The sequence below is a fragment of the Endozoicomonas sp. ALC020 genome (genome assembly GCF_049275935.1).
Classification (GTDB): domain Bacteria; phylum Pseudomonadota; class Gammaproteobacteria; order Pseudomonadales; family Endozoicomonadaceae; genus Endozoicomonas_A.
In genome coordinates this window covers 288,358-519,043 of sequence record NZ_CP184830.1, presented here as the reverse complement: position 1 = coordinate 519,043, position 230,686 = coordinate 288,358, and the positions used below count along the sequence as shown (strand labels likewise).

The 230,686-nt window shown below is 48.0% G+C and carries 166 protein-coding genes, 6 tRNA genes and 1 pseudogene (1 of these 173 cut by a window edge); 111 read left to right on the top strand and 62 right to left on the bottom strand.

Features of this window, described 5'->3' with window-relative positions; all coding sequences use genetic code 11:
• The 6 genes from lptB to ACOJUO_RS01900 form a co-directional block, all read right to left on the bottom strand.
• On the bottom strand, nt 1–261 hold the 5' end (the start) of the coding sequence (lptB, locus tag ACOJUO_RS01925) for an LPS export ABC transporter ATP-binding protein (RefSeq protein WP_422135068.1). It extends 465 nt beyond the left edge of the window; 261 of the gene's 726 nt are visible here — the first part of the coding sequence; it begins with the start codon at nt 259–261; its stop codon lies beyond the left edge, outside the window.
• Nucleotides 262–361: 100 nt separating this feature from the next.
• Entirely contained in the window at nt 362–949 is a 588-nt protein-coding gene (lptA, locus tag ACOJUO_RS01920) for a lipopolysaccharide transport periplasmic protein LptA (RefSeq protein WP_422135067.1), read from the bottom strand.
• Nucleotides 933–1,505 carry an LPS export ABC transporter periplasmic protein LptC gene (gene lptC, locus ACOJUO_RS01915; protein WP_422135066.1) on the bottom strand — a complete coding sequence of 191 codons (573 nt, stop codon included), beginning with the start codon at nt 1,503–1,505 and terminating at the stop codon, nt 933–935. The genes lptA and lptC overlap by 17 nt, the downstream gene beginning before the upstream one ends.
• Before the next feature lie 318 nt (nt 1,506–1,823).
• A complete protein-coding gene (locus tag ACOJUO_RS01910) occupies nt 1,824–2,357 on the bottom strand; it encodes a KdsC family phosphatase (RefSeq protein WP_422137140.1) in 534 nt (177 codons plus the stop codon).
• Nucleotides 2,357–3,331, bottom strand: a complete 975-nt coding sequence (locus ACOJUO_RS01905; protein WP_422135065.1) for a KpsF/GutQ family sugar-phosphate isomerase — start codon at nt 3,329–3,331, stop codon at nt 2,357–2,359. Before ACOJUO_RS01905 ends, ACOJUO_RS01910 begins: the two co-directional genes overlap by 1 nt.
• Before the next feature lie 245 nt (nt 3,332–3,576).
• Nucleotides 3,577–4,527 carry a calcium/sodium antiporter gene (locus tag ACOJUO_RS01900; protein WP_422135064.1) on the bottom strand — a complete coding sequence of 317 codons (951 nt, stop codon included), beginning with the start codon at nt 4,525–4,527 and terminating at the stop codon, nt 3,577–3,579.
• 395 nt (nt 4,528–4,922) lie between these two features.
• Here ACOJUO_RS01900 and ACOJUO_RS01895 point away from each other — a divergent pair, with 395 nt between their 5' ends.
• The 11 genes from ACOJUO_RS01895 to ACOJUO_RS01845 all read left to right on the top strand — a co-directional run bounded on the left by ACOJUO_RS01895 (nt 4,923) and on the right by ACOJUO_RS01845 (nt 13,429).
• On the top strand, nt 4,923–5,738 hold the full coding sequence (locus ACOJUO_RS01895) for an ATP-binding cassette domain-containing protein (RefSeq protein WP_422135063.1): 816 nt from the start codon (nt 4,923–4,925) through the stop codon (nt 5,736–5,738).
• On the top strand, nt 5,735–6,529 hold the full coding sequence (mlaE, locus tag ACOJUO_RS01890; RefSeq protein WP_422135062.1) for a lipid asymmetry maintenance ABC transporter permease subunit MlaE: 795 nt from the start codon (nt 5,735–5,737) through the stop codon (nt 6,527–6,529). Before ACOJUO_RS01895 ends, mlaE begins: the two co-directional genes overlap by 4 nt.
• Before the next feature lies 1 nt (nt 6,530).
• A complete protein-coding gene (gene mlaD / locus ACOJUO_RS01885) occupies nt 6,531–6,992 on the top strand; it encodes an outer membrane lipid asymmetry maintenance protein MlaD (RefSeq protein WP_422135061.1) in 462 nt (153 codons plus the stop codon).
• Nucleotides 6,993–7,039: 47 nt separating this feature from the next.
• The gene (locus tag ACOJUO_RS01880; protein WP_422135060.1) at nt 7,040–7,711 is read left to right on the top strand and encodes an MlaC/ttg2D family ABC transporter substrate-binding protein; all 672 of its coding nucleotides are present in this window, start codon (nt 7,040–7,042) and stop codon (nt 7,709–7,711) included.
• Nucleotides 7,712–7,752: 41 nt separating this feature from the next.
• On the top strand, nt 7,753–8,073 hold the full coding sequence (locus ACOJUO_RS01875; RefSeq protein WP_422135059.1) for an STAS domain-containing protein: 321 nt from the start codon (nt 7,753–7,755) through the stop codon (nt 8,071–8,073).
• A 247-nt stretch (nt 8,074–8,320) separates the two neighbouring features.
• Nucleotides 8,321–8,560 carry a BolA family protein gene (locus ACOJUO_RS01870; RefSeq protein ID WP_317145347.1) on the top strand — a complete coding sequence of 80 codons (240 nt, stop codon included), beginning with the start codon at nt 8,321–8,323 and terminating at the stop codon, nt 8,558–8,560.
• 25 nt (nt 8,561–8,585) lie between these two features.
• Nucleotides 8,586–9,848, top strand: coding sequence for a UDP-N-acetylglucosamine 1-carboxyvinyltransferase (gene murA, locus ACOJUO_RS01865; protein WP_422137139.1), 1,263 nt, complete (start codon nt 8,586–8,588; stop codon nt 9,846–9,848).
• Between the two features lie 194 nt (nt 9,849–10,042).
• Entirely contained in the window at nt 10,043–10,687 is a 645-nt protein-coding gene (gene hisG, locus ACOJUO_RS01860) for an ATP phosphoribosyltransferase (RefSeq protein WP_422138759.1), read from the top strand.
• Nucleotides 10,688–10,765: 78 nt separating this feature from the next.
• Complete coding sequence (hisD, locus tag ACOJUO_RS01855) at nt 10,766–12,070, top strand: histidinol dehydrogenase (RefSeq protein WP_422138758.1); 1,305 nt, start codon at nt 10,766–10,768, stop codon at nt 12,068–12,070.
• The gene (locus ACOJUO_RS01850) at nt 12,036–12,779 is read left to right on the top strand and encodes a TVP38/TMEM64 family protein (RefSeq protein ID WP_422138757.1); all 744 of its coding nucleotides are present in this window, start codon (nt 12,036–12,038) and stop codon (nt 12,777–12,779) included. The genes hisD and ACOJUO_RS01850 overlap by 35 nt, the downstream gene beginning before the upstream one ends.
• Before the next feature lie 74 nt (nt 12,780–12,853).
• Nucleotides 12,854–13,429 (top strand): hypothetical protein, encoded by a 576-nt coding sequence (locus ACOJUO_RS01845; RefSeq protein ID WP_422135055.1) that lies wholly within the window; start codon nt 12,854–12,856, stop codon nt 13,427–13,429.
• 7 nt (nt 13,430–13,436) lie between these two features.
• Here the strand turns inward: ACOJUO_RS01845 and ACOJUO_RS01840 are convergent, their stop codons facing one another.
• The gene (locus tag ACOJUO_RS01840) at nt 13,437–14,564 is read right to left on the bottom strand and encodes a S1C family serine protease (RefSeq protein WP_422135054.1); all 1,128 of its coding nucleotides are present in this window, start codon (nt 14,562–14,564) and stop codon (nt 13,437–13,439) included.
• Between the two features lie 207 nt (nt 14,565–14,771).
• Here ACOJUO_RS01840 and ACOJUO_RS01835 point away from each other — a divergent pair, with 207 nt between their 5' ends.
• The 5 genes from ACOJUO_RS01835 (at nt 14,772) to tdh (ending at nt 20,841) form a co-directional block, all read left to right on the top strand.
• Nucleotides 14,772–15,533: a Nif3-like dinuclear metal center hexameric protein gene (locus tag ACOJUO_RS01835; protein ID WP_422138756.1), complete on the top strand. Its 762-nt coding sequence runs from the start codon at nt 14,772–14,774 to the stop codon at nt 15,531–15,533.
• 154 nt (nt 15,534–15,687) lie between these two features.
• A complete protein-coding gene (cysD, locus tag ACOJUO_RS01830; protein WP_422138755.1) occupies nt 15,688–16,644 on the top strand; it encodes a sulfate adenylyltransferase subunit CysD in 957 nt (318 codons plus the stop codon).
• On the top strand, nt 16,644–18,263 hold the full coding sequence (cysN, locus tag ACOJUO_RS01825) for a sulfate adenylyltransferase subunit CysN (RefSeq protein WP_422138754.1): 1,620 nt from the start codon (nt 16,644–16,646) through the stop codon (nt 18,261–18,263). The genes cysD and cysN overlap by 1 nt, the downstream gene beginning before the upstream one ends.
• 318 nt (nt 18,264–18,581) lie before the next feature.
• Nucleotides 18,582–19,781, top strand: a complete 1,200-nt coding sequence (locus ACOJUO_RS01820; protein WP_422135050.1) for a glycine C-acetyltransferase — start codon at nt 18,582–18,584, stop codon at nt 19,779–19,781.
• A gap of 34 nt (nt 19,782–19,815) precedes the next feature.
• The gene (tdh, locus tag ACOJUO_RS01815) at nt 19,816–20,841 is read left to right on the top strand and encodes an L-threonine 3-dehydrogenase (RefSeq protein WP_422135049.1); all 1,026 of its coding nucleotides are present in this window, start codon (nt 19,816–19,818) and stop codon (nt 20,839–20,841) included.
• A gap of 135 nt (nt 20,842–20,976) precedes the next feature.
• Here the strand turns inward: tdh and pstB are convergent, their stop codons facing one another.
• The 4 genes from pstB to pstS form a co-directional block, all read right to left on the bottom strand.
• Nucleotides 20,977–21,726: a phosphate ABC transporter ATP-binding protein PstB gene (gene pstB, locus ACOJUO_RS01810; protein WP_422137138.1), complete on the bottom strand. Its 750-nt coding sequence runs from the start codon at nt 21,724–21,726 to the stop codon at nt 20,977–20,979.
• 92 nt (nt 21,727–21,818) lie between these two features.
• Nucleotides 21,819–22,661 (bottom strand): phosphate ABC transporter permease PstA, encoded by an 843-nt coding sequence (gene pstA / locus ACOJUO_RS01805; protein ID WP_422135048.1) that lies wholly within the window; start codon nt 22,659–22,661, stop codon nt 21,819–21,821.
• Nucleotides 22,661–23,587, bottom strand: coding sequence for a phosphate ABC transporter permease subunit PstC (pstC, locus tag ACOJUO_RS01800; RefSeq protein ID WP_422138753.1), 927 nt, complete (start codon nt 23,585–23,587; stop codon nt 22,661–22,663). Before pstC ends, pstA begins: the two co-directional genes overlap by 1 nt.
• 81 nt (nt 23,588–23,668) lie before the next feature.
• A complete protein-coding gene (gene pstS / locus ACOJUO_RS01795) occupies nt 23,669–24,718 on the bottom strand; it encodes a phosphate ABC transporter substrate-binding protein PstS (protein WP_422135046.1) in 1,050 nt (349 codons plus the stop codon).
• Nucleotides 24,719–25,048: 330 nt separating this feature from the next.
• Between pstS and ACOJUO_RS01790 the strand changes: the two genes are divergently transcribed.
• From ACOJUO_RS01790 to ACOJUO_RS01755, 8 genes are all read left to right on the top strand, one after another.
• Entirely contained in the window at nt 25,049–26,032 is a 984-nt protein-coding gene (locus ACOJUO_RS01790) for a transposase (protein WP_422135045.1), read from the top strand.
• 427 nt (nt 26,033–26,459) lie between these two features.
• Nucleotides 26,460–27,923 (top strand): RING finger protein, encoded by a 1,464-nt coding sequence (locus ACOJUO_RS01785; RefSeq protein WP_422135044.1) that lies wholly within the window; start codon nt 26,460–26,462, stop codon nt 27,921–27,923.
• Nucleotides 27,924–27,994: 71 nt separating this feature from the next.
• A complete protein-coding gene (locus ACOJUO_RS01780; protein ID WP_422135043.1) occupies nt 27,995–29,443 on the top strand; it encodes a hypothetical protein in 1,449 nt (482 codons plus the stop codon).
• A gap of 390 nt (nt 29,444–29,833) precedes the next feature.
• Nucleotides 29,834–31,117, top strand: coding sequence for an RING finger protein (locus ACOJUO_RS01775; protein ID WP_422138752.1), 1,284 nt, complete (start codon nt 29,834–29,836; stop codon nt 31,115–31,117).
• Nucleotides 31,118–31,443: 326 nt separating this feature from the next.
• Nucleotides 31,444–32,871, top strand: coding sequence for an RING finger protein (locus ACOJUO_RS01770; RefSeq protein ID WP_422135041.1), 1,428 nt, complete (start codon nt 31,444–31,446; stop codon nt 32,869–32,871).
• 333 nt (nt 32,872–33,204) lie between these two features.
• Nucleotides 33,205–34,626, top strand: coding sequence for an RING finger protein (locus tag ACOJUO_RS01765; protein ID WP_422135040.1), 1,422 nt, complete (start codon nt 33,205–33,207; stop codon nt 34,624–34,626).
• Nucleotides 34,627–34,931: 305 nt separating this feature from the next.
• Nucleotides 34,932–36,206 (top strand): RING finger protein, encoded by a 1,275-nt coding sequence (locus ACOJUO_RS01760; protein WP_422138751.1) that lies wholly within the window; start codon nt 34,932–34,934, stop codon nt 36,204–36,206.
• Nucleotides 36,207–36,365: 159 nt separating this feature from the next.
• A complete protein-coding gene (locus ACOJUO_RS01755; RefSeq protein WP_422138750.1) occupies nt 36,366–37,781 on the top strand; it encodes an RING finger protein in 1,416 nt (471 codons plus the stop codon).
• Here ACOJUO_RS01755 and ACOJUO_RS01750 read toward each other — a convergent pair.
• Complete coding sequence (locus ACOJUO_RS01750; protein ID WP_422135037.1) at nt 37,759–37,875, bottom strand: hypothetical protein; 117 nt, start codon at nt 37,873–37,875, stop codon at nt 37,759–37,761. The genes ACOJUO_RS01755 and ACOJUO_RS01750 overlap by 23 nt on opposite strands.
• A gap of 232 nt (nt 37,876–38,107) precedes the next feature.
• Here ACOJUO_RS01750 and ACOJUO_RS01745 point away from each other — a divergent pair, with 232 nt between their 5' ends.
• Nucleotides 38,108–39,565: an RING finger protein gene (locus tag ACOJUO_RS01745; protein ID WP_422138749.1), complete on the top strand. Its 1,458-nt coding sequence runs from the start codon at nt 38,108–38,110 to the stop codon at nt 39,563–39,565.
• A gap of 38 nt (nt 39,566–39,603) precedes the next feature.
• Here the strand turns inward: ACOJUO_RS01745 and folE are convergent, their stop codons facing one another.
• The gene (folE, locus tag ACOJUO_RS01740; protein WP_317145386.1) at nt 39,604–40,161 is read right to left on the bottom strand and encodes a GTP cyclohydrolase I FolE; all 558 of its coding nucleotides are present in this window, start codon (nt 40,159–40,161) and stop codon (nt 39,604–39,606) included.
• A 250-nt stretch (nt 40,162–40,411) separates the two neighbouring features.
• Here folE and ACOJUO_RS01735 point away from each other — a divergent pair, with 250 nt between their 5' ends.
• The 4 genes from ACOJUO_RS01735 (at nt 40,412) to ACOJUO_RS01720 (ending at nt 44,667) form a co-directional block, all read left to right on the top strand.
• The gene (locus ACOJUO_RS01735; RefSeq protein WP_422138748.1) at nt 40,412–41,437 is read left to right on the top strand and encodes an amino acid ABC transporter substrate-binding protein; all 1,026 of its coding nucleotides are present in this window, start codon (nt 40,412–40,414) and stop codon (nt 41,435–41,437) included.
• Between the two features lie 150 nt (nt 41,438–41,587).
• A complete protein-coding gene (locus tag ACOJUO_RS01730) occupies nt 41,588–42,766 on the top strand; it encodes an amino acid ABC transporter permease (RefSeq protein ID WP_422138747.1) in 1,179 nt (392 codons plus the stop codon).
• A gap of 11 nt (nt 42,767–42,777) precedes the next feature.
• Complete coding sequence (locus ACOJUO_RS01725; RefSeq protein WP_422138746.1) at nt 42,778–43,866, top strand: amino acid ABC transporter permease; 1,089 nt, start codon at nt 42,778–42,780, stop codon at nt 43,864–43,866.
• Between the two features lie 39 nt (nt 43,867–43,905).
• A complete protein-coding gene (locus tag ACOJUO_RS01720) occupies nt 43,906–44,667 on the top strand; it encodes an amino acid ABC transporter ATP-binding protein (RefSeq protein ID WP_410493919.1) in 762 nt (253 codons plus the stop codon).
• Between the two features lie 90 nt (nt 44,668–44,757).
• On the opposite strand, the gene ACOJUO_RS01715 is transcribed toward ACOJUO_RS01720, so the two are convergent.
• Together ACOJUO_RS01715 and ACOJUO_RS01710 are read right to left on the bottom strand one after the other, a co-directional pair.
• Nucleotides 44,758–46,047, bottom strand: a complete 1,290-nt coding sequence (locus tag ACOJUO_RS01715; RefSeq protein ID WP_422138745.1) for an OmpP1/FadL family transporter — start codon at nt 46,045–46,047, stop codon at nt 44,758–44,760.
• Nucleotides 46,048–46,585: 538 nt separating this feature from the next.
• A complete protein-coding gene (locus tag ACOJUO_RS01710; RefSeq protein WP_422138744.1) occupies nt 46,586–47,896 on the bottom strand; it encodes an OmpP1/FadL family transporter in 1,311 nt (436 codons plus the stop codon).
• A 572-nt stretch (nt 47,897–48,468) separates the two neighbouring features.
• Here ACOJUO_RS01710 and ACOJUO_RS01705 point away from each other — a divergent pair.
• From ACOJUO_RS01705 to ACOJUO_RS01685, 5 genes are all read left to right on the top strand, one after another.
• Nucleotides 48,469–49,185, top strand: coding sequence for a trimeric intracellular cation channel family protein (locus ACOJUO_RS01705; protein WP_422135028.1), 717 nt, complete (start codon nt 48,469–48,471; stop codon nt 49,183–49,185).
• Between the two features lie 155 nt (nt 49,186–49,340).
• Nucleotides 49,341–50,645: an OmpP1/FadL family transporter gene (locus ACOJUO_RS01700; protein WP_422135027.1), complete on the top strand. Its 1,305-nt coding sequence runs from the start codon at nt 49,341–49,343 to the stop codon at nt 50,643–50,645.
• Between the two features lie 78 nt (nt 50,646–50,723).
• Nucleotides 50,724–51,296 (top strand): hypothetical protein, encoded by a 573-nt coding sequence (locus ACOJUO_RS01695; RefSeq protein WP_422138743.1) that lies wholly within the window; start codon nt 50,724–50,726, stop codon nt 51,294–51,296.
• Nucleotides 51,297–51,303: 7 nt separating this feature from the next.
• Nucleotides 51,304–52,710, top strand: coding sequence for a hypothetical protein (locus ACOJUO_RS01690; RefSeq protein ID WP_422138742.1), 1,407 nt, complete (start codon nt 51,304–51,306; stop codon nt 52,708–52,710).
• 79 nt (nt 52,711–52,789) lie between these two features.
• Nucleotides 52,790–53,482 carry an MlaA family lipoprotein gene (locus ACOJUO_RS01685; RefSeq protein WP_422138741.1) on the top strand — a complete coding sequence of 231 codons (693 nt, stop codon included), beginning with the start codon at nt 52,790–52,792 and terminating at the stop codon, nt 53,480–53,482.
• Between the two features lie 74 nt (nt 53,483–53,556).
• Here ACOJUO_RS01685 and yaaA read toward each other — a convergent pair whose 3' ends face one another.
• From yaaA to ACOJUO_RS01665, 4 genes are all read right to left on the bottom strand, one after another.
• Nucleotides 53,557–54,330, bottom strand: a complete 774-nt coding sequence (yaaA, locus tag ACOJUO_RS01680) for a peroxide stress protein YaaA (protein ID WP_422135023.1) — start codon at nt 54,328–54,330, stop codon at nt 53,557–53,559.
• A gap of 650 nt (nt 54,331–54,980) precedes the next feature.
• Nucleotides 54,981–56,384, bottom strand: coding sequence for a PhoH family protein (locus tag ACOJUO_RS01675; RefSeq protein WP_422138740.1), 1,404 nt, complete (start codon nt 56,382–56,384; stop codon nt 54,981–54,983).
• A gap of 285 nt (nt 56,385–56,669) precedes the next feature.
• Nucleotides 56,670–57,857 (bottom strand): ATP-dependent RNA helicase RhlB, encoded by a 1,188-nt coding sequence (rhlB, locus tag ACOJUO_RS01670; protein WP_422140102.1) that lies wholly within the window; start codon nt 57,855–57,857, stop codon nt 56,670–56,672.
• Between the two features lie 502 nt (nt 57,858–58,359).
• Complete coding sequence (locus tag ACOJUO_RS01665; protein WP_422135021.1) at nt 58,360–58,647, bottom strand: hypothetical protein; 288 nt, start codon at nt 58,645–58,647, stop codon at nt 58,360–58,362.
• Nucleotides 58,648–58,975: 328 nt separating this feature from the next.
• Here ACOJUO_RS01665 and ACOJUO_RS01660 point away from each other — a divergent pair, with 328 nt between their 5' ends.
• The 3 genes and pseudogenes from ACOJUO_RS01660 to ACOJUO_RS01650 all read left to right on the top strand — a co-directional run bounded on the left by ACOJUO_RS01660 (nt 58,976) and on the right by ACOJUO_RS01650 (nt 60,260).
• Nucleotides 58,976–59,296 carry a zeta toxin family protein gene (locus tag ACOJUO_RS01660; RefSeq protein ID WP_422138739.1) on the top strand — a complete coding sequence of 107 codons (321 nt, stop codon included), beginning with the start codon at nt 58,976–58,978 and terminating at the stop codon, nt 59,294–59,296.
• A gap of 264 nt (nt 59,297–59,560) precedes the next feature.
• Nucleotides 59,561–60,004, top strand: a pseudogene (locus ACOJUO_RS01655) (zeta toxin family protein); the annotation flags it as partial.
• Between the two features lie 100 nt (nt 60,005–60,104).
• On the top strand, nt 60,105–60,260 hold the full coding sequence (locus ACOJUO_RS01650; protein ID WP_422138738.1) for a hypothetical protein: 156 nt from the start codon (nt 60,105–60,107) through the stop codon (nt 60,258–60,260).
• 111 nt (nt 60,261–60,371) lie between these two features.
• Here ACOJUO_RS01650 and pyrI read toward each other — a convergent pair whose 3' ends face one another.
• From pyrI to ACOJUO_RS01610, 8 genes are all read right to left on the bottom strand, one after another.
• A complete protein-coding gene (gene pyrI, locus ACOJUO_RS01645; protein WP_422135020.1) occupies nt 60,372–60,827 on the bottom strand; it encodes an aspartate carbamoyltransferase regulatory subunit in 456 nt (151 codons plus the stop codon).
• Nucleotides 60,828–60,841: 14 nt separating this feature from the next.
• Nucleotides 60,842–61,762 carry an aspartate carbamoyltransferase gene (gene pyrB, locus ACOJUO_RS01640; protein WP_422135019.1) on the bottom strand — a complete coding sequence of 307 codons (921 nt, stop codon included), beginning with the start codon at nt 61,760–61,762 and terminating at the stop codon, nt 60,842–60,844.
• A gap of 379 nt (nt 61,763–62,141) precedes the next feature.
• Nucleotides 62,142–63,986 carry an extracellular solute-binding protein gene (locus ACOJUO_RS01635; protein WP_422138737.1) on the bottom strand — a complete coding sequence of 615 codons (1,845 nt, stop codon included), beginning with the start codon at nt 63,984–63,986 and terminating at the stop codon, nt 62,142–62,144.
• Between the two features lie 92 nt (nt 63,987–64,078).
• Nucleotides 64,079–65,341: a hypothetical protein gene (locus ACOJUO_RS01630; RefSeq protein WP_422138736.1), complete on the bottom strand. Its 1,263-nt coding sequence runs from the start codon at nt 65,339–65,341 to the stop codon at nt 64,079–64,081.
• A 181-nt stretch (nt 65,342–65,522) separates the two neighbouring features.
• Nucleotides 65,523–65,879: a class I ribonucleotide reductase maintenance protein YfaE gene (yfaE, locus tag ACOJUO_RS01625; protein ID WP_422135016.1), complete on the bottom strand. Its 357-nt coding sequence runs from the start codon at nt 65,877–65,879 to the stop codon at nt 65,523–65,525.
• Nucleotides 65,854–66,984, bottom strand: a complete 1,131-nt coding sequence (nrdB, locus tag ACOJUO_RS01620) for a class Ia ribonucleoside-diphosphate reductase subunit beta (protein ID WP_422135015.1) — start codon at nt 66,982–66,984, stop codon at nt 65,854–65,856. The genes yfaE and nrdB overlap by 26 nt, the downstream gene beginning before the upstream one ends.
• A gap of 100 nt (nt 66,985–67,084) precedes the next feature.
• Nucleotides 67,085–69,355, bottom strand: coding sequence for a class 1a ribonucleoside-diphosphate reductase subunit alpha (gene nrdA, locus ACOJUO_RS01615; RefSeq protein WP_422135014.1), 2,271 nt, complete (start codon nt 69,353–69,355; stop codon nt 67,085–67,087).
• Between the two features lie 920 nt (nt 69,356–70,275).
• Nucleotides 70,276–72,072 carry a hypothetical protein gene (locus ACOJUO_RS01610; protein ID WP_422138735.1) on the bottom strand — a complete coding sequence of 599 codons (1,797 nt, stop codon included), beginning with the start codon at nt 72,070–72,072 and terminating at the stop codon, nt 70,276–70,278.
• A 455-nt stretch (nt 72,073–72,527) separates the two neighbouring features.
• On the opposite strand from ACOJUO_RS01610, the gene ACOJUO_RS01605 reads away from it, so the two are divergent.
• Both ACOJUO_RS01605 and ACOJUO_RS01600 read left to right on the top strand, forming a co-directional pair.
• On the top strand, nt 72,528–73,247 hold the full coding sequence (locus ACOJUO_RS01605) for a winged helix-turn-helix domain-containing protein (protein WP_422135012.1): 720 nt from the start codon (nt 72,528–72,530) through the stop codon (nt 73,245–73,247).
• A 30-nt stretch (nt 73,248–73,277) separates the two neighbouring features.
• Complete coding sequence (locus ACOJUO_RS01600; RefSeq protein ID WP_422135011.1) at nt 73,278–74,867, top strand: ATP-binding protein; 1,590 nt, start codon at nt 73,278–73,280, stop codon at nt 74,865–74,867.
• Nucleotides 74,868–74,888: 21 nt separating this feature from the next.
• Here ACOJUO_RS01600 and ACOJUO_RS01595 read toward each other — a convergent pair whose 3' ends face one another.
• Nucleotides 74,889–75,842: a LysR family transcriptional regulator gene (locus ACOJUO_RS01595; RefSeq protein WP_422135010.1), complete on the bottom strand. Its 954-nt coding sequence runs from the start codon at nt 75,840–75,842 to the stop codon at nt 74,889–74,891.
• A 269-nt stretch (nt 75,843–76,111) separates the two neighbouring features.
• On the opposite strand from ACOJUO_RS01595, the gene metE reads away from it, so the two are divergent.
• On the top strand, nt 76,112–78,397 hold the full coding sequence (gene metE / locus ACOJUO_RS01590) for a 5-methyltetrahydropteroyltriglutamate--homocysteine S-methyltransferase (protein WP_422138734.1): 2,286 nt from the start codon (nt 76,112–76,114) through the stop codon (nt 78,395–78,397).
• On the opposite strand, the gene ACOJUO_RS01585 is transcribed toward metE, so the two are convergent.
• Entirely contained in the window at nt 78,378–78,815 is a 438-nt protein-coding gene (locus ACOJUO_RS01585; protein WP_422135008.1) for a hypothetical protein, read from the bottom strand. The two genes, metE and ACOJUO_RS01585, sit on opposite strands and share 20 nt — an antisense overlap.
• Nucleotides 78,816–79,209: 394 nt before the next feature.
• Here ACOJUO_RS01585 and ACOJUO_RS01580 point away from each other — a divergent pair, with 394 nt between their 5' ends.
• From ACOJUO_RS01580 to grxD, 12 genes are all read left to right on the top strand, one after another.
• Nucleotides 79,210–83,112: a hypothetical protein gene (locus ACOJUO_RS01580; protein ID WP_422138733.1), complete on the top strand. Its 3,903-nt coding sequence runs from the start codon at nt 79,210–79,212 to the stop codon at nt 83,110–83,112.
• Nucleotides 83,113–83,492: 380 nt separating this feature from the next.
• Entirely contained in the window at nt 83,493–87,761 is a 4,269-nt protein-coding gene (locus tag ACOJUO_RS01575) for a hypothetical protein (protein WP_422138732.1), read from the top strand.
• A gap of 381 nt (nt 87,762–88,142) precedes the next feature.
• A complete protein-coding gene (locus tag ACOJUO_RS01570) occupies nt 88,143–92,825 on the top strand; it encodes a hypothetical protein (protein WP_422138731.1) in 4,683 nt (1,560 codons plus the stop codon).
• Nucleotides 92,826–93,205: 380 nt separating this feature from the next.
• The gene (locus ACOJUO_RS01565) at nt 93,206–98,275 is read left to right on the top strand and encodes a hypothetical protein (RefSeq protein ID WP_422138730.1); all 5,070 of its coding nucleotides are present in this window, start codon (nt 93,206–93,208) and stop codon (nt 98,273–98,275) included.
• A 503-nt stretch (nt 98,276–98,778) separates the two neighbouring features.
• Nucleotides 98,779–103,623: a hypothetical protein gene (locus ACOJUO_RS01560; protein WP_422138729.1), complete on the top strand. Its 4,845-nt coding sequence runs from the start codon at nt 98,779–98,781 to the stop codon at nt 103,621–103,623.
• 503 nt (nt 103,624–104,126) lie between these two features.
• Nucleotides 104,127–108,776 (top strand): hypothetical protein, encoded by a 4,650-nt coding sequence (locus ACOJUO_RS01555; protein ID WP_422138728.1) that lies wholly within the window; start codon nt 104,127–104,129, stop codon nt 108,774–108,776.
• Between the two features lie 503 nt (nt 108,777–109,279).
• Nucleotides 109,280–114,160: a hypothetical protein gene (locus ACOJUO_RS01550; RefSeq protein WP_422138727.1), complete on the top strand. Its 4,881-nt coding sequence runs from the start codon at nt 109,280–109,282 to the stop codon at nt 114,158–114,160.
• Between the two features lie 379 nt (nt 114,161–114,539).
• Nucleotides 114,540–118,997: a hypothetical protein gene (locus ACOJUO_RS01545; RefSeq protein ID WP_422138726.1), complete on the top strand. Its 4,458-nt coding sequence runs from the start codon at nt 114,540–114,542 to the stop codon at nt 118,995–118,997.
• A 503-nt stretch (nt 118,998–119,500) separates the two neighbouring features.
• On the top strand, nt 119,501–121,213 hold the full coding sequence (locus ACOJUO_RS01540) for a hypothetical protein (protein ID WP_422138725.1): 1,713 nt from the start codon (nt 119,501–119,503) through the stop codon (nt 121,211–121,213).
• Nucleotides 121,206–124,547 carry a hypothetical protein gene (locus ACOJUO_RS01535; RefSeq protein ID WP_422138724.1) on the top strand — a complete coding sequence of 1,114 codons (3,342 nt, stop codon included), beginning with the start codon at nt 121,206–121,208 and terminating at the stop codon, nt 124,545–124,547. The genes ACOJUO_RS01540 and ACOJUO_RS01535 overlap by 8 nt, the downstream gene beginning before the upstream one ends.
• Nucleotides 124,548–124,927: 380 nt before the next feature.
• On the top strand, nt 124,928–130,162 hold the full coding sequence (locus ACOJUO_RS01530) for a hypothetical protein (RefSeq protein WP_422138723.1): 5,235 nt from the start codon (nt 124,928–124,930) through the stop codon (nt 130,160–130,162).
• Between the two features lie 296 nt (nt 130,163–130,458).
• Nucleotides 130,459–130,791: a Grx4 family monothiol glutaredoxin gene (gene grxD / locus ACOJUO_RS01525; RefSeq protein ID WP_422134994.1), complete on the top strand. Its 333-nt coding sequence runs from the start codon at nt 130,459–130,461 to the stop codon at nt 130,789–130,791.
• Between the two features lie 41 nt (nt 130,792–130,832).
• Here grxD and bfr read toward each other — a convergent pair whose 3' ends face one another.
• Nucleotides 130,833–131,306, bottom strand: coding sequence for a bacterioferritin (gene bfr / locus ACOJUO_RS01520; protein ID WP_422134993.1), 474 nt, complete (start codon nt 131,304–131,306; stop codon nt 130,833–130,835).
• A 483-nt stretch (nt 131,307–131,789) separates the two neighbouring features.
• Here bfr and ACOJUO_RS01515 point away from each other — a divergent pair, with 483 nt between their 5' ends.
• The 7 genes from ACOJUO_RS01515 to ACOJUO_RS01485 all read left to right on the top strand — a co-directional run bounded on the left by ACOJUO_RS01515 (nt 131,790) and on the right by ACOJUO_RS01485 (nt 133,294).
• Nucleotides 131,790–132,392, top strand: a complete 603-nt coding sequence (locus tag ACOJUO_RS01515; protein ID WP_422138722.1) for a peroxiredoxin — start codon at nt 131,790–131,792, stop codon at nt 132,390–132,392.
• 253 nt (nt 132,393–132,645) lie between these two features.
• Nucleotides 132,646–132,721: transfer RNA gene (locus tag ACOJUO_RS01510), tRNA-Asn, on the top strand.
• Nucleotides 132,722–132,788: 67 nt separating this feature from the next.
• Nucleotides 132,789–132,864: transfer RNA gene (locus tag ACOJUO_RS01505), tRNA-Lys, on the top strand.
• A 6-nt stretch (nt 132,865–132,870) separates the two neighbouring features.
• Nucleotides 132,871–132,946, top strand: a tRNA-Asn gene (locus tag ACOJUO_RS01500).
• A 56-nt stretch (nt 132,947–133,002) separates the two neighbouring features.
• Nucleotides 133,003–133,078: transfer RNA gene (locus tag ACOJUO_RS01495), tRNA-Lys, on the top strand.
• 7 nt (nt 133,079–133,085) lie between these two features.
• Nucleotides 133,086–133,161: transfer RNA gene (locus tag ACOJUO_RS01490), tRNA-Asn, on the top strand.
• Nucleotides 133,162–133,218: 57 nt separating this feature from the next.
• Nucleotides 133,219–133,294 (top strand) — tRNA-Lys (locus tag ACOJUO_RS01485).
• Between the two features lie 59 nt (nt 133,295–133,353).
• Here ACOJUO_RS01485 and ACOJUO_RS01480 read toward each other — a convergent pair.
• Nucleotides 133,354–134,673, bottom strand: coding sequence for an NAD(P)/FAD-dependent oxidoreductase (locus ACOJUO_RS01480; protein WP_422138721.1), 1,320 nt, complete (start codon nt 134,671–134,673; stop codon nt 133,354–133,356).
• 128 nt (nt 134,674–134,801) lie between these two features.
• Nucleotides 134,802–134,987, bottom strand: coding sequence for a DUF3094 family protein (locus ACOJUO_RS01475; RefSeq protein ID WP_422134933.1), 186 nt, complete (start codon nt 134,985–134,987; stop codon nt 134,802–134,804).
• 197 nt (nt 134,988–135,184) lie between these two features.
• Between ACOJUO_RS01475 and ACOJUO_RS01470 the strand changes: the two genes are divergently transcribed.
• Nucleotides 135,185–135,877 carry an SAM-dependent methyltransferase gene (locus ACOJUO_RS01470; RefSeq protein WP_422134932.1) on the top strand — a complete coding sequence of 231 codons (693 nt, stop codon included), beginning with the start codon at nt 135,185–135,187 and terminating at the stop codon, nt 135,875–135,877.
• On the opposite strand, the gene ACOJUO_RS01465 is transcribed toward ACOJUO_RS01470, so the two are convergent.
• Together ACOJUO_RS01465 and ACOJUO_RS01460 are read right to left on the bottom strand one after the other, a co-directional pair.
• Nucleotides 135,843–136,634, bottom strand: a complete 792-nt coding sequence (locus ACOJUO_RS01465) for a hypothetical protein (protein ID WP_422138720.1) — start codon at nt 136,632–136,634, stop codon at nt 135,843–135,845. The genes ACOJUO_RS01470 and ACOJUO_RS01465 overlap by 35 nt on opposite strands.
• Before the next feature lie 395 nt (nt 136,635–137,029).
• A complete protein-coding gene (locus ACOJUO_RS01460) occupies nt 137,030–138,028 on the bottom strand; it encodes a nucleoid-associated protein (protein ID WP_422138719.1) in 999 nt (332 codons plus the stop codon).
• A 433-nt stretch (nt 138,029–138,461) separates the two neighbouring features.
• On the opposite strand from ACOJUO_RS01460, the gene ACOJUO_RS01455 reads away from it, so the two are divergent.
• Nucleotides 138,462–141,992: an AAA family ATPase gene (locus tag ACOJUO_RS01455; protein WP_422138718.1), complete on the top strand. Its 3,531-nt coding sequence runs from the start codon at nt 138,462–138,464 to the stop codon at nt 141,990–141,992.
• Nucleotides 141,993–142,109: 117 nt separating this feature from the next.
• Here ACOJUO_RS01455 and ACOJUO_RS01450 read toward each other — a convergent pair whose 3' ends face one another.
• The gene (locus ACOJUO_RS01450) at nt 142,110–142,712 is read right to left on the bottom strand and encodes a TetR/AcrR family transcriptional regulator (RefSeq protein ID WP_422134928.1); all 603 of its coding nucleotides are present in this window, start codon (nt 142,710–142,712) and stop codon (nt 142,110–142,112) included.
• Between the two features lie 102 nt (nt 142,713–142,814).
• On the opposite strand from ACOJUO_RS01450, the gene ACOJUO_RS01445 reads away from it, so the two are divergent.
• The gene (locus tag ACOJUO_RS01445) at nt 142,815–143,357 is read left to right on the top strand and encodes a thioredoxin family protein (protein WP_422134927.1); all 543 of its coding nucleotides are present in this window, start codon (nt 142,815–142,817) and stop codon (nt 143,355–143,357) included.
• A gap of 75 nt (nt 143,358–143,432) precedes the next feature.
• Here the strand turns inward: ACOJUO_RS01445 and ACOJUO_RS01440 are convergent, their stop codons facing one another.
• From ACOJUO_RS01440 to ACOJUO_RS01425, 4 genes are all read right to left on the bottom strand, one after another.
• Nucleotides 143,433–144,890 carry an ArnT family glycosyltransferase gene (locus tag ACOJUO_RS01440; protein WP_422138717.1) on the bottom strand — a complete coding sequence of 486 codons (1,458 nt, stop codon included), beginning with the start codon at nt 144,888–144,890 and terminating at the stop codon, nt 143,433–143,435.
• Between the two features lie 224 nt (nt 144,891–145,114).
• Nucleotides 145,115–145,726, bottom strand: a complete 612-nt coding sequence (locus ACOJUO_RS01435) for a tRNA-uridine aminocarboxypropyltransferase (RefSeq protein ID WP_422134925.1) — start codon at nt 145,724–145,726, stop codon at nt 145,115–145,117.
• Nucleotides 145,698–146,318 (bottom strand): alpha-ketoglutarate-dependent dioxygenase AlkB family protein, encoded by a 621-nt coding sequence (locus ACOJUO_RS01430; RefSeq protein WP_422134924.1) that lies wholly within the window; start codon nt 146,316–146,318, stop codon nt 145,698–145,700. Before ACOJUO_RS01430 ends, ACOJUO_RS01435 begins: the two co-directional genes overlap by 29 nt.
• A 19-nt stretch (nt 146,319–146,337) precedes the next feature.
• A complete protein-coding gene (locus tag ACOJUO_RS01425) occupies nt 146,338–146,622 on the bottom strand; it encodes a DUF406 family protein (protein ID WP_422134923.1) in 285 nt (94 codons plus the stop codon).
• 412 nt (nt 146,623–147,034) lie between these two features.
• Between ACOJUO_RS01425 and ppc the strand changes: the two genes are divergently transcribed.
• From ppc to ACOJUO_RS01360, 13 genes are all read left to right on the top strand, one after another.
• Nucleotides 147,035–149,668, top strand: coding sequence for a phosphoenolpyruvate carboxylase (gene ppc / locus ACOJUO_RS01420; RefSeq protein ID WP_422134922.1), 2,634 nt, complete (start codon nt 147,035–147,037; stop codon nt 149,666–149,668).
• A gap of 208 nt (nt 149,669–149,876) precedes the next feature.
• Entirely contained in the window at nt 149,877–151,001 is a 1,125-nt protein-coding gene (locus tag ACOJUO_RS01415) for a beta-ketoacyl-ACP synthase III (RefSeq protein WP_422138716.1), read from the top strand.
• A 181-nt stretch (nt 151,002–151,182) separates the two neighbouring features.
• Nucleotides 151,183–151,944: a bifunctional demethylmenaquinone methyltransferase/2-methoxy-6-polyprenyl-1,4-benzoquinol methylase UbiE gene (gene ubiE / locus ACOJUO_RS01410; RefSeq protein ID WP_422134920.1), complete on the top strand. Its 762-nt coding sequence runs from the start codon at nt 151,183–151,185 to the stop codon at nt 151,942–151,944.
• A 5-nt stretch (nt 151,945–151,949) separates the two neighbouring features.
• Nucleotides 151,950–152,537 carry a ubiquinone biosynthesis accessory factor UbiJ gene (locus tag ACOJUO_RS01405; RefSeq protein ID WP_422134919.1) on the top strand — a complete coding sequence of 196 codons (588 nt, stop codon included), beginning with the start codon at nt 151,950–151,952 and terminating at the stop codon, nt 152,535–152,537.
• Nucleotides 152,538–152,631: 94 nt separating this feature from the next.
• The gene (gene ubiB / locus ACOJUO_RS01400) at nt 152,632–154,233 is read left to right on the top strand and encodes a ubiquinone biosynthesis regulatory protein kinase UbiB (RefSeq protein ID WP_422134918.1); all 1,602 of its coding nucleotides are present in this window, start codon (nt 152,632–152,634) and stop codon (nt 154,231–154,233) included.
• A gap of 17 nt (nt 154,234–154,250) precedes the next feature.
• On the top strand, nt 154,251–154,664 hold the full coding sequence (gene hisI / locus ACOJUO_RS01395; RefSeq protein WP_422138715.1) for a phosphoribosyl-AMP cyclohydrolase: 414 nt from the start codon (nt 154,251–154,253) through the stop codon (nt 154,662–154,664).
• Nucleotides 154,657–154,989 carry a phosphoribosyl-ATP diphosphatase gene (locus tag ACOJUO_RS01390; protein ID WP_422134916.1) on the top strand — a complete coding sequence of 111 codons (333 nt, stop codon included), beginning with the start codon at nt 154,657–154,659 and terminating at the stop codon, nt 154,987–154,989. The genes hisI and ACOJUO_RS01390 overlap by 8 nt, the downstream gene beginning before the upstream one ends.
• A gap of 136 nt (nt 154,990–155,125) precedes the next feature.
• Nucleotides 155,126–155,344: a Sec-independent protein translocase subunit TatA gene (gene tatA, locus ACOJUO_RS01385; RefSeq protein ID WP_422134915.1), complete on the top strand. Its 219-nt coding sequence runs from the start codon at nt 155,126–155,128 to the stop codon at nt 155,342–155,344.
• Between the two features lie 94 nt (nt 155,345–155,438).
• Complete coding sequence (gene tatB, locus ACOJUO_RS01380) at nt 155,439–155,813, top strand: Sec-independent protein translocase protein TatB (protein ID WP_422134914.1); 375 nt, start codon at nt 155,439–155,441, stop codon at nt 155,811–155,813.
• A complete protein-coding gene (gene tatC / locus ACOJUO_RS01375) occupies nt 155,810–156,547 on the top strand; it encodes a twin-arginine translocase subunit TatC (protein ID WP_422134913.1) in 738 nt (245 codons plus the stop codon). Before tatB ends, tatC begins: the two co-directional genes overlap by 4 nt.
• Before the next feature lie 109 nt (nt 156,548–156,656).
• A complete protein-coding gene (locus tag ACOJUO_RS01370) occupies nt 156,657–159,185 on the top strand; it encodes a hypothetical protein (protein WP_422138714.1) in 2,529 nt (842 codons plus the stop codon).
• Nucleotides 159,186–159,281: 96 nt separating this feature from the next.
• Complete coding sequence (locus ACOJUO_RS01365; RefSeq protein ID WP_422134911.1) at nt 159,282–159,992, top strand: 16S rRNA (uracil(1498)-N(3))-methyltransferase; 711 nt, start codon at nt 159,282–159,284, stop codon at nt 159,990–159,992.
• Nucleotides 159,993–160,062: 70 nt separating this feature from the next.
• Nucleotides 160,063–160,857 (top strand): DUF2059 domain-containing protein, encoded by a 795-nt coding sequence (locus tag ACOJUO_RS01360; protein WP_422138713.1) that lies wholly within the window; start codon nt 160,063–160,065, stop codon nt 160,855–160,857.
• On the opposite strand, the gene ACOJUO_RS01355 is transcribed toward ACOJUO_RS01360, so the two are convergent.
• On the bottom strand, nt 160,854–163,073 hold the full coding sequence (locus ACOJUO_RS01355) for a primosomal protein N' (protein ID WP_422138712.1): 2,220 nt from the start codon (nt 163,071–163,073) through the stop codon (nt 160,854–160,856). The two genes, ACOJUO_RS01360 and ACOJUO_RS01355, sit on opposite strands and share 4 nt — an antisense overlap.
• Before the next feature lie 301 nt (nt 163,074–163,374).
• Here ACOJUO_RS01355 and rpmE point away from each other — a divergent pair, with 301 nt between their 5' ends.
• From rpmE to ACOJUO_RS01340, 3 genes are all read left to right on the top strand, one after another.
• On the top strand, nt 163,375–163,590 hold the full coding sequence (rpmE, locus tag ACOJUO_RS01350) for a 50S ribosomal protein L31 (RefSeq protein WP_257279891.1): 216 nt from the start codon (nt 163,375–163,377) through the stop codon (nt 163,588–163,590).
• A gap of 134 nt (nt 163,591–163,724) precedes the next feature.
• Nucleotides 163,725–164,546, top strand: a complete 822-nt coding sequence (locus ACOJUO_RS01345) for a thermonuclease family protein (protein WP_422134908.1) — start codon at nt 163,725–163,727, stop codon at nt 164,544–164,546.
• A gap of 240 nt (nt 164,547–164,786) precedes the next feature.
• The gene (locus tag ACOJUO_RS01340; protein ID WP_422134907.1) at nt 164,787–166,037 is read left to right on the top strand and encodes a malic enzyme-like NAD(P)-binding protein; all 1,251 of its coding nucleotides are present in this window, start codon (nt 164,787–164,789) and stop codon (nt 166,035–166,037) included.
• Between the two features lie 89 nt (nt 166,038–166,126).
• Here ACOJUO_RS01340 and ACOJUO_RS01335 read toward each other — a convergent pair whose 3' ends face one another.
• Complete coding sequence (locus ACOJUO_RS01335; protein WP_422138711.1) at nt 166,127–168,604, bottom strand: penicillin-binding protein 1A; 2,478 nt, start codon at nt 168,602–168,604, stop codon at nt 166,127–166,129.
• A gap of 532 nt (nt 168,605–169,136) precedes the next feature.
• Between ACOJUO_RS01335 and ACOJUO_RS01330 the strand changes: the two genes are divergently transcribed.
• From ACOJUO_RS01330 to hemE, 11 genes are all read left to right on the top strand, one after another.
• Nucleotides 169,137–170,201 carry a pilus assembly protein PilM gene (locus tag ACOJUO_RS01330; protein ID WP_422134905.1) on the top strand — a complete coding sequence of 355 codons (1,065 nt, stop codon included), beginning with the start codon at nt 169,137–169,139 and terminating at the stop codon, nt 170,199–170,201.
• On the top strand, nt 170,201–170,767 hold the full coding sequence (locus tag ACOJUO_RS01325; protein WP_422134904.1) for a PilN domain-containing protein: 567 nt from the start codon (nt 170,201–170,203) through the stop codon (nt 170,765–170,767). Before ACOJUO_RS01330 ends, ACOJUO_RS01325 begins: the two co-directional genes overlap by 1 nt.
• A complete protein-coding gene (locus tag ACOJUO_RS01320; protein ID WP_422134903.1) occupies nt 170,764–171,378 on the top strand; it encodes a type 4a pilus biogenesis protein PilO in 615 nt (204 codons plus the stop codon). The genes ACOJUO_RS01325 and ACOJUO_RS01320 overlap by 4 nt, the downstream gene beginning before the upstream one ends.
• Nucleotides 171,378–171,905, top strand: a complete 528-nt coding sequence (locus ACOJUO_RS01315; protein WP_422134902.1) for a pilus assembly protein PilP — start codon at nt 171,378–171,380, stop codon at nt 171,903–171,905. Before ACOJUO_RS01320 ends, ACOJUO_RS01315 begins: the two co-directional genes overlap by 1 nt.
• Before the next feature lie 265 nt (nt 171,906–172,170).
• A complete protein-coding gene (locus tag ACOJUO_RS01310; RefSeq protein ID WP_422134901.1) occupies nt 172,171–174,252 on the top strand; it encodes a type IV pilus secretin PilQ in 2,082 nt (693 codons plus the stop codon).
• Between the two features lie 89 nt (nt 174,253–174,341).
• Complete coding sequence (locus ACOJUO_RS01305; RefSeq protein WP_422138710.1) at nt 174,342–174,833, top strand: DUF29 domain-containing protein; 492 nt, start codon at nt 174,342–174,344, stop codon at nt 174,831–174,833.
• A 124-nt stretch (nt 174,834–174,957) separates the two neighbouring features.
• On the top strand, nt 174,958–175,476 hold the full coding sequence (gene aroK / locus ACOJUO_RS01300) for a shikimate kinase AroK (RefSeq protein ID WP_422134899.1): 519 nt from the start codon (nt 174,958–174,960) through the stop codon (nt 175,474–175,476).
• A 66-nt stretch (nt 175,477–175,542) separates the two neighbouring features.
• Nucleotides 175,543–176,649 (top strand): 3-dehydroquinate synthase, encoded by a 1,107-nt coding sequence (gene aroB / locus ACOJUO_RS01295; protein WP_422134898.1) that lies wholly within the window; start codon nt 175,543–175,545, stop codon nt 176,647–176,649.
• A 427-nt stretch (nt 176,650–177,076) separates the two neighbouring features.
• On the top strand, nt 177,077–181,534 hold the full coding sequence (gene gltB / locus ACOJUO_RS01290) for a glutamate synthase large subunit (RefSeq protein ID WP_422138709.1): 4,458 nt from the start codon (nt 177,077–177,079) through the stop codon (nt 181,532–181,534).
• Between the two features lie 145 nt (nt 181,535–181,679).
• A complete protein-coding gene (locus ACOJUO_RS01285) occupies nt 181,680–183,107 on the top strand; it encodes an FAD-dependent oxidoreductase (protein WP_422134896.1) in 1,428 nt (475 codons plus the stop codon).
• 186 nt (nt 183,108–183,293) lie between these two features.
• Nucleotides 183,294–184,361, top strand: coding sequence for a uroporphyrinogen decarboxylase (gene hemE / locus ACOJUO_RS01280; RefSeq protein WP_422134895.1), 1,068 nt, complete (start codon nt 183,294–183,296; stop codon nt 184,359–184,361).
• A 375-nt stretch (nt 184,362–184,736) separates the two neighbouring features.
• On the opposite strand, the gene ACOJUO_RS01275 is transcribed toward hemE, so the two are convergent.
• From ACOJUO_RS01275 to ppa, 12 genes are all read right to left on the bottom strand, one after another.
• Nucleotides 184,737–187,169: a response regulator gene (locus ACOJUO_RS01275; RefSeq protein WP_422138708.1), complete on the bottom strand. Its 2,433-nt coding sequence runs from the start codon at nt 187,167–187,169 to the stop codon at nt 184,737–184,739.
• Nucleotides 187,170–187,407: 238 nt separating this feature from the next.
• On the bottom strand, nt 187,408–188,691 hold the full coding sequence (gene purD, locus ACOJUO_RS01270) for a phosphoribosylamine--glycine ligase (RefSeq protein ID WP_422138707.1): 1,284 nt from the start codon (nt 188,689–188,691) through the stop codon (nt 187,408–187,410).
• A 102-nt stretch (nt 188,692–188,793) separates the two neighbouring features.
• On the bottom strand, nt 188,794–190,380 hold the full coding sequence (gene purH, locus ACOJUO_RS01265) for a bifunctional phosphoribosylaminoimidazolecarboxamide formyltransferase/IMP cyclohydrolase (protein ID WP_422134892.1): 1,587 nt from the start codon (nt 190,378–190,380) through the stop codon (nt 188,794–188,796).
• Between the two features lie 261 nt (nt 190,381–190,641).
• Nucleotides 190,642–190,944 (bottom strand): DNA-binding transcriptional regulator Fis, encoded by a 303-nt coding sequence (fis, locus tag ACOJUO_RS01260; RefSeq protein WP_422134891.1) that lies wholly within the window; start codon nt 190,942–190,944, stop codon nt 190,642–190,644.
• Nucleotides 190,941–191,939: a tRNA dihydrouridine synthase DusB gene (gene dusB, locus ACOJUO_RS01255; RefSeq protein ID WP_422137135.1), complete on the bottom strand. Its 999-nt coding sequence runs from the start codon at nt 191,937–191,939 to the stop codon at nt 190,941–190,943. The genes fis and dusB overlap by 4 nt, the downstream gene beginning before the upstream one ends.
• A gap of 471 nt (nt 191,940–192,410) precedes the next feature.
• Nucleotides 192,411–193,268, bottom strand: a complete 858-nt coding sequence (locus ACOJUO_RS01250) for a DUF3426 domain-containing protein (RefSeq protein ID WP_422134890.1) — start codon at nt 193,266–193,268, stop codon at nt 192,411–192,413.
• 309 nt (nt 193,269–193,577) lie between these two features.
• Entirely contained in the window at nt 193,578–194,462 is an 885-nt protein-coding gene (gene prmA / locus ACOJUO_RS01245; protein WP_422134889.1) for a 50S ribosomal protein L11 methyltransferase, read from the bottom strand.
• Nucleotides 194,463–194,616: 154 nt separating this feature from the next.
• The gene (gene accC, locus ACOJUO_RS01240; protein WP_422140101.1) at nt 194,617–195,960 is read right to left on the bottom strand and encodes an acetyl-CoA carboxylase biotin carboxylase subunit; all 1,344 of its coding nucleotides are present in this window, start codon (nt 195,958–195,960) and stop codon (nt 194,617–194,619) included.
• Between the two features lie 10 nt (nt 195,961–195,970).
• Complete coding sequence (gene accB / locus ACOJUO_RS01235; protein WP_422138706.1) at nt 195,971–196,444, bottom strand: acetyl-CoA carboxylase biotin carboxyl carrier protein; 474 nt, start codon at nt 196,442–196,444, stop codon at nt 195,971–195,973.
• 217 nt (nt 196,445–196,661) lie between these two features.
• On the bottom strand, nt 196,662–197,108 hold the full coding sequence (gene aroQ, locus ACOJUO_RS01230; protein WP_422134887.1) for a type II 3-dehydroquinate dehydratase: 447 nt from the start codon (nt 197,106–197,108) through the stop codon (nt 196,662–196,664).
• Nucleotides 197,109–197,246: 138 nt separating this feature from the next.
• The gene (gene dsbD, locus ACOJUO_RS01225) at nt 197,247–199,070 is read right to left on the bottom strand and encodes a protein-disulfide reductase DsbD (protein WP_422138705.1); all 1,824 of its coding nucleotides are present in this window, start codon (nt 199,068–199,070) and stop codon (nt 197,247–197,249) included.
• A 157-nt stretch (nt 199,071–199,227) separates the two neighbouring features.
• A complete protein-coding gene (ppa, locus tag ACOJUO_RS01220; protein WP_422134885.1) occupies nt 199,228–199,755 on the bottom strand; it encodes an inorganic diphosphatase in 528 nt (175 codons plus the stop codon).
• Nucleotides 199,756–199,957: 202 nt separating this feature from the next.
• On the opposite strand from ppa, the gene ACOJUO_RS01215 reads away from it, so the two are divergent.
• From ACOJUO_RS01215 to frdD, 16 genes are all read left to right on the top strand, one after another.
• A complete protein-coding gene (locus tag ACOJUO_RS01215; protein ID WP_317145470.1) occupies nt 199,958–200,377 on the top strand; it encodes a CBS domain-containing protein in 420 nt (139 codons plus the stop codon).
• Nucleotides 200,378–200,497: 120 nt separating this feature from the next.
• Nucleotides 200,498–202,300 (top strand): hypothetical protein, encoded by a 1,803-nt coding sequence (locus ACOJUO_RS01210; RefSeq protein ID WP_422138704.1) that lies wholly within the window; start codon nt 200,498–200,500, stop codon nt 202,298–202,300.
• A gap of 94 nt (nt 202,301–202,394) precedes the next feature.
• Nucleotides 202,395–203,231: a hypothetical protein gene (locus ACOJUO_RS01205; protein ID WP_422134883.1), complete on the top strand. Its 837-nt coding sequence runs from the start codon at nt 202,395–202,397 to the stop codon at nt 203,229–203,231.
• Nucleotides 203,232–203,249: 18 nt separating this feature from the next.
• Entirely contained in the window at nt 203,250–203,726 is a 477-nt protein-coding gene (locus ACOJUO_RS01200; protein WP_422134882.1) for a SycD/LcrH family type III secretion system chaperone, read from the top strand.
• Nucleotides 203,727–203,742: 16 nt separating this feature from the next.
• On the top strand, nt 203,743–205,299 hold the full coding sequence (gene sctE, locus ACOJUO_RS01195; protein WP_422134881.1) for a type III secretion system translocon subunit SctE: 1,557 nt from the start codon (nt 203,743–203,745) through the stop codon (nt 205,297–205,299).
• 18 nt (nt 205,300–205,317) lie between these two features.
• Nucleotides 205,318–206,811: a hypothetical protein gene (locus ACOJUO_RS01190; protein ID WP_422134880.1), complete on the top strand. Its 1,494-nt coding sequence runs from the start codon at nt 205,318–205,320 to the stop codon at nt 206,809–206,811.
• Between the two features lie 54 nt (nt 206,812–206,865).
• The gene (locus ACOJUO_RS01185; RefSeq protein ID WP_422138703.1) at nt 206,866–208,140 is read left to right on the top strand and encodes a TyeA family type III secretion system gatekeeper subunit; all 1,275 of its coding nucleotides are present in this window, start codon (nt 206,866–206,868) and stop codon (nt 208,138–208,140) included.
• A gap of 76 nt (nt 208,141–208,216) precedes the next feature.
• Nucleotides 208,217–208,588, top strand: coding sequence for a hypothetical protein (locus ACOJUO_RS01180; RefSeq protein WP_422134878.1), 372 nt, complete (start codon nt 208,217–208,219; stop codon nt 208,586–208,588).
• Between the two features lie 62 nt (nt 208,589–208,650).
• Complete coding sequence (locus ACOJUO_RS01175; RefSeq protein ID WP_422134877.1) at nt 208,651–209,067, top strand: EscI/YscI/HrpB family type III secretion system inner rod protein; 417 nt, start codon at nt 208,651–208,653, stop codon at nt 209,065–209,067.
• A 78-nt stretch (nt 209,068–209,145) separates the two neighbouring features.
• On the top strand, nt 209,146–209,937 hold the full coding sequence (gene sctJ / locus ACOJUO_RS01170) for a type III secretion system inner membrane ring lipoprotein SctJ (RefSeq protein WP_422138702.1): 792 nt from the start codon (nt 209,146–209,148) through the stop codon (nt 209,935–209,937).
• A complete protein-coding gene (locus tag ACOJUO_RS01165) occupies nt 209,934–210,641 on the top strand; it encodes a SctK family type III secretion system sorting platform protein (RefSeq protein ID WP_422134875.1) in 708 nt (235 codons plus the stop codon). Before sctJ ends, ACOJUO_RS01165 begins: the two co-directional genes overlap by 4 nt.
• Nucleotides 210,620–211,285, top strand: a complete 666-nt coding sequence (locus tag ACOJUO_RS01160) for an HrpE/YscL family type III secretion apparatus protein (protein WP_422134874.1) — start codon at nt 210,620–210,622, stop codon at nt 211,283–211,285. The genes ACOJUO_RS01165 and ACOJUO_RS01160 overlap by 22 nt, the downstream gene beginning before the upstream one ends.
• A gap of 444 nt (nt 211,286–211,729) precedes the next feature.
• Nucleotides 211,730–213,532: a fumarate reductase (quinol) flavoprotein subunit gene (gene frdA, locus ACOJUO_RS01155; RefSeq protein ID WP_422138701.1), complete on the top strand. Its 1,803-nt coding sequence runs from the start codon at nt 211,730–211,732 to the stop codon at nt 213,530–213,532.
• Nucleotides 213,533–213,546: 14 nt separating this feature from the next.
• The gene (locus ACOJUO_RS01150) at nt 213,547–214,293 is read left to right on the top strand and encodes a succinate dehydrogenase/fumarate reductase iron-sulfur subunit (protein WP_422138700.1); all 747 of its coding nucleotides are present in this window, start codon (nt 213,547–213,549) and stop codon (nt 214,291–214,293) included.
• Nucleotides 214,293–214,679, top strand: coding sequence for a hypothetical protein (locus ACOJUO_RS01145; protein WP_422138699.1), 387 nt, complete (start codon nt 214,293–214,295; stop codon nt 214,677–214,679). The genes ACOJUO_RS01150 and ACOJUO_RS01145 overlap by 1 nt, the downstream gene beginning before the upstream one ends.
• A gap of 11 nt (nt 214,680–214,690) precedes the next feature.
• Nucleotides 214,691–215,041: a fumarate reductase subunit FrdD gene (gene frdD, locus ACOJUO_RS01140; protein ID WP_317145485.1), complete on the top strand. Its 351-nt coding sequence runs from the start codon at nt 214,691–214,693 to the stop codon at nt 215,039–215,041.
• A gap of 70 nt (nt 215,042–215,111) precedes the next feature.
• Here frdD and ACOJUO_RS01135 read toward each other — a convergent pair whose 3' ends face one another.
• Nucleotides 215,112–215,831: a hypothetical protein gene (locus tag ACOJUO_RS01135; RefSeq protein ID WP_422134870.1), complete on the bottom strand. Its 720-nt coding sequence runs from the start codon at nt 215,829–215,831 to the stop codon at nt 215,112–215,114.
• Nucleotides 215,832–216,031: 200 nt separating this feature from the next.
• Here ACOJUO_RS01135 and ACOJUO_RS01130 point away from each other — a divergent pair, with 200 nt between their 5' ends.
• Both ACOJUO_RS01130 and ACOJUO_RS01125 read left to right on the top strand, forming a co-directional pair.
• A complete protein-coding gene (locus tag ACOJUO_RS01130) occupies nt 216,032–217,036 on the top strand; it encodes an adenosine deaminase (protein WP_422138698.1) in 1,005 nt (334 codons plus the stop codon).
• Nucleotides 217,029–217,718, top strand: a complete 690-nt coding sequence (locus tag ACOJUO_RS01125; RefSeq protein WP_422138697.1) for an SDR family oxidoreductase — start codon at nt 217,029–217,031, stop codon at nt 217,716–217,718. Before ACOJUO_RS01130 ends, ACOJUO_RS01125 begins: the two co-directional genes overlap by 8 nt.
• Nucleotides 217,719–217,760: 42 nt before the next feature.
• Here the strand turns inward: ACOJUO_RS01125 and ACOJUO_RS01120 are convergent, their stop codons facing one another.
• The 5 genes from ACOJUO_RS01120 to ACOJUO_RS01100 form a co-directional block, all read right to left on the bottom strand.
• Nucleotides 217,761–218,453, bottom strand: a complete 693-nt coding sequence (locus ACOJUO_RS01120; RefSeq protein ID WP_422134867.1) for an anti-sigma factor — start codon at nt 218,451–218,453, stop codon at nt 217,761–217,763.
• On the bottom strand, nt 218,438–219,010 hold the full coding sequence (locus ACOJUO_RS01115; RefSeq protein WP_422134866.1) for a sigma-70 family RNA polymerase sigma factor: 573 nt from the start codon (nt 219,008–219,010) through the stop codon (nt 218,438–218,440). Before ACOJUO_RS01115 ends, ACOJUO_RS01120 begins: the two co-directional genes overlap by 16 nt.
• A gap of 246 nt (nt 219,011–219,256) precedes the next feature.
• Nucleotides 219,257–219,580 (bottom strand): Hpt domain-containing protein, encoded by a 324-nt coding sequence (locus ACOJUO_RS01110; RefSeq protein ID WP_422134865.1) that lies wholly within the window; start codon nt 219,578–219,580, stop codon nt 219,257–219,259.
• A 65-nt stretch (nt 219,581–219,645) separates the two neighbouring features.
• The gene (locus ACOJUO_RS01105) at nt 219,646–221,976 is read right to left on the bottom strand and encodes a DUF1631 family protein (protein WP_422138696.1); all 2,331 of its coding nucleotides are present in this window, start codon (nt 221,974–221,976) and stop codon (nt 219,646–219,648) included.
• Nucleotides 221,977–222,144: 168 nt separating this feature from the next.
• Nucleotides 222,145–222,423 (bottom strand): hypothetical protein, encoded by a 279-nt coding sequence (locus ACOJUO_RS01100; RefSeq protein ID WP_422134863.1) that lies wholly within the window; start codon nt 222,421–222,423, stop codon nt 222,145–222,147.
• 235 nt (nt 222,424–222,658) lie between these two features.
• Between ACOJUO_RS01100 and ACOJUO_RS01095 the strand changes: the two genes are divergently transcribed.
• Together ACOJUO_RS01095 and ACOJUO_RS01090 are read left to right on the top strand one after the other, a co-directional pair.
• Nucleotides 222,659–222,964, top strand: coding sequence for a hypothetical protein (locus tag ACOJUO_RS01095; RefSeq protein WP_317145494.1), 306 nt, complete (start codon nt 222,659–222,661; stop codon nt 222,962–222,964).
• A gap of 73 nt (nt 222,965–223,037) precedes the next feature.
• Nucleotides 223,038–223,571, top strand: a complete 534-nt coding sequence (locus ACOJUO_RS01090) for a GNAT family N-acetyltransferase (RefSeq protein ID WP_422134862.1) — start codon at nt 223,038–223,040, stop codon at nt 223,569–223,571.
• A gap of 112 nt (nt 223,572–223,683) precedes the next feature.
• Here ACOJUO_RS01090 and sctV read toward each other — a convergent pair whose 3' ends face one another.
• Genes sctV through ACOJUO_RS01075 form a run of 3 tightly spaced genes read right to left on the bottom strand, consistent with a single transcriptional unit; the run spans nt 223,684 to nt 226,512 of the window.
• Nucleotides 223,684–225,771 carry a type III secretion system export apparatus subunit SctV gene (gene sctV / locus ACOJUO_RS01085; RefSeq protein ID WP_422134861.1) on the bottom strand — a complete coding sequence of 696 codons (2,088 nt, stop codon included), beginning with the start codon at nt 225,769–225,771 and terminating at the stop codon, nt 223,684–223,686.
• A 51-nt stretch (nt 225,772–225,822) separates the two neighbouring features.
• Nucleotides 225,823–226,116, bottom strand: coding sequence for a hypothetical protein (locus ACOJUO_RS01080; protein ID WP_317145497.1), 294 nt, complete (start codon nt 226,114–226,116; stop codon nt 225,823–225,825).
• Nucleotides 226,117–226,140: 24 nt separating this feature from the next.
• A complete protein-coding gene (locus ACOJUO_RS01075) occupies nt 226,141–226,512 on the bottom strand; it encodes a hypothetical protein (RefSeq protein ID WP_422134860.1) in 372 nt (123 codons plus the stop codon).
• A 254-nt stretch (nt 226,513–226,766) separates the two neighbouring features.
• Between ACOJUO_RS01075 and sctC the strand changes: the two genes are divergently transcribed.
• Nucleotides 226,767–228,929, top strand: a complete 2,163-nt coding sequence (sctC, locus tag ACOJUO_RS01070) for a type III secretion system outer membrane ring subunit SctC (RefSeq protein ID WP_422138695.1) — start codon at nt 226,767–226,769, stop codon at nt 228,927–228,929.
• A gap of 163 nt (nt 228,930–229,092) precedes the next feature.
• Nucleotides 229,093–230,649, top strand: coding sequence for a glycerol-3-phosphate dehydrogenase (gene glpD / locus ACOJUO_RS01065; RefSeq protein ID WP_422134858.1), 1,557 nt, complete (start codon nt 229,093–229,095; stop codon nt 230,647–230,649).
• Nucleotides 230,650–230,686 lie beyond the last annotated feature (37 nt).

Genomic DNA, 230,686 nt, shown 5'->3' with positions numbered 1-230,686 from the left:
AACTTCCTGTGGCAGATAACCTACGCCAGCTCTGGCCCGGCCATGCATAGGTTCGTGAGTTAAACTCTGGCCACTAAGGTCAACCTGTCCACCGTCTGCTTTTACGAGACCTACAATCATGTAGAAGCAGGTAGTTTTACCTGCCCCGTTGGGGCCAAGAAGTCCGACAATTTGACCACTGTCGACAGCCAGAGATACATCTTTGACGACCTGTCTGCCTTTGTAGCTTTTACTGAGATGTTCTGCCTTAAGCGTTGCCATCCGGAGTTTGTCTTCCTGTTTAAAAGTTAGCTGTCGTTTTTCTGGCAGCCCTTTCAAGCCTGTTCAGTCGTTGAGCAGTGAGTGTAATGGGATATGAGTATTACTGCTTGCTCTCAGGTTTGGGTTGGTAAATCATTTTGACCCGACCATCCGGGTTGCTTTTGTTCTCACTGCCCTTGGCATTCACGGTCTGCTTGGTCAGGTCATAATCAATGCGTTCACCTGTGAAGGTATCACCCTTCTGGGTCAACTGCGCCTGCTTGATCAGTTGGATCTTATCGCCAGCCACCTGATAATCGATAGTATGACCCCAGGCTTTCAGAATGCCCTGATCATCAGGTTGCTGTTCTTCGTAGTAAGCTCTTTCCTTGTCGCCTTCTGCCACAATTTTTTTAACTTCCTGCTGGACGGAATAGATGGTCACCTTGTCTCCGGTAATTCGGGTGGTGCCCTGAATCATCACAACATTGCCTTTATAGATGGATACACCTTTCTTGTTATCGATATCGGCGGTGTTGGACTCGATCTCAATAGGCTTCTGCCGGTCAGATGGCAATGCTTGTGCCATGACTGGAAGCAGAGCCGTGGCCCCCAGCATCAGGTAATATTCGACCCCTCTGCGACGACTCTTTCTGTCTGGCCGCTCATTTGGATCAAGGCGCTTGGCCTGTTCATGGCTTTGGCTCATGAAATCCTCTTACCCTAGACTTGAGTTTAACCAGACTCTCCTTGAAGAAAGCCTCCATACCAATGGCGCGCGTACGTCCAGTGTCGTTGGTGATCAGTACCGGTCGATCAGTGACTGCCAGATCCTTTTCAGAGTATATGGTCATGAAATCAGTGTCTATTCGAACCTTACTACCATTGCCGAGGTTCGTCTGGGTCATCACCACATCATCCCAGAGCTCTATATCCTCGCTGCCGGGCAACAGTTTGCCATAGAGGGCGTCGGCCACCATGGGTTTTCCGGGGGTATTGAAATTCTCCAGATGAGGGGTTTGCAGCAACGTTGTGTCATTGTGCGGGTAATGGGTGATACTGTCTGAGACCAGTATGTAATCCAGTTCGCCCTCTTTGTTGTACTGGGTGACCCTGGTGTCAATGAAATAGTAGTCAGCGTTCTCACGAACCAGAGGCTGTTTTTTCTGAACCCCAACATGGAGTTTGCTGTCATAAGCCCAATAGCCAACTCCGACCATTATCAGCATCAGAAAAGCAATCATTATCAGGTTCCGATTGGGCATCAGATCATTGGCTCCGGGTCACAATCTGGTCAGAGTCTGCAAAGGCAGATACCGACAAAAGAAGGCCATTCAGGAAAATGATGCCCGGTTTGTGCAGTCGGCAGCATTTTCGCAGCAAATGAATTCAGTTTACCATGATTTTATTTGATCATCAGGGGCTGCAGACGAATGTTTTCAAATACTAGACACTCGCTGTCGGCCTTACGTAAGAAGAGTTGAACGGTAGTGCTTTCTTGTCGTCAAAGAAACGCTTGAATGGAAAGGTATCGCTGTAATGGTGGAAAACTATCACAGCGATATTTTGGGTATTTTAACTCTCTATTTCAGGTAACTGGCCAGCATGTCATCCAGCTTGCCTTTGGCTTTAAGAATGAAATCACAAAATTCTCTGGCTGCACCTTCGCCGCCACGATTAGTAGTGATAGCAGGTGAGTGTTCACGAACGTAGTAGTGCCCGTTAGGAACGCTGCAGCCAAAACCAACCTGTCGAATGGCTGGAAGATCTGGCAGATCGTCTCCGATGTAGGCCACTTCATCCAGGCTAAGACCTTGCCCTTCTTCCTGAAGCAATTCTTTCAGAGCGACAAACTTGTCTTCGCGGCCCTGATAGAGAAAATCTACGCCCAGGTCGGAGGCTCGTTTTTCAACAAATACGGATCGACGGCCGGTGATGATGGCCGTTTTTACACCCGACTGCTTGAGCATTTTCAGGCCATGACCGTCGAGAGTATTGAATATTTTCATTGATTCGCCATGCTCACCAAACAACAGTTTGCCGTCAGTGAGAACACCATCGACATCAAAAACAGCCAAACGAACCCTGGCGGCGGCAGATTGTAGTGAAGAACTGATCATACAACGCCCGCCTTCAGTAGGTCGTGCATATTAATGGCACCGATCAGTTCATTGTCATCATCAACACAGATCAGAGCATTGATTTTCCGGTCATCCATAATCTTCAGGGCTTCAGCCGCAAGAATCTCGGGGTGGATGGTTTTGCAGTGGCTGGTCATCACTTCATCAATCAGTGTGGATTTGGGGTCGACGCCCTTGTCCAGAGCCCGACGCAGGTCACCATCGGTGAAAATGCCAATGACATGGCGTTTGTTATCGACAATGGCGGTCATGCCCAGGCCTTTGCGAGTAACTTCCAGCAGGGCTTCGCTCATTGGTGTGCCCAGGGGAACTTCTGGTACCCGTCTGCCAATGTGCATGATGTCTTTTACTTTCAGAAGCAGTCGTTTACCTAAAGAGCCACCAGGGTGAGAGAAAGCAAAGTCTTCTGCAGTAAACCCGCGGGCTTCCAGCAGGGCAATGGCCAGTGCGTCGCCCATTACCAGGGCTGTGGTCGTGCTCGAGGTAGGCGCGAGATCCAGAGGACATGCTTCTTTTTCCACCCCGGTGTTGAGATGGGCTTCAGCATCTTTCGCCAGTGTTGAATTCGGGTTGCCGGTCATGCTGATCAGGGGGGTGCCCAGTCTTTTCAGCAGGGGCAATAGAGTAATGACTTCGCTGGTTTCGCCAGAATTGGAAAGAGCCAGAACCACGTCTTCATGGGTGACCATTCCCATATCACCATGGCTGGCTTCCCCGGGGTGTACAAAGTAGGCAGGGGTGCCGGTGCTGGCGAGGGTTGCAGCAAGCTTGCGGGCAATATGTCCCGACTTGCCCATGCCAACGACAATAATCCGGCCACGGCATTCAAGCATAACACGGCAGGCACTGGCAAAACTGCTGTCGATCCTGTCTATCAGGCTCTGAACAGCTTCCAGTTCCATGGTAACGGTGCGGCGACCAATTGAGATGAACGGCTCGTCAGTAGTCATATTACGTACAGATTAGTTGTGACACGGCTATTCTATAGTGCCTTTCGCCACAGTAACAGTTCGGGATTTCTGCATTAAAACCTGTGCACTATGATCAGTTCCTCCTGATTCCGATACTATAGACCTTATCGCAACCGCACGACCGCATGGATGCAGGAGCAGTTGCCGTGCAGGATAGTCTTAACACGGGCTAAAATGGAGAAACCCGGGAGGCAGAGCTGACCGGTCAGCCCTGCCTGAAAAAGTCAGTGCTGAATGAATAACCAGGCACCATAGAGAAAGTATATTGAGAGCAGCGCAATGCCTGTCATTCTGCCCAAATGTCGAGGTTTCCTGCCAATCACGCAGACCAGGGTCAACAATATTGTCATGCCCAGCATAACAGGATAATCCCGCAGGATAACTGCCTGATCCAGTGCTCCGGGAGCTACGAGTCCGGGCATGGAGAGAACCGCCAGAAGGTTAAACGTGTTTGAGCCGATCACATTACCCAAGGCAATATCATGATGGCCTTTCAGAGCGCTGGTGATGGATGCGGCCAGCTCTGGCAGACTGGTGCCAATGGCAACAATCGTCAACCCGATCACAAGGTCGCTGATGCCCATGGCCTTAGCAATCTCGGTGGCCCCCCATACCAGTAGCTGTGAGCTGCCCAGCAACAGTAAAAGACCAGAACCCAGCATAAACCAGGCTTTTGCTGAGGACAGCTCTGGAATGTCTTCATCTTCCACCACTGCCTCATCCGGGTGTTGTTTCTGCCAGTGGATCATCAGGTAAAGGGTAATGACGAGGCCTGCCAGCAGAATCAAACCATCTATTCGACCCAGATAACCATTGGCAATGCAGAGACCGGAAATAATAGTTATCACCAACAGAAGGGGAATTTCTCTCTTGGTCAGAGCCGCTTTAACAGGCAGGGGGGCTATCAGGGCAGTAACACCCAGAACCAGGCCGATGTTGGCGATGTTTGAACCCATGGCATTGCCCACGGCCAGTCCCGGGAATCCTTGCAGTGCAGCCGATAGAGAGACCAGAATTTCAGGTGCAGAGGTGCCTATGGAGACCACTGTCAGGCCGATTAACATTCTTGAGACGTTCAGATTGCTGGCCGTAGCAGCGGCACCGGCAACAAAACGGTCTGCACTCCAGGTCAGGATAATGAAACCCACCAGGATGGCAGCAAGGGCAATGAGCATAGGATAAATTCTCTTCTCTAATTCAGGATGATTGGCTGAGATACTTTTTTTTTTACCTTGGAAGCGGCAAGATGATTTTATTCAGTCATTATTGTGTGAAAAAACCATTATCAGAAAGGGAGCAGTCATTCTCGGAACGGATCGGTTCATATAGCATTGTTCTGCCAGTACGGACTCTAGATAAAAAAGCCCAGTCTAAGTCTGTTGATAGTGAAAAGATAGTAAAAAGCCGGTAAAGAAGCTGTTTGGATGCAGTGATACTGATAAGGATACGTTCCCACAGTTCAAAAGGTAGCTGAAAGTCGCCATAATTAGATGCGGGTTGGTGGTAAGCTACCAGGGGACGGCGGTTGCTACTGAGTGCAGTCCACACATAGACAAGGAATAGCCTTCCAATGACAAAGGCAAGTGATAACTTTATTGAGATCCGTGGTTTGACGTTTCATCGAGGCGATCGAACGATTTTCAAGAATGTTGATATCGCCATTCCCAGAGGAAAGGTGGTGGGTATTATGGGGCCATCGGGTACTGGTAAAACGACGTTATTACGTTTGATCGGACGTCAGCTTCGCCCTGACTCCGGACAGATCTTTGTGGATGGCCAGAATCTCGATCTGCTCTCCCGTGAAGAGTTGTTTCGTACCCGTCGTAAGATGGGCATGCTTTTTCAGAGTGGTGCGCTTTTTACCGATTTGTCGGTGTTTGAAAATGTTGCCTTTCCTCTGCGCATTCATACCAGACTGGCTGAGCCGATGATTCGGGATATTGTCTTTATGAAGCTGGAGGCGGTAGGGCTAAGGGGGGCCTGGTCGTTGATGCCGGCAGAACTGTCAGGTGGAATGAACCGTCGTGTGGCACTGGCCAGAGCCATTGCACTGGATCCGGCTATGGTGATGTACGACGAGCCTTTTGTAGGGCAGGATCCTATAGCCATGGGTGTGCTGGTAAAATTGATCAGAATGTTGAACGAAGCACTGAATATTACCAGTATTGTGGTATCACACGATCTTCATGAAACAGCGTCAATCTCCGACTACCTCTACCTGATAGCCGATGGTGAAGTTATTGGCCAGGGTGAGCCGAAGCGTCTTATGAATTCCAATGATTCCCGGGTTAAACAGTTTATGAACGGACTATCTGATGGTCCTGTGCCATTCCATTATCCGGCACCGGATTATAAAGAAGTATTGCTGGGTGGGGAGACCGGATGAGCACAGGTATTCTTGACAGATTATCGCAGCTCGGCCGTTTTGGGTTGGATCAGATTCAATCCATGGGCCGGGCAGGCATTTTTCTGGTACTGGCTATTTTCTCCCGAGCCGGTTTCAGTAACCGATTCTCCTTGTTGATTCAGCAGTTATACAGTGTCGGTGTCATGTCGCTGATTATTGTTACCGTGTCAGGGCTGTTTATTGGTATGGTGCTGGCCTTGCAGGGCTACAACATACTGATACGATACGGCTCAGAAGATGCCGTGGGGCAGATGGTGGCTCTCAGCCTTTTGAGAGAACTCGGGCCGGTAGTTACAGCTTTGTTGTTTGCTGGACGAGCAGGTTCGGCTCTGACGGCTGAAATAGGGTTGATGAAAACCACAGAACAACTGTCCAGTATGGAAATGATCGGGGTTGATCCACTCAAGCGCGTCATTGCGCCTCGTTTCTGGGCAGGGGTGATCTCCATGCCATTGCTGGCCGCCATTTTCAGTCTGGTCGGTATACTGGGAGCTGTGATGGTTGGCGTGGATTGGCTGGGTATTTATGAAGGTTCTTTCTGGGCCACTATGCAGGCTTCGGTCAGTCTGGCGGCGGATATAGGGAATGGGCTGATCAAAAGTCTTGTATTTGGTTTTGTCGTGACCTGGATAGCGGTATTCCAAGGATATGATGCCATCCCCACTTCAGAGGGGGTCAGCAGGGCCACAACAAGGACTGTTGTTTATTCTTCGCTGGCCATTCTGGGGCTGGATTTCATTTTGACCGCTGTCATGTTTGGAGAACTCTAAGATGCGGATGAGAACGGTAGAGATAAGTGTCGGCGGTTTCATGTTGGCCGGGATGCTGGCATTGGTTGTACTGGCGCTAAAAGTCAGTGGTCTTTCATTGGAAAGCGGCAAGCAAACCTATACCGTGACTGCCATGTTTGATAACACTGGAGCCCTCAAGCCGAGAGCTAAAGTAGCCCTGGCCGGTGTCATCATTGGCAGGGTCACCAAGGTTGAGCTCGACAAGCAGACCTATATGGCAAAGGTCGATATGGAAATCGATTCCCATATAAATAACATTCCTGTCGACAGCACTGCCTCTATCGTGACGGCAGGGCTGCTGGGAGAGAAATACATTGGTATCAGCATTGGTGGAGATACTGACTACATCAAGCCCGGTGGTCGCTTCGAGGATACCCAGTCAGCTGTTATCCTGGAGGAGTTGATTGGCAAATTCCTTCTGGGTTCAGTCGATAAGGACTAAAGGCTATTAACTCCAATATATAAAGCCTGTAGAGGATGATGGAATCAATGATGAAAATGGTAAAGTCTGTTCAACAATTCATGACGACCCTGGTCTGTCTGATGGTGATGGGTGTATCTTATGCTGCGCCCGCTTTGCAGCCCCCGGAAGTGGAAGTCAGGAAGATTACCTCCGAGTTGCTGGATACTTTCAATAAGAACAAGAAGCAGTACCAGAAAGATCCTGAAGGTTTTTTCAAGGAAGTCGATCGTCTTTTATCTCCGGTGGTGGCTTTTGACCAGGTAGCCCGCTATGTCATGGGCAAGTACGCTCATCGCAATCCTGAACAGGTTGAGAAGTTTGAGTCGGTATTTAAGGATAGTTTAATCCGTTTCTATGGCAAGGCACTGTTGTCTCTGGACGACACTAGTCTGGTTATCGAGAGTGTGGATAAAACCTCACCTGAGTTGCTGAAAAAATATCAGGAAGGTCAAATCAGCCGTATACCCGTCAGGATGAAGGTTCGTACCAGCACCAACACGGTCGAGATCTTTTACTCAATGGTGCATGTTGATGGTCGCTGGAAGCTGCGTAACGTGACAATCGAAGGAATCAATATTGCCAAGCAATTCCAGAGCCAGTTTGCAGACGCTATGAAAAAGCACAAGAAAGTATCCTACGTGATAGATAACTGGGCTGCTATCATGTCGGCTTCAGCAGACGGCAGCAGCAAGAAGTAGTTTTGTCCATTTTTTGCTATGAGCATTCAGGAATCAAAATCATGCAGCTTGAACGATTGGCACCGGGACAGTTTTCTCTTAACGGGATTGTTAATTTTGATAATGCTGTCGAGGTGGAGAGTGAGGGGCGTAAGCTGTTGGAAGAGGACGTAGCTCCCGGAGGCGTCCTGAGAGTCAGCCTTGGGCAACTGCATAAAGGGGATAGCTCAACCCTGTCTGTTTGCCTGTCCTGGATCAGGCTGGCTCAGAGTAGAGGTGGTCATCTCTGCCTTTCTGACATACCGGAGGAGCTTGCTGCCCTGGCCAAGGTCTGTGGAATAGCGTCGATTCTGCAGGAAAGCACTTGCCCTTCTGCTTCCTGATTAAATGCAAGTGAGTGACGCCCTTTTGCCTGTTTATTCGCTACCAGTCTCCTTTCGGGACTGGTCAGTACAGTCAATGTCCGATATGATCCATCGATTTGCCCGCGAGTACGTACAAAGAGTACGGGCTTGTTGAGTGGTTGTTATTTTTTCATGAAAATACCGCTGTTGGGTGGTGTTTTTGTGTTTATGCTTTTAAGGCGTGAGGCGGTCTTTCCGGCTCATGACTGTTTTGAGAGGTGAATGCATGCAAGCCACCGAAGTGAAGGCGCTGCTGGAAGAGAGTTTCCCGGGTTCAGAGGTTCTGGTAGAAGGAGAAGGGTGTGACCTTCGGCTGACCATTATCAGTGACCAGTTTGAAGGGGCCCTGCCTATCAAACGTCAGCAGATGGTGTACAAACACCTCAATGAACTGATCGCCAGTGGTGCCATTCATGCGGTGACCATGATCACCCAGACACCTTCAGAAGCGCAGCGTCAGGCCTAACCAGCGAATCACAGGTGAAACTATGATGGATAAACTGATTATCACTGGTGGTACGCGTCTGGATGGCGAAATCCGTATCTCCGGTGCCAAGAACTCTGCACTGCCTATTCTGGCAGCAACCCTGCTGGCGGATGATCCTGTTACTGTCTGCAACCTTCCCCATTTACACGACATCACTACCATGTTTGAGCTGTTTGGCTGCATGGGTATCGATCTGATGGTCGATGAGCGTATGAACGTTGAAGTTCATGCCAGCACCATCAAGCAGCTGAAAGCGCCCTATGAGCTGGTAAAAACCATGCGGGCTTCCATTCTGGTTCTGGGGCCTTTGCTGGCCCGGTTCGGTCGTGCTGAAGTCTCTTTGCCCGGCGGTTGTGCCATCGGCAGTCGACCTGTGGATCTGCATATTCGTGGCCTGCAGGCTATGGGTGCTGATATTTTGGTTGAAGATGGTTATATCAAGGCCAGTATCAGGGATCGTCTGAAAGGTGCCCGTATTTTCATGGATACCGTGACCGTAACCGGAACTGAAAACATTCTTATGGCAGCCTGTCTGGCCGATGGTGAAACCATTATCGAGAATGCTGCCCGTGAGCCGGAAGTGGTTGATTTGGCAGAATGTCTGAAAACCATGGGGGCCAAAATTGAGGGTGCTGGTACCGATGTTATACGTGTTCAGGGGGTTGAGCGTCTTAAAGGGTGCACCTATTCCGTTCTACCTGATCGAATTGAAACCGGTACTTATCTGATCGCCGCGGCTGCAACCGGAGGCCGCGTTCGTCTCAAGGACACTCAACCTGATCTGCTGGATGCGATTCTGATTAAATTGCGCGAAGCTGGTGCTACCGTAGAATGGGGTGAGGATTGGATTGAGCTGGACATGAAAGGTAAGCGTCCGGAAGCGATTGATCTTAGGACAGCTCCCTACCCTGCCATGCCAACCGATATCCAGGCCCAGTTTACGGCGTTGAACCTGATTTCTGATGGCGTAGGCAGCATCACAGAAACCGTTTTCGAAAACCGCTTTATGCACATTCAGGAAATGAAGCGGATGGGAGCTGACGTCAAAGTAGAAGGCAATACCGTTGTGATTAAGGGGGTTGACTCACTGAAGGCAGCTCCGGTTATGGCGACTGATCTGAGAGCATCAGCCAGTCTGGTGATTGCGGGCCTGATTGCTGAAGGTGACACGGTTGTGGAACGTATTTACCACATTGATCGTGGTTATGAGTGTATTGAAGAGAAACTTCAGCAGCTCGGTGCGAAAATTCAGCGTGTACCTGCCTGATAGCATTCTGTTCATTGCAGCTATGTAGCAGGGGCAAGCTTCAAGCTTGTCCCTGCTGAGCCTCTTAGATCAGTTCTGAATCTTTCTCTCTCATAAAAGTATAAAAATCCTCAGTCGGCACGGGTGTATGACACCCACGTTATCTTCTGTTTGGTGTAAACTACGCCACTTAAAGCAAAGGAAGCCTGTCCCGGATGTCCAGTCAGATCACAATAGCGCTTTCCAAAGGGCGCATACTCAAAGATACACTGCCTCTTCTCAAGGCGGCGGGTATTGAACTAGCTGAAGACCCTGCCAAGAGCAGGAAGCTGATTATTTCTACTACTCATCCAGACGTCAATCTGTTGATTGTCAGAGCCAGTGACGTACCCACCTATGTTGAGTACGGCGCTGCGGACGTCGGTGTGGCTGGAAAAGATGTGTTGCTGGAGCATGGATCGACCGAGCTTTATGAGCCTTTGGACCTGCAAATTGCTCAATGCAAACTCATGACTGCTGGTAAAACCGGGCATGAAGAGCCAACAACCGGTCGGGTCAAAGTAGCGACCAAGTTTGTGAATGTTGCCAGACGCTACTATGCATCCCAGGGGCGTCAGGCCGATGTTATCAAACTCTACGGTTCTATGGAGCTGGCGCCACTGGTGGGCCTGGCAGATATCATTGTTGATGTCGTGGATACCGGTAATACCTTGAGGGCCAATGGGCTGGAGCCAAGAGAATTGATCACTCAGGTATCCTCCAGGCTAGTGGTGAACAAGGCTTCCATGAAAGTAAAGTTTGAAGCCATTAATGCACTGATTCAGCAGTTGAGAGCTGCAGTAGACGCCCAAACCCATTAACTGCCATCACGGAAGAGCATTCTTGTTCCAATCCGGGATGAAAAGTTTTTATGATAAAAAGTGCGACGGAGTAATACGATGACGGTGAATCCTGTACAACTGAGCTACGGAAACCGGGATTTTAATGAGCAGCTGGGTCGTCTACTGGCCTGGGATAGTGTCTCTGACGAAGAGGTTCAGCATCGTGTTAAGCATATCATCGCCGAAGTGCGCTCCCGTGGTGACGAGGCTCTGGTAGAGTTCACCCATCGTTTTGATCGCCTTTCTGTTTCCGGTATGGGAGATCTTACTCTGGGAGAAGAGCAACTTCAGAAAGCGCTGGAAACCATCCCGCAGGAGCAGAGGCAGGCTCTGCAAACAGCGGCCAGCAGAATCAGAAGCTATCACGAGCGACAGGTGCAATCTTCCTGGACTTACCAGGAAGAGGACGGAACCGTGCTTGGACAACAAGTGTTGCCTATGGATCGCGTCGGTCTCTATGTGCCCGGAGGGAAGGCTGCCTACCCTTCATCCGTAATGATGAATGCCATTCCGGCTCATGTTGCTGGCGTAAAAGAAATTATTATGGTGGTGCCCACACCGGATGGTGTAGTCAATGACATGGTGCTTGCCGCTGCCGCTGTTGCTGGCGTCAAAAAAGTGTTCACCATTGGTGGAGCTCAGGCCGTGGCTGCTCTAGCCTACGGTACAGAAACCGTTCCCGGCGTCGACAAGATCGTTGGCCCTGGCAATATCTATGTCGCCACCGCCAAGCGTGAGGTGTTTGGTCAGGTGGGCATTGATATGATCGCAGGTCCATCGGAAATCCTGATCCTATGCGATGGTCACACGGATCCGGACTGGATAGCCATGGATCTGTTTTCACAAGCTGAGCACGATGAAGACGCTCAGTCAATTCTGGTGTCTCCGGATCAGGCTTTTCTTGATCAGGTTGTAGCAAGTATGCGCCGCTTGTTGCCTGACATGGAGCGCAGGAAGATCATTGCAGAATCGGTGAATAACCGAGGCATTATGATCCATGTTCCGGATATGAAAGCCGCCTGTGAGGTCAGCAACCGAATTGCTCCCGAACATCTGGAGTTGTCTGTAGAAGATCCTCAGGCTTTGTTGTCTGATATTCGTCATGCCGGTGCTATTTTTATGGGTCGTTATACGGCCGAGGCCTTGGGTGACTATTGTGCCGGTCCTAATCATGTATTGCCCACATCCGGCACGGCCCGGTTTTCCTCCCCGCTGGGGGTGTATGATTTTCAGAAGCGCTCTTCACTGATTCACTTTTCACCCGAAGGGGCTTCAGAAATAGGTAAAGTGGCTTCTGTAATGGCAAGAGGAGAATCCCTGACAGCTCATGCCCGTTCAGCAGAATACCGCATCAAGAAATGAAGCATCGACTTCTGGTGTGTCGTTGTTATCACTCTTCAGGAAAAACAGAAAGCCTGTTATAGCTGCGCTTATGCTCAGCTGTACACCACTACTATTCAGTTCCTGGGCGGCTTCACTATTAATCCGGTATCAGGCTGACCTTTCAGCCCTCAGTGTTGGGCAGTGGTTACCTTTCTTTCTATTGAGTGCTGTGACCATGGCTCTGGCTCTGACGCCCAGCACTTTTGTGGCACTGGTAGCCGGTTTTTTTCTTGGCTGGGATGCTATTCCCTATGTGTTGTCAGCTTATCTGATGGCTTCAGTAATGGGCTATTGTGCGGGAGCACTTCTGGATGGTGGACACCTGATGCATACCTTTCGAAACAGCCCGCGTGTCAAAAAAACACTGAAAACCCTCAATGCCAGCGGCTGGAGTCTTATGTTTCTGGTCAGGCTTTCGCCCGTTTTGCCTTTTGCATTAATGAACCTGTTGATGCCCGCATTGAAAGTCCCGTTTTCGGTTTTCCTGCTGGGTGGGTTCCTTGGCATGTTGCCCAGAACGCTTTTCTCCATCTGGCTGGGTCTCGGAACCTACGACATTGTTTCCCTGATGAATAGTGAAGCAATAGCGTCTCAGTCAAGCTGGTTGGTCATGCTGCTGGTCGTCCTGTCTGTTGCAGGGTTGTTCTTTCTGTTGAGTCATGCGGTAAAACAGGCAAAGACGATATAACAGGAAGAGTATCAGATGAGCTTTCTCACTAACTGCTATGTTTGTCACTCTCAGTCGAATAAAGAGGGGCAATTATGTGTAGGACTGTTCTGCGGCCACTGCTTGGAAGTGTATGTCTGATTTTAATGTGTCTCAATAGTTGGGCTCTGGGCTATTCTGAAACAGAAGCCGTTTGTCACGTTTCTGGAAAAAAGGTGTGTGTGACTGTTGAAAAGACCACTTCTTATGAAAAGTGGCTTTGGTTTTCCACATCATGCGATTTGAGGTGCGAGTATTATCATGATGCTTTTGTGGAACAGTTTTTTCCGCTGGAACATCTGAGCGAGTTTGATGGTTTCGGAATAAATCTCCGAAAAAAATCAGATGACAGGCTGGTTTGGAGTCATTACATGCTCGGCAGAGGGTATAAAAAGCAGGCTTTGATCGTCGAGATAGAAGTGACGAAGGAGGATCGCTTTGAGAGTCCTGAAGGCAAACTGTTTAACCAGCTGTTATTAGAAGATCTGTCGAGACTCCAGCCTGTAACCCCGGAATTATTGAAACGTCACAGCACCAATTACAGGGGATGGCTTTGGTGGGGGCTGGGTCATACTGTGAGTTTATTTTCTGGTTTTTTTGGTTCCTTTTTATTTCTGGCTTTAATGTCATAAACCTGAATCAGTTGACCATATTGGGTCGGGTCGCGACAACCGCCTTCATTTCAAGAGGGTGGTTGTTGCGCAGAATTTGTAGGGTGACTTCACTCCCGGGTGCTTCCTGAGCAACCATATTCATGACCTTCCTGCCATCATTGGTGCTTATGTTGTTGATGGCCATCAGAATGTCTCCACGTTTCAGGCCGGCCAAATCTGCTGGACCATTGTCGTAGACACCTGAAATCAAAATGCCAACATTGCTTTCAACACCGTACGCTTGCGCCAGTCGACTGGTGAGTGGCTGTGATTCTATGCCCAGCCAGCCTCGCACAACACGACCGTATTTGATGATGGACTGAGTGACAAATCGTGCCATGCTGGAGGGAATCGCAAAGCCAACGCCTTCATTACCTCCTCCCCTGGAAAACAGCAGCGTGTTAATGCCCACTAATTCACCACGGGCGTTGATCAGGGCGCCCCCTGAGTTACCCACGTTGATGGCGGCGTCGGTTTGAATAAAATCTTCATAAGTATTGAGACTGAGGTCATTCCTGCCAGTAGCGCTGATAATCCCCATGGTGACTGTTTGACCCAGTCCGAAGGGGTTACCTATAGCCAGAACCACGTCCCCCACCTCGGCCTGGCCAGAATCGGCCAGATCCAGGCTGGGTAAATTGTTTAAATCAATTTTCAGTACCGCCAGATCCGTCTCTGGGTCCCTGCCGACAATGGTTGCGGATTCTTCTCTGCCATCTTTCAGCACAGCCACAATACGGTCAGCGCCTTCAATAACGTGATTATTAGTCAGCAGGTAGCCGTCAGGGCTGATAATGACTCCGGAGCCGAGGCTGGTTTCTACCTTGGCTCTGCCAAGGTTGTTTTCTGTGAAGGGACTTTTCGGCATTCTGGAGGGGCTGGATTCATTGATCAGTGTGGCGGTAGCAATGTTAACCACGGCAGGCGCTGCTTCCTTGACTGCCGAGCTGTAGGAAACCTCGCCAATGCCCAATAGTTGTTCGCCCCTGCTGAGTACATTACTGAGACTCAAATGAGGCAGGCCCAGCCATTTCGGAGCAAGCAACATCACCAGCAAGGCAACAATCAGGCCTGACAGGGCGGGATAGATGAGCTGGTTGAGGAGTCTTTTCATGCTGTGCTTGTCAATGATTGTGGGTCAATGATTGTGGGCCGAGATTTCTGCTGCTGGAAATAAAAATTCTTGAAACCCGAAAGCCAGCAGTATAATCCTCTAATATACCTGTATTTTGTGGCTGATAGATAGCCCCCGAACTTATGGGAAGCTGGTCATGACCATGATGTGACAGCTTCCCGAATCCAATAAACAGTGGAGTGAAAAATGAGCATCACGCTGAAGCAGCTGGTGAAGATTCTCGAAGATGAACTACAACCGGGGCTGTTCAAAGATTACTGCCCCAACGGTCTACAGGTCGAAGGAAGTGAACAGATTAAACGTCTTGTGACCGGTGTGACGGCTTGTCAGGCCCTGATTGATAAGGCCGTTGAGCTCAGAGCCGACGCTATTCTGGTTCACCACGGCTACTTCTGGAAGGGTGAAGATTCTGCTATTGTCGGCATGAAGAAGCGCCGGATTGAAACACTTCTCGAGCACAATATCAGTTTGATCGGTTATCATCTGCCGCTGGATGGGCATCAGGAACTGGGTAACAATGCTCAGCTAGCCAGACTCCTCGGCTGGAAGACAGAAGGTGGCATGGAGCCGGGAAAAGCTCGCTCGGTAGGCAGCTGGGGAAGGCCTGCGACACCTGTTTCTCTGGACGTTCTGGGCAGGCAGATTGAAGAAAAACTGGGTCGTAAACCCCTGCTGATTGCGGGCGGTGACCATGAGATTAAAACTCTGGCCTGGTGTACTGGTGCGGCCCAGCGCATGATTGATCTGGCCCTGGATCTGAAGGTAGATGCTTTTGTGAGTGGTGAAATCTCCGAGTCCACAGTCCACTTTGCTCGCGAAAATGGCATTCACTACATCAGCGCCGGACACCACGCTACTGAGCGCTACGGTGTCAGGGCTTTAGGTGAATGGCTGGAAGAACAGCAAGGTGTTGAACATACCTTTGTCGATATTGACTCTCCTGTCTGAGCTTTTGATCAAACAGGCAGACCGATAGTTTATGGCGTTTCAGGGTTAATATAATGTTATGAATTATTGGTATAATTTTTTTGTTTTATATTCCATTGATGCTGCTAGTATTCGAACTAAGAACAACTCTTAGCCAGCTTCGGGTTTAGCATTCATGTCTGACACAGCCACTCAGGAGAGCACTAAAGAACGTGCTATCGAGCTTTCTGGAGAGCGCCTCAACCATTTGAAGCAGCTCGAAGCAGAAAGCATCCAGATTATCAGGGAAGTTGCTGCCGAGTTTGATAACCCGGTTATGCTCTATTCCATTGGCAAGGATTCAGCGGTAATGCTGCATCTTGCCATGAAAGCCTTTTATCCGGGTAAACCGCCTTTTCCGCTCATGCATGTTGATACCACATGGAAATTCAAGGAAATGATTCAGTTCCGTGACCAGTTGGTCGATGACCTGGGTCTTGAGTTGATTGTGCATATCAATCAGGACGGCGTAGAACAGGGCGTTGGCCCTTTTTCCCACGGCAGCGCGAAACATACTGATATCATGAAAACCCAGGCCTTGAAACAGGCTCTGGACAAACACGGTTTTGATGCTGCATTCGGTGGCGCTCGTCGTGATGAAGAAAAGTCACGGGCGAAAGAGCGGGTTTACTCTTTCCGTGACAAGCACCACCGCTGGGATCCCAAGAACCAGCGGCCGGAACTCTGGAATATCTACAACAGTGAAGTAGAAAAGGGCGAAAGCATTCGGGTCTTCCCTCTGTCCAACTGGACTGAGCTGGATATCTGGCAGTATATCTATCGCGAAAATATTCCCATTGTTCCTCTCTATCTTTCTAAAGAACGCCCGGTGGTAGAACGTGATGGCAACCTGATTATGGTTGACGATGAACGTATGCCTCTGGAACCCGGCGAGAAACCAGTGATGAGGAAAGTCCGCTTTCGTACTCTGGGCTGCTACCCATTGACGGGAGCCGTTGAGTCAGAAGCTGACACTCTGCCTGATGTTATTCAGGAAATGCTGCTCACCAAAACATCTGAACGTCAGGGGCGGGTCATTGATCACGACAGTGCCGGATCAATGGAGAAGAAAAAACAAGAGGGGTATTTCTAATGTCTCATCAGTCTGATCTGATTGCTTCGGATATTCAGGAATATCTCCGCAGGCACGAGCAGAAAGAGATTCTGCGTTTCCTGACCTGTGGCAGTGTCGACGACGGTAAAAGCACCCTGATTGGCCGACTTTTACATGACACCAGCATGATCTACGAAGATCAGCTGGCCTCTGTTGAGAACGACAGCAAACGTGTAGGAACCCAGGGCGAAAAAGTTGATCTGGCTTTGCTGGTGGACGGTTTGCAGGCTGAGCGGGAGCAGGGCATTACTATTGATGTGGCCTATCGCTACTTCTCTACAGAAAACCGGAAGTACATCATTGCTGATACTCCGGGTCACGAACAATACACCCGAAATATGGCTACCGGAGCTTCCACCTGTGATCTGGCCATTATTCTGGTAGATGCCCGCCAGGGGGTGCTGACACAAACCCGTCGTCATACCTACATTGCCAGCCTGCTGGGTATCAAACACCTGGTAGTAGCGATCAACAAGATGGATCTGGTGGGTTTCAGTCAGGCACGTTTTGAGGAAATTCGTAATCAGTACCTGGACTTCTCTGAATCACTGAACCTGGGGGACGTTCGTTTTGTTCCTGTATCGGCTCTGGACGGAGACAACGTTGTTCATCGCAGTGACAAGGCTGACTGGTATACCGGGCAGACTCTGATGGAAGTGATGGAAAGCGTTGAGGTGGCGAATGACCGTAACCTCGATGACTTCCGTCTTCCGGTTCAATATGTGAGCCGACCCGACCTCGATTTCCGGGGGTATGCAGGCACTATCGCTTCCGGTGTGGTTAAGCCCGGCGACAGAGTAAAGGTATTACCCTCCGGACTGGAAAGTTCTGTCGCACGAGTGGTGACCTACGACGGCGATCTGGAGAAGGGTTTTGCGGGTCAGGCTATAACCCTGACGCTGGATGACGAGATCGATATCAGTCGCGGTGATATGCTGGTGCATGCCCGGGATGATATTTCGGTCTCTTCGCACCTGAATGCCAGTGTTGTCTGGATGGCAGAGCAGGCCATGAAGCCCGGGCGCCAGTACCTGATCAAATTTGCCACCACCAAAGTAGCAGGAAGTTTCACAGCCATTAATCACAGGGTGGATATCAATACCCTGGAACAACAGGAGGCCGATCAACTGGCACTGAATGAGATAGGCTCCTGCCAGCTGGTGCTGACACAACCTGTTGTTTTTGATCGTTATGAGGATAACCGTCAAACCGGTGCTTTTATTGTTATTGATCGCTTGAGCAATGCAACCATTGCCGCAGGCATGGTTGAATCTGCTGCGAACGAGGGTGCTACCGCAGAGACGGTTCTGGCCAGCGACAGGGCGAATCGACTGGGTCAGGGCGCCGCTCTGGTTATGGTTGATGGCTCTGAAGGTTATCTGCAGAAAGTAGAGCGTCATTTGTTTGATGGTGGGCTTTTACCGGTCGTCGTTGATCATCATGACCAACACTGGGTTCAGAAAACAGAAGCCCTGCTTCAGGCGGGACTGGTTGTTCTGGTGGCCAGGACTGAACTGAAAGACCTGCAGGTCGAAGTTTTACACAGCATTAATGAGTCAGATAGTCTGTCGGCTCTTGTTAATTCTCTGTCTTTGTAGCTGAGACGGGCTGTCGCAGTTGTCCGGTTGCGATAGCCCTTTTTCCTTCCCTCCGGGACACTGTCTGATCATTTATCATTCTTTATATAGGCACGCCAAGTAAGGTTGAGAGCTGAAATACGTACAAATGCTGGTACAGAGTCTCGACACCCTGATTCAATATTGCAACTCTTCTACAATGGGGAATTGGCACCTTATTCAGCCTGAGGTATGTTTGGAGGTTGAATCGGGACTGCTTCCCTCAGAGTCTGACTGTGAAGAGAGCAGCAACTGCCTGTTCCGGCCAGCCCCTCATATTCTTAGTTTTCTGGAGCCGAAATGAAAGCCAACTTTTATGCTGGACTGCGTGAGCAGCTGGAAGACCTTAAAAAAGAAGGTTTGTACAAAAGCGAGCGAGTGATTACCTCGCAGCAGCAGGCTGATATTACTGTTGATACTGGCGAAGAAGTGATTAATTTTTGTGCTAACAATTATCTCGGGTTGGCCAATTCCCCTGAGCTGATAGACGCAGGCAGGCAGGCGCTGGATAAATATGGCTACGGTATGGCTTCCGTACGTTTTATCTGTGGAACCCAGGATGTTCACAAAGAGCTGGAAAAGCGTATTTCCGAGTTCCTGGGCATGAATGACACTATCCTGTATTCCTCCTGTTTTGACGCTAATGCCGGTTTGTTTGAAACCCTGTTGGGCCCTGAAGACGCTATCATCAGTGACTCTCTGAATCATGCCAGCATCATTGATGGTATACGTTTGTGCAAGGCGAAGCGCTTCCGCTATGCCAACAACGACATGGCAGACCTGGAAGCCAAACTGAAAGAAGCTGCAGAAGCAGGCGCCCGTTACAAGCTGATCGCAACGGACGGTGTATTCTCCATGGATGGCGTGATTGCCAACCTCAAAGGTGTCTGCGATCTGGCGGACAAGTACGATGCCATGGTCATGGTAGATGACTGTCATGCCGCAGGTTTTGTCGGTGAGAATGGCCGTGGTACCCACGAACACTGCGGTGTAATGGATCGTGTTGACATTATTACCGGTACTCTTGGCAAAGCTTTAGGTGGTGCTTCCGGTGGTTATACCTCTGCCCGCAGCCCGGAAGTCATCGACTGGCTGCGCAACCGCTCCCGTCCTTACCTGTTCTCCAACACCCTGAGTCCAACCATTGCCAGCGCTTCTATCAAGGTGCTGGATATGCTGGAATCGGGCGGTGAGCTGCGTGAGAAGCTGCGCCACAACTCGAATTACTTCCGCACCGAGATGGAAAAGCTGGGCTTTACCCTGGCGGGTAATGGCCATGCGATCATTCCCGTCATGCTCGGCGATGCTTCTTTGGCGGCCGAGTTTGCGGAACGAATGCTGAACGAGGGAATCTATGTAGTAGGATTCTCTTTCCCTGTTGTTCCAAGGGGCGCAGCCCGAATTCGTACCCAGATGTCAGCTGCTCATAACCAGGAACACATGGATCGAGTGATTGCAGCCTTTGCTAAAGTAGGCCGTGAGCTGGGCGTTATCTCCTGAAGGACCTGCGGAGCTGAGTGAATAGGAAGCTGACATGAAAACCCTGGCAAAACTGAAAGCGGAAAAAGGCATCTGGCTGGCCGACAAGCCCAGGCCGGAACCTGGCTACAACGATGTTCTGATCAAGATTCGCAAAACAGCGATCTGTGGAACCGACATGCACATCTATAACTGGGATGAGTGGTCACAAAAAACCATTCCTGTTGGAATGCATGTAGGACACGAGTTTATTGGTGATATTGTGGAAATGGGCGAAGGCGTGCGCGGCTTTGAAATAGGTCAGCGTGTGTCCGGTGAAGGTCATATTACCTGTGGCCACTGCCGTAATTGCCGTGCCGGCCGTCGCCACCTTTGTAATTTCACGGTTGGTGTGGGTGTCAATCGGGAAGGAGCTTTCGCAGAGTACCTCTGCATACCAGCGACCAATGCTTTCCCGATTCCCGATGACATCAGTGATGATCTGGCCTCCATCTTCGATCCCTTTGGCAATGCTGTACACACTGCTCTGTCGTTTGATCTGGTGGGTGAAGATGTATTGATCACCGGTGCCGGTCCTATCGGCATTATGGCGGTTGCAATCTGCAGGCATGTCGGTGCTCGTAATGTTGTCATTACTGACGTCAACGAATACCGTCTGGATCTGGCCCGTAAAATGGGAGCTACCTGTGCTGTTAACGTTGCCACTGAAGATCTGCAAGAGGTCATGGCAAAACTGGGGATGGTAGAAGGCTTTGACGTAGGCCTGGAGATGTCTGGTAATGGTCGTGCTTTCCAACAGATGCTGGAAAACATGAACTACGGTGGCAAGGTATCCCTGCTGGGTATTCCTTCCAGCGATACCACTATTGATTGGAATCAGGTGATCTTCAAGGGTCTGGTCATCAAGGGTATTTATGGCCGTGAGATGTACGAAACCTGGTATAAAATGACCAGTATGCTCCAGTCCGGTCTGGATATTTCCCCGGTGATTACTCACCGGATGCCGGTGGATGATTTCCAGAAAGGTTTTGAAATCATGGGGTCCGGCCAGTCTGGCAAAGTGATTCTTGATTGGAGTTGACCATCTCTAACATCGACCTGTCCACGCCATAATACGACTTAGCTCTGGTTCCCATGCTTCGGTGGGTGTCTTAAAACCTCTGGTTCTGTAAAAGAAAATGTGGAGCCGAAAGGCTCCACGATCAGAAGTTAATGCTTAACCAAAGTCACCCGCGATATAGTCACGGGTCTTCTGATTTTCAGCTTTGTTGAAGATCTTGCCGGTTTTATCAAACTCAACCAGCTCACCCAGATACATAAAGCCGGTGTAATCAGAGATACGCATGGCCTGTTGCATGTTGTGAGTCACGATCACAATGGTGTACTTCTGACGCAGTTCAGTAATCAGCTCTTCAATGGCGCTGGTGGCCAGTGGATCGAGAGCCGACGTGGGTTCGTCCATCAGGATGACTTCCGGCTCCAGGGCAATGGTGCGGGCGATGCACAGACGCTGCTGCTGACCACCGGACAGGCTGCTGGCATCGGCATTCAGCTTGTCCTTCACTTCTTTCCACAGATGGGCTCGCTTCAGGGCCTTTCTGGCACGAATAGCCATTTCCGGCTTGCTCAGTCCACCTTTCATCTTCAGACCGAAGGTGATGTTGTCGTAAATGGACATAGGGAAAGGCGTAGGCTTCTGGAAAACCATACCGACTTTGGAGCGCAATTCATTCAGATCCACACCACGTTGCAGGATATTTTCGTTATCCAGCAGAATCTCACCTTCAGCCGACTGACTGCCATACAGGTCGAAGATGCGATTCATGGTGCGCAGCAGGGTGGATTTACCACAGCCGGAAGGACCAATCAGAGCCGTTACCTTGTTGTTGTAAATCGGCATGTTGATGTTCTTCAGGGCTGGTTCAGAACCTTTGCTGTAAAAGAAACTGAGGTCTTTTACTTCCATTCTGGGTTGCAGAATATCATCGGCCAGACCGGATTCTGTCTTGATTTGACTCAGGCTTTCTGTAGCCGCAGGAGCAGTAGCAATGTTCATGTTCATTTGGCTGCCTTTCGAGCTTTGATCCAACGCGGTAAAGCAGTGGACAGAATATTGATAATCAGAATAAATACGGTTATCAGCAGTGCGCCGGCCCAGGCCAGTTGATTCCAGGATTCAAAAGGGCTCATAGCATACTGATAAATGGTCACCGGCAGGTTAGCCATAGGCTTGTCCAGATCGGTGCTCATGAAGTTACTGTTGAGGGCGGTAAACAACAGGGGGGCTGTTTCACCGGTAATCCGCGCTACAGACAACAGAATACCGGTCATAATACCGGGGCCGGCTGCCCGATAGCACAGCTGGGTAATGACTCGCCAGCGCGGAGCGCCCAGTCCGCTACCTGCTTCTTTCAAGGTGGTGGGAACCAGGCGCAGCATTTCTTCTGTGGTGCTGACGATAATGGGCAGTGCCAGAATAGCCAGTGCAATGGCACCTGCCCAACCAGAAAAGGAGCCGGTGGTGACCACCACAACCTTGTAGACAAACAGGCCGACCAGAATAGAAGGTGCGCTCATCAACATACCGTTGAGAAAGCGCAGTGCTTCAGCAATTTTTGAACTCTTGTCGGATTCAGACAGCCAGGTACCAGCCAATACACCCAGAGGTGCGGCGATCAGAATACCAAGAGCGGTCAGAATCAAACTGCCAACAATGGCGTTTTTCAGGCCACCGTGGCTACCGGGTCCGGGAGTGAGTTCGGTGAAGACATGCAGACCCATGCCGGAAATACCTTTTCCGACCAGGCTGTATAGTACGCTGGCCAGAACCACCAGGCCAAACAGTGCACAGAAGGTACAGAAGCCGATGAAAGCGTAGTTCTTGAGTTTCCTGACTGGCATTATCGCTTCCTCAACAGCAGACGGGCAGTACCCATCACAATAAAGGTGAGTACAAACAGTACCAGGCCCAGACTGATCAGAGCCGAGATGTGCATCTCATTAGTCGCTTCGTTGAACTGCTGCGCAATCGTAGAAGAAATAGAGCTCGCAGGCATGAACAGTGAAGTCTCTATACGGTTGGCGCCGCCTATTACAAAGGCAACTGCCATGGTTTCTCCCAGGGCACGACCCAGGCCGAGGATTCCGGCACCCACTGCGGCATTCTTGATACTTGGCAGCAGCACTCGGGTAATGACTTCATAGGGCGTAGCGCCAACACCGTATGCTGCTTCTCTGACCACATTGGGAATGGTTTTCAGGGCGTCACGAGTTAAAGCCGTAATAATGGGCAAAATCATGAACGACAGAATGATGCCCGCCGTTAGTAGACCTATACCGATGGGGGGACCGTCAAACCAGTGGCCAATCAGAGGCAGGCCAACCAGGTTTTCCAGTGCCCAGAATTGGAAGCCTTCTGAGAACCAGGGTGCGAAGACAAAAAGACCCCATATACCGTAAATAATACTGGGTACAGCGGCCAGCAGCTCAATGGCCATGCTCACGGGGCGACTGATCCAGTCGGGGGCCAGCTCGGCCAGGAAGATCGCTGTGCCCAGACCGACAGGAATGGCAATAATAATGGCGATAAGCGAAGAAACCAGGGTGCCATAAATAGCAGAAGCGGCACCAAACTCACTGTTTACCGGGTCCCAGACATTACGAAATACAAAGCCGGGGCCAAACTCGGAGAGAGCCAGCCAACCGCCGTCGATCAGGGAAAGGATAATCCCGATCAACACCAGAAAAATCAGAATGGCGCTGGTGAAGCTCAGTCTGTAGAAGATTGAGTCACCCTTTATAGCGCTGGGCATCGCAGTTAAAAGCATAAGCTACAACAAGACAGCTGACCAGCGCTATGCTGATCAGCTGTCGTTCGTTTCCTGTTTAAGAAAGGCTAGAATAACCGGTTACTTGATAATGGTTTGTCCGTTGCTAGTCAAGTCTTCTTTCCAGACATTCTCTACCATGTTAACTACGCTTTCCGGCATTGGGATGTAGTCCAGACCTTCTGCAAGTTCGCCGCCTTTCTCGTAGCTCCACTCGAAGAAGTCGATGATTTGCTCAGCTTTCTCGGCGTCAGCCTGATCTTTATGCATCAGGATGAAGGTCGCTGCTGTCATAGGCCAGGAGTCAGCACCAGGCTGGTTGTTCAGCAGCAATTCGAAGCCCGGAGCATTCTCCCAGTCGGCATTGGCAGCGGCAGCCTGGAAGGTTTCCATGCTTGGCTTCAGGAACTTGCCATCAGCACTGGCCAGCTGGGTGTAGGTCAGGTCGTTTTGTTTTGCAAAGGCATATTCTACATAACCGATAGCACCACGGGTACGGCCCACGAAGTTGGCGACACCAGCGTTACCGTTACCACCGATAGTGGTAGCTGCTTTTGGCCAGGTGATGTCGGTGTTTCTGCCGATATTCTCACTCCACTCCGAGCTGATCTGGCTCAGGTAATCGGTGAAGTTGTAGGTGGTACCGGAACCATCGGAACGATGGACGACATAGATAGCCTGGGCAGGAATCTCAAGATCCGGGTTCAGAGCAGTGATGCGCTCGTCATTCCACTTCTTGATTTTACCCAGGTAGATGTCTGCCAGGACTTCACCGGTCAGCTTCAGAGCACCGGACTCAATGCCAGGTACGTTGATCACTGGAACAATAGCGCCCATCACCATTGGGAACTGGATCATCTCTTCTTTATCCAGTCGCTCTTCATTCAGAGGTGCGTCGCTGGCGCCAAAGTCGACGGTCTTGGCAGTGATCTGACGGATACCACCGCCGGAACCGATGGCCTGGTAGTTGATGCGAATACCGGTTTCTTTCTGGTATTCCTCAGCCCATTTGGCATAGATCGGATGTGGGAAACTGGCTCCCGCACCGTTGATAACTTCTGTCTTGGCAGATGCAGAGAAGGACGCTGCAGCCAACATGGAGGACATTACAATAGACTTCAGAAACTTCACTTCTATTCTCCCCGAGAAACTCGCTTGGAGTGTACTTGCGTTTACAAAGAAAAATCTTTTGCCGTGCCTTAATCTGTCAGTGGGTTGTGCAAAATATTTTTCTGTTACCTCAAAATTTGATGGGTGCAAGGATAGGGGGTGAATATTTCAGTAATGTTACAGGTTTGTTTGGATTTTATGAAAATGACAGTTTTTGACTCCAGGGTGTCTGTCCTGTCTTTTTGGCATTCCGGAGAAAAAAGAAAAAAAAGACACCCATAAATTTGCTTCCCCATCCACCTGGTCTACTTTTTCACCCATCACTGATTTTTTACCCAGACAGGTGAGTTCATGGCTCAGGCCCGCAATACTCTGATTGACCCCGGCTCAACGCCTTATTACCACTGCATGGCAAGATGTGTTCGTCAGGCTTACCTCTGTGGAGAGAACCACCTGACTGGCAAGAATTACGAGCATCGCCGCCAATGGGTGGTGGATAAACTTCAGGAACTGGTTTCAGTCTTTGCTATCGAAGTTTGCGCTTACGCTGTCATGTCGAATCATTATCATGTGGTTTTGCACATCAATCAGTCATCTGCCAGGAGCTGGTCACGGAATGAAGTGCTGCATCGTTGGACGACCTTGTTCAGAGGTCCACTTCTGGTGCAAAGGCATCTGGCCGCTGACAAACTGGGCAGCGCTGAATTGGCCCGTATTGATGAATATGCTGAGGAATACCGGCGTCGTTTAGCGGATATCAGCTGGTTTATGCGCTGCCTGAATGAACATCTTGCTCGTGAGGCCAATAAAGAAGACGAGTGTAAAGGACGCTTCTGGGAAGGTCGCTTTAAAAGCCAGGCATTGCTGGACGAAGCAGCGTTACTGACCTGCATGACCTACGTTGACTTGAATCCGATTCGGGCTGGAAAGGCAGAAATACCGGAAGAGTCGAACTACACGTCGATTCAGGAACGGGTGGAGCAGGTTACACATTCTGAGACTAAAAAACAGCCGCTGACCCTGAAACCTTTCTGTTTGCAGGGACAGGAAACGGACGTTGCCCTTCCCTACCTTCTTCACGACTATCTGGAACTGGTTGACTGGAGTGGCCGCATTGTCAGGACAGATAAGAAAGGTTCCATCCCGTCGCATATCCCTCGTATTCTTGAAAGACTGGAAATTGATCCGGATGAGTGGCTGAAAACCATGCAATGGAATAATCGTTTTTATCGGGCAGTTGGCCGTCTGGAGGCGATGAAGGCTTATGCACTTGAAGCCGGACAGAAGTGGCTTCGAGGTTTAAATGTCTGTAGTCGTTTGTATATGATAGGTTAGCGTAGAAGTCAGTTAAGACGTCAAAGACCCTCTCTTTATCTCTCTTCGACTCATGTCGGAATGAATTTGCATTGTCTGAATTATGGCTTGAACAGCCTCTGTTCGTTGGATGGCGATGTGTGGCTCAATGATACGCTACTTGAAGATAGATTTTCTGATCCTTTTTGGGAATACAGTTTTTGAAGGTCTTGTTTTTATTTTTATGGGTGTCTTATTTTTTTAGGGAATACAGTTTTTGAAGGTCTTGTTTTTATTTTTATGGGTGTCTTATTTTTTGTTTTTTTTTTTTTCTGTGGCTGGCCTCAATGGCAACATCCAGACCTGCTTTTTCTATGGGTCTTCATAGCCTATAAATATATGTGCTAAGGAAGCTCACATAAGGCTCACTGATAGCAATGTAGCTTTTTTAACGAATACAGGTGAAAGTATGGCTATAACATGTGTCTTAAAGACACTTTTGTTTTCAATGTTTTTGTTTTTTTATCAGCAGGGGCTTGCAAACGACACCTATCGTCTTGAAAAATTTCGTAACTATCAAATGAAAAACTGGAAACCCCTTTCAAAAGAGCAACAAAACTGCAGAGATCAACCCGACATAAGCCCACTTGAAAATATTCGTATTGGCTTTGTCAGGCTTAACTTAGAATCTGATGACCTATCCGGAGATGAGCGACTGGAAACCTGTGAAACTTACGAAGTTGATGAGCAAGACTTTAATCGTATGACCAACTTTTATTTTAATTATGTGAACACGGGTAATCCTGAATTTCGAAAAAATCGCATTCAAAGAGTATTGAGACTCATACATCGTATATTCGCTATTAATATAAACAGGTTCAATAGTCAAAGCCGCTTAGAGAAAGGGGTGGTCTATACAACGGCAAGAAGCCTTTTTGATCAACTGTTTTTGTCTGTCAACATAAATGGCAGAAGTAATCCCTATTTCAATTATTTTCATTTAGTTCAGGGGGAAAAACAGTGCAATTATGTTGGGGTTAATAACGGTCTGGTCCTGATGTTTCTTGCTTTTCTTGCACCCAACTTTCTTTCCAGGGATCGACTTTATACCTACTTTTGTATCTTGGCTGACATATACACCGGAGAAAGCTGCGATCAAGCATTCGACCGTGCATTGCTTTGTGAAAATATCAATGCATATGATTGTCCGCAGTCCCTTTCAAGTCAGTTGAAAGCAGCCGAATTGGACGCAGGAATAGCGCTTCTGATCGGTTTAACTGCAATGGCATCAGCGGCTTTCCAGCGCATTGATTCAGGACTGGAGTCAGAGGAGACACTGGAAAACTTGTTGATAAGATGCTTGCCCTACGAGCTTCTGCCGATTATCTACAGTAATGCAGCCAGGCATTGTCGCCCGGGACGCTCATGCCCTGTACCTGCGTTTATGCATACCGTGAATGGCATGCAAGAATTTATATCCAGTATTATGGGTATTAACCTCACACCTTTAACGGAGGCATCATCGTTCGAAAGTCTGAAATTTCTAATGGATTATATTGAGCTTTCAGATAGTGAAGGCTCAGATAGTTTAGGTTCAAACAATGAGTTTGCTCTTGAGGAGTCGGATTCTGAGGATCAGGATCAGTCAGTAGTCGTTCGGCAACAAAATGAACTGATAGGTCAATTACGACAGGAATTGGCAAACCAATCAGCAACGGAAGAAGTGGGTGCTGTCGGAGGCGCTTTAGCAGGAACTAAAAAATGTCCAATTTGTACCGACCCATTAACAGACATTACAGTGTTAAATCGTTGTGGACATGCCGGTTTTTGCAAGACTTGTGCTGAGCGGTTTATAAATGAGCAGAGAGAATGTCCCTATTGTCGGGAAATACCCTTGTCATACATGAAGTTTATCGATATGTCTTTGCCCTGAATGTGTGCCAAGGATGCTGATACATAGCCCATTAACAACAGGAAGCTTTTTTAACGAGTGCAGGTTAAAGTATGATCCCACAATATGCCTTAAAGACGCTTTTGTTTTCAGTAATTTTGTTTTTTTATCAGCAGGGGCTGGCAAATGACACCTATGATCTTGAAGAGTTTCGCAAGTATCAAATGAAAAACTGGAAACCGCTTTCAAAAGAACAACAAAGTTGCACAGGTCAACCCGCCATGAGTCCACTTGAAAACATCTGTATTGGTTTTGTCAGACTTAATATGGAATCTGACGATGTATCTGGAGATGGCCGACTGGAAATCTGTGAAAATTACGAGGTTACTGAGCAAGACTTTAGGCTTCTGGTCAACTTTTATTTTAACTATGTGAACAGTACTGATACTCAAAATGATCGAAAAATGCGCACTCAAAGAGTACTGAGACTGATACATCATATATTCGCTATAAATATAAACCAGATCAATGGAGCAAGCCCTGACAAAAAAGAGCTAATCAGAGTTGCAGCACAAAGCCTCTTCGAATGTTTTTTTTCTTCTGAAATGAGAAATGGCGGGAAAAATCCTTATTTCCATTATTTCTCTTTAGATTCGCTAGCAAGTCAGTCCGATTATGTCGGTTTAAATAATGGTTTAGTCCTGATGCTTCTGACTTTTCTTGGTCCTCATTTTCTTTTCAGCAATGATTTTGATAACTACTTTACCGTGCTGCGTAATAGTTATACTGAAAAAAGCTACGATCGGGCATTATCCCGTGGATCGCTTTATGAAAATATCAATGAAAATTCTCCACATAGCATTGCCAGTTATTTCACTGCAGCCGGATTGGACACAGAAACAGCACTTCTAATTGGTTTAACTGCAATGGCATCTGCAGCTTTCCAGAGCCTCAACTCAGGGCAGGAATGGCCAGAGACACTGGAAACTTTGTTGCAAAGATACTTACCCTGCGAGATTCTGGGCACTGTCTACTGGAGTTTGGTTGGCCTTTTTCCTGCAGGACGTTCATGGCCTGTACCTGAGGTCATGTTTACCGTAGAGGGTATGCAAGAGTTTACACAGGTTATTTTGGGTATTGACGACACGGCTGAGTCTGCATTATTGCAAGCAGAATCTTCTCAAAGTCCGGACTGTCAATCGGATTATTCTCAGGGTTCAGACAATCAGGCTGAGGACCCTGACGGGGAGCCGCATTCTGAGCATCAGGATCAGCTAATAGTCATAAAGCAACAAAATGAACTGATAACCGAACTACGGGAGGAATCAGCAGACCAACCTGCTACGGAGGAAACGGGTGCTGTCGGAGGAACCACGGCAGGAACCAAAAAATGTCCACTTTGTGCCGACCCACTGACAGATATTATCGTGTTAGATTGTTGTGAAGACTCCGGCTTTTGCAATACTTGTGCTGATCGACTTATATATGAGCAGAGCGAATGTCTCTTTTGTCGGAACGTACCTTTGTCATACATGAAGGCTCCTGAGATGTCTTTACCTTGAATGTACGCGCAGTGCCAGTCTGATGCTTCTCCTTCCTGTTCAGTGCGGTCAGCACTTTTCCCCGGCATATACACCTGAGACCAGGCTGCAGGTGACTGGTATCAATGGCAACATCCGGATCAGCTTTTTCTATTGCTTTCCATGTCCTATAAAAGTATGTGCTAAGGAAGATCACAGAAAGATCATTAATAGTAGTGCAGCTGTTTTGACGAATGCAGGTGAAAGTATGGCCATATCATTTGCCTTAAAAACGCTTTTGTTTTCAGTGTTTTTTTTTATCAGCAGGGGCTGGCAAACGACACCTATCGCCTTGAAAAATTTCGCGATCATCAAATAAAAAACTGGAAAGAGCTTTCAAAAGAGCAACAAAAATGCACGGGTCAGCTCGGCATGAGCCCTATTGAAAATATCCGCATAGGCTTTGTCAAGCTTAATTTAGTCTCTGACGATGTGTCTGGAGATGAGCGAGTGCAAATTTGTGAAAATTACGAGGTTGCTGAGCAAGACTTTAAACGTCTGCACAACTTTTATTTCGATTATGTGGAAATGGGTGATCCTCAATATCGAAAAGTTCGCATTCAAAGAATGCTGAGACTATTACATCGTATATTCGCTATGAATATAAATATGACCAATGAACAAAGCCGGGAAGAGAAAAAGATAATCATTACAAAGGCACAAAGCCTTTTTGAACAGTTTTTTTCGACTGTCAACATAAATGGCAAAAGCAATCCTTATTTCAATTATTTCTATTCAATTCCGGAGGCCCCTCTCTCTGATTATGCTGATGTTAATAACGATCTGGTTCTGATAGTTCTTGCTTTTCTTGGTCCTCACTTTCTTTACAAGGAACAACTTTTTACCAGCTTTATTATGTTGGCTGGCATATATACCGGGCAAAGCTTCGATCAAGCATTCGACAGTGCGCTGCTCTGTGAAAATATCAATGAATATAATTCTCCGCAAAGCCTTGCCAATCAATTAAATGCAGCTGGGCTGGACGCAGGAACAGCGCTTCTAATCGGTTTAACTGCAATGGCATCAGCTGCTTTTCAGCGCATGAATTCAGAACTGGAATCGCAGGAGACACTGGAAAACTTGTTGATAAGATGCTCGCCATTCGAGCTTCTGCCCATTATCTACAGCAATATAGCCTGCCATTGCCGCCCTGGACGCTCGTGCCCTGTACCTGGGGTTATGTATACCTTATATAGCATGCAAGAGTTTACAAACAGTATTTTGGGTTTTGACCCTACATCTACATTATCATTGGCATCATCGGCAGAAAGTCTGAACTTTCTCGTGGATTATATTGTGCTTTCAGATAATGAAGGTTCAGACAGCGAGGGTTCTGTTGATGATTCGGATTCAGGGGATCAGGATCTGTCAATAGTCGTTCAACAACAAAATGAACTGATAGCCGAGCTGAGGCAAGAATTAGCAAACCAAACTGAAAAGGAGGAAGCGTGTGCTGTTGGAGGTGCCTCAGCAGAAACCAAAAAATGTCCACTTTGTACCGACCGCTTGACAAACGTTATAGCGTTACAAAGCTGTGGACACGCTGGTTTTTGCAAGAATTGTGTTGAGCGACTCATACGTGAGGAGAGGGAATGTCCCTTTTGTCGGAGCGTGCCCTTGTCATACATGAAGATTCTCGACATGTCTTTACGCTGAATCTCTGCACAGCACCAGTCTATTGCCTGATGTTTTGAAACACATCGACGAAGTACTTATAAGAATCAATGCCTGAAAGAAGACAACTGTCAAGTAACGTCTGGAACAGGGCAGGGTTATCTGAACGTTCTTTTTGTTCAGCTAAAAAGGCCAGTTTTTTCTCCCCATCGGGATACATTGGGGACTAGACTGCATGTGATTGTTGTCAATGGCAACATCCGGATCCGCTTTTTCAATTGCTCTTCATAGCCTGTGTAAATATGTGCCTGGGAACTCACAAAAAGAACGTTAACAGTAGTACAGCTTCAACGAGTGAAGGTGAAAATATGACCATGCTATGCGCCTTAAGGATACTTTTGTTTTTAGTATTTTTGTTTTTTTTTCAGCAGAGCCTGGCAAACGATACTTACAACCTTGAAGAATATCGCCATCATAAAAAGACAAACGGGAAACAGCCTTCGGAAAAACAACAAAACAGTACAGGTCAACCGGCCATGAAACCACTTGAAAACATGCGTCTTGGCTTTGTAAGGCTTAATTTAGCTTCTGACGATGTATCTGGAGATGAGCGACTGGAAATTTTTGAAAATTACGAGGTTGCTGAGCAAGACTTTAAACGTCTGGAGAGCTTTTATTTTGATTATGTGAATATGGGTGAACCTCAACGTCGAAAAGTTCGCATTCAAAGTGTATTGAGACTCATACATCGTATATTCGCTATTAATATAAATAGATTTACTGTTCAAAGTCGAGCAGAGCAAATGTCAATCAATGCAATGGCAAAAAGCCTTTTTGACCAACTGTTTATGTCTGTCAACATAAATGGCAGAAGCAATCCATATTTGAATTATTTCTATATATTTCTTGACGAACATTCATCCAGTTATGCTGATGTTGACAACGGTCTGGCCCTGATGTTTTTTGCTTTTCTTGGTCCTCAATTTCTTTCCAAGAATGACTTGTATACCGGCATTAGGATAATGCAAAACATATATACCGGAGTAAGCTGCAATCAAGCATTTGATTGTGCATTGCTTTCAGAAAATATCGATGAGTATCATTCTCCAGAAAGCCTTGCCAGTCAATTAAATGCAGCCGGATTGGACGCAGGCACAGCGCTTCTAATCGGTTTAACTACAATGGCATCAGCCGCTTTCCAGCGCATGAATTCAGGACTGGAATTGCTGCAAACACTGGAAACCGTATTGATAAGATGCTTGCCGTTCGAGCTTCTGTCGATTGTCTACAGCAATATAGCCAGGCATTGCCGCTCTGGAAACTCACGCCCTGAACCTGCGCTTATGTACTCCGTGTATGGTATGCAAATATTTACACACAGCATTGTGGGTATTAACCCCGTGCCTTTATCGGAGGCAGCATCGTTAGAAAGTCTGGAATTTTTAGTGGATTATCATGAGCTTTCAGACAGTGATTCTTCTCTTGAGGAATCGGATTTCGAGGATCAGTCAATCGTCGTTCAGCAACAAAATGAACTGATAGGCCAACTTCGACAGGAATTGGCAAGCCAATCCGCAACGGAGGAAGCGGGTGCTGTCGGGGGAGCCTCAGCAGAAACCAAAAAATGCCCACTTTGTACCGACCGCCTGACAGACCTTGTAGCGTTACATAGTTGTGGACACGCTGGTTTTTGCAGGAATTGTGCTGAGCGACTCATACGTGAGGAGAGGGAATGTCCTTTTTGTCGGAACGTACCCTTGTCATGCATGAAGATTCTCGACATGTCTTTACCCTGAATGTGTGAACAGTGCCGGTCTATTGCCTGGCGCTTTGAAGCACATCGACGAAGTATTTGTAAGGATTAATGCCTTAAAGAAGACAGCTGACAAATAATGTCTGGAACAGGGCAGGGTTATCTGAACGTTCTTTTTGTTCAGCCAAAAAAGTCAGTTCTTTCTCCCCATCGGGATACATCAGAGGCTAGACTACATATGATTAGCGTCAATGGTCACATCCGGATCAGCTTTTTCTATTGCTCTCCGTAGCCAGTATAAATATGTGCCGAGGACGCTCACACAAGGCTCATTATTGGTAGTGGTACATCTGTTTCAATCAGTGAAGGAGAAAGTATGGCCATGCTATGCGCCTTAAAGACGCTTTTGTTTTTAGTGTTTTTGTTTTTTTATCAGCAGGGGGTGGCAAATGATACCTATAACCTTGAAGAATTTCGCCAGCATCATATGACAAACTGCCAGCCGCCTTCAAAAAAACAACAAAGGCTTACAGGTCAACCCGCAGTGAGCACACTTGAAAACATCCGTATTGGTTATGTAAGACTCGATCTGGAATCTGACGATGTATCTGGAGATAGACGGCTGGAAATCTGTGAAGATTACGAAGTTGATGAGCAAGACTTTAATCGGCTGAACAACTTTTATTTTGATTATGTGAATATGGGTGAGCTTCAGCATCGAAAAGATCGCATTCAAAGAGTACTTAGACTGTTGAATCGTATATTCGCTATGAACATAAATATGATCAATAAACAAAGCCCGGAAAAGAAACCGTTGGCAAATGCAAAAGCAACAAGACTTTTTGAAAAAAAGTTTTTGTCTGTCAGGGTAAACGACAGAATCAATCCTTATTTCCATTATTTCTATCCGGATTCGATAGAAAATCAGTCGAATTTTCTCGGTGTTAATAATGATTTAGTCCTGATGTATCTTGCTTTTCTTGGGCCCCACTTTCTTTTTCAGAATGACTTATATGCCTACTTTGACGTACTTCATAATAGCTATAGCGAAAAAAGCTGCGAGCAAGCATTCGACCGTGAATTGCTTTCTGAAAATATCAATGAATATGACTCTCCGCAAAGTCTTGCCAATCAATTAAAAGCAGCTGAATTGGACGCAGGTATAGCACTTTTAATCGGTTTGACTGTAATGGCAGCATCAGCTTTTCGGCACATGCATTTAGGACTGGAATGGCATGAGACACTGGAAGCTTTGTTACGAAGACACTTGCCAGACGAACTTTTGGCCGTTATCTACAGCAATATAGACGACCATTGTCATCCTGTGTCATCGTACACTATACCTATGGTTATGTTTACAGCGGGCGGTATGCAAGAGTTTACACACAGTATTATAGGTATTGACCCCCACGCATTATCGTCAGAAAGCCCGGACAATCGATCGGATTATTCTGAGAGTTCAGAGACTGAGTTTTTTCTTGAGGTATCGGATCCTGAGCATCAGGATCAATCAATAGTCATTCAACAACAAAATGAACTGATAGCCCAGTTACGAAGTGAGTTGTCAAGCCAAACTGCAACGGAGGAAGCGGGTGCAATTGGAGGAGCAGCAGGAGTCACCAAAAAATGTGGAGTTTGTCACGAGCCACTGCAAGAAGTAATGGGTTTTAAAAGTTGTGAACACGCTGGTTTGTGCCAGATTTGTATTGAGCGAATTATACGGGAGCAGACCGGCTGTCCCTTTTGTCGGGTAAAATCGGAATCATACAAGAGGGTTTTAGATATGTCTTCTCATTGAAAATGGGTTGTCATCTCTCCGGCTGCATCAGAATAAGCTTTCTTTATTGGTCATTATGACCATAAGTAGTTGCCAGGGACGCTCATACAAAACTCATTAATAGCAGTGCAGCTGTTATAACGAATACAGGTGAAAGTATGGTAAGACCATGTTCCTTAAAGACACTTTTGTTTTCAATGTTGTTGTTTTTTTCTCACCAGGGGCTGGCAAACGATAGTTATGATCTTGAAAGATTTCGCGAGTATCAAAAAACAAACTGGAAACCGCCTTCAAAGAAAAAACAGAGGCAATCAGGCCGACCTGTCATGGGCCCACTTGAAAACATACGCATTGGCTTTGTCAGGCTTAATTTAGAATCTGACGATTTGTTTGGAGATGTGCGACTGGAAATCTGTGAAAATTACGAGGTTTCTGAACAGGACTTTCAACGACTGCTAAACTTTTTTTTTAACTATATGAACATAGGTGATCCTAACTATCGAAAAACACATATTCTAACGGCACTGAGACTCATACACCGTATGTTCGATATCAATATGAATACGTTCATGGGACAAAGCCCGGCAGAGAAAGAATTAATAAATACAATGGCAAAAAGCCTCTTTGTGCAAATGTTTTTATCTGACAATGTAAACGGGCGAAGCAATCCTTATTTCCTTTATTTTCATTCAGTTTCAGCAGACGATAGGTCTTATAATGCAGGTGTTAATAACGGTTTAATCTTGATGTTTCTTGCTTTTCTTGGTCCCCATTATCTTTCCCGGTTTGACTTGTCTGAATGGTTTAGCGTGCTTCAAAGACGCTATACCAAAAAAAGCTACGGTCGAGCATTCTCCTGTGAGCTGCTTGCTGGAGATGTCAATGAATATAATTCTCCGCAAAGCATTGCCAATCAATTGACTGCAGCCGCACTGGACACAGAAACAGCACTTCTAATTGGCTTAACCGCAATGGCACCAGCCGCTTCCCGGTGCTTAAATTCAGAACAGTTATGGCCAGAGACACTGGAAACCTTGTTGATGAGTCACTTGCCAGACGAACTTCTGGCCATTATCTACAACAATTTAGCCAGCCTTTGCCACAACGGACGCATCTTCCCTGTCCCTACGGTTATGTACACCTTGAGTGGCAGGCAAGATTTTACGCATAGTATTTTGGCTATTAACCCTGAACCTGCAATATCATCGGCATCATCGTCAGAAAGCCTGGACTATCAATCGGATTATTCACTGGATTCAGACAATGAGGTTGAGGAGCCTGGTGAGGAGCTGGATTCCGGGCATCAGGATCAGTCAATAGTCATTCAGCAACAAAATGAACTGATAGCCCAATTACGACAGGAAATAGCAAGCCAAGACAGAGCGGAGGAAGCCGGTGCAGTGGGAGGAGCCCCAGAAAAAGTCATAGAATGTCCGGTTTGCTTCGAACCACTGCAAGAAATAACGTTATTAGAAACTTGTGGACACGCGGGTTTATGCAGGGTTTGTGCTGAGCGATTTGTTCGGGAGCAGAGGGGATGTCCTGTTTGTCGGAAAGAACCTGAATCATTTAGAAAGATATTCTTAATGCCCCCTCATTGAATGTGTATGCAGTGCAAGTTTATTGCCTGATACTCTGACTCCATGGGAACGATAGAGTCAGTTTGTACCCATTATCAAGAGAAAGCGTTCGAGCGGGGTTCAGACCCCGCTATTTGTCGAGATCGGATGGCAGCTTTTTCAAGGAATTCAGGTGGAAGTATGACCATAGAATGTGCCTTAAAGATGCTTGTGTTTTCAGTGTTTTTGTTTTTTTATCAGCAGGGGCTGGCAAACGACACCTATGACCTTGAAGAATTCCGCCAGCATCAAAAGAAAAACTGGAAACCGCCTTCAGAAAAACAACAAAGTTGCACAGGTCAGCCCGCCATACCCCCTCTTGAAAACATTCGTATTGGTTTTGTCAGGCTTAATTTAGCTTCTGACACTGTATCGGGAGATGAGCGACTGGAAATCTGTGATGATTACGAGATTTCTGAGCAAGACTTTAATCGTTTGAATAACTTTTATTTTGATTATGTGAACGTGACTGAACAATCTCGAAAACTTCGCATTCAAAGAATACTGAGACTAATGAATTTTATATTCACTATAAATATAAATAGGACTAATGGGAAAAACCCCGAAGATAAACGAAGAATAAATGCAATAGCAGAAAGCCTCTTTGAGAAAAACTTTTTGTCTGAAAGTATAAATGGCGGGAGTGAACATTATTTCCATTATTATGATTTTGAATTTACAGCGAGTCATTACAGTTATGACGATGTTAATAAAGATTTATTTCTGATGACTTTTCTTGGTCCCCATTTTCTTTTACAGAATGAATTATATGACCACTTTAAAGTGCTGCATAACAGTTACACCAGAACAAGCTACTATCATGCATTTGAACGTGAATTACTTTCTGTAAATATTAATGAATATCATTCTCCGCAAAGTCTTGCCAATCAATTAGATACAGCTGAATTGGACGCAGGAACAGCACTTTTAATCGGATTAACTGCAATGGCATCAGCGGCTATCCAGCGCATTAATTCAGGACGGGAATGGCAAGAGACTCTGGAAACCTTGTTGATAAATTACTTGCCATACGATCTTCTGGATGTTGTCTACAGAAATATAGTCATTCATTGCCACGCTGGACGATCGTATCCAGTACCTATCGTTATGTTTACCGTGAATGGTATGCATGAGTTTACACACAGTATTTTGGGTATTGACCCCACACCTGTATCACCGCCAGAAAGGCGGGGCCACTCAGTGGATTCTTCTGAGAGCTCGGACAGTGATGGTCATATTGAGGAAACAGATACGGAGCATGAGGATGCGTCAAAAGTCATTCAACAACAAAATGAACTGATAGCCGAACTGCGACGGGAATTAGCAATCCAGTCCGAGAGGGGGGAAGCTGGTGCAGTTGGAGGAGCCTCAGGAGCAGTCAAAAAATGCCCACTATGTCGCACACCACTGGAAGACATTATGCTGTTACAAAGTTGCGGGCATGCTGGTTTCTGCAAGAATTGTGCTGAGCGAATTATAAACGAGCAGAGGGACTGTCCCTTTTGTCGGGAAGCTAGCTTATCAGTCATTAGAGTTATCGACATGTCTCTTCCTTGAATGTGTGCACAGTGCCAGATTGCCTGATGCGCTGGAGCAAATCTACGAAGTAGTTGTATGGATCAATGCCTGCAAGAAGACAACTGACGATCAATGTCTGGAGCAGACTAATGCTGTTTGCCCCATCTTCTGTCCGGCTAAAAAGTCACTGCTTTCTCTCCATCGGGATACACCCGAGAGCAGGCTTGAGGCGATTGCTGTAATGGCAACATCCGGGTCAGCTTTTTCTATGGGTCTCCATGGCCTATATAAATAGGCACTGAGGGGGGGCTCACGTAAAGCTCATTAATAGTTGTGCAGCTGTTTTAACGAATGCAGGTGAGAGTATGACCATAGGATGTGCCTTAAAGACACTTTTGTTTTCAGTATTTTTGTTTTTTTATCAGCAGGTGCTGGCAAACGACACCTACGGCCTTGAAGAATTTCGCAGGTATCGTAAGGCAAACACAAATCCACCTTTAAACGAACAACAAAGGCACGCTGATCAAAGCCCATTTGAAAACATCCGCATTGGTTTTGTCGGACTTAATTTAACCTCTGACGACCTGTCTGGAGATGAGCGATTTGAAATCAGCGGAAATTACGAGGTTGATGAGCAAGATTTTGGACGTCTGATCAGATTTTATTTTCATTATGTGAACAGGACTCACGATGGATATGATCAAAAAACTCGCATTCAAAGAGTGCTGAGACTAATACATTATATGTTCGCTATAAATATAAATCAGACCAATGTACAAAGTCCTGACAAGAAGGCGCTAATTAAAGCAATAGCACAAAGCCTCTTTGAACATTTTTTTTCGTCTGTAATGAGAGGTGGCTGGAGAAATCCTTATTTTCATTATTTCTCTTCAGATTGGGGAGCAAGTCAGTCCAATCATGTTGGACTTAATAACAATTTAGTCCTGATGCTTCTGGCTTTTCTTGGTCCTCATTTTCTTTCTGGCAATGACTTTACTAACTATTTTACCGTGCTGCGTAAGAGATATACCGGAATAACCTACAATCGGGCATTTTTCCTTGGTTGGCTTTCTGAAAATATTAATGAATACAGTTCACCGAGCAGCATTGCCGGTCAATTTATGGCAGCCGGATTCGACACGGAAATAGCACTTCTAATTGGTCTGACTGCAATGGCATCAGCAGCTTTCCACAGCATCAACTCAGGGCGGGAATGGCCGGGGACACTGGAAGCATTGCTGCGAGGGTACTTACCCTACGAGATTATGGCTACTATCTACTGGAACTTGGCTGGTTTTTGCCCCACTGGGCATTTACGCCCTGTACCTCAGGTCATGTTTACCATGGAGGGTATGCAAGAGTTTACAGAGGCTATTATGGGTATTTGCACCACACCCTCTGTGCCAGTGCAGGCAGAATCGTCAGAAAATCTGGACTATCTATCGAATTATTTTCGAGGTTCAGACGACAGCAGGGAGTTTGAAGTTGAGTTTGAGGCTTCTGGTGAGGATCCAGATTCTGCGCAGCAAAACCCGGCTGTAGTCATTCAACAACAAAATGAACTGATAGCCCAGCTGAGACAGGAATTAGCAAGCCAAACTCTAACTGAGGAAGCTGGAGCCGTTGGGGGCACTCCAGGTGAAACCGCTAAATGTCCAGTTTGTTTCGAACCACCGCATGAAATGACGGCACTAGAGCCTTGTGGACACGCTGGTTTGTGCAAGAATTGTGCTGAGCGATTTATACGGGAGCAGCGGGGGTGTCCCATTTGTCGGAAAATAACGCAATCTTACAGGAATATATACCTCGTGCCACGGCCCTGAAAAGGGGAGCCGTTAAGGCTCCCTTATACGACAGCGGATTATTTGTTACGGATAAACTGCAGGAATTCCTGACGGGAAGGCTGGTTTTCACGCATCAGGCCCAGCATGACAGAGGAGGTCATGGAAGAGTTCTGCTTTTCGACACCACGCATCATCATACACATGTGTTTGGCTTCAATGACAACACCCACCCCTTTTGCACCCGTAGCTTCAACAATTGCGTCGGCAATCTGCCTGGTCATGTTTTCCTGAATCTGTAGACGACGGGCAAACATATCCACGATGCGGGCGAACTTGGACAAGCCCAGCACTTTGCCATCAGGGATGTAACCAATGTGGCACTTGCCAATAAAGGGCAGCATGTGGTGTTCGCACATGGAGTAGAGTTCAATATCCCTGACGACCACCATTTCGCTGATATCGGACTCGAACACCGCGTTATTGACAATATCCTCAAGGCTTTGCTCATAACCGCGTGTCAGGAACTGCATGGCCTTGGCGGCACGTTTCGGGGTTTCTCTCAGGCCATCACGGTGAATATCTTCTCCCAGGGATTCGAGAATGGCTTTGTAATGTTCGCTCAGATGTTCGGTCATGGATCGCTCAATAGTGACATGAAAAGTAGTGGCATGAAGAGGGCAGGGGGCGGATACTGTCTGTCCTTCATGGGTAGTTCATGTAAAAAATTGGCCAGAGTTTAACATAAAGGGGGCCATGTGGAACGGTTTGAGTCTCTGAGAGATTTATTTGTTGGCGGACTTGTCAGCTCTGCTCAATCTAGGTAAGTTACAGCGAGTATCAGATGCCTACTGTAAAGTAGTAAAAAAATAACAAACGGGATCGATTATGATAAGAAAACTCAAAAAATGGGTTGCACCTGTTCTTATGCTGGCAGCTACCGGTGCTCAGGCTGAGATCGATAGCGGTACCCTGGAAACCGTGTTAAGCAAAGGTTACCTGAGTTGTGGTGTAAACACCGGTCTGCCGGGTTTTGCGACACCTGATGAGAAAGGCAAGTGGTCCGGCATTGATGTCGATGTCTGTCGTGGCGTAGCCGCTGCGGTACTGGGTGACGCCTCCAAGGTTAAATTCATTCCCCTGACCGCCAAAGAGCGTTTTACCGCTCTGCAGTCTGGTGAAATTGACATGCTTTCCCGTAATACCACCTGGACACTCACCCGTGACGCGTCGCTGGGTCTCAACTTTGCCGGTGTCAGTTATTACGATGGTCAGGGTTTTCTGGTGAAAAAAGAGCTGGGTGTGACCAGTGCCAAACAACTGGATGGTGCTGCGATCTGCATTCAGTCCGGTACGACTACCGAGCTGAACCTGGCCGATTATTTCCGCACCAATGGCATGAAATACCAGCCTGTTGTCTTTGATACCTCCGACGGTACGGCCAAAGGTTTTGATTCAGGTCGTTGTGATGTCCTGACTTCTGACCAATCCCAGCTTTATGCCCTGAGACTGCGTCTGTCCAAGCCGGATCAGGCTGTCGTTCTTCCCGAAGTGATTTCGAAAGAGCCTCTGGGGCCACTGGTTCGTCAGGGTGATGATCAATGGTTTAACATTGTGAAGTGGTCTCTGTTCGCTATGATCAATGCCGAAGAACTGGGTCTGACTTCAGCCAATATCGATAAGAGCAAGTCCTCAACCGATCCTTCCGTTCGCCGTTTGTTGGGCATTGAAGGTCCAAAAGGCAAAGGCATGGGTCTCAAGGACGACTGGGCTTACCAGGTAGTGAAGCAAGTGGGTAACTACGGTGAAGTCTTTGAGCGTAATATCGGTGCATCCTCTCCTCTGAAGATTGAGCGTGGCCTCAATGCCCAGTGGAACCAGGGCGGTATTCTCTACGCACCTCCTTTCCGCTAAGAGTTCTGAAAGGCCGACAGCCCCAATAAAGAGGGTTGTCAGCCTTCTGCTATCAGATGCCTATAGTAAAATACCTCTGGCAAAATACCTTTAGCAAAATAAAAGTAAAGCCATGAAAGGATTGTTCATGGCTAATAAAAAAGGCACCCTATGTTAGTAAGACTCTGGCGAGACCCGGTCTGGCGGGCTGTTCTTTTTCAGGTTCTGTTGATCCTTGCCGTCGTGGCAATGGTCGCCTGGGTAGTGAACAATACCCTGTCGAATTTAGAGCATCGCGGTATCAGTACCGGCTTTGATTTTTTATCCCAATCCGCAGGTTTTGGCATTATCCAGACGCTGGTGGAGTACGACGAAAGCCACACCTTTGGCAGAACCTTTCTGGTGGGTTTGCTCAATACTCTGCTGGTCTCATTGCTGGGCGTTATCTTTGCCACCGTTCTTGGATTCCTGATCGGTGTCGCCCGCCTCTCCTCTAACTGGCTGCTGTCAAAAATGGCCAGTATTTATATTGAGGTTTTCCGGAATATTCCCCTGCTGCTGCAGATTTTCTTCTGGTACTTTGCGGTTCTGGGCATTCTGCCCAACCCCCGTCAAAGCATCAGCCTGTTTGATGCCGTCTTTCTTAATGTCCGTGGTATCTCTCTTCCCTGGCCCGAATTCAATGCTGGCATGGTGACGGTTGTCTGGGTGTTCGTCGCTTGTCTGGCTGTTGTTCTGACGTTGAGATTCTTTATGCGCCCATGGTTGTCTAACCGTCAACATGGCGAAAACAACGGGCGAACGATTCTTTTTATCAAGCTGGCAATGGCTTCATTCGTTGTGCTGATTCCACTGGTGACCAGCTTTCTGGTAGATGCACAGTTGCAATGGGAGATACCGGAATTAAAAGGTTTTAATTTCTCTGGTGGTCTGGTTTTAATCCCCGAACTGGCTGCACTCTGGTTTGCTCTGAGTATTTATACTGCGGCTTTTATTGCTGAAGTCGTTCGTTCTGGTATCGAGTCCGTCAGCAAAGGTCAGAAGGAAGCCGCTGCGGCACTGGGTCTCAAGCCCCGCAGAGTTTTGAGTCTGGTGGTGATTCCCCAGGCCATGCGGGTGATTATTCCGCCCCTGACCAATCAGTACCTGAACCTGATCAAGAACTCTTCACTGGCGACGGCTATAGGTTATCCGGATCTTGTTAGTGTATTTGCGGGAACCACACTGAACCAGACCGGTCAGGCCGTTGAGGTGATTGCTATGACCATGGCCGTTTATCTCACGATCAGTCTGACCGTCTCCGTCTTGATGAACTTGTATAACCGCTGGGTATCGCTGATAGAGCGATAAGGACTCTCTTTATGAAGAGCACGAAGATGGAAGAAAAAATGATTCCTGCAAGAGAGCCCCCGGTCAACTCGAGGGGTGTATTAGGCTGGATGCGGGAGAAGCTGTTTGCGACGCCCTTACAGTCACTGATGACACTGACCATTATTTACGGACTCTATCTGATCCTTCCTCCCTTTTGGCAGTGGGCGGTCATGGACGCCACCTGGACGGGCGAAAGCCGCTCGGCCTGTAATGTCGATGGTGCCTGCTGGGCTTTTGTTACTGCACGACTGGATCAGTTTATTTACGGCTTCTATCCCGAGAGTGAAATCTGGCGGGTGAATCTGTTTTTTGCGCAGTTGGCACTGATTCTGGGTTGGCTGATGATCCCGGCCATACCCGGCAAGAAGCTGGCATTGGGCGTGGGGCTGCTGGTGTTGCCTGTGACCTCCTGGCTGGTGCTGTCCGGAGGCTACTTCGGTCTGCCCGAGGTTGAAACCCACAAGTGGGGTGGTTTGATGGTGACACTGGTGCTGGCGCTTTATGGCATGTTGGCATCACTACCGGTAGGCGTTTTGCTGGCCCTTGGCAGACGATCTTCCATGCCGGTTATCAGAACTTTCTGTACCGCCTATATTGAACTTTGGCGTGGCGTTCCGCTGATTACTGTCCTGTTTATGGCGTCGGTTATGCTGCCTCTGTTTGTTCCGGAAGAAATTGTTTTCGACAAACTGGTTCGGGCCCTGATTGGCATCGTCATGTTCCAGTCAGCTTATATGGCAGAAGTGGTGCGGGGTGGATTGCAGGCGATTCCAAGAGGCCAGGTAGAAGCCTGTCAGAGTCTCGGAATGGGCTACTGGCAGAGTATGTTGCTGGTGGTGCTGCCCCAGGCTGTTCGTCTGGTGATTCCCGGCATTGTGAATACCTTTATTGCCCTGTTCAAAGACACCAGTCTGGTATTGGTGATTGGTCTGTTTGATCTGCTTTCGATTGTTCAGGCGGCCCTGAATGACCCCGAGTGGCTGGGCAGTGCCGTAGAAGGTTATCTGTTTGCCGGATTTGTGTTCTGGTTGTTCTGTTTTGGTATGTCCAAATACAGCCAGCGCCTGGAAAAGAATTGAATTCAAGAATAATGAAAATGAGAGGTCTTCATGGATAAGATGGTCCGGGAAGTTAAAGACCCTGCAAGTCCTGTCATCAGGTTGAATGGGGTTAATAAATGGTACGACAGCTTTCATGTCCTCAGAGATATTAATCTGGATGTGGTGCGTGGCGAAAAGATCGTGATCTGCGGGCCTTCCGGCTCGGGTAAGTCGACGTTGATTCGCTGCATCAATGCGCTGGAAGAGCATCAGGAAGGCCAGATTATTGTTGATGGCACAGAGCTGACCCGGGACCTGAAAAATATAGAGAAGGTCCGTCGTGAAGTCGGTATGGTGTTTCAGCAGTTTAATCTGTTCCCTCATCTGACGGTGCTTGAAAACTGCACGCTGGCGCCGCTCTGGGTCAGAAAAACCGCTAAAAAAGAAGCGGAAAAAACAGCGATGGAATACCTGGAGCGCGTCCGTATTCCCGATCAGGCGGATAAATATCCCGGACAACTCTCGGGAGGTCAGCAGCAGCGTGTGGCAATTGCCCGAAGCCTGTGCATGAACCCGGAAATCATGTTGTTTGACGAGCCCACTTCGGCACTGGACCCGGAGATGATCAAGGAAGTACTGGACGTCATGATTGAGCTGGCCAATGAAGGCATGACCATGCTTTGCGTGACCCATGAAATGGGCTTTGCCAAAACGGTAGCGGACCGCATGATCTTTATGGATCAGGGGCAAATCGTGGAAGAGGCGACACCGGAAGTCTTCTTTAATAATCCGAAGTCCGAGCGTAGCAGGGAGTTTTTGGGGCAGATTCTTAATCACTAATTGCCTGTTTGAATTCAGTGTGAATTCCAAACAACAAGGCCGCTGATCGAAAGATCAGCGGCCTTGTTATGTTTCTACTGAAAAACCGGCTTAGAAACGGTAAGTTGCAGATGCATGGAGGGAGTATGAGCTGGATTCATACTTGCCCGCGTAGGATGTAGTAGTGTCAGTCAGATCACCACCACCTTTGACATCGTCATTCTCAACGGTGTCGTAGACAGCCGCAAAGTCCAGATCTACCTGTCCATCAAGAATGCTGGTTCCGGCACCCAGAGTAAAACTATGGGCATTGGATGGAGTAGAGAAGGTGGGTGCAGCATATTCTTCTGGTACAACAGCTGTTGTATAAATGTAACCTGCTCTCAGGGCCCAGTTTTCAATGCCAGTGTATTCGGCAGCAATGCGGTAGTTGTACTGGTCTTCCCAGTTGGTGTTGATTGCTGGTACAGCTAGACCAGTGGCAGGGGCATCATCGGAGGTAAACTTGATCTGTTCGTTGTTACTGTACTCAGAGTATGTAATCTCACCGAACAGTGTCCAGTGTGGAGCTACCTGATAATCGATACCGGTAGAGATCTGCATGGGCAGTGCGGTTTCTGCGGTCGCATCAACATCGCTATAGTCATCTATTGGGCTAATTGAAGGAGAGCCCGATCTGAAAGATGCTTTACCGTCTGCTTCAATATCTACTTCAGAGCGGTAGTTGATACCCCAGCCCCAGCGGTTGTCGTCAGAACGGTACATGGCTCCCAAACGGACACCGAAGGTATTGAAACCGCTCATGTCGTTGTAGCCCACTGCAACACCTACCGGACCTAACGCTGACACCATGTTGATATCGGCAGTGGCGTAGGTCAGGCGATAAGTACCCCCAACGGACCAGTTTCTGTTGATGCGATAAGATAATCCCAGACCCGCTTCAATAATCTTTATGTCAGTAGAGTAGTCGTCAGTGACGGATGCAAGGCTTCCAACCGTTACATCTTCATACTTGGCAGCAGCACCACCAGAAGCATAAACACCATAACCCATAGTGAACTTGTCGTTCAGTTTGTACAGACCTGTCAGGCCGCCCGCAGGGGAAAAGTTGGTTTCACCTTCAATAAAAGTATCTCCATCCGCAGGACCATTTACCTGAGTAAAGGTAGGAGACACATGCAGAGCAATATCATTGGACTCCGCAAAAGCCATACCGGCCGGGTTGAAGAAGATGGCACTGGAATCATCGACAGAAGAAACGGCTGCACCTGCCAGTGCACTGTATTCGGCATCCCAGAGAGTCGCTTTCTCAAAACCACCGGCTACCGCGTGACCTGAAGAAACAGCAACAGCGAGAGTTGAAACGAGGAAAAAAGGCGAGGAACGTGTAGGGCTTTTCATTATTACTCCTTAATGGTGGCAAGACCTCAGGCAGCTCCCTGTTTTAAAAAAGGATTTCTTTTTATTAACAAGTGACATCAATCTGCCTGATTGCGAACCTTGTGAGCTCTTGTGGATTTTTGCTGGTTCGCTGGTCGAACGAGGGCTATTTTATTTATTCTTAATCGAAATTAATGTTATTTTTTTGTAAATAATTAGCTATTAATAAGCGGTTTAAAGGTGCTTAAAAACAAGCTTTTGAAACTATGGCAAGCAGTAACTCTATTTCTGAATTGTTGATTCAGGGTGAATCGTCTTGTTAATTATGATTCGAATATTATTCAATTTATGATTGCAACTAATTCAATACACCTTGATTAGTAGGGAGCATTCATCCAGTGACGATAATGAGGTCGAATCGAGTGATTAATACATTAACTGTATTAATGAGAGGGTAAACATCTATTGGGCTGAGGGGATTAAATAATGATCTAAGAAAAAAACAAGGCCGCAGACTTTAGATCAGCGGCCTTGTCTATTATGCGTCTAACAAACCGACTTAGAAGCGGTAAGTTGCAGAAGCATGGAAGGAGTAAGAGTAGGATTCATATTTACCTGCGTGAGACTGGCTGGAGCTGGTCAGCTGACCACCGCCTTTTACATCGTCATTCTCAACGGTGTCGTAGACAGCAGCAAAGTCCAGGTCTACCTGTCCATCAAGAATGCTGGTTCCGGCACCTACAGTGAAAGTGTGAGCGTCGGCTGGGCTTGAGAAGGTGGGGGCAGCATATTCTTCAGGTACAACAGCTGTTGTATAAATGTAACCTGCTCTCAGAGCCCAGTTCTCAATGCCCGTGTACTCGGCAGCAACGCGGTAGTTGTACTGATCTTCCCAGTTGGAGTTGATTGCAGGTACAGGAAGGCTGCTAGTATCATCTGAGCTGAACTTGATCTGTTCGTTGTTGCTGTAATCAGTGTATGTAATCTCACCGAACAGGGTCCAGTGTGGAGCTACCTGGTAATCAATACCGGTAGAAATCTGCATGGGCAGTCCTGTTTCTGCAGTGGCATCAAGATTGTTGAAGTCAAGAGGTACTTCGCCACCAAATCCGGGAGCGCCTGATCTGAAAGATGTCTTACCATCTACTTCAATATCTACTTCAGAGCGGTAGTTGATGCCCCAACCCCAGCGGTCGTCATCAGAGCGATACATCGCGCCCAAGCGGACTGCAAAGGTATTGAAACCGGTCAAGTCGTTGTAACCTACTGCAGCACCTACTGCCCCTCCGCCTAAACCTGACATCAAGTTGATATCAGCAGCGACGTATGAAAGGCGATAGGTGCCCCCAACGGACCAGTTGTTGTTGATGCGATAGGATAAGCCCAAACCTGCTTCGATAATCTTGATGTCTGTGGAGTATTCGTCTGTGATGGGTGCAAGGGTTCCAACCGTTAAATCCTCATACTTGGCAGCAGAACCACCCGCAGCATAAATACCGTAACCCAGGGTGAACTGGTCGTTCAGTATGGTCAGTCCTGTCAGGCCAGCAGAAGGAGCGAATGCGGTATCACCCTCAGTAAAATTCTGACCATCCGCAGGGCTGCTGACTTTGTTAAAGGTAGGAGATAAGTGCAGAGCAATATCATCAGACTCCGCAAAAGCCAGACCGGCCGGGTTAAAGAAGATGGCACTGGAATCATTAACAGAAGACACAGCAGCACCTGCTAGTGCACTGTATTCGGCATCCCAGAGAGTCGCTTTTTCAAATCCACCGGCTACCGCCTGACCTGCTGAAAGTGCAACAGCCAGGGAGGAGGCTACAGCTAATGGAGAGAGAGAAAAATGCGAGGAACGAGTGTGGCTTTTCATTATAACTCCTGGCGGTGGCATGACCTGAGGCGGCTGCTTGTTGCAAAGAATGCCACTAAGAAATGGCTTCTTTTTTTATTAACAAGTGATGTGAGGCTGCCTGATTACGAACGTTGTTTGCTCTTTTGTGAGTCTTTTCCGGTTCGCTGGTCGAAAGACCGCTGGTCTATTTATGCTTATTATTAGTTTTTGTTGTCGTTTTTAACGTGCTCTGCAATGGATGTTTGAAACGACAGTACGAAATATCTCTGTTTAGAGGTGTCGAGTCAAGACAGGGGTGGGTGTTAATTGTAATTCGAATAGTATTCGATTTTTATTTTAATGAATTTAAGGTATTTTGATGCCGCTTTTTATAACTAACTCAATGATATTTAATGGTTTTTCTGGAAGGTTGAGATCCGGAACAGTATCGAGAAAAGAAGAAAAAAAATTTTAAAAAAATATACAATCGAGTCTCTGATTGCTGTGTAGGCGTCAGTAATCGGGCCATGTTGAATACTTAAGATGTTTTTTATATAAACTGAAAGACAGGCACTCATGGTGTCATCTGAACCTGCATAAGGCTTCGGAGTTTGACGAAAGTTCCTGTTGAATTAAGTAAGCGCCCTGATGTGGCCTATGCGATTTGGAACGTATACTTTGGGTATTCATTCATCGGATTCATTCTCTCTTTCATGCTGCTCTATATTCTGGATTTATTTGGTACTGCAGTGTTTGCCATCAGCGGTGCCTGGCTCGCCTGTCGCAAGGATATGGATATCTTTGGGGCAATGGTTCTGGCGTTTGCCACTGCCGTGGGGGGTGGCACGATTCGCGATGTTCTTCTGGGAGCAACGCCGGTTTTCTGGGTACAGAATCATGATTATGTTCTGGTCACTCTTGCCTCAACGTTGTTGGCGATTCTGGTAAGGCGCTGGCATCAGAAGACCCATCATATGATGTTGCTTTCTGATGCGCTGGGTCTGGCTGTATTTACCGTGATTGGTGTCACCAAAGCTCTGGATTTCGGTGCTTCGGCTATTGTCTCTGTCATGATGGGGGTGCTTACCGGTTGTGGTGGAGGGGCTATCCGTGATCTGCTTTCCGGTGAAGTGCCGCTGGTGCTAAAAAAAGAGGTCTACGCCTTTGCCGCTATGGCGGGTGGTGCTCTTTTTGTTGTATTGGAATCTTATATTGGAGTCAATATGGCAACACTGCTGTCTGCAGGTTTGGTTCTGTTACTCAGACTTTTGGCTCTTTACAAGAAATTATCTCTCCCCCGTTTTGACCTGCCTCCCACCGCCCGCTGACTTGAAAGGAGCTTTGAGATATAGCTATTTGCTCAGAGCTCTCGTGTTTTTAATATCTCTTGATTACTAATCGTCGTTAATGCCTCTAAAAAAAAAGCATGGAAGCGTTTCTGCGTCTATACCTTTCAGAACAACACACACAATGAGGTTTGAAGATGACTTTGTGTTTACGACAGAGGTTGGCTGTTCTGTCACCTCTTCTTGCCGCCATGGCAGTTTCCTTTCATTCCAGTAATGCTTTCTCTGCAGGTTACGGTATTAATGAAAACTCAGCCAGCTACATGGGTACAGCCTATGCGGGCAGAGCGTCCAACCCTCAGGATGCTTCCATTGCAGCCAATAACCCGGCGGGTATAGCTTATGTTGAGGGTACTCAGGTTTCAGTGGGCTCCGCCATCATTCTTGAGGGAGGTGAGTTTGAGGGGCAGCATACTCTTCCTACTGGAACGGTGGTTGCTCAAGGTAAAACGGAAGATTTCGTGTCAACAAGCGGGGTGCCTTTTGGGCATTTTGTTATGCCGCTGAATGATCAAATCAGCTTTGGTATAAGTGGATATGCTCCTAATGGTATTGAGCTGGAGTATGACGATGATTGGGCGGGTCGTTACTTTGGCATTAAAACCAGCTTTAAAACCGTTAACTTGCAGGGGACGGTTTCCTATAAATTCCAGGAAGACTTCTCTATTGGTTTTGGGTTGATAGGTTCTTATGTAGAAGGGGAATTAACCCAGAATACAGATGTCACTAACTTCCTGAGGGAAGGTCTTCCTGCTGCTGAAGCAAAGATTGAAGGTGATGATAAAACATTGGCTTGGACTCTGGGAGCACTGTGGAATGTTTATGATAGAACCTATGTCGGCCTTGCTTACTTCTCTGAGATTGATTTTGAACTCGAGGGAGATGTAAAGCTATCAGGTCCTGTTAATAGGAAATCAGATGCAAAGCTCGAAATTACTATGCCTGAGAGAGCAGCTCTGAGCCTGACTCATCAGCTCAACGATGAATGGACTTTGATGGCTGAGGCCACTTGGACTCGTTGGAGCCGTTTCGAGGAGTTTTATGTCAGAGCGGATAATTCTGATCTGTCCAGTTATGTCCCAATCAACTGGAAAGATGCTTGGGCCTGGAGTTTTGGTGCGACATGGCAAGTGCTACCAGAGTGGAAGCTAAGGGCAGGTTATATGTTTGATGAGTCTCCTGTCGATGATGACAATCGTACTGTGCGTACACCGGATTCCGATCGCAATTGGTTTACTGTGGGAGCAAACTGGAGGCCTGATACCAATCTCTCCATCGACATTTCCTATGCGTACGTGAGTTTGAAAGAAGGAAAAATAGATGAAGCCAAGTACAACAAACCGCCAAATCAAGGCACTCCTATTGATAGTTTCGGCGTAATAACAGGGGAATATGACAACTGCTCCAGTATTGTGGCTGCACAATTGAATTATATTTTCTAGACTTGTTGAGTCTGAGACCTTGCCTGTTTTTACAGGCAAGGTCTTGGTAGAGGTTTTTCAGAACCAGGGAATAAGTCGATGAAATCAGTCTTTAACAAAAAAACGATTAAAATTAGTCTTGTGATGTCCGCGTTAATGGCGACAGGAGGTGCTCCGGTTTCGGGGTATGCAGACCAGCCAGCCAGCAACAAAGATGAAGTGATTACCGAAAAGCCTACTGTTGATCAGGACAAGATCTGTCAGGATCTCGGGCATATTTTCACCAAAAGTCAGAATGGTTTTTCGGACATACGTAAGCAACCTTCTTTTTACAACAAGATCACCATATGGCAGACAGACTATCAACCACTGAACGGTGGCTGCGAGGTCTGGCAGTGGTCGAATCGCTATAGCTATGTCTGCAGTCGGGTTCTGCCTGATGAGCAGACTGCCACTCAGGTTTTTGACGAAGCCAAGCGCGTCATTGGCCAATGTCTGCCGAAGAGTTGGGCGCAAAAGCAGGTGGCATTGCCTGACAACAAAGGTGAAAAAATTCAGTATTCCTTCAATGGGCAGGTCAGGGGTTCTCTGGAAAATGTGAGTACAGGCGGACTGTTTACCCATGACTGGACAGTTTACCTGTTGATTTCATCACCGGAAAATACTCAGTAGCAATGTTATGGGTAAAAGAAAGGCATTTTGTCCGGAAATACTCACGGACACTGTGGCGTGGGCAAAATGTTTTTCGAAAGGCCGTGGTCGTTTAATCTCCATCCTGAAAAAGCTTCCGTTATTAGTGCTTCTTCTCTATCAGGGCACTCTGTGGGCTTATGGCTTCCCTATTAAGGACCCATTCCTTGCGACCGTCGTTGGCACCCCGCCCGGGCAACAGGTGAAGCTTCGGCAAGGTATTGTCCGCGAGGCGATTTTAGGATTGGCTGACGAAACCGTTAAGGGTGCACCGGGTATATTCTGGGATGTGATCAAACCCCGTTTCAAGTTGGCCTGGCAGGAGAAACCTGCTCCACTGATTTTTATTATTGCCGGCACCGGTGGTCGTTTCGATACCAGCAAGGTCGAGTTCCTGAAAAAGGTTTACTATCAGGCAGGCTTTCATGTCATTCAGATCTCATCCCCCACCAGTTACGACTTTGTTGTTTCCGGCTCCCGATCCCATCGACCCGGTCTGACGCAGCAGGATTCAGAAGATCTTTATCGTCTGATGAAAGCGTCTGTCAGGCGGGTTCGCTCCTTTAAAAAAATTCAGATTAAAGGCTGGTATCTGACAGGTTACAGCCTTGGTGCACTCAACGCTGCTTATATCGCCAGAATAGACAGCGAACATAATGCCTTTGGCTTTAATCGTGTGCTGTTAGTGAATCCTCCTGTTGACCTGCGGCGCACCGTCAATAGTCTTGATCGCTTACTGCTGGTCGACGTGCGGGGCGTTGATAATGCAAAAACGCTTTTTAATCATTTCTTTGACAAGCTGGCTGCTTATTTTCGGACGCATAAAAGTATTGATATCGATGAATCCATGTTGGTTCAGGTGGCAAAAAGCGCTTATGCCCTGAGCAGGGAAGAGCTGGCACTGCTGATAGGCGTCAATTTCAGGTTGGTAGTAGCGTCCCTGTATTTCACTTCTGCTGTCATGACCTGGAACATCAGCCTGATTCCCAGGTTTTTTAAATTCACCCTGAGTGATAGCCGAACTCCTTATTTTAAGCGGGCTATGTTTTGCAGCTTTGAATGCTATATAGATAAGGTACTGATTCCTTATGAAGAGAAGCAGAAGGGAATCTACTTTGATCAGAAAAAATCCCTCGCTGCGCAGCGTGCTCTTATATTTGAGCAGAACGGTTTGCCTCGCCTTAAGTTGTGGTTGAAGAAAGCCCGGCATATAGGTGTGATGCACAATGTGGATGACTTTATTATTGACAAGAAAGGGCTCGACTTTCTTTATGATACCTTCGATGGGCGAATAAAAATTTACCCTCGGGGTGGGCATATGGGCAATCTGAAGTATCCACAAAACGTGGAGGATATGCTCAGCTTTATCAAAGGTAAGGGCTTTCCCGATGCTTAGAGCCGGATGCCTGCTCTTGTTGTTTTCTCTAACAGTCTGCAATCTCCCGGCTGATCATAGTATCCCTTATTCAGATCCTATGGATACTTTGAAGTACCGAGACCCTGATGATGAGTTATTGGAAGACTGGCATCACAATATGAATTCAATGTCGTTTATGGATGTTTATGACCCACTGGAGCCCTTTAATCGCGAGGTGTTTGCTTTCAACCGGCAGTTGGATCGCTATTTTCTTGAGCCCGTAATGCAGCTTTATGAAACGGTGACTCCATTTTTTGTTCGGATCGGAATAGCCCATTTTTTTCAGAATCTGAAAGAAGTTTCCACCCTTATGAACAACCTGCTTCAGTTTGAGGGTGAGCGGGCTGTTAAATCAGTCGGTCGATTATTCATCAACTCTACTCTGGGTATTTTTGGCTTTTTTGATCCTGCCGAGAGTATGGGGTTGCCCCATCAACGCAATGAATTTGGCAATACACTGGCAAAATATGGGGTGGGAGCCGGACCTTATCTGGTGGTTCCGGTTGTTGGTCCATTCAGTTTGAGGGATGTGAGTGGTCTGGTCGTTGATCTGGCCGCAGAAGATTATATTGATTTTCTCGGGGTGCCTTCACAGGTGTTTTCCCAGCCTGACCTGTTTGCCATCTATGGAATTAACTATCGCTATACCGTTCCCATGAGCTACGATGACTTCAGCTCGCCCTTCAGCTACGACATTATTCGCTTTTTGTATACCAAAAGGCGGGAGTTGGAAGTGGGCGTTTACAAGTAAAGCTCCAATGTGTCTGCAATAGAAGGGAGGTGTCTTCCAGCTCGCAGGCAATGTCGGAGCTGGAAGAAAATAACTCAGGCTTCTTTGCGAATAAACACCCATTCCTTGTCATTCGACATGGCTTCGTTGTAGCTGTAGCCCTCGTAATCAAAACCTTTCAGGTCATCGACTTTTTTCAGGTTGTTATCAATGGCGTAACGACACATCAGGCCCCTGGCTTTTTTAGCGTAGAAGCTGATGATTTTGTATTTGTCACCTTTCCAATCCTTGAAGACCGGGGTGATGATCTGACCTTTCAAAAGTTTGGGCTTAACGGCCTTGAAGTATTCATTGGAGGCCAGGTTAACCAGAATATCATCTTTTTGAGCGGCCATTTCTTCGTTCAGTTTGTCGGTGATCTGTTCGCCCCAGAATGCATAAAGGTCTTTTCCGGCATTATTGGCAAATTTGGTGCCCATCTCCAGACGGTATGCCTGCATCAGGTCGAGAGGTTTCAACAGACCGTAGAGTCCTGAGAGAATGCGCAGGTGTTTCTGGGCATAATCAAACTGTTTGGCATTCATGGTCTCAGCATCAAGCCCCGTGTAAACATCACCTTTAAAGGCCAGGACTGCCTGTTTGGCATTTTCCTGGGTAAAAGGCTGTTGCCAGGCCTGGTAACGGGCAGCATTCAGCTGTGACAGTTTATCGCTGATGCTCATCAGGCTGCTGATATCCGCCGGACTCAGCTCACGCAGTTGATCAATCAGGTTCTGGGATTGGTCCAGAAATTCTGGCTGACTGAACTTTTTCGTCACCACAGCGGTGTCATAGTCCAGGGTTTTGGCAGGTGACACGACAAAAAGCATGGTTTTTTCTTCCTTCTGAATTCCGGTTCTACCCCTAACAAGCTGAAGTGTTCAGCTTTAGCACTATGGAACACATCCTAGTAGAGGGAGGAGGTGTTTGGTAGTGAATTATCTCTATTATGTTGATAGACCGGTCAGGCTAGGAGCCTGACCGAGAATAGCGCCCGTAGCGAGGACGGCAGAAAATTGAGGATGAAAATTCGGTTTTGTGAGGAGAATAGCGAGCTATTTGACGAACAAAAGCGGATTTTCAGACCAATTTGCTGCCGCCGCAGTAGGGCAGTCTATTCTCGGTCAGGCTCCTAGCAGCCTGTCGGACTTAAGACTGTCCTACACGGCAACTGCTCCTGCGTTGCTCTAGCTCCTGCATCCATGCAGTCGTGCGGTTGCAATAAATTGGTCTAAAAATCCCTGTTTCTTCGTCAAATAGCTCGCTATTCTCCTCAGAAACAGAGATTTTTATCCTCAATTTCTTGCAATCCTCGCTACGGACGCTTAAGTCCGACAGGCTGCCAGGGTGTTTGGTTGTGCGGTTGAGGCAAGTCGTTAATCAGGAGGATAGGGCTTCAGGGAGAGGTTGATGATCCATGGTTGTCAATTTTTGATAGCCAGACGATCAAGTCTGGCTATCTCTCTGAGGTCAGTGAAAATTAAAGGTTTTCTTCAGCGTATGCGGCCAGCGGCGAGCGTGGGACCCCCTGTAACTGGACTGCGCCACCGTGTGGAAAGTTTTTAAATCGTTCAGTCATGTAAGTCAGTCCTGAACTGGTCGGTGCCAGGTAAGGGGTATCAATCTGGGCCAGGTTGCCCAGGCAGATGACCTTACTGCCTGAACCCGCACGGGTGATAATGGTTTTTATCTGGTGCGGTGTCAGGTTCTGACATTCATCAATGATGATCAGGCTCTGCTGAAAACTTCGTCCCCTGATATAGTTCAGGGATTTGAAATGGAGAGGAACCTGCTTGAGAATGTAGTCCACACTGCTGTTGGTGGATTCATCGTCATAGTGCAGGGCTTCGAGGTTGTCAGTAATGGCACCCAGCCAGGGCTCCATTTTCTCAGCTTCCGTGCCCGGCAGGAAGCCAATGTCTTCATCCAGTCCCCGGGTTGAGCGGGTCGCTATGATTCGACGGAACTGTTTGGTGGCGACTGTCATCTCTATTGCGGCGGCCAGAGCCAGAATGGTTTTACCTGAGCCCGCAGCACCGGTCAGGTTGACCAGGTGAATATCGGGGTCCATTAAAAGATTCAGGGCTATGGCCTGATGAATATCGAGAGGCTGAAGCCCCCAGGCTTCCTGACTCATTAATGCTTCACGACAGAAGTGTTGCAACTGGACTTCGTCATGAGTGATGGCGTTCACCCGGGCTACAAATCCAGTGTCGTCCAGGAAAAACTGGTTCAGATAGATATCCTCACCGAGTTCTTTTTTCAACAGTCGATGATAGGTAATACCCTCCAGCTGCTCTGTCTGAACCTGGGAAACGCGGTCCCAGAAGTTGCCTTCGAACAGTCGGTAACCTTTACTGAGCAAACCAATATCTGAAACCAGTTGATCGCTGTGGTAATCCTCCGTTGGAATTCCGCATCCCCTGGCTTTAAGACGCATATTGATATCTTTAGTCACCAGAACAACCGGTGCACCCGGGTGGGTTTCCTGAAAATGACAGATATCGTTGATGATGCGGTTATCGTTATTGCTGGTGGGCAGTGTGGTAATGTTCTCTACATAATGAGAGTTCAGGATTGAGAGAGTACCCTGAGGCTCTGATTTATTACCACGTCTGATAGGAACACCTGCTTCGATCTCCGAGGGTGAGGCAGAACCCAGTATCTGGTCAATCAGTCTGATGGCCTGTCGGCAGTCAGCAGCGATGGTTTGCTTTCCGTTCTTAAGCTTGTCCAGTTCCTCCAGAACGGTCATGGGAATGAGCACTTGATGCTCTTCAAAGTTGAGGATTGAGTTAGGGTCGTGTATCAGAACATTGCTGTCGAGAATGTAGGTGGTTGTTTGGGTTGAGATGATCGGCCTAGCTTCCAAGGCGTTTCCCATAGGCAGCTTCCTCGTCCTTTTTTTGGGTCTCTCATAGTTGATTTTTATCGAAAAGAAGCAAGTCGGCAAGTTTAAATTTCAGATAGGATTAAAAAAATTTAAATACTGATTTTATTGTTTTAATGAGTGAGGTTTGATTCTAAACTTAGAGGATTACATTCTTATTCCTGCCAGATGCTTCGTCCAGAAACTGTCCTTAACTTTTCTGTTTACATCGGTTTTTAGAGGCATTCGCCAGCGAACCTTCTATCGAACACTCGCTGGTGGTGAGTAGCACGTTAATGATTATTTCAACAGATCTGTGGGTGGGTATTCCAGGTTGAGCTTTGCACCCAGCATTTCTTCCAGGTCGGGGATCAGGAAAGAGTCTTCTTCACAGGCAAAGCTGATGCTGGTACCACTGGCTCCAGCCCGGCCTGTCCGGCCAATGCGGTGGACATAATCTTCCGGGTCTTCAGGCAAGTTGTAATTGATCACATGACTTATTCCGTCGATGTGAATGCCACGGCCCGCAACATCGGTAGCTACCAGAACCGTCAGCCTGCCATTCTTGAAGTTATCCATCGTCTTGAGGCGCTTCTTCTGAGGTACTTCACCGGAAATTTGATCAGCTTTTAGGCCTTTCTTTTGTAGCTTCTCGGTCAGTCGACGGGTTTCATCCCGACGATTGGTGAACACAATCACCCGCTCCAGGTTGTTTTGATTGATCAGGTTGATCAAAAGAGGAACTTTCTGTTCATTGGTGACAATGTAAACCTTCTGATCGACGGTCTCTGTGGCAACGCTTTCTGGTTCGATTTCAACTTTCACAGGCTTCCAGGTCCACTGTGCACCGAGTCTTAGTACCTCATCCGTGAAGGTGGCTGAAAACAGCAGGGTCTGGCGATCGCCAGGACGGGGTGTCATTCGGATAATGCGTCGAACCTGGGGAATGAAGCCCATATCCAGCATTCGGTCGGCTTCGTCAATGACCAGTGTTTCGGTCAGGTCCAGATGCAGGTCTTTACGTTCGCAGTAATCCAGAAGTCGGCCAGGAGTAGCCACCAATATATCGATGAAGCCATTACTCATGCGGCTGCGCTGCTTCTCATAATCCATTCCACCAACAACCGTCAGCACATTCAGGGGCAGGTATTTGGTCAGGGCTTCAGCATCCTGACCAATCTGTAATGCCAGTTCCCGTGTAGGGGCAATGATGACGGCACGGGGTTCGCCGAGGTAGCGTTGATCCGGTGGTGGGATATCGATCAGTTGTTTGATGGTGCTGACAAGAAAGGCGGCCGTTTTACCCGTGCCGGTTTGAGCTTTACCAATAGCGTCTCTACCTGCCAGCGTGCTGCCCAGTACTTCTGCCTGAATGGGGGTGCAGTACTTGTAGCCCAGTTCCTGAATGGCTCGCATCAGTTGATCAGGCAGATCAAAGTCATGAAAGCGGGTTTTACCCTGCTCTGGCTCTACCTGGAACTGGCTGATATGCCAGGAAGGCTCGGAACTCTTGTTGGCTGAGCGATGAGAGCTGTGAGAGTGGCTACGTCGAGCAGTGTTCTGAGTCTTGGGGTTTCTGGATTGGGCTCCGACAGCTTTGCTGTTTTTCTTCCCGCCCCGGGGCTTGGAAGAAGGGTTTTTTGGTGCCGGTGAAGGCTTTTGTCCACCGGATGAAGGTGCTTTTTTCTTTCTGAAAAGACCTAGTAAACCGCTCAATGCTTTAATCTCGTTCCAATACGATATCGGTATCCCGGTCTGCAGCGTTGGGCTGCCGTGTCCTGAGAGTGTCTCGGAACCGGGGATTGAATCTGCTGACGACGGGTATCTCCGCCCTGGTGTTAAAGAGTCGGGCAAACAGAAAGAGAAAGAGGCCTTCAGGTAACTGGCTGTTAATAGTCAGTTACCTACTCAGCAGCAACGCGCCGCAGGAAACTGGATTTGCAAGGCTGCGGCATTCCAGAGGGATTCTAAGGTATCTGGCGGGTGATTGCTAAAATGATTGCTCATCCACGTCGCTATAATCCGGGCTGTCCTGCTCTTCGTGCTTTCTTTTACGCATGAAGAGTCTGTCCAGCTTACCTTTTTTGCTGATTTTTCTGTTTTTTCTGCGGAGCTTCGATTTATAGAGTATTAACATCAGAGGTTGATCAGGCATAGGTTTCAGGGGACGTCCCTTGAAAAAAAAGCTCACTTCTTCGGCGAACTTCTGGATTTTGGCAGCCAGCGTTTCGGTCTCGGTCTCCGGGCTCTTCTCATAACCCTGATTAAGTATGTTCATAATGTATTGCACTGGCGCTATTTCCATAGGGCACCTCAATGTTAGGAACTGTATGCTCTGTTACCCAAGAAAATCCGCTAATGGTGACCGGGTAACCTCTTTTTCATGAAGAACAATTCTAAAGATACGCAATTTTCTCTCATACAACCATTAGACATAGGTCTTGGGTAAATGGTTCCCTGTGAGCAGTTGTATGCAGGTCACAAGTAGTGAAATGAATTGTAGGTATTAAGTATCTGCGAAGTGTGCCGCAAGGAGGGGGCTTTTCACTTTGCTGTAATCTCCGGTTACCATACTCATAACTTATTACTTACTGAGCAAGCGGCAAGTGGAGTTATCCGAAGGAGAAAAGGTAATACAAAAGCGGGCTATCGAGTGGGCCAGAAAAGTCAAGAATGATATTGGCAAAAAGCTCACGGATCGATCGGTTTACCAGGTTGAAGATTCTCCAGTCTCAGTGTTTATGGCAGGATCGCCTGGAGCGGGCAAAACAGAAGCTGCAAAGTCATTATTAGCTGTCCATGATTCAATTATCAGGCTGGATATAGATGATATGCGGCAATACTTCGATGATTACCAGTTTCGCCGTAAAGCCTCGCCCAATGCGGGCGGGGATATAAGGCGGGAACGCGTAGAGCGTTCCGGTTGAGTGTTTGTAGGTAAACTGCTACCTTTTGTCCTGTCTCTTGTAGACCTACCGTCGGGCAGACGGGATGTTAAGTCTGTGGAGTTTGTGTGAGACTTGGGGAGCATGGGTTGATTCGCCATCGTAAAAGCTCCCACTGTGGAACTTTTATGCGATAACCAAGCCTGTTCCCTGAGCAACGAACTATGAAACAGAAACGTTCTTGAGCGATCAAGAACCCTCGCCCGATAGGGCGGGGAGTGTCAGAACGGAGGCAATGCGTACTTATTTCAGGGCGCTGCGTCTATACTCCTTGATCGTGCTCATGATTTGGCTCTAAAGCAAAAACAGAGCTTTCTTCTTGATGGAACAATGGCTGATTTTAATATCGCAAAAAAGAATATTGAGCGCTCTCTCAAGAGGGGGCGAACTGTTCAGATTCTGTTTGTATATCAGCAGCCTCAACAAGCATGGAGGTTCGTTCAGGCAAGGGAAAAAGTTGAGGGAAGAAGGGTTTTTCCTGAAAAATTTGTTGATCAGTATTTCCTGTCAAGAGAGAGCGCAAACCTTCTAAAACGGGTGTTCGGTGACAAAATTATACTAGACCTGCTGATCAAAAATATTGACGGTACTAACCAGAAATACCATAGGAATATTACCCAGCTTGACGGTTATATTAAAGATAAGTACAGTCGCGGCGACCTTCTGGGTGTAGTGGGTTTATCTCATTAGTCACAGGCTTCAATCAGTCCAGGTGGTCTATTATATCGACTAAAGGCTGTGGTATAAAAAAGCCAGCTGCCATCAGTAGCCCATAGATCAGGATTCCAGTATGTCTTCCAAGCATCCAAAAGATACCCCCAAAAACTCCTCATTTTCGGAGTTCATCAGAAACGCCAAGCCCAGCGAGAAAAAGAAAGTTTTCATGCGTGTTCTGGACGAAGCTACCAAGAAGCAGCAAGCTATCATCAAAGCTGCTGGTATGTGATTGGCTTAGAGGTATTCTTCCAAAGCTTTCTGTTTGGCGAGTATTTTCGTGCTGCGCCTCTCTATTACCTTTAAGGTTCTGGCCCGAACTGACCAGAACCTCTGTCAATAGTCAGAGCTCGGAAACAATATCCTTGCTGAATGACTTCTCGCAATAGTGACACTTCAGTCGAATATCGTCGTCTTTTTCCCGCAGGTAGAAATAGCTGCTCACAGGCTCATTGTGAGTGATGCAATTTGAGTTAGGGCAGGGAAAAGCGCCTCTGAGCGTCTCGGGAACCGTCATTTTGAATTTATCAACGACCTGATATTCGTCGATGACATTGATGGTGGCTCCCTGTGCGAACAGGGCCAGCTGACTGGCTTCTTGTTCAGTGAACTTCAGGCCAGTCACTTTAATAATATCTTTGCGACCCTGAGCCTTGCTGGGCAGGTTAAAGCCCACGGTAATGCTGACATTGGAGTCCAGCAATTGCAGGCGATCCAGAATTTTAACACCCTGACCTGCGGGTATATGGTCAATGACGGTGCCTTTGCGAATGGCTTCAACCTGAAGCTTGTTGGTCATTGCTGTGTCTCCCTTCAGATACTTTCGTTCAAAACCAGAGCCAGGAGCGCCTGACGGGCATAGACCCCATTCTCGGCCTGTTGAAAATAGTAGGCATGAGGTGTGCTATCGACAGCCATTTCTATCTCGTCGACCCGTGGCAGGGGGTGAAGAATTTTCAGGTTGTCTCTGGCTCCCTTCAGACTTTCGACACCCAGAATATATTTAGAGGCCATGTGCATGTATTCAGTTTCATCAAAGCGCTCTTTTTGAACCCGAGTCATATAGATAATGTCAGACTCTGGTACCACTTCTTCAATAGTCTCGGTTTTGCGGTAGTGAATGCCTTTTTCGTCCAGCTCTTCAAGCAGGTAATCGGGCATTGAAAGGGCTTCGGGTGCGATAAAGTTAAATTTGGCACCGAACAGTGACATAGCCTGAACCAGGGAATGAACGGTTCTGCCGTATTTAAGGTCACCGACAAAGGTAATGGTCAGTTCGTCCAGCGTCCCCTGACATTCTTTAATGCTGAACAGGTCCAGCAATGTCTGTGTCGGGTGCTGGTTGGCACCGTCACCGCCATTAATGATGGGGACATTAGCGAATTCAGAGGCTAGTCGTGCTGCGCCTTCCTGAGGGTGACGCATGATGCAGGCATCGGTATAGGAGCTGATGATTTTCACTGAGTCGGCCAGTGTTTCGCCTTTTCTGGCAGAAGTGTTACTGCTGTCAGAGAAACCAATCAGGGTTCCTCCCAGCCTCTGAACAGCGGTTTCGAATGAGAGACGGGTGCGGGTAGAAGCCTCGAAGAAGCAACTGGCGATCACCTTGCCCTTCAACAGATCAGGACGTGGCTTTGTTTTAAGCTGGGCGGCAGTCTTCAGAATTTGTTCAAGGTCTGAACGATTCAGGTCTGCTATGGAAATGATGTCCCTCAGATAGAGCTGGTTTTCCATCAAGAATTACCTGTTCCTGAGTAAGGGTGTAGAGTTGGGCGCTGGTGCCAAATAGCCTTTGGAGCTATATGGACAGCACAAGCCAAAAAAAAGCCCCTGATAAAGGGGCTTTTTTTTCTGAAAAACGGATCACTGCTGATGTCGCCTGGCATCCAGCTCAGAAGTGAGTCTGAAGCATAACAGCCAGTTTCGGATGTCATTAGCGTGTGTCCGTAACAGTATACGTTTCAGCTTTAACAGCCTCTGTGCATTAAAGCACCATTAAACCTAAGTTAAAGAAGCTCCTGTTTTCAGGCAAGCCTTCTTAAGCAAGTTGCCACGTATTCTACCGATGCCAACCCCCAAATCAAGAACATGTTGGCAGTGTTTTTCTGTTTGGCTATAGACTCTGGTTTGGTCTGTACCACCAGTTATTCAGGTCGAGCCAGTAAAGCTGGTCTTGTGGTGGATGATCAAGATAATGCCAGTAGGCCAGGTGAGTCTTTTGAGTATGCCATTTGGGAATGACATAATGGCCCCACATCAGCACCCGGTCCATAGCCCTGATAATGGGTGTCAGTTTTTCGTAGCTGTCCGCTTTTGTAGTTGCGGCCAGCAAGTGGTCAATGACCGGGTTGGTGATGCCGACAATGTTACCACTGTGTTTTTCCATTACGACTCTGCTGCTCCACATGTGATAAAGCTCGTTGCCCGGGTAAGTGGATTGCCAGAAATACCAGTCCACCAGTTCGAAATCGAAAGCCCTGACTCTTTTTCGGAACAGGCTTTTGTCGAGCGTATTTATATTCAATGTTATGCCAAGGTCAGCAAGACTTTTGCGATAAGAAAGTAATAGACGCTCCTGTTTAGGGTCCTCGGTCAGGAGGCTGAGAGTGAGAGGTCTGCCTGATTCTGTTTCTATCATTCGACCGTTTTCCAGCCGGTATCCTGCTTTTTTAAAGAGCGCCAGAGCTTTTCTGACATTCTCCCTGTTTGTACCGCTTCCGTCTGAAACAGGGACACTGACAGCTTGCTTGAAAAGTTCATCGGGTAACTGCTCCTGAAACGGTTCCAGCAGCTTGAGTTCTTCTTCCGTAGGCAAGCCATTGGCTGCAAGAGGCGAGTTGGAGAAAAAACTCCTGGTACGCTGAAAATCACAATTCATCAGAGTTCTGTTAATCCATTCGAAATCGAAGGCCATGATTAAAGCCTGACGAAGAGCCGGGCTTTTGAACTTATCTCTGCGAAGGTTAAAGGCCAGGGCACTCATGCCAGGTGGATAGAGTATGGCAATGTCTTGTTTCAGCACGCGACCTTCCTTTACCGCCGGGAAACTGAATGACCGATGCCACTTTTGAGTGTCTGTCTCCTGATGAACATCGTAAAGCCCCGCTCTGAAACCTTCGGTTACAGCCTGATGGTCACGATAATAGTCCACCCTGATTTCATCAAAATTGTATCTCCCCTTCTGGCTCGGAAGATTGACTGCCCAGTAATTCCGGACTCGCTCAAAAGTGATGTTTTGACCTAATCTGACCTGCTTGATCTTCAGGGGGCCACTGGTCACCGGGCTGTCCAGGTGTTTGTCCTGAAAGTTTCTGGTGTGCCAGTAATGATGCGGAAGTACGCGCAGATAAGCCAGCAGGGCAAGCTGTTTTCTGCCGGGTTTGTCCAGATAAAAAACGACTCGGTAGGGTGACGTTTTTTCAACTCTGACTACGTCTTTATAAAGGTTCTTCAAAAAGGGTGAGCCTTCCTTTTTGAATAATTCAAAGGTAAATACAACATCTTTTGAAGTGAGAGGGTGGTTGTCGCTGAACTTTGCTGCCGGGTTGATATGAAAGGCGACCCAGCTGAAGTCGTCAGGGTATTCGATGGCTTCGGCCAGAAAGGGATAAAGCGAGTGGGGTTCGTCGGCTGACCGGGTCATTAATGAGCCGTAGGTGTGGTAAACGTAATCGGGAACAGTTCCTTTGCCGTTAAACGGGTTCAGGGTATCGAATGATCCTGTCCTGGCCAGTCTCAGGACACCACCTTTAGGTGCATTGGGGTTTGTGTAAGCAAAATGAGTAAAGCTGTCCGGATATTTGTGGGTACCGATCAGGGTAAAGGACTTTTGAATATGTACCTGACATTGGGCCGACAGAGAGCTTGTCAGGCAGAGACTGAAGAGAAGGCTTTTTATTATTCTGATTCTGGAGCCATAAATCTTGTATAAATGGTTGCTGGAAACAACTCTGCTCACAATATCTTCAGCCTTTTTTGTGTCGAGGTGGATTCACGGGGTAAGAACGTTTGGGAGAACTATAGCTCAGCTGCTCTGCTCTTTGCTCAGGCCTATGACTGACCCGGCTGCAGTGGTGGAAGGTTAAGCTGGATGTTGGCTTCAAGCGCTGTGAGCAGTCCACTGGCAAGGTGTCGAGACCAGAACTGAGCTAATCCATGCAGCGACTTCTCAGAAGCGGGTACGGGGATCTCCAGCCCTTCAACAGGAAGGCTGCCCTGGGCATAGATTGCGTGAGCCGGACCCTGGATAAAATGTCCCTGAAGGGTATCGTTCAAGAGCTCTCCGTCCAGATAAGCATGAGTGATCAGAGCTTCGGGTCTCAGGTCAGGTTCTTCGTTTTGAACTTGCCAGTAGATGGCTGAGTTCAGGGCAAGACTGTTAAATACCACTGCCTTGAATCGAGTTTTAAACGAAACATATTGGGCGATTGCGCCACCCAGAGAAGAACCCGTCAGCTCAAACTCATGGTCAGGGTAGTGCTCATAAAGATCGACAGTGAGCTCCAGGGCTCTTCTCAGCATGGGGACTTCCAATGGAAAATAACCGCTGCCAGTGATGAAGCGGTATAAGCTGGAGGTGATCTGAGCCAGATAGCCATATCCGTAGCCACCCTGTGTCCAGACTGCGTTAGTCAGAGAGTTAAGGCTGTCAAATTCTGTCCCGGTGAAAGCTATGAGAATCTTCTTTTGTGAGGTGTGGAGTAGAACTCTGGCTTTCAGCCCGGAATCCTTGTGGTCATGGATTCGGTTTGTTTCGCGTCGGGTGTCAAATACTCCCTGTGTCAGCCATTTTTCAGGGACATCTGTCTTGACTGCGTTGCGATACTGAATGTAAGTCAGGCGATCTTCAAGAGCCTCTTTGGTACCCGCTTTGTCACTGCTAACTTTGTAGCGATAAGACAGGTAACTGGCAAATGCATAGGGATAGAGTGCTTTCAGGCGCTGCCTGAACTCAGCCATCCTGGCCACTTCTTCATCCATAAACTGAACATTGTCGCGATACCAGCGCTCAACGTTTTCTCTTTCGGCAGGAGAATGGATGTAACGTCGAATGGGGTCGGATTCCGGGATCTTGTTGAAATTGAGCTTTTCAGGATCAAAAGGCCCAACGTAAGGAATGCTGTCTGCCGGGCGAGGATATTTCAGGTTGAGAACAGACAAAGGGGCGTCTGTTTTGAGAAATCCTGCCTGATAATCCTCAGGGCTGTCGCCCACAGCGAATGCGTTATGGCTTAATCCAGGCGTTGGCAATACGCTGACCAGAAGAATAAGCAGCATAAAACGAGGGTGCAGTGATGCCAATTTTCCTGTCATAGTTACGATTCCTCCCTGAAAACTCTGCCGCTTATAAAGTATTAGACAGAGCAAGAGTGCTTTAGTTCAGGGAGGCGACTGGTTGATTGGGGGTAAGGCAAAACGTTTTTTATTTTTAATAGTTATATAAAATTAAGTTTAAATTCTTTTTATTAAAAAGAGGTCTGCTTTTTTCCGGTCATTACTCTTTTTTGATATGACAGCCACCGGGGATCTCAATAGTGAGGTCGCTTTTGGCATGGCAGCAACAGGGCAGGATTTTTCCATCGGGGACAAAAGCGACGGGCTCAGCAAAGTATTCCACTTCACCAGCCACCAGTTCAACCTGACAACTACCACAGAATCCCTCACGACATTGGTATTCAATATCCACCTTCTGTGATTCAAGCGCTTCCAGCAAGTTGAGATCACTTCTGGAAATAAAGCTGAAGCCATCCAGTATCTTGACGATGTTGGCCATGAGGGTCTCCCGGTGAAAGGTGGCCAGTCTTCCGGCCACCTTGTTATCTCTCTTACAGTGAGAAGTTGCTGAAGTCATCGGTCTGGACTTCGTTATCAATCTGGCCCACCAGGTAAGAGCTGACTTCCACTTCCTGAGGTGCTACCTGAACAGCGTCGCTATTGAGCCAGCTATTCATCCAGGGCAGGGGGTTTTGACGGGATGGGAAAGCGGGTTCAAAGCCCAGGGCTACCATTCTCTGATTGGTGATGTATTCCACGTACTGACTGAGAATGTCTTTGTTCAGACCAATCATTGAGCCATTCTGGAACAGGTATTCAGCCCATTCTTTTTCCTGTTCAGCAGCAGCAATAAAGATTTGTCTGGCTTCTGCCTGAAGCTCAATAGCAATCTCAGCCATTTCCGGATCGTCTTTACCTTCGGCCATGATTTGCAGGATGTGCTGGGTGCCGGTCAGGTGCAGGGCTTCGTCACGGGCGATCAGTTTGATGATTTTTGCATTGCCTTCCATAGTGGAGCGCTCAGCAAAAGCAAAGCTGCAGGCAAAGCTGACGTAGAAACGAATGGCTTCGAGAACGTTGACTGATACCAGGGTCAGGTAAAGTTTTCGCTTCAGATCCCTGACGGAAACCAGTACTTCCTTACCTTTGATCTGGTGAGTGCCTTCACCCAGCATGTTGAGCTGGCAGATTCCTTCGATCAGGTCATCGTAGTAACGGGTGATGTCTGCTGCCCTTTTGACAATGGCCTCGTTATTCACAATATCATCAAAAACCACGGAAGGTTCGGTGATGATGTTACGAATAATATGGGTGTAAGAACGAGAGTGAATCGTCTCACTAAAGGCCCAGGTCTCAATCCAGGTTTCCAGCTCAGGCAGGGAAACAATGGGCAGCAGGGCGACATTGGGTGAGCGACCTTGTACAGAGTCCAGCAGGGTCTGATATTTAAGGTTGCTCAGGAAGATGTGTTTTTCATGTTCTGGCAGATGAGCGAAGTCACTGCGGTCGGTTGATAAGTCCACCTCTTCCGGGCGCCAGAAGAATGAAAGCTGTTTTTCGATCAGCTTTTCAAAGATCGGGTGTTTCTGGACATCATAACGGGAGACGTTAACACCCCGTCCAAAAAACATAGGTTCCTGAGTGGCATTGAACTTTTCTTGGTTGAAAGTCGAGTAGCTCATGTTCTCTCTGCTTCTGGGCCAGGAAGGGCCGGCCTCGTCCAGTTGCTGTTAACTCTGTTATAAGTGGGACACTGTTTCAGTGTCCCGGTTCCGACTTTCGTCAAATTTTACAAGCGCCGCCTGCACAGCCGTCATCTGTTTCTTCCTGGCCGTCCGACGCACCATCACGGGTGTTGTGATAGTAAAGGGTCTTCACACCCAGCTTATAGGCTGTCAGAAGGTCTTTAAGAAGGAGTTTCATAGGTACCTTGCCACCTTCGAAACGAGCAGGATCGTAGTTGGTGTTGGCCGAAATGGTCTGGTCAACAAACTTCTGCATGATCGCAACCAGCTGCAGGTAACCGTCGTTACTGTTGATATCCCATAGCAGTTCATAGCTGTTACGCAGCTCTTCGAAGTCTGGTACCACCTGCTTCAGGATACCGTCCTTACTGGCCTTGACGCTGACATAGCCACGTGGCGGTTCAATGCCGTTGGTGGCGTTACTGATCTGAGATGAAGTCTCGGAAGGCATCAGGGCAGTCAATGTTGAGTTACGCAGACCGTGATTCCTGATCTCGCTACGCAGAGCTTCCCAGTCCAGGTGAAGTGCTTCGCTGCAGACTTCGTCCAGGTCCTTCTTGTAGGTATCTACAGGCAGTATGCCCTGGGAATAAGTGGTCTCATGGAACTTGGTGCAGGTGCCTTTCTCTTTTGCCAGCTGGTTAGAAGCTTTCAGCAAATAGTACTGAATAGCTTCAAAGGTTTTATGAGTCAGACCGTTGGCTGAGCCATCAGAATAGCGAACACCGTTTTTAGCCAGGTAGTTGGCAAAGTTGATCACGCCAATTCCCAGAGGGCGGCGTGCCATGGTGGCATTGTAAGCCGCTGGCAGAGGATAATCCTGATAGTCCAGCAGGTTATCCAGCGCACGAACCAGAAGGTTACTCATCTCTTCCAGTTCGTCCAGGCTATCAAGCTTACCCAGATTGAAAGCAGCCAGGGTGCACAGTGCGATTTCACCTTCCTCATCCATTACGTGCTCGAGAGGTTTGGTAGGCAGTGCAATTTCCAGGCAGAGGTTGCTCTGGCGAACCGGAGCTACTGTCGGGTCGAATGGGCTGTGAGTGTTGCAGTGGTCAACATTCTGCAGGTAAATACGACCGGTACTGGCACGCTCGGATGCAAACAGGGAGAAAAGCTCTACTGCTTTCAGAGTCTTTTTGCGGATGTCAGGATCCTGTTCGTACCTGACGTAGAGGGCTTCGAACTTTTCCTGATCCTCAAAAAAAGCATCGTACAATCCCGGAACATCAATCGGAGAAAACAGAGAGATGTTGCCACCTGTGATCAGGCGCTGATACATCAGGCGGTTGAACTGAACGCCGTAATCCAGATGACGAACACGATTTTCTTCAACACCCCGGTTATTCTTCAGAACCAGCAGATTCTCAACTTCATAGTGCCAGATCGGGTAGAAAAGAGTCGCTGCGCCGCCACGAACCCCCCCCTGTGAGCAGGACTTAACGGCTGTCTGGAAGTGCTTGTAAAAAGGAATACAGCCTGTATGGAAAGCTTCACCGTTACGGATCGGGCTGCCAATGGCACGAATACCGCCGGCATTGATGCCAATGCCTGCACGTTGGGAAACATACTTAACGATGGCGCTGGATGTCGCATTGATAGAATCCAGCGAGTCACCGCACTCAATCAATACACAGGAACTGAACTGGCGGGTAGGTGTGCGAACACCGGCCATAATTGGTGTTGGCAGAGAAAGCTTGAATGTAGAGACAGCCTTGTAGAAACGCTCAATGTAATCCAGCCGGGTCTCTTCAGGGTAGCTGGCAAACAGGCAGGCACCGATCAGCATGTAAAGCATCTGGGGGCTTTCATAGTATTCACCAGTGACCCGGTTCTGAACCAGATATTTGCCTTCCAGCTGTTTAACGGCAGCGTAGCTGAAGTCCATGTCACGCCTGTGATCGATAAAGCCATTCATGGCATTGAAGTCAGCTTCACTGTAATCATGGAGAAGATGAGCGTCGTACTTCTTCATTTCTGCCAGTTTGACAACGTGGTCGTAGAGTCCAGGTGGCTCGAACTGGCCGTAGGCTTTTTTGCGCAGATGGAAGATGGCCAGACGAGCTGCCAGATACTGGTAGTCAGGAGCCTGTTCGGAGATCAGGTCAGCGGCTGACTTGATCAGTGTTTCGTGGATATCTGTGGTCTGTATGCCATCGTAGAACTGGATTTGTGATTTAAGTTCAACTTCGGAAACGGAAACGTTGTTCAGTCCTTCAGCAGCCCAGGTGATAACCTTGTGGATCTTCTCCAGATCCAGCTGCTCCTTGTCTCCATCGCGCTTGGTGACCAGGATATCTTTGTTCATTAAAAGTCCTTACCAGTAAAAAAATAAAACTCAAGATATTGTATTTTTATGTTTCGGCTACTACTGAATGCCAGCCCCTGTCTTGGGTGCAGGAGTTGTGTCGCAGAGGGTTGAGCCGAGAAAAATCTGCAGGTCACTGATCCCGCAGTAAAAACGTCTCGAAGAGGTGTGTTCAGGAGTCAGATGCTGTCCTGAGTGACCTGTCAGCTTTTCTTCCCTGATACCGCAGCGCCTGCGCCACAAATCCCTTTCGTTAGCGGCTTCACAGATTCTGTCTTTCAGTTCGGCACACTATCTAATATGTAATAAGCACGCACCAGCCATTTCATTTAACTATCTGGTTAACTGCCCGACTAAACAACACAATATGTTGTGTGGCGACCTTTTATATACACAAGATAATGCGCTATTAGCAGAAGTTCAAGTTGGAAATTTAGTGGAAAAATTGTGTATAACTTGTGAGTTTTTTGCAGTGTTAGTACTTGCAAACGGCCTGACTGCTTTTGCTGACACGGCTTTCAGTATTCTACAGATCTGCCGACACAGGCCAGACTCTATATATAATAAAAAGTCATAAATAAGTATAAATCAATAAGAAATAGGTAGTATTCGAAAAGACGCACCAAAACGGTGTAACCCACAACATTGAGTGTTTTACAAATGCCAAGATTACCGTGAAAATCCCCGGAATCAAGTCGAAGAATACCATCCCTGCTCCGTTGCAGGGCGCGATTTGCTTTGTTTAGCTGATTAACTCTGGGACTTCTTGCCTGACCACCGGTAACCAGGCGTCTCTGGATAAGCGAGGGTACGGATGATCACTCCCAAGTCAGTTTAGGCTCAATGGCAAGCACTGAAAATCTGCGGCCACACCCCAGGCTCTGCCAGTCGTGAGCGTTTAGGGATTATTCCCTATCCGCTCATTTTTCAATAGAACTGTTTTCGAGCATATCTGATAGCTGATAGTAAGTGAACACATGCCATCCCTGGTTTTCAGCGCCGGAAGGCACGAACAATCCTGTTGCTGGATCCTTCAGGTAATACTCATTGAAATTCTCAAGCCTTGACACTTTGTCGTGTATCTTCTGCGCCAGAGAGAGGTAGCGCGCATCATCGGTGGTATTGTACATATCCATAAGGGCAATGCCGCAGCGCAGTATTTTATCGGGCCATAATGTGTAGCCGTTATTTGCTCTCATTAAGTGCTCATTCGGACCGCTGTTGCCCATAGGGATAAATAACTGACCATCATTGTTGTAGAATTCCTCAAATAGATCGGCGACATCCGGATAATTTTCCTGAGGTACCGCACCGGAAATGATGGCCCAGGCCAGACCGAAGGGGTCTGTGATACTGCCATCTTTGAATTTTTGTGCGTCCGGTAGCGCTTCTCTTTGAGCAATCATATCTTTAATGATCAAGCCTGGTTGTGTAGGGTTGCTAGCCTTATGCTTGCTGCGCACAAACCAGCGGGGGCTAAATTGTTGGTTGGCATCAAAGAGTAAATGGGTTCTCAGATTATTTTGTAGCTGCTGACTTAAACTGACAAGCATTGTTTCAACACTGGTCACTGAATCTGTCAGCGACTTAAGCAAGGGTGGCAGGTATGGGCTAGCCCTGATCAATTCCTGCCTGAACGCAGCATTATCAAGATAACTCGAAGCACTCTGGAGACTTTTCAGGCCATCAAGAAGAATTGACGCATTGGTCAGCAGACAGCTGTCGGCGAGGAAGTCATTAAAAATATCAAGGTAGTCAGCCCCGACAGGCAGCCCCTGCTTATCCATAACATTGGTGTAAACGTAGATAATTGCTCTTGCAATCATGGGTGTTAACTGATGACCCCTGGCTTGTGCCTCCGACGGGTCGTAAGTTGCCAGCGTTTTGAGGTATTTGCCACAGAGCGCGAGTATATTGATTTCCGGGTCAGTGGTGCCTGGTGTCAACCTGTCCAAATTTTCGTTTATATAGTTAGCCAACAGGAAACTGGGTTTTGGAAACTTGAATTGCGATGCGTTCGGCGTTGTTGTTTTCAAGTTTTCAATATGCCGATATACCGAAGTGACTTGCGCTTTCAGTTTTTCGGGAGCTGTTATCTTGACATAAGTAATTGCCCTTTCGACATCCAGAGTAAATAATTCGGGTAATTGCATCCCGAATAACAAGTGGGGGTGTTGATCAAAGAATTCCTGTACTTGTGTGAGATATTTTCGCCTGATAACCCGTTCAATGATAAATTGAGTGGGATTGTTTACCAGAACGATTGGGAGTGCTCCCAGATTATTGTGCTGGAAACCCGGAAAGCTCTCGTTACTGTCGGGTTCCAGTTTGTTTACCTGGCGGTTGGCAAATGCAAGCAGGATTTTACCAACGACCTCCAGAACCTCTGGCTGTGTGAGCACCCGATCAACAGCCATCATGTTGTCATCACGGGCCCATGTAGTACCTTGATAGTGAGTTGATTTTTCGTCTTCAGCAATACTGGCAGTAAGTTGTTGGTCTATGCCGAGTGATACCAGTTCCTGACTTTTTACCTTTTTGGCTGAATGAGCAAGGGGATGGGTCTGTGCTTTCCATAAATAAAGTACTCTCTGGCTGGAAATAGGAGTGCAGACCGGATTTTCATCGATATTAGTGAGTGTCCTATTACCACTTGCAGCTAGTGACAGTGCCATCAAAAATAAAATCAATGCCATCGATCTGGCTATGTTGCTCATTTTTAAGTTCTCCCAAACTCATTCTGTTTTCTACCATTTTCTGGTGTTTGTAAGCCTCAGCAAGAATAGCTGCAAAGCAGCAGAGGTGCTTCACTTATCTGCCACGATCATTTCGCTCCAGGTAATCATTGCAACCATTAGGCCTGTGTCTTCCTCTGTAGACTATCTACGAGGGTAATGACTGGAGGCTTTGGCACAATTCCTCGTGATCTTTTCTGAACGAGCCGAATGAGAACCACGACAGGATTTCCATGATGTGAGTAACCGAAAAAAAACGCATGTCAAAGGCTCATGACTGACGCTGCCGGTCATCAGCGTTCAGGGCAGGAAAATGACCTTTTGGGGAATTTTCAGGTCACCTAGGGACTCTAACGCAATGCTGTAGTAGTATCCGTTACCTGAGCCCGACCATTCACGTCGGGCTTGTAGTCTTCATTTTTATAATCTTTGGAAGTTTGGCTGTGGAGAATTCAGAAACAGGTCGAATCCTGATAGTTGAGGACGATGAGCGGTTGGCCACACTCACCAGGGACTATCTCGAGAACAATGGACTCTCGGTCTCAATAGAAGGTGATGGTGGTAAAGCGGTTGATCGTATTCTTGAAGAGCGTCCCGATCTGGTGGTGTTGGATTTGATGCTGCCAGGAGAAGATGGTGTTTCCATCTGCCGCCGTGTTCGTGGGCATTATGCTGGACAAATTTTGATGCTGACCGCACGGACCGATGACCTGGATGAAGTTCTGGGGCTGGAAATGGGTGCAGACGATTATGTTGCCAAACCGGTACGTCCAAGAGTGCTGTTGGCCAGAATCCGGGCTTTGCTGCGCCGAAATCAGGGCCCCATGGAAGAACAGGAAGAGCAAGGCAGCAGCCGCCTGACGTTTGGTCCATTGGTTGTGGATAACTCTATGCGAGAAGCCTGGCTGAAGGATGTGAGTGTAGAGTTAACCAGTGCCGAGTTTGATCTGCTGTGGTTGCTTTGCTCCAATGCGGGTCGGGTTTTGAGCCGGGAAGAAATTTTCTCTCAGCTGCGTGGTATAGAGTACGACGGGCAGGATCGCTCCATTGATGTTCGGGTGTCCCGTATTCGACCCAAGATTGGCGATGATCCCATGCATCCCCGTTTGATCAAAACCGTTCGCAGTAAAGGTTACCTCTTCGTTAAAAGTGAATAAGTGCTCTGAGCTATTTAAGTAGAGAAACCTGTGAGTAGTATTTTCTTACGCATATACGGAGGGCTCCTGTTTACGCTGGTGCTCGTCGCTGTTCTGTCAGGTATTTCCGTCACGCTGATCAATGGGATGAGACAGGCTGACTATCGAGAAGATATGGTCAGGGGCACCTTTCGTCTGATCGCAGAGACGGTTGAAACCTTGCCTGAAGCTGAACGTAACTCCTGGCTGGAAGACTGGGGAGAGCGTCTTGCTATTCCCTTCGAGCTGGTGAGCGTGAAAGATTCAGGGCTGGATCAGGAACAGTTCAAATCTTTGAAGCCTGATGGCATCTGGGTTCGCATGTTGGATCAGAACAGAGCTCTGGTTCTGACACCTCTGGAGGGAGATATCCTTCTGGAAGGTGTGGTGTCGTCTATATCAGAACAAACAGCCAGTGGTACTCTCAGTCTTCTGAAAGCTAAATTGATGCGTTTTCCTGTCGCAAGCAGAGCAGACAAACTGAAAGAGTTGTCTGTCAATAGTTTCAGTTACCCTGTTCATCTGGTGGAACCTTCCCAGACTCGATTGCTCCCTGTGCAGCAGGAGCAGCTCCGTGAAGGCAGCGTGATGATGCTGCTGGATGACGAGGCTCAGACGGTCTCTATCTACACAAGCCTGCCGGATGAAACCCGACTGCTCAGAATGGGACCATTAGGGTTGCTGAACCCTTATCCTTTCAAGCTGATGCTGACCATTGGTTTGTTCGTGTTGACTTCCCTGAGTTTGGCCATTTACATCCTGGTTCGGGGAATGGAGAAACGTCTGCGCAAGCTTGAGAGAGCAGCGACACGTTTCAGTCATGGCGACTTTGATGTCCGGGTCTCTCTGTATGGTGCTGACTCCATTGGTCGTCTGGCTCAGGCATTTAATGCCATGGCAGGTCATATCCAGAGACTGTTGAGCCTGCAAAAAGAAATGATCAGAGGCGTCTCACACGAGTTAAGGACACCTGTCGCCCGACTCAGGTTTGGTCTGGACCTGGTGGCCGATGCCAGAACGCCTGAAGAAAGAGATCATCAGTTAGAAGGTATGGATAAGGATATTCAGGAACTGGATAACCTGGTGGATGAGATTCTGACCTATGCCAATCTTGAACAGGGTGCGCCCGAGGTGCGTTTCAAGCGGCATGATGTCGATAAGGTCATTGGTCAGGTCGTTGGTGAGCACAAGCGTCTTCAGGATCGTGTGGCGATTGAGCATGTTCCCTGCAATATACTGGATCCACGTCGTTTTGCAGACATTGATCGTCGCTACATGCACCGGGCCATCCAGAATCTGGTGGGTAATGCCTGTCGCTACGCAGACAGTAAACTGGAGGTCAGGTTTTCCGCAACACAGGACACCTGTCGGGTTGATGTGGATGATGATGGTCCCGGTATTCCAGAGGATCAATGGGATCGAGTCTTTTCAGCGTTTTCAAGATTGGATGACAGTCGTACCAGAAAATCAGGTGGCTACGGCCTTGGACTTTCTATTGTGAGGCGAATTATGTACTGGCATAACGGTCGGGCAATGGTCAGTCACAGCCCTCTGGGTGGTGCCCGGTTCAGTCTGGTTTTGCCTCGTAAACAAAGACGCTAACCGACTGTTTGTTTCCTTCCATCACGGCTTTAAGGTTTTTTCCGATATGGCTGGAAGAATTCCCGATAACGTTTTGAAGCAGGTTTCCCTGGCTGTTTCCAGAAAGTCGGCGATGTAGGGTTGTTCTTTCTGTTCCACCCGGATACCCGCATAGAGTGTTGACCAGAGACCTCCACTGCCCAGCTTTCTCGCTGCTACATGATCTTTTTCAAGATATTCCGCCAAAGCCCAGTTAGGCAGTGCACAAACGCCGCGCTGACTGGCAACCAGCTGCAACATCATCAGGGTCAACTCAACGGTTCTGACCTGGCTGGGTTCTATGTCATCCGGATCCAGAAAGCGATTGAAGATATCAAGCCGGTTGTGATCAATGGGGTAGATAATCAGTGTTTCTGCTTCGAGATCAGCAGGCTCAATCCACTCCTTTTCCAGCAAGTAATGTTGTCTGGAGAGAGCCAGTAACATCTCATAGCGAAATAACGAGATATACGTCAGACCAGGAACGCCTATCGGGTCAGAGGTAACCACCAGATCGAGCTCTCCTCTGGATAAAGCGGGTAATGGGGCAAAGTTGAAGCCGGTGGCAAAGTCCATTTCGACTTCCGGCCATTGCTGGCGATAGGCGTCAATGGTTGGCATCAGCCATTGGTAACAGCTGTGACACTCAATGGCAATGTTGAGGCGTCCGGACTCACCTCCTGCCAACCTGAACAGGTCTTGCTCAGCGTGCCTTAGCTGGGGAAGAAGTTCATCTGCCAACTGCAGGATACGCAGACCGGCTGATGTAAATCTGGGAGGACGGGTTTTACGGATGAATAACTCCATGCCAATCCGGGCTTCAAGTTCCTTGATCTGGTGAGACAGGGCTGACTGAGTCAGATGCAGGCTTCTGGCTGCTTCAACCAGGCTCCCGGTCTGCTTTAGAGCAAGCAGTGTTTTCAGGTGCCTCAGTTCCAATCCTATGTTGGTTGTCATGATAAGCAATGTTTCGTACGGAGGTTGATTTTCCAAAAGATTATCAATTTTTTTCACTTTTATCATTAGTAAAATGAGTTTGATTCAACTTCTTTTGTGAGCCAGACTCATACTCCATGAGCAGCCGGGTGTGATGACAATGACTTCGCAACTACGGCAGTTTTCGCATAAACAACAGGAAGCCATGGGCGGCAGGGTAGTTTGTCGTCGCCATGGAATGAACAAATCTCTCTAAATCAACAAGAGTGGATGCTCTGGAGAATCCGGTTATGGCAATTTCACACAGCGGTGGCTTTCCGCGCATCGGTGCCAATCGCGAGTTGAAAAAAGCGCAGGAAGCCTACTGGAAGGGTGAACTGAGTAAAGAAAGGCTTTTAGAGGAAGGTAAACGCCTCAGGTTGCAACACTGGGCTATGCAAAAGGAAGCCGGACTGGATCTGATCCCGGTTGGGGATTTTGCCTGGTACGACCAGATGTTAAATCACTCACTCATGCTGGGCGCTGTTCCGGCACGGTTTGGTGCAGATTCTGACTGTGAAGATGTTGACACCCTGTTTCGCATGGCCCGGGGCAGGGCACCTGGCGGGACTCCGGCAGCAGCGTGTGAGATGACCAAGTGGTTTGATACCAACTATCACTATATTGTTCCGGAGTTGCACAAAGGCCAGACCTTAAAGCTGTCGTCTACAGAAATTATTCGCGAGACCCGCGAAGCATTGGACGCAGGATTTAAGGTCAAGCCAACACTGATAGGTCCACTTACCTGGCTGTGGCTTGGGAAGGTAAAAGGAGAAGCGTTTAATCGTCTGGAACTGCTGGATGATGTTATAGAGGTCTATGGACAGGTACTCAATGAGCTGGCCAAACTGGGTGTTGAGTGGGTTCAAATTGATGAGCCTATCCTGGTACTGGATCTTCCTACCGAGTGGCATCAGGCTTTTGAGTCCACCTACAACAGGCTGCAAGGCAAAGATCTGAAGATCCTGCTGGCGACCTATTTTGGAGGTCTTAATGGCACAACGACGACTGTAGTCAATCTACCCGTTGAGGGGCTGCATATTGATCTGGTTCGTGATGCTGAGCAACTGACAGCAATCCTTGACAGGCTGCCTTCCTACAAAGTGCTTTCAGCTGGTGTCGTGAACGGCAGAAATATCTGGAAAGCGGATATCCGTTCTATAGTCAGTAAACTTCAGGAAGCCAGTGAGCGTCTGGGTAACCGTCTCTGGGTTGCCCCCAGTTGTTCACTTCTGCATACGCCGGTTGATCTTGAATGTGAAACAGATCTGGATGATGAGTTGAAATCCTGGTTTGCCTTTGCCGTTCAGAAGTGTCAGGAAGTAGCAACCATAGCCAGCTTGCTTTCAGGCAATCAGAGCCCCGAGGTTCAGGCTGCTCTGGCTACTTCGGATCGAGCGATTGAAACCCGGAGTCAGTCATCAAGGATACACAATAAGGCTGTTCAGAAGCGGGTTGCCGGAATCAGCAGTGGCGATGACCAGCGAAACCTGCCTTATGAAAAAAGAGCTGTCGTTCAGGCATCCAGACTTAAATTACCGTTGTTTCCAACTACCACAATCGGCTCTTTTCCTCAGACGGTTGCTATCAGAAAGCAGCGTCGTTTATTCAGAAAAGGTGAGTTGAGTAAGCGTGACTACGTAGCAGCCATGCAGAAGGAGATTCTGGACACTGTTGCCAGACAGGAGGCGCTGGGACTCGATGTTCTGGTTCATGGCGAAGCCGAACGTAATGACATGGTCGAGTATTTTGGAGAGCAGCTCAATGGTTTTGCCTTTACCAGCAATGGCTGGGTTCAAAGCTATGGCAGTCGCTGTGTAAAACCTCCCATCATCATTGGTGATGTTTCCAGACCAGAGCCCATGACCGTGAACTGGAGTCGCTTTGCCCAAGACCAGACCAGTAAGTGGATGAAGGGTATGCTCACAGGTCCGGTAACAATACTCTGCTGGTCTTTCCTGCGGGAAGATGTGGATCGAAGTGTTTCCTGCCTGCAACTTGCTCTGGCGCTCAGAGATGAAGTCGTGGATCTGGAAAAGGCGGGCATTGGCATCATCCAGATTGATGAGCCGGCGATTCGTGAAGGTTTACCCTTGCGCAAAGAAGACTGGCCTGACTATCTGAACTGGGCAGTAAAAAGCTTCAGGATTGCTGCCAGTGGCGTTCAGGATGAAACCCAGATTCATACCCACATGTGTTATAGCGAGTTCAATGACATCATTGAATACATCGCGGCAATGGATGCTGATGTTATTACCATTGAGACCTCCAGATCTGACATGGAGTTACTGGATGCTTTTGAACAGTTTGAATACCCCAATGAGATCGGCCCGGGGGTTTATGATATCCACTCGCCTAATGTCCCGGAGTCACAGTGGATGAAACAGCTGATGAAGAAAGCCGCCGAAAAAATCCCGCCGCAACGTTTATGGGTCAATCCGGACTGTGGTCTTAAAACCCGTGATTGGCCCGAAGTAGAAGCGGCTCTGAGCAATATGGTGCAGGTGGCTAACGAACTCAGGGATGAGCTGGCTTAACCGGTGATGCCTTGACCTGGACTTCAATAATGGGAAGTTCTGGAGGGGAAGCGGTGTAGGAAGCCTCTTGCCCTTCATAAGTCAGGAATGAGGGAGCCATCACTTCGGCATGGACACCGGTGAGAATTTCTACCTCTCCCTCTTGCTCTCCAGGCTTGACAAGGTAGAAAACTTTATAGACTCGGCTCTTTTCCGCATCCTCGAAATAGAGAGTGGCTCCCTGGTCCGCCGAAATGATAAGGCTCCGGGGCTCCAGGGGGCGCTCGTCAACGATCAGGTTTGTATCCAACCGGTATTGGGTTTGGGTAGCTTCTTTGTTACGGCCCGGCATTGAACACCCTGATAACAGCAGTATAAGGGGGATGATCAGGAACTTCTTATACAGGCTATCCAAGTGTTGAGCATTTTTGTTCGACATCAAATAAAAGTCCTTAGCTTTAGTGTTTTTGTCTCTGAGACATTGTTCGTGACATATATTCATGCCTAAAGATAGACGCTTCAGAGAAACTAATCTCTGAAATTTTAAGCTTGAATCTATGAAACGTTCACAAAAAAGCAAAACTGCCTTCTCGAGGGTACGATCACTGCTTCTGCTAATGACAATAATGTTTGGGGAGTCGCTGCCTGCCGTGGAACTAGTCGGCTCAGGCCCGATGCCAGCACATTTCTTGTATACTGATAAGTTGTTTGATCCTGAACAGCCCATTCCTCTTCCGTTTGATTTTATGCAGTTCACCCTCAGTTTGCTGCAGTTGCTGCCGAATAACAGACCTCTTCAGTCTCTCAAGCGGCCTCTCTCCCCGGTGTTATCAATGAAGCCAACACACCGCATTGATCTTGTTGCTGAGCCCCTTGAAGTCCTGGTGAATAATTCCAATATGCTGATCGCCACGGGCGCTGGCGCTGGCGGGGGAGGTGGCGGCGATAAGCCACCTGACGGAAACAGCGGGAGTCCTGACCCAGAACCCCAACCTGACCTTACCCTTATTCCTGATCCTGTCCAAACTTGTCTGCGGCAAAAAAAGCAACTGCTTCTAATATTACGAATCAAACGACATTGGGCAATTATGACAGGCCAGACCACGCTGGCCCGGATTTTGTCAGATCGGATCATGGTGATTGAAGCCGATCTTCTTGATCTGGAAAGGTCAGACCCTGGCACGATTCAACTGGGGCTGGTTCAGACATGGATGGCAGAGAATAGTCAGGAACTCAGAGTTTACCGTGAGATGGTTTCTGGCAAATATTCTGGCCGACAGACAGCTAACGGGAAAAAGAATTCATCCTCCCGAACGACCAAAGCATCTACGACCACAACAACAGGTCAGACCGGCCAGACAAGCGGACCTTCTGCCCGAAACTTGGGAGCCGGTTCGACAGGCGGCAATGGTCGTGGAGGCGATGACCCACTGAAACCGTCAGCTGGGCAGGATGCCGGACATTCGCATGTAGCTTGTTCGAAGTGTGACAAGGTATTGAATCCACAGGAATTAGGATGTGTAGCAAATCAGACAACAGCTTCAGCGTTGTTGTGCAACAAGTGCCTGTCGGGCATTCAAGGTTACGAAAGGGTAAGACGAATCAGGGAAGAAGCAGAATCGGATTCATCAGAACCCGCTCCGAAAAAAAAGAAGGGCCCGGGTAGAAAAAGAAATAATTCAACCGCTGTTGCTGAACCACCGGCTAAAAAAAAGAAACCGCCAGACACTCAAATTCCCGATGATCCGTTACAAAAAGTAAAAGCCAATATCCAGTACGAATTAAGTCAGGAAGAGCTGGAAAAAGTGCAAACCCTGTTGGCGGTATTCAAGAAAAAAAACATCACTGTAAAAAACACTTTTTATAAGTTGCTTGGTTTCGTAGATAGAGATTCTTTTAATGGCTTCTTCGATAATGCCACCGCCCTTTTTGGGCACCTTTCTGAAAACGTCAAAAATACAGGTATGCTGACCGGCATGCTGCATAGTAGAAAAAAACATATCCGTAGTTTTGCAGAGCGTAGCCAGGATGAACTCGAATATTTAGCGAGGTTAGATGCAGTGACTTCTTTCTCGTCCATGAATAATCGCAAAGGCGTGCCCACACATGAGCAAGTGAAAGCAATACTGGGCTGGTCTGAATGGAAACACAAAGATGGCGAGTTCAATATCGAACTGTTCCGCTCTTTCTCGTCCATGAATAATGGCCACGGCGTACCCAGGCATGAGGAAGTGAGAGAGGTGCTGGGCTGGCCGGAATGGAAAGACAAAGATGGCGAGTTCAGTATGGAGCTGTTCCGCGCCTTCTCATCTATGAATCATGGCAAAGGCATTCTCAAACATGAGCAAGTGAAAGAGCTGCTGGGCTGGCCGGAATGGAAAGACAAGGATGGCGAGTTCAACATTGAGCTGTTCCGCGCCTTCTCGTCCAGGAATCATGACAAAGGCATGCTCAAACATGAGCAAGTGAAAGAAGTGCTGGGCTGGCTGGAATGGAGAAACAAGGATGGCGAGTTCAGTATAGAGCTGTTCCGCGCCTTCTCATCTATGAATCATGGCAAGGGCATCCTCAAACATGAGGAAGTGAAAGAGGTGCTGGGCTGGCCGGAATGGAAAGACAAGGATGACGAGTTCAATATGGAGCTGTTCCGCGCCTTCTCATCCATGAACAGTGGAAAAGGCATGCTCAAACATGAGGAAGTGAAAGAGGTGCTGGGCTGGCTGGAATGGAAAGACAAGGATGGCGAGTTCAATATGGTGCTGTTCCGCGCCTTCTCATCTATGAATCATTGCAAAGGCATCCTCAAACATGAGCATGTGAAAGAGCTGCTGGCCTGGTCGGAATGGAAAGACAAGCATGGCGAGTTCAATATGGAGCTGTTCCGCGCCTTCTCATCCATGAATGGTGGCAAAGGCATGCTCAAACATGAGGAAGTGAGAGAGGTGCTGGGCTGGCCGGAATGGAAAGACAGGCATGGTGAGTTCAATATGGAGCTGTTCCGCGCCTTCTCATCTATGAGTCATGGCAAGGGCGTGCTTAAACATGAGGAAGTGAAAGAGGTGCTGGCCTGGTCGGAATGGAAAGACAGGGATGGCGAGTTCAACATTGAGCTATTCCGCTCCTTCTCATCCATGAACAATGGTAAAGGAATGCTCAAACAAGAGAAAGTAAAAGAGGTGCTGGACTGGATAGATTGCCGGGGGGCGCCCAATCACAGGCTACTGCAAATCATGCCCAGGCTTTGGGCATCGGCAGGGCTTCCTGCTATCAAGCTGTTGCAACACTGGGAAACACAACTGAAACAGTTACTGCCTGCAGAACTTACCGGAGAACACAGCAACTCGGATAATGAAGGAGAGGATAAATACAATCACCAGATAAAAACAGTCGCCCTTTATCTTTCCACCCCCAAGGCAGACTGGTCGCTAAAATGGACGGTTTTAAAACAGTTCTGCCAATTTCATGAACAGACTAAAACGGTTCTGATGCTGGGATCATTGATAGGACTTTTATCTTCTTCCGGAGGGAAAAGCGTCAAACGCTACCTTCAGGCTAATCAACTGGAGCGGCATTTTTTGTGGCGTCATTCAATGAAAACCGTGCCTTTGCGCGTGTTAAATAGAGCAATGTTCCTGTGTTCTTCCGATGAAGACAGGGAGCGTTTTGTCTATTTTGCCAAGCGGCTGAAGTCATTGCCAGATAAAAGATTATGGGAGCAGTATTCAGCTCTGTTGCAACCATTGTCAGGAGTGCTGAAATTCGAATATATGCAAGGGCTCTATCTGGAAATCCTGCAACCCTTAACAAAGGATGATCAGCTGCGTTTTCTGGATGCCAGCCACGCCCGCGTTGTGTTCGACCTGTTTCCCTCGTTAAGCGCCCTGCAAAAACTCAGCAAAGAGCATTCTTCCCATTGGTTAAGCAAGCTGCTTGAAGCCTGCCTGCAACTAAAAACCCATGACATCACCAAAGAAGGCATCCAGATACTGTTTGCAGCGTTGCTCAAAACCCATAGTCTTCTACCCTGGGATCACGATATCCCCGATCACTTTTTGTCCGGGATGCAAACGACCGACAATAACCATGTTGAGATACCTGTCTCCGGACTAATCCAGTCAGGAGAACAGTTGGCCCTGAGCTATATCGTTGTGTTGATGCAGAACCTCAATGAGATGTCTTTTACCGTCAAAGGGCAGTGGCTTGAGGTTGAGGTGCCAGGTGACGGAGTTCAAAACTACCGCTTTCCAATGCCACAGCTGGATATACAGGATGAAAAAATGGCCATCAGCAACTGGTCAGAAGAGCAGTTCAGGACTGTTTTGAAAATCACCGGGATATCTGAACACTATTATCTGACTGCAGATCAATGGCAGAAACTGGATAACGTTGAATCCAGGCAAGCTGAAGCATGTCAGCCAGAGAATGAATTGGAACCACAAAAACAGGCGTTTGGCAGTTTATGGTTGAAGCTCAACCAGAGAGAAATTTTTGGCAGCGAAATACTGAATTTACTGGAGGAGTATGAGAGCGAAATGGAGCTTATGCATACAGTGACCCTCCTTAAAAAAGCCAAAATCGATAGCGCTACCCACATACTGGAAGAATGGCGGCAACGGGCGTGCAATAAAATAGAACAGTTAAAAAAGCAAGACCCTTTATTATCGGATGTTGATCCTGATGTTTATCAGGGTTGTCAGGAACTGGAGTTGCTTGATGGGTGTGGGAGTATTTTCTAAAAAGACTTATGTCGTCTGATAAGGCTTCTAAAAACAAACTGTCTGCCAACTCCGTTCATGGCAAGCTTGCCAGTGCGGTGCTATAAAATCTAGCGCAAACCTGAATCCGCATGCCCAAGCCGGATGACGTACGAATTTTTTCCACTAGCGAATGGATTCACAGAAGCTGATTTTATTAGCCTGGATCTATGAGACGCTCACAACAAAAAAAAGCTGCCTGCTCGATGGTCCGATCACTGCTTGTGCTAGTGACGATGTTGTTTGGAGATTCGCTGCAGGCATTGGAATTAGTTGGCTCAAGCCCGCTACCAGCTCATTTCCTGTCTTCCAATAAGTTGGCTGAACCTGAACGGCCCGATCCTCTTCGAGGGTGTCACGAGTTGACTCCCGTCATTCCCGGCTTCATTCCCGGCTTCATTCTCGTCATTCCCGCGAAGGCGGGAATCCACACTGACTCACCACCAGAACCATACTGCCCGGTGCCCCCCTGGCCTTGTCATCCCCGAGAAGGCAGGGAGCCACCGTTGGCGCTGGATTCCCGCCTTCGCGGGAATGACGACCTCAGAGCTATTCCTGATCCTGTCCAAACTTGTCTGCAGCAAAAAAAGCAACTGCTTATAATATTACAAATCAAACGACTATGGGCTATTATGGCTGGCCAGACCACGCTGGCCCGGATTTTGTCAGACCGGATCATGGTGATTGAAGCCGATCTTCTTGATCTGGAAAGGTTAGACCCAGGCACGATTCAACCGGGGCTGGTTCAAACATGGCTGGCAGAGAATGGTCAGGAACTCAGAGTTTACCGTGAGATAGTTTCTGGCAAATATTCTGGTCGGCAGGTGAGTAACGGGAAAAAGAATTCATCCTCCCGAACGACCAAAACATCAACGACCGCAGCAACAGGTCAGACTGGCCAGACAAGGAGACCTGCTGCCCGTAAAAGGGGAACCGGTTCGACAGGCGCCAATGGTCGTGGAGGCGATGACCCACTGAAACCCTCAGCTGGGCAGGATGCCGGACATTCGCATGTAGCTTGTTCGAAGTGTGACAAGGTATTGAATCCACAGGAATTAGGACGTGTAGCAAATCAGACAACAGCTTCAGCGTTGTTGTGCAACAAGTGTCTGTCGGGCATTCAAGGTTACGAAAGGGTAAGACGAATCCGGGAAGAAGCAGAATCGGATCCACCAGAACCCGCTCCGAAAAAAAAGAAAGGCCCGGGTAGAAAAAGAAGTAGTTCAACAGCTGTTGCTGAATCACCGGCCAAAAAAAAGAAACTGCCAGACACTCAAATTCCCGATGATCCGTTAGAAAAAATAAAAGCAAATATCAAGTACGAATTAAGTCAGGAAGAGCTGAAAAAAGTGCAAACCCTGATGGCGGTATTCAAGAAAAAAAACGTCACTGTAAAAAACACTTTTTATAAGCTGCTTGGTTTCGTGGATAGAGATTCTTTTAATGGCTTCTTCGATAATGCCACCGCTTTTTTTGGGCATCTTTCTGAAAACGTCAAAAATACAGGCATGCTGACCGGCATGCTGGGTAATAAAAAAAAACATATCCGTAGTTTCGCAGAACGTAGCCTGAGTGAACTCGAATATTTAGCAAGTTTGGATGTATTGAATTCCTTTTCGTCCATGAATAGTAGGAAAGGCGCGCCCACACATGAGCAAGTGAAAGCAACACTGGGCTGGCCAGAATGGAAAGACAGGGATGGCGAGTTTAATACGAAGTTGTTCCGTTCCTTCTCGTCAATGAATAGTTGCAAAGGCTTGCTCAAACATGAACAAGTGAAAGAGGTGCTGGGCTGGCTGGAATGGAAAGACAAGGATGGCGAGTTCAGTATGGAGCTGTTCCGCTCCTTCTCATCCATGAACAATGGAAAAGGCATGCTCAAACATGAGCAAGTGAAAGAGGTACTGAGCTGGCCGGAATGGAAAGACAAGGATGGCAAGTTCAGTATGGAACTGTTCCGCTCCTTCTCATCTATGAATCATGGCAAAGGCATCCTCAAACATGAGGAAGTGAGAGAGGCGCTGGGCTGGCCGGAATGGAAGGACAAGGATGGCGAGTTCAATATGGAGCTGTTCCGCTCCTTCTCATCTATGAGTCATTGCAAGGGTGTACTCAAACATGAGCAAGTGAAAGAGGTGCTGTGCTGGCCGGAATGGAAGGACAAGGATGGCGAGTTCAGTATGGAGCTGTTCCGCGCCTTCTCATCTATGAATCATGGCAAAGGCATCCTCAAACATGAGCAAGTGAAAGAGGTGCTGGGCTGGCCGGAATGGAAAGACAAGGATGGCGAGTTCAACATTGAGCTGTTCCGCGCCTTCTCGTCCAGGAATCATGACAAAGGCATGCTCAAACATGAGCAAGTGAAAGAAGTGCTGGGCTGGCTGGAATGGAGAAACAAGGATGGTGAGTTCAGTATAGAGCTGTTCCGCGCCTTCTCATCTATGAATCATGGTAAGGGCATCCTTAAACATGAGGAAGTGAAAGAGGTGCTGGGCTGGCCGGAATGGAAAGACAAGGATGACGAGTTCAATATGGAGCTGTTCCGCGCCTTCTCATCCATGAACAGTGGAAAAGGCATGCTCAAACATGAGGAAGTGAAAGAGGTGCTGGGCTGGCTGGAATGGAAAGACAAGGATGGCGAGTTCAATATGGTGCTGTTCCGCGCCTTCTCATCTATGAATCATTGCAAAGGCATCCTCAAACATGAGTATGTGAAAGAGCTGCTGGCCTGGTCGGAATGGAAAGACAAGCATGGCGAGTTCAATATGGAGCTGTTCCGCGCCTTCTCATCCATGAATGGTGGCAAAGGCATGCTCAAACATGAGGAAGTGAGAGAGGTGCTGGGCTGGCCGGAATGGAAAGACAGGCATGGTGAGTTCAATATGGAGCTGTTCCGCGCCTTCTCATCTATGAGTCATGGCAAGGGCGTGCTTAAACATGAGGAAGTGAAAGAGGTGCTGGCCTGGTCGGAATGGAAAGACAGGGATGGCGAGTTCAACATTGAGCTATTCCGCTCCTTCTCATCCATGAACAATGGTAAAGGAATGCTCAAACAAGAGAAAGTAAAAGAGGTGCTGGACTGGATAGATTGCCGGGGGGCGCCCAATCACAGGCTACTGCAAATCATGCCCAGGCTTTGGGCATCGGCAGGGCTTCCTGCTATCAAGCTGTTGCAACACTGGGAAACACAACTGAAACAGTTACTGCCTGCAGAACTTACCGGAGAACACAGCAACTCGGATAATGAAGGAGAGGATAAATACAATCACCAGATAAAAACAGTCGCCCTTTATCTTTCCACCCCCAAGGCAGACTGGTCGCTAAAATGGACGGTTTTAAAACAGTTCTGCCAATTTCATGAACAGACTAAAACGGTTCTGATACTGGGATCATTGATAGGACTTTTATCTTCTTCCGGAGGGAAAAGCGTCAAACGCTACCTTCAGGCTAATCAACTGGAGCGGCATTTTTTGTGGCGTCATTCAATGAAAACCGTGCCTTTGCGCGTGTTAAATAGAGCAATGTTCCTGTGTTCTTCCGATGAAGACAGGGAGCGTTTTGTCTATTTTGCCAAGCGGCTGAAGTCATTGCCAGATAAAAGATTATGGGAGCAGTATTCAGCTCTGTTGCAACCATTGTCAGGAGTGCTGAAATTCGAATATATGCAAGGGCTCTATCTGGAAATCCTGCAACCCTTAACAAAGGATCATCAGTTGCGTTTTCTGGATGCCAGCCATGCCCAGGCTGTATTCGATCTGTTTCCCTCGTTGAGCGCTCTGCAAAAACTCAGCAAAGAGCATTCTTCCCATTGGTTAAGCAAGCTGCTTGAAGCCTGCCTGCAACTAAAAACCCATGACATCACTAGAGAAGGCATCCAGATACTGTTTGAAGCGCTGCTAAAAACCCATAGTCTTCTACCCTGGGATAACGATATTCCCGATCACTTTTTGTCCGGGATGCAAACGACCGACAACAACCATGTTGAGATACCTGTCTCCGGACTTATTCAATCAGGAGAACAGTTGGCCCTGAGCTATATCGCTGTGCTCATGCAGAACCTCAAAGAGATGTCCTTTACCGTCAAAGGGCAGTGGCTTGAGGTTGAAGTGTCGGGTGATAATGTTCAGACCTATCGCTACCCAATGCCACAGCTGAAAATACAGAGTGAAAAAATGGAAATCAGCAACTGGTCAGAGGAACAGTTCAGGGCTTTTTTGAAAATCACTGAGATGTCTGAACACTATTATTTGACTGCAGATCAATGGCAGAAACTGGATAAGGTTCAATTCAGGCAAGCTGAAGCATGTCAGCCAGAGAATGAATTGGAACCACAAAAACAGGCGTTTGGCAGTTTATGGTTAAAGCTCAACCAGGCAGAAATTTTTGGCACCAAAATACTGGATTTGCTGGAGGAGTACGAGAGTGAAATGGAGCTTATGCATACAGTGACCCTCCTTAAAAAAGCCAGAATCGATACCGATAACCGCATACTGGAAGCATGGCGGCAACGGGCGTGCAGAAAAATAGAACAGTTAAAAAAGCAAGACCCTTTATTATCCGATGTTGCTCCTGATGTTTATCAGGGTTGTCTGGAACTGGAGTTGCTTGATGGGTGTGGGAGTATTTTCTAAAAAGACTTGTGTCGTCTTATAAAGCTTCTAAAAATCAACTGTCTGTCAACTCCGTTCATGGCAACCTTGCCAGTGCGGTGCTATAAAATCTAGCGCAAACGTGAATCATCAGGCCTAAGCCGGATGACGTGCGAATTTTTTTCCACTAGCGAATGGATTCACAGAAGCTGATTTTATTAGCCGGGATCTATGAGACGCTCACAACAAAAAAAAGCTGCCTGCTCGATGGTCCGATCACTGATTCTGCTAGTGATGGTGTTGTTTAGGGATTCGCTGCAGGCATTGGAATTAGTCGGCTCAAGCCCGCTACCAGCTTATTTCCTGTATTCCAATAAGTTGGCTGAACCTGAACAGCCCGATCCTCTTCGAGGGTGTCACGAGTTGACTCCCGTCATTCCCGGCTTCATTCCCGCGAAGGCGGGAATCCACACTGACTCACCACCAGAACCATACTGCCCGGTGCCCCCCTGGCCTTGTCATCCCCGAGAAGGCAGGGATCCACCGTTGGCGCTGGATTCCCGCCTTCGCTGGAATGACGACCTCAGAGCATGGGAACGAGCTGTTGGAGTTTTGCGACAGCCTCCGGAGCGTGGAAACGAGTTGTTGGAGTTTTACGCGCCCCCTAAAGTTCTGGAGAACACTTCTAATGGACTGATCGCCAGGGGCGCCGCCGGAGGAGATGATGGCGATAAGCCACCTGACGGAAACAGCGGGAGTCCTGACCCAGAACCCCAACCTGTCCTTACCCTTATTCCTGATCCTGTCCAAGCTTGTCTGCAGCAAAAAAAGCAACTGCTTCAAATATTACAAATCAAACGGCTATGGTTGATTATCACAGGCCAAACAACGCTGGCCCGGATTTTGTCAGACCGGATCATGGTGATTGAAGCCGATCTTCTTGATCTGGAAAGGTCAGACCCTGGCACGATTCAACCGGGTCTGGTTCAGACATGGCTGGCAGAGAATGGTCAGGAACTCAGAGTTTACCGTGAGATTATTTCTGGCAAATATTCTGGCCGTCAGGCTGGTAACGGGAAAAAGAATTCATCCTCCCGAACGGCCAAAGCATCAACGACTGCGGCAACAGGTCAGACCGGCCAGACAAGCGGATCTGCTGCCCGTAAAAGGGGAACCGGTTCGACAGGCGCCAATGGTCGTGGAGACGATGACCCACTAAACCCCTCAGCCGAGCAGAATACCGGAAATTCGCTTGTCGCTTGTTCGAAGTGTGACAAGGCATTGAATCCACAGGAATTAGGACGTGTAGCAAATCAGACAGCAGCTTCAGCATTGTTGTGCAACAAGTGCCTGTCGGGCATTCAAGGTAACAAAAGGGTAAGACGAATCCGGGAAGAAGCAGAACCAGATGCATCAGAGCCCGCTCCGAAAAAAAAGAAGGGCCCGGGTAGAAAGAGAAATAATTCAACCGCTGTTGCTGAACCAGCGGCCAAAAAAAAGAAACCGGCAGACACTCAAATTCCCGATGAACCATTAGGAAAAATAAAAGCAAATATCAAGTACGAATTAAGTCAGGAAGAGCTGGAAAAAGTGCAAACCTTAATGGCGGTATTCAAGGAAAAAAACATCACTGTAAAAAACACTTTTTATAAGCTGCTTGGTTTCGTAGATAGAGATTATTTTAATGGCTTCTTCGATAATGCTGCCGCCTTTTTTGGGCACCTTTCTAAAAACGTCAAAAACACAGGCATGCTGACCGGCATGCTGAATAATAGCAAAAAACATATCCGTAGTTTTGCAGAGCGTAGCCAGAATGAACTCGAATATTTAGCAAGTCTGGATGTATTGACATCCTTATCGTCCATGAACGCTGGCAAAGGCGTGCCCACAGATGAGGAAGTAAAAGCAATACTGGGCTGGCCGGAATGGAAAGACAAGAATGGCGAGTTCAATATAGAGCTATTCCGCTCTTTCTCGTCCATGAATAATGGCAAAGGCGTGCCCACACATGAGCAAGTGAAAGCAATACTGGGCTGGTCAGAATGGAAAGACAGGGATGGTGAGTTTAATACGAAATTGTTCCGATCCTTCTCGTCTATGAATCATGGCAAAGGCATCCTCAAACATGAGCAAGTGAAAGAGGTGTTGGGCTGGCCGGAATGGAAAGACAAGGATGGCGAGTTCAACATGGAGCTGTTGTGCTCCTTCTCATCCATGAACAATGCTAAAGGGATGCTCAAACAAAAGGAAGTCAAAGAGGTGCTGGGCTGGCCGGAATGGAAGGGCAAGGATGGCGAGTTCAGTATGGAGCTGTTCCGCTCCTTCTCGTCTATAAATCATGGCAAAGGCATCTTCAAACAAGAGGAAGTGAAAGAGGTGTTGGGTTGGCCGGAATGGAAAGACAAGGATGGCGAGTTCAGTATGGAGCTGTTCCGCTCCTTCTCATCCATGAATAGTGGCAAAGGCATGCTCAAAAAAAAGGAAGTGAAAGAGGTGTTGGGCTGGACGGAATGGAAAGACAGGGATGACGAGTTTAATACGAAGTTGTTCCGATCCTTCTCGTCTATGAATCATGGCAAAGGCATCCTCAAACATGAGCAAGTGAAAGAGGTGCTGGGCTGGCCGGAATGGAAGGACAAGGATGGCGAGTTCAGTATGGAGCTGTTCCGCGTCTTCTCATCCATGAATATCAGCAAGGGCATGATTAAACATGAGGAAGTCAGAGAGGTGCTGGGCTGGCCGGAATGGAAGGACAAGTATGGTGAGTTCAATCTCGAGCTGTTCCGCGCCTTCTCGTCTATGAATCATGGCAAAGGCATCCTCAAACATGAGCAAGTCAAAGAGGTGCTGGGTTGGCCGGAATGGAAAGACAAGCATGGCGAGTTCAACATTGAGCTGTTCCGCTCCTTCTCATCCATGAACAATGCTAAAGGGATGCTCAAACAAGAGGAAGTCAAAGAGGTGCTGGGCTGGCCGGAATGGAAAGACAGAGATGGCAAGTTCAGTATGGAGCTGTTCCGCTCTTTCTCATCCATTAATAGTAGAAAGGGCATGCTCAAACATGAGGAAGTGAAAGAGGTGCTGTCCTGGCCGGAATGGAAAGACAAGCATGTCGAGTTCAACATGGAGCTGTTCCGCACCTTCTCATCTATGAATCATGGCAAAGGCATCCTCAAACATGAGGAAGTGAAAGAGGTGCTGGGCTGGTCGGAATGGAAAGACAGGGATGGCGAGTTCAACATGGAGCTGTTCTGCGCCTTTTCGTCCGTGAATAATAGCAAAGGTATGCTCAAACATGAGAAAGTCAAAGAGACCTTGGGTTGGCCTGAATGGAAACACAAGGATGGCGAATTCAATATGGAGCTGTTCCGCGCTTTTTCATCCATGAATAATGGCAGAGGGATGCTCAAACATGAGAAAGTGAAAGAAGTGCTCGGCTGGTCTGAATGGAAACACAAGGGTGGCGAGCTCAATATGAAGCTGTTCCACGTTTTCTCGTCCATGAATCACAGCCAAGGCTTACCCAAACATGAGCCTGTGAAAAAAGTGCTGGACTGGATAGGTTGTCGGGGGGCGCCTAATCATAGGCTACTGCGAATCATGCCCAGGCTCTGGGTATCAGCAGGGCTACCTGCTATCAAGATGCTGCAACACTGGGAAACACAACTGAAACAGTTACTGCTTACAGAACTTACCGGAGAACACAGCAACCCGGATAATGAAGGAGATGATAAATATAATCGCCAGATAAAAACAGTCGCTCTTTATCTTTCCACCCCTAAGCCAGACTGGTCGCTAACATGGACAGTTTTAAAACAGTTCTGCCAATACCATAAAGAGACAAAAACGGTTCTGATGCTGGAATCATTGATAGGGCTTTTATCTTCTTCTGGAGGGAAAAGTGTCGAGCGTTACCTTCAGGCTAATCAACTGGATAAGTATTTTTTGTGGCGTCATTCAATGAAAGCCGTGCCTTTGCGCGTGTTAAATAGAGCAATGTTTCTGTGTTCTTCCGATGAAGACAGGGAGCGTTTTGTCTATTTTGCCAAGCGGCTGAAGTCGTTGCCAGATAAAAGATTATGGGAGCAATACTCAGCCCTGTTGCAACCATTATCGGCGGTGCTGAAACTCGACTCTATGCAAAGGCTCTATCTGGAAATCCTGCAACCCTTAACAAAGGATCATCAGTTGCGTTTTCTGGATGCCAGCCATGCCCAGGCTGTATTCGATCTGTTTCCCTCGTTGAGCGCCCTGCAAAAACTCAGCAAAGAGCATTCTTCCCATTGGTTAAGCAAGCTGCTTGAAGCCTGCCTGCAACTAAAAACCCATGACATCACCAAAGAAGGCATCCAGATACTGTTTGAAGCGCTGCTCAAAACCCATAGTCTTCTACCCTGGGATAACGATATTCCCGATCACTTTTTGTCCGGGATGCAAACGACCGACAACAACCATGTTGAGATACCTGTCTCCGGACTTATCCAATCAGGAGAACAGTTGGCCCTGAGCTATGTCGCTGTGTTGATGCAGAACCTCAATAAGATGTCTTTTACCGTCAAAGGACAATGGCTTGAGGTTGAGGTGCCAGGTGACGGAGTTCAAAACTACCGCTTTCCAATGCCACAGCTGAAAATACAGGATGAAAAAATGGCCATCAGCAACTGGTCAGAGGAGCAGTTCAGGACTGTATTGAAAATCTCCGGGATAGCTGAACACTATTATTTGACCGCAGATCAATGGCAGAAACTGGATAACGTTCAATCCAGGCAAGCTGAAGCATGTCAGCCAGAGAATGAATTGGAACCACAAAAACAGGCGTTTGGCAGTTTATGGTTAAAGCTCAACCAGACAGAAGTTTTTGGCAGCGAAATACTGAATTTACTGGAGGAGTACGAGAGCGAAATGGAGCTTATGCATACAGTGACCCTCCTTAAAAAAGCCAAAATCGATAGCGCTACCCACATATTGGAAGTGTGGAGGCAACGGGCGTGCAGCAAAATAGAACAGTTAAAAAAGCAAGACCCTTTATTATCCGATGTTGCTCCTGATGTTTATCAGAGTTGTCAGGAACTGGAGTTGCTTGATGGGTGTGGGAGTATTTTCTAAAAAGACTTGTGTCGTCTTATAAAGCTTCTAAAAATCAACTGTCTGTCAACTCCGTTCATGGCAACCTTGCCAGTGCGGTGCTATAAAATCTAGCGCAAACGTGAATCATCAGGCCTAAGCCGGATGACGTACGAATTTTTTCCACTAGCGAATGGATTCACAGCAGCTGATTTTATTAGCCCGGATCTATGAGACGCTCACAACAAAACAAAGCTGCCTGCTCGATGGTCCGATCACTGCTTCTGCTAGTGACGATGTTGTTTGGGGATTCGCTGCAGGCATTGGAATTAGTTGGCTCAAGTCCGCTACCAGCTTATTTCCTGTATTCCAATAAGTTGGCTGAACCTGAACAGCCCGATCCACTTCGAGGGTGTCACGAGTTGACTCCAGTCATTCCCGGCTTAATTCCCGTCATTCCCGGCTTAATTCTCGTCATTCCCGGCTTCATTCTCGTCATTCCCGCGAAGGCGGGAATCCACACTGACTCACCACCAGAACCTTACTGCCCGGTGCCCCCCTGGCCTTGTCATCCCCGAGAAGGCAGGGAGCCACCGTTGGCGCTGGATTCCCGCCTTCGCGGGAATGACGACCTCAGAGCATGGGAACGAGCTGTTGGAGTTTTGCGACAGCCTCCGGAGCGTGGAAACGAGTTGTTGGAGCTTTACGTGCCCCCTGAAGTTCTGGAGAACACTTCTAATGGACTGATCGCCAGGGGCGCCGCCGGAGGAGATGATGGCGATAAGCCACCTGACGGAAACAGCAGGAGTCCTGACCCAGAGCTCCAACCTGATCTTACCTTTATTCCTGATCCTGTCCAAACTTGTCTACAGCAAAAAAAGCAACTGCTTATAATATTACAAATCAAACGACTATGGGCGATTATATCAGGCCAGACCACGCTGGCGCGGATTTTGTCAGACCGGATCATGGTGATTGAAGCCGATCTTCTTGATCTGGAAAGGTCAGACCCTGGCACGATTCAACCGGGGCTGGTTCAGGCATGGATGGCAGAGAATGGTCAGGAACTCAGAGTTTACCGTGAGATGGTTTCTGGCAAATATTCTGGCCGACAGACGGGTAACGGGAAAAAGAATTCATCCTCCCGAACGACCAAAGCATCAACGACCGCGACAACAGGTCTGACCGGCCAGACAAGGGAATCTGCTGCCCATAACAGGGGAATCGGTTCGACAGGCGTCAATGGTCGTGGAGACGATGACCCACTAAACCCTTCAGCTGAGCAGGATACCGGACATTCGGTTGTTGCTTGTTCGAAGTGTGACAATGTATTGAATCCACAGGAATTAGGACGTGTAGCAAATCAGACAGCAGCTTCTGCGTTGTTGTGCGACAAATGCCTGTCGGGCATTCAAGGTAACAAAAGGGTAAAACGAATCAGGGAAGAAGCAGAACCCGCTGCGAAAAAAAAGAAGGGCCCGGGTAGAAAGAGAAATAGTTCAACAGCTGTTACTGAACTAGCGGCCAAAAAAAAGAAACCGGCAGACACTCAGATCCCCGATGACTCATTGGAAAAAATAAAAGCAAATATCAAGTACGAATTAAGTCAGGAAGAGCTGAAAAAAGTGCAAACCCTGGTGGCGGTATTCAAGAAAAAAAACATCACTGTAAAAAACACTTTTTATAAGCTGCTTGGTTTCGTAGATAGAGATTCTATTAATGGCTTCTTCGATAATGCCGTCGGCTTTTTTGGGCACCTTTCTGAAAACGTCAAAAATACAGGCATGCTGACTGGCATGCTGGGTAATAGCAGAAAACATATCCGTAGTTTCGCAGAACGTAGCCTGAGTGAACTCGAATATTTAGCAAGTCTGGATGTATTGAATTCCTTCTCGTCCATGAATAGTAGGAAAGGCGTGCCCACACATGAGCAAGTGAAAGCAATACTGGGTTGGCCAGAATGGAAAGACAGTGATGGCGAGTTTAATACGAAGTTGTTCCGATCCTTCTCGTCAATGAACAATGGCAAAGGCATGCTCAAACATGAGGAAGTGAAAGAGGTGCTGGGCTGGCCGGAATGGAAGGACAAGAATGGTGAGTTCAGTATGGAACTGTTCCGTTCCTTCTCATCAATGAACAATGGTAAAGGCATCCTCAAACATGAGCAAGTGAAAGAGGTGCTGGGCTGGCCGGAATGGAAAGACAAGGATTGCGACTTCAGTATGGAGCTGTTCCGCGCCTTCTCATCTATGAATCATGGCAAAGGCATCATCAAACATGAGCAAGTGAAAGAGGTGCTGGGCTGGCCAGAATGGAGGGACAAGGATGGCGAGTTTAGTATGGAGCTGTTCCGTTCCTTCTCATCCATGAACAATGGTAAAGGCATGCTCAAACAAAAGGAAGTGAAAGAGGTGCTGGGCTGGCCGGAATGGAAAGACAAGGATGGCGAGTTCAGTATTGAGCTATTCCGCTCCTTCGCATCCATGAATAGTGGCAAAGGCATGCTCAAACAAGAGGAAGTGAAAGAGGTGCTGGGCTGGCCGGAATGGAAAGACAGGGATGGCGAGTTTAATGCGAAGTTGTTCCGATCCTTCTCGTCAATGAACAATCGCAGAGGCATGATTAAACATGAGGAAGTGAAAGAGGCGCTGAGCTGGCCGCAATGGAAAGACAAGGATGGCGAGTTTAATATGGAACTGTTCCGCGCCTTCTCATCCATGAACAGTGGTAAAGGCATGCTCAAACATGAGGAAGTGAAAGAGGTGCTGGGCTGGCTTGAATGGAAAGACAAGGATGGCGTGTTCAATATGGAGTTGTTCCGATCTTTCTCATCCATGAATAGCAGCAAGGGCATGATTAATCATGAGCAAGTGAAAGAGGTGCTGGGCTGGCCAGAATGGAGGGACAAGGATGGCGAGTTTAGTATGGAGCTGTTCCGTTCCTTCTCATCCATGAACAATGGTAAAGGCATGCTCAAACAAAAGGAAGTGAAAGAGGTGCTGGGCTGGCCGGAATGGAAAGACAAGGATGGCGAGTTCAGTATTGAGCTATTCCGCTCCTTCGCATCCATGAATAGTGGCAAAGGCATGCTCAAACAAGAGGAAGTGAAAGAGGTGCTGGGCTGGCCGGAATGGAAAGACAGGGATGGCGAGTTTAATGCGAAGTTGTTCCGATCCTTCTCGTCAATGAACAATCGCAGAGGCATGATTAAACATGAGGAAGTGAAAGAGGCGCTGAGCTGGCCGCAATGGAAAGACAAGGATGGCGAGTTTAATATGGAACTGTTCCGCGCCTTCTCATCCATGAACAGTGGTAAAGGCATGCTCAAACATGAGGAAGTGAAAGAGGTGCTGGGCTGGCTGGAATGGAAAGATGAGGATGGCGAGTTCAGTATGGAGCTTTTCCGCTCCTTCTCATCCATGAATAGTGGCAAAGGCATGCTCAAACAAAAGGAAGTGAAAGAGGTGCTGGGCTGGCCGGAATGGAAAGACAAGGATGGCGAGTTCAATATGGAGCTGTTCCGCGCCTTCTCGTCCATCAATAGCAGTAAGGGCATGATTAAACATGAGGAAGTGAAAGAGGTGCTGGTCTGGCTGGAATGGAAAGACAAGAATGGCGAGTTCAATATGGAGCTGTTCCGCTCCTTCTCATCCATGAACAATGGTAAAGGCATGCTCAAACAAGAGGATGTGAAAGAGGTGCTGGGCTGGCCGGAATGGAAAGACAAGGATGGCGAGTTCAGTATGGAGCTGTTCCGCGCCTTCTCATCTATGCATCATGGCAAAGGGGTGCTCAAACAAAAGGAAGTGAAAGAGATGTTGGGTTGGCCTGAATGGAAACACAAGGGTGGCGAGCTCAATATAAAGCTGTTCCGCGTTTTCTCGTCCATGAATCATAGCCAAGGCTTGCCCAAACATGAGCCCGTGAAAAAAGTGCTGGACTGGATAGGTTGCCGGGGGGCACCCAATCACAGGCTACTGCAGATCATGTCCAGGCTTTGGGCATCAGCAGGGCTACCTGCTATCAAGCTGCTGCAACACTGGGAAACACAACTGAAACAGTTACTGCTTACAGAACTTACCGGAGAACACAGCAACCCGGATAATGAAGGAGATGATAAATACAATCGCCAGATAAAAACAGCCGCTCTTTATCTTTCCACTCCTAAGCCGGACTGGTCACTAACATGGACGGTTTTAAAAGAGTTCTGCCAATTTCATGAACAGACTAAAACGGTTCTGATGCTGGAATCATTGATAGGGCTTTTATCTTCTTCTGGAGGTAAAAGCGTCAAACGCTACCTTCAGGCTAATCAACATGATCGACATTTTTTGTGGCGTCATTCAATGAAAGCCGTGCCTTTGCGCGTGTTAAATAGAGCAATGTTCCTGTGTTCTTCCGATGAAGGCAGTGAGCGTTTTGTCTATTTTGTCAAGCGGCTGAAGTCATTGCCGGATAAAAGACTATGGGAGCATTACTCAGCCCTGTTGCAACCATTGTCGGCGGTGCTGAAACTCGAATATATGCAAGGGCTCTATCTGGAAATTCTGCAACCCTTAACAAAAGATGATCAGCTGCGTTTTCTGGATGCCAGCCATGCCCAGGCTGTGTTCGACCTGTTTCCCTCGTTAAGCGCCCTGCAAAAACTCAGCAGAGAGCATTCTTCCCATTGGTTAAGCAAGCTGCTTGAAGCCTGCCTGCAACTAAAAACCCATGACATTACCAAAGAAGGCATCCAGATACTGTTTGAAGCGCTGCTCAAAACCCATAGTCTTCTACCCTGGGATAACGAGATCCCCGATCACTTTTTGTCCGGGATGCAAACGACCGACAACAACCATGTTGAGATACCTGTCTCCGGACTTATCCAGTCAGGAGAACAGTTGGCCCTGAGCTATATCGCTGTGTTGATGCAGAATCTCAATGAGATGTCTTTTACCGTCAAAGGACAATGGCTTGAGGTTGAATTACCAAGTGGCAGAGTTCAAAACTACCGATTTCCAATGCCACAGCTGGAAATACAGGATGAAAAAATGGCCATCAGCAACTGGTCAGAGGAGCAGTTCCGGACTTTTTTGAAAATCACCGGGATATCTGAACACTATTATTTGACTGCAGATCAATGGCAGAAACTGGATAAGGTTCAATTCAGGCAAGCTGAAGCATGTCAGCCAGAGAATGAATTGGAACCACAAAAACAGGCGTTCGGCAGTTTATGGTCAAAGCTCAACCAGACAGAAATTTTTGGCAGCGAAATACTGAATTTACTGGAGGAGTTCGAGAGCGAAATGGAGCTTATGCATACAGTGACCCTCCTTAAAAAAGCCAGAATCGATACCGATAACTGCATACTGGAAGAATGGCGGCAACGGGCGTGCAGTAAGATAGAACAGTTAAAAAAGCAAGACCCTTTATTATCCGATGTTGATCCTGATGTTTATCAGAGTTGTCAGGAACTGGAGTTGCTTGATGGGTGTGGGAGTATTTTCTAAAAAGACTTGTGTCGTCTTATAAAGCTTCTAAAAATCAACTGTCTGTCAACTCCGTTCATGGCAACCTTGCCAGTGCGGTGCTATAAAATCTAGCGAAAACGTGAATCATCAGGCCTAAGCCGGATGACGTACGAATTTTTTCCACTAGCGAATGGATTCACAGAAGCTGATTTTATTTGCCTGGATCTATGAGACGCTCACAACAAAAAAAAGCTGCCTGCTCGATGGTCCGGTCACTGCTTCTGCTAGTGACGATGTTGTTTGGGGATTCGCTGCAGGCATTGGAATTAGTCGGCTCAAGCCCGCTACCAGCTTATTTCCTGTATTCCAATAAGTTGGCTGAACCTGAACAGCCCGATTTTCTCCGATGGCATCACAAAACTCTGGCTCCCATGTTTTTAGGCCCTGTAAGTCGCGGGCGTGGGTGCCCATATGTTATCTCAAGTGGTAGTATCTGGCTTTCAGGGGAGATATGCGTTCCCACGCCGGAGCGTGGGAACGAGTTGACTTCCATCATTCCCGGCTTCATTCTCGTCATTCCCGCGAAGGCGGGAATCCACACTGACTCACCACCAGAACCTTACTGCCCGGTGCCCCAATGGCCTTGTCATCCCCGAGAAGGCAGATATTCACCGTTGGCGCTGGATTCCCGCCTTCGCGGGAATGACGACCTCAGAGCATCCGAACGAGCTGTTGGAGTTTTGCGACACCCTCCGGAGCGTGGGAACGAGTTGTTGGAGTTTTACGTGCCCCCTGAAGTTCTGGAGAACACTTCCAATGCGTTGATCGCCGGGGGCACCGCCGGAGGAGATGATGACGATAAGCCACCTAACGGAAACAGTGGGAGTCCTGAACCAGAGCGCAAACCTGACCTTACCCTTACTCCTGATCCTGTCCAAACTTGTCTGCAGCAAAAAAAGCAACTGCTTATAATATTACAAATCAAACGACTATGGGCGATTATAACAGGCCAAACTACGCTGGCCCGGATTTTGTCAGACCGGATCATGGTGATTGAAGCCGATCTTCTTGATCTGGGAAGGTCAGACCCTGGCACGATTCAACCGGGGCTGGTTCAAACATGGCTGGCAGAGAATGGTCAGGAACTCAGAGTTTACCGTGAGATGGTTTCTGACAAATATTCTGGTCGGCAGGTGAGTAACGGGAAAAAGAATTCATCCTCCCGAACGACCAAAGCATCAACGACCGCAGCAACAGGTCAGACTGGCCAGACAAGCGGATCTGCTGCCCGTAACAGAAGAACCGGTTCGACAGTCGCCAATGGTCGTGGAGGCGATGACCCACTGAAACCCTCAGCTGAGCAGAATACCGGACATTCGCTTGTCACTTGTTCGAAGTGTGATAAAGCACTGAATCCACAGGAATTAGAACGTATAGCAAATCAGACAGCAGCTTCAGCGCTGTTGTGCAACAAATGCCTGTCGGGCATTCAAGGTAACAAAAGGGTAAGACGAATCCGGGAAGAAACAGAACCGGACTCACCAGAACCTGCTCCGAAAAAAAAGAAGGGCCCGGGTAGAAAGAGAAATAATTCAACCACTGTTGCTGAACCAGCGGCCAAAAAAAAGAAACCGGCTGACACTCAAATTCCAGATGATCCGTTAGAAAAAATAAAAGCAAATATCAAGTACGAATTAAGTCAGGAAGAGCTGAAAAAAGTGCAAACCCTGATGGCGGTATTCAAGAGAAAAAACATCACTGTAAAAAACACTTTTTATAAGCGGCTTGGTTTTGTAGATAGAAAGTCTTTTAATGGTTTCTTCGATAATGCCGCCGCCTTTTTTGGACACCTTTCTAAAAACGTCAAAAATACAGGCATGCTGACCGGCATGCTAGGTAATAGCAAAAAACATATCCGAAGTTTTGCAGAGCGTAGCCAGGATGAACTCGAATATTTAGCGAGTTTAGATGTAGTGACTTCTTTCTCGTCCATGAATAATGGCAAAGGTGTGCCTACACATGAACAAGTGAAAGCAATACTGGGCTGGCCAGAATGGAAAGACAAAGATGGCGAGTTCAATATCGAACTGTTCCGCTCTTTCTCGTCCATGAATAATGGCCAAGGCGTACCCAAACATGAGGAAATGAGGGAGGTGCTGGGCTGGCCGGAATGGAAAGACAAGGATGGTGAGTTCAATATGGAACTGTTCCGCACCTTCTCATCCATGAACAATGGCAAAGGCATGCTCAAACATGAGCAAGTGAAAGAGGTGCTGGGCTGGCCGGAATGGAAAGACAAGGATGGCAAGTTCAATATGGAGCTGTTCCGCTCCTTCTCATCAATGAACAATGGTAAAGGCGTGCTCACACATGAGCAAGTGAAAGAGGTGTTGAACTGGCCGGAATGGAAGGACAAGAATGACGACTTCAGCATGAAGCTGTTCCGCGCCTTCTCATCCATGAACAATGGCAAAGGCATGCTCAAACATGAGCAAGTGAAAGAGGTGCTGAGCTGGCTGGAATGGAAAGACAAGGATGGCGAGTTCAATATGGAGTTGTTCCGCTCTTTCTCATCTATGAGTCATGGCAAAGGCATCCTCAAACATGAGGAGGTTAGAGAGGTGCTGGGTTGGCCGGAATGGAAAGACAAGGATGGCGAGTTCAATATGGAGTTGTTCCGCGCCTTCTCATCCATGCATAGTCAGAAAGGTATGTTCAAACACAGGGAAGTGAAAGAGGTGCTGAGCTGGCCGGAATGGAAAGACAAGGATGGTGAGTTCAGTATGGAGCTGTTCCGCGCCTTCTCATCCATGAATAGCGGCAAAGGCATGATTAAACATGAGGAAGTGAAAGAGGTGCTCGGCTGGCCGGAATGGAAAGACATGGATAGCGAGTTCAACATGGAGCTGTTCCGCGCCTTCTCGTCTATGAATCATGGCAAAGGCATGCTCAAACATGAGCCAGTGAAAGTGGTGCTGAACTGGCCGGAATGGAAAGACAGGTATGGCGAGTTCAGTATGGAGCTGTTCCGCTCCTTCTCGTCCATGAATAGTGGCAAAGGCATGCTCAAACAAAAGGAAGTGAAAGAGGTGCTGGGCTGGCCGGAATGGAAAGACGAGGATGGCGAGCTCAGTATGGAGCTATTCCGCTCCTTCTCATCCATGAACAATGGCAAAGGCATGCTCAAACATGAGCAAGTGAAAGAGGTGCTGGGCTGGCCGCAATGGAAAGACGAGGATGGCGAGTTCAGTATGGAGCTTTTCCGCGCCTTCTCATCCATGAATAGTGGCAAAGGCATGCTCAAACAAAAGGAAGTGAAAGAGGTGCTGGGCTGGCCGGAATGGAAGGACAAGGATGGCGAGTTCAGTATGGAGCTGTTCCGCGCCTTCTCATCTATGAATGGTGGCAAAGGCATGCTCAAACATGAGGAAGTGAGAGAGGTGCTGGGCTGGCCGGAATGGAAGGACAAGTATGGCGAGTTCAATATGGAGCTGTTCCGCGCCTTCTCATCTATGAGTCATAGCAAGGGCGTGCTTAAACATGAGGCAGTGAAAGAGGTGCTGGGCTGGCCGGAATGGAAGGACAAGTATGGTGAGTTCAATATGGAGCTGTTCCGCGCCTTCTCGTCCATGAATAGTGGCAAAGGCATGCTCAAACAAAAGAAAGTGAAAGAGGTGCTAGGCTGGCCGGAATGGAAACACAGGGGTGACCAGTTCAATCTGAAGTTGTTCCGGGCTTTTTCGTCCATGAATAATGGCCAGGGCTTGCCCAAACATGAGCCTGTGAAAAAAGTGCTGGGCTGGATAGGTTACCGGCGGGCACCCAATCATAGTCTGCTGCAAATTATGAGCAGGCTGTGGCCATCAGCAGGACTACCTGTTACTGAGGTGCTGCAACACCGGGAAACACAACTGAAACAGTGGCTGTTTACAGAATTTACCGGAGAACATAACAACTCGAATAATAAAGGAGATGACCAATACGATAGCGATTCAGAGAATGAAGAGGATGACAAATGCAATCGCCAGATAAAAACAGTCGCTCTTTATCTTTACACCCCTAAGCCAGACTGGTCACTGACATGGACGGTTTTAAAACAGTTCTGCCAATTGCATAAAGAGACTAAAACGGCTCTGATGCTGGAATCATTGATAGGGCTTTTATCTTCTTCTGGAGGGAAAAGCGTCAAACGCTACCTTCAGGCTAATCAACTGGATCGGCATTTTTTGTGGCGTCATTCAATGAAAGCCGTGCCTTTGCGCGTGTTAAATAGAGCAATGTTCCTGTGTTCTTCCGATGAAGACAGGGAGCGTTTTGTCTTTTTTGCCAAGCGGCTGAAGTCATTGCCGGATAAAAGACTATGGGAGCATTACTCAGCTCTGTTGCAACCATTGTCGGCGGTGCTGAAACTCGACTTTATGCAAAGGCTCTATCTGGAAATTCTGCAACCCTTAACAAAAGAAGATCAGTTGCGTTTTCTGGATGCCAGCCATGCCCAGGCTGTGTTCGACCTGTTTCCCTCGTTAAGCGCCCTGCAAAAACTCAGCAGAGAGCATTCTTCCCATTGGTTAAGCAAGCTGCTTGAAGCCTGCCTGCAACTAAAAACCCATGACATTACCAAAGAAGGCATCCAGATATTGTTTGAAGCGCTGCTCAAAACCCATAGTCTTCTACCCTGGGATAACGAGATCCCCGATCACTTTTTGTCCGGGATGCAAACGACCGACAACAACTATGTTGAGATACCTGTCTCCGGACTTATCCAATCTGGAGAACAGTTGGCCCTGAGCTATATCTCTGTGTTGATGCAGAATCTCAATGAGATGTCTTTTACCGTCAAAGGGCAATGGCTTGAGGTTGAAGTATCAAGTGGCAGAGTTCAAAACTACCGCTTTCCAATGCCACTTCTGGAAATACAGAATGAAAAAATGGCCATCAGCAACTGGTCAGAAGAGCAGTTCAGGACTGTTATGAAAATCACCGGGATATCTGAACACTATTATTTGACTGAAGATCAATGGCAGAAACTGAATAACGTTCAATCCAGGCAAGCTGAAGCATGTCAGCCAGAAAATGAATTGGAACCACAAAAACAGGCGTTCGGCAGTTTATGGTTAAAGCTCAACCAGACAGAAATTTTTGGCACCGAAATACTGAATTTACTGGAGGAGTGTGAGAGCGAAATGGAGCTTATGCATACAGTGACCCTCCTTAAAAAAGCCAAAATTGATACCGATAACTGCATACTGGAAGAGTGGCGGCAACGGGCATGCAGCAAAATAGAGCGTTTAAAAAAGCAAGACCCTTTATTATCCGATGTTGCTCCTGATGTTTATCAGGGTTGTCAGGAACTGGAGTTGCTTGATGGGTGTGGGAGTGTTTTCTAAAAAGACTTTTGTCGTCTGATAAAGCTTCTAAAAACAAACTGTCTGCCAAATCCGTTTATGGAAAGCTCACCAGTGCGGTGCTATAAAATCTAGCGCAAACGTGAATCATCAGGCCTAGGCCGGATGACGTGCGAATTTTTTCCACTAGCGAATGGATTCACAGAAGCTGATTTTATTAGCCTGGATCTATGAGACGCTCACAACAAAACAAAGCTGCCTGCTCGATGGTCCGATCACTGCTTCTGTTGGTGACGATGTTGTTTGGGGATTCGCTGCATGCATTGGAATTAGTCGGCCCAAGCTCGCTACCAGCTCATTTCCTGTATTCCAACAAGTTGGCTGAACCTGAACAGCCCGATTTTCTTCGATGGCATCACAAAACTCTGGCTCCCATGCTTTTAGGCCCTGTAAGTCGCGGGCGTGGGTGCCCATATGTTATCTCAAGTGGTAGTATCTGGCTTTCAGGGGAGATATGCATTCCCACGCCGGAGCGTGGGAACGAGTTGACTCCCGTCATTCCCGGCTTCATTCTCGTCATTCCCGGCTTCATTCTCGTCATTCCCGGCTTCATTCTCGTCATTCCCGCGAAGGCGGGAATCCACACTGACTCACCACCAGAACCTTACTGCCCGGTGCCCCAATGGCCTTGTCATCCCCGAGAAGGCAGATATTCACCGTTGGCGCTGGATTCCCGCCTTCGCGGGAATGACGACCTCAGAGCATCCGAACGAGCTGTTGGAGTTTTGCGATACCCTCCGGAGCGTGGGAACGAGTTGTTGGAGTTTTACGTGCCCCCTGAAGTTCTGGAGAACACTTCCAATGCGTTGATCGCCGGGGGCACCGCCGGTGGAGATGATGGCAATAAGCGACCTGACGGAAACAGCGGGAGTCCTGAACCAGAGCGCCAACCTGTCCTTACCCTTATTCCTGATCCTGTCCAAACTTGTCTGCAGCAAAAAAAGCAACTACTTGTAATATTACAAATCAAACGACTATGGGCGATTATGGCAGGCCAGACCACCCTGTCCCGGATTTTGTCAGACCGGATCATGGTGATTGAGGCCGATCTTCTTGATCTGGAAAGGTCAGACCCTGGCACGATGCAACCGGGGCTGGTTCAAACATGGCTGGCAGAGAATGGTCAGGAACTCAGAGTTTACCGTGAGATGGTTTCTTACAAATATTCTGGCCGACAGACGGGTAACAGGAAAAAGAATTCATCCTCCCGAACGACCAAAGCATCAACGACCGAAACAACAGGTCAGACCGGCCAGACAAGCGGATCTGCTGCCCGTAACAGAAGAACCGGTTCGACAAGCGCCAATGGTCGTGGAGGCGATGACCCACAGAAACCCTCAGCCGAGCAGAATACCGGAAATTCGCTTGTCGCTTGTTCGAAGTGTGGCAAGGCATTGAATCCACAGGAGTTAGGACGTATAGCAAATCAGACAGCAGCTTCAGCGTTGTTATGCAACAAGTGCCTGTCGGGCATTCAAGGTAACAAAAGGGTAAGACGAATCCGGGAAGAAGCAGAACCGGATTCACCAGAACCTGCTCCGAAAAAAAAGAAGGGCCCGGGTAGAAAGAGAAAAAATTCAACAGCTGTTGCTGAACCAGCGGCCAAAAAAAAGAAACCGCCAGACACTCAGATCTCCGATGACCCATTGGAAAAAATAAAAGCAAATATCAAGTACGAATTAAGTCAGGAAGAGCTGCAAAAAGTGCAAACCCTGGTGGCGGTATTCAAGGAAAAAAATATCACTGTAAAAAACACTTTTTATAAGCTGCCTGGTCTTGTAGATAGAAAGTCTGTTAATGGTTTCTTCGATAATGCTGCCACCTTTTTTGGGCACCTTTCTGAAAACTTCAAAAATACAGGCATGCTGACCAGCATGCTGGGTGATAAAAAAAAACATATCCGTAGTTTCGCAGAACGTAGCCTGAGTGAACTCAAATATTTAGCGAGTTTAGATGTATTGACTTCGTTCTCTTCCATGAATAATCGCAGAGGCGTGCCAACACATGAACAAGTGAAAGCAATACTGGGCTGGCCAGAATGGAAAGGCAGGGACGGCGAGTTTAATACGAAGTTGTTCCGATCCTTCTCGTCAATGAACAATGGCAAAGGCATGCTCAAACATGAGCAAGTGAAAGAGGTGCTGGGCTGGCCAGAATGGAAAGACAAGGATGGCGAGTTCAATATGGAGCTGTTCCGCGCCTTCTCATCCATGAACAATGGTAAAGGCGTGCTCAAAAAAAAGGAAGTGAAAAAGGTGCTGGGCTGGCCGGAATGGAAAGACTGGGATGGCGAGTTCAGTATGGAGCTGTTTCGCGCCTTCTCGTCCATGAATCATTGCAGAGGCATGCCCAAACATGAGGAAGTGAAAGAGATGCTGTCCTGGCCGGAATGGAAGGACAAGGATGGCGGGTTCAACATTGAGCTGTTCCGCGCCTTCTCATCCATGAACAATAGTAAAGGCGTACTCAAAAAAAAGGAAGTGAAAGAGATGTTGGGTTGGTCTGAATGGAAGGACAAGGATGGCGAGTTCAGTATAGAGTTGTTCCGCCCCTTCTCATCCATGAACAATGGTAAAGGCATCCTCAAACATGAGCAAGTGAAAGAGGTGCTGGGCTGGCCGGAATGGAAAGACAAGGATGGCGAGTTCAATATGGAACTCTTCCGCTCCTTCTCGTCCATGAATCATAGCAAAGGCATGCTCAAACATGAGCAAGTGAAAGAGGTGCTGGGCTGGCCGGAATGGAAAGACAAGGATGGCGAGTTCAGTATAGAGCTGTTGCGCGCCTTCTCATCTATGAATCATGGCAAAGGCATCCCCAAATATGAGCAAGTGAAAGAAGTGCTTGGCTGGCCGGAATGGAAAAACAAGGATGGCGAGTTCAATATGGTGCTGTTCTGCGCCTTCTCGTCCATGAATAGTGGCAAAGGCATGCTCAAACAAAAGGAAGTGAAAGAGATGTTGGGTTGGCCGGAATGGAAAGACAAGGATGGCGAGTTCAGTATGGAGCTGTTCCGTTCCTTCTCATCCATGAACAGTGGCAAAGGCATGCTCAAACATGAACAAGTGAAAGAGGTGCTGAGCTGGCTGGAATGGAAAGACAAGGATGGCGAGTTCAGTATGGAGCTGTTCCGCTCCTGTTCATCCATGAACAATGGCAAAGGCATGCTCAAACATAAGGAAGTAAGAGAGTTACTGGGCTGGCCGGAGTGGAAAGACAAGGATGGTGAGTTCAGTATTGAGCTGTTCCGCGCCTTCTCGTCCATGAATAATGCCAGAGGCATGCTCAAACAAAAGGAAGTAAAAGAGATCTTGGGTTGGCCTGAATGGAAACACAAGAATGTCGAGTTCAACATGGAGCTGTTCCGCGCCTTTTCATCCATGAATAATGGCAGAGGTATGCTCAAACATGAGAAAGTGAAAGAGGTGCTGAACTGGCCGGAATGGAGACACAAGGATGGCGAGTTCAATATGAAGTTGTTCCGCGCTTTTTCGTCCATGAATAATGGCCGGGGCTTGCCCAAATATGAGCCTGTGAAAAAAGTGCTGGACTGGATAGGTTACCGGGGTGCACTGAACCATTGGTTACTGCAAATTATGACCAGGCTCTGGGCATCAGCAGGGCTACCTGCTACTGAGGTGCTGCAACATCAGGAAACAGAACTGAAACAGTTACTTCTTACAGAACTTACTGGAGGGCGAAGTAACCCGGATGATGAAGGAGGTGACGAATATAATAGCGATTCAGAGAATAAAGATGACCAATACAATCGCCAGATAAAAACAGTCGCTCCTTATCTTTCCACCCCTAAGCCAGACTGGTCGCTAAAATGGATGGTTTTAAAACAGTTCTGCAAATTGCATAAAGAGACTAAAACGCTTCCGATGCTGGAATCATTGATAGGATTTTTATCTTCTTCTGGAGGGAAAAGTGTCGAGCGTTACCTTCAGGCTAACCAACTGGATCGGCATTTTTTGTGGCGTCATTCAATGAAAGCCGTGCCTTTGCGCGTGTTAAACAGAGCAATGTTCCTGTGTTCTTCCGATGAAGACAGGGAGCGTTTTGTTTATTTTGCCAAGCGGCTGAAGTCATTGCCGGATAAAAGACTATGGGAGCATTACTCAGCTCTGTTGCAACCATTGTCGGCGGTGCTGAAACTCGACTTTATGCAAAGGCTCTATCTGGAAATTCTGCAACCCTTAACAAAAGAAGATCAGTTGCGTTTTCTGGATGCCAGCCATACCCAGGCTGTGTTCGACCTGTTTCCCTCGTTAAGCGCCCTGCAAAAACTCAGCAGAGAGCATTCTTCCCATTGGTTAAGCAAGCTGCTTGAAGCCTGCCTGCAACTAAAAACCCATGACATTACCAAAGAAGGCATCCAGATATTGTTTGAAGCGCTGCTCAAAACCCATAGTCTTCTACCCTGGGATAACGAGATCCCCGATCACTTTTTGTCCGGGATGCAAACGACCGACAACAACTATGTTGAGATACCTGTCTCCGGACTTATCCAATCTGGAGAACAGTTGGCCCTGAGCTATATCGCTGTGTTGATGCAGAACCTCAACGAGATGTCCTTTACCGTCAAAGGGCAGTGGCTGGAGGTTGAGGTGCCAGGTGACGGAGCTCAAAACTACCGCTTTCCAATGCCACAGCTGGAAATAAAGGATGAAAAAATGGTAATCAGCAACTGGTCAGAGGAACAGTTCAGGACTGTTTTGAAAATCACCGGGATATCTGAACACTATTATTTGACAGCAGATCAATGGCAGAAACTGGATAACGTTCAATCCAGGCAAGCTGAAGCATGTCAGGCAGAGAATGAATTGGAACCACAAAAACAGGCGTTCGGCAGTTTATGGTTAAAGCTCAACCAGACAGAAATTTTTGGCACCGAAATACTGAATTTACTGGAGGAGTATGAGAGTGAAATGGAGCTTATGCATACAGTGACACTCCTTAAAAAAGCCAAAATCGATAGCGCTACCCACATACTGGAAGTGTGGAGGCAACGGGCGTGCAATAAAATAGAACAGTTAAAAAAGCAAGACCCTTTATTATCCAATGTTGATCCTGATGTTTATCAGAGTTGTCAGGAACTGGAGTTGCTTGATGGGTGTGGGAGTATTTTCTAAAAAGACTTGTGTCGTTTGATAAGGTTTCTAAAAACAAACTGTCTGCCAAATCCGTTTATGGAAAGCTCACCAGTGCGGTGCTATAAAATCTAGCGCAAACGTGAATCATCAGGCCTAGGCCAGATGACGTGCGAATTTTTTCCACTAGCGAATGGATTCACAGAAGCTGATTTTATTAGCCTGGATCTATGAGACGCTCACAACAAAACAAAGCTGCCTGCTCGATGGTCCGATCACTGCTTCTGTTGGTGACGATGTTGTTTGGGGATTCGCTGCATGCATTGGAATTAGTCGGCCCAAGCTCGCTACCAGCTCATTTCCTGTATTCCAATAAGTTGGCTGAACCTGAACAGCCCGATTTTCTTCGATGGCATCACAAAACTCTGGCTCCCATGCTTTTAGGCCCTGTAAGTCGCGGGCGTGGGTGCCCATATGTTATCTCAAGTGGTAGTATCTGGCTTTCAGGGGAGATATGCATTCCCACGCCGGAGCGTGGGAACGAGTTGACTTCCATCATTCCCGGCTTCATTCTCGTCATTCCCGGCTTCATTCTCGTCATTCCCGGCTTCATTCTCGTCATTCCCGGCTTCATTCTCGTCATTCCCGGCTTCATTCTCGTCATTCCCGCGAAGGCGGGAATCCACACTGACTCACCACCAGAACCTTACTGCCCGGTGCCCCAATGGCCTTGTCATCCCCGAGAAGGCAGATATTCACCGTTGGCGCTGGATTCCCGCCTTCGCGGGAATGACGACCTCAGAGCATCCGAACGAGCTGTTGGAGTTTTGCGACACCCTCCGGAGCGTGGGAACGAGTTGTTGGAGTTTTACGTGCCCCCTGAAGTTCTGGAGAACACTTCCAATGCGTTGATCGCCGGGGGAGATGATGGCAATAAGCCACCTGACGGAAACAGCGGGAGTCCTGACCCAGCGCCCCAACCTGACCTTACCCTTATTCCTGATCCTGTCCAAACTTGTCGGCAGCAAAAAAAGCAACTACTTGTAATATTACAAATCAAACGACTATGGGCGATTATGGCAAGCCAGACCACCCTGTCCCGGATTTTGTCAGACCGGATCATGGTGATTGAAGCCGATCTTCTTGATCTGGAAAGGTCAGACCCTGGCACGATGCAACCGGGGCTGGTTCAAACATGGCTGGCAGAGAATGGTCAGGAACTCAGAGTTTACCGTGAGATGGTTTCTTACAAATATTCTGGCCGACAGACGGGTAACAGGAAAAAGAATTCATCCTCCCGAACGACCAAAGCATCAACGACCGAAACAACAGGTCAGACCGGCCAGACAAGCGGATCTGCTGCCCGTAACAGAAGAACCGGTTCGACAAGCGCCAATGGTCGTGGAGGCGATGACCCACAGAAACCCTCAGCCGAGCAGAATACCGGAAATTCGCTTGTCGCTTGTTCGAAGTGTGGCAAGGCATTGAATCCACAGGAGTTAGGACGTATAGCAAATCAGACAGCAGCTTCAGCGTTGTTATGCAACAAGTGCCTGTCGGGCATTCAAGGTAACAAAAGGGTAAGACGAATCCGGGAAGAAGCAGAACCGGATTCACCAGAACCTGCTCCGAAAAAAAAGAAGGGCCCGGGTAGAAAGAGAAAAAATTCAACAGCTGTTGCTGAACCAGCGGCCAAAAAAAAGAAACCGCCAGACACTCAGATCTCCGATGACCCATTGGAAAAAATAAAAGCAAATATCAAGTACGAATTAAGTCAGGAAGAGCTGCAAAAAGTGCAAACCCTGGTGGCGGTATTCAAGGAAAAAAATATCACTGTAAAAAACACTTTTTATAAGCTGCCTGGTCTTGTAGATAGAAAGTCTGTTAATGGTTTCTTCGATAATGCTGCCACCTTTTTTGGGCACCTTTCTGAAAACTTCAAAAATACAGGCATGCTGACCGGCATGCTGGGTAATAAAAAAAAACATATCCGTAGTTTCGCAGAACGTAGCCTGAGTGAACTCGAATATTTAGCAAGTTTGGAAGTATTGAATTCCTTCTCGTCCATGAATAATGGCGAAGGCGTGCCCAGACATGAGCAAGTGAAAGCAATACTGGGCTGGCCAGAATGGAAAGACAGGGATGGCGAGTTTAATACGAAGTTGTTCCGAGCCTTCTCGTCAATGAATAGTGGCAAAGGCTTGCTCAAACATGAACAAGTGAAAGAGGTGCTGGGCTGGCCGGAGTGGAAAGACGAGGATGGCGGGTTCAGTATGGAGCTGTTCCGCTCCTTCTCGTCTATGAATAGCAGCAAGGGCATGATTAAACATGAGGAAGTCAAAGAGGTGCTGGGCTGGCCGGAATGGAAGGACAAGTATGGTGAGTTCAGTATGGAGCTGTTCCGCTCCTTGTCATCCATGAATAATGGCAAAGGCATGCTCAAACATGAGCAAGTGAAAGAGGTGCTGGGCTGGCCGGAATGGAAAGACAAGGATGGTGAGTTCAGTATGGAGCTGTTCCGCTCCTTCTCATCCATAAACAATGGCAAAGGCATGCTCAAACATGAGCAAGTGAAAGAGGTGCTGAGCTGGCCAGAGTGGAGAGACAAGGATGGTGAGTTCAGTATGGAGCTGTTCCGCTCCTTCTCGTCTATGAATTGCAGCAAGGGCATGATTAAACATGAGGAAGTCAAAGAGGTGCTGGGCTGGTCGGAATGGAAAGACGAGGATGACGAGTTCAGTATGGAGCTGTTCCGCCCCTTCTCATCCATGAACAATGGTAAAGGCGTGCTCAAAAAAAAGGAAGTGAAAGAGGTGCTGAGCTGGCCAGAATGGAAAGACAGGGATGGCGAGTTTAATAAGAAGTTGTTCCGATCCTTCTCGTCAATGAATAGTGGCAAAGGCATGCTCAAGCATGAAGAAGTGAAAGAGGTGTTGGGCTGGCCGGAATGGAAAGACAAGGATGGCGAGTTCAGTATGGAGCTGTTCCGCGCCCTCTCGTCTATGAAACATGGCAAAGGCGTGCTCAAAAAAAAGGAAGTGAAAGAGGTGCTGGGCTGGCCGGAATGGAAAGACAAGGATGGCGAGTTCAGTATGGAGCTGTTCCGGGCCTTCTCATCTATGAATCATGGCAAAGGCATCCTCAAACGAGAGGAAGTGAAAGAGGTGCTCGCCTGGCCGGAATGGAAAGACAAGGATGGCGAGTTCAGTATGGAGCTGTTCCGCTCCTTCTCATCCATGCATAGTCAGAAAGGCATGCTCAAACATAAGCAAGTGAAAGAGGTGCTGGGTTGGCCGGAATGGAAAGGCGAGGATAGCGAGTTCAGTATGGAGCTGTTCCGCTCTTTATCATCTATGAACAATGGTAAAGGCGTGCTCAAAAAAAAGGAAGTGAAAGAGGTGCTGGGCTGGCCGGAATGGAAAGACAAGGATGGCGAGTTCAGTATGGAGCTGTTCCGAGCCTTCTCATCTATGAATCATGGCAAAGGCATCCTCAAACATGAGCAAGTGAAAGAGGTGCTGGGCTGGCCGGAATGGAAAGACAAGGATGGCGAGTTCAGTATGGAGCTGTTCCGTTCCTTCTCATCTATGAATCATGGCAAAGGCATCCTCAAACATAAGGAAGTGAAAGAGGTGTTGGGCTGGCTGGAATGGAAAGACAAGGATGGCAAGTTCAATATGGAGCTGTTCTGTGCCTTCTCGTCCATGAATAGTGGCAAAGGCATGCTCAAACTTGAGAAAGTGAAAGAGGTGCTCGGCTGGCCTGAATGGAAACACAAGGGGGGCGAGCTCAATATAAAGCTGTTCCGCGTTTTCTCGTCCATGAATCATAGCCAAGGCTTGCCCAAACATGAGCCCGTGAAAAAAGTGCTGGACTGGATAGGTTGCCGGGGGGCACCCAATCACAGGCTACTGCAAATCATGTCCAGGCTCTGGGCATCAGCAGGGCTACCTGCTATCAAGCTGCTGCAACACTGGGAAACACAACTGAAACAGTTACTGCTTACAGAACTTACCGGAGAACACAGCAACCCGGATAATGAAGGAGATGATAAATACAATCACCAGATAAAAACAGTCGCTCTTTATCTTTCCACCCCTAAGCCAGACTGGTCGCTAAAATGGACAGTTTTAAAACAGTTCTGCCAATTGCATAAAGAGACTAAAACGCTTTTGATGCTGGAATCATTGATAGGGCTTTTATCTTCTTCTGGAGGTAAAAGTGTCAAACGTTACCTTCAGGCTAATCAACTGGATCGGCATTTTTTGTGGCGTCATTCAATGAAAGCCGTGCCTTTGCGCGTTTTAAATAAAGCAATGTTCCTGTGTTCTTCCGATGAAGACAGGGAGCGTTTTGTCTATTTTGCCAAGCGGCTGAAGTCATTGCCGGATAAAAGACTATGGGAGCATTACTCAGCCCTGTTGCAACCTTTATCGACGGTGCTGAAACTCGACTCTATGCAAAGGTTCTATCTGGAAATTCTGCAACCCTTAACACAGGCTGATCAGCTGCGTTTTCTGGATGCCAGCCACGCCCGGGCTGTATTCGATCTGTTTCCCTCGTTGAGCGCCCTGCAAAAACTCAGCAGAGAGCATTCTTCCCATTGGTTAAACAAGCTGCTTGAAGCCTGCCTGCAACTAAAAGCCCATGACATCACCAAAGAAGGCATCCAGATACTGTTTGAAGCGCTGCTCAAAACCCATAGTCTTCTATCCTGGGATCACGATATCCCCGATCACTTTTTGTCCGGGATGCAAACGACCGACAATAACCATGTTGAGATACCTGTCTCCGGACTTATCCCATCAGGAGAACAGTTGGCCCTGAGCTATATCTCTGTGTTGATGCAGAACCTCAATAAGATGTCTTTTACCGTCAAAGGGCAGTGGCTTGAGGTTGAGGTGCCAGGTGACGGAGTTCAAAACTACCGCATTCCAATGCCACAGCTGGAAATACAGGATGAAAAAATGGCCATCAGCAACTGGTCAGAAGAGCAGTTCAGGACTTTTTTGAAAATCACCGGGATATCTGAACACTATTATTTGACTGCAGATCAATGGCAGAAACTGGATAACGTTCAATTCAGGCAAGCTGAGGCATGTCAGCCAGAGAATGAATTGGAATCACAAAAACAGACGTTTGGCAGTTTATGGTTAAAGCTCAACCAGACAGAAATTTTTGGCACCGAAATACTGAATTTACTGGAGGAGTTCGAGAGCGAAATGGAGCTTATGCATACAGTGACCCTCCTTAAAAAAGCCAGAATCGATACCGATAACTGCATACTGGAAGAATGGCGGCAACGGGCGTGCAGTAAGATAGAACAGTTAAAAAAGCAAGACCCTTTATTATCCGATGTTGATCCTGATGTTTATCAGAGTTGTCAGGAACTGGAGTTGCTTGATGGGTGTGGGAGTATTTTTTAAAAAGACTTTTGTCGTCTGATAAAGCTTCTAAAAACAAACTGTCTGCCAAATCCGTTTATGGAATCTCACCAGTGCGGTGCTATAAAATCTAGCGCAAACGTGAATCATCAGGCCTAGGCCGGATGACGTGCGAATTTTTTCCACTAGCGAATGGATTCACAGAAGCTGATTTTATTTGCCTGGATCTATGAGACGCTCACAACAAAACAAAGCTGCCTGCTCGATGGTCCGATCACTGCTTGTGCTAGTGGCAATGTTGTTTGGAGATTCGCTGCAGGCATTGGAATTAGTCGGCCCAAGCCCGCTACCAGCTCATTTCCTGTATTCCAATAAGTTGGCTGAACCTGAACAGCCCGATCCTCTTCGAGGGTGTCACGAGTTGACTTCCATCATTCCCGGCTTCATTCTCGTCATTCCCGCGAAGGCGGGAATCCACACTGACTCACCACCAGAACCTTACTGCCCGGTGCCCCAATGGCCTTGTCATCCCCGAGAAGGCAGATATTCACCGTTGGCGCTGGATTCCCGCCTTCGCGGGAATGACGACCTCAGAGCATCCGAACGAGCTGTTGGAGTTTTGCGACACCCTCCGGAGCGTGGGAACGAGTTGTTGGAGTTTTACGTGCCCCCTGAAGTTCTGGAGAACACTTCCAATGCGTTGATCGCCGGGGGCAACGCCGGTGGAGATGATGGCAATAAGCCACCTGACGGAAACAGCGGGAGTCCTGAACCAGCGCCCCAACCTGACCTTACCCTTATTCCTGATCCTGTCCAAACTTGTCTGCAGCAAAAAAAGCAACTACTTGTAATATTACAAATCAAACGACTATGGGCGATTATGGCAGGCCAGACCACGCTGGCGCGGATTTTGTCAGACCGGATCATGGTGATTGAAGCCGATCTTCTTGATCTGGAAAGGTCAGACCCTGGCACGATTCAACCGGGGCTGGTTCAAACATGGATGGCAGAGAATGGTCAGGAACTCAGAGTTTACCGTGAGATGGTTTCTGGCAAATATTCTGGCCGACAGGCGAGTAACGGGAAAAAGAATTCATCCTCCCGAACGACCAAAGCATCAACGACCGCAACAACAGGTCAGACTGGCCAGACAAGGGGACCTGCTGCCCGTAAAAGGGGAACCGGTTCGGCAGGCGTCAATGGTCGTGGAGGCGATGACCCACTGAAACCCTCTGCTAAGCAGGATACCGGACATTCGGATGTCGCTTGTTCGAAGTGTGAAAAGGTATTGAATCCACAGGAATTAGAACGTGTAGCAAATCAGACAGCAGCTTCAGCGTTGTTGTGCAACAAGTGCCTGTCGGGCATTCAAGGTAACAAAAGGGTAAGACGAATCCGGGAAGAAGCAGAACCGGATTCATCAGAACCCGCTCCGAAAAAAAAGAAGGGCCCGGGTAGAAAGAGAAATAATTCAACAGCTGTTGCTGAACCAGCGGCCAAAAAAAAGAAACCGCCAGACACTCAGATCCCCGATGACCCATTGGAAAAAATAAAAGCAAATATCAAGTACGAATTAAGTCAGGAAGAGCTGGAAAAAGTGCAAACCCTGGTGGCGGTATTCAAGAAAAAAAACATCACTGTAAAAAACACTTTTTATAAGCTGTCTGGTCTTGTAGATAGAGATTCTTTTAATGGTTTCTTCGATAATGCCATCGCTTTTTTTGGGCATCTTTCTGAAAACGTCAAAAATACAGGCATGCTGACCGGCATGCTGGGTAATAATAAAAAACATATCCTTAGTTTCGCAGAACGTAGCCTGAGTGAACTCGAATATTTAGCAAGTCTGGATGTATTGAATTCCTTCTCGTCCATGAATAATGGCAATGGCGTGCCCACACATGAACAAGTGAAAGCAATACTGGGCTGGCCAGAATGGAAAGACAGTGATGGCGAGTTTAATACGAAGTTGTTCCGATCCTTCTCGTCAATGAATAATGGCAAAGGCATGCTCAAACATGAACAAGTGAAAGAGGTGCTGGGCTGGCCGGAATGGAAAGACAAGGATGGCGAGTTCAGTATGGAGCTGTTCCGCTCCTTCTCGTCTATGAATAGCAGCAAGGGCATGATTAAACATGAGGAAGTCAAAGAGGTGCTGGGCTGGCCGGAATGGAAGGACAAGTATGGCGAGTTCAGTATGGAGCTGTTCCGCTCCTTCTCATCCATGAATAATGGCAAAGGCATGCTCAAACATGAGCAAGTGAAAGAGGTGCTGGGCTGGCCGGAATGGAAAGACAAGGATGGCGAGTTCAGTATGGAGCTGTTCCGCTCCTTCTCATCCATGAACAATGGCAAAGGCATGCTCAAACATGAGCAAGTGAAAGAGGTGCTGAGCTGGCCAGAATGGAAAGACAAGGATGGTGAGTTCAGTATGGAGCTGTTCCGCTCCTTCTCGTCTATGAATCATAGCAAAGGCATGCTCAAACATGGGCAAGTGAAAGAGGTGCTGGGCTGGCCGGAATGGAAAGACAAGGATGGCGAGTTCAATATGGAGCTGTTCCGCTCCTTCTCATCCATGAATAATGGCAAAGGCATGCTCAAACATGAGCAAGTGAAAGAGGTGCTGGGCTGGCCGGAATGGAAAGACAAGGATGGCAAGTTCAGTATGGAGCTGTTCCGTTCCTTTACGTCTATGAATCATGGCAAAGGCATCCTCAAACATGAGCAAGTGAAAGAGGTGCTGGGTTGGCCGGAATGGAAAGACAAGGATGGCGAGTTCAGTATGGAGCTGTTCCGCTCCTTCTCATCTATGAATAATGGCAAAGGCATGCTCAAACATGAGCAAGTGAAAGAGGTGTTGAGCTGGCCGGAATGGAAAGACAAGGATGGCGAGTTCACTATGGAGCTGTTCCGCTCCTTCTCGTCTATGAATCATGGCAAAGGCATCCTCAAACATGAGGAAGTGAAAGAGGTGCTGGGCTGGCCGGAATGGAAAGACAAGGATGGCGAGTTCAGTATGGAGCTGTTCCGCTCCTTCTCATCTATGAATCATGGCAAAGGCATCCTCAAACATAAGGAAGTGAAAGAGGTGCTGGGCTGGCCGGAATGGAAAGACAAGGATGGCAAGTTCAATATGGAGCTGTTCCGCGCCTTCTCGTCCATGAATAGTGGCAAAGGCATGCTCAAACTTGAGAAAGTGAAAGAGGTGCTCGGCTGGCCTGAATGGAAACACAAGGGGGGCGAGCTCAATATAAAGCTGTTCCGCGTTTTCTCGTCTATGAATCACGGCCAAGGCTTGCCCAAACATGAGCCTGTGAAAAAAGTGCTGGACTGGACAAGTTGCCGGGGGGCGCCCAATCACAGGCTACTGCAAATCATGCCCAGGCTCTGGGTATCAGAAGGGCTACCTGCTACCAAGATGCTGCAACATCGGGAAACACAACTGAAACAGTTACTGCTTACAGAACTTACCGGAGAACACAGCAACCCGGATAATGAAGGAGATGATAAATACAATCGCCAGATAAAAACAGTCGCTCTTTATCTTTCCACCCCTAAGCCAGACTGGTCGCTAAAATGGATGGTTTTAAAACAGTTCTGCCAATTGCATAAAGAGGCTAAAACGCTTCTGATGCTGGAATCATTGATAGGGCTTTTATCTTCTTCTGGAGGAAAAAGTGTCAAACGCTACCTTCAGGCTAATCAACAGGATCGGCATTTTTTGTGGCGTCATTCAATGAAAGCCGTGCCTTTGCGTGTGTTAAATAGAGCAATATTTCTGTGTTCTTGCGATGAAGACAGGGAGCGCTTTGTCTTTTTTGTCAAGCGGCTGAAGTCATTGCCGGATAAAAGACTATGGGAGCAGTACTCTGCCCTATTGCAACCATTGTCAGGAGTGCTGAAACTCGAATATATGCAAAGGCTCTATCTGGAAATCCTACAACCCTTAACAAAAGATGATCAGCTGCGTTTTCTGGATGCCAGCCATGCCCGGGCTGTATTCGATTTGTTTCCCTCGTTGAGCGCCCTGCAAAAACTCAGCAAAGAGCATTCTTCCCATTGGTTAAAGAAGCTGCTTGAAGCCTGCCTGCAACTAAGAACCCAAGACATCACCAAAGAAGGCATCCAGATACTGTTCGAAGCGCTGCTCAAAACCCATAGTCTTTTACCCTGGGATCACGATATCCCCGATCACTTTCTGTCCGGGATGCAAACGACCGACAATAACCATGTTGAGATACCTGTCTCCGGACTTATCCAATCAGGAGAACAGTTGGCCCTGAGCTATATCGCTGTGTTGATGCAGAACCTCAATAAGATGTCTTTCACCGTCAAAGGTCAGTGGCTTGAGGTTGAAGTGTCGGGTGATGATGTTCAGACCTATCGCTACCCAATGCCACAGCTGAAAATACAGAGTGAAAAAATGGCCATCAGCAACTGGTCAGAGGAACAATTCAGGACTTTTTTGAAAATCACCGGGATATCTGAACACTATTATTTGACTGCAGATCAATGGCAGAAACTGGATAACGTTCAATCCAGGCAAGCTGAAGCATGTCAGGCAGAGAATGAATTGGAACCACAAAAACAGGCGTTCGGCAGTTTATGGTTAAAGCTCAACCAGACAGAAATTTTTGGCAGCGAAATACTGAATTTACTGGAGGAGTATGAGAGCGAAATGGAGCTTATGCATACAGTGACCCTCCTAAAAAAAGCCAAAATCGATACCGCTATCCACATACTGGAAGTATGGAGGCAACGGACGTGCAACAAAATAGAACAGTTAAAAAAGCAAGACCCTTTATTATCCGATGTTGATCCTGATGTTTATCAGAGTTGTCAGGAACTGGAGTTGCTTGATGAATGCGGGAGTTTTTTTTAAAAAGACTTTCGTCGTTTGATAAGGCTTCTAAAAACAAACTGTCTGCCAACTCCGTTCATGGCAAGCTTGCCAGTGCGGTGCTATAAAATCTAGCGCAAACGTGAATCATCAGGCCTAAGCCGGATGACGTACGAATTTTTTCCACTAGCGAATGGATTCACAGAAGCTGATTTTATTAGCCTGGATCTATGAGACGCTCACAACAAAACAAAGCTGCCTGCTCGATGGTCCGATCACTGCTTGTGCTAGTGACGATGTTGTTTGGGGATTCGCTGCATGCATTGGAATTAGTCGGCTCAAGCCCGCTACCAGCTCATTTCCTGTATTCCAATAAGTTGGCTGAACCTGAACAGCCCGATTTTCTTCGAGGGTGTCACAAAACTCTGGCTCCCATGCTTTTAGGCCCTGTAAGTCGCGGGCGTGGGTGCCCATATGTTATCTCAAGTGGTAGTATCTGGCTTTCAGGGGAGATATGCATTCCCACGCCGGAGCGTGGGAACGAGTTGACTTCCATCATTCCCGGCTTCATTCTCGTCATTCCCGCGAAGGCGGGAATCCACACTGACTCACCACCAGAACCTTACTGCCCGGTGCCCCAATGGCCTTGTCATCCCCGAGAAGGCAGATATTCACCGTTGGCGCTGGATTCCCGCCTTCGCGGGAATGACGACCTCAGAGCATCCGAACGAGCTGTTGGAGTTTTGCGACACCCTCCGGAGCGTGGGAACGAGTTGTTGGAGTTTTACGTGCCCCCTGAAGTTCTGGAGAACACTTCCAATGCGTTGATCGCCGGGGGCACCGCCGGAGGAGATGATGACGATAAGCCACCTGACGGAAACAGTGGGAGTCCTGAACCAGAGCGTCAACCTGTCCTTACCCTTATTCCTGATCCTGTCCAAACTTGTCTGCAGCAAAAAAAGCAACTGCTTATAATATTACAAATCAAACGACTATGGGCGATTATGACAGGCCAGACCACGCAGGCCCGGATTTTGTCAGACCGGATCATGGTGATTGAAGCCGATCTTCTTGATCTGGAAAGGTCAGACCCTGGCATGATTGAACCGGGGCTGATTCAGACATGGGTGGCAGAGAATGATCAGGAACTCAGAGTTTACCGTGAGATGGTTTCTGGCAAATATTCTGGCCGACAGACGGGTAACGGGAAAAAGAATTCAACCTCCCGAACGACCAAAGCATCAACGACCGCGACAACAGGTCAGACCGGCCAGACAAGCGGATCTGCTGCCCGTGACAGGGGAACCGGTTCGACAAGCGCCAATGGTCGTGGAGGCGATGACCCACAGAAACCCTCAGCTGAGCAGAATACCGGAAATTCGGTTGTCGCTTGTTCGAAGTGTGACAAGGCACTGAATCCACAGGAATTAGGACGTGTAGCAAATCAGACAGCAGCTTCAGCGTTGTTGTGCGACAAGTGCCTGTCGGGCATTCAAGGTAACAAAAGGGTAAGACGAATCCGGGAAGAAACAGAACCGGATTCACCAGAACCCGCTCCGAAAAAAAAGAAGGAGCCAGGTAGAAAGAGAAATAATTCAAAAGCAGCTGCTACTGAACCACCGGCCAAAAAAAAGAAACCGCCAGACACTCAAATTCCCGATGATCCGTTAGAAAAAATAAAAGCAAATATCAAGTACGAATTAAGTCAGGAAGAGCTGGAAAAAGTGCAAACCCTGATGGCGGTATTCAAGAAAAAAAACATCACTGTAAAAAACACTTTTTATAAGCTGTCTGGTTTCGTAGATAGAGATTCTTTTAATGGCTTCTTCGATAATGCCGCCGCCTTTTTTGGGCACCTTTCTGAAAACGTCAAAAATACAGGCATGCTGACCAGCATGCTGAATAATAGCAAAAAACATATCCGTAGTTTTGCAGAGCGTAGCCAGGATGAACTCGAATATTTAGCGAGTTTAGATGTAGTGACTTCTTTCTCGTCCATGAATAATGGCAAAGGCGTGCCCACACATGAACAAGTGAAAGCAATACTGGGCTGGCCAGAATGGAAAGACAGGGATGGCGAGTTTAATACGAAGTTGTTCCGATCCTTCTCGTCAATGAATAGTGGCAAAGGCATGCCCAAACATGAACAAGTGAAAGAGGTGCTGGGCTGGCCGGAATGGAAAGACAAGGATGGCGAGTTCAGTATGGAGCTGTTCCGCGCCTTCTCGTCTATGAATCAGCAGCAAAGGCATGCTTAAACATGAGGAAGTGAAAGAGGTGCTGGGCTGGCTGGAATGGAAAGACAAGGATGGCGAGTTCAATATGGAGCTGTTCCGCGCCTTCTCATCCATGAATCATGGCAAAGGCATGCTCAAACATGAGGAAGTGAAAGAGGTGCTGGGCTGGTCGGAATGGAAAGACAAGGATGGCGAGTTCAGTATGGAGCTGTTCCGCTCCTTCTCATCCATGAACAATAGTAAAGGCATGCTCAAACATGAGGAAGTGAAAGAGGTGTTGGGCTGGCCGGAATGGAAAGACAAGGATGGCGAGTTCAATATGGAGCTGTTCCGCTCCTTCTCATCCATGAACAATGGCAAAGGCATGCTCAAACATGAGCAAGTGAAAGAGGTGCTGGGCTGGCCGGAATGGAAAGACAAGGATGGCGAGTTCAATATGGAGCTGTTCCGCTCCTTCTCATCCATGAACAATGGTAAAGGCATGCTCAAACATGAGGAAGTGAAAGAGGTGCTGGGCTGGCCGGAATGGAAGGACAAGGATGGCGAGTTCAGTATGGAGCTGTTCCGCGCCTTCTCATCCATGAACAGTGGCAAAGGCATGCTCAAACATGAGCAAGTGAAAGAGGTGCTGGGCTGGCCGGAATGGAAAGACAAGGATGGCGAGTTCAATATTGAGCTGTTCCGCTCCTTCTCATCCATGAATCATGGCAAAGGCATGCTCAAACATGAGCAAGTGAAAGAGGTGCTGGGCTGGCCGGAATGGAAAGACAAGGATGGCGAGTTCAGTATGGAGCTGTTCCGCGCCTTCTCATCTATGAATCATTGCAAAGGCATCCTCAAACATGAGCAAGTGAAAGAGGTGCTGGGCTGGCCGGAATGGAAAGACAAGGATGGCGAGTTCAGTATGGAGCTGTTCCGCGCCTTCTCATCCATGAACAATGGTAAAGGCATGCTCAAACATGAGCAAGTGAAAGAGGTGCTGGGCTGGCCGGAATGGAAAGACAAGGATGGCGAGTTCAGTATGGAGCTGTTCCGCGCCTTCTCGTCTATGAATAGCAGCAAAGGCATGCTCAAACATGAGGAAGTGAAAGAGGTGCTGGGCTGGCCGGAATGGAAAGACAAGGATGGCGAGTTCAGTATGGAGCTGTTCCGCGCCTTCTCATCTATGAATCATGGCAAAGGCATCCTCAAACATGAGGAAGTGAAAGAGGTGCTGGGCTGGCCGGAATGGAAAGACAAGGATGGCGAGTTCAACATTGAGCTGTTCCGCTCCTTCTCATCCATGAACAGTGGTAAAGGCATGCTCAAACATGAGGAAGTGAAAGAGGTGCTGGGCTGGCTGGAATGGAAAGACAAGGATGGCGAGTTCAGTATGGAGCTGTTCCGCTCCTTCTCATCCATGAACAATGGTAAAGGCATGCTCAAGCATGAGCAAGTGAAAGAGGTGCTGAGCTGGCCGGAATGGAAAGACAAGGATGGCGAGTTCAATATGGAGCTGTTCCGCGCCTTCTCGTCCATGAATAGTGGCAAAGGCATGCTCAAACAAGAGGAAGTGAAAGAGGTGCTGGGCTGGCCGGAATGGAAAGACAAGGATGGCGAGTTCAATATGGAGCTGTTCCGCGCCTTTTCATCCATGAATAATGGCAGAGGTATGCTCAAACATGAGAAAGTGAAAGAGGTGCTCGGCTGGCCTGAATGGAAACACAAGGGTGGCGAGCTCAATATGAAGCTGTTCCGCGTTTTCTCGTCCATGAATCACGGCCAAGGCTTGCCCAAACATGAGCCTGTGAAAAAAGTGCTGGACTGGATAGGTTGCCGTGGGGCGCCCAATCACAGGCTACTGCAAATCATGTCCAGGCTCTGGGTATCAGCAGGGCTACCTGCTATCAAGATGCTGCAACACCGGGAAACACAACTGAAACAGTTACTGCTTACAGAACTTACCGGAGAACACAGCAACCCGGATAATGAAGGAGATGATAAATACAATCGCCAGATAAAAACAGTCGCTCTTTATCTTTCCACCCCTAAGCCAGACTGGTCGCTAAAATGGACGGTTTTAAAACAGTTCTGCCAATTGCATAAAGAGACTAAAACGGCTCTGATGCTGGAATCATTGATAGGGCTTTTATCTTCTTCCGGAGGGAAAAGCGTCAAACGTTACCTTCAGGCTAATCAACTGGATCAGCATTTTTTGTGGCGTCATTCAATGAAAGCCGTGCCTTTGCGCGTGTTAAATAGAGCAATGTTCCTGTGTTCTTCCGATGAAGACAGGGAGCGTTTTGTCTATTTTGTCAAGCGGCTGAAGTCATTGCCGGATAAAAGACTATGGGAGCAGTACTCAGCCCGGTTGCAATCCTTGTCAGGAGTGCTGAAACTCGAATATATGCAAGGGCTCTATCTGGAAATCCTGCAACCCTTAACAAAAGATGATCAGCTGCGTTTTCTGGATGCCAGCCATGCCCGGGCTGTATTTGATCTGTTTCCCTCGTTGAGTGCCCTGCAAAAACTCAGCAAAGAGCATTCTTCCCATTGGTTAAAGAAGCTGCTTGAAGCCTGCCTGCAACTAAAAACCCATGACATCACCAAAGAAGGCATCCAGATACTGTTCGAAGCGCTGCTCAAAACCCATAGTCTTCTACCCTGGGATAACGATATTCCCGATCACTTTCTGTCCGGGATGCGAACAACCGACAATAACCATGTTGAGATACCTGTCTCCGGTCTTATCCAATCAGGAGAACAGTTGGCCCTGAGCTATATTGCTGTGTTGATGCAGAAGCTCAATAAGATGTCTTTCACCGTCAAAGGTCAGTGGCTTGAGGTTGAAGTGCCAGGTGACGGAGTTGAAAACTACTGCTTTCCAATGCCACAGCTGGAAATACAGGATGAAAAAATGGCCATCAGCAACTGGTCAGAGGAACAGTTCAAGACTGTTTTGAAAATCACCGGGATATCTGAACACTATTATTTGACTGCAGATCAATGGCAGAAACTGGATAACGTTCAATCCAGGCAAGCTGAAGCATGTCAGCCAGAGAATGAATTGGAACCACAAAAACAGGCGTTTGGCAGTTTATGGTTAAAGCTCAACCAGACAGAAATTTTTGGCACCGAAATACTGAATTTACTGGAGGAGTATGAGAGCGAAATGGAGCTTATGCATACAGTGACCCTCCTTAAAAAAGCCAAAATCGATACCGCTACCCACATACTGGAAGCATGGCGGCAACGGGCGTGCAACAAAATAGAACAGTTAAAAAAGCAAGACCCTTTATTATCCGATGTTGATCCTGATGTTTATCAGGGTTGTCTGGAACTGGAGTTGCTTGATGGGTGTGGGAGTATTTTTTAAAAAGACTTGTGTCGTCTGATAAAGCTTCTGAAAACAAACTGTCTGCCAAATCCGTTTATGGCAAGCTCGCCAGTGCGGTGCTATAAAATCTAGCGCAAACGTCAATCATCATGCCTAGGCCGGATGACGTACGAATTTTTTCCACTAGCGAATGGATTCACAGAAGCTGATTTTATTAGCCGGGATCTATGAGACGCTCACAACAAAAAAAAGCTGCCTGCTCGATGGTCCGATCACTGCTTGTGCTAGTGACGATGTTGTTTGGGGATTCGCTGCATGCATTGGAATTAGTCGGCTCAAGCCCGCTACCAGCTCATTTCCTGTATTCCAATAAGTTGGCTGAACCTGGACAGCCCGATCCTCTTCGAGGGTGTCACGAGTTGACTCCAGTCATTCCCGTCATTCCCGTCATTCCCGTCATTCCCGTCATTCCCGTCATTCCCGTCATTCCCGTCATTCCCGTCATTCCCGGCTTCATTCTCGTCATTCCCGCGAAGGCGGGAATCCACACTGACTCACCACCAGAACCATACTGCCCGGTGCCCCCCTGGCCTTGTCATCCCCGAGAAGGCAGGGATCCACCGTTGGCGCTGGATTCCCGCCTACGCGGGAATGACGACCTCGGAGCGTGGGAACGAGTTGTTGGGCTTTTGCGACAGCCTCCGGAGTGTGGGAACGAGTTGTTGGAGTTTTACGAGCCCCCTGAAGTTCTGGAGAACACTTCTAATGGACTGATCGCCAGGGGCGCCGCCGGAGGAGATGATGGCGATAAGCCACCTGACGGAAACAGCCGGAGTCCTGACCCAAAGCCTCAACCTGTCCTTACCCTTATTCCTGATCCTGTCCAAACTTGTCTGCAGCAAAAAAAGCAACTGCTTATAATATTACAAATCAAACGACTATGGGCGATTATAACAGGCCAGACCACCCTGTCCCGAATTTTGTCAGACCGGATCATGGTGATTGAAGCCGATCTTCTTGATCTGGAAAGGTCAGACCCTGGCACGATTCAACCGGGGCTGGTTCAAACATGGCTGGCAGAGAATGATCAGGAACTCAGAGTTTACCGTGAGATGGTTTCTGGCAAATATTCTGGCCGACAGACGGGTAACGGGAAAAAGAATTCATCCTCCCGAACGACCAAAGCATCAACGACCGCGACAACAGTTCAGACCGGCCAGACAAGCGGATCTGCTGCCCGTAACAGGGGAACCGGTTCGACAGGCGCCAATGGTCGTGGAGGCGATGACCCACTGAAACCCTCAGCTGAGCAGGATACCGGACATTCGCATGTAGCTTGTTCGAAGTGTGACAAGGCATTGAATCCACAGGAATTAGGACGTGTAGCAAATCAGACAGCAGCTTCAGCGTTGTTGTGCGACAAGTGCCTGTCGGGCATTCAAGGTAACAAAAGGGTAAGACGAATCCGGGAAGAAGCAGAACCGGATTCACCAGAACCCGCTCCGAAAAAAAAGAAAGGCCCGGGTAGAAAGAGAAATAATTCAACAGCTGTTGCTGAACCAGCGGCCAAAAAAAAGAAACCGCCAGACACTCAAATTCCCGATGATCCGTTAGAAAAAATAAAAGCAAATATCAAGTACGAATTAAGTCAGGAAGAGCTGAAAAAAGTGCAAACCCTGATGGTGATATTCAAGAAAAAAAACATCACTGTAAAAAAGACCTTTTATAAGCTGCTTGGTTTCGTAGATAGAGATTCTTTTAATGGTTTCTTCGATAATGCCGCCGCCTTTTTTGGGTACCTTTCTGAAAACTTCAAAAATACAGGCATGTTGACCGGCATGCTGGATAATAGCAAAAAACATATCCGTAGTTTTGCAGAGCGTAGCCAGGATGAACTCGAATATTTAGCGAGTTTAGATGTAGTGACTTCTTTCTCGTCCATGAATAATGGCAAAGGCGTGCCCACACATGAACAAGTGAAAGCAATACTGGGCTGGCCAGAATGGAAAGACAGGGATGGTGAGTTTAATACGAAGTTGTTCCGATCCTTCTCGTCTATGAATCATGCCAAAGGCATCCTCAAACATGAGCAAGTGAAAGAGGTGTTGGGCTGGCCGGAGTGGAAAGACAAGGATGGCGAGTTCAGTATGGAACTGTTCCGCGCCTTCTCATCCATGAACAGTGGTAAAGGCATGATTAAACATGAAGAAGTGAAAGAAGTGCTGGCCTGGTCGGAATGGAAAGACAAGGTTGGCGAGTTCAGTATTGAGCTATTCCGCTCCTTCTCATCCATGAACAGTGGTAAAGGCATGCTCAAACAAGAGGAAGTGAAAGCGATGTTGGGCTGGCCGGAATGGAAAGACAACGATGGCGAGTTCAGTATGGAGCTGTTCCGCGCCTTCTCATCCATGAACAATGGTAAAGGCGTGCTCAAAAAAAAGGAAGTGAAAAAGGTGCTGGGCTGGCCGGAATGGAAGGACAAGTTTGGCGAGTTCAGTATGGAGCTGTTCCGCGCCTTTTCATCCATGAATAGTGGCAAAGGCATGCTCAAACAAAAGGAAGTGAAAGCGGTGTTGGGCTGGTCGGCATGGAAGGACAAGGATGGCGAGTTCAGTATAGAGCTGTTCCGCTCCTTCTCATCTATGAATAGCAGCAAGGGCATGATTAAACATGAGGAAGTCAAGGAGGTGCTGGACTGGCCAGAATGGAAGGACAAGGATGGCGAGTTCAGTATGGAGCTGTTCCGCGCCTTCTCGTCTATGAATAGCAGCAAGGGCATGATTAAACATGAGGAAGTCAAAGAGGTGCTGGGCTGGCCGGAATGGAAAGACAAGGATGGCGAGTTAAGCATTGAGCTGTTCCGCTCCTTCTCGTCTATGAATCATGGCAAAGGCATGCTCAAACATGAGCAAGTGAAAGAGGTGCTGGGTTGGCCGGAATGGAAAGATGAGGATGGCGAGTTCAGTATGGAGCTGTTCCGCTCCTTCTCATCCATGAACAGTGGCAAAGGCATGCTCAAACAAGAGGAAGTGAAAGAGGTGCTGAACTGGCCGGAATGGAAAGACAGGGATGGCGAGTTTAATACGAAGTTGTTCCGATCCTTCTCGTCAATGAACAATGGCAAAGGCATGCTCAAACATGAGCAAGTGAAAGAGGTGCTGGGCTGGCCGGAATGGAAGGACAAGGATGGCGAGTTCAGTATGGAGCTGTTCCGCGCCTTCTCATCCATGAACAATGGTAAAGGCGTGCTCAAAAAAAAAGAAGTGAAAGAGGTGATGGGCTGGCCGGAATGGAAGGACAAGGATGGCGAGTTCAGTATGGAGCTGTTCCGCGCCTTCTCATCTATGAATCATGGCAAAGGCACCCTAAAACAACAGGAAGTGAAAGAGGTGCTGGGCTGGCCGGAATGGAAAGACAAGTATGGCGAGTTCAACATTGAGCTGTTCCGCGCCCTCTCGTCCATGAATAGCAGCAAGGGATTGATTAAACACGAGGAAGTGAAAGAGGTGCTGGGCTGGCTGGAATGGAAAGACAAGTTTGGCGAGTTCAGTATGGAGCTGTTCCGCGCCTTCTCATCCATGAACAGTGGCAAAGGCATGCTCAAACAAAAGGAAGTGAAAGCGGTGTTGGCCTGGTCTGAATGGAAAGACAAGGGTGGCGAGTTCATTATGGATCTGTTCCGTTCCTTCTCATCCATGAACAGTGGTAAAGGCATGCTCAAACATGAGCAAGTGAAAGAGATGTTGGGTTGGCCTGAATGGAAACACAAGGATGGCGAGTTCAATATGGAACTGTTCCGCGCCTTTTCATCCATGAACAATAGAAGAGGTATGCTCAAACATGAAAGCGTGAAGGAGGTGCTCGGCTGGCCTGAATGGAAACACAAGGGTGGCGAACTCAATATGAAGCTGCTCCGCGTTTTCTCCTCTATGAATCACGGCCAAGGCTTGCCCAAACATGAGTCTGTGAAAAAAGTGCTGGACTGGATAGGTTGCCGAGGGGCGCTCAATCACAGGCTACTGCAAATAATGCTCAGGCTCCTAGTATCAGAAGGGCTGCCTGCTATCAAGATGCTGCAACACTGGGAAACACAACTGAAACAGTTACTGCTTACAGAACTTACCGGAGAACACAGCAACCCGGATAATGAAGGAGATGACGAATACAATAGCGACTCAGATGATGAAGAGGACAAATGCAGTCGCCAGATAAAAACAGTCGCTCTTTATCTTTCCACCCCTAAGCCAGACTGGTCGCTAACATGGACAGTTTTAAAACAGTTCTGCCAATACCATAAAGAGACAAAAACGGTTCTGATGCTGGAATCATTGATAGGGCTTTTATCTTCTTCTGGAGGGAAAAGCGTCAAACGTTACCTTCAGGCTAATCAACTGGATAAGCATTTTTTGTGGCGCCATTCAATGAAAGCCGTGCCTTTGCGCGTGTTAAATAGAGCAATGTTTCTGTTTTCTTCCGATGAAGACAGGGAGCGTTTTGTCTTTTTTGCCAAGCGGCTGAAGTCATTGCCGGATAAAGGACTATGGGAGCAGTACTCAGCCCGGTTGCAACCATTGTCGGCGGTGCTGAAGCTCGAATATATGCAAGGGCTCTATCTGGAAATTCTGCAACCCTTAACAAAAGATGATCAGCTGCGTTTTCTGGATACCAGCCATGCCCGGGCTGTATTCAATCTGTTTCCCTCGTTGAGCGCTTTGCAAAAACTCAGAAAAGAGCATTCTACCCATTGGTTAAGCAAGCTGCTTGAAGCCTGCCTGCAACTAACAACCCATGACATTACCAAAGAAGGCATCCAGATACTGTTCGAAGCGCTGCTCAAAACCCATAGTCTGCTACCCTGGGATAACGATATTCCCGATCACTTTCTGTCCGGGATGCGAACAACCGACAATAACCATGTTGAGATACCTGTCACTGGACTTATCCCATCAGGAGAACAGTTAGCCCTGAGCTATATTGCTGTGTTGATGCAGAACCTCAATGAGATGTCTTTCACCGTCAAAGGGCAATGGCTTGAGGTTGAACTGCCAGGAGACGGAGTTCAAAACTACCGCTTTCCAATGCCACAGCTGGAAATACAGGATGAAAAAATGGTAATCAGCAACTGGTCAGAGGAACAGTTCAGGACTGTTTTGAAAATCACCGAGACGTCTGAACACTATTATGTGACAGCAGACCAATGGCAAAGGCGTTTAAATTCCGATGACCCGGTATACATCCAAAGACGCAAAGCCAGACTGACCGCAAACGGAGAGCCGGGAGCAAACGGTGCTGTTGAAGCAGCCTCCTTTAATCCGCTACCTGTTCATATTCTGGCTATTCTGGACGACAAACGAGAAAAGCAGGCCTTTGCCAGTTTATGGTTAAAGCTGAACCAGACAGAAATTTTTGGCACCGAAATACTGAATTTACTGGAGGAGTACGAGAATGAAATAGAGCTTATGCATACAGTGACCCTCCTTAAAAAAGCCAAAATCGATAGCGCTACCCACATACTGGAAGTATGGAGGCAACGGGCATGCAGCAAAATAGAGCGTTTAAAAAAGCAAGACCCTTTATTATCCGATGTTGATCCTGATGTTTATCAGAGTTGTCAGGAACTGGAGTTGCTTGATGGGTGTGGGAGTATTTTCTAAAAAAGATTTGTGTCGTTCTGGCAAACTGGGCCAGAAAGCTTTCTTGGAAAGAGGTTGCCAGCACTTTCGACACAGAAATGCGCCACAGATTTTGCTGACGAGGCTGAAATTGAGGAGCTCAGGCGAATACTGAAAGGTTGAATCCGTAGGTCATGCAGTGGTTGGGCAGTCATTATCTGACCGGATTTCGGTATAACCAATGGTGTAAGTCAGGTATTTTCTTTAGAATGCAGAGCCCCAGTTCCAACAGCTTATTTGAAAAGCCGTTGATTCCATTTCGGTGATGAGGTGATTTCATGGATATCATGGATCAAATTAAAGAGCAGATTGAAACACATGACATTCTGCTCTATATGAAAGGTTCTCCCAAGCTGCCTCAGTGCGGATTTTCCTCCAAAGCTGTGCAGGTTCTGATGGCTTGTGGCGAGCAGTTCGCATTCGTAGACATTCTGGCTAACCCGGAAATTCGTGCCAACCTGCCAAAATACGCCAACTGGCCAACCTTCCCGCAGCTCTGGATTAAGGGGGAGCTGGTGGGTGGCAGCGACATTTTGATCGAGATGTACAACAGCGGCGACCTTCAGAAGATGATCAAGGCTGCTGTCGGCAAAGAGGAAGGTGCTGAATAATTTCAGCCTTCTTCAAGGTGGGGAGGACAGAATCCTCCCGCCTAGTCTTCCTCACTCTGAGAGAGCAGATAATTTTCCATTCCCATGGTTTTGATACGGTACAGATGGACTTCCAGACTATCCATATGCTCTTCTTCCGCAGCCAGAATTTTTTCCAGTAACTGGCGTGAGCCGTAATCACCCACCTTTTCACAGACATCGATGGCATCCTTCAGAGGTGGAATCGCTTTCAACTCCTGTTGCAGGTCAGCTTCCAGAATGCCTTTAACGTCTGCGGCAATGATCGGCTTTTGCATGTATTTGAAGTCAGGCATGCCTTCCAGAAAAAGAATTCGCTCAATCAACCAGTCGGCATGCCACATCTCGTCAATGGATTCCTTATATATATACTGGCCGAGTTTGTTGACTCCCCAGTTCTTTAGCATTCGTGCGTGTAGAAAGTACTGATTAATGGCAGTCAGTTCATTCATAAGTACTTGATTCAGATGATCCAGAACACCTTTTTCGCCTTGCATAACAGGGGCTCCATACAGTCATGAATTAAAGGGGGCTTTCATTCCATTAACTATTTCCAGGGACTTTTTCCAGGAACTATTTCCAGGGACTTTTTCCAGGAACTATTTCCAGGAGCTGTAGAATACTTCTCTCCAAAAAACTACAGGCACAGGAAGTATGGAGCCTCATCGGCTTCTGTCAAAGATAACTGTCTGAAAAACAATGAGAATATTTCTTATTAGCGTTATCGGTTGTGGTCGCTATCAAGTCTCAGAGGGGTATATTTTCCATCGCATGGGATGAGCGGATCACCGAAATAAATGGATTAGTCGACTTTGATAGATTTTATCTATCATTTGAAAGAGAAAATTTATAGATATTTGTGCAGGGGTTTATAGGCTAAGGCCGTTATCAGGTGTATCATGATGTCGCTTCAATGATTGCGATGACTGCAACGATTGCATGATCGCAGTGATACATACTTAACCTTGGAGATTAAATTCATGGGCGTACTGGTTGGCAAGAAAGCTCCTGACTTTACTGTTCCTGCCGTCCTGGGCAATGGCGAGATTGTTGAAGAGTTTACCCTGTCCGAGGCGATTCGTGGCAAGTTCGGTATTCTGTTCTTCTACCCACTGGACTTCACTTTCGTTTGTCCATCCGAGCTGATCGCTCTGGATCACCGCATCGATGCGTTCAAAGAGCGCAACGTTGAAGTTATCGGTGTTTCCATTGACTCTCACTTCACTCACAACGCGTGGCGTAATACGCCTGTCAGTGAAGGTGGCATCGGTCCTGTTAAGTACACTCTGGCCGCTGACATGGCTCACGACATTTGTAAAGCCTACGACGTTGAGTCTGAGGGCGGTGTCGCTTTCCGTGGTGCTTTCCTCATTGATAAGGACGGTGTTGTGCGCTCACAGATGGTTAACGATCTGCCTCTGGGTCGTAACATGGATGAGCTGGTCCGTCTGGTTGACGCTCTGCAATTCCACGAAGAGCACGGTGAAGTTTGCCCGGCTGGCTGGAGCAAAGGTGATAAGGGTATGGACGCGTCCCCTGCGGGTGTTGCCAAGTACCTGTCTGAGAGTGCTGAAGGCCTGTAATTACAGACTTCGTCATTTGATGATTGAAAAGAAAGTCGCCTGCGGGCGGCTTTTTTTTCTGTTGGTGCGTATTAGAGAACAGGCCCAGAACTTACGGGCGTTCGGCTCCTGTTTTATAGATCAGCAAGTTATTTCCAGTGCTTTTTTTCAGAAACTTTTTGAACAAAGCTGAGGAGAAGGACTTGACTCAGCCGGAAATCTCATTAATATTCGCTGCCGTTAGGTGATGACGCAAAGCATCGTCGACAACGATTCCCCGATAGCTCAGTTGGTAGAGCAAATGACTGTTAATCATTGGGTCGCTGGTTCGAGTCCAGCTCGGGGAGCCAGCTCTTTCTAATCACTTTTGATTGAAGAGTTGAATGTTTATTGAACTGCGTGTTTAATAGACGGCTTGGGTCGTTAGCTCAGTTGGTAGAGCAGTTGGCTTTTAACCAATTGGTCGTAGGTTCGAATCCTACACGACCCACCAATTTCTTCCCCGATAGCTCAGCTGGTAGAGCAAATGACTGTTAATCATTGGGTCGCTGGTTCGAGTCCAGCTCGGGGAGCCATTTTAAACTCCTTAGCAAGGGTTAGCTTTCTGGATTGCGTATTCAGAAAGTTCAGTGGGTCGTTAGCTCAGTTGGTAGAGCAGTTGGCTTTTAACCAATTGGTCGTAGGTTCGAATCCTACACGACCCACCACTTTTATTCCCCGATAGCTCAGTTGGTAGAGCAAATGACTGTTAATCATTGGGTCGCTGGTTCGAGTCCAGCTCGGGGAGCCATATTCTCACTCTCATGCAAGAGTTTGTTTCCTGAACTGCGTGTTCATTAAGCATCAAGGGTCGTTAGCTCAGTTGGTAGAGCAGTTGGCTTTTAACCAATTGGTCGTAGGTTCGAATCCTACACGACCCACCAAATCAACAAAAAGCCGGTTCAAAGAACCGGCTTTTTGTTTTTTGCATGCTAAAAATAAATCAATGCAGCTTTAGATGGGGGCGTGTCGTTTTCCCGATAAAGTCTTTGATAATCAGGGCTCCAGTCCTCAATCGTCCAAACAGAGCTACCTGATGCATTCGGTAGAGGCTGATATAAAACATCTTGGCCATCCTGCCTTCCACCATCATATCGCCGCCTGTGATGGTTCCCATCAAATTACCTACGGCACTGAAACGACTCAGAGAGATCAGAGAACCGTAGTCTTTGTAGGTAAAGGTTAAAGGTGCCTCACCCTCCAGAACTTTTCCTGTCAGGCTCTTGGTCAGCAACTCAGCCTGCTGGTGAGCAGCCTGGGCTCTTGGAGGTATAGTGAACGGTTCGCCGTTACTGTTTGTCAGTGTGCAGCTGGCGCAGTCACCCAGTGCGTAAATGTGATCATCCAATGTAGATTGCAGGGTGGGTCTGACCACTAGCTGGTTAATTCGATTGGTTTCAAGGCCGGCGATGTCTTTCAGGAATGCTGGCGCTTTGATGCCTGCGGCCCAGATACTGAGATCGGAGTTGATAAAGTCACCGCTTTTTGTATTCAGGCCTTTGTCAGTAATTTCACTGACCAGCTGATGGGTTTGTATAACAATCCCCATTTTCTGCAGCTGTTTGTGAACACTGCTGCTGATACGAACGGGCAGGACAGGCAGTATTCGTTCGCTGCCTTCTATGACAGTGATGTTTACTTTGTTTGGCTGAATCGCGTCCAGGCCATATCGGGCCAGTTCTATGGCTGCGTAGTGAAGTTCTGCTGCCAGTTCCACACCTGTCGCTCCGGCACCAATGATGGCGATGTTTAACTCAGGTGATTTCTCATGGGAAGCCTGGGCATGAAGGTAATGATTCAGAAGCGTTGTATGTACTCTTTCTGCTTGTTCCCGGTTGTCCAGAAACAGGCAGTGATCCACTGCACCTGGTGTATTAAAGTCGTTGGCGGTGCTGCCCAAACAGATGACCAGGTCATCGTACTCCAAGCTGCGCTCGGGAACGACCTCTTGTCCGGCTTCGTCGTTAATAGGAGCGAGGGTAATGGTTTTATTATCCCGGTCCAGACCGCACATTCTTCCGGGTAGAAAGTGGAAATGATTCCATTTGGCCTGAGCCAAATAGCTCAGCTCATCTTCAAAAGCATTCAGGGAGCCTGCGGCCACTTCATGCAAAAGGGGTTTCCAGAAATGCGTTTTTCGAACATCCACCAGGGTAATTCGGGCTTTCTTCTTCTTGCCCAGTTTTTTTCCCAGTTTGGTGGCTAATCCGAGCCCTCCGGCACCTCCTCCAACAATTACTATTTTATGCAGCTGGTCAGTCACTTCATTCTCTCTATTTTTATAAAGGAGTGTTTTGAATCAGTCTGAAATCCCCAGCTCTCTTCTTGGCTTTATGGTTAGAAAGAGCGGAAAACTGATTGAGAACACACCCTACAGCTATTCAGGCTGACTCAGCCCAGGATAAAAACGCCTATCAGACGGCTGAGAACACCAAGTATGACAATCAAAAAGCTCAGCCAGAACATCAGCTTTAAGGGTCTGAAGCGGCTGCGCTCTGTCGCATTGGTCCCAGTGCTGATAAAACGGTCAACTTTGGCCTGATCTTCAGGGTATAGACGGGTCTGGATTTTTTCCATTTGCCACTCCGTATCCTCGGTCAGCACATTAGAGTATGCTATTTAAGCAGTCAATCTGCCAATAGATAACCTGAATTTGACTGAGAAAAGCCTAAAATAATTTGAACTTGTGTACTAATTAACCAATCAATCACGGTTGACTGGGCTCAAGCTCTCGATCAATCTAGTTTAAACGGTATGAAAACTGGGCGCAGCGGGTGAAACTGTTTTTATTGGCGTTAAAAGTTCAATATTTCGAGTGGGTCGAACTATACAGGGTATTTCGTCGTTTCTCATCCCATCGCACATTCCTCAAAGCCTATCTTGGGTTGAAGCTTCGATACCTGCTGGACAGCCCTTTTCAGGTCAGTAAGCGTTTCCTGATTAAGAAAAAGTCAGATGATTTATATCTTTACGGTGAAACACCTTTAACAGTGCTTGATGATATCTGTGAAAAGTCTGGATTAACGTCCCGGGACCACGTTTTTGAATTGGGTGCAGGCAGCGGTTTTACCTCTCTCTGGATGGCTGCTTTTGCAGGTGTTCGAGTGACATCGATTGAGCAGATTCCCACGTTTTGTCTGAGACTCCGGCGTCTCAGTGGTAGAATGAAGCTGGATAAACTAACCGTTATTGAGGGGGATTATCTGGAGGCGGATCTTTCGGGGGCGACGGTCGTTTATCTTTATGCATCCAATCTGGATGATCTCACTATTCGATGTCTGACGCTGAGAATGCTGGCCCTTAAACCCGGGAGTAAAGTGATTTCTGTCAGCTATCCGCTCCAGGATTATTGCCCCATACCGGGTATTTTTGAACAGAGTGAACGCTTTTCTGCTCGCTTCCCGTGGGGGGAAGCGGATATATTTTTGCAGGTCAGAACATCTTGTGTGCAGAAGTCATGCGTTTGACGACGCTGCTGCCATAGCGAGCGATCATTTCAGGAATCGGTTTATCCGGAAATTGCTCTAATCCCACCTTGATGAAATTCCATGTCGCCTGAGCTTGTTTGATCGGTTTGGCCGCATGGGCGTGGTCGCCGTATTCTTGACCCAGCCTGGACAACTTCTGTTCGAAATGTCGAGCCAGTGTTTGCAGCTGAAGCCGACCGGAAGCGCTCTTGTCTTCATTTAACTCGGAAAGAGTCAGGCTGAGATAGTGACGGGACAGGCGTTGCATGAGTAATGCCTGCTCAAGAAAATCGAGCTTTTCATTTTTGTGTGGTTTGCTGGTCAGGATTTCTTGTCTGAGAAGCAATAACTTTCTATCCAGTCTGGCCAAGGCCAGAAGCAGTGTAGTGGCCTCAGGGGGACGGGAGTGAGCGGGCAAGTCAGCCATCCAGGCGGCGTGTCGGCTAATGATAGGCCATAGACTCAGGGTCGATGATAGCAACTTCGAAGTTTCCTGATCGTTGGACTTTTCCGGCAAGGCCGGGATGCTCTGGTTCAGCAGAGCCAGATTGTCCTGCATTTTCATTCTGGCGTCCTTGTTGAGAAAATCGATCTGGAGCAAGTGAATATTTTCGATCAGCTGATTCAGCAATAACTCCTGCTTCAAAAGGTGCTCTGGGGTCAGGTTGTTGTTTTTGGCAGCCGACTCTGAGGACATAGCCTGGTTCATAAAAGTCAGAAGGAAAAGCAGTGCGGTCAGTAAGTGAGCTTTAGACATTGCGGGGTCCGGAAACAGTTAAATCATCCCTTATGTATCGGATATCCCGGCTGTCACTTAACCTGACAATCCAGAAGCAGCTTATCGACATTTGCAGCCCTCAAAGACAGTGAACAGCCATACCAGGAGCCTGACCGAGAATAGACTGCCCTACGCGGCAACTGCTCCTGCGTTGCTCTAGCTCTTGCATCCATGCAGTCGTACGGCGGTAGCAAATTGGTCTGAAAATCCGCTTTTGTTCGTCAAATAGCTCGCTATTCTCCTCACAAAACCGAATTTTCATCCTCAATTTTCTGCCGTCCTCGCTACGGGGTCGCCTAGACGGGCGCTATTCTCGGTCAGGCTCCTAGAAGACCTGTCAATGCTTATGAGAGCATGCAAATACGACTGTGATGTCAGTTATTGCCTTCCAGCTGTTCCTTGAGCTTGTCAGGAACTTCCTTGATCACGAGCTGATTCAGATCTTTGTTGTACACCACCTGGGTACCGAGCAGCTCGGCATCAAAGGCAATGTTAAGACCTTTGCTGCGACCGGTATACTTAACCAGTTTGGTTAGAGTGCGTTTTTCCGGAGCCATAGGTTGACTCATGTCGTAGTCGCGGGTGTTGACGAAGCGGGCAAAATCATCGGAGCCCGCTTCACTCAGATAGCCGGTAAGTTCATCCAGAGTTAGGGCATCGCCATCATCCATTTTGGTTTGGCAGAAGTCGTAGACCTGTCGGCTGACTTCCTTGTGATTTTCCAGAGAAGGCGCTTCCCTGGCGTACTCCTTTACAGCACTGACCAGTGTGTCAGCTTCTTCCTTGCTGTTACTGGTTTCATTGCAGCCCAGAGCTTCCTGAAATACATCGCTCAGACGTCGGCCACCGCGGGGACGCAGGAATGAGAGATAACGACCACTGTTCTCGTTACCCTGCCATTCGGTGATATTAATGCGGCAGGCCAGTGGCATTCTGGCTGTATCCAGATAGGCTACATCCTGAATAGCAAGATCATCTGTCACGGTTATGCTGACATTACTGGTTAGCATGCAGAGCATGAAGTATCGGGTCAGGCCCTGCTGATAATCAGCAAACAGCAGGTAGCCCCCACCCAGTGCTCCGGCCTGATCGAGCTTTTCCAGAAGCTGGTTCAGGGTATTGCGGGTCAGGGCTGTAAAGTCCATCTTTTCTGCCAGGTAATCACCCAGTTCAGTTGGGAAAGGGCTTTCGGCATCGGGGTTGAACTGGCCATACTGTTTGTCCTGTTTCTTGTTGTAAGTTTGCATCAGGTCGTCCAGCATGGCTTCCAGGGCCGGAGTGGGGGGCAGGCTGTGATTTGCCGGAACAGCAGTCAGGGAGTCACTGTCGGGGACCTGTTTCAGCTGGTGGACAATGATTTGTTGTATGGCCATAAGTTAATAGTCTTGAACGCAGTGAGGATCGTCTAACCCAAAAATTTCTTAGAGCAGGTTCGAACAAAAGTAAGCTTCGGAAGAAGCAAACCGGAGCCTGCTATGGCAAAACATACACAAGAAACCCTTCGTTTTCACCCTGTTAATGGTAAAACTGTCAGAGCTGATTTTAAGGAGATGAATTGTCCCTCGATTTTGGCGTGCTGCAGTTTCGTAAAATAGCTATCCGAAGTGAGCTAATTCCTTGGCTCGTCGGGGTAATTCATAGCAAGCGACATCAGTCTTGTATTGACTATTTCATACAAATATTGACTACCGCCATCTCTGTTCATGGCACGCCAGCCAGTGCGGTGCTATATATAGAGCCTTGTACAAACGGCAAAGGCCAGTCAGTGGGCCTGAGCCCTACACAGGATGATATAAGTAATAGGTTATGTTCTATTTTATTCTGTCCGTGTTCACTATCTCCCGGCGATCAGACAACCTTCATCTGAGCGGCATCGATATCAAATTGCCGCTAATATTTCTTGGCATTTCGTTTCTGGTGACACCTGTCAAAACCTTTTCCGGGCAGAGCGGGACACTCGTGTCGACGGGGTATGCCAGTACCGCTCCGGGCATTTATAATCCATCCGGTATTTCACTGCCTATCCTCTTACTCCCTCTTGCATACCATACCTACTTCAATCGTTTTTCTCATTCTGGCACCCATCAGAAAGCCGGGACTGAACCATCCTTTTGCATCGAGCCTGAAGACCCCCTCCTTGCTTACAAGTCGGGCTGCCTGCCGTTGCCAGGGGAGCTGGATATGACATTGGCCCCCGACCGGAGAGACCCGGATCAATGGACCTGGCTTTTACCCGGCAAAAGCAGGCCAGAACCCTACCCTGAACAGACACAGGTGAAGGTCGGTGATGAAGGTGTGCCAGTCCACATATCAGTCCCTGACACGAGTTTACAATGGAAGCCGGGACAACCTGTTCCCGGTCAAAATGGCGATTTCCTGCCCGGGCCTCCTGGCTCAATAGGTGGCATAACACGGGATACTAAAACGACAATCAATCTTATTCCCGGGAATTGCGATGATGAACCCTGTCTGAGCTGGGGCCTGGATGATGGAAGTGGATGGATTCTGGACCTGTCAGAAACTATTGCCCCATTATTCGAAGATACACCCCCCTGGAGTGACCAGAATCCAGCACTGATTCCGGCCAGTGGACAGGTAGCGGCCACCAGAGCGGTTGATCATAATGGTAACGTCTTTTACAGGCTGGATGAGAACAAACAGGTTCATTACATCAGTAAGGAAGAATACCAGCGGCTACTATCAATGCACTTCCAGAGCTGGCTTGAATACCTTTATCCAGAGTATTTTGGCCCCAGACTGGCTGCCGGAGGTGGCTGGCATCAGTGGCACTGGCGAATTCGTAAAGTGCCACGGGGTCCAGGAGCATCTCCTCCCTGCGAACCTCTCGAAAATTTACCTGAGGAGCCAGCAGAAAGATCTCCAGGGCCCGTCAGCCAGTCCCCTCATGGCGGCGGAGACCCTGGCGAGGGAAGCATGTCGGAACAGCAGTTTCCTGCCCCGCCCGCTCCTGCCTCGGCTCCAGCACGTAAGGCAATTTCCAGACGGCTTTTGGTTGATGAGAGTCCCAGTGATGAGTACTCCGTAGTTACAATGTCAGAAGATGAAATGGCTGGGTTACAAATTTATCGTGGAGACTCTGTCCTGCTAACCGGCAAAGTAAGAAAAACCACTATAGCTGTTGCTATATCGGATGCAAATCAGCCATCTGGCTGTATCAGGATGCACAGGGCAGTCCGTAACAACCTTAAGGTGAGGTTAGGCGATATCGTCAAAGTCTCCCAACTCCCTATGCTGCCCTATGGTAAACGAGTGGGCATATTGCCAATAAAAGATAGCCTTGAAGGTATAACCGGCAACTTGTTTGATGTGTTTTTGAAGCCATTTTTTCTAGAGGCGTACCGACCTGTCAGTAAAAACGACGTTATCCCTATAAGTGCTGGCTTGCGAACCGTTCATTTCCGGGTGATGGAAACAGACCCGGAAGGTGGGTGTATAGTTGCCCAGGACACAACTGTTCACTGTGAAGGCGAACCCGTCGAGCGGCAGGATCCGTCTTCAATTGCGGATGTTGGTTATGATGATATTGGTGGGCTCAGACCACAGATTCAAACGATACGGGAAATTATTGAGCTGCCAATGCGATACCCACAACTTTTCAATACCCTGAATGTCAGTCCTCCAAAAGGAATACTACTAAGTGGACCACCGGGGAATGGAAAAACACTGATTGCCCGGGCTGTTGCCAACGAGAGTGGCGCCTTCCTCTTTCTGATTAACGGCCCGGAGATAATGGGCAAAGTGGCAGGTGAGTCAGAATCCAATCTGAGAAGGGCTTTTGAAGAAGCTGAAAAAAACAGCCCTGCCATTATTTTTATCGATGAAATTGATTCGATAGCCCCAAAGCGTGACAAAACCCCGGGTGAAGTAGAGCGGCGCGTTGTCGGTCAGTTGCTTACCCTTATGGACGGTTTGCAGTCCAGGCGGCAGGTTATGATTCTGGCCGCCACTAACAGAGTCAATTCGATTGATCAGGCACTGCGTCGTTTTGGCCGCTTTGATAAAGAGATTCATATCGGCGTTCCTGACGAAACCGGTCGCCTGGAAATCCTTCAGGTTCATACCAGAGACAAAAAACTGTCCGACGACGTGGATTTGGAAAAGATTGCAAAAGTCTGCCATGGGTTCACCGGCGCTGACATCACGCAGCTTATCACCAATGCCGCAATGCTTTGTATAAGGGAAAAAATAGACATTAGCACCCTCGATGATGAACAGAACGTTGATGCCGAGTTGTTAGATAGTCTGGAAATCACCCAGGCTCATTTTGATCAGGCTCTCAAATCCTCCAACCCGTCAGCTCTCAGAGAAACCTTTGTCGAGATACCCAATGTGACCTGGGAAGACATAGGCGGCATGAAGGATGTCAAAAATGAATTGCTGGAAATGATACGCTACCCCCTTCAATGGCCCGAGCTGCTGAAGCATTTTGGTCAGAAACTGGCACGGGGTGTACTTCTCTATGGTCCCCCTGGTTGTGGCAAAACACAGTTAGCCAAAGCCTTGGCTAACGATTGCCAGGCTAACTTCATTGCCATAAGAGGGCCAGAGTTGTTGACTATGTGGTTTGGCGAATCAGAGCATAATGTACGTGACCTTTTTGACAAAGCCAGGCAGGCAGCACCCTGCATCCTGTTTTTTGATGAAATTGATTCTCTGGCGTCCTCCAGGGGATCTTCATTAGGTGACGCCAATGGCGCAAGCGATCGCGTCCTGAACCAACTGTTAATCGAGATTGATGGTATAGCTGAACGGAATAACATTTATATCATCGCCGCCACCAACAGACCCGATATTCTTGACAAAGCTCTTATGCGACCAGGCCGTTTCGACAAGCATATCTACATTCCACTGCCAGATCATGAAAGCCGATTGCATATTTTCGAAGCTGTCCTGCGTAACACCCCGATAGAGGGTGATGTTCAGTTAAAGCAGCTGGCTGACGTAACCAAGGGTTTCTCCGGAGCCGATATTAACGAAATCTGCCAGTCTGCAATACAACATGCTGTCAGGGAATACATTAGCAGTCGTAGCTCGCTGAGAGCTCAAAGTGATGCAATGGACGTTGACGAGTCCCTTGAGAGTTGCATGTTAACGCGCAGTCATTTTGAGAAAGCCATGCGCACAGCGAGGCGCAGTGTCGGGGATGGAGAAATTCGCCGTTATGAAGATTTTCACAAGCGGTCAAGTCAGGCCGGAACTGAATTCCGTTTTCGGGATACACCCCCCTCTGCATCAGTGTCATCTGGAGCAGCAGGAGTGCCACAAGGAGCAGCAAACTTATATGAAGACTATGATGACGATGACTTGTATAAATAAGCGTTCATAGTAAAAAAACCTGAAGCCGGGTGCTTCAGGTTTTTTCTGGTTGAACTTTTTGCTGTTCTCGTTGCGCCACTTTGGTTGTTCATTGCCATAATGGTACCTTCTTCCCAATCATGTTTTGGGATTCAGAATATGCTCAAGACTGTGCTTTACCAGCAAATCTAACTGATGCTGATTGGGGCTGATTCTGGCCATTAACTGAAGGCCCAGAAAGAAGCTGGTGAGCTCTCTGGCTGCTTCCGCGCTGCTCAGGCAGGGGGCAATCAGGTTTTTTTCAGTCCCCCTGAGTATCTGGGCCATTAATGCCTGTTGGATCGTGTTCACAGCCTGTCTGACCAGCTCAGCAGCCTGATCTGGCAATAGGTGCAGCTCTGTACTGGTACAGGCCAGAAAGCAGCAGTTCTGGTATTGCACGTTGCGGGGATGACGATAGCCTGCTGTCAAAAATCGGCGTAAACCTTCAAGGGGAGGCCCTGAACCGAGATACTTTTGGATTCTTAACTGCAGGTAGTGTTCAATGTAGTACTTTAAGACGTGCAGGTATAAGCCTTCTTTGTTTTTAAAATGATGATACAGGCTCCCAGGGTGCAGATCGGTAGCTTCTTCCAGCTGTCTGAGCGAAGAAGCCGAGAATCCCCGAGACCAGAAGAGAGCAAGTGCGTTATCCAGCGCCTTGTCTTTATTAAAAGAGGTATGCCTGCCCATAAGTGACATAATTTGATTTTCGAACTTCCAATGTAGCAGCAGTTTTCTGTTCCCGACAACTCCCACAATGGATTAGCACCTGTAGTGGGATATAAGCTGGAGAATACCGGAATGGCACTGACCCCGTCGAATATGGTTGAACTGGGCTCGTCTGCCCCTGATTTTAAATTGCCTGATCCTTCATCAGGACAGTCCGTCTCCCTGCAGGAAGTAAGAAAGGAGAAGGGCGTTCTGGTGATGTTTATCTGTAATCACTGCCCTTATGTGATTCACATTGAAGATGCGCTGGTAGAGTTGGGTAAGGATTATGCTGATCGAGATCTTGGCATAGTGGCTATCAGTGCTAATGATGCCAGGACCTATCCCGAGGATGCTCCTGACAAGATGGCATTAAAATCTTATCCGTTTCCCTATCTGTATGATGAAAGTCAGTCGGTGGCGAAAGCCTACGATGCGGCCTGTACACCTGATTTTTTTCTCTTTGATGCCGAACTGAGGTGTGTCTATCGTGGTCAGTTTGATCACTCTCGTCCTGGTAATGACAAGCCTGTGACCGGGGCTGATTTAAAGTCTGCCATGGACTCAGTGCTGGCGGGAGAGCGAGTAGCAGAGAATCAAAGTCCCAGTATCGGCTGTAATATTAAATGGAAGTAATACCAATCGTGCTTTCTAACTCCCCATGGGAGTTAGAAAGCACGATTGGTATAATTCAGCACTCTTCACAAGGTATTATTTTTTCTCAACCCAGAGGGTCCAGTTTCTGTATTTGGATACTTTTTCGAAGCGATCTTTCAGCGGGGCAGACAGCTTATTGATGTTGCCGTCGCGAGTGGCCAGAAAGTCCCTGCGATCCCTGTGTAATTGATCGAAGATCTCCTCTTCACTGGAGGCCAGCAGGGCCTGACCCTGGGAATAAAAGCGAGCCGAGAACGGACGCTTCATAAAGTAAATAAGGCGACCAGGCTGTTCATTAGGGTGTGTCATCATGTTGGCGATCAGGTACTTTTGTGATTTTTTACCACCGTCGTTCATCATGACCATGATAGTAGCAATCATCAACAGAGGTGTCAGGGTTGCCAGAGTGATAAGCTTACCAGAGTGTTTGGACCAGCTCTCCCCGAACAGTCGTGCAATAATCATTGCCAGGGCAGGCATCACAGGGAGCGTGTAAGTCCAGATCAGATTGGTAGTGAAAGAGAAAAACAGGGGCAGAAACAACAGCCAGCAGAGCAGGAAATAATCCCATTCAGTTAACTTGAGAGTGGGCTTCTTTTGCCAGAATTTCCAGAGTTGTCTGATGGCAACTCCGAGTAACACGAATGTCCAGGGAAAGCCTCCAGCCAGCAGGTAGCCCCAGATGGCTCCCAGAGCGTGGACATGGGCATTGCCGTATTCATCACCTTGCCAGCCGGAATCCAGATAGCGGGAAAAATGTTCGCCAATAAACATGTATTCCAGAAGACCGGGGTTGCGTATCTCGGCGCTGATATACCAGGGAAGGGCAATGGCTGCTGACAGAATAGTGCCTTTGATCCAGGGAAATTTATGCCACAGCGTTATCAATCTGCCTTTAGGAAGGCACCATAAGAAAATCGGACCACCCGCCAGAACCACTGCAGCGAGCCCTTTTGCCAGCAGTGCCAGGCCGCAACCGGCAAAAAACAAATATTGCCACCGAAGTGCTTCAGATTCGTTGTGACTCTGCCAGCCCATCCAGAAACTGCCGAGTATCAGAGTGGTCGTCAGGGTCATGACCGGGTCGGCCAGCAGGGCACCGGAAAGAACGAGAAACATGGCGGAGGTGACCAGGAACAGTACCGAAATTTTTGCCTTTTGTACCCCCATTTGAAAATGGGCCAGCTTCCAGACCAATGCCAGGGTGCCCAGACTACAAACCAGAGAAGGTAAGCGGGCGGCAAATTCATTGATTCCGAATAACTTGAAGCTTATGGCTGAAAGCCAGATAAACATGGGTGGTTTACCGAGGAACGGGACACCATAATCAAAATATGGAATGATCCAGTCATTGGTCTCGACCATCAGTCTGACGATCTCACCGTATCGGGCTTCTGAAGTATCCATCAGAGGATATAGGCCAAGGGAGAGGAGCCGGATCAGAATGGCGAACAGAATCAGAAGGTACACCCAGAGCCAGCGGGAAGAGGTTTTCAGGGAGGCGTCAGTCATTATTATTTTGCACTCTGTCTCTGGTGGCTGTGGAAATGCACAAGGTTATGAATGTTGCTATTCCATTACTTCGTATTGCTTCGGCCGATTCATTGATAGCAAACATAAAGCAAAAAAGCCTCGGACCCATGTTATTCGCATACTGAAAAAAAGCCCAGTCCCTAATTAATATCACTGGGACGCTAACCGGGACCCAAATCAGCGTAGCGCCTAATCAAAGTAGTTCATTTCGATCGGTTTCTATAATTTTTTTCGTAGACATCTCGCCCCATGGCCAGGATCTGTCGGTCGATCATGGTCTGGAAGCTGTCCAGGCAGTTTTGGTGAACCATTGGGTCTCCTGAAAACTCTCGCATAAGACATACCGTAGCCTCAATAGTAGAAAGGGCTGATTGATGAGGGGATTTGCGAATTCGGTAGCGGGACTCCAGATTTTCTGGCAGGGATATCCGTGGCAGAGACCGAAGTTGAGGGTTGAGATGAAGTATCTTTCTGGCTTTTCTCCAGGTACCGTCCAGCAGAATACAAACATCAGGCAGGCCATGGATTTTCTGATATTCAGAAGGTTGGAAAGCCTCTTCGCCCGGAAAAAGTAAGCAGCTTTTTTTGTTCTCCAGAAGGATCTTGAGGTGTGGGTTTTCGGAGAAGTCCTCTCCTGCGAGAACCTTGCAGTTCTCAATGCCCAGTCTGGCGATCCGGGCGGTATTCAGCGGATGTTTGACCTCATCGGGGTGCTGCAGGATCAGTAGTTCACAGCAGGCCTGCTCGGGTTGTAAATGCTGGCAAATGCAGAATCGAAGAGGACGCTCACAGCGCGGGCATTTGGCTCGGGCCATAAATGACATTCCTGAAAGTGAGATTGATACGGGGTAAAACGGTTCTGGATGTTTTGGGAAGACAATGCTGCCAGCAGCGCTGGGTTGAGCCTGACATCACCAGCAGTGAGCCAGAAGGTAAATCCAGTGACAAGGGTTGGATACCCCTTGAACTGGCCTCTTTGTGTTTCAGTCGAAAACGTCTTTCCTGGCCCAGACTCAGTGAGGCAATAACAGGCTGTTCTCCAAGTTCTGCCTCATCGTCAGAATGCCAGCCGTTACTGTCATTGCCATCACGATACAGGTTGAGCAGAACCGAGTTGAATGAAGAGTGACAGGTGTGTTCGACCACTTTTTTTATCGCCAGCAACACCGGTGTCCATGGCTCTGGAGTGAGTGTCAGGCCAGAGTAGCTGTAAGTCATTCCCTCATCAGCATACCAGGCTTGTAATCGAGGTAAATCCAATGTTTTTCCGAAAATTGTGATTGTATCCTGACGCCACCGGGTGCCAGACAGAAGTTGCTGGTAATAGGATTCACAATCTTGTTGTGTGATCAGATCTGGCCAGAAAGACAGCTCGGCGTCGGGAGCATGAATGTTGATTGAACGCAAATCCGTAGACTGGGAGCTGTTATCGCAGAGACATTTCAAAGATCAGCTTTTCTGCAGTACAGTCAAAGTCGAGCATCGCCTTGATCACCGTGATACCGTTTTCCTGAATGGTTTCTGACTGAATCTTGCAGTTGCCTGATCCGACTGAAAGAGCTCGCTGCTCTATCTTGTTGAACTTTTCCTGGGCAGAAACTGCCTTGTCACCACGAATTTCCACAGTAACCCAGGTATCATCGTCGCGGATCAGGGTACCGACCTCTACCGTATTGCAGGTGTTGCACTCAAAGGGGTCTTTTTCTTTCATGCTGATACCTCTTGAAAGCAAGTAAATCTACCTCATTCATCATGAGATAAACATATTACAAGATCTATGGGGATACGCCAGAAATAATAGCTGTTTCTGCGATAGCTTTTCCGTGGCCGGGCAGTTTTTTTTCTTCGAAATCCTTCTGAAATCGAGCATGTCCATGTTTTGTGTGTCCTGTACTTGTTTGTGCGTCTTGGTGCGTGTTTGTGAAGGCTTTTTTATTCGGATTTTATGGTATAGGCTCAGTAATTCTCGAAGTTGTACGTCATCAAAATGAGGGATGAAAACGGTACTTTGGTTCAAAAGTTTCCGGTATTCCTGCATCAGAACAAGGTGGTCGTGCTTTTAGCCATGAACAAAGTGCCAGAGTGAAAGCAATTTCACGGTAGAAACCCGGGAAGTTAAATCTATGACAGACAGTAAGGCGAATTTGCGTCGCAACGTGAACCTGCTGGGAACACTGTTGGGTCAGACTATAAAGGAACATCATGGCGAGGTTTTTTTCAATCGTATTGAAAGCATTCGTCAGCTTTCCAAGGCTGCAAGAGCAGGCAGTGAGGATGATCGGGAAGTTTTACTGGATCAACTGAAAAACCTTTCTGATGACGACCTGGTGCCCGTTACACGGGCGTTCAGTCATTTTCTTAATCTGGCTAACCTGGCCGAACAATATGACAGTATTGCTGTTAGCCATGGCGAAACGTTCTGTGTTCCGGATCACTTTGATGAGCTGATGGCGAGGCTCAGAAATCAGGGGTTCAGCCAGGAGCAAATCGCAGACAGTGTTGCCAGCCTTGATATGGAGCTGGTACTGACCGCTCACCCCACCGAAGTTTCCCGCAGAACCCTGATCCAGAAACATGAATCGATTTTTGAGTGTCTCAGCAAGCTGGAAAGCAGCCGTCTGAGCTTCAGGGAGCGAGCCCGTCTTGAAGACCGGCTTCGTCAATTGATAGCTCAGGCCTGGCACACTTATGAATTCAGGATGAAGCGACCATCACCTGTTGATGAAGCCAAGGGTGGATTTGCCACCATCGAGCACTCTCTATGGAATGCGGTGCCTGATTTTGTTCGTGCTATAGATGAGCGGCTCAGGGAACATACCGATATTGGTCTGCCACTGGATGCTGTACCGGTGCGCTTTTCTTCCTGGATGGGAGGAGACCGGGATGGAAATCCATTCGTCACCGCTGAGGTGACCCGGGAAGTGCTTTTATTGAGTCGCTGGATGGCTGCGGATTTGTACCTCAGGGATCTGAACCCCCTGATTGGAGAGCTCTCCATGACTGAATGCAGTGAAGAAATGAAGCAGAAACTGGGGGATTGTCGAGAGCCCTATCGGGTCGTTCTCAGACAGCTCAGAGAGCGTCTCAGAGAGGCCCGAACCTGGTGCGAATATGCACTGGTCGACAAATCCCGTTCTTCTGAAGTGCTTCTGGAGCATAAAGATCTTGTTGAGCCTCTGGAGCTTTGCTACCACTCCTTGCATGAAGTGGGTCTGGGCGTCATTGCCGATGGTCCGCTATTGGACATGATCCGTCGTGCTCACAGCTTTGGTCTCACCCTGATACGTTTGGATATTCGTCAGGAAGCGAGCCGACATACTCAGGCGATCAGTGAGTTAACCAGAGCTCTGGGGATTGGTGATTACCAGAGCTGGGATGAACAGGAAAAGCAGACCTTTTTACTGAAAGAGCTGCAGAATCCCAGGCCCATGATTCCGGTAGAATGGCAGCCTTCCGAAGATGTCGCTGAAGTCCTTGCCACCTGTCGTGCTATTGCCAGAGAAGGTCAGCAGGCATTAGGCGCATATGTCATTTCCATGGCCTACAAACCATCCGATGTCTTGTCTGTAGCGCTGTTGCTGAAAGAGTGTGGCGTTGGCTTTGCAATGCCTATTGCTCCTCTGTTTGAAACACTTGACGCGCTGGATGGTGCCAGTGAGTGTATCAGCTCTCTATTGTCATTGCCCTGGTATCGTGGTTATTGCCATGGCGGTCAGATGGTGATGATCGGTTATTCCGACTCTGCCAAGGATGCTGGCTGGATGGCAGCAGCCTGGGCTCAGTATCGGGCCATGGAAGAGGTGACGGAGGTCTGTCGTAAAAATAATGTCGGGCTGACACTGTTCCACGGTCGTGGTGGTACCATCGGTCGTGGTGGTGGCCCTGCCCATGCGGCGATTCTCTCCCAGCCACCGGGCTCGGTGAACAATAATCTGCGAGTCACTGAACAGGGAGAAATGATCCGTTTCAAGTTTGGTTTCCCTGATGTGGCCATTAACAGCCTGATGCTCTATGCAAGCGCCACGCTGGAAGCAACCCTGCTGCCCCCGCCTGTGCCAGAGCAAAGCTGGCGGGATATGATGGATCAGCTGGCCAGAGATTCCCTGCAAATATACCGGGGTATGGTCCGGGATGAGCCTGATTTTGTTCCCTATTTTCGTGCGGTGACGCCAGAACAGGAATTGGCCAAGTTACCCCTGGGTTCAAGACCTGCAAAGCGCAAGCCCAATGGTGGCGTGGAAAGTCTGCGGGCGATTCCATGGATATTCGCCTGGACCCAGATTCGTCTCATGCTGCCCACCTGGCTTGGGTGTGGTGCCGCCTTAAGAAATGCTTTGGAAAACGGCCAGAAAGAAACTCTGGAAGAGATGATCAGTCAATGGCCCTTCTTCAAGGCGCGGCTGGAAATGCTGGAGATGGTCTTTATGAAGACCGATTCGAATCTGGCTGAATACTATGAAGAACGGTTGGTACCGACCGAGCTACAGCATCTGGGAGAAAGTCTGCGAGAGCAGCTGAAAACTGCAGTTCAGGCACTGCTGGAGCTTAAAAGCGGGGAAGAGTTGATGTCTAACCATCCTCAGAATAAGCAGGCTATCGCTTTGCGTAATCCATATACTGACCCTCTGAATGTGCTTCAGGCAGAGTTACTCTACCGCGTTCGACATTCAGAAGAAGGGAAGGTTTGTGAAAATCTGGAACAGGCCTTGATGATTACTGTTGTTGGTATTGCTGCAGGTATGCGTAATACCGGCTAACTGGCTTATTGTCAGAGTCAATGTGTTTGTCTCCTGTAACTCGTTCCAATGCTCCAGCAAAGGCAGGAGTCGCAGGAGAGTCTCCACCCGGTCAGTCTTCAATGTGGCTGACGTACAATGATATCCGGGGTGAAATTTTAAGGTTTTATTACCATGGTGCATGATATAGGATCACGGAGCACGTCAAGATAAGGTGATCGGAACAAGCATGGCTGTCGCTGCAATTATCACAGGAACGGGGCTATACACCCCGACCAGTTCTATCAGCAATGATGAGCTGGTCACGAGCTATAATACCTGGGCTCAGAAAGAGAATGACAAACACCAGCAGGCAATCGCTGCCGGTGAAAAAGACCCCCTGCCATTGAGTAACAGTGCCTTTATAGAAAAAGCTTCGGGCATTAAAAGTCGTTATGTCATGGATCGTGAAGGTGTTCTTGATCCTGGTCGTATGGTACCCCGACTTCCCGAGCGGGATAACGAAGAAATCTCCGTTCAGTGTGAAATGGCATTACATGCTGCCAGAGATGCGCTTTCCCAGGCACGAGTGAGGCCAGAAGAGGTCGACCTGGTCATTGTGGCTTGCTCCAACCTGCAAAGGGCTTATCCTGCCATTGCCGTTGAGGTGCAGTACTACTTGGGAGCATCTGGCTACGCCTACGATATGAATGTGGCCTGTTCTTCTGCGACTTTTGGTATCAAAGCGGCAACGGATGCCATTCTGTCCGGTAATGCGCAGAGGGTTCTGGTGATCAGTCCCGAGATCACTTCTGCTCATTTGAATTTCCGTGATCGGGACAGCCACTTTATTTTCGGAGATGCTTCGACAGCTGTTGTAGTTGAAGCGGAAAGTGTTGCCAGTAATGAGAAAGGCTTTGAAATTCTGGGTACCAGAGCCTGGACTCAGTTTTCCAATAATATCCGTAATAATTTTGGGTTCCTGAATCGTGCTGATGAGTCCGGTATTGGACAACCCGATAAGCTGTTTGTGCAAAACGGTCGCAAGGTTTTCAAGGAGGTCTGTCCTAAAGTGGCAGAGATCATTTCAAGTCACCTGGATGAGTTGAGACTGACGTCTGACAAACTCTCTCGTCTTTGGCTACACCAGGCGAACCTGAGCATGAATCAGCTGATTTCACGCAGGGTATTAGGCCGTGAAGCGACTCCGGCAGAAGCGCCGGTTATTTTGGATGAGTACGCTAACACCAGTTCTGCAGGATCAATCATTGCTTTCCATAAGTATTCAGCAGATCTGGAAGCGGGTAGTTGTGGTGTTATCTGTTCTTTCGGAGCGGGTTACTCTATTGGCAGTATTGTCGTCAGAAAACGCTGAGAGCCTTTCGTTGAATAGGCGGCTGGTCGACTCCACTGCGAAATAGTGCGATGAGTGGGCAAATTTACCTATTTGTCATTACCCATTACAATAGCCTGCAATTTTTCCCGAATGCTTGCCAGTAACCGGAAATCGAAAGACGGGGTTCGGATTGTTTTCTGTTGCTGGGGCGGAGATCTGAATGACTGAGAAGGTAAGAGATCAGGACAAGACCCACTTTGGTTACAAAGATGTCAATCCTGATGATAAAGAGAAGCTGGTGGCGGGTGTTTTTCACTCAGTGGCTGATAGCTATGACGTGATGAACGACCTCATGTCAATGGGTGTACACCGGCTCTGGAAGCGTTTTACCGTAGAGCTTTCTGCGGTTCGCAAAGGTCATCAGGTTCTGGATATTGCCGGTGGTACCGGCGACCTCACAAAACAGTTTTCCCGTCTGGTGGGCGATACGGGTCGGGTCGTGCTGGCTGACATCAATGAGTCGATGCTCAGGGTTGGGCGTGATCGTTTGATTGATCAGGGCATTGTCGGGAATGTTGAGTATGTCCAGGCCAACGCCGAGTGCCTGCCATTCCCGGAAAATACGTTCGACTGCATAACTATTGCGTTTGGCCTGAGAAATGTGACCGATAAGGACGAAGCACTGCGCTCTATGTGCCGGGTCCTGAAGCCTGGTGGCCGTCTGCTGGTTCTGGAGTTCTCAAAGACTAACAATCCTTTGTTAACCAAAGTCTATGACGCTTATTCCTTCTCCCTGTTGCCGGCGATGGGTAAGCTGGTGGCAGGTGACTCAGAGAGTTATCGCTACCTGGCCGAGAGTATTCGCAAGCACCCGGATCAGGAAACCCTGAAAGCCATGATGAAAGAAGCCGGTTTTGTGAATACCACCTACCACAACATGACCGGCGGCATTGTTGCCCTGCATAAAGGCATCAAACCCTGATTATCATGAAGACGGCATTTCTGGCGTTTGTGGAGAACCGGATCAATCAGCTGTTTAAGCTCGATCCCGTTACAGCCGGGGCTTTAAAGTCTCTGGACGGCAGCGTTGTTCATCTCATTGGTCTTCAGCCTGATTTTAACTGCTATGTTTTTCTGGACGCCTCAGGAGTCCGCTGTGCTGGCTGGCATGAGGGCTCTGTTGATGTCACTCTGCAGGGGCCATTAAGTAGTTTTATAACGCTTGCCGCTGATCGAGACGCTTCCTGGGATGCCATCAGAGGGCTAAATGTCTCGGGTGATCAGAAAGTTCTGGAAGCGCTGCAATCTACCCATCGAGGGATGCAGCTCGACTGGGAAACCCTGATCTGTGAGCAAGTGGGTCCAGTAGCAGGGCATTCACTGGCTGAAGGGCTGCGCTTCATAACCTCAACGCTGACAGGCTTTGGAGAAACGCTTCCTGGCCAAGGGGCCGCTTATCTTCAGTACGAATTGGAGCTGGTGCCCTCAGAGTCTGAAATCGGTGCTTTCAGTCGTGAGGTTACCGCTCTGAGTGAAGCTGTGGAAAGCTTGAGCAGACGTTTGAACAAAACTTGATGGGAAAGCTGACAAGGCAGCCTCGAGCGCAGAACAGCCCCTTTGTGAGTTAAGCAAGCGAGTTGAGCAAACAAGAGTATCGCGGGAGAAAAGGGTGCTGCAGTTAACCCGTTTAATAAAAATTGTTGGGGCTATTGCCCGCTACAGGCTGGACGATCTGGTCGAGATCGACTGCCTGCCTTTTCCTGCCAGAGTTCTGATGCGACTCCTTCCCTGGCGATACTTTATCAAGAACAGCGACCCCAGAGCCGTCCGACTCAGAAAAGGGCTGGAATCCCTGGGACCTATCTTTATCAAGTTCGGCCAGATTCTGTCTACCCGTCGCGACCTGTTGCCTGAAGATATCAGTGATGAATTGGCCCGACTGCAAGATCAGGTGGCGCCTTTCCCTGCGACAGAGGCCGTAGCCATCATTGAACGAAGCCTGCAAGCCCCGGTTTCAGAACGGTTTGACCGCTTTGATCACGAACCTATGGCTTCTGCGTCCATAGCCCAGGTGCACACTGCTCGACTGCATAGTGGAGAAGAAGTGGTGGTTAAGGTGATACGGCCTGGCATAGAGAAGGTGATCCGCAAGGATATTCGGCTGATGTACGGCTTCAGTCGTTTGCTGGTCGCGCTTGTAAGAGAAGCCAGAAGGCTCAGGCCAATAGAAGTGGTCAGGGATTACGAGAAAACGATTCTTGATGAGCTGGATCTGTTGCGGGAAGCTGCCAACGCCTCTATGTTACGCAGGAACTTTATCGACTCACAGTTGCTGTTTGTTCCCCGAGTCTATTGGGATTACTGCAAACCTTCAGTGATGGTGATGGAGCGAATTTATGGTGTGCCTGTTGCTGATACAGATACCCTGAAGGCGAAGGGTACCGATATGAAAAAACTAGCGGAAAGAGGTGTTGAGATCTTTTTCACCCAGGTTTTCCGCGACCGGTTTTTCCATGCCGATATGCATCCGGGGAATATTTTTGTCGATATCTCTAACCCTTCTGAGCCAAAATATATAGGCATTGACTGTGGTATCGTCGGTACTCTGGAACCTGAAGATCAGTATTATCTGGCCTGTAATCTGCTGGCCTTTTTCAAACGGGATTATCGCAAGGTCGCCCAACTGCATGTGGATTCAGGCTGGGTTCCTTCCCATACCGTAGTAGGTGAGCTTGAAGCCGCTATTCGGACAGTCTGTGAGCCCATATTTGAACGGCCATTGAAAGATATATCGTTCGGGCATCTGTTGGTCAGATTGTTTCAGGTTGCACGAAGGTTTGAAATGGAAGTTCAGCCCCAGCTGGTTCTTTTGGAGAAAACGTTACTGAATGTCGAAGGTCTGGGCCGACAGCTTTACCCGGAACTGGATTTGTGGAATACAGCACAGCCTTATCTTGAGAAATGGATGAAGGATCAGGTCAGCCCCTGCGGAATCGGCCGCTCAGTACATGATAATATTCCCGACTGGCTGCTGAGTGCGCCTAATATGGCCAGAAATGCTCTGCACAGCGTTAAACAGTTTTCGGAGCATCAGCGAAAGCTGATGGCCATACATAATCGGGCAGACCGGCGAACCGACAAAAGCAAGTGGTTGGGTGGGGTATTGGTTGTACTGGCCGCTACTGTTCTGGTGTTCCCTGAATGGTCTGCACAGCTTCCCTGGCAGGGAGTGTTAACGGGAGGAGCCGGGGTCTGGCTCCTGATTCGATAGGATTGGAGATAAGTAGCATGAGTTGGTTGGATGACGTTCGCTGGAACAGTGATGGTTTGGTGGCCGCGACAGCCCAGGATCATCAAACCGGCAGGGTGCTGATGCAGGCCTGGATGAACCGGGAAGCCTTGGCCCTGACCGCTGAAGAGCAGCAAGCAATATACTGGTCACGTTCCCGGGGCAAGCTCTGGCGTAAAGGTGAGTCATCCGGTCATGTGCAGAGACTGCATGAGCTGCGGCTGGACTGTGATGGCGATTCTGTTCTGCTGGTGGTAGAACAACTTGGCGGAATAGCCTGTCACACAGGGCGGGAATCCTGCTTCTATCGTAAGTTGACCGAGGACGGTCAATGGTTAACTACGGATGAAGTTCTGAAAAGTCCCGATGCCATCTACGGTGCAGACAAGAGCGGAAGCAGCGATAATGAATAACATCCTGGATAAGTTGGAAGCTGTGCTGGAAGAACGCCGTCAGGCCAGTCCGGGCAGCTCCTATGTTGCCAGTCTGCATGACGCGGGTATGGACAAGATCCTGAAAAAAGTCGGTGAAGAGTCGGCAGAAACGCTGATCGCAGCCAAAGCGGCAGAATTTGGCGGCAGTCTTGATGATGTGGTTTACGAAACGGCGGACCTCTGGTTTCACTCTCTGATCATGCTGTCCCACCTGGGGCTGAGCTACAGAGAAGTTCTTAAAGAGCTGGAGCGACGCTTTGGTCTGTCTGGCATAGAAGAAAAGGCCTCTAGGCAACCCTCCTGAGTGAGGAAAAACCGGATATCCGGTAGAATAGTATTGATCATACGGCTGCACTTGCAAGAGGGCAGTTGTTAATGTTTCCAGGGGATGTTGGCATAGTGGCTGGCATTTCCCGGCCAGTCTGAAAGGAGGGTGCATTATGGGGTTTGGTGGAATCAGTATCTGGCAGTTGCTCATTATCCTGCTGATTGTGGTGATGTTGTTTGGTACCAAGAAATTGAAAGGCCTGGGAAGTGACCTGGGGGGGGCCGTAAAGGGATTCAAAAAAGCGATCTCTTCTGACGAAGAACAGAAGCCCGGGCAGTCTGAGAACAGTCATCAGAAAAAAGAGACTGAAGATACTCAACGTAAATCCTGAGTCAGGTTGCAGGCCAGTTTGCCTCTTCCCTGTATCAGGACAGGATAAACTGCTTTTACGTTCAACACGTTTTTGAGATACCTTTGGAGATAAAGTGTTCGATATCGGTTTCACAGAGCTGCTTCTTATTGCTGTGATCGCTCTGGTCGTTCTGGGGCCTGAGAGGCTGCCGGGTGCGATTCGAACCACGGCCTACTGGATCGGCAAAATTAAACGCAGTTTTCAGTCTGCCAGGGAAGAACTGGAAAAAGAACTGGATGTCGATGGCATCAAAAGACAGATTCATAACGAACAGGTTATGAAAGAGTTGGAAAAGACCCGCTCTCAGGTGGCTGAGTCGATCAAGGAGCCATTGGAGACATTAAACAAGTCCATTGAGCCTGGTACAGATCGCGATGAAAAGGACTCTGGTGGCATTAAAAACAGAGCTCAAAACGAAACTGAAGAGAAAAAAGACAAGAGCGCATGAGCGAAGATGGAGCCAACAAAGAACAGCCTCTGGTTCAGCATCTTGTTGAGCTAAGGAGTCGTTTGCTGCGCAGTTTTGCAGCTGTGCTGGTGGTATTTTTGGGGCTCTTCTATTTTTCCAACGATATTTATCGATTCGTTTCAGAGCCCCTGACGGTGCATTTACCCGAGGGTAGCACCATGATTGCCACCGAGGTAGCTTCGCCCTTTCTGGCCCCCTTCAAGCTAACCCTGTTTGTGGCTTTTTTTCTGGCGGTTCCGTATATTTTGCATCAGTTATGGGGGTTTATTGCGCCGGGTCTTTATAAGAATGAGAAACGGTTGGCTATTCCCGTACTGGTAGCCAGTGTTCTGCTTTTTTATCTGGGGATGGCCTTTGCCTATTATGTGGTCTTCCCGATTATCTTCTCTTTCTTTACTACCGTCGGACCCGAATCGGTAACGGTGATGACTGATATCAATCGATACCTCGAATTTATACTGAAATTGTTTTTTGCCTTCGGCATGGCTTTTGAAATTCCTGTAGCGACATTAATGCTCGTGTGGAGTGGTATTTCAACGGTAGAAAGCCTTTCGAAAAAACGCCCCTACGTCATCGTAGGCTGCTTTGTTATAGGTATGTTGCTGACTCCCCCTGATGTTGTTTCCCAATCCCTTCTGGCCATTCCGATGTGGTTGTTGTTTGAAACCGGTCTGTTTTTCTCCAGACTTCTCATCCGGAGAACGTCAGATTAAAGTTGGGATTTCTCTCGCTGTTGGGCTATTGTGTGATTCCTGCCACTGAAATGACTCGCCCTGCTTTGACTAAGTTGAATGGAGGGATGACATAACTTTCAGGACGCATATGGATAATCTTCAGAAGACACCGCAGGACGACAGTATTCTGCACCATCTCAGGATGGCTGCGATCAGTATTAGCAAAGCAACTTTTCTGGCACTTGGCAAAGCCCGGGCTTTCTGTCGGAGTGTCGTTGCAGTGCTGATTCCTTCCCGTCTGAAAAAAAACCTGGATCCTTTTAAACCATCTGCGTCACCTATGAAACAGCGCTCCATAACAGCTATGGAACCCCAGAGGCTGTCAGCATTACTAAAAAGCTATTCATTTCCGGAGGTGGATGCATTCAAGGACGATTTCAAACTCCGGGTTAGAGATGTTATGGATGATATCGTTGCTATTGAAGGCGATAAAGAACTGGAATTATACGAGGAAGTAAAGAGCAGCCTTCTTCAGAGAATTGATGATTGTAAATCTCTGGATGAGATGCTGGTGTTATTGAATGATGTAGTACCGAAGCCCTATCTGAAGAGGCTGTGTATGAGCTTCCTACAGATTGGGCGGGAAACCGGGGCCGATTTGGGACTGTCAGAACGGGGCCATTTATGGCTGGAATCCATGATTCAAAATGAATCGTTTGAAGGGCTAAAGGAAAATCTGTTTCAGCTATTGAAATCCGAGCTGGGTCAATCCACTGAATGGCTGGCGGAAGGTTTTAAACAATATACAGCGAAAGAGCGCAGTCTTTTGCATTCGATTCAGACGGTCGAAGATGTGCCAGAAATGGTTTCACGTCTCGATAACCACTTTGAGCATTGTGAACAATATGGTTACCTTCTGAAACTGAAAACACTGGTGGAGCAGGCTGGATTTAAGCGGGGAGCGTTTAAGGTGCGGGCCCCGCTACTGGCTGCTGGTTATGAACTGGGTGTATTTAAAGAGACGTTTTTCCCTCATCTGGAATTGATTCATAAGAATGAAAGTGAACAAATAGACAGTCGATCCGGCCTGATAACAAATCAAATCAGTGCCCTGGCCCTGAATGTCATGAAGGCCAGCAATATCAATGACGTATTTGAGTTGATCAAACAGGAGGCACCTTCAAAATACGCGAAAGACCTGCTGACTGCCTTCAAGGAAATCTGTGAGGAAACCGGCGATAACTTACAGCTGGATCCATCCACAAGACAGTTTCTGGAGGATCGTGAAAACTGCGCTGAAGACACCTCTTTAGATTTAAACTGGAGTCATGTGTCTCAAGACTTTGAGGTGGTAGCCAAGCTGAAGGCAGGCCTGATCGGTGATATTGACACTATCATCAAGGGAATAGCAGATGAATGTTATGCGAAGGCTGTTCAGGAAAAGCTGGATAAAGAGGGCGAGTCTGCCTCGTCAGAAAAAAAATACGTCTTCGTTTCATATGCCGAGGTTAACCCCGAGGATCTGCCCGATGTTAAAGCCCTGAGAGCACTGAAGGCAAAGGTAGAGCTCTGTGATTCTTATGAAGACATGATTAAAGAGTTGATCAACCACGCGCCTGAAAAATACACCAGACCTTTGTTGCATGCACTGAAAGAAATCTATGGAAAACTGAAAGAGTCTAATGAGGAACTCTCTGATTCAGAGGAAGTTTCACAAGCTCCCGATTTTGTGTCTGATAGCATGCATGAAATATCTCCCCCGGTTGAGGTTGACGAATTAAAAGACTTTGAGGTGTCTTTAGATGATGCGCAAATACTCAATAAGGCTCGTGATTCCGAAAAAAAATATAATTTGAAAGACGTATCTATTGGGGATCAGTTAAAAATAACAATGTTAAAGGCGCCCAATAATTCTCAAGGGGAAGAAGTGTTAGATGATAAGCAAGATATTTTGTGTGATTTTTTATTTCAACGAGACATAAAAAAAGTTTTTAAAATAAAGATAAAAGGTAAAGAGTTTGCTATTTCCGTGCCGACGAAAAGTTATGAAGCGAGGCATTGGCCTACTGTGTTAAAGGAAACACAGTCAACAGAACGACTCAGGCAGCTAGGTTTTAACACGCTCTCTTTTCATAAAACCGTTCTTGTCGAGATAGACGGTGTGACTGTTCCCGCCACAGTTATGCCTTTATTTGACGATCTTGATGGCCAGATTGCAGATCATAAAAACGCCTATATTCTCGATTCGTTTATAGACGACATTGCTGTTATAGATCAAAGTACTGGAGAAAAGTTCAAGGCTGAAGAAATTCCTGACGAAGTGGCGTTTTGTGGTGTACTTCAACATGCTATTGAAGACGCAGGCATATTGGTGAAGAATAAAATATGTCTGGACTCTGGCTCAATTAACTATCAGATTCTCGAGTCTGGTGATGTTAAGTTGTTTTTGACCGATTTTCCAAGAGGTATAATCGAAACAAATTACACACATATGGATTTATGCAAAGCTTATGCTTCTCACTTGGTAGATGCTTTTGTTCGGTGTCTTAGAAAGCAGGATTGCATGAAATTTGAGACAGTCCATAAAAACCCAAGATTCAAGCAAAAATTAATTGAGTTGATCGATCTGGCTTCCAAGGGGGAGAGAACCCCTAGACCTCCCAGGGAGTCAAGTTGACTCCCTGCAACGGATCTTCGATAAAATTAGCCTTTCGTTAAGGGCGCTTTATCTGGAAAATGCAGGTTTCTTTTCTGACTATTGATGCTTCCCGATATGAACCTGCTGTTATTGACTCCCACCGATTTTATTTCTGAAAGCCGCGTCAGGCTGACGGGAAGATCTCTTCAGCATGTCCTGAACGTTCATCGCTCTCAAGCGGGTGACAGCATCAGAGTAGGGATGCTGGATGGAGAAATGGGTCAAGGCGTTATTGTTTCTCTGACGGATCAGGCAATGGAGTTGGATGTCTGTCTGGATCAAAAGCCTCCTGAACCTCTGCCTCTGACGATTCTGCTGGCTCTCCCGCGTCCGAAAATGCTGAAAAGAAGTCTGCAACACTTGTCGTCTCTTGGGGTTAAGAAAATCATTCTTATGAACAGTTACCGGGTCGAGAAAAGCTTTTGGCAGTCGCCCTGGCTGACAGGAGAAAAAGTCCGCGAACAGCTTATTCTGGGGCTGGAGCAGGCAAGGGACACGCAGCTCCCGGAAGTTATTCTTGAGAAGCGCTTTAAGCCTTTTGTTGAGGATCGATTGCCCGCCATTATGGACGGCAAGCGTTGTCTTGTCGCCCATCCTTCAGGCGGAGTCCCATGCCCTCATCAGGTCGATGATCAAGTGGTTCTGGCGATTGGGCCTGAGGGTGGATTTATTCCTTACGAAGTGGAAAAGCTGGAAGAGGCAGGGTTTGACCGGATTCATCTGGGCTCAAGAATTCTCCGGGTTGAAACCGCTGTCACAGCGATTACCAGTAAATTGTACGACTGAATGGTATTTTACACTGACCTGCGGTTTAGGTATGTTGTAAGAAAAGCCTTCCCGTTCGCAGAGTGAGTGTATGGATACACAAAGCGACTTTTCATTTCCAGTATTGAGCCATTGTTCAAAATCTCTGGCTTTCTTGCTTTTGTTTTTCCTCAGCGGAAAACTGACAGCCGCTGATAAAGGTGCTTTACTGGATGAGCTCTATGATGACGCTCAGCTGGAACAGCAGCTTGGTTGGGTGCTGTCCAGCATGACCATTAACCAGAAGGAATATTCACTGCCTCCGGAAGTGGTGAGTACGGTTAATCAGGTCGTCAAGGTCCGCTACAGTCCCGATCTTTTCAAATCTTCCATGGAAGCGACTCTCGATGAAGCGTTAAGTATCGGTGAATTACTGAAACTTTTGGACTGGTATAACTCGGCACTGGGTCAAAAAATTCTGCGCTTGGAAATGGAAGCCAATGATCCTCGCAATGCAGAGCGTATGCAGGCTTACATTCAAGAAAAATTATCCACTGAGTTACCTAGAACCAGTCGTGTTCGTCTGATTGAAGAATTGATGGAAACTCTGGATGCGGTTGAACTGGGTACTGAGCTGGCTGCCAGTGCGTCGGTGGGAGCCAAGCGCATACTCCATGAAGTCATGCCGATCAATGACGGACGTCCTTTAAGACCGCCTGAGGTGCTCAAGGCAAGGGAAAAGCCGATCATTCGTAAGGGGATGAACGATCATATGAGGTACGTCTATCTCTATACCTATCGAAGCTTGCCAGATATTGAGATTCGCGACTATCTGAATTTTGCCCGAAGCTCTGCCATGCAGAATTTTCAGCGTGGTCAGATCCTGGCTATAGCCCGAATTCTTTAAGTCATCTCCTGAGGGTCCACGTCCAATGTCCAGCGAAGGTCTTTCGGTAATTTCATGGAATCCAGGTGTTTGACGGCAATATCCAATAAGCGATGCAGAGAAACACGCTGGTAACTCTGCAACAACAGCTGATAACGATAACGCCCCTGTCTTTTTTCCATAGGCGCCGGGATTGGGCCCAATACTCTGACAGAGCCTTGCTGGTGGTCGTTTAATAAAATATGCCTGAGACTTTTTAATAAATTTTCCCCCGCTGCCGCCATAGATGACTCTGTTCTGAACAGGGCCAGATAACCTTCAGGTGGCAGCTTGAGTTGTTTTCGTTCGATCATCAAGCTGTCTGCAAAGCGACTGTAAGGCTGGCTGACCAGCATCTGCAAGGCGGGATGCTGAGGGTTATGAGTTTGGATAATGACATGCCCCGGTTTCTTTTCCCGGCCTGCTCTGCCAGCGACCTGAAGGATCAACTGTCCGGTTTTTTCCAGCCCTCGGAAATCGGAACTGAACAGCCCGGAATCGGCATTGATGATTGCGACCAGAGTAACATCGGGAAAATGATGGCCTTTGGCCAGCATTTGAGTTCCCAGAAGTATGCAGGGTTCGCCAGTTTGGACCCTATCCAGAATCTCTGAAAGCGCATTTTTTCGACGAGTCGAATCTCTGTCCACCCGAATCAGAGGAATAGTCGGGAATATTTGCTCCAGAATTTGTTCGCACCGTTCGGTACCCTGACCTGCAGGCTGAAGGTTTTTACTGTGGCATTTTGGGCATGACCAGGGAATAGCAGTTTGGTAATCACAGTGATGACAATGCATATGAGGTGGCGTGCGATGCAGTGTCAGATGGGCATCGCAGTGCGGGCAATCCATGACTTCACCGCAATCATGGCAGATCAGGGAGGGGGCGTAGCCTCGGCGATTCAGAAAGACCATGACCTGTTCGCCCTTATCCAGAGTTGACTGCATCCTTGTTATCAGGCCCTGGGCAAAACCTTCATGGAGTATTTGCTGACGGATATCGAGTAGTTCCAGAGTCGGTGGGCGGGAATGTCCTGCCCGGCTGCTGATCTCAAGATGGCTGTAACGACCTTTTCTGGCGTTCACGAGGGTTTCCAGAGAAGGGGTGGCGGATCCCAGGACAACCGGGCAGTCTGCTATTTTTGCCCGGTATATGGCCAGATCCCGCGCGTTGTATCTGAGGGTGTCCTGCTGTTTGTATGAGTTGTCGTGCTCTTCATCAACAATAATTAATCCCAGTTTGGGTAGAGGCGTAAAAATTCCTGAGCGGGTAGCAATCAATACCCCGGCTATGGTTCGGCTGGCAGCAAGCCAGCCCTGCAAACGTTCGCCATCACTCAATCCGGAATGAAGGCAGGCCACGGGGACAGAGAACCGGCTGCGAAATCGTCTGACGGTTTGAGGCGTCAGACCGATTTCAGGAATCAGAACAAGCACCTGTTTACCGGCTTTAAGAGTAGCTTCTATGGCCTGGAGGTAGACTTCCGTTTTACCACTCCCGGTGACACCATCCAGTAAAACAGGGTGAAAAGTGAGGCATGCCAGAATGCCTTTCAAGGCGAAAGCCTGTTCAGTATTCAGGTTCAGCGGTTCCTGTCTTAGCGGGTTTGCATACTCAGTGAAATGTTGGTCAATCCGCTCAACTTCGTGTACGACAACTCGTTGTTTCTTTTGCAACTGGGTGAGAATGGTTTTACTGATACCGACTTCCCGAAGTTCTGGCTCTGACAGACCTTCAGGGTATTTTTCCAGCCATTGCAATGCCTTGAGTTGTTTGTGAGCTCTTTTCAGAGACTGGGTGATGGCTTCATCAAGTGGAGCGGTGAGGCTCCAGAGTGCTATTTTTTCCCGGGTTGCAGGTTTTCCCTGTCGGAGAGCCTTGGGCAATGCCTGAAGCAGGGTTTCTCCCAGACTGTAATGATAATAACTGGATGCCCATCGGCAAAGTTGCATGATGTCTCTGGGGATTAGAGGGCTCTGGTCTGGAACAGCAGAGACTTTTTTGAGCTTTTCTCTGGGATAATCGGATTCAGGTTTAATGGCTTCGATTATGCCAACCAGCTTTCTGGGTCCAAATGGAACCTGAACTCTCATACCCGGTTGCAGGTTTGCCTCACTATCCGGAGGAAGATAGTCGAACATCTGCCTCAATGGGGTGGGTATGGCGATGCTGAGATAATTATCGTCACATGAGGTCATGAGGCTACTTTTAATGGCTAATGGCGTCAGGAGCCTTCCGACAGGCTCCCGCTCAGTTTAACCTGAGTTGCGGTTCGGTTGAAATGAACGGTCAGTGAAATACCAGTATTTGCCTGACGGGGATACTTTGGTATGATTCTGCCACAATTTTCCAGGGTCACTGAATGGCAGTCTCTGGGCAGTGCATTCTATTGACTGCCCCGGTAATGACAGTTTGTGACCGTTTCGCGTGCGGTGCCCAGGCCGAGTTGCTATTAGCCAGAGACCGGGTGGCGGCACGCATTGTTTTGAGGTAGATCCCATGAAGCCGGAAATCCATCCGAATTACGAAGAAATCGAAGTTACCTGTTCCTGCGGTAACAAGATCAAGACTCGCTCTACTCTGTGCAAAGATCTGCACATTGAAGTTTGTTCAAAGTGCCACCCATTCTACACCGGCACTCAGAAAGTGATGGACACTGGCGGTCGTATCGAGCGCTTCACCAAGCGTTTTGGCAAGGTAGGTGCTCGCAAGTAAGCATTTACATGCTTGCTTTTAGCCGGACAGCCACGAATCAGAAACAGTCGTAAGCTATAGAACAGTCATGAACTTGGAATAGTGTGAGTTGAAAATACCGCTATGCTTGTTCGGAGAATGATTCTAAAGGTAGTATGATGAGCTTTTCTGACTTTGCTGGCTGTGCAAAAAAGGCGATTCGCATTTTTGCGGGCGCCTTTTTTTGTGTTTGGCAGTTTTGCCTGATCTCCCCCGCATTTGCCATTGAGACCTGCACTCAGAGTGGCCCTTCAGAAACTGTAAAGTGGGATTATATTGTTGACGGCGATTCATTGTGGTTGAAGGATGGTCGTAAAATTCGTTTCCCCTCCATCAATACACCTGAAATAGCCTATGAAAAAAAGCCGTCAGAACCCTTCGGAGATGAAGCCTCTCTGGCCCTCAAAAAGTTGCTGTCAGGAACGCAAAAAATCAGGATTCAGGTCGTTGGAAAAGACCATTATGGTCGAGTACTTGCCCATCCCTTTTTAATGGATGGTCGATCCATTGAGTCACTGCTCATTGAAAAAGGCCTGGGTTACCAACTCTTTTCTGAGGAGCTTGATACTTATCGGCAATGTCTGAAGCGGCAGGAAGCCGAAGCAAGAAAAGAGAAAGCAGGTGTTTGGTCAAAAAATCCTGTTCTGGATATCAAGGACAACGGGTTGAAACCGGGTTTCAGAGTACTCAGGGGCAAAGTCGTTGAGGTTGCGAGTTCCAAAAAGAGTGATTTCTTATGGGTGGAAATGGATGGCCCGGTGGTTATTCGTGTGCCCAAGTTTTCTGTAGATGCAGGGTGGCTAAAAGGTCTGGCAGGTCAGCGTATTGAATTCAGAGGCTGGCTGGTGGATCGCGAGGAAAAAAATAAAGGAGGACGTCGTTACAAGCGTTGGATGGTAGGTATTTACAGTCGAGATGGCGTCCAAAAACTGGAATAGTGTTCTGATGAGCATCACTTGATAGTCTGTGCTCTTTCTGTGAAAGGTATTCTGCTCATAGTTAAGGGTGGCACAAAATGTTTTGCCTGCGCTACAGACATTTCGTTACTGAGCATTAATTTGGGTATCCGGTCTGTAGATATACTTTTCTGGTCTACCGAATCCTTGTTCGACAAAGAGTGATCCTATATTCTCCACACTTAAGACCTCATATTTTCATTAGGATTAAAGTACAAGGATATGAAGCAAGCCGCCCTGGATTACCATGCTCAGCCTAAACCCGGAAAGATCTCGATTGAACTGACCAAGCCGGCGGAGACTGCCAAGGATCTGTCTCTGGCCTATAGCCCGGGCGTCGCAGAGCCAGTGCGTGAAATCGCTGCTGACTCTGAAAATGCCTACAAATACACCATGAAAGGTAATCTGGTCGCAGTGATCAGTAACGGTACTGCGATTCTTGGTCTGGGTAATCTTGGCGCGCTGGCCAGTAAGCCTGTGATGGAAGGCAAGGCTCTGCTGTTCAAACGTTTCGCCGGAATAGATTCCATTGATCTGGAAGTGGACTGCCAAAGTCCTCAGGATTTCATTGATACAGTCAGGCGGGTTGCCTGCAGTTTTGGTGGTATTAACCTTGAGGATATCAAGGCACCAGAGTGTTTTGAAATCGAGCGTCGTCTGATTGAAGAGTGCGATATTCCTATCTTCCATGATGATCAGCATGGTACTGCAATCGTTACTGCGGCAGGTATGTTGAATGCTCTTGAGATTGCCGGCAAGAAGATCGAAGAAGCCCGTCTGGTGTGTCTCGGAGCTGGTTCTGCAGCCATCTCTTGCGTCAAGTTGTTGATCAGCTGTGGCATGAATCCAGCCAATATTTTTATGCTGGACAGTAAAGGCGTTATCCACACAGGGCGTGATGACCTTAACCAGTATAAGGCTTTGTTCGCGGTTGAGACCGATTGCCGTAATCTGGACGATGCAATTAGTGGGGCTGATGCTTTTCTGGGTCTGTCTGGGCCAAACCTTTTGTCTAAGGAACAGCTGGCAAAAATGGCTGAGAATCCTATTGTGTTTGCCTGTGCCAATCCTGATCCTGAAATTCGTCCAGAGCTGGCCAAAGAAGTGCGCTCTGATGTCATTATGGCAACAGGCAGGTCTGACTATCCGAACCAGGTTAATAACGTTCTCGGCTTCCCATTCATCTTTCGTGGTGCTCTGGATGTTCGAGCCAGTCGCATCAATGAAGAGATGAAAGTAGCCGCTGTTCAGGCAATTCGTGAATTGGCCAAGGAGGCAGTTGTCCAGGAGGTTGTCGATGCCTACGAGGGGGCTGAGCTAATCTTTGGTCCGGAATATATTATTCCCAAACCGACTGATCCTCGTTTGCTGGGCTCTGTATCTGCCGCAGTGGCAAAAGCTGCTGTGGATTCTGGTGTAGCTCGTCAGCCTTATCCTGCTCATTATCCTTTGAGGTCTCTGGAGGATATTTAGACCAGAGATTCAGTCGTCATAAAAAAAACCCTCCCTGATTTCAGGCGAGGGCTTTTTTTGCTAAGTAAGCTTCTGCACCTGACTGAGTGCTAGAACAAATCCTCTGGTTTGAGTGAGCCGCTTTCTTCCAGTAAGGGAAGGCTTCCCTCGCTAAAACTCTTGGGAGTATTTTCTTTCCTGAACAGTTCGAAAATAGCTTCAGGATCGCCTTGTTTTGCCAGTTGCCCTGTTTTCGAATTAATTCGAACCGTTTCTATGCCTCCTGGCTGGGGCAGGCGTCTTACCGGTTGGTCTGCCAGAGCAGTTTTCATGTAACTGATCCAGATGGGTAGAGCGGCATTAGCTCCAAACTCCCACCGGCCCAGAGTGGAGAAGTTATCCTTGCCGACCCAGACACTGGTAAGCACATCGGGGTTAAATCCGACAAACCAGGCATCCTTGCTTTCATTTGTGGTGCCTGTTTTACCGCCAATATCGTGACGTTCAAGGACTCTTGCTCTTTTACCGGTGCCTTTCCAGATGACATCGCGCATGATGTCATTGAGGATATAGTTGACTCGGCTGTCCATAACAGACTCAGCTTCATTGACAATGTTCAGGGAGGCCGTAGGTTCGTCTCCCGTCAAGGGTGTTGAGGTTTCAGTTACTTGCTCTGAAACAAATCCCTCCTCAGGCGTCCCTACCTTACGACAGTCCCGACAGACAATAACCGGGTTGGCCTCGAATACTGTGTCATCCAGAACATCGACTTTCTGAATCAGGTAGGGCGTGACTTTGTAACCGCCATTGGCAATCGTAGCGTAGCCTGTGGTCAATTCCAGCGGTGTCATGGAAACGTTACCCAATGCCAGAGAGAGGTTTCGGGTCAGGGTCTCTTCAGGCAATCCCAGCTTCATCAGGAAGTTCACAGTTCGCTTAACACCAATTTGCCTGAGGATCCGAATCGAGACCAGGTTCCGTGAGCGATAGAGGCCTTCTCTGAGCCGCGTTGGGCCGTTGAACTTCATATTGTCATTATTCGGGCGCCAGACGCCTTCAAGTCCCTGATCAGCAAAAACAACGGGAGCATCATTGATGATGGTAGCGGCGGTCAGTCCCTTATTAAGAGCGGCCATGTAGATAAAAGGTTTGAAAGCCGACCCCGCTTGACGGATGGCTTGAGTGGCACGGTTATACATACTGTCGTAGAAATTGAAGCCGCCGACCAGAGCGAGAATAGCCCCATTTTCCGGATTCATGGAAATCAGAGAAGATTGAGCCTGGGGTTCCTGGCTCAGACGGAAGCGGCCGTCAGGCATCTTTCTTACCCAGATCAGATCACCTGCCTTCAGAATGTCAGACGCCTGTTTGGGATTATAGCCATAGGCATTAACATTGATATAAGGCTTTGCCCATTTCAGATTGTCCCAGTCAATCTGATTGGTCTTATCCTCTTTCATCAGGATTGTCACCGATTGATCTGCTACGGCGGTGACCACGGCTGGTATAAGGACACCGGCAGAATGGGTTTCTTTCAGGGTCTTTTTCCAGAAAGCCGTTGTATCTTTTTCCTGTTGAACAATAGGCTTACCATTGTCGACCTCATTCAGGTTGCTAACAGGTCCCCGGTATCCATGTCTCTCTGTATACGCAAAAAGACCATTGGCAACGGCTTCGTTAGCTGACCTTTGTAAGATACTGTCAACAGTGGTGTAAACCTTGAAACCTTCCGTGTAGGTTTCCGGGCCAAACTTCTCAATCATTTCCTGACGAACCATCTCGGCGATGTAGGGAGCTTGCAGTTCGATCTTGGGACCGTGGTAACTAGCCGTCACTGGAGCCTTAAAAGCCTCTTCATAATCAGCCTGGTTGATATAACCCAGATCATACATCCTGCCTAGAATCCAGTTTCTGCGAATCCGTGAACGTTCGGGATCATTGATCGGGTTATAACGGGAAGGAGCCTTGGGCAGGCCCGCGATCATGGCCCACTGAGCCAGATTGAGTTCATCGATCGATTTACCGTAATAAACCTGTGCCGCAGCCTCTACTCCGTAAGCGCGGTTACCCAGATAAATTTTATTAAGATAGAGTTCAAAAATTTCGTCTTTGGTCAGTTGCTGTTCAATCTGGATGGCCAGCAGAATCTCGTTGAACTTTCTGGAGAAGACCCGTTCGTGACTCAGGAAAAAGTTTTTGGCCACCTGCATGGTGATCGTGCTGCCTCCTGACTGGATTCGACCGGTTGAAGCCAGCTGCACAGCAGCTCGCATTAGACCCATGATATCGACGCCGGGGTGGTGGTAGAAACGGTCATCTTCAGCTGCCATGAAGGCTTTAATCAGGGGTTCAGGGGCGTCCGCGAAGTGTATAGGTGTGCGACGCATTTCGCCAAACTCTGCGATCAGTTTTTCGTCCTTTGAAAACACACGCAGAGGCGTCTGCAGGTGAGTATCACGCAGGGTGTCAACTGAGGGCAGCGAAGGGCTCAGATAGAGATAGGCGCTGGCTGCTATCAGGGTGATGCCGCTGACGGCTGCCAGGCCGCTCCAGAGCAGAAATTTTAAAATTTTTACCGATCGATTCATGCTTGGCTGATGTCCAGTTCTGGCTTGGGGAGGCTGACCGGGAATAGACAGTCTCCTGGCAGTTACAGGAGGGTCATTATAAAGGGAAATGTTCAATTTCCCTAGAATCCGGATCGTTAGTTAATGTAATGTTCGGTTTTATATTCGTTTATCGCGAGAATGATTCTCTATCCAGAGAGGGTTGAAGGGCGTTTTTAGCTCATGACTGTTTCAGCTCAGGGCTGTGCCGGTTGGACGATGTGTTCTTTCATCGATATCGGATAGTTATCGATACGGTTTGGGCAAAGTGGGTAAATCGACAGGCTTTGTCTTGGGTATATTGATTAAAAAGCAGCCACGGGAAGGTGCATAGCGTGATCTGTTTGAAATAAAGTGGATTCGAAAGGTTCCTTTCGTTGCGCATTTGAACGGACTGTTATTAAATAAAAATATAGGGAATTTTTATAACTAAAGCCGCCATGAGAGACAAACGTCAGGGTGTTGATGTCGATCAAACTGACGTTTCGTGGTGAAAAAAGCAGGAATCGTGTCTGTGTTTGGGCTGTTTAATAATAAAACAAGTGCTGTCCTTGGAGTGGATATCAGTTCGACCTCAGTGAAGGTGCTGGAACTGAGTCGTGGCAGTAAGGGCTACCGAATAGAAGCCTACGGTGAAGAACCTTTGCCACCCGGAACTGTGGTTGAAAATGTCATTCAGGAGCCTGAGGCCGTCGGTGATGCTATCAGGAGAGCTGTTTCCCGCAGTCGCAGTAGTGTGAAAAATGCTGCAGTGGCTGTTTCCGGTTCAGCTGTTATCACCAAGACCATCGAAATGGATTCCTCTCTCAGTGATGAAGAGATGGAAACACAAATCACCGTAGAAGCCGATCAGTATATTCCGTACGCATTAGACGAAGTAGCTATTGATTTTGAAGTCCTTGGGTTGAAGGAAAATAACCCTGAGCGGGCTGAGGTGCTTCTCGCTGCCTGTCGTCGTGATAATGTTGAAATGCGTGAAGAGGCTCTTGGACTTGGTGGTCTCAAAGCCAAAGTGGTGGATGTCGAGGCATTTGCCATGGAAAGAGTCTACGAACTGGTCAGTGATATGCTGGAGCTTCCAGAGGAAGATCCGGTGGTTGCTATTGTTGACATTGGTGCCAGCAGTACTTCGATCAGTGTGTTGAGTAATGGTCAGACTATTTACACCCGCGAACAATTGTTTGGTGGTCGACAGCTTACTGATGAGATTCAGCGACGCTATGGCCTAAGCCCTGAAGAAGCAGAAAAGTCCAAACGTGAAGGGGGGCTTTCAGACGATTTTGAACCTGAAGTTCTGGAGCCTTTCAAAGAGGCGGTTGTGCAGCAGGTTTCACGATCCTTGCAGTTTTTCTATTCCTCCAGTCAATACAATGATGTGGATGCCATTCTTATGGCCGGAGGGACATCTTCTATTCCAGGACTGGCTGCTCTGGTTCAGGACAAACTTGGAACACAGGCATTGCTGGCCAATCCGTTTGCCAGAATGGCGCTCTCTCCAAAAGTGGATGCCAGTAAATTAACCGGCAGCGCTCCGGCTTTGATAATCGCCTGTGGATTAGCCATGAGGAGTTTTGACTAATGGCAAGGATTAACCTTCTCCCCTGGCGTGAACAACTTCGGGAAGAGCGCAAAAAACGCTTTATCGCCGCTTGGCTGATGACCATATTGGCCGGTGGCGCGATGATTTTCATGGCAGATATTTACACCGGAAATGCCATCAGTCACCAGCAAAACAGGAATCAGTACCTTCAGAATAAAATTGTTGAACTCGACAAGAGTATTGCTGAAATCAAAGGCCTCAGGGAGAAGCGAACCCAGCTTCTGGAGCGCATGGAGGTCATACAGAATTTACAGGGTAACCGCCCTATCATTGTTCGGGTGTTTGATCAGCTGGCTCGACTGATTCCTGACGGGGTGCACTTCAAGAGCCTCCAGTTTCAGGGAGACACTCTCAAGCTGGTGGGTGTCGCTGAGTCGAATAATCGTATTTCCAGCTTGATGCGTAATTTTGATTCCTCTGAGTGGTTTTCCGATCCCAATCTGACCGCTGTACGTAAGGTGACCCTTGGCGGAGAACGGATGAATGAATTTGATCTGACTGTGATTCGAACATCGCCTGAGAAAGAAGCCGGAGACGAATCATGAGTTTCGCAGATTCTTTAAAAAAACTGAATGAGCTGGATCTGGCAGAACTGGATCTGGAAAATGTCGGTGGCTGGCCATTGCCGGTCAGGGTTGTTGCCTGCGTACTGACCCTCGGGCTGGTGCTTTTTTTGGGTTATCAATTGCACTTAAGTAATCTTCAGAAAACTTACGACACTGTCATTTCAAAAGAGAAAGAGTTAAAAGATCAATTCAGAATCAAGGCTTTCCAGTCTGCGAATCTCGATGCTTACCGGCTTCAGATGGAACAGATGGAGGCTTCCTTTGGTGCTCTGGTTAAACAGTTACCGAGCGACACTGAAGTGCCCGGATTATTGGAAGATATTACTTTCACCGGTCGTGGTGCTGGTCTGACGTTTGAGACCATCAAGTTGCAGCCTGAAAAAGCCACAGAGTTTTATATTGAGCTTCCAATCAGTATCTCAGTCGGTGGTAACTACCATGATATTGGCAATTTTGTCAGTGGAGTGGCCAGTCTGTCACGAATTGTGACGCTTCATGACTTTTCTATCACGCCGGAAAAAAATGGGCAGATGCTGAAAATGGAGATTCTGGCCAGAACTTATCGCTACAACGACAGGGAGTCTCAGTAATGAAGTATTTACAAAGACTTCTGATTGTCTGTGCCGGAGGTGCGTTGTTGGGTTGTTCCGGAAACAGTGGTTTCAGTGATCTTGACCAGTATATGGCTGAGATGAAATCCAGGCCTTCCGGAAGAATTGAACCGCTGCCGACCTTTACTCCCTACGAGGCATTTACTTACAGTGCTTCTGGTTTAAGAAGTCCCTTTGAGCCGCCGGTCAAGTTGCAAGCCTCTGACCGGGCACTCAGCAGTAATGTCAAACCTGACAATGGTCGTGCCAGACAGTACCTGGAGCAGTTCGATATCGAAACCTTTGCTCTGGTGGGGTCTATCAGCAACGACGATGGGCTTTGGGGTTTGATCCGTGGTGACGACGGCATCCACCGTGTCAGGGTGGGTGATTATCTGGGTAAAAACCACGGTCGAATCACTTACATCGACGACAGTGAACTGCGAATTATCGAAATAGTGCCTGCGGGCTCTGACGTCTGGATTGAAAGACCCAGAAGTATGAGGCTGGATCTTGGCCAACCCTGATCGTTAAACATATGTTTGCAAGGACAGTCCGATCAGTTTCGAAATGGATTTCCCGCTTTGCCGTGCATACCTCACAGATCACGTCTTTTTTTGACGTGGAGACACAAGGTGTGGCTCTCGTTACAGTGCCTGTTGAAATACTTGCTGTAATGAGAGTTCCCATGGCTGATATGACAAGGTAGGCGACATCGCTGCAGGAAACTGGATTTTTCTGATGTCATGCCGATTAGAACAACAATTCTAAAATGCTAAGTGGGTTCACTAGATGAATAATAAGCCCGTGTTGAAAGCCAGCGCAGTACGAATGCTGCTGTATATAGTGTTGGCGTGGTTGCCGCTTTCTGTCTGGGGTGTAACACTCAAGAAAATGGATGCTGGCACCTTGCCGGGTGATATCGTAGAGCTGCGGCTGATGTTCGACGGCCCTGCACCTGAGGCAAAGGGTTACACGATAGAGCAGCCTCCCAGGATTTCTTTGGATCTACCGTTCACCCGCAGTGATCTGCCCAAATATAATGAAGTTGGCTTTCAGAACACAGAGAGTGTCACCGTGCTTGAGGCTGGAGGCAGAACCCGGCTCGTTGTTAATTTGAAAACAGCTGCCGGTTTTACCACTAAAGCGGACGGTAATGTTCTCTACGTTTATGTGGGCGCAGAAGGTTCTGATACCCGTTCAGTTCTTCCAACAGTAGCCAGTTCTGGTGCGCCTCTGGCTGATCCTGCCAGCCAGGGTATTACCCATATTGATTTCCAGAGGGGGGAGGAAGGAGAGGGTAATGTTGTTATTTCGCTCGCAGATCCTAACATTCCAATGGATATGAATGAGTTGGGTGGTCGCATTCGTCTGGAGTTTCAGGGGAATGTTCTGCCAGGCAGGTTACGCAACCGTCTGGACGTGATTGATTTCGCTACTCCCGTAAAATTCATTGATGCCAAGGTCGAAGACGGGAATGCAGTGGTTGTTATCGAGCCCAAGGGTGATTATAGCTACCTTGCTTATCAGGCAGATAACACACTGACAGTCAGTGTTAAGCCGGTATCCGATAAAGATTATGGTCGTGACCGGAAAGGTCTGGCCTATAAGGGAGACAAACTGTCCCTCAATTTTCAGGATATCGAAGTGCGTGCTGTTCTTCAGTTGATTGCTGACTTTACTGATCTGAATCTGGTGGCCTCAGATACGGTCAGCGGTAATGTGACACTGCGTCTGCAGAATGTGCCCTGGGATCAGGCTCTGGATATCGTTCTCAAATCAAAAGGTCTGGACAAGCGACTTGAAGGTAATGTCCTGACTGTGGCTCCAGCCGAAGAGATTGCAGCCAGGGAACGTCAGCAACTGGAGAATGACAAGCAGATTCGTGAGTTGGCGCCTGTTTACACCGATCTGATTCAGATCAATTACGCTGATGCACAAGAGATTGCGACGGTTCTTGCCGGTGAAGGGGAAGAGACCACTCTGCTGACTGAGCGTGGTTCGGTTCAGGTTGTGGCTCGTACTAACAGTCTTCTGGTTAAGGATACTCAGGAGAAGCTGGATGAGCTGCGAGCTCTGATTCAACGTCTGGATATCCCTGTCAGACAGGTGATGATTGAGGCGAGGATTGTCAATATGGACTCCGACTATGTGCGTGATCTGGGGGTAAAGTGGGGAGGCGCGACAGACTTTGATCGTTCAGCCAATCGGGATGTAGCTATCGGTGGTCAGGGGACTCAGGCGACTATCGTCGATGGTGTGCCAACTGTCCAGTTGCCAGACAACGCTCCCTTTGTTGATTTTGGCGTGACTGGAGCAAACGCCGCAACGTTGGCGATTGGTTTTGCAACCAACAGTACTCTGCTGAACCTTGAGCTTTCAGCCATTCTGTCAGATGGTGGTGGTGAAACGGTTTCTCAGCCAAAAGTGATAACCGCTGACAAGACCAAAGCAGTGATCAAGTCAGGTAAGGAAATTCCTTACGAAGAGAAAACATCCAGTGGTGCGACCTCTGTAGCTTTCAAGGATGCCGTGCTGTCTCTCGAAGTGACTCCGCAGATCACGCCTGAGGGCAGTATTATTATGGATGTGACGGTTACCAATGACTCTCAGGGTGCTGATGCGCCTAATGGTGTTCCTACCATTAATAAGAATGAAGTGAATACCCAGGTGCTGGTCAGAGATGGTGAAACAATTGTTCTGGGTGGAGTATTTACCAGGGAGAAAAAGAAAGGGACAGTTAAGGTGCCAATGTTGGGCGATATTCCTTATGTTGGAAGATTGTTTAGAAAAGATACCTATTCAGATGACAAGGCCGAATTGATGATCTTCATTACACCTCGAGTGGTCAGCGATAATATTACCCTGCGTTAATTCCGGCATCCCGGTAGGTTCAGACCTTCCGGGATCTCTTCCAAAAAAATGCCCTATAATGGAATCCGCACTGATAGAGGAATTTTGTTATGGATGGCCGCTCCAATCACCTTTACGAATCTGACTATTACCAGTGGGTGCAGCAGCAGAAAAAACTGCTGGAAAACCGTCAGTTTGATCGGCTTGACCTGGATAATCTCATTGAGGAAGTTGAGGGTATGGGTAAGAGTGAGCCAAGGTCGCTGGAGTCTCATCTGGTGGTTTTGCTGCAGCACCTACTGAAGTATCAGTATCAAACTTATATCCTGAATCCTCAGATGCCTAAGCCTAAAGTGTTTAGGTCATGGTTTGGGAGTATCCGCAATGCCAGGGATGATGCTGGCAAAGTATTGCTTGCCAACCCGTCGCTGAGGCCAAGGTTGGATGGATTATTTGTCTCGGCATACAAAGAAGGCAAGAAGCGGGCAATACGAGAGATGAATGACTATCTTCCGAAACAAAAGTGGCTGACTGAGGATAGTTATCCGGAGTGTTGCCCCTGGTCGTTTGAAGAGATCATGACAGAAGATTGGCTGCCTTGAGTTGATCTCTGTATTTATCTAACAAAAAACGGGAGTGAAAGCTCCCGTTTTTTGTTGTCAGCATGACTCAGGATGCGCTAGGCTCAGCCTCACATGCAGGCAGGAAGTCAGGCTAACAAAGACAATGCCATTGAGAAATATTTATCTGGTAGGCCCTATGGGGGCCGGTAAAAGTACGATCGGGCGGATGTTGGCCAAGGAACTGGGGCTGCCATTTTTCGATTCAGATCATGAGGTTGAGGCACGCAGTGGTGCTGAGATTCCCTGGATTTTTGATGTTGAGGGCGAAGAGGGCTTTCGGCAGCGTGAAATACAGGTAATACGGGATCTCTGTTCCAGACAGGGTATTGTTCTTGCCACAGGTGGTGGGGCTGTGACCAGACTGGAAAATCGCCAGCAGCTGGGTACCAGCGGAGTGGTTGTCTTTCTCAAGGCATCAGTAGCAGCGCAATTGATCAGAACCGAGAAAGACAAGAAAAGGCCTCTGTTGCAAAGGCCTGATCGAGAGCAAGTGCTGACTCAACTGTTGAGTGACAGAGCGCCGCTCTATTCCAGTATTGCCGATATCGAGCTGGATACAGAGTTGCTATCACCCAAAGCACTGATCAGTGAAATCATCCGAACCGTTGGCAAGTTGCCATAAGCCAGGAAGAAGCCTTCGGATCATTTAATTGATGGAAGGTTTTTTAGAAAAAGAGAGAGACGTTTGATGGAAGAGTCGAACATCCTTGAACTGAATGTGGATCTGGGTGAGAGAAGTTATCCCATTTTTATCGGTTCAGGCCTTTATGCGGGTGCTGCCAGACCTCAGTTGCTCCAGCCCTATATCAAAGGACAGCAAGTAGCTGTTGTCACTAACGAAACCATTGCTCCCCTCTATCTGGATAGGGTGCGCAATCTGCTTGATGGCTTTGACCTGACAGAAGTCATTCTTCCTGATGGAGAAGCGTTCAAGAACCTTGCTACCCTTGAGAGAGTGTTTGATGGCTTGCTTGAAGCTCGTCATACCCGCAAAACCACATTGATCGCTCTGGGTGGTGGTGTGGTGGGTGATATCACAGGTTTTGCTGCCGCAGCCTACCAGCGCGGTGTTGATTTTATTCAGATTCCAACCACTCTGCTGTCCCAGGTAGATTCTTCTGTTGGCGGGAAAACCGGTGTCAATCATTCTTTGGGCAAAAATATGATTGGCGCTTTCCATCAACCCAATGTTGTCCTGATTGATACTGACTCTTTGAATACACTTCCAGAGCGTGAGTTTTCTGCTGGCGTTGCCGAAGTGATCAAGTACGGTCTGATCTGTGATGACTCCTTCTATCAGTGGCTGCAGGCAAATATTGAACGAATCATGGCAAGGGATCGGGAGGCGCTGACCTACGCGATCCACCGTTCGTGTTCTGACAAAGCACAGGTAGTGGCAAAGGATGAAAAAGAGTCCGGGCTCAGAGCTATTTTAAATCTGGGTCATACCTTTGGTCATGCCATTGAAACACATACTGGCTATGGCGAATGGTTGCATGGGGAGGCCGTTGCTGTCGGTATGGTGATGGCTGCTGAGCTCTCTTGCCGACTGGGTTGGATTGCCAGAGCAGAAGTACAGGAGGTTGTGGCTATTCTCAAGGCAGCAAATCTGCCTGTAGAGCCTCCTGAGGGTATGTCACCCGATCGCTTTGTTGAACTGATGTCCGTCGATAAGAAAGTGCTGAATGGAAAATTGAGGCTGGTGCTTTTAGAGCAGATTGGTAAAGCCATTGTGACAGAACAGTTTGACCGGGGTGTGCTTGATAAGATGCTGAGTGAGGTGTGCAGGATATAGAGCTTATTGCTTATTGTTCTTTTTATGTATTTGTGATTGAGGGGTTGGCTGTGTAAAATGGTTGGCCCCTTGTCTTTTGTGGCGAGGTTAAACGTCTGCAACTTCGACCTATTTTTCATGAAGTAGTAGTTAAGGGTATACTCTTTTTTTTGTACTCTTTTTTGAATTAAAATCCATAAAAATGAATTAATATTCTTTGGGTGTGGTTACCTCCCCGCAGCAAAGCCGTTCTGGCTCGAGCCAGGAATGCAGCCAGCATCACAGTATGAAGACCGCAGGGGGTGGGAGAGCTGCATTTTTATAGAATAAGCGCCTTGGCAAAACGAGAACAATGATCGTCTGGAAGCCTGGTCGGTAACAGAACATTCCGGCTTCCAGAGTGACAGAAGTTTCAAGGTATATAATAACTTACGATGAGAGAGTGCTTATGAAAGCAGGTCTGTATAATCCCGGGGAGTTCAGGGATAACTGTGGTTTCGGGCTTATAGCACACATGGAAGGAGAGAAAAGTCATAATCTCCTGACAACCGCGATAGAAGCGCTTACCTGCATGACGCACCGGGGTGGTATTGCCGCAGATGGAAAAACAGGCGATGGTTGTGGTTTATTAATTCAGACGCCTGACACCTTTTTCCGCACTGTTGTTAAAGAGCAACTGGGTAAAGATCTTCCAGCCAGCTACGCTGTGGGGATGCTATTCCTGAGCCAGGATGAAGCGGTAGCTGATCATGCCAGAAAAACACTTGAAGCCGAGCTGGAAAAGAAAAAACTGGTAGTGATTGGATGGCGAAAAGTACCCGTCAATAGTGACTGTCTCGGCCCTATTGCCTTAGATCAGCTACCCGTTATTGAACAGGTGTTTGTAGGGTATCAGGGTGAGTTGGAAGAAGAAGAGTTTTCAGCCCGCCTTTATATGGCACGGCGCTTCACCAACATGGCACTTGAGCAGGATCAAGACTTTTATATCTGCTCCCTGTCGACTCAGGTAGTGACCTACAAAGGTCTGATGATGCCCGTAGATCTGGCTAACTTTTATCAGGATCTGGGTGATACCAGGTTCGAAACTGCGATCTGCGTATTCCATCAGCGCTTCTCTACGAATACCATGCCTCGCTGGAAGCTGGCCCAGCCTTTCCGTCTACTGGCTCATAATGGTGAAATTAACACCATCACCGGTAACAGAAACTGGTCACAGGCTCGTCGAAACAAATTCAAATCAGAGTTGCTGCCTGATCTGGATCAGATCTATCCCCTGGTCAACCGAACCGGATCCGATTCGTCAAGCCTCGACAACATGCTTGAAATTCTGGTAACCGGCGGCGTTGACCTTTATCGGGCTATCCGAATGCTGGTTCCACCTGCCTGGCAGAATGTTGATACCATGGATCCTGGCCTCAGGGCTTTTTATGAATACAACTCCATGCACATGGAACCCTGGGATGGTCCTGCAGGTCTGGTTATTACCGACGGTCGTCGTGCGGTTTGTGCACTGGATCGTAATGGTTTGCGTCCTTCTCGCTGGGTCATTACGAAAAACGGGTTTCTGACCGTTGCTTCTGAAGTGGGGGTTTACGATTACCAGCCTGAAGATGTTGTGGCAAAAGGTCGTGTTGGTCCGGGTGAAGTTTTGGCCATTGATGTTGAGTCAGGTGAATTGCATCAGGCCCACGATATCGATGAGCAGCTGAAGACTCGACAGCCCTACAAAAAGTGGTTGAAGCAAAACTCTTATCGTATCCGTTCCCGTTTCAGGGATGAAGATCACAAGATCGAGCACCTGGATTCAGAGCTGCTGAAGGTTCATCAGAAGATGTTCTCGGTCAGCTTTGAAGAGCGTGATCAGGTGATTCGTCCCCTGGCTGAGAGTGGGCAGGAAGCTGTAGGCTCAATGGGTGACGATACACCAATGGCGGTTTTGTCAGGTCGTGTGCGTTCTGTGTATGACTTTTTCAGGCAGCAGTTTGCCCAGGTTACCAACCCACCTATCGATCCTTTGCGTGAAGCAATAGTGATGTCCCTGGAAACCTGCCTGGGACGTGAGAAAAATATATTCGAAGAGACGCCAGAGCATGCGAGCCGTGTGGTACTCAAATCGCCAGTGCTGTCGACAACCAAATTCCTGAATCTGATCAATGCTCATCATCAGCATGATGATCTTGATGTGCTTTACATCGACATCAATTACAAGCCTGAAGAAGGCTTAAGGTCCGCCATTGAGCGTATTTGTGATGAGGCAGAGCAGGCTGTGAGAGACGGCAAGGCTCTGATTCATCTGAGTGATCGTAATATCAGTGATAACAAGCTGCCGGTGCATGCAGCCATGGCTACCGGTGCTGTTCATCACAGACTGATTGATACGGGCCTGCGTTCCGATGCCAATATTCTGGTAGAAACGGCAACAGCCAGAGATTCTCATCAGTTTGCGGTACTGCTGGGCTTTGGTGCTACGGCGATTTATCCCTATTTGTCCTATGAAATTATTCATGACCAGATTCGCACCGGGGAGATTCTCGCAGACCCACTGGATGCCTACAAAGCTTACCGCAAGGGTATCGATAAAGGTCTTTTGAAGATTCTTTCCAAGATGGGAATCTCCACCATTGCTTCCTATCGTGCTGCGCAGCTGTTCGAAGCCATTGGTCTGTCTTCTGAAGTGGTTGACCTCTGTTTCAAAGGGGTTCAGAGCCGTATTGAAGGCGCCGGCTTTGAAGCTATTCAGCAAGATCAACAGTTGCTCTCAGGGACTGCCTGGAAGAAGAGAAAGCCCATTCAGCAAGGTGGTCTGCTTAAATACGTGCATGACAGTGAGTATCACGCATTCAATCCTGATGTCGTTCAGCAACTTCAAAAAGCCGTCTCTACGGGTGATTATGAAGAGTTTCGTCGTTACTCCAAACTGGTCAACGAAAGACCGGTTGCCACCCTGCGTGATCTGATGGGCCTCAAAACTGCCGATCATGCTCTGGCTATCGATGAAGTTGAACCAGCTGCAGACATTCTCAAGCGATTCGACTCCGCTGCTATGAGTCTTGGTGCTCTGTCTCCGGAAGCCCATGAAGCCCTGGCTGAAGCGATGAACCGTCTGGGTGGTCGTTCCAACTCGGGAGAAGGGGGTGAGGATGAAGCGCGCTTTGGCACTAACCGGGTTTCCAAAATAAAGCAGATTGCTTCTGGTCGTTTTGGTGTAACGCCCCATTATCTGGTTAATGCGGATGTCTTGCAGATTAAAGTGGCGCAGGGAGCCAAGCCGGGTGAAGGGGGGCAGCTGCCGGGTGGCAAGGTGAACAAACTGATTGCCAGACTGCGTTATTCAGTACCCGGTGTGACACTGATTTCACCTCCACCGCACCATGATATTTATTCGATTGAAGATCTGGCTCAGCTGATCTTTGACTTGAAGCAGGTGAACCCGGATGCGCTGGTCTCCGTAAAACTTGTATCAGAGCCAGGTGTTGGTACCATCGCTGCCGGTGTTGCCAAGGCTTATGCTGACCTGATTACCATCTCGGGCTACGACGGTGGTACTGCTGCTAGTCCGCTGACGTCTATCAGGTATGCCGGTTCTCCCTGGGAACTGGGTCTGACAGAGGCTCATCAGGCACTTAGAGCAAACGATTTGCGTGGAAAGGTCCGTCTTCAGACAGATGGTGGTATCAAAACAGGTCTGGATGTGGTTAAAGCGGCCATTCTGGGTGCTGAAAGTTATGGTTTTGGTACAACGCCCATGGTTGCAATGGGTTGTAAGTACCTGAGAATCTGCCATCTGAATAACTGTGCAACCGGTGTTGCAACCCAGGACCAGCATCTCAGGGAAAATCACTTCATCGGTACAGTTGAGATGATCATGAACTTCTTCACTTTTGTGGCTGAAGAAGTGCGTGAATGGCTGTCAGTGCTGGGTGCTAAAAGCCTTGAAGATGTTATTGGTCGTACAGAGTTGCTGGAGCTGCTTCCCGGTGACACTGACAAGCAAAAAGGCCTCGATCTGACGCCGATTGTCCGCAACGATCTGATTCCTGAAGATAAGCCCCATACCTGTCAGGTTGAACGTAACCCTTCTTTCGACAAGGGTGAGCTGGCAGAGGTTATGGTTGAAGCCTGTCTGCCAGCCATCGAAAGTGGTGAAGGAGGTGAGTTTGAGTTCACGGTGAGCAACTGTGACCGCTCAATCGGTGCAAGATTGTCGGGTGAGATTGCCAAACGTCATGGTAATCAGGGTATGGCAGACAGTCCGGTCAAGCTGAATCTGAAAGGTACCGCTGGACAGAGCTTTGGAGTCTGGAATGCCGGTGGCCTGGATATGCGTCTGGAAGGAGATGCCAACGACTATGTGGGTAAAGGGATGACAGGCGGTAACCTGATTATCCGTCCGCCCCGGGGAAGTGCTTTCAATTCTAATGAAACCTCTATCATTGGTAACACTTCTCTTTATGGTGCCACCGGTGGTCGCCTGCTGGCCGCCGGCCGTGCCGGTGAACGTCTTGCTGTGCGGAACTCTGGTGCTACCGCTATTGTCGAAGGTGCCGGGGATCACTGTTGTGAGTACATGACAGGTGGTCTGGTCGTTGTATTGGGCGAAACAGGTCATAACTTTGGCGCCGGTATGACTGGTGGCTTTGCCTACGTATTGGATCTGAAGCGCAACTTTGTTGATCGCTACAATCACGAACTGGTGGATATTCACCGAATTGATACCGAATCCATGGAAGATTATCAGTCTCATCTGATGGGTCTTCTGGATGAATATGTAAAAGAGACAGGCAGTGAATGGGGGCGTGAACTTCAGGAGGAGTTTTACGACTATCGGGGTCGTTTCTGGCTGGTGAAGCCAAAGGCGGCCAGTTTGGACTCATTGCTGGCGAGTACACGCGGGCGTCCTGAGTAGGGCACCTGCAACCGCTTGCAAGGAAAGTCTTTAGAACAGCCGTGTGCGTTGCAGCCCTGAGCCAGCAGCCCTGAGCTAATAATAGGCTGCAGCAGTGGCAGCGCCACGAGCGTTATAAAAACAATCAGCGAATGAGGTCAAATCCATGTCACAATTTAACAATCGACTTAACAATCATTTTCAATTTGTCGAAGTAGGCAGAGAAGATCCGGAAAAAAAGGCTCTTCAGGTTCGCAAGAATGACTTTGTAGAGATCTATGAGTCCTACAGTGAAAAACAGGCCAAGCAGCAATCTCACCGCTGCCTTTCCTGTGGTAACCCTTATTGTGAATGGAAGTGCCCTGTACACAACTATATTCCGGATTGGCTGAAGCTGGTTTCAGAAGGTAACTTGTTTGAAGCCGCTGAGCTTTCCCATCAGACCAACAGTTTGCCGGAAGTCTGTGGTCGTGTATGTCCCCAGGATCGACTCTGTGAGGGCGCCTGTACCCTGAATGACGGATTCGGTGCTGTAACTATTGGCGCAACTGAAAAATATATTACCGATACAGCGCTGGCTCTGGGCTGGCGCCCGGATATGTCCAAGGTGGTGTGGACCGATAAAAAAGTGGCCGTGATCGGTGCCGGTCCTGCGGGTCTGGGTTGTGCAGACGTGCTGGTCAGAAATGGTGTAAAACCTGTTGTATTTGATAAGAACCCGGAAATTGGTGGCTTGCTGACGTTTGGTATTCCTGAATTCAAGCTTGAGAAATCAGTGATGTCACGTCGTCGTGAAGTGTTTACCGAAATGGGCGTCGAATTCAGACTGAATACTGAAATCGGTAAAGATGTCCTGATGGACGATCTGATGGCAGAGTACGATGCCGTATTTATGGGTATGGGTACCTACACTTACATGAAGGGTGGGTTTCCGGGCGAAGATCTTCCCGGTGTTCATGATGCTCTGCCTTTCCTCATTTCCAGCGTGAATCGTAATCTGGGCTTTGAAAAGAAGGCATCTGATTTCATAGGCATGAAAGGAAAACGTGTTGTGGTTCTCGGTGGTGGTGACACTGCGATGGACTGTAACCGTAGTTCCATCCGTCAGGGCGCTGAGTCAGTCACATGTGCTTACCGTCGTGACGAGGAGAATATGCCCGGCTCCCGTCGTGAAGTGGCCAATGCCAGGCAGGAAGGTGTCAAGTTCCTGTTTAATCGTCAGCCCGTTGAAATTGTCGGCAATGGAAAGGTAGAAGGTGTCAAGGTCATCACCACCAAACTGGGTGAGCCTGACGAGCAGGGACGTCGTCGGCCTGAGCCGGTTCCGGGCAGTGAGGAAATACTGGCAGCCGATGCGGTACTGATTGCTTTTGGATTCCGTCCAAGTCCTGCTGACTGGTTTGAGTCCCACTCTATCAAGTTGAACGAGTGGGGAGGTGTTGTAGCGCCAGAGCAGTCCAGCTACAAGTTCCAGACTTCCAATCCTAAAATTTTTGCAGGTGGAGATATGGTCCGCGGCTCTGACCTGGTGGTTACCGCGATCTGGGAAGGCCGTCAGGCGGCTGAAGGGATCATGGACTATCTCGATGTCTGAGCTTGAAGAAAGCTTATCGGGATAGATGCTCCTGAGCGGCGGAAGATTGTCAATAAGGGGGGGAATGAGTATTCTCCCCCTTTTATTTTGTAACATCGCAGTTTCTTTTGGCCGGGCGAGGTTTTTAAATGTCTGTCCCGGCCTTCTTTAAAATTTACTGCACTGTCCCTGAATTCTGGAAACCCCATGACCGAGCTGAAAAATGACCGCTTTCTAAGGGCTCTGCTGAGAGAGCCTGTTGATGTCACCCCTGTATGGATGATGCGTCAGGCTGGACGTTATTTGCCCGAATATCGGGAGCTTAGAAGCAGGGCGGGTGATTTTATGTCGCTTTGTATGAATCCTGAAATGGCTTGCGAGGTGACCCTTCAGCCATTGGAGCGTTTTGACCTGGATGCAGCTATTCTGTTTTCGGATATCCTCACCATCCCGGATGCAATGGGTCTGGGATTGTATTTTGAGAAGGGCGAAGGCCCAAGATTTAAAAAAACCGTCCGTAAAGCGGCTGATGTTGAAGCTCTGTCTGTTACTGATCCTGAAAAGGATCTGGGTTATGTCATGGATGCAGTACGAACCATCCGCTCGGAGCTGAATGGACGTGTACCTCTGATTGGTTTTTCCGGCAGCCCATGGACACTGGCTACCTACATGGTTGAAGGGGGAACCAGTAAAGACTTTCGTCGTATCAAAGCGATGATGTTTGATCAGCCTCAGCTATTGTCTCAATTGTTAGGTGTCCTGGCTGATTCTGTGACAAGCTATCTGAACGCTCAGATTAAGGCGGGAGCTCAGGCTGTTCAAATCTTTGATACCTGGGGAGGAGCACTCTCACCAGAGTGCTACAAGGTATTTTCTCTAAAGTACATGGAAAAGATTGTTTCAGGTTTGATCAGAGAACATGAGGGTAGGAAGGTGCCCGTCATTCTGTTTACCAAAAATGGTGGTCAGTGGCTTGAATCTATGGCTGCAACGGGCACTGATGCTCTGGGTCTGGATTGGACGACAGATATTTCTGGTGCACGTCGTCGTGTAGGGGATAAAGTCGCGCTACAGGGCAATATGGATCCATCGGTTCTCTATGCATCACCAGAGCGTATAAGAGAAGAGGTGGCTAAAATTCTTGGAGATTTCGGTCCGGGTGAAGGTCATGTATTCAATCTGGGTCACGGCATTCATCAGTTTGTCGAGCCTGATAGAGCCAAAGTCTTTGTCGATGCGGTTCACGAATTATCAGCTCGATACCACCTACAATAACTGGTTGCATTCTAGCAGCCTGTCGGACTTAAGCGTCCGTAGCGAGGATTGCAAGAAATTGAGGATAAAAATCTCTGTTTCTGAGGAGAATAGCGAGCTATTTGACGAAGAAACAGAGATTTTTAGACCAATTTATTGCAACCGCAGTAGGACAGTCTTAAGTCCGACAGGCTGCTAGGAGGCTGACCGAGAATAGACTGCCCTACTGCGGCGGCAGCAAATTGGTCTGAAAATCCGCTTTTGTTCGTCAAATAGCTCGCTATTCTCCTCACAAAACCGAATTTTCATCCTCAATTTTCTGCCGTCCTCGCTACGGGCGCTATTCTCGGTCAGCCTCCTAGGTCTGATGTTATCTGACATCAGGCTGTTTTATTCTCATCTTGACGGAGTTCTTTCTCCCAATACTTGTGATAGTGTCTTCTGGAGTGTTTTGTATTCAGCCGGTTTGGTCAGGAATCTACTGATTCCCAGTCGCTCTGCACGCTGTTTTCCGGGTGGGTTTGTGGCGCCCGTGAGCATGATGATTCCCGGGATTTCTATCTGACTTTCTTCCTGAAGCCTCTCTAACATCTGGATGCCATTCATACCAGGCATATGGTGATCAAGGATGATCACGTCGAAGTCTCTTCCCAAATAGGCTTCGTTGCGTATCATTGCCAGTGCTTCCCGACCGTCTTCAGCATCCAGAGTATTGATACCCATCAGGGCACATTGTTGGGCCAGAACCTGTCTACAGGTTTTATTGTCATCAACAATGAGTGCTTTGACATTTTTGTCATAGAAAAGTGGTTGTTCATCCCGATGAATGACATCTGTTGTTTGTTCCTTATGTGGAATAGCAAACCAGATGTGCGTGCTGCCTTGGTTCATGATGCCGAAGTGTCCCGACAAGGCCTCAATTAATTGGATGGTAATGTAAAGTTGCATGCTAATGTCGGCCTGTCGTTTCGCTTCAGAGTAGCTCAGTTCATTGGTGTTCTCTGGCAGGTTCAGGACTTGTTGTCCCTGACTGTACCTGATCTGATAAAGAATGTAGCCGTCTTTACTCTGTTGTTGGCTTTTCGGCTCTGAGCCAGGTAGCTGAGAGGTCTGATTGACAGAAATCATGACTTCACTGTTTTTAATATGGCGGAAGATATGAATCAGGGTACTTTCCAAAATGAGTGATAACTGACGTGTATCTGTTTCACTGATATCCGGGACATCAGGGTGTACAAAGCTGATCAGCTCAGTATTTAGTTGTTCTGCCCGTAAACGGAATTTAAAGAGGCAGTCGTTCAGAAATTCATTGATATCGTAGGGTTTAATATCAGGGCTGGCTTCGTTTTGCTCAAGTTTCCATGCTTCAGAAAGCAGGTTAATCAGGTTGCTGAGCTCATTGCCTGCATATCTCAGGGTTTCAACATAGTTTTCCTGTTTGGGGGTCAGCTGTGTACTCTGGAGTAGTTCAGACATTCCCAGTACGCCATTCAGAGGTGTTCTCAGTTCATGACCCATTGCGTTGAAAAGATCATTATCTTTTGCCATCTGGGATTTGGGTGCCGGGCTGAGAGATGGATTCTTTGAAAGTCCTGATTCAGTTCGCAAATGCCTCTGGCTGGCAAAATAAAAGCTGAAGGCAAGAATGTTTATCGAGGTCGCTTGAAGCAGTATCCAGGTGGCAGCTATGGGGTTGTGATTGGTAACGCCCAGGATAGCTAGAGAGGTCACCAGGTGGATAATCGCATAAGGGGTGGAAAGCCAGGCAGGAATCTTCAGTGCACCGGGTACTCTGATGAACAGACTGCAATACCAGAAGACCTGAGTCGTCAGCAGGTTGATCATCAGGCTGTGTTCCAGAGATGCAAAGGTACCCGTTAAAGCAAGAATCAGTAATGATGCCGAGATGATAGAAAGTATGTTAAAGCAGTAGATAAGGTTGACATTGTTTCCCGTCAAGCTGATGCGAGCTATCTGACTGATCAGAATGGTTCCAACGATCAGTGAGGCGTTCATCATCAGGTTCTGCAGCCAACCTGCTCCGAGCTCGCTGATATTGAACAATCCCTGCCAGCTTATCAAAAACATTGAGCCCATCAAGCCGAAGCCAGCCAAGAAGATATAGGCCTTCTTGTGATAATTAAACCAGTTAATGGCATTCATAATCATTGTTGCGATAAATAGGGCTAGCAGCCAGCCAGTTTGCCAGTGTACAAATGCCTGATCACTGAGAAATGCTCTGGGAGACTTTAGATAGGCAAGTAAGCTGCCTGCGGCGGCTGCGGGTATCTCAATAAACACATCCAGTTTCTTATCTGCATAGGGCGTCAGATTATAGAGATAAATATTACTGTTTGGCTGTCGTTTATTTGGAAGTTGCTTGTAATACTTTGGGCCTGAAATATAGACATTAAGTGATACGCCGGGTGGTGGTTGAAGCCAGAGGATGGGCACAGGCTTAACGTTGACGTCCTCAGGCAGTGATATCTTGATCCAGGCCGTGCCTTTTTGGCTGGTCAAGTAGAGACTTTCTTTCTGCCAGGGAGCAAAACGAAACAGGTAATTCAGATCATTGATTTGATTCAGCTCAAGGGAGCTTTCCGGATCAATGAAAATGCTTGAGAATGGCTCGAGATTGATAGAAACCTTACCAGGCTGCTGATCAGTGACCTTTTCAGCACTGAATGCTTGTGCACCAAAGGCAGCCAGAAACAGCAGTAAGACTACATTAATCCAGAATCCAACCCTGATGGAGAGTCGTGACACTGACTCTTCACCTGAGGGTGGATGGGGGGCAATGGATAACAGGCGGTTGAATACAACTCTCATAATATTTATTGAAAATTCCATTTTTCCATTGTTGTTGAGTATACCCTAAGCTGCCCTGCGAAAAAGTGAAATTGTTGCAATTTTATATAACTTTACTTTGAAAGTTATTTTGCTTTCGGGATAACTGCTTTATGAATTTTTATTCTATTAGTCGGTGGACGTTTATTTGAGTGGGTTAAGCTGAGATCAGCTGAGGGAGCGGTCATCCTGTCCGCTCCATCTGAAAAGTATCAAGTGCTCAATGCTCTCTGGCTATGGCGCGATAGCCAATGTCAGTCCTGAAATAAGCATTATTCCACTGAATCTTTGAGCAAGCCTGATAGGCTTTGTTCTGTGCCTCTTTAACGCTGCTGCCCAGGGCGGTGACACACAGTACGCGACCGCCATGGGTCACTATTTGTTCTCCACTGAGCTGTGTGCCGGCATGAAACACTTTGCAGTCTGTTGAGTTGGCTTCGTCAATGCCAGTGATGATGTTGCCTTTGTGGTATTTCTCAGGGTAGCCACCTGCGGCCATAACAACCCCCAGTGCTGTTCGTTCATCCCAGCGGGCTTCCACCTGATCCAGCTTAGCTGTTGCACCGGCGAGACAAAGTTCAGTGAGACTGGATTGAAGGCGCATCATAATGGGTTGTGTTTCAGGGTCACCAAAACGACAGTTGAATTCCAGTACTTTGGGCGTGCCTTTGTCGTCAATCATCAGGCCTGCGTACAAAAAACCCTTGTAGGTGTTGCCTTCGGCGGCCATGCCTTCCACGGTGGGAATGATCACTTCCTGCATGGCGCGCTCGTGAATACGTTGAGTCACTACCGGTGCAGGAGAGTAAGCACCCATACCACCCGTGTTAGGGCCTTTGTCACCGTTATCTCTGGCCTTATGGTCCTGGCTGGTAACCAGTGGCAAAATGTTTTTACCATCAACCATAACAATAAAGCTGGCTTCTTCGCCTTGAAGGAATTCTTCAATAACCACCCGGTGCCCCGCTTCACCAAAGGCGTTGCCAGCCAGCATGTCATCAATGGCAGCAAATGCCTGCTCTTCTGTGTCAGCAAGAATGACGCCTTTGCCAGCGGCCAGTCCGTCCGCCTTTACGACAATGGGGGCACCTTTCTCGCGGACGTAGGCTTTGGCCTGATCAATGTCAGTGAAGTTTTGATAGTCAGCAGTAGGAATTTTGTGACGAGCCAGGAAGTCTTTGCTGAAAGCCTTTGAACCTTCGAGCTGAGCGGCGCCTTGTGAGGGGCCGAAGATGATGAGATTGGCTTCTTCAAAGCGGTCAACGACACCGGCCACTAAAGGGGCTTCGGGGCCAACAATGGTCAGGTCGATGTTTTCTTTAACGGTGAATTCAACCAGTTTATCGAGTTCAAGTACATCAATGCTGATGTTGGTGATTCCTGGCTCAAGAGCCGTCCCTGCGTTTCCAGGCGCTACAAAAACCTGCTCTACGTTGTTGTCCTGAGCTACTTTCCAGGCGAGCGCATGTTCGCGTCCGCCACTGCCGATGATGAGTACTTTCATAGGTTGCCTGTCCCCGGGAAGTCTGGTGGTGAATAACCAGTGTTTGTCATTGGTCGTAAAGCGAGTGAAAAAAGAGACACATTAAATGCCTCTTACCAGCGATCAGTGGCGGAAATGCCTGACGCCAGTGAATACCATGGCAATGCCAGCCTCGTTGGCAGCATCAATCACTTCCTGATCTCTCATGGAGCCGCCTGGCTGGATGACAGCGGTAACTCCGGCACTGGCGGCCGCATCAATGCCATCTCTGAATGGGAAGAAGGCGTCTGATGCCATCACAGACCCACGGACTTCCAGGTTTTCATCAGCGGCTTTGATGCCAGCAATGCGGGCACTGTATACCCGGCTCATCTGACCTGCACCAATACCAATGGTTTGATGATCTCTGGCGTAAACAATCGCGTTTGACTTAACAAATTTACCCACTTTCCAGGCGAACTGCAGGTCGCTCAGTTCTGCTTCAGTGGGAGCTCTCTCTGTCACTGATTTCAGTTCCTGAACGCTGGTTACCCTGATGTCACCGTCTTGAATCAGCAGTCCGCCATTGACTCGTTTGAAATCCAGAAAATGCCCGGCAGTTTCTGGCAGGGTGCCGCAGCACAGCAGGCGGATATTCTTTTTGTTCTGAAGAATGGTTTCTGCTTCGCCGTCGATTTCCGGCGCTATGATGACTTCTACAAACTGACGATCAATGATGGCTTTGGCAGTGACTGCATCGAGTTTTCTGTTAAAGGCTATGATGCCACCAAAGGCGGATGTAGGGTCGGTTGTGTAGGCTCTGTTATAGGCCTCCAGGATGTCGGTGCCGATGGCTACGCCACATGGATTGGCGTGTTTGACGATGACGCAGGCTGGAGCTTCAAAGGCCTTGACACACTCCAGAGCCGCATCGGTGTCAGCAATGTTATTGAAAGAGAGTGCCTTGCCCTGAATCTTTCGAGCACTGGAAACGGTACCTGCAGGAGCAGGTTCTTCTACATAGAAGGCGGCTTTCTGATGAGGGTTCTCGCCATAACGCATGTCCTGGACTTTCTTGTACTGACGGTTAAAGGTGCGAGGAAAGGCTTCTGGTTCGTCCTTGTTGCCTGTTAATGTTCCGAGGTAGTTGGCAATTGCGCCATCGTAATGAGCAGTATGTTCAAAGGCCTTTACAGCAAGGTCAAAGCGAGTCGCTGCAGAGACAGAACCATTGTTTTCATCCAGCTCAGAGAGTACCTGGGTGTAGTCTTCTGCGTTGACAACAATAGTGGTGTCCCTGTGGTTCTTGGCAGCAGCACGAACCATGGTAGGACCACCAATATCAATGTTCTCAATAGCCATCTCCAGGGTGCAATCTTCGCGGCTCACTGTCTGTTCGAAAGGGTAGAGGTTGACAACAACCAGATCGATTGGGTCGATACCGTGTTCGCTCATGACGGCTTCATCCTGACCGGAGCGACCGAGAATGCCTCCGTGAACTTTGGGGTGCAGGGTTTTGACTCTGCCGTCCATCATTTCCGGAAAGCCTGTGTAACTGGAGATTTCCACAGCGGGAATATCGTGCTCAACCAGCAGTTTGTAGGTGCCGCCCGTGGATAGGATTTCTACTGAGCGCTGGTGCAGTGCCCGGGCAAATTCAACTATGCCGGTTTTGTTTGAGACACTGATCAGGGCTCTTCGAAGAGGTGGCTGTTCGAAATCGTTTGCCATCGTTCCTTTACTCACTGAAAAATCGTTGCCTGAAAAGCTGACTGATTCTAGCTGGATTTGTCCTGCTTCGCAGCATCCGATTCTCGGGAATAGAGGGAAATACAGAAATAATGCTACCACCCCAGGCTGATATGAGGGTTATTACTGACCTGTTATTCTTCGAAAAGATACGGGATTTGTCTTTGCGCAGGTTGTAAAGGCAAGGGGGGCGCATAAAGTCGTATTCACGTCAGATGGCATAATACGACTTTAAGGCGGGGATTAGAGCAGGTCGTATTGCTTGAGTTTCTTTCTCAGTGTGCCACGGTTCAGCCCAAGCAGGACAGAGGCCCTGGTCTGGTTACCCTTGACGTAAGCCATAACCGTTTCCAGAAGGGGGGCTTCTACTTCAGAAAGGACCATCTGGTAAACATCAGTCACTTCCTGACCATCCAGATGGCTAAAGTAGTTGTTCATTGCTTTTTCAACGCTGTCGCGGAGTGTCTGTGTTTCACTCTCGATAGGGCTGGTCAATGCCTGTCCATTAACAGAGGGTTCGTCAGTAATAATATGGGATGCCGTCATGCTGCAATATCCTTGTGATGACTTAAGGTTTGAAAATACTCCAGTATGCAGTTTTCTTGTTCTTCTGCAGACTCCAGTCTGTTGAATCGTTTGCGAAGACTGGCGCCTGATGGACTGGCCTGCAAATACCAGCCAACGTGTTTTCTGGCGATGCGCACACCCTGGACTTCACCGTAAAACTCGTGAAGCGCAGCAAGGTGACCTGTTAAAATGGACTGAATCTCTTTGTTTTCGGGCGCTGGCAGGTGTTCACCCTGTTCAAGAAAGTGGTTAATCTCTCTGAATATCCAGGGTTTCCCCTGGGCTGCACGGCCCACCATAATCGCGTCTGCGCCTGTGACATCCAGTACCGTTTTTGCTTTCTCGGGAGAGGTAATATCGCCATTGGCAATCACTGGAATTTCCAGGGATTCACAAATCCGGGCAATGGTCTCGTATTCGGCCTCACCTTTGTACATACACTGACGGGTTCTGCCATGAATGGCCAGAGCGGTTATACCGCAGTCCTGTGCCATTAAGGCAATGTCGAGGCCGTTTCTGTTTTCGGGGCACCAGCCGGTACGTGTCTTGAGGGTGACCGGGATATCAACCGCCTGAACCACCGACTTCAGTATTTGCTCTACCAGTTCAGGTTCTCTCATCAGAGCAGAGCCAGCCGCTTTGTTACAGACTTTTTTGGCAGGGCAGCCCATGTTGATATCAATGATCTGGGCGCCTCGTTCCTGGTTCAGGCGAGCCGCGATGGCCATTTGCTCCGGGTCACTGCCTGCAATCTGAACAGAACGAGGTTCGAATTCTTCAGCGTGATGGTCCATTCTCAGTCGGGACTTCCGGGTGTTCCAGAGTTTTGGGTTGCTGGTCACCATTTCTGAGACGGCCATACCCGCCCCCATTCTCAAGCACAGCTGCCTGAATGGGCGGTCTGTTACTCCGGCCATAGGGGCCAGGATAACCGGGCTTTGAATAGCGTATGGACCAATCTTCAACAAGGTGATTTGCCTCAATCCAGCGTTAGTAGTGCCCAGAGTGCGATAAAACCGTCTCAAGTGATTTAAATCGCTGCTCGGAATTATGAAAAAAGCAAGAGGCTGATCTTGCGGAGTTTTCAACTATTTATTTGTACGACTTTCAGCGTCTCTGTTCAGGAGATCAGGCAGGCGTAGCCGGGTATAATACTCTGTACAATTTTTAGACGAAAGAGGGTTCTGTTGTTGGCTCTCACTGGAATAGCACTTATCTTCAGGAGCAGTTATTACCACGTAGCAGTGTCCTGTTGCGAAATATATCCTTGCCAAGGGCGTTGTATAGTGACTTTTTCGGGAAAAACCGCAAGTAATAACTTAAGTGATCTGATTGCTTTTTTGATCTGGGTCAAGCACTTATTGCAATTTCTTGAGTTGGTTTTCGAGATGCCTTCGTCGGTAAAACACCAGATAAGCAAGGTTTACAGGTTTTTTTAACTTTAATCAGCGCTGTTTGACAGGTAAAAAGCGCAATTGATAGTTGGTGGCTCCATTGCCGGGGTCAACGATTTCCATGCTGAGCCTTACGGGTTGTCCGCTGGGTATCTCTCTGGAACCGGCCAGGGCTCCGCCCAGATATTCTTTGGGGCGAAAACGTCTGCTGGCTACGGGCTGTCCGTTAATGTCACTAAATGTTAATTCAAGCCGAGGCCAGGGTTGTGGGAATGTGGCTTCATTGATAATCACTGAGTCTACAACCAGTCCTTCGCTTTGCAGAGGGTGGCTGCGGATATGCAGTTGCAGGCTCTTAATGGCGTTGATGTTTACCAATGCAGGAAGAGAGCACTTCAGGTATCGGCAACTAAAAGTATATGCTGGTCTCAATCGCGGGTCGAGTGAAAGCTGATCTCTGTTGAACCAGGCGTATTGCCCTGCAAGAGTGATAGAGAAAATCAGGATTAGAGTGAGCCAGCCAGCAATTTTCAGGGAACTTCGTCCCGGTTCTTCATCAACTTCAACGTGCTCATTGTCCAGAGTGTCGAGAAAAGAGTGGAAGGGGGCCTCTTCTTCAGAAGGTGGTTCGATAGCTTTTATTGAACTGGCTTCAGGCTTGCTGTTTTGGGCAGCATTTTGTTCTGCTGTTTTGTCGGGCTGGCTCGATTGTTTTTTATAAGGTTTGATCTGCGGCTTCATCTGGAGTGGCTTTTCTGGAGCAGCGTCTGCGGACATGTTTGATTGGGCATCAAACACCTCGAGACAGGAACCGCAACGAACGGAGCCACCGGCAGCTCGTAATTGTGCCTGGGTCACTTTAAAGGAGGTCTGGCATTTTGGGCAGCGGGTGATTCGAGAGCTGGTCATGAAGCCTGCATGGGATACTGTCTTGATTGAGTGGGGATTATTAGATCAAAGAGCTGCAAAGGATGTCTACTGTCCAAAAGATAAAATCTCCCGGACAGCAGCCTGAAATGAGCCTAGCAGCCTGTCGGACTTAAGCGTCCGTAGCGAGGATTGCAAGAAATTGAGGATAAAAATCTCTGTTTCTGAGGAGAATAGCGAGCTATTTGACGAAGAAACAGGGATTTTTAGACCAATTTATTGCAACCGCAGTAGGACAGTCTTAAGTCCGACAGGCTGCTAGTATCGAAAAATGCCGCGTTTTTTTAGTTGTCACTTTCGGGTTCCGGTCACCAGAATCCAGTCTTCATGGTGCATAGCAGGCTCTAGTTCGAACCATTGAGAGTAGGTGCTGACGATAATGTCTTGCTGTTCAGAAAGGATACCCGACAGAGCGATCTTCCCGCCGTTGTCGAGATAGCTCGCCAGTGTCGGTGCCAATTCTACCAGTGGGCCAGCGAGTATGTTGGCGATCACAACGTCTGCTGTATCCTTTGGAGCCTGATCCGGCAAATAAACTTTCAGTTTTTCCGGGGCGATCTTGTTCCTTTCGGCGTTATCTATAGTTGCTTCCAGTGCCTGAGGGTCAAGATCGACCCCGGTTACGGTTTTAGCACCCAGTAATAATGCTGCAATCGCCAGTATTCCAGATCCACACCCGTAATCGATAACCGACTGATTTTCTAAGCTTTCCTGTTTTTCCAGCCACTCCAGACACAGAGCTGTGGTTGGATGAGTGCCTGTTCCAAAAGCAAGACCCGGGTCAAGCATCAGGTTAATGGCATCAGGTTCCGGAATCTCTTTCCAGCTGGGGCAGACCCAGAGTTTTGTACCAAATTGCATGGGCACAAAGTGGGTCATCCATTCTCTTTCCCAATCCTTGTCTTCGACAATTTCAACCTTGTGGTCAGGAAATGGGCTTTGCTGGTATTGAGTCTGTATGTGCTCTACTACGGCGTCCATATCTTTATGGGCATCGAAGAGTCCAATGACCACGGTATGTTGCCACAGCGGGGTGCTGCCTGGCTCGGGCTCGAACAGGGGCTGATCTTTACCGTCCTGAAGGGTTACGGCACTGGCTCCGGCTTCCAGAAGCAGGTCTTCCAGTTCTTCAGCATGATCGGAAGAGGTGTCTAGTTTGATTTGTATCCAGGGCATGGGTATGGGCTTACAGATTGGGGTGAATGGCAGAATAAGTTTCCTGTCGGGTCCGTCTCATTCTAGCTGATTGAGGAAGTGGGACAAGAGTTAATAAAGTAGAAGAGGGAGGAGGCTCTCTGAAAGCAGTTTTCAGAGAGCTTTGGAAGCAGGATCAGGCATCTTCAAGCTTCTTCTCCAGATAATGGATGCTAACGCCTCCTTTCTGGAAGTTTTTGTCCTTCACCAGCTCCTGGTGCAGTGGGATATTTGTACGAATGCCATCTACAACCGCTTCATCCAATGCATTTCTCATTCTTAACAGAGCGGTTTCACGATCTGGACCATAGGTGATGATCTTGGCTATCAGTGAATCATAGTAGGGAGGAATGCTGTAGCCACTGTAAAGATGAGAATCTACCCGAACACCATTACCGCCAGGAGAGTGGAACTGGTTGACCAGACCCGGAGAAGGCATAAAGGTTTTTGGGTCTTCGGCATTGATACGACATTCAAAAGCATGGCCCTGAAGTTCAACTTCTTCCTGGGAGATGCTCAAAGGCAGACCACTGGCAATGCGAATCTGTTCTCTGACAATATCCACGCCGGAAATCATTTCTGTTACAGGGTGTTCAACCTGCACACGAGTGTTCATCTCAATGAAGTAGAACTTGCCATCTTCATACAGAAATTCGAAAGTACCTGCACCGGTATAACCAATTTCTATACAGGCCTTGGTACAGGCTGCTGCTACCGTGGCTCTGGCATCCTGATCAATGTCAGGTGCAGGCGCTTCTTCAATGACTTTCTGGTGGCGTCGCTGCAAAGAGCAGTCACGATCCCCCAGATGAATAGCATTGCCGTGGCTGTCTGACAGTACCTGGAATTCAACGTGACGAGGATTTCCCAGGAATTTCTCCAGATAGACCACGTCGTTATTGAAGGCTGCTTTGGCTTCAGACTGGGTTAAGTTGATGGCATTGAGAAGATCGGATTCGCTGTGAACGACTCGCATCCCTCGACCACCGCCACCACCTGATGCTTTGATAATGACCGGGTAACCAATGCGGCGGGCAATGTCCAGTGTGCGTTCATCATCTTCTGTGATGGGGCCGTCAGAGCCTGGAACGGTTGGAACGCCGGCTTTTTTCATGGCGGCAATGGCAGATACCTTATCACCCATCAGGCGAATAACGTCTGGTTTGGGACCAATAAAGGTGAACCCGCTGCGTTCTACTTGTTCGGCAAAATCGGCATTTTCTGAGAGAAAGCCGTAGCCAGGGTGAATACCATTGGCATCAGTCACTTCTGCAGCGCTGATAATAGCCGGGATATTCAGGTAGCTTTCAGCAGGGCTGTTGGGACCAATGCAGACAGACTCGTCAGCCAGACGCACGTGCATGAGGCTTTCATCAGCCTTGGAGTGCACGGCTACGGTTTTGATGCCGAGTTCTTTACAGGCCCGCAATACCCTAAGGGCTATTTCGCCCCGGTTGGCGATTACGATTTTATCCAGCATGGCATCTGTCTCAGGCAATAATGAACAGGGGCTGGTCGTATTCAACGGGTTGACCGTTTTCAACCAGAATGGCTTCGATGGTGCCTGACTTGTCGGCCTTGATCTGGTTCATCATTTTCATGGCTTCGACAATGCAGAGAACATCACCTTCTTTAACTTGCTGACCCAGCTCAACAAAAACCGGTGAGCTGGGTGAAGATGCTGTGTAGAAAGTACCGACCATTGGCGATTTTACATGGTGACCTGACAGCTGAGGTCTGGTTTCAGCCGCCGGGGCTGCTGCCGGAGCTTCAGGTACAGCTGCCACAGGCGCTGAAGCTGAAACTGCAGCAGGAATAACCTGAGGAGCAGCGAGTGAGGCTACCGGAGCATTCCGGGAATAACGGCTGATACGAACAGATTCTTCACCCTCGTGAATTTCCAACTCGTCAATTCCAGACTCTTCCAGCAGCTCAATGAGCTTTTTTACTTTTCGGATGTCCATCGTTAATCTCAAATGCTGTTGGACAGGGAGAAACTGCCCCGTGGTTAATAGGATGTTTATGGGTGCACTCAATCATGCAGCCCTGATTGTTTTAATGTGAAAATCATTTCATTCCCGAAGAGAGAAGAAGTGATTTTCTGCACTCGGCTTCTTAGCTTTATGAGAAGTTGGCTTTTCAGAAGAACATTCTGAATATGCAATCAGTCACGAGTAGCCTCTATGACTTCTGACTGAGCAGGTCAATGGCATAGGCCAGACCAAACTCATAGCCTTTGGGTCCGAGTCCAGCGATTACGCCTTCTGCGACATCACTGAAATAGGAATGATGTCGGAAAGCCTCCCGTCGATGGATATTGGACAAGTGAACTTCAACAAAGGGAATGGCAACACCCAGCAGGGCATCTCTGATAGCAACACTGGTATGAGTGTAAGCCCCAGGATTAATAATGATGAAATTAACCCGTTCTTCAGAAGCTTTATGAATCCGTTCTATGAGTTCATGCTCAGCGTTGCTTTGGAAGCAACTGAGCTGGTGACCAGCCATTTGAGCCTGTTGGGTCAGAATATAATCGATTTGTTCCAGTGTGGTGGCACCATACACGCCGGGCTCTCTGGTTCCCAGCAAGTTCAGATTGGGGCCATTAAGAACAAGTATTGTTGCCATCTGTATCCTCTCATGTTGGCTTTTATTGTGCCGCAATGCATTCAAAGGGTCTAGTTCGTGCGTGTTACTGAACGTTAAAGACAGTTACCAAGCATTTCAAAGCCATATAAGCCCAGAACGATGATGTTAGATCCAGATTTATGGAGAAAGCGTCTGATTCAGTTTTTTCTGGAGTTCAGAGGAGGTAATCTCTCCCAGAGAGCGAAGTTCACTCCGCTCCTGACCATAGGTGTTGAAAAATAGCAGAGAAGGTGGGCCAAACAATTGATAATTGTTTAGCCAGATGAGTTGTTCGGGGGTGTTGGCGGTTATATCAAATTTGATGAAATGCCAGTTGCCTGGGCTGACTTTGGCAATAGCTTCAGGAAAAACGTTTCTTTCCATAACCTTGCAGGAAATGCACCAGTCTGCATAAACATCAATCATCGCGGCTTTGCCACTCTTCCTGGCCATTTCCAGCTGGGCCAAAAGCGCTTTAACCGTTGTCACTGTTTGAAAGGAATACCCTGCTGAAAGGTTTTCAGCGGGCTGGCTGTTTCTGCCAAGAGGTTGTAATGGGTCGTTCTGACCTTGAGCTGCTCCGATGATCAGCAGAGTGCCATAGATCAGGAGAACGAGGCCGAGCGCCTGAAAAAATAAAGCGGCTCCGGCTTTCTTGCTGAAGTCCATAGCGCCAAGACAGACAGCACCACCAAGTGCCAGTGTTCCCCAGAGAAAGAGCGTGAGTGGTGCTGGAATAACCCTCTCCAGCATCCAGATGGCAACGCCAAGCAGCAGGAAGCCAAAGCAGCGTTTGACATTTTCCATCCAACCGCCTGCTTTTGGTAGCAGGCTCTTGCCACCCAGACCAATCAATAGGAGTGGCAGCCCCATTCCCAGGCCAAGAGCCAGCAGGGAGAGTCCGCCAATGAGTGCGTCACCTGTTGAGCTGATGTAAATCAGTGCGCCTGCCAAGGGTGCTGAGACACACGGCGATACCACCAGGGCTGATAAAACCCCCATGACGGCTGCACCTGAAAGACTTCCTGACTTCTGAGGTTGTTTGTTCAGACGATCCCTGAGCTTTTCCGGAAGCTGGAGTTCATAAAAACCAAACATGCTCAGAGCCAGAATAACGAAGAGAATGGCAAAGGGGATCAATAGCCAGGGTGATTGAAGTTTTGCCTGCAGGTTCAGGCTCGCCCCGAAAAGCCCCATCAAAGTGCCAGCCAGAGCGAAGGTGATCGACATACTGAGCACATAAATGATGGAAAGAGTGAGCGTTCTTTTTCTACTGGCTCCCTTTGCTGCAGCGCCTACCAGCAGACTGGAGAGAATAGGAATCATCGGGAGTACACAGGGGGTGAAGGCCAGCCCCAGCCCCGCCAGTAAAAACAGCAGAAGTGTAACAGGAAGGTTCTTGTCGACAAAGGATTCCGGGATACTCTGATCCTTGCCGTCATCCGGCGCCTTTTCAGAAGACCTGACCCGATCAGTACTGGAGACATGGGGGTTTGGCAGAGTAATAGTAAGAGTCTGTGGCGGATAGCAAAGGCCCGCATCAGCACAGCCCTGAAACCTTATCTGGAATTGGGGCTCGGCTTCAGAACTCTTGACAGGAATTTTAACAGTGACATTTTTTGGAAAGACCTCCATGTCCTGTTCAAAGTTAATGTCGTACTTTTGTTTGCCTTTTGGAAATATTGGCTCACCAAGCAGGGTAGTGCTTTCATCACTGGAAAAGCTGAATCGATCCTTGTAAAGATAATGTTCTGGTGTTATCAGAAAGTGCAGGAGCAGTGTGTTGTTTTCGATCTCTGCTTCCAGCTGAAACGCCTCTTCAACTGGCAAAAATTGCTGCGTCCCGGAGCCCAGTAGTGCGCTTAAATCAGCAGAAGCACCACTGGAAAAAGCCCAGGTAAAAAGAATAATGAAAAAGGTGCTGAGGTAAGATTTTTGATTGCTTATGAATAGCTGAACCATGTAAAACCAACTGTTCCTGTTTCTGGTTCTTTAATTGTGAAGTGAAATGGCCGGGATGCAAGCTCCCGAGTCCGCTAATGGTGCTGGAGATAACATCTCCAGCACCATCAAAGGATTAATAAACCACTTATGAAAATAGTTTACTGCGTTAATTCCTTCAGCCTTTGTAGTTTGCTGCAGACTTTTTGATGACCTCAAAGGCAGCTTCTTTGCCTTCCCAGCCTTCGATCTTGACCCACTTTCCGGGTTCCAGATCTTTGTAGTTCTCGAAGAAATGCTCGATTTGCTTCAGCAGTAGTTCTGGCAGATCAGAGTATTCCTGTACATCGTTGTATAATGCAGACAGCTTCTCATGGGGGACTGCAATCAGTTTTTCGTCCTGACCACTTTCGTCTGACATGTTCAGCATGCCGACCGCACGGCAGCGGATGACTGAACCCGGAACAACAGGGTAAGGCGTCACTACCAGAACGTCCAGAGGATCACCATCGTCCGCCAGAGTCTGGGGAATGTAACCATAGTTGGCAGGGTAGAACATGGGGGTAGCCATGAAACGGTCTACCATCAGAGCATCGACATCCTTATCAATTTCATACTTGATGGGTGACGCATTGGCCGGAATTTCGATGGCAACATAGATATCTTCAGGCAGACTCTTACCTGCCGGGATATTTGCATAGCTCATGTGTATACCTTTGCCTTATTTCGATTACAGAGGTAAATGGATGGAAAGCTGGTCATTATAGAGTTCCCGAAGGGAGTTGTCTCCGTTCTGGACAAGACTTTATGAAGTATGTTCCTTTGGCAACTGGACATTGTTCGAAAAAGAGTAGAATACTGTAAGGGTCATATTGCTCCTGACTGCTCAGAATAACCGGAGAGGTTTTATGAGATCAATCAAAGTTAAAGACTGCATGACACCTCAGGTGATCACTATTCCACCAACTATGGAAGTGGTTGAGGCCATACGAATACTGCTCCACAACGATATTACGGCCGTACCGGTTGTCGATGAGAGTGGGGGCGTGGTCGGTATCCTCTCAGAAACCGACTGTCTCCAGGGAACATTGATGGGAGGGTATTTTTCCCAGGAAGGGAGTCTTGTGGGAGAAAGTATGACCCGGGAAGTCCTCACCGTATCACCCTTCGACAATATCATTACTGCGTACGAACACTTTATGAAAGCCCACGCTTTCAGGGTCCCCGTTGTTGACGACGGTGCTCTGGTCGGAATGCTCAGTCCTAAGGATGTCATGTCAGCGGTGTTGGAATTTTATGAAACACCAGCTAAACAAAAAGCTGTGTAAGTCGTCCTGCTCTCTCACCTGAAGCCTTATTTATTCTCTTTGAGTATTAAATTTTCCTGCCAAAGCGATAGTTCATCTAAGCTTTATTGAAGTACATGACGAACTTTTGGAAGAAGGTTTATGGAAGGGAGAACGACGGGAGTCGAAACTCAAACTACATCACCTGTTGATTTGGTGCCACCAGAGCATAAGACTGATGAATCGGGCCGGTTGGGTCCCAGAAATGTAACCGGAACGCCGGGAAGGAGTCTCATTGGGGGGCGTGGTTCTGAAGTTTCGAGCCCAGCGCCAGAGAGTATACACTCACGTACTGCCAGTGTCCGTAAAGATTTGCCAGCGCTGACGGATTCAAAGCTGAAAGATTCCATGGAAGATGATGAAGCTTCTCAAATATTGAATTCGCTGCAAGCCTCCAGAAAGTCTTCCAGAACCAGCCCTCCCGAACTTTCCGGACTTTATGAATCATCTACAGCATCTGATCCGCACAGTGATGAAAGTGCTCAGCTTCACGAAGAACCCGGGCAAACATCTCCGGGTGAGCATGGGGACAGTCCAGCCCCTGACGCGAATGATGAATCCATTTCACCAACAGCGACTTCACCTTCTGCGCAACCCCACGTGTCTGTCAGCTCATCCGATGATCCTGATGTGCAAAGCAGAAAAGAAGCATTCAAGAATCAGCTTCAGCCCAAGCTTGGTTTTTTCGATAAACACAAAAAAGAGTCAACGGTCACTGCAGTGGGTGGTGTTCTGGTGGGCATAGGTGCACTCGCAAGCATTGCTTTTCCCCCAGCAGGACTTTGTATATACGCTTGTGGAATAATGATGTTGAGTATGGGCCTCACCGAGATCATGGCTGCTCCGGGTGATGTTCCGGTTAACCCGCCTGAACCGAAGCCTGATAAGCCTGAGCCAAAACCTGATGAGTCTAAATCCAAGCCGGTTGAAAACAATGTCGATGATGGCAAGTTCGTGGCTGTTCGCAAACCCATTCTGGAAGCCCTCACTCAGGGCGATGGCCCGATTCCTGTCAGGGAAGATGGTTCTCTGGATGAAGACGAAGCCAAAAAAAGGCTAAGGAAGTTTGCTCAGCAGAGCGGGATTAATGGAGACCCCGAGGCGCTTTTAGAGCAAGTTTCTTCAGGGATGCAAGCAGGCTTGCCTCTCTCAGAAGTGATTTCAGAGGCTATTGCCGATGTATTGAGTAGAGATAAGAATTTTGATCCCCGCGATAATGAATTCAAATCGGTCACAAACGCTATTTTGAGTGCGGCAGAAGCTATGATGAATGCCACATCAGCCACTGAGAGAGAGCAGGCTCTGGCTGATTTTCTGTCGAAAATGAAAGAGATGCTGCCCAGAATGAGCGATGCTTCCCTGGGTCAGCTGATGGCCATGACCCAGGGAGCGCTGGCCAGTCCCGGCACAGAACAAGCCAGAGAAATATTGACTCATGTCCTGAAGTTGCTCGAAGCAGAAAAAGCCGAGCGTTTGTTAAAACAGCAGAGCCTGGCTGCATTTGGGGCTTCTGCAGGGGTCTCTGATGCGGTGCCAGAACCTCCTCTACCTCCTCCACCTCCACCTCCACCTCCTCCTCCTGTAGCTCTTAAGTCTGGAAAACCGACAACACCTCTACAGTCCTCTGCCTCTGGAACAGGCGCTTCAGAGGCCTTTGATCCGACTATTTCACAAAATCAAGTCCACCTTCGAGTGCTTTCTTTTGAACTGGACACTTTGAACAGGGCCGATCGTCTTGGTGTCAGTGACAGAAATGACTTTCTGAACGCCGCGAAGGAGGTGCTCGAAAAACCCAGAGGAAAAAGGATCACGGGAGCAGAGTTCCTGGATGAGCTTGAAAGACATACCGGAGACAGGTTTAGTAATGTGATCGACAAAATGAGAGATAAAAATCATTTCAAATAGTTCTTAATTTATGTTGTTGATGAAATTTTCACATTGAAGTCATGTACTAAATTAATACTAATGTGATTTGCTCAGGGCGGCAGGGAGCCAATTTATGACTGATTCCACACCGGCAGTGGATAATAAGGGGGGAGTAACACTCACTGGCACGCGGGGGTCTGTTCATCTTACTGATGCCAAAAGAGACTCACTCAGAGCTGCGGGTTTCAGTGATGCACAGATTGATGCTTTATTATCACTGGCCGACCCTGATGATCAGGGGAATTCCCTGACACCCACTCACTTTTATACCGTTGATAAGTCGACACTCAACTCTCTTCAGTACTCAGGCAAACTCACGGATGCTGCGAGGCAGCTGGTCTATGTCCAGACACCCGTCTCGCTTCTGAATCAGGTCAGTAATCCGAGCAATTGGCAGGGAGATAATTATATTGGCCCGGGTGCAGCTTCTGTAAATGCCTATTTGAATGGAGAGCCTGTCGATTTTTCCAAGCCCAGTCTGGATGCCTTGGTGATGTCAGTTCTAACGGCCAGGGCGGAAATCATAGAGGTTCAACTCAGAGATCAGATTCAATCGATTCAGGACAAGAACGCCCAGTTGGAAGTAGCAAACGACTGGTTAGCCAAAGCCAAAGCTAAAAAAGCTGACGCCGGTACATCGGGCACAACAACCTTTAGTCAGGAGTACAAGGACTTTTGGGACAGCCTTGGCGCGAAGTACCAGAGTGGTACTAATCACAATTCAGCTGACTGGGAAGTTAATATCGAAGGTTTGAAGACCAAAATTGAAGCTTTGACCAGTCAATCCCAGCTGGAAACAACCAAGCTACAGCAGACTATAAATAAATATAACCAAAGCTTTGAAATGCTTTCTAACTTTGTCAACAAATACTATCAGTCACTCAGTACGATTATTCAGAACCTACGGTGAATCATGGAGGATCCCGCTGTGAATGAAGAAGCCAAGATGAATGAAGGTGAAGAACTTGATGATATGCTTCTCGAGTTCTTTGGTAAGGGCGGAACCTTCAAAGACCTCAAAAATATGAGCGATGATGCCATGGAAGCCATATACAGCGTCGCTTATAACCTTTATCAGGGGGGCAAGTACGACGAGGCGCAAAAGGTCTTTCAGTTTCTCTGTTTCTATGATCACTTCAATCGAAAATACTTTATGGGTCTCGGTGCCTGCCAGCAAATGATGAAGCAGTATGAAAATGCTATTGAAATCTTCACTTTTGCCACTGTACTGGATGCCGACGACCCCAAGCCCATGCTCTACATCGGAGACTGTCATCTGGCAATGGGTGACAACGAAAAAGCAAAAATGTCATACGAAACAGCCATTGAATGGGCTGGAAATGCGGCTGCTTTTGAGGAAGAAAAACAGAGAGCCGAAAGCATGCTGGAAAACCTGAGCAGTTAAGGGAAGAGGTGAAAGGATGTCTTCAATCGGTCAGGGGCCTGCCCCTACAGAGCAAACCGGAAATATTCATCAGGCTTCTTATAATGCTGTTGATAATGAGGAAAATCCGGTTCAGCGAGGTTTTAGTAACCAGAACAGTTACTCAAGAACGGAAGGTGGAGAAGCCCCTAAAGCACAGATCAATGCTCCAGTCCTGGATGCGCCTTCAGCAAATGCTGAGTCTGAAAAGGCTACCGCAGAAGTGTTGAAGCATCAGGAAGGGCAGGCAACAGACAAGTCGGCAAAAGGCCCGAGGTCGCCAGGTGAGGTGGTTCAGGAACACAGTAACCTTCCCATCAGAAAGCAGACAAACCATCTTCAGAGTAAGAGCAATGAACTTGAAAGTATGGGGTTCAGCAAATCCCAAATCAATGGGATGCTGGCTGTGGCTGATCCCAAAGATTCTGAAAACGCTCTTGCTCCCATGCACTCTGCCACTGCCAGATTGAAAGATATGGAGGCCCGGGGTGGCGATCCCAAGCTGAATACACTGTTTAATACTTTCGAAGATGTCATGGTTCGTTTCTCTGCCATCAAAGAAATTCCGGATGATTTGAAAGCTGAGCTGAAGAAGGATCTCGATACATTTACCAAAGCAGCTCTCAACGCTGAAAGGCCCCTTGATATAGACTCCGCTACCACGATGCTGGTTCAGATCCAGTCAAAGTTGCAGAACGAGCGACTCCGCTTTGACCAGGAAAGTATCAAGATAGGTCAGGTCGCTGCAGAGCAACGCAGTAGCAATATCATCAGCAAAATTCGTGAATCCATTGCAAAAGTCGAAGAATCGAAAAAATCCCAAAGGGTAGGGAAGATTTTCAATTATATCGCGCTGGCATTCATGGCGATTGCCACCGTCGCTTTGGCTGTTGCGGGAGTTCTTACCGGTGGTGCTTTGAGTATTGTTGCCGCGAGTCTGATGGTTGCAGCGACAGGTCTTATGATCACCATGACGGTTTCATCAGAAACCAACAACTTTATGATGAAAATTTTTGACGGCCTTGCCAGTGACGAAGACGCTGAGCAAGATACCAAAATTGGTGCGACGGTCTTTTGGGCTGTCATTATGATCGCACTTTCCGCAGGCGCAGCTGTCGCAGGTGGCTTTGCCGGTGCCGGTGGAGCCGCTGCCAGTACAGCTTCATCAAGTACCGCAGCAGGGTCTTCAACCGCTGCAACGGTGACGGCGACAGGCGCTAACACGGCTGCAACCACATCCGCTGCTGTTGCAAAAAAAATCGCGATCGTGACCAAGTTAGGACAGACAGCCCAGTTGATAGGGGGCGCCGGTCAGATTGCTTCGGGTGGTGCTGATATCGGAACCACTGTTTACAAATATCAGGCAGACATATTCAGGGCAGAAGCGCTTGAAGAAAAAGCCGAAATGGTCAGGATCCAGAAGGCCATAGATGATGCTATGGAAGGTTTGGAGAAGGCTATCCAGGAACTCCAGAATGGCTACTCCACAGCCGCCAGCATCATTAAAGCGAATCATGAAACCAAGACAACACTTGCGCGCAACCTGCGTGCCTGAGTCTCAAGGAGGTAGATTATGTCACAGGTAGGACAGACAGGCGCGTCACAGAATACGCCAGTGGACTATAGTTCCCAGACATCAGGGTCAGGTGGCACAGCGCCGCTGGATGAAGTCGGACGGGGAGATCTTGACGGCGAAAACCTTCGATATTCCCGTGAAAGCAAAAGTACCGAAGTTTTGAAAGGTCAACAGAAGAGAGCACCAGAGCTTGATAAACCCGGTGATGTCAAGCCCACCCATCTTGAAACAGCCAGTTCTGACGTCAACGATATCAGCAAGCAAACTCAGTCATCTCTTGAAAATACTCAGAAGCTGGCGGAAGGGTTGCGCACTGGTAACCTCAGCCCGGAACAGCAACAGCAACTGAAAAAAAACGCTGATCTTTTGAAAGGCAGCGCCGGTCTTATAAGTAACCTTCATGGCCATAATCTCGGAACTGCTGAGGGTAAGAGAAGTGTTCTTGCCGGAATGGGCTTCAGTCAGAGCCAGCTCGATGCCCTGATGTCACTGGCTGATCCGGATGATGCAGGCAACTCTCTGGCGTCCCTGCATGGCGGTGAATCAGCCTTACAGGGTAAAAAAGATGCTCTGAAGGCCATGGGTTTCAGTGAAAGTCAGGTGGATGCCTTGCTGTCACTGGCTGATCCGGATGATGAAGGCAATTCACTGATGTCAACTCATCAGGCCGGGTCCGGGAAAAATAAATCGGCCCTTGCCTCTCAGGGATTCAGCAATGCTCAGGCAGAACGTTTGACGGCTCTGTTGAACGGCCAGACATTTGGTACTGAACAACAGAAAGAACTACTGAAACAGATGGGCTTTAGTGATGCAGAAGCCGATGTGTTGCTGGCCACGGCCGATCCTCAATCGTTGAAAACTCAAGGTAAGCTTGCCCGATCAATAGATTCTAATCAGCTTGCTCATTTGCAAGAGATGGCAAAGGTCGCCAACGTACTATCAACAGGCAGCCCGATCGGTGACAGAGTGCTGCAACAGCTGGTGGACATTTTTACTGTGTTTGAACTCCTTCACGAGATGGGGGTTCAGGGTCGAAGAACCGCCAGAGAAACCAGGGCCGCTGAGTATGATGCAGCCAAGCAGGAAGTTTTGCACCAGGCCGAAGAAATGAGATCAGCGGCCCTCTACACTCTGATAGCAGGCACGATCAGCGGTACCATGAAAATAGGTGCAGGTATGATTGCAATTAATGGTGCACGGGGTGGTGGTTCCGCCGCTGAGAAGCAGATCAGGATGCAGTTGGCTACCCAGCAGGCTCAGATAGCGACGGGTGGGGGTGACATTGTTTCTGCGGGCGTTAACTATCACGCTTCAAAACACCAGGCATTACAGAAAGAGCATGAAGCCTACCAGAAAACCCACGAAAACTCGGCTCAGAGTGCATCTGAGTGGATGCAGTTGCAACAGGACATGGTGAAGACTGTTCAAAGTAAGATGGACGAAATTATACGAACCTGGTTCGAAACACTGAAAACCACTACACGAGGCTAAACAGAGACGTTCAATCTCTGAGGATTGCCGTCTACTGCATGCAGGAGGCATGACATGACTATTCCACTCGACAGGGCCGGTGGTGCATCAGCGCCATCGTTTCTGGAGAGTAACCAGAACGTTGCAGGCAACCAGGGAGCCAAAGGCAAGGTTGCCGGACAAACGGTTCAGGTTCGGTCTGATGCCACTTCTGCGCTGCTTGACAGTGCAGAAGAGCTTTCCATGGTCGCTGACCGCTTCAAGCAAACCAAACTCAAAGACAGAAAACTCTCCAGTGGTTCAGAACTCTCCGACAAGCTGCTTGAGCGCATCAAGAAAATACAGGCTATTCAGGAAACCCAGGCATTCAAGGATCTGGTTAACAATTTCAGTAATCAAACCAATCTCAACCCCAATCAGGTTCTGAAGCAGGCCCAGGAATTTTCGGACGACGTGCTTGAGCAATTTGCGGCACTGGATTTTGCCGCGGAATATTTTGAAGAGCAGGGAGACCAGGAAAAAGCCAATCAAATTCGTACGGCTCAGCAAAGCATCAGGGAAAAGAACCCGACACTGATCCAGGCTGGCCTCAATATCTCTGAGTCAGCAGCCGAGATGATCGAAGAGATGGGCTTTGATGTTGATGTTCGTACGGTTCGTGAAAGCTATGCCAACCTCATTGACTCAGCGAAGATGGATCATGTGCGAGATGACGGTTCACTCAAGACAACTTATCGCTATCTGGTAGAAACCTACGGAGCAGAGAATCTGGAAGGAGCTATTCAGGGACAACTTGATCTCCTTGCGACGGATTTGAACTGTACCACTCACTCCACTTCACCGGTCAGATTGAAAGTCATTATTGATGATATGAAAGGGCTGAAGATTCAGTCGGGTGTTCATGATGCCTGTTGCGAAGCTGAAGAGAGGCTGGAAAGAACATTCCCTGAAGAAAAAGTCGTTCGATTGGTGCTGATGGAAGAGATGCTCGATCTCGTCGATCAACAGTGGGTGACAGAGTCTGATTTTGAAAAATTGCCGTTAAAAATGAATCTGGAAAAACTGGAAGCTCATATTTTTGCGTTGACTTCCATCGTCGATATCGTGAGGTCCATTCCCGAAGAAGTGTTTACCAATGATGAGACCAAACTGAATATGCTGTCTGCGGCAACAGACAGTCTGGATACCAAAATTGAAGAGGAAGAGTCAGAGGCCATTGAAGAGGCTGATCTGGATGCCAAGCTGGATGATAGTTTTCTGGGTGAAGTAACCGCCTCTCTGGATTTGCCATCAAGTAAGAAAGTTGAAACGCCTTTTTTTGCTGCTGGGAAGGAACAAAAATCTCAGTAGCCACCATTGAAGACTCTACAGCTGAAAAAGGGCAGGGCGTGCCTGTGAAAGCTGTTTAGCACGAGGGAAGCAAGCTATGGATTGGCGCGATGAGGTGGTTTCGGATATCGGCCGGGGAATGGGTGTTGAGGGACTCAGTTTCGGCGTATCCGGAGTGATCAGCATGGAATTTGAATCAGAAAGGACCCTGTATCTGGAGACACAGGAAGAGGGTGTTCTGGTCTACATGGTTCAGGGATTGTCCCGATTCGATGCCTCCAAAAGTCTGGTTTACGCGCTAAAAAAGTGTCATTACACCCAGTCACTTGTGCTGCCATTGCAGGCAGGACTGAAAGGAGAAGAGGAACTGGTCTGGTTGATTTATCTCAATAATGAACAGTTCTCCCGTCCAACCGTCGAAAGTGCTATCGAAACAATAATAAGACAATCTGAGCAGCTTGCTGCTTAATGCTCCGTAGGGTGGCAGGCTTGACCTGCTGAAAACTGTGACCAACTCAAGAGGTCTGTTATATGGCCGAAAATATTATCAACTCAAAAGGCCTGACAGAGAAAGCACTTGAATCTGCCGAAACCTTTGCCGTTCCGGAGAAAGTGGATGCAGGTGCGGCAGATAAATTTGGCAACTTGCTGTCAGGTGATGCCGATGGACAGCAGGCAATACAAGCTGCATCAGCTGTTGGTCAGCCAGAAGGGGGAGCCCTGACTCTGGGAGATAAGATTCTCAGAGGTATGCAGGGGTTAAGAGAGCATGTTGAAGCAGGTAAAGAGAATGTCGTCTCCAACCTGCAGCCTGGTGAAACCATGACCATGCAGGACATGTTTAAAACCCAGATGGCCATGACCAACCTGATGGTCACCGAGGACTACATAGGGAAGATTGTCAGTAAGAGTACCCAGACGTTTGATACTCTGCTGCGCAATCAGTAATTCCTGACGGAGTCCTGAAGCAGGTGCACAGCTGTCTGGTTATTTTGGATCCAGAAATACAGCCGGAGTCACCCGTTCATGATCAAGGAAACTGTGCACCGTACTCTGAAATACCTGGGAGTCATCTGTCTCAGCTTTCTGCTGGCCGGGTGTAAGGTTGAGCTCTACTCTGGTCTTTCTGAAAAGGAAGGCAATGATATGCTGGCTATCCTGCTGGATGGGGGCATACCTGCAGAGAAGCTCATTAATAAAGAAAAGATGGTGACCCTGATGGTGCCATCTGACGAAGTTTCACGTTCGATCAAGTTGTTGCGTGGTTATGGATATCCCAAGGAGAAGTACTCTTCCATTGGTGATATTTTTCCGAAAGATGGTCTGATCTCCTCACCCACTGAAGAGAGAGCTCGTTATACCTATTCCATGTCACAGGAGCTTTCATCAACATTATCCATGATTGATGGTGTCATCACCGCTCGTGTTCATGTGGTGTTGCCTCAGGAGCAGGATTCTCTGAGTGACGTCAATTACCCTTCATCGGCCTCTGTGTTTATCAAGTACACACCAGAGCTGGAGCTGGCGGGTTTCATTCCAAAGGTCAAAACACTGGTGTCTAACAGTATTGAAGGACTGTCCCTGGATAAAATCACGGTTTCTCTGTTTCCTGCTACCCGTATTAATCAGGGGAGCAGTGCTGCACCCAAAATGGAATCGGTATTTTTCGTTAAGGTCAATCCTTCTTCTGCAGGGGCTTTGAGAGGGGTTATCTATGGGCTCCTGTTTCTTTTGGTCATGACCCTTGCTGGTTGTGGAGCACTGTATTGGATGATGTTTATGAAGAAAGGCAAGAAGAAAGTCAGGAAGACTGAATGAACACAGAGCAACCAAACCTTCAGATGGACCCTGAATTAGAACTGTTTCAGTCCATTGCTGAATTTAACCTGTACCTGGTGCGCTTTATCCATCACAGCTGGTTGCAAACCATCAAGTTATCACCATTGGTCAAACAGCTCAGAAAGGCCGGTAATGCAGATTTTCATCTGTCTCATTTTTTATTAAAAGAGTTTGATCTTAGCAACGACTTTGATTACGACTTTGATGAAAAGCACAAAAGAGTAGCGCTGGCTGACGAAGAAGCCATTACAAAACTGGCTTTTTATTTGGGTATTATTCTCAACGAAAGTGTTATTCGAAATACCCTTCGTAAGCGGGAAAGGCTGTTGCTAAAGAAAACGTTGGGTGAGGATGGGTTTCGTTTCGCGGTTAAAAAGGCGCAGTTTTTCAGTCGCATCGGAACTGATCTGGGGCCAAGTTTTTTGATTGACTGGGATCATCTCGATAGTTTTAAACGATATCTTACGCAATCCGGTTTTCAGGTGCTTGGAAGGGCTTTCTCAGAGAGTTCTCCTGCCTTTATCAAAAGGCTGGAATTAAAACTGCCTGTTTCATTTCGCGATACTATCTGGAGTTCAGACCGGAGTTCAGAGAAATCGGACCTGGATATCAATCAGTGCAAGACACTGGTCGTTAAAGTTCATAAAGAGGTGAATAGAGAATGGCGTCACCTGTTCGTCTGACTTCCGGACAGTTGACGATTGACCCGTCAGCGAAAGTCCTGAAATCACAAGATTATGCAGACTATCTTGAGTCTGAAGAAATCGTCAGCAAAGCTCGGGAGCATGCCAGAGAAATACTGGAGCAGTCTCGTCAGGCCTATGAGAAAGAAAAGCAGAGAGGTTTTGAAGAAGGTTTAGCAGAAGGTAAGGTGGATCAGGCTGAGCAGATGCTTAAGGTTGTCAGTCGAACCATAAACTATCTCTCAGAGGTGGAGAAAGCCCTGGCTGATATTCTGATGTCGGGGATTAAAAAAATAATTGGTGAATATGATCAGGAAGAACTTGCCGTAAGTCTGGTAAAAAATGCCCTACAGCATGTCAGAAATGAGAAGCAAGTCACCATACGTATCCCTCCCAGTCAATTCAAGATGGTTAAAGCAAGACTCAATGAAATACTGGGGGAATACAAAGGTGTAGGCTTTATAGATCTTGTTTCGGATGAGCGTCTGTCTACCGGTGACTGTATCATGGAGAGTGACATCGGGGTTGTTGATGCCAGTGTGGATCTGCAAATCAAGGCGCTACAAAAACGCTTTGAAAGAATTAACTCTGAAGCTGTAACCAGTATTACCAACGATCACTCCATGTTCGATGAGCCAAAATGATTGTGATTCATATATAACGCGATAACCTTCCCTGATCGTTTTTTCTCAGTCCCTGAGTCATATTCAGATACTGGCTTACCCGTATTTTTGGTGTGAATAATAATGGTTCGGACATTGTACTCCCCCTGTGAGAGTCAGTATGTGTTAAATACTCATAACTATGAGATTTGAACTGATTGTTTAAGATGTTCTTAGTGAGTATATTCAACTTATTAACTTATTAATGGGTTTGGTTGGCCACTGTCATTGCATCAGCCATAAAGAGCATTGAATAGAGCTATACTGGCTTTCAATGTGAGCATTGAAAATCCAACCATCCATCAGGCAGTAGCCAGAGATTACCCAAAAGGTTTCCTTTCTGACGATTTCACTCACCCCTGTCCGGTTTTGATGAAGGCTGCTGCCTGACTGAAAGGCCGGACCTTCAGAAGAGGTTGGCATAAAATGCAGGTCATTAAGACCGATGTTGCAATTGTAGGTGCTGGCGCTACTGGCCTTCGTGCAGCTATAGCGGTTGCAGAAAAAGACCCAAACCTGAATATCGCACTGCTTTCAAAAGTCTACCCGATGCGCAGTCACACTGTGGCAGCAGAAGGGGGGTCGGCTGGCGTTATTCAGGATCATGACTCTTTCGAGAATCACTTCAAGGATACCGTTTCGGGTGGTGACTGGCTCTGTGATCAGGATGCTGTCGATTACTTTGTTCAGAATGCTACTGAAGAAATGATTCGGCTGGAACACTGGGGATGTCCATGGAGCAGGAAACCTGATGGTAATGTTAATGTACGTCCATTTGGCGGTATGAAGATTGAGAGAACCTGGTTTGCTGCTGACAAATCCGGCTTCCACATGTTGCACACGCTTTACCAGACATCTGTCAAATATCCTGCTATTGAACGTTTTGACGAGTACTTTGCTACTGACCTGATTGTTGAAGAGGGCCGTATTCAGGGTGTGGTGGCTATTGAAGTTAAAACCGGTGAGCCGAAGGTTTTTCTGGCTAAAGCCGTGATTATGGCAACCGGTGGTTCTGGTCGTGTATTCCGCTTCAACACTAATGGTGCCATTGTGACCGGTGATGGTCATGGCATGGCTATGAGAGCGGGTGCGCCCCTGAGAGATATGGAGTTTGTTCAATATCACCCAACCGGTCTGCCCGGTTCAGGAATTCTGATGACGGAAGGATGTCGTGGTGAAGGCGGTATTCTCCTCAATAAGCATGGCTATCGCTATTTGCAGGATTACGGCCTGGGTCCGGAGACACCGGTGGGTCAGCCAAAGAACAAGTACATGGAACTGGGCCCACGTGACAAGCTCTCTCAGGCTTTCTGGAATGAGCAGCGCAAGGGCAATACCATTGAAACCCCTCTGGGTGATGCCGTACTGCTGGATCTTCGTCACCTGGGTGAAAAAACACTGATGGAGCGCCTGCCGCTGATCTGCTCACTGGCTAAAAACTATGTAGGTGTTGATCCTGTTCATCAGCCTGTCCCGGTTCGTCCTGCGGTTCATTACACCATGGGGGGGATCCGGACTGATATCAACTGTGCCGCCGATATTCCCGGCCTCTTCGCTGCGGGTGAATGTGCCAGCGTAGGTATGCATGGTGCCAACCGTCTGGGCTCAAATTCGCTGGCAGAAACGGTGGTATTCGGTGCCCTGGCGGGTGATAAAGCAGCCGGGTTTGCTCAACAGGCTGTAATGTCCAATGAGAAAAAGCTAATGGATCAGGCGAAGATGCACCTGGCCAGCATCGAAAGCCTGCGCAACGCAAAGGGTACTGAAAAAGCTTCTCACATTCGTCATGAGATGGCGAAAACTATGGAGCGTTGTTTTGGTATCTATCGAATCGGCGAAGAGATGCAGGAAGGGGTCGACAAGATTGCAGAGCTTCGTGAGCGCTTTCGTAACGTTCGGGTTGAAGACCGCAGCAAGGCTTTCAACACTGAGCTCTTGCAGGCTTTTGAGTTGCAAAGCTCTCTCGCTGTCGCTGAAACCATGGCTGTAGGCGCCCTGAATCGCAAGGAGTCTCGTGGTGCTCACCAGCGGATTGATGGCTTCGAACACCGTGACGACGAGAAGTTCCTGAAACACACTCTGGCCTACTATAACGGTGACTCAGCTCCCCGTTTGGACTACCAGAACGTCAATATTACTCGTTATCAGCCAGAAGAGCGTGTTTACGGTGCAGCGGCTGAGAAGGGCACTGTGGTTGAAAAGAGTGCTGCGGCTTCTGATACAAAGTGACGGGAGAGCTGAAAATGAGTCACAAGACAATCAACATCGAGATTCTGAGGTACAACCCGGAAAGCGATGAGAAGCCCGTTTATGGCAAGTTTGAGGTGCCTTTCCTTGATGAGTGGTCCATGTTGGATGCCCTTGAATACATCAAGGACGAACTGGACTCTTCCCTGGCCTATCGCTGGTCTTGCCGTATGGCTGTCTGCGGTAGCTGCGGTATGGTCATTAATGGAACACCAAAGCTGGGTTGTGAGACCTTCCTGAGGGATTACAAGGGCACTATCAAGGTAGAACCTCTGGCTAACTTCCCGATTGAGCGGGATCTGGTGGTGGATGCAGAAGACTTTATCAAAAAACTGGAGTCCGTTAAGCCCTACATCATCAACGCAATGGAAAAACCGGTTGCAGAAGGTGTGAACAGACAGACACCCAAAGAGTTGAGCCTTTACAAGCAGTTCTCCAGCTGCATTAACTGCATGCTTTGCTATTCAGCCTGCCCGCAAATGGGAATTAATCCGCTGTTTACGGGCCCAGCCGTTATTGCACTGGGACACCGTTATAATCTGGATACGCGGGATGATGGTTATGATGAGCGTACCGAAGTCATTCAGGGCAAGAATGGTGTTTGGTCCTGTACCTTCGTGGGCTATTGCTCAGAGGTCTGCCCGAAGAATGTCGATCCGGCTGCTGCTATCAACCAGAACAAGTTACAGGGTGCCCAGGACTGGGCTTTGTCTTTCCTGATGCCACGTAAAGGAGGCAAGTGATGAGTCGTCGTCCTTATGTGCGTCCTATGAAGCGCACCTGGTATAAGGATCATCCTTTTTACCGCACCTACATGGTCAGGGAAGCAACCTGTCTGTTCGATGCGCTATACAGTATCAACCTGTTCTTCGGTATCCTTCAGCTAACCCGGGGAAAAGATGCCTGGGAGGCCTGGCTGTCCTTTCAGGCTAATCCTCTGATGATTTTGTTCACTGTTGTGACACTGGGGATGACTCTGTTTCATGCAGTCACCTTTTTTGATATGACACCACGGGTATTACCTCAGCAGATTCGCAAGATAGTGGCTGATAATGTGGTCAATAAACTGATGTATGCAGGTCTGGCAGCTGTTTCTGTCATTATTTTTGCAGCTCTAGTGCGGTTTTGAGGGAGAGAGTCATGAGTCAGAAAAGACATATTGAGCCGTTGCTCTGGAGCCTGTTTGGCGCTGGTGGCACGACAATCGCCTTCTTCTTCCCGGCTGTGATCCTGGTGATCCTGGCGGTATCTCTGGGCGTGATTCCTGCAGAAGCGCTTTCTTATGAAAGAATGTCAGGTTTCTTCCTGAATAACCTGATTGGACAGTTGGTTCTTCTGGTCGCCCTGGTGCCTTCCTACTGGGCCTGTATCCACCGGATTTACCACGGACTGCATGATTTGGGTTTTCATCCGGGGGCAGGGCTGAAAGCACTGCTTTATGGAGCCACTCTGGTTTTGAGTGTGGTGACTGTGATGCTGGTACTGGTCTGAATTAAAGAGATTTCAGATCAAGAAAAGCCGTCAGACAGTGTTTGACGGCTTTTCTTCTTTCTAAGCCCGGTTATAAAGCGGACATTTCGATGCGAATCTGACGAAGTTGCTGCTCCAGGGCCTTCTGCTGATCAGGCGTCAGCTCCCCTTCCTGTAACTTCACCCCCAGTTTGTTGATCATCTGACTTAAAGAAGAGAGGCATTCTTTTTCCGTACGCTCAACCATTTCCGGGAGAAGATCCTGCCCAAGCCTGCTGTTATCGAGGTAGTCATGGGCCCTGACTTTGGCAATGATTCTGACCGGGTTCTCTGAAGTGCCCAGCTGAGTCATATACTCACTGATTTGTTCAAATTGCTCTGTCAATGAAACGTCTGAAACCACCAGTTTACTGACGATATCTTCAGCAGTGAGCTGGCCAGCGAAGCCGGCTAACAGTTTCATGGCTCCATCTGACTGATTTTTTGGTAAGGTTGAGATCAGTTTATTCAGTTGATTCAGGTCCTTGATGAAGCGATCCATGGACATCTGAGCACCGACTAAATCACCCTCTTTAAAAAACTCCAACATCATGCCCAGTTCTGCAGGCGCCAATTTGCCTTCCGAGGGCGTTGTTTTGATACCTCTGGAGAGAATCGACTTGTTTCCTGGTCCTGACTCTGGCTTCTCTGATGAGAGATATTTCTTCGCTTGGGCGGGATCAGCAGACGCATTGCCTTCATCGACAAGGGGTTTTTTGGGGTCAAATTGTGTCTGGGGGAGCGGTTGTCCTGAGCCATCAATTTTCGACATAGTACCATTCCGTGGTTTTTAGCAAGAAAGGACGCCTGAAAGCGAAAGCATTCTTGCTGATATCGCTGCCTGATTTGCAGGCAGAGCAGTATTGTGAGTATCTTCTGAAAGAATAGCTCTTTTTAGCGTGGAAATGCAGTATTCATTCAAGAATGAACTCCCGACTTTCCTCAATGGCAGATGAAAAGGTAGACTCTTCCATGATTGACACGTTACCCAAAGCAGAGCTTCATCTGCATATTGAAGGTACTCTGGAACCCGAACTGATGTTTTCTCTGGCTGAAAGAAATAAAATCAGCCTTCCCTACCAAAGTATCGACGACGTACGGGATGCCTACCAGTTTTCCAATCTGCAATCCTTTCTGGATATTTACTATGCCGGCGCCCGGGTTCTTCAGACCGGGCAGGATTTCTATGATTTGACCTGGGCGTATCTTGAGCGCTGTCAAAAGGACAATGTGATCCATACCGAGATTTTCTTTGACCCACAGACCCACACCGATAGAGGTATTGCATTTGGCACTGTGTTTGAAGGCATTGATGCCGCACTTCAGGATGGCAGGAAACAGCTGGGTATCAGCAGTCACATCATTATGTGTTTTCTCCGACACTTGGGTGCCGGGGCAGCGCTGAACACGTTTGAAATGTCGAAACCCTGGCATCAGAGAATGATTGCTGTCGGTCTCGACTCTACTGAGTTGGGGAACCCTCCGGAGATGTTTGCCGAGGTCTTTGACAAAGCCAGACAGGCTGGGTTGAAGACCGTTGCTCATGCAGGAGAAGAAGGTCCGGCAGAGTACATTTGGGGGGCTTTGAAGGCACTGAAAGTATTGCGGGTTGATCATGGTGTTCGATGCCTGGATGACGAAAGTCTGGTTCAATATCTGGTTGAGAACAAAATTCCTTTGACAGTGTGTCCCCTTTCGAACGTCAAGTTGTGTGTATTTGACAGACTGTCAGACCATAATCTTAAGCAGATGCTGGACAAAGGACTCTGTGTCACTGTCAATTCTGATGATCCCTCCTATTTTGGTGGTTATATCAATGACAATTTCCGTGCTACGCAGCAAGCGTTAGGGTTGGACGATCAGTCTGTTTATCAATTGATTCGAAACAGCTTCAATGCCAGTTTTCTTGAGCGTTCAGAAAGGTCTGAGTATCTGGCTCGTCTGGACAGTCTTTATGAGGAGTTAAGTGATGACTAAAACGGTGGTGGTGACCGGAGCAAACCGGGGTCTGGGTCTTGAGTATTGCAGGCAGTTTTTGGAAAAAGGCGACAAAGTCTATGCCTGTTGTCGGGCACCGGAGTCAGCGGAAGATCTGCTGAGGTTGAAGCAGCAACACCGTGAAAAGCTGGAGACGGTGCCTCTGGATGTCACCCACCCTGCACAGAGAACGAATCTGAAGAACACGTTGCAGGGAGAGCAGATCGATATACTGGTCAATAATGCGGGCATCTACGGTCAGCGACTAAAATTCGGCGAAGTTGAGTCTGAAGAATGGCTCAAGGTCATGAAAGTCAACACCATTGCACCTCTTTTGCTGGTGCAGGAGCTGGTTGAATTCATGCCTCAGGGTTCAAAGATTGTATTGATGACCAGCAAAATGGGCAGTATCGCTGATAACACAAGCGGTGGAAGCTACATTTACCGCTCCACAAAAGCGGCATTAAATGCTGTTGGCAAGAGTATGGCGCACGATCTGTCGGATAAGGGAATCAGTGTTGCTATCTGTCACCCGGGTTGGGTTTTGACTGATATGGGTGGACCCAATGCTCTGATTGATAGCCGAATCTCCATAAAAGGACTGATTGCAGTGATTGAGCGGCTTGGGCTGGAGAACAGTGGTCAGTTTTTTAACTATGACGGTGCCCTGATCCCCTGGTAATCATAAGGTTAGACACTGCTTTTACAGGCAGTGTCTATGAGTTTAATAAGTCCGTGTACTCCAGTTTCCTTTGTTCAGAACAGGCCCCATATCCCAGCCGTTGGGTGCGCCCTTCTGGTCCTCCAGTGTGACTACAATCTTCGCTTTGGAAAGCTTTTCTGCCCACCCCCTGGGTATCGTCATCTCTTTAGTGCCTGATTCAGGCAGCATTCCCAGAGAAATGGGCTCAACACCATCCATCATCAACCATAGTTCACAGGCTTTCCCTTCAGGGACGGAATCAGGCTGAACGGTCTCCATGACCAGCTTTTTACTGCCCAGAGATGCGTTGAGAATCCACCCGGGGCTTTTTTCCTGATTATTGACGACATAAACGTACTCCATACCTGTCGGGTTGACCGATTGGAAGTTCGCCAGAGCCATCAAAAGAGCCAGGGCAACAGAGGCAAAAGCGGTACCTTGCCAGAACTTCAGGCTGCTCCAGAATGATTCTTTGTTGCTGGTGGCTTTCTGAATATTTTTCCAGATATATTTTGGCGGCTTCACAGGAAGTAAAGCCTCGTTCAGAACATCCAGATGCTCTCGCCATTCATCAACTTCACGCTGAGCATCGTGGCTCACGGCCATCAATACTTCAAATTGAGCTTTTTCATCGGGCGTCAGCAAACCGAGCACATAGTCTGCTGCAGCCTGATTTCTTTCATCAGGATTGCTCAGGTCTAAGCGGTCATGCATTCCTTCAACCTCATCAGTCCACGTCGAATCCATGTTTTCACGGTGCCAATAGGAACCTCCAGCTGGTTAGAAAGATTCTGATGAGTCATTCCATCAAAATAACTGAGTTCCAGACAGCGTCTCTGGTTATCATTCAGAGTTTTCAGACAGCGGTGAACCTCTTGACTGTTCTGCCTGTCCGTCACCATTTGTTCCTGGCTGGAACTCTGGTCGACCTGCAAGTCAAGGGTTTCCGTTTCCATCTGGGGCTCTCGTTTCAGCTTTCGCAAATGGTCCAGTGCCTGATTTCTGGCAATGGTGTTCATCCAGGTCATAGGAGCAGCCTTGCTGCTGTTATAGCTGGATGATGCCTGCCAGATTTTGATATAAACCTGCTGAAGGCAGTCTTCAGCAAGCTCCCTGTCTTTCAATATACGCAGGATCACGGCAAAGAGTTTCGCCGAAGTCTGCTGGTAAAGATTTTTTAAGGCTTTTTGTTCCCCCCGGGCACACCTGGCCAAGTCTTTAGCAAGGCTCTGTGGAGAGGGTGTTGATAGTGGGGTGGAGGTCAGACTCATTCCGCACGTTCTGTTTATGGGTTAAGAGGCGTTACTCTACCGGATAAATCGCTCCCATCAAACCTCCATAAAAGACTCGTATCCTGTCTGACTGTCTTAAAACAGACAAAGAGTGCATGCAACAGTGGTTCTGTAGCCTTGATCCGGGTCATCGGAATGCTTCCGGTAACATTGGCTGCTGAGATTATCCGGCAGGATCTTTCCGGTTTGAGTACAGCTCCCGTCAGACAACTGTAGTCGTGGTCTTTACAGCTTTCTGATAGCTTCAGAAACACCGCTGTAACACTCTTTGATAGCAGAAAGTAATGATTCGAACTTCTCATTTTCAGCGCGTTTGCCGACTTCTTCGAGCTCATTGGTCAGCTGTATCAGCTGGCTGGCTCCCACAATCATAGAAGAGCCTTTGATTCGGTGTGCCAGGCTGGCGATCTCTTGATGCATCTTTTTTTCAACCGCTTGATCCAGAGACCTGAGATCTTCTTCTGTGGTGTTCAGGAATTCATCCAGAAGCGTCTGCATGAGAGGAGCATCTTCCTCGGTGAGCTGTCGCAGATTCCCAAGGTCGATCAATGGATACCTCCTTTTTATCTTGATCAGTTCTGGAGAGCATTCAGAATATGTGTCGTCGATAGATGTTAAAACTTCAGGAATTTGTTCATCACGGCATGCAGAGCCTTATCGAAGAACTGAGTGTCTTCAATAATACGGATGCGCTCATTTTCTATGCCGGACTTGAGTGCATAGCCGGACATTTCGGCAACTTTCATCCCAGAGCTGTTAACAAAGGTATAGCGATGGGTGACTGCATTGATAGAGGAGAGCTTGCAACGGAAATGCTGATCCTTCTTGCCTATGAATTCAACCCATTGGCCTACAATTAGTTGCACTCCGGTATGTTCATCAAGAGTATTCTTTTCGCTGACTTCGTCATCTTCTGAAACATTATCATCGACTTCAGGGGTAAGAGCACCTAATTCAAGGTCAGAATCATCTAACCTCTTACTCTGGAGTACGATCTCTTCGGTATCCGGTTCTGGATGCACTTCTTCTGCTGTTGAATCTTCGGGGGATACAGTAATGACTTCTTCTCTGGGGAATTCACTGGGTATTGATATTAGTGCGTCCAAATCATTCATCCATTCAACTACGATAAAGGGGTCATGACTGGTTTTGTTGAGGTAGTCGAGTAACATAGTTTTCAACAGAAGCCAGTCCTGAGTTGAGACTGAGTCACGGTGATCAGTTTGTAGATTCCATAACAAAATATCCAGTGTATTGATGGCATCGAACCATGAAACGTCTGTTGATTCTGAGTGACTAAGGACACTCTCCAGAATATCAGACCAAACGTCATTAACCAGCTTTTTCATGGACTCTGGTACTGTATATTGGTGTGTAGAAATAAGATTGGAGATGATGAACTGGAGCTCGTTGTTAACCTCGCCTGTCTCAGCTTCGGGATCAATAGCCTCGGTAATGTCAACCTCTTCATGTACGGCAGATTCAGTCTGATTGGGCTCTGTCGTGGTTTGATTCTGCTCTATGGAACCCCTGATTTTAAGTAGCTTTTCGTTAAAGTTTTTATGACAAATGGAAAATATTTCAGGGTTTTCTGTGAAGTGTTTGATAATGTACTTGATGGTGTCTTCAATCAACTCGATGACTGGCTTCTCGGTTTCTGGCTCCAGTGTCGTACGCATGCCAGCCGAAGTCATGTCATTGAGCAATTCTCTTGCCGCATGGTGGCGATCGGTTAAAAAATTTTCTTCCAGCAAAGTCAGTTTTAAAACGGGAATCTGAAGTAAGCCAATCAGTTTTTTAACTTCATCCGGTAACTCATGATCGTCCAGAATAAACTCGAACAGCATGCCGACCACGTTGATAAGGTCACGGTGCCTTGGTGATAGTTTTTGTTTTACGCCTTTGTCTTTCAAAGCGCTTTTTATAGACTCTGCCAGGCTGAAGATAGAGGCATTTTGACTTGAGAGCTCTTCTTGTATAGATGTCAGGGTGCTGGCTAGCTCGACGCTGGCAAACAGACTGGCATCGCAACTCACCGTAGCATCAGGAGCCTTTGACGGAGCATTCAGGAGTCCTTCTACTCTGGAAAGCAGCCTGTTTGCCAGCTCATTTATGAATGCTTCATTCCAGATGTGGGATGAGTCTTCCGTTTTTTGACTCGTATCAGGTGCAGGCGCTTCTTGCTTATTTCGGGGAACAGCATCTCTGCTGTTCCCCGCTGATAATACTTGAATGTGTTTCGATTTTGAAAAGGGTTCATCTTCAGGTATTTCTGCAATTTTTGTAGCCGGTTTACTGATTTCAAGGCCGATAGAGTCAAGGTAATCGTCTACTTCATGCCAGAGCTCCATCACTGCAGGCTTTATCTTGACAGCAAATTGTAAAAGCAGCTCCTGGGTCAGTTCCGGTTCCAGCTGAGCGGGAAATAGTGCCTGCGCAAAACTCTCACAGATCTTCTGAGCACCGAGTGGATTATTCTCCGGCTCATAATGGATTAATCCGGACAGCCTGTTTTGAATATTGTTGAAGTATTGAAGATGGTCATTCATGCTGAGCTGTCTGGCGGCAGACTGCCACGCCAGTTTTTTCTCAAGATCGCCATTGTCAATTAATGACAACTCACCCTGGGATATGGAGGTGTTTGTATTGTCCTCTTCTTCAAAATCATGAAAATGTTTTAATACTTCCATCCGGAAGTATTCTATGATTTCACTTTCTGATCTTATCAGGTTCTGCCTGGCTTCCATGAACTGCATAATTTGAACATTGTTTTCGCCAGCCTCAGAAAGCTCTACCAGATGTTGAATCAGGTCAGTAAGAATAGGATCGACAGGGGGGAATATCCTCTTTTGGAAAGCATTAATGAGAACGGTGTTTATTTCACCGACCTGAGAGAGTTTTGCCGAACTCGGTAGCGTTACAACATTGCTCAACGTTCCTGTCATAAATCTTACTACTCCTTGTATGACAATCAGATCTGAGTTTGGCTCTGGTCCTTTTATTGAGTGGCCTGTCTAACTGGCCTGAAACAGACTCAGGTTATGCCTCAAGCCAATGCATGTAGTTATTTGTCCTATTGAAATCTATCAAAAAAAAGTAAAAGAGCTAGAGGGTTAGCCCTCTTTTAACTCTTTAGATATTTCCCGAGCTTTCTCCATAGCCTTGTTAAAGCCATTTTTGAAAAGGTTCTCCCTGATCTGCCTTTGAAGCTCTTCCGGGCTGATCATGCCGTCTTCGACTTCACTAGCCTCACCTTCTTTCATCTCTGCCTGCTTCTTGAGATTAGCAAAGCGCTCAGCCTCAGCCGCATCAATTGGCTGTACCGGCTTGGTCGGTTCAACTTGACCACGGTTGGAAGGCTGGATGGGTTCAGCGTCATGGTTTGTGATCATGGTTCTCTCCCTGGGTTGAATATTCTGATGAGCGGTTATGTCTATCCTTGCTTATATCGCCCACAAACATTCTTCATTGTAGCTAAGTGGGCTGAAAGTTTACCTGAGAGCGAAATGGAGGTTGTTCTATGGATCAAGGATTTTTATTTCCAATCTGTGTAAGAACAGGGGGGGCATACCTTAAAGCCCGCCATAGCTTCGCCGACAACTGGATTAGTTATGTTTGGAGAATGTTATGAGTGGCCAACATTTCACATTGACCATCAGTCAGAGCACATCAGACGCAGGCGATTTTGCTATCCACATGAAAGAAGAAGGCAAATCGGAGCAGCTTTTAGTACACCTTCGGTTTATGGACTTGCCCATGCTGGATGAAAAGTACCTTGATGATATCGTTGGCGTTCTGGCTCGAAAACTTGCCAAACGCGTCATTGAATGGCGTGTAGCTCCCGACCTTAACCCTGACACTATGCCCGATGCGCAGGATGAAGCAAGAGCTGTTGTTGATGCTATGTTGGATAAAATGAAAAAAAGGCAGTAACAGACCTTATGCCTCTCTTCAGTCACACAGTATTTTGCCGATTGAATACCTGATAAATTGATCATGTCAGGCTATGGATATGCGCTTTGATCTGGGTAACGGATATTGTGTTAGAAGCTTTCTTTATGGTGATGCACCATCACTTTCACGTCATGGCAACAACTGGAATGTGGCCAAGAATCTCAGGGACAGTTTTCCTCACCCCTATACGATAGAGCACGCCAGGGCATGGATTCAGCATGTGAAGGAAAATGAAGCTGATTCCCGTTTTGTGATTGATCATCAGGGGGAGGCCATCGGTGAGATCGGCTTTGTAACCCAACTGGATGTTCATCGCTTTACGGCTGAAATCGGCTACTGGTTATCTGAGTCTCACTGGGGTAAAGGGGTAATGACTCAAGCTCTCAGCCGGGTTACCCAGTATGCTATGGACGAAATGGGTCTGGTTCGCATTTATGCCGATGTTGTTGATTACAATAAGGGGTCTGGGAAAGTACTCGAAAAGTGCGGCTTCCAACTCGAAGGTGTCCTCCGAAAACATATTTTCAAAGGTGAAGATTACTTTGATCAATACGTTTACGGTCTGGTTCGCTCTGATCTTCAATAATCCTCCAGCTAACGTCCTTTAAAAGAAGATCTGTCTTCATTCCCTGACTTTCTTTTCTAAGCAGACAGCCTTTCTACTAAAGAGAATAGGCTGTCTGAGTTATCAGCATTGATCAAAGTGATATACGACCCAAAGGTTGTACTGTGATCTCTTCAGTAAGCTCCTGGTGGGACAATACGGCCAGATCATAAACTTCCAGTTCCAGAAGTTTCCTGACGTATCTGCGAATATCCATGGATGTGATCAGGACAGGCTTATGTTCAAGGTGTCCAATTTTACCCACTGTGTTTTTTACATTCTCGACAAAGCGAGCAGACTGGGACGGATCAAGGGCCAGGTAACTGCCTGCCGACGTCTGTCGGATGCCACCACGAATGGTATCTTCTACATCTTGATCAAGAAGATATACGGGCAGCATGTTTTTACCATTCGAATACTTGTAACTGATGTATCGTTTCAATGATGAGCGGACGTATTCAGTTAGCTGAACCACTTCTTTTTCTTTATGGCCCCAGACGACCAGTGCCTGGAGTATGGACCTCAGGTTTCTGATCGAGATGTCTTCTGAGACCAGTCGCTGGAATATTTCAGTGATTTTATTGACTGGTAGAAGACGCTGGACTTCCTTTATCAGCTCGCCAAATGAAGATTCCATTTTTTCCAGCAAATATCGGGTTTCCTGAATGCCAATGAACTCTTCTGCGTATTTTTTCAATACATGTGCCAGATGAAATGTCAGGATTTTAGGGGCATCCATGTAATTAACATTATTTTTTTCCAACTTCTCTTTCTGGCTTTCTTCTGCCCACAGCGTATCAAGGCTGGGTAGGAAATCTTCTTCCTGCTCATAAGGTATTTTCAGCATTTCCAGATGGTCGATGGTTTCGCGCACGAAGACATAACCCGGTCTGAAATGGCCGTTCGCCACAGGAACTTCCTGAAGCATGATGGAATAGGTGTTGTCCATCATCGAGTCATTAAAGCGAAGATGGATACCAGGGAAGGGAACCCCGAGATCCATGTATAGAGCTTTTCGAACTTTCAGAAGCTCATCGTTAAGCATCTGGGTGTTCAATGTTTCCTGAATGGAAGTCGGTACATCAATAATCAGTGGCAGGGTTTGTGTAAACTCTTCCTGTTGATCCAGTCTGGACTTGGCATCTCCGGCTGTTTCAGTCGCAGCGGCCATGGCTGGAATTCCGCCTTCGGCTTCCTGAGCCATCTCGCGGGAGGCCTTCCTCAACAGGTAATAGCCACCACCACCAATTATCAGAGCCAGCATTAGAAATATGAATGTGGGAAAACCGGGAATCAGGGCAAAGCCAAGAAGCAGAACGCCCCCAACCAGAAGCGCTTTGGGTTTATCGAGCAGCTGTCCACCAATTTCATTACCCAGATCTTTGGAGTCTTCGTTGGAGACCCTGGTGACGATAATACCGGAGGTGATGGAGATCAGCAGAGCTGGTATCTGTGAAATCAGACCATCGCCCACAGTCAGTATGGCATAAAGCTGCAATGCCTCACCTGCCGTCATATCGTTCATCATGGTACCAATGGCAACACCAGCTGTGATGTTCACAAAGATAATGATCAGACCCGCGATGGCATCACCTTTAACGAACTTCATGGCGCCATCCATGGAGCCGTACATCTGACTTTCTTTCTGCACCAGTTCCCGACGTTTTTGTGCTTCTTCCATCTCGATGGAGCCGGCACGAAGGTCGGCGTCGATACTCATCTGTTTACCGGGCATACCGTCCAGTGAGAAACGGGCACTGACTTCTGCAACCCTCTCTGAGCCCTTGGTGATGACAAGGAACTGCACAATCGTGATGATCAGGAAGATTACGATACCGACAATCAAGTTGCCGCCGACCACAAAATTACCGAAGGTATAGACGATTTCACCAGCATCAGCCTGGAGAAGTATCAGTCGGGTAGTGGTGATGGACAGTGCCAGCCTGAACAGGGTCGTTACCAGAAGCACTGCTGGAAACGAAGAGAATTCCAGCGGAGATAACAGATAGATAGACGTCATCATCAGGATGAAAGAGAGCCCCATGTTAAGGGCAATAAGAAAGTCCACCAGAACGGTGGGCATGGGCAAAATGATGAGACTGACGATGGCTACCAGCATGACTGCCAGCATCAGGTCATTTCTTTGGCCCAGTTTATTAAGCCCTGCGACGACAGGATTCATGCTTTATGACCAGTCTGTTTGCAGGAGAGAGCAGTCTGGTCAAGCAAGAGATTATTTTACAGCAGCTTTCTTTCTCTTTTTGAGCAGTGCTCGCCCCTTGATCCATTTAATAGCCCGGGTATCCATTCCAGGCTTCGCGTACTGCAGAAAAGTATCGGCGGCCTTGATGGAATCTTCAGGTCGATCCGTTTGCAGGTAGGCGTAGCTGAGCATTCGATAAACATCGGGATTTTTGGGCTCAAATCGTCTAACGGCTTCCAACAAAGCGATCGACTTTCGTGGCTGTAGATACTCCATATAATAAGAGGCCTGAGCCAGTAACCACTGTCTTAATGGCCTATTCATGGTTTCTCCTCCCTATTGTTGCTATTAGCCTGCGACCAGAACGTTTCGTGTCATGGTCAGGTATTCCTGCAATTCTTTTGACTCTTTTAATACGGCCAGAGCTGCTTTTGCTTCGGGCCATTCTTCAGCGTGTTTACTTAGAAGGCTCATGGCCATATCCGTCATCATGTGATGTTCATCAGGGGAGAGTGAAGGAGTCTTTTCAGTCAGGCCGAGCGCGTATTTTTTTTCACGATTCTGGTAGTTACGACCCAGTTCAAGGGCTTTCCAGAGCTCGGCTGAAATACCCTTGCCGGAGGGTTTAAAAGAAGACTTGTTTTTCGGAAAATCTTTATCAATGAAATCATTATTGATGAATGAAATCCCCGAAAGACCGTTTTTAAAAGACACGTCCATAATGCACAGCCTCTATTTAGATGAATTGATTATCTTCGTTTTAGCATCGGCTGGATGACAGTAAACCGTAGCACTGGCTCTAAAACTGTGTAAATGATTAGAATTGATGGGTAATCTTGGATACACTGGTCTTATTCTGTTGTGTATTCAAAATAGTTATAAAAAAATAAAATATTAATTGTAAAAAGTTTATTTAGCCGTTAATACCTTTATTACTGGGTTGTTTAGAGGATGGGCATGGAGGCACTCTTCAAATGGGCTCAAAAAATCTAAAGCTCTGGCTGATTTTGTTGCCTGCTCTGGCTTTGTTAAGCCAAATACTTTTTGCTGGCTTGTTGTCGTCCAATTCTCAGGCGGCGGTCTGGTCTTCCGTTTCCCAATCTGACACTACTCGAAGGCATATTGTGCGCCCTGGTGAATCGCTCTTCATCATTGCTCAGAATTATGGTTTTGAGCTCCATGAGCTGGCTGAGTTGAACAATATTAACAACCCTTCAAATCTGATGGTGGGACAAACCATATACCTTCCAGATAATTCTACCGAATATGTTGAGCCCGGGTTTCTGACAACCCGGCCAGCAGAGCCTCCGGTTCAGGCTCTGGATGCAACTGCGTTTCCTCCGTCAAGATCCAGACCTGATGAAGAGGAATATTTCAGGTTGCAGCAGTGGATGGGTGGTCAGAAACAAACGACAGGTATCGAAAATATCGACTACAACTATGTGCGAAAGGCTCCACAGCCCGAAGTCAGGGTTGGCTTTGATATTCCTCTGGAAGTTGAAGCATCATCCAGGGAACAAGATAGTTCTGAGTCTGCGGTCAAACAGATGAAAAGTATTGAGGCGACCAGCAAGGCATTATTGGAAGAATTGGAGGAGGACGTAAAAGATTCAGACTCTCCAGCCCTGGCTGTCTTTGGGGACCGTCCTTATTCCTTCTATGGCAGTGGTGAAGATCTGCTTGAGGCATTACAGAACTTTGCTGCCAGTTACTATGTTCCAATCGTTATCTCTGAAGATGTTATAGGAGAAGTGAACGGCAAGATTGGTCCACTGACGCCCGTCGATTTTTTGGATCACATGGCTAATATTTACGGGTTTATCTGGTATTTTGATGGCCACTCACTCTACATTTACAGTGGCAGTTCAGCTGAGCAAAAGATCATCAGCCTAGAATACATGAGTACCCGGGACTTCAAGAAAACACTTAAAAAAGTGGGTGTCTGGGATGGTCGCTTTTTCTGGAAAGAACAGCCAAAAGATGGCCTGATCTATGTATCCGGACCACCAAGATACATTGAAATAGTGGGGCAAACGGCTGAGTTACTCGATGATAAAGAGGGGGAACGGCAGAAGAGTAAACTGACAGTGCGTATGTTCAGACTCAAGTACGCTTGGGCTACCGATAAAAGTTTCAATTTCAGAGGTCAGCAGATTGTTGTTCCCGGAGTAGCTAGCCTGTTAAGAAACATCGTCAGTGGAGGAGGGGTTGCCAGCGTTGAACGTAAGCCTGTTGAACCACTTGCAATGCAGCCCGCAAAGGGTGTTGTTCGCAATGGTGCTCAGAATAAACAGCAGTCCCGGCAGCCCGAAGAAGCATTGAATGCCGGTGCCTATATAGAAGGGGCTTACATTAGTGCAGATCCGAGGCTGAATGCCATTATTGTCCATGATCTGGAGTCCAAGATGGTCATGTATGAAGGCCTTATTGAATCTCTGGACAAACCTTCTTCCCAGGTCGAGGTCAGCGTCTCCATTATTGATGTTAATACAGCCGACATAGAAGCGCTGGGTGTTGACTGGAACAATACCCGTGGAACGAATTCTGAAATTACTTTTGATCCGGGTTCTTCTGCCTATGCTGATGACTTCTCTTCATTTACGACTGTTCTGGGTATGAACATTGGCAGTTTTAATGCTCGACTCAGTCTATTGGAGGATGAAGGTCGAGCCAAAGTTGTTTCCAAACCTTCCATTCTTACACTGGACAATCTGGAGGCAGTCTTCGATAACAGCAGTACCTTTTATGTTCAGGTGGCCAGCCAGGAAGATGCAGAACTGTTCCCCGTTACTTCGGGAACCGTTGTTCAGGTTACCCCCAGAATTGTCAAAGAGGAGATGGGTCGTCGGATCCATATGAGTGTGAATATTCAGGATGGAGGAGATTCCAACGACCAGAACCTTTCCCTGCCCAGGGTCAGTAACAGCTCGATTAGTACACAAGCAATCGTAAACGAAAATGAAAGTTTGCTGATTGGTGGCTTCTATAAAGAAAGTCAGGATCAGAAGACGACTAAAGTTCCGGTACTTGGCGATATACCTGTTCTTGGTCGCTTGTTCCGTGCCGATAAGAAGCAAAACATCAGCCAAATGCGCCTGTTCCTGATAACCCCTCGCATTCTTGGTGCAGGAGCCTGATCTAAGGTCTTCCTGCACCCTTCCTATTTGTGTTGTTGCCCCGTTATGAGTCACCTGTATATTCGTATTTGTCCGAATTGGTAAATGTATTGGTTTTTTTTGTACTATTAAGTTCACTATAGTTTATAAGTATTCGTAAATATTCGTTTTGGGTGTGAGTGAAATGAAACAGGTGCAGACAGGGGATCTCTTTGACATCTACGTGATTGGTGGTGGTATCAATGGTGTAGGCATTGCCGTAGATGCAGCAGGCAGGGGCCTGAAAGTAGGTCTGTGCGAGAAGTCCGATCTGGCCGGTGCCACCTCATCAGCCAGCAGCAAGCTGATTCATGGTGGTCTCAGATATCTGGAGCATTATGAGTTCCGACTGGTCAGGGAAGCGCTGGCAGAGAGAGAAGTTCTGCTTAAAATGGCTCCTCACATTGCTTCTCCCATGCGCTTTTGTCTGCCTCACAGACCGCATCTGAGACCCGCCTGGATGATTCGTGCCGGGCTCTTTCTCTATGACAACCTCAGTGCCCGGTTTTCTCTGAAGGGATCAAAGTCTCTCAGGTTTGGCAAGGATTCTGCACTCAGGGAAGACTTCAGAAAAGGCTTCGAATATTCTGATGCCTGGGTAGATGATGCCCGTCTGGTCGTTCTGAATGCTATGGAGCTTCAGAGAAAAGGTGGGGAAGTTCGAACTCGCACTCAGGCATTGCATGCGGAACGAAAAGATGGCGTCTGGCATATTACTCTTCGTGACGAGATCACTGGAGAAGAGTCTATTGTTCGAAGTCGTGCCCTGCTGAATGCGGCCGGCCCTTGGGTTCAATCTTTCTTTGATGAGGGGCTGAAGCAAAGATCCCCGCGTAAAATTCGTTTGATCAAAGGCAGTCATATCATTGTTCCTCGTATTCACGAAGAGCCACGTGCTTATATTTTGCAGAACGAAGATAACCGGATTGTTTTCGTCATTCCTTATCTGGACCAATATTCATTGGTGGGTACCACCGACGTTGAGTATAAGGGTGATCCTGCTGATGTATGCTGCTCTGAAGATGAAAAACGTTATCTTTGTGATATCGTGAACAAACACTTTAAACAACAGATCTCACTGAATGACGTTGTTTGGGATTACTCTGGAGTGCGGCCACTCTGTGAAGATGAATCAGACTCTCCCCAGGCGATTACCCGTGACTACACCATGGAGCTGGAAGATCAGGACGGCAAGGCGCCGTTGCTTTCTATCTTTGGCGGTAAACTCACGACCTATCGTAAGCTGGCTGAAGCGGCTATTGGCAAACTTAAGCCTTATTTCCCTGTTATGGGTGAAAGCTGGACCAAAGCCTGTCAGCTGCCGGGCAGTGAAGGGTTCAAGAGTGTTCAGGACTGTACCGAAGAGCTTTGCAATGCTTACCCCTGGCTGCCTCCAGAGATCGCTTCCCGCTTCAGTAGAACTTATGGAAGCCTGAGTCGTCGTTTGATGGGAGAGAGTCGTTCATTGGACGATTTGGGAGAGTATTTCGGTGCCGGTCTCTATGCCGCTGAGGTTGATTATCTGATTGAGCATGAGTGGGCTTACCAGGTTGAAGATATCATCTGGCGTCGAAGCAAGCTGGGCATTGAGCTGGATAAAACCGGCAAGACCAAACTGGAAGCCTATCTTACAAAAAGGTTACCTGAACTGATTCCGGATCGATTTATCGATAACGGCTCATTACTGAAGAAAGTGGTATAAAGTCGTGTAAAGGTGGAGACATCAGCCACCTTTCTTA

Coding starts and splice junctions, on each gene's coding strand:
- purH (WP_422134892.1), bottom strand. CDS start 190,380: ATGGCAAACGATTTCGAACAGCCACCTCTTCGAAGAGCCCTGATCAGT.
- ACOJUO_RS01650 (WP_422138738.1), top strand. CDS start 60,105: ATGTCTTCCAAGCATCCAAAAGATACCCCCAAAAACTCCTCATTTTCG.
- pstB (WP_422137138.1), bottom strand. CDS start 21,726: ATGGAAGTAAAAGACCTCAGTTTCTTTTACAGCAAAGGTTCTGAACCA.
- hisD (WP_422138758.1), top strand. CDS start 10,766: ATGACGGTGAATCCTGTACAACTGAGCTACGGAAACCGGGATTTTAAT.
- ACOJUO_RS01105 (WP_422138696.1), bottom strand. CDS start 221,976: ATGACAGGAACGTTGAGCAATGTTGTAACGCTACCGAGTTCGGCAAAA.
- yaaA (WP_422135023.1), bottom strand. CDS start 54,330: ATGCTTTTTGTCGTGTCACCTGCCAAAACCCTGGACTATGACACCGCT.
- ACOJUO_RS01215 (WP_317145470.1), top strand. CDS start 199,958: ATGAGATCAATCAAAGTTAAAGACTGCATGACACCTCAGGTGATCACT.
- ACOJUO_RS01685 (WP_422138741.1), top strand. CDS start 52,790: ATGGATACTTTGAAGTACCGAGACCCTGATGATGAGTTATTGGAAGAC.
- ACOJUO_RS01080 (WP_317145497.1), bottom strand. CDS start 226,116: ATGAATAGGCCATTAAGACAGTGGTTACTGGCTCAGGCCTCTTATTAT.
- ACOJUO_RS01150 (WP_422138700.1), top strand. CDS start 213,547: ATGAGTCACAAGACAATCAACATCGAGATTCTGAGGTACAACCCGGAA.
- ACOJUO_RS01210 (WP_422138704.1), top strand. CDS start 200,498: ATGGAAGGGAGAACGACGGGAGTCGAAACTCAAACTACATCACCTGTT.
- ACOJUO_RS01415 (WP_422138716.1), top strand. CDS start 149,877: ATGGCTGTCGCTGCAATTATCACAGGAACGGGGCTATACACCCCGACC.
- ACOJUO_RS01695 (WP_422138743.1), top strand. CDS start 50,724: ATGAAATCAGTCTTTAACAAAAAAACGATTAAAATTAGTCTTGTGATG.
- aroB (WP_422134898.1), top strand. CDS start 175,543: ATGGAAGAGTCGAACATCCTTGAACTGAATGTGGATCTGGGTGAGAGA.
- mlaD (WP_422135061.1), top strand. CDS start 6,531: ATGCGGATGAGAACGGTAGAGATAAGTGTCGGCGGTTTCATGTTGGCC.
- ACOJUO_RS01710 (WP_422138744.1), bottom strand. CDS start 47,896: ATGAAAAGCCACACTCGTTCCTCGCATTTTTCTCTCTCTCCATTAGCT.
- ACOJUO_RS01120 (WP_422134867.1), bottom strand. CDS start 218,453: ATGCATGACCGCTTAGACCTGAGCAATCCTGATGAAAGAAATCAGGCT.
- ACOJUO_RS01895 (WP_422135063.1), top strand. CDS start 4,923: ATGACAAAGGCAAGTGATAACTTTATTGAGATCCGTGGTTTGACGTTT.
- ACOJUO_RS01580 (WP_422138733.1), top strand. CDS start 79,210: ATGAAGCCAACACACCGCATTGATCTTGTTGCTGAGCCCCTTGAAGTC.
- ACOJUO_RS01315 (WP_422134902.1), top strand. CDS start 171,378: ATGAAGTATTTACAAAGACTTCTGATTGTCTGTGCCGGAGGTGCGTTG.
- dsbD (WP_422138705.1), bottom strand. CDS start 199,070: ATGGTTCAGCTATTCATAAGCAATCAAAAATCTTACCTCAGCACCTTT.
- nrdB (WP_422135015.1), bottom strand. CDS start 66,984: ATGAGCTACTCGACTTTCAACCAAGAAAAGTTCAATGCCACTCAGGAA.
- ACOJUO_RS01535 (WP_422138724.1), top strand. CDS start 121,206: ATGCTTAAACATGAGGAAGTGAAAGAGGTGCTGGGCTGGCTGGAATGG.
- ACOJUO_RS01095 (WP_317145494.1), top strand. CDS start 222,659: ATGAGTGGCCAACATTTCACATTGACCATCAGTCAGAGCACATCAGAC.
- cysD (WP_422138755.1), top strand. CDS start 15,688: ATGTCTGACACAGCCACTCAGGAGAGCACTAAAGAACGTGCTATCGAG.
- grxD (WP_422134994.1), top strand. CDS start 130,459: ATGGATATCATGGATCAAATTAAAGAGCAGATTGAAACACATGACATT.
- pyrI (WP_422135020.1), bottom strand. CDS start 60,827: ATGACCAACAAGCTTCAGGTTGAAGCCATTCGCAAAGGCACCGTCATT.
- murA (WP_422137139.1), top strand. CDS start 8,586: ATGGATAAACTGATTATCACTGGTGGTACGCGTCTGGATGGCGAAATC.
- ACOJUO_RS01100 (WP_422134863.1), bottom strand. CDS start 222,423: ATGATCACAAACCATGACGCTGAACCCATCCAGCCTTCCAACCGTGGT.
- sctE (WP_422134881.1), top strand. CDS start 203,743: ATGTCTTCAATCGGTCAGGGGCCTGCCCCTACAGAGCAAACCGGAAAT.
- hisI (WP_422138715.1), top strand. CDS start 154,251: ATGAGTTGGTTGGATGACGTTCGCTGGAACAGTGATGGTTTGGTGGCC.
- ACOJUO_RS01515 (WP_422138722.1), top strand. CDS start 131,790: ATGGGCGTACTGGTTGGCAAGAAAGCTCCTGACTTTACTGTTCCTGCC.
- ACOJUO_RS01130 (WP_422138698.1), top strand. CDS start 216,032: ATGATTGACACGTTACCCAAAGCAGAGCTTCATCTGCATATTGAAGGT.
- ppc (WP_422134922.1), top strand. CDS start 147,035: ATGACAGACAGTAAGGCGAATTTGCGTCGCAACGTGAACCTGCTGGGA.
- ACOJUO_RS01900 (WP_422135064.1), bottom strand. CDS start 4,527: ATGCTCATTGCCCTTGCTGCCATCCTGGTGGGTTTCATTATCCTGACC.
- accC (WP_422140101.1), bottom strand. CDS start 195,960: ATGCTGGATAAAATCGTAATCGCCAACCGGGGCGAAATAGCCCTTAGG.
- ACOJUO_RS01610 (WP_422138735.1), bottom strand. CDS start 72,072: ATGAGCAACATAGCCAGATCGATGGCATTGATTTTATTTTTGATGGCA.
- ACOJUO_RS01840 (WP_422135054.1), bottom strand. CDS start 14,564: ATGAAAAGACTCCTCAACCAGCTCATCTATCCCGCCCTGTCAGGCCTG.
- sctC (WP_422138695.1), top strand. CDS start 226,767: ATGGGCTCAAAAAATCTAAAGCTCTGGCTGATTTTGTTGCCTGCTCTG.
- ACOJUO_RS01460 (WP_422138719.1), bottom strand. CDS start 138,028: ATGGCCATACAACAAATCATTGTCCACCAGCTGAAACAGGTCCCCGAC.
- hisG (WP_422138759.1), top strand. CDS start 10,043: ATGTCCAGTCAGATCACAATAGCGCTTTCCAAAGGGCGCATACTCAAA.
- ACOJUO_RS01725 (WP_422138746.1), top strand. CDS start 42,778: ATGAAGAGCACGAAGATGGAAGAAAAAATGATTCCTGCAAGAGAGCCC.
- tatC (WP_422134913.1), top strand. CDS start 155,810: ATGAGCGAAGATGGAGCCAACAAAGAACAGCCTCTGGTTCAGCATCTT.
- ACOJUO_RS01850 (WP_422138757.1), top strand. CDS start 12,036: ATGCCCGTTCAGCAGAATACCGCATCAAGAAATGAAGCATCGACTTCT.
- ACOJUO_RS01835 (WP_422138756.1), top strand. CDS start 14,772: ATGAGCATCACGCTGAAGCAGCTGGTGAAGATTCTCGAAGATGAACTA.
- aroQ (WP_422134887.1), bottom strand. CDS start 197,108: ATGGCAACAATACTTGTTCTTAATGGCCCCAATCTGAACTTGCTGGGA.
- ACOJUO_RS01335 (WP_422138711.1), bottom strand. CDS start 168,604: ATGAATCGATCGGTAAAAATTTTAAAATTTCTGCTCTGGAGCGGCCTG.
- ACOJUO_RS01205 (WP_422134883.1), top strand. CDS start 202,395: ATGACTGATTCCACACCGGCAGTGGATAATAAGGGGGGAGTAACACTC.
- hemE (WP_422134895.1), top strand. CDS start 183,294: ATGACCGAGCTGAAAAATGACCGCTTTCTAAGGGCTCTGCTGAGAGAG.
- ACOJUO_RS01185 (WP_422138703.1), top strand. CDS start 206,866: ATGACTATTCCACTCGACAGGGCCGGTGGTGCATCAGCGCCATCGTTT.
- prmA (WP_422134889.1), bottom strand. CDS start 194,462: ATGCCCTGGATACAAATCAAACTAGACACCTCTTCCGATCATGCTGAA.
- ACOJUO_RS01440 (WP_422138717.1), bottom strand. CDS start 144,890: ATGACTGACGCCTCCCTGAAAACCTCTTCCCGCTGGCTCTGGGTGTAC.
- ACOJUO_RS01285 (WP_422134896.1), top strand. CDS start 181,680: ATGTCACAATTTAACAATCGACTTAACAATCATTTTCAATTTGTCGAA.
- ACOJUO_RS01190 (WP_422134880.1), top strand. CDS start 205,318: ATGTCACAGGTAGGACAGACAGGCGCGTCACAGAATACGCCAGTGGAC.
- ACOJUO_RS01435 (WP_422134925.1), bottom strand. CDS start 145,726: ATGGCCCGAGCCAAATGCCCGCGCTGTGAGCGTCCTCTTCGATTCTGC.
- ACOJUO_RS01770 (WP_422135041.1), top strand. CDS start 31,444: ATGACCATGCTATGCGCCTTAAGGATACTTTTGTTTTTAGTATTTTTG.
- ACOJUO_RS01160 (WP_422134874.1), top strand. CDS start 210,620: ATGGCGTCACCTGTTCGTCTGACTTCCGGACAGTTGACGATTGACCCG.
- ACOJUO_RS01785 (WP_422135044.1), top strand. CDS start 26,460: ATGGCTATAACATGTGTCTTAAAGACACTTTTGTTTTCAATGTTTTTG.
- ACOJUO_RS01090 (WP_422134862.1), top strand. CDS start 223,038: ATGGATATGCGCTTTGATCTGGGTAACGGATATTGTGTTAGAAGCTTT.
- mlaE (WP_422135062.1), top strand. CDS start 5,735: ATGAGCACAGGTATTCTTGACAGATTATCGCAGCTCGGCCGTTTTGGG.
- ACOJUO_RS01405 (WP_422134919.1), top strand. CDS start 151,950: ATGAAGACGGCATTTCTGGCGTTTGTGGAGAACCGGATCAATCAGCTG.
- ACOJUO_RS01585 (WP_422135008.1), bottom strand. CDS start 78,815: ATGTCGAACAAAAATGCTCAACACTTGGATAGCCTGTATAAGAAGTTC.
- ACOJUO_RS01875 (WP_422135059.1), top strand. CDS start 7,753: ATGCAGCTTGAACGATTGGCACCGGGACAGTTTTCTCTTAACGGGATT.
- ACOJUO_RS01820 (WP_422135050.1), top strand. CDS start 18,582: ATGAAAGCCAACTTTTATGCTGGACTGCGTGAGCAGCTGGAAGACCTT.
- metE (WP_422138734.1), top strand. CDS start 76,112: ATGGCAATTTCACACAGCGGTGGCTTTCCGCGCATCGGTGCCAATCGC.
- aroK (WP_422134899.1), top strand. CDS start 174,958: ATGCCATTGAGAAATATTTATCTGGTAGGCCCTATGGGGGCCGGTAAA.
- lptA (WP_422135067.1), bottom strand. CDS start 949: ATGAGCCAAAGCCATGAACAGGCCAAGCGCCTTGATCCAAATGAGCGG.
- ACOJUO_RS01250 (WP_422134890.1), bottom strand. CDS start 193,268: ATGACCAGCTCTCGAATCACCCGCTGCCCAAAATGCCAGACCTCCTTT.
- pyrB (WP_422135019.1), bottom strand. CDS start 61,762: ATGGAAAACCAGCTCTATCTGAGGGACATCATTTCCATAGCAGACCTG.
- sctV (WP_422134861.1), bottom strand. CDS start 225,771: ATGAATCCTGTCGTCGCAGGGCTTAATAAACTGGGCCAAAGAAATGAC.
- ACOJUO_RS01730 (WP_422138747.1), top strand. CDS start 41,588: ATGTTAGTAAGACTCTGGCGAGACCCGGTCTGGCGGGCTGTTCTTTTT.
- ACOJUO_RS01175 (WP_422134877.1), top strand. CDS start 208,651: ATGGCCGAAAATATTATCAACTCAAAAGGCCTGACAGAGAAAGCACTT.
- nrdA (WP_422135014.1), bottom strand. CDS start 69,355: ATGAACAAAGATATCCTGGTCACCAAGCGCGATGGAGACAAGGAGCAG.
- ACOJUO_RS01135 (WP_422134870.1), bottom strand. CDS start 215,831: ATGTCGAAAATTGATGGCTCAGGACAACCGCTCCCCCAGACACAATTT.
- sctJ (WP_422138702.1), top strand. CDS start 209,146: ATGATCAAGGAAACTGTGCACCGTACTCTGAAATACCTGGGAGTCATC.
- ACOJUO_RS01445 (WP_422134927.1), top strand. CDS start 142,815: ATGGCACTGACCCCGTCGAATATGGTTGAACTGGGCTCGTCTGCCCCT.
- ACOJUO_RS01370 (WP_422138714.1), top strand. CDS start 156,657: ATGGATAATCTTCAGAAGACACCGCAGGACGACAGTATTCTGCACCAT.
- bfr (WP_422134993.1), bottom strand. CDS start 131,306: ATGCAAGGCGAAAAAGGTGTTCTGGATCATCTGAATCAAGTACTTATG.
- ACOJUO_RS01790 (WP_422135045.1), top strand. CDS start 25,049: ATGGCTCAGGCCCGCAATACTCTGATTGACCCCGGCTCAACGCCTTAT.
- ACOJUO_RS01690 (WP_422138742.1), top strand. CDS start 51,304: ATGGGTAAAAGAAAGGCATTTTGTCCGGAAATACTCACGGACACTGTG.
- ACOJUO_RS01340 (WP_422134907.1), top strand. CDS start 164,787: ATGAAGCAAGCCGCCCTGGATTACCATGCTCAGCCTAAACCCGGAAAG.
- ACOJUO_RS01595 (WP_422135010.1), bottom strand. CDS start 75,842: ATGACAACCAACATAGGATTGGAACTGAGGCACCTGAAAACACTGCTT.
- ACOJUO_RS01425 (WP_422134923.1), bottom strand. CDS start 146,622: ATGAAAGAAAAAGACCCCTTTGAGTGCAACACCTGCAATACGGTAGAG.
- ACOJUO_RS01305 (WP_422138710.1), top strand. CDS start 174,342: ATGGATGGCCGCTCCAATCACCTTTACGAATCTGACTATTACCAGTGG.
- glpD (WP_422134858.1), top strand. CDS start 229,093: ATGAAACAGGTGCAGACAGGGGATCTCTTTGACATCTACGTGATTGGT.
- ACOJUO_RS01475 (WP_422134933.1), bottom strand. CDS start 134,987: ATGGAAAAAATCCAGACCCGTCTATACCCTGAAGATCAGGCCAAAGTT.
- ACOJUO_RS01700 (WP_422135027.1), top strand. CDS start 49,341: ATGACTTTGTGTTTACGACAGAGGTTGGCTGTTCTGTCACCTCTTCTT.
- ACOJUO_RS01760 (WP_422138751.1), top strand. CDS start 34,932: ATGGGCCCACTTGAAAACATACGCATTGGCTTTGTCAGGCTTAATTTA.
- purD (WP_422138707.1), bottom strand. CDS start 188,691: ATGAAAGTACTCATCATCGGCAGTGGCGGACGCGAACATGCGCTCGCC.
- ACOJUO_RS01880 (WP_422135060.1), top strand. CDS start 7,040: ATGATGAAAATGGTAAAGTCTGTTCAACAATTCATGACGACCCTGGTC.
- ACOJUO_RS01755 (WP_422138750.1), top strand. CDS start 36,366: ATGACCATAGAATGTGCCTTAAAGATGCTTGTGTTTTCAGTGTTTTTG.
- ACOJUO_RS01775 (WP_422138752.1), top strand. CDS start 29,834: ATGAGCCCTATTGAAAATATCCGCATAGGCTTTGTCAAGCTTAATTTA.
- ACOJUO_RS01630 (WP_422138736.1), bottom strand. CDS start 65,341: ATGACAGGAAAATTGGCATCACTGCACCCTCGTTTTATGCTGCTTATT.
- ACOJUO_RS01675 (WP_422138740.1), bottom strand. CDS start 56,384: ATGGGAAACGCCTTGGAAGCTAGGCCGATCATCTCAACCCAAACAACC.
- accB (WP_422138706.1), bottom strand. CDS start 196,444: ATGGACATCCGAAAAGTAAAAAAGCTCATTGAGCTGCTGGAAGAGTCT.
- ACOJUO_RS01355 (WP_422138712.1), bottom strand. CDS start 163,073: ATGACCTCATGTGACGATAATTATCTCAGCATCGCCATACCCACCCCA.
- ACOJUO_RS01145 (WP_422138699.1), top strand. CDS start 214,293: ATGAGTCGTCGTCCTTATGTGCGTCCTATGAAGCGCACCTGGTATAAG.
- ACOJUO_RS01125 (WP_422138697.1), top strand. CDS start 217,029: ATGACTAAAACGGTGGTGGTGACCGGAGCAAACCGGGGTCTGGGTCTT.
- ubiE (WP_422134920.1), top strand. CDS start 151,183: ATGACTGAGAAGGTAAGAGATCAGGACAAGACCCACTTTGGTTACAAA.
- ACOJUO_RS01870 (WP_317145347.1), top strand. CDS start 8,321: ATGCAAGCCACCGAAGTGAAGGCGCTGCTGGAAGAGAGTTTCCCGGGT.
- ACOJUO_RS01765 (WP_422135040.1), top strand. CDS start 33,205: ATGGCCATGCTATGCGCCTTAAAGACGCTTTTGTTTTTAGTGTTTTTG.
- ACOJUO_RS01180 (WP_422134878.1), top strand. CDS start 208,217: ATGGATTGGCGCGATGAGGTGGTTTCGGATATCGGCCGGGGAATGGGT.
- ACOJUO_RS01075 (WP_422134860.1), bottom strand. CDS start 226,512: ATGGACGTGTCTTTTAAAAACGGTCTTTCGGGGATTTCATTCATCAAT.
- pstC (WP_422138753.1), bottom strand. CDS start 23,587: ATGCTTTTAACTGCGATGCCCAGCGCTATAAAGGGTGACTCAATCTTC.
- ACOJUO_RS01665 (WP_422135021.1), bottom strand. CDS start 58,647: ATGAACATACTTAATCAGGGTTATGAGAAGAGCCCGGAGACCGAGACC.
- ACOJUO_RS01310 (WP_422134901.1), top strand. CDS start 172,171: ATGAATAATAAGCCCGTGTTGAAAGCCAGCGCAGTACGAATGCTGCTG.
- ACOJUO_RS01360 (WP_422138713.1), top strand. CDS start 160,063: ATGGATACACAAAGCGACTTTTCATTTCCAGTATTGAGCCATTGTTCA.
- ACOJUO_RS01365 (WP_422134911.1), top strand. CDS start 159,282: ATGAACCTGCTGTTATTGACTCCCACCGATTTTATTTCTGAAAGCCGC.
- ACOJUO_RS01465 (WP_422138720.1), bottom strand. CDS start 136,634: ATGTCTAAAGCTCACTTACTGACCGCACTGCTTTTCCTTCTGACTTTT.
- ppa (WP_422134885.1), bottom strand. CDS start 199,755: ATGAGCTATGCAAATATCCCGGCAGGTAAGAGTCTGCCTGAAGATATC.
- frdA (WP_422138701.1), top strand. CDS start 211,730: ATGCAGGTCATTAAGACCGATGTTGCAATTGTAGGTGCTGGCGCTACT.
- ACOJUO_RS01115 (WP_422134866.1), bottom strand. CDS start 219,010: ATGAGTCTGACCTCCACCCCACTATCAACACCCTCTCCACAGAGCCTT.
- ACOJUO_RS01905 (WP_422135065.1), bottom strand. CDS start 3,331: ATGACTACTGACGAGCCGTTCATCTCAATTGGTCGCCGCACCGTTACC.
- ACOJUO_RS01735 (WP_422138748.1), top strand. CDS start 40,412: ATGATAAGAAAACTCAAAAAATGGGTTGCACCTGTTCTTATGCTGGCA.
- ACOJUO_RS01450 (WP_422134928.1), bottom strand. CDS start 142,712: ATGTCACTTATGGGCAGGCATACCTCTTTTAATAAAGACAAGGCGCTG.
- fis (WP_422134891.1), bottom strand. CDS start 190,944: ATGACGGCATCCCATATTATTACTGACGAACCCTCTGTTAATGGACAG.
- ACOJUO_RS01715 (WP_422138745.1), bottom strand. CDS start 46,047: ATGAAAAGCCCTACACGTTCCTCGCCTTTTTTCCTCGTTTCAACTCTC.
- yfaE (WP_422135016.1), bottom strand. CDS start 65,879: ATGACTTCAGCAACTTCTCACTGTAAGAGAGATAACAAGGTGGCCGGA.
- ACOJUO_RS01165 (WP_422134875.1), top strand. CDS start 209,934: ATGAACACAGAGCAACCAAACCTTCAGATGGACCCTGAATTAGAACTG.
- ACOJUO_RS01275 (WP_422138708.1), bottom strand. CDS start 187,169: ATGAGAGTTGTATTCAACCGCCTGTTATCCATTGCCCCCCATCCACCC.
- ACOJUO_RS01720 (WP_410493919.1), top strand. CDS start 43,906: ATGGTCCGGGAAGTTAAAGACCCTGCAAGTCCTGTCATCAGGTTGAAT.
- ACOJUO_RS01745 (WP_422138749.1), top strand. CDS start 38,108: ATGACCATAGGATGTGCCTTAAAGACACTTTTGTTTTCAGTATTTTTG.
- rpmE (WP_257279891.1), top strand. CDS start 163,375: ATGAAGCCGGAAATCCATCCGAATTACGAAGAAATCGAAGTTACCTGT.
- folE (WP_317145386.1), bottom strand. CDS start 40,161: ATGACCGAACATCTGAGCGAACATTACAAAGCCATTCTCGAATCCCTG.
- cysN (WP_422138754.1), top strand. CDS start 16,644: ATGTCTCATCAGTCTGATCTGATTGCTTCGGATATTCAGGAATATCTC.
- ACOJUO_RS01320 (WP_422134903.1), top strand. CDS start 170,764: ATGAGTTTCGCAGATTCTTTAAAAAAACTGAATGAGCTGGATCTGGCA.
- lptC (WP_422135066.1), bottom strand. CDS start 1,505: ATGCCCAATCGGAACCTGATAATGATTGCTTTTCTGATGCTGATAATG.
- ACOJUO_RS01390 (WP_422134916.1), top strand. CDS start 154,657: ATGAATAACATCCTGGATAAGTTGGAAGCTGTGCTGGAAGAACGCCGT.
- ACOJUO_RS01455 (WP_422138718.1), top strand. CDS start 138,462: ATGTTCTATTTTATTCTGTCCGTGTTCACTATCTCCCGGCGATCAGAC.
- ACOJUO_RS01845 (WP_422135055.1), top strand. CDS start 12,854: ATGTGTAGGACTGTTCTGCGGCCACTGCTTGGAAGTGTATGTCTGATT.
- ACOJUO_RS01325 (WP_422134904.1), top strand. CDS start 170,201: ATGGCAAGGATTAACCTTCTCCCCTGGCGTGAACAACTTCGGGAAGAG.
- tatA (WP_422134915.1), top strand. CDS start 155,126: ATGGGGTTTGGTGGAATCAGTATCTGGCAGTTGCTCATTATCCTGCTG.
- ACOJUO_RS01345 (WP_422134908.1), top strand. CDS start 163,725: ATGATGAGCTTTTCTGACTTTGCTGGCTGTGCAAAAAAGGCGATTCGC.
- tdh (WP_422135049.1), top strand. CDS start 19,816: ATGAAAACCCTGGCAAAACTGAAAGCGGAAAAAGGCATCTGGCTGGCC.
- pstA (WP_422135048.1), bottom strand. CDS start 22,661: ATGCCAGTCAGGAAACTCAAGAACTACGCTTTCATCGGCTTCTGTACC.
- ACOJUO_RS01780 (WP_422135043.1), top strand. CDS start 27,995: ATGATCCCACAATATGCCTTAAAGACGCTTTTGTTTTCAGTAATTTTG.
- gltB (WP_422138709.1), top strand. CDS start 177,077: ATGAAAGCAGGTCTGTATAATCCCGGGGAGTTCAGGGATAACTGTGGT.
- frdD (WP_317145485.1), top strand. CDS start 214,691: ATGAGTCAGAAAAGACATATTGAGCCGTTGCTCTGGAGCCTGTTTGGC.